Here is a 229,849-nt window from a genome sequence, read left to right on the forward strand (position 1 = left end):
TTTCGTCCGAGGACGTTAAGAATCCGTATCTTCGAGTGCCCACACAGATTGTCTGATAAATTGTTAAAGAGCAGTGCAACGCGGCTTTCGCTCACCGTTGCGAGGTGGCGTATATTACGCTTTCCTCTTTCAGAGTCAACCCTGAATTTCAGGATTTTTCTCTTCAACCGACCGGCTGTTTGTGTGAAGTGATTCACATCCGCCGTGTCGATGGAGGCGCATTATAGGGAGTCGGTTCAGGAAGACAAGCGGAAAAATGCATTTTTGTTTTAACCGCTCATCTTTTATCCATAACGCTTATTTTTGCTGCTTTTTTATCGCCGATGGCAGATCTGCAAGGCTGTTTAACACCCAGTCCGCCGCGTTTTCTGCTTCTGCCGTGACCGGTTTGCCCGTACGCACCAGCACTTTTGTCCCGACATTTGCCGCCGCCGCCGCCTGCATATCTTCCAGCTTGTCTCCCACCATATAAGAAGCCGCCATATCGATATGCAGGAAATCACGCGCCGAGATAAGCATTCCTGGATGCGGCTTGCGGCAATCACATACCTGACGGAACTCTTCTATACTGCCCTGCGGATGGTGAGGACAATAATAGATGCCGTCCAAATCAACATCGCGATCCGCCAACGACCAGTCCATCCATTCGGTTAACGTTTCAAACTGCGCCTCGGTGAATTTGCCGCGCGCGATTCCGGACTGGTTCGTCACCACCACCAGCGCATAGCCCATTTTTTTTAGCTCGCGCATCGCGTCAATAACACCGTCTATAAACTCAAATGCATCGATTTCATGTACGTAGCCGTGATCCACATTAATGGTGCCGTCACGGTCGAGAAAAATTGCGGGTACAGACTTTGCCACCTTTTATAGCTCCTGAGTAAAGCAAGTGGCGCTAGTATCGCATGTTTCAGCAGGCAAGAAAGTGCTCATCGTATAAAGCCTGATTGATTTAGACGTCTGGATGCCTTAACATCCATTCTGTTGACGGCGTTGACCGTATTAGACAGACGAAAATGCCACGGCTAACTTAATTACGATAATAAATAACCAATGATTAAACTTTCGAATATTACCAAAGTGTTCCAGCAGGGGACGCGCACCATTCAGGCGCTAAATAATGTCAGCCTGCACGTGCCTGCCGGGCAGATTTATGGCGTCATTGGCGCCTCCGGCGCCGGTAAAAGTACGCTTATCCGCTGCGTTAACTTACTTGAACGCCCAACCGAAGGTAGCGTTCAGGTCGGCGGTCAGGAGCTGACAACGCTTTCAGAGCCTGAGTTGACCAAAGCTCGCCGTCAAATCGGCATGATTTTCCAACATTTTAACCTGCTCTCTTCCCGTACCGTGTTTGGCAACGTCGCGTTGCCGCTGGAACTGGATAACACACCAAAGGAAGAGATCAAACACCGTGTCACAAAGCTGCTGGATTTAGTCGGTCTTGGCGACAAGCACGACAGCTATCCGGCAAATCTTTCCGGCGGTCAGAAACAGCGTGTCGCGATTGCCCGCGCGTTAGCCAGTAATCCAAAAGTGTTGCTGTGCGATGAAGCCACCAGCGCGCTTGATCCCGCGACGACCCGTTCGATTTTGGAATTGCTGAAAGATATCAACCGTCGTCTGGGGTTGACGATTCTGCTTATCACTCATGAAATGGATGTCGTGAAACGTATCTGCGACTGCGTTGCCGTCATCAGTAATGGCGAGCTTATTGAGCAGGATACGGTCAGCGAAGTCTTCTCGTACCCTAAAACGCCGCTGGCGCAGAAGTTTATTCAGTCCACTCTGCACCTGGACATTCCGGAAGATTACCAGGCGCGTTTGAAAGCGTCGCCGGAAACTGACAGCGTGCCGATGCTGCGCATGGAGTTCACCGGGCAGTCTGTGGATGCCCCGCTGCTTTCTGAAACCGCGCGTCGTTTCAACGTGAACAATAATATTATCAGCGCGCAGATGGATTACGCGGGCGGTGTGAAGTTCGGCATTATGCTAACGGAAATGCACGGCACACAAGAAGAGACGCAAGCCGCAATTGCCTGGCTGCAGGATCACCATGTGAAAGTAGAGGTACTGGGTTATGTCTGAGGCAATGATGTGGTTACTGGTTCGTGGCGTTTGGGAAACGCTGGCGATGACCTTTGTCTCCGGTTTCTTCGGTTTCGTGATTGGCCTGCCGGTTGGCGTATTGCTGTATGTTACGCGCCCGGGGCAGATTATGGAGAACGCCCGGCTGTATCGCTCCCTCTCTGCGGTGGTCAATATTTTCCGCTCGATTCCCTTTATCATCCTGCTGGTGTGGATGATTCCTTTTACCCGAATAATTGTCGGCACCTCCATTGGTTTGCAGGCCGCAATTGTACCGCTGACCGTCGGCGCCGCGCCTTTTATCGCCCGTATGGTGGAAAATGCGTTGTTAGAGATTCCTGCCGGGCTGATTGAAGCCTCGCGAGCGATGGGCGCCACGCCGCTGCAAATTGTACGTAAAATCCTTTTACCGGAAGCGCTGCCTGGTCTGGTGAATGCGGCAACCATTACACTGATCACCCTGGTCGGTTACTCCGCAATGGGCGGCGCCGTCGGCGCAGGCGGCCTCGGCCAAATCGGCTATCAGTACGGTTATATTGGATACAATGCTACCGTGATGAATACGGTGCTGGTATTACTCGTCGTTCTGGTTTATTTAATTCAGTTATCCGGCGATCGCATCGTCAGGGCTGTCACGCATAAGTAACGTTAAACACAACACAAATACTCATTAAGGAAATAAGCATGGCGTTCAAATTCAAAACCTTTGCGGCAGTGGGTGCTCTGATTGGTTCTCTGGCACTTGCGGGTTGCGGTCAGGATGAAAAAGATCCGAATCATATTAAAGTCGGCGTAATCGTTGGCGCAGAGCAGCAAGTTGCCGAAGTCGCGCAGAAAGTCGCGAAAGAAAAATACGGCCTGGACGTGGAATTGGTGACCTTTAATGATTATGTTCTGCCTAATGAAGCGCTGAGCAAAGGCGATATCGATGCCAATGCCTTCCAGCACAAACCGTATCTGGATCAGCAAATCAAAGATCGCGGCTACAAACTGGTTTCCGTTGGTAAGACTTTTGTCTATCCCATTGCAGGATATTCCAAAAAAATCAAATCTCTGGATGAGCTCAAGGACGGTTCCCAGGTCGCTGTGCCTAACGACCCGACCAACCTTGGTCGTTCCCTGTTGCTGCTGCAAAAAGTAGGGCTGATTAAACTGAAAGACGGCGTCGGTCTGCTTCCTACCTCGCTGGATATCGTCGAAAACCCGAAAAATCTGAAAATTGTTGAGCTGGAAGCGCCGCAGTTGCCGCGTTCGCTGGATGACGCGCAGATCGCGTTAGCGGTCATCAATACGACTTACGCCAGCCAGATTGGCCTGACGCCAGCGAAAGACGGTATCTTCGTTGAAGATAAAGATTCTCCGTACGTTAACCTGATCGTGACGCGTGAAGATAACAAAGACGCCGAGAATGTGAAAAAATTCGTTCAGGCTTACCAGTCTGATGAAGTGTACGAAGCCGCAAATAAAGTTTTTAATGGCGGTGCGGTGAAAGGCTGGTAAGTTTTAGGCTGATTCCACAATCTGTAATATTATTCAGGACGGGCTATTGCCCGTCTTGTCATTTATGCAAGCTCCTGATTCAATATCTGGCAATTAGAACATTCATTGAGGAAATATTATGCGTGCTTTACCGATCTGTTTATTGGCACTCATGCTGGGCGGTTGTTCCATGCTAAGCAGATCCCCTGTTGAACCCGTTCAAAGCACCGCAACCCCGCCAAAAGCGGAGCCGGAGAAACCTAAAGCGCCGCGTGCCGCTCCCGTCAGGATTTACACCAATGCTGAAGACTTAGTCGGCAAACCTTTCCGCGATCTTGGCGAGGTTAGCGGCGAATCCTGCCAGGCGACAAATCAAGACTCTCCGCCTAACATTCCAACTGCGCGCAAGCGTATGCAGATTAATGCATCTAAAATGAAAGCCAACGCCGTCCTGCTGCACAGCTGTGAAATTACCAGCGGCACGCCAGGCTGCTATCGTCAGGCGGTTTGTATCGGGTCCGCCCTGAATATTTCGGCGAAATGAGCAGCTTTCAGTTTGAACAAATCGGCGTTATTCGCTCCCCCTATAAAGAAAAATTCGCCGTTCCGCGCCAGCCTGGTCTGGTCAAAAGCGCCTGCGGCGAACTGCATCTGATAGCGCCTTACAACCAGGCCGATGCCGTTCGCGGCCTGGAAGCGTTCAGCCATTTGTGGGTGCTTTTCGTTTTTCATCAGACGATGGACGGCGGCTGGCGGCCAACAGTTCGTCCGCCCCGTCTTGGCGGTAACGCCAGAATGGGCGTTTTTGCCACGCGCTCCACGTTCCGCCCCAATCCGATTGGCATGTCGCTCGTTGCGCTAAAAGGTATCGAGTGCCGGAAAGAGAGCGTAATTCTGAAATTAGGCAGTCTGGATCTGGTGGATGGCACGCCGGTGGTGGATATCAAACCGTATTTACCGTTTGCCGAGGCCTTACCGGACGCCGCCGCCAGCTATGCGCAACAGGCGCCGATAGCTGAAATGCCCGTGAGTTTTACCGCTGAGGTGGCTCAACAGCTTACGACGCTGGAAAGGCGTTATCCGCAGCTACGGACATTTATTTGCGATGTGCTGGCGCAAGATCCTCGCCCGGCTTATCGTAAGGGTGAAGAGACGGGCAAAACCTATGCCGTCTGGCTGCATGATTTTAACGTGCGCTGGCGTGTGGTTAACACCGGATTTGAAGTGTTTGCGCTGGAACCACGGTAATTTCACGCCCTTCTCTTTTGACATCTCTTGCACGCTGGTAAACTAAATCACTTTTTTTGTATCAGGCTCACATTGAGCCTGTTCGATCGTTCAACTGGAACCGTAACAACATGCGTACTAGCCAATACCTGCTCTCCACTCTGAAGGAGACACCTGCCGACGCCGAGGTTATCAGCCACCAGCTGATGCTGCGCGCCGGGATGATCCGCAAGCTCGCCTCCGGGTTATATACCTGGCTGCCGACCGGCCTGCGCGTCCTGAAAAAAGTCGAAAACATCGTGCGTGAAGAGATGAACAACGCCGGTGCTATCGAGGTGTCGATGCCAGTCGTTCAGCCAGCCGACCTGTGGCAAGAGAGTGGTCGTTGGGAACAGTACGGTCCGGAACTGCTGCGTTTTGTCGACCGTGGCGAGCGTCCGTTCGTACTCGGCCCGACCCACGAAGAAGTTATCACCGATCTGGTGCGTAATGAACTCAGCTCTTATAAGCAGTTGCCGCTGAACTTCTTCCAAATCCAGACCAAATTCCGTGATGAAGTGCGTCCGCGCTTTGGCGTGATGCGTTCGCGCGAATTCCTGATGAAAGATGCTTACTCTTTCCATACCTCTCAGGAATCGTTGCAGGAAACCTATGACGCCATGTACGCCGCGTATAGCCGTATCTTCAGCCGTATGGGGTTGGATTTCCGCGCGGTACAGGCCGATACCGGTTCTATCGGCGGCAACGCCTCGCATGAATTCCAGGTGCTGGCGCAAAGCGGCGAAGACGATATCGTTTTCTCTGATGTTTCTGATTACGCGGCTAACATTGAACTGGCAGAAGCTATCGCGCCGCAAACGCCGCGCGCAGCGGCGACGCAGGAAATGACTCTGGTCGATACGCCAAATGCCAAAACCATCGCGGAGCTGGTGGAACAATTCAACCTGCCAATTGAAAACACGGTAAAAACGCTGCTGGTGAAAGCGGTGAAAGACAGCAAGTCTCCGCTGGTGGCTCTGCTGGTTCGCGGCGATCATGAACTGAATGAAGTTAAAGCGGAAAAACTGCCGCAGGTTGCCAGCCCGCTGACCTTCGCTACCGAAGAAGAGATTCGCGCCGTAATTAATGCCGGCCCTGGCTCCCTCGGCCCGGTCAATATGCCGATTCCGGTCATCATCGATCGTACCGTTGCCGCCATGAGCGATTTTGCCGCTGGCGCCAACATCGACGGTAAACACTACTTTGGTATTAACTGGGATCGCGATGTGGCGACGCCTGTTGTTGCCGACATCCGTAACGTAGTCGCCGGCGATCCGAGTCCGGATGGTCAGGGAACGTTGCTTATCAAACGCGGTATCGAAGTGGGTCACATCTTCCAGTTAGGTACCAAGTACTCAGAAGCGCTGAAAGCCTCCGTTCAGGGTGAAGATGGCCGTAACCAGATCCTGACAATGGGCTGCTATGGTATCGGCGTAACACGTGTCGTTGCCGCGGCTATCGAGCAGAACTTTGACGAGCGCGGCATTGTATGGCCTGACGCCATTGCGCCTTTCCAGGTCGCTATTCTGCCGATGAATATGCACAAATCCTTCCGTGTGCAGGAGCTGGCGGAAAAGCTGTACAGCGAATTGCGCGCGCAGGGCATTGAAGTGCTGATGGACGACCGTAAAGAGCGCCCGGGCGTGATGTTTGCCGATATGGAGCTGATTGGTATTCCACATACTATCGTGATTGGCGATCGCAACCTGGATAACGACGATATTGAGTATAAATACCGTCGCAGCGGTGAAAAATCGCTGATTAAAACCGGCGATATCGTTGATTATCTGGTCAAGGCGATTAAAGGCTAAACGACATTTTGTTGGCATTGCCCGGCGCCACCCGGCAGATATGTAAAGGCCTCGCACCCTGCGAGGCCTTTTATTAGTGAGTGCAATCTTTACCCGGCGCAAACTTCACATTTTTATCAGCTATTAGCGTTTTTACCGGCTCGCCCGTGTCCGGGTTCGCGGCAAACACAAAATGCCCTTCTACCGTCAGCAGCACCGGTTTTTCCGCTTCACCTTTCGCCGCCAGATAGCCGCGCTCAAGCTGGGCGTTACTGGCGACCGGCAGCCGTTTTCCGGTCGCGCAATCGGTAAAGGTCGCCGCATCGGCCCTGTATACATACATACCACGCAGCGGCATTGGCGTTACCGGCAGGCTGGCGGTAACAGGCACCAGCGTATAATTAAGCTGCGAAGCCACCGGATTGCCTTCTCTGTCGAGCATCTCCAGCGCATTGCCTTTCGCGCGATAATACGATTTCTCGCCATTGCTGTCGGTTAACACCAGTTTATCCGCCGTCCGCGCCCAGGTACCGTATGACGCAAAAGAGGAAGGTTCTTCGCGCACGCCCTGATAGCGCTCGTTCATCACCCATGTGCCGTCTTTTTCCAGAAACAGTGACGTTTCAATACCTTCACAATCCGCACAGGGCAGCACGCCGCGCCAGCTTTGCTGCATGGGTTTTAATTCCGCCGCCTGCGCAGGTTGCAGGGCGTCAACTTCCGCACGGTTATTACACCCTATCAATGCAAATAGCGTACAGGCTGCCGCTACTGACAATATTGCTGTTCTCACCATAAAATCCTTATGAAATTGCTATTCCTGCCCGTCAATCCAGTGGACGACGAACTTTGCCGCGAAGCGCCTTTACAGAAGATTTTTGCGCCTTTGAGGATAAGCGGCGCTCTTTCGAGGCACGCGTCGGACGGGTTGCGCGACGGCTTTTCTGCTCCGCGGTTAATTCTTTTATGACGGCAACCAGCCTGGCGATAGCCGCTTCCCGGTTGAGCTCCTGGCTCCGGAACTCCTGCGCCTTAATGATAATGACGCCATCATCGCTTATCAGATGGTGGCTGGCCGTCAGCAAACGCTGTTTATAATACTCTGGCAGGCCAGAGGCCCGAATGTCAAAGCGCAAATGAATCGCGCTAGAGGTCTTATTTACGTGCTGACCACCCGCGCCCTGCGCGCGAATGGCCGTAATTTCCAGCTCATTGTCGGCTATGGAGACCGTCCGGGAGATGGCAATCATGAGGGCTGTTGCCAGGCGGTTAGCTGTATTTCCAGATTATTCCGAGCATCAGAAAGCCAGATTGCGCCGTCCTGAATCGTCGCCTGTAGCGTCATGGTACGATCGGCAAATTCATTGAGCTGCGCCAGTTGCCCGTCATCCAGATACCAGACGGACAGGTTAGCGAACTGCGCGCACTTGCTTTGATGCTGCTGCCACCAGATTTGCGCCGCCCGGGAGTTATAAGCAAAGAGCGCGACGTCGCTCGCCTGAGTACAGGCTTTCTTAATACGGCGCTCATCCGGCAGCCCCAGCTCTATCCAGAGATCGATGCCCAGATGATCGTTACGCAGCCAGGCCTCCGGCTCATCTTCCGCGCTGAGCCCGCGTGTAAACTGCAACCGTTCATCAGCATATTTTATCCATGCCAACAGGCGCAGCATCATGCGCTCCTGCGTTTCAGAAGGGTGACGCGCCAGCGTCAATGCCGCATCCAGAAACCGGTTGCGATCAAGGTCAGCCACATTGACGACGGCTTTATAAATTGTCGCTTTAAGCGCCATGAGAAAACTCCTTTCGAATCAGGCGCCCATTGTAGCGAAAACCGCGCTAAAAGGCTGTTAACGAATCTTTTACCCACTCGCGTCAGGCGCTGATATTGCGCAAATGAGTATGGTATAGTCACCTTGCTAAACAAGATTTAACTTCGTAGGCTTAGACTTGCATCCACGGTTAAGTCAGAATGCTGACAGGAGGGCATGTGGAAAAATATTGTGAGTTAGTACGCAAGCGGTATGCGGAAATCGCCAGCGGAGACTTAGGGTATGTCCCGGATGCGCTGGGTTGTGTATTGAAAGTGCTTAATGAAGTGGCGGCAGATAGCGCCCTTTCAGAGTCGGTCAGGGAAAAGGCAGCTTATGCTGCCGCGAACTTACTGGTGAGCGATTATGTCAATGAATGAAACGTATCAACCCATTAATTGCGATGACTACGATAGTCTTGAGCTTGCCTGCATGCATCATTTAATACTGACGCTAACGTTAAAAGATGGCGAGGTTTTGCAGGCAAAAGCGAACGATTTGATCTTACGTAAAAACGTAGAATATCTGCTTGCCGAGGTTTCCGGCGAGTCTTGTGAGCTTCGTCTCGATAAAATCGCCAGTTTCAGCCACCCGGAAATTGGTACCGTGGTAGTTAGCGAATCCTGAGTATTTTGTTGCCGGATGGTGGTGCAAGCACCTTATCCGGCCTACGTTCCATGCGATACGTAGGCCCGATAAGCGCAGCGCCATCAGGCATGCCAAACCAGACTCACCCCTTCTTTATCTTCTGCTGCTCCCTCACGCGTCACAAAAACACCCGCAGCCGCAATCAGCGTTTCGCCGTAAAACAACAGCGGCGTGGTGTCTCGTCGCCAGGGCGGGATCCCCTGCTCCTGCCAGATTTTCTTTAACTTACGTCCACCGTTACGCCCGACAATATGTAATACGCCTGGCGCTTTAAACCGAATGCTGACGGATGCTTCCTCTCGCGGTCGGCGCAGTTCGCCGCCAGGAACGAGCTGTACCGTCCCTAAGCCGGCAGGCAGCGCCAGCGGTGTTTGCCAGACGGGCCAGACGACCGTCGTTTCGTGTTGTCCGGCCACGGTTTTAATCCACCACAGTTGCGACTGATAACGGCGAATCTCGTGATCGCCAAAGCGTAAACAGGGAGAGGCGTCGTCGCGCGCCAGCGCCACTTCCTGCCAGATACGTTCCAGCGCGTCGCGAGAGGGCATCGGCGCATTACGCATCGCCAGCCAGCGACGCAAAATCGCTGCCCGCCGTACATCGCTCATCAACATCAATGGAGAGAGCCGCAATGTTCCCTCCGCCGTGATACAGTCCGTAAGATCGCTGGCCAGAAGCTCATCCAGCAGCCTTTCTTGCTCGGCGCAGAGCGTCGCGCTACGGGCTACCGCCGCAGGAAAATGCGGCCAGCGCTGCTGTAAGAGCGGAAGCGCGCGCAGGCGTAAAAAATTGCGATCGTAGGCGTCATCCTGATTGCTTTCATCTTCAATCCAGCATAAGCCATGACGCACAGCCCACTGTTCCAGCGTCTTCCGCGTTTCTCTCAACAGCGGACGAAGAAGCAGAGTTCCGGCAAAAGGCGAGCGTTCTCCCATCGCGGAAAGTCCGGCCGGACCGCTGCCGCGCTTTAACGCCAGCAGGAATGTTTCACACTGATCGTCAAGGTGCTGCGCGGTTGCCAGCACTTCGCCAGGCAATAGCGTCTGTGCGAACGCCCGGTAGCGCGCTTCACGCGCATGGGCCTCGATACCCAGGCCATTATCTGCCAGCGTCACCCGCTCCACTACCAGCGGAACCTGCCAGCGTTCGCATACGGTTTCGCAATGCCGCACCCAGCTATCAGCATGAGGGCTTAAACCGTGATGAATATGGATAGCACGCAGCGTAACGTCAGGGTGGCGTTCTCGCCACAACACCAGTTGATGCAGAAGCACCGTAGAATCCAGGCCGCCGCTAAAGGCAGCCAGAATACGGCGAGAAGAGAGTAACGAGGTATTCAACGTGAGAGTGGTCATGATCCATGCTTATAGTGACTTAGCCCGGCAACGTTACCTGGCGAGCGTCTTAATGACAAGCCTTACTGCTCATACAGCTCAAGCGGTAAACCGTCCGGATCGTTGAAAAAAGTAAAGCGCTTCCCGGTATACGGATCGATGCGTATCGGTTCGCACTTAACCTGATGCTTTTCCAGATGCGCAACGGCGTTTTCCACATTTTCCACGCTGAAAGCCAGATGGCGCAGGCCGCAGGCTTCAGGTCGGCTTGGACGCGCCGGAGGGAAGGGAAAAGAGAAAAGCTCAATCACATACTGCCCGTTTAGTGCCAAATCGCCCTTCCACGAGTCACGCTCTTCCCGCCAGACTTCGCTTAGCAGATCGAACCCCAGAATATCGCAATAAAACGCCTTGCTCACCGCATAGTCTGTCGCAATGATCGCGATGTGATGAACCTGTTTTAATCCCAGCATAGCGTCTCCTTTATTGATTATCAGTACGTTACTCGTCACATTCCCGTCAGGCAAGCTAACAGGCGTGTTTTAAGACTCGTACCTGGTACACCCCGTCTTCATTCCGTTTCGCACCGTGAATATCCGTTTCAAAACCGGGATAATGCTGGCCAATCGAGCAGAGCATCAGCAGAAAATCGAGCACGGCCCGACTCTGTTGCGTGATCCTCTCGCCGGGCATCAACAGCGGAACGCCTGGCGGATAAGGCAGGATCATATTCGCGGAAACGCGCCCTGGCAGTTGATCGAGCGCCACGGTTTCCACCTCGCCTTTGATCTGACGCTGCCAGGCCTGGTGCGGGGTCATGATCATCTCCGGTAAAACCTCGAACGCCCGCAGCATCAGCCCCGGAAGATCGTGCTGGCGGATCAGTTTATGTATCCCCTGCGCCAGATCCTGAATGCGCATATTGCGATAAAAATCCGGATCTTCCGCATACAGATCCGGCAACATATTTTTGACGCGCAGGTTAAGATCGTAGGCCCGTTTAAATTCTGTCAGTCCGCGCAGCAGCCCCATCGCACGGGTCTTATCAATCCCTATGCTGAACAAAAACAGCAGATTATACGGCCCGGTTTTTTCCACCACCACGCCTCGCTCATCGAGGAACTTCGCCACCAGCGCGGCGGGTATCCCCTCTTCGCTCATGTTGCCCTGTTCATCCATCCCCGGCGTCAGGATTGTCACCTTAACCGGATCGAGAAACATATGATCGTCATCGGCATCGGCGAAGCCATGCCAGGTTTCTCCCGGCGTGACCGGCCAGCATTCGGCCTCATCAACCTCTTCCGGCTGCCAGATATCAAAGAACCAGCTATCGGACTCTTCACGTAGCCGCTGTACCTCTTTACGAAAATGGAGCGCCCGCTCCACCGAACGATTAATCAATCTTTTCCCTGGATTGCCGCGCAGCATCGCCGCCGCGGTCTCGATAGAGGCGACAATGGGATAGCTCGGCGATGTGGAAGTGTGCATCATAAACGCTTCGTTAAACGTCTCTTCGTCATATTCCCCTTTGATATGAATAAGCGACGCCTGCGAAAAAGCCGCCAGCATTTTATGGGTGGATTGCGTTTCGAAAATCACTTTTCCGGGCACCCGATCGCCGCTCATCCCGCTTTTCCCCTGGTAGATCGGATGGAAATGGGTATAGGGTACCCAGGCGGAATCAAAATGGATCGAGGGAACGTCCAGCATCTGCTTGATCCAGTTAGTGTTATACAGCAGACCATCGTAAGTAGAATTGGTGATAACCGCATGAACCGGCCATTGCGCCTGCGCGGTTTCCGCCACCTTACGCGCAATGCTGTCGCGGGTAAATTCACGCTTAGGAATACCGCCGAGAATACCGAGCGCATTGCGCGTCGGCTTCAACCAGAGAGGCACCACATCGCTCATCATCAGCAAATGCGCCAGCGATTTATGACAATTACGATCAATGAGTAGCGTACTTCCCGCAGGCGCGGCATACATACCGACAATTTTATTCGAGGTCGACGTACCGTTCGTCACCATATAGCTCTGCTCGGCGCCAAAAGTACGGGCGATATACTCTTCCGCTTCCAGATGCGGCCCGGTGTGATCCAGCAGAGATCCCAGTTCAGTCACCGAAATCGACACATCGGCCTTTAAGGTATTGCCGCCAAAAAAGTCATAAAACAGACAGCCTGGCGGGCTTTTCTGATACGCCGTTCCCGCCATATGACCCGGCGTACAAAAGGTATATTTTCCTTCTTTGGCGTAGGTAAACAGCGCTTTGGTAAACGGCGGCGTAATATTATCGAGATATTCGTTTGTATATTGATGAATGCGCGTCGCGATATCTTCAGCCAGCCCCAATGCATACTCAAAAAACCACAGCGCCATGCGCATATCGTGAACGCTAACGTCCAGCGTGGAGTTGGTATTGATAAAGGCGTAGAGGGGAAGGTATTCATTTAGCTGGTTGATTTCGCTACAAAGGTCGAGACTGTATTCATCCCAGTCAAAAATAACGCCGCAGATGCGCGGGTTATGTTCAATAAACTTCAACAAGTCAACGCTATTTTGCGGCCAGATAATTTGAAATCCCAGGGATTGTAATGCACGCTCAAGCTCCTTGATGGGTTCATCTTTATAATAAACCCCGTGCGGCCCCATAATGGCGATGATGTTCATGCTTTCTCCTGAAAAAACCTGAGATAAGCATAGTAACAATCCTGCCGATGCAAAGCACCGACAGGATTTATCTTATTACAATGCGTTCCATGCATCGGCCCAGGCAATCCCTACGCCGGGCTCATAGTAGGCAGGCGCAACATTACACCATGAGCCTTCCGGGAACGGTTTGCACTGGTACAATGCGCCATTACTGTTAACGATGTCGCCCGGATTCCATTTCTGGCTGCTGCTCCAGGCAGGATAGCTGGTGGTCTTATCTTCGTCATCCGCAGCGGCGGCCTTCGCTTTCACATTCAGCGTATAAACCGCTGTACTGGAGAGCGTACCGTCGCTAACGGTCAGATTCACCACATACTGGGTGTTCTGAGTGACATCCGGCGCGTTGAAAATCACAACGGCTTTATCCTGGCCGCTCAGCGTTTTGCCATCCTGCGACATCCAGGTATAGGTGAGCTTGTCGCCATTCGCGTCGGTCGATCCTTCCGCGCTGAGTGAAACCGGGCTACCGGCTTCCACCGCCCCGACCGGCCCGGCAATGCGCGCGACTGGCGCCACGTTTTCATCCGTCACTGGCGCCGGAGTTGGCGTGACATCCGGTTCAGTGGTTCCGTTATCATCGACGACATTAACGTTGAAATAATGCTGTACACATTTCGTGTAGTCACCCTCTTTAAAGGCGGTATACGGCGTCTGATATCCCACTAACTGGCAGGAATAGGTTTTACCGTCCGCAGTATCGGCGCTCCAGCCCCAGTCTTGTTCCCAATAGATCGGTAACGCGCCAGCGCCGCCTTCATCGAACTGCTTCATCTTTTTACAGCCCAACACTTCGTCCGCCGGCACCGGCACTTTCAGGTAGTTGGCAAACTCTTTGTAGTAGGCGATGCGGTTAAGCGACTGCGCATTCTCATCTGCGCCGCCGCACTCCACGCCGCCATTGATGATTTGAATGGTGACGCCGAAACCTGATACCAGGCCGTTTGCTTTATCGCGATCGTTTGGCTGCCAGGTACCGTCAATCACATGTAGCATAGACGGCTTCGGCGGCTGCGGATACACAAAGAAGAAGACGGCGCTCGCCAGGTTCATCCAGGTATCCGCCACCAGCTCGGGTTTATCCAGCAGAGGGCGAACGTCGCCATACATCGCGTCAGAGAAAGGCCCATAGTTGTAGTTATAAGAAAGCTGTTTTGCCCCGCGACCAAAATAGCTGAGGAAATCGCCGTCCTTATCTTTACCGCACGGCCAGGTCTGGCCCTGCCATACATCCGGGTTACATTCGCCGTTGTAGCCGCCTTTCTGCCCTTCTGTCCAGCCGACTTCGCGCAGATAGACCAGCGCCTGACGCCATTCCGGAATGTCACGCCAGCTTTCGTGACCGCCCGTCTCCTGGGCAAAATGCGCAAACATAGTAGCCAGGGTTTTACGGCAGATAGCGTCGCTATCGCGTCCATCGGTGTAGGTACCACAAACCGCCGGGAATTTACCTATCGCTTTCAGGAAGTTAGAGTAAGTGTATTCCGGCGCGCGCATCGGGAACAGATAATCCCAGTCGGCCTCTTTCAGAATACTTTCAACGCGTCTTACGTTTGCCGGGTTAGCGGCGCGCCCCGGTTCGATTTGTTCGACCGCGCTGTTATCCAACGTCTGGATAGAGGATTTCACGGCCTCCATTAACGGAAAATCCGTCAGCGCTTTCTCTTTCGCCGCCAGATCGCTGGCGTTGATGGTCATTGGCTCACTACTGCTAAGCAGCGGTGCGGCCTGCGCACCGGATAAGCTCAACATGATTCCTGCCGCCACGGCGCTGAGCGCCAGTGTTTTTTGCAATCCCATAATTTTCTCCTTGAAGGGTAGTTCACTGCCTGCCCTGGCCACACGCCTGGCAGTTGCTACAGTGTCAGGGAGAACATGCCGTTGCGTTTAATCACATCAACTCATCGGCGTCTCATTTTTCCTCGTCCAAAAAAAAGAGGCCGGATTATCCGGCCTCCTGGGAAAAATGAGGTAAATGATTAGGCGTAACCGTAGCTCATCAAACGCTGGTAACGACGGTTTTTTAAATCATCGGTGCTTAACACATCGAGATCGGCTAAATCTTCCAGCAGCTGCGCTTTTAGCGATGCCGCCATCGCTTCCGGATTACGGTGCGCGCCGCCCAGCGGCTCCGGAATGATGGAATCGATGAGCTTCAGCTCTTTCAGACGCGGCGCGATGATGCCCATCGCTTCAGCAGCCAATGGCGCTTTGTCGGCGCTCTTCCACAAAATAGAGGCGCAACCTTCCGGGGAGATAACGGAATAGGTGCTGTATTGCAGCATATTCACTTTATCACCCACGCCAATCGCCAATGCGCCGCCGGAGCCGCCTTCGCCAATCACGGTGCAGATGACCGGTACGTTCAGACGAGACATCTCACGCAGGTTGCGGGCGATAGCTTCAGACTGACCACGCTCTTCCGCGCCCACGCCAGGGTAAGCGCCCGGGGTGTCGATGAAGGTGATAATCGGCATGTTGAAGCGTTCAGCCATTTCCATCAGGCGCAGCGCTTTGCGGTAGCCTTCCGGCGCTGGCATGCCAAAGTTACGACGAATTTTTTCTTTGGTTTCACGACCTTTCTGATGACCAATGATCATCACCGGCCGCCCTTCCAGACGCGCGATACCGCCGACGATGGCTTTGTCATCAGCATAGGCGCGATCGCCCGCCAGCTCATCAAACTCATCAAACGCCAGACGGACATAATCCAGGGTGTACGGACGCTGCGGATGGCGCGCCAGTTGGGCTACCTGCCATGCGCCGAGATCGGCGAAGATTTTGCGCGTCAGTTCTACGCTTTTTTCGCGCAGGCGATGGACTTCTTCATCGATATTAATATCCAGTTTCTCATCCTGGCGGCTTACCGCAGTCAGAGAATCGATTTTCGCTTCCAGCTCTGCTATCGGCTGTTCAAAATCAAGGAAATTCAGACTCATAGTATTCCTGTATTAGTCAAACTCCAGTTCCACCTGCTCCGAACCAATGAGGCCACGCAGATCGTTAAGTAAACGATCGCTCGGAGAGACACGCCACGTTGCGCCAAAACGCAGCCGCGCACGCGCATCCGCCCTCTGATAGTAGAGATGTACTGGAATGGTCCCCGAGCGGTGGGGTTCCAGAGACTGACGGAGTCGGTTTAAAAGCTGGTCATCAATTTGCCTGTCCGTCAGCGAGATAGCAAGCCCGCGAGCGTATTTTTCGCGAGCTTCGTCAATATCCATCACTTCGCGGGCGGTCATTTTAAGCCCCCCGCTGAAGTCATCAAAGCTGACCTGTCCGCTGACGATAAGTATGCGGTCTTTTTCCAGCAACTGCTGGTATTTATCCAGCGCGTCGGTAAATAACATCACTTCCAGACGCCCGGAACGGTCATCCAGCGTACAGATGCCGATACGATTGCCGCGCTTGGTGACCATAACCCTTGCGGCAATCACGAGCCCCGCAGCCGTGGTGACTTTACCACGTTCTGTCGGATGCATGTCTTTGAGCCTTACCCCGCCGACATAGCGCTCAATTTCTTTTAAATACTGATTGATGGGGTGGCCCGTCAGGTACAGCCCCAACGTTTCACGTTCCCCATCTAACACCACCTGCTCCGGCCACGGCTGGCAGCTGGCATAGGATTGTTCGATTTGCTCCGGCTCTTCCGCCAGCACGCCGAACATATCCGCCTGACCGATAGCTTCCGCTTTAGCGTGCTGGTCGGCGGCTTTCAGCGCATCGCCCAATGAGTTCATCAGCGCGGCGCGGTGCGGCCCCAGGCGGTCGAACGCCCCGGACATGATCAGCTTTTCCAGCACCCGGCGGTTGAGCTTTTTGGTGTCGGTCCGCGCGCACAGATCAAACAGTTCGCGGAAATAGCCGCCCTGATTACGCGCGTCGATGATCGCTTCGATCGGCCCTTCGCCGACGCCTTTGATCGCGCCGATGCCGTAGACGATCTCGCCCTCATCGTTAACGTGGAAATGGTACAATCCGGAGTTAATATCCGGCGGCAGAATTTTCAGTCCCATCCGCCAGCACTCGTCCACCAGGCCGACGACCTTCTCGGTGTTATCCATATCGGCAGTCATCACCGCCGCCATAAATTCAGCCGGATAGTGCGCCTTTAGCCATAGCGTCTGGTAAGAAACCAGCGCATAAGCGGCGGAGTGCGATTTGTTAAACCCGTAACCGGCGAATTTCTCCACCAGGTCAAAGATTTTCATCGCCAGTTCGCCGTCGATACCGTTCTTTTTCGCGCCCTCTTCAAAAACGGAACGCTGTTTGGCCATCTCCTCCGGCTTTTTCTTACCCATCGCACGACGCAGCATATCCGCGCCGCCGAGAGTATACCCGGAAAGTACCTGGGCAATCTGCATCACCTGTTCCTGATACAGAATGATGCCGTAGGTCGGCTCCAGTACCGGCTTCAGGCTTTCATGCTGCCACTGAACGTCCGGGTAAGAGAGTTCTTCACGACCGTGCTTACGGTCGATAAAGTTATCTACCATCCCTGACTGCAACGGGCCGGGACGGAACAGGGCCACCAGTGCGATCATATCTTCAAAGCAGTCTGGCTGCAGACGTTTGATCAGATCTTTCATGCCGCGCGATTCAAGCTGGAAGACCGCCGTGGTTTCCGAGCGCTGCAGCATGTCGAAGCTTTTTTTATCGTCCAGCGGAATGGCGGCGATATCCAGCGGCGGCTCGCCGTTTTTCTCGCGCCGCTTGTTGATCATCTCCAGCGCCCAGTTGATGATGGTCAGCGTACGCAAGCCGAGGAAGTCGAACTTCACCAGCCCGGCATATTCCACGTCGCTTTTATCAAACTGGGTAACCGGATGCTTGCCCTCTTCATCGCAGTACAGCGGCGCAAAGTCGGTAATTTTGGTCGGCGCGATGACCACGCCGCCAGCGTGCTTACCGGCGTTACGCGTGACACCTTCGAGCTTACGCGCCATATCGATCAGCGCTCTGACCTCTTCGTCCGCCTCGTAAATTTCCGGCAGTTGCGGTTCCGCTTCAAAGGCTTTTGCCAGCGTCATGCCCGGATCGGGCGGCACCAGCTTCGAGATACGATCGACAAAACCGTACGGATGCCCCAGCACGCGGCCCACATCGCGGATAACGGCTTTCGCCGCCATCGTACCGAAGGTGATAATCTGCGATACCGCATCACGCCCGTACATGTCTGCGACGTGCTCAATCACCTGGTCGCGTTTCTCCATACAGAAGTCGACGTCGAAGTCAGGCATCGAGACACGTTCCGGGTTCAGGAAACGTTCGAACAGCAGGTCAAATTCCAGCGGATCAAGGTCGGTAATTTTCAGCGCGTAGGCCACCAACGAACCGGCCCCGGAACCACGTCCCGGCCCTACCGGCACGCCGTTATCTTTTGACCACTGGATAAACTCCATCACGATGAGGAAGTAGCCAGGGAACCCCATCTGGTTGATAACCTGTAGTTCAATATCCAGACGCTCGTCATATTCCGGGCGACGCTTTTTGCGCTCTTCTTCGTCCGGAAACAGGAAAGCCAGACGCTCTTCCAGCCCCTCTTTCGCTTTTTTGACCAGATAATCTTCGGTGGTCATATCGCCGGTCGGGAACTGCGGCAGGAAATATTCACCCAGACGCACCGTTACGTTGCAGCGTTTGGCAATCTCCACCGTATTTTCCAGCGCCTCCGGAATATCGGAGAACAGCTCGCACATTTCTTCTTCACTGCGCATATACTGCTGCGGTGAATAATTGCGTGGACGTTTAGGATCGTCGAGCGTGAAACCGTCGTGGATCGCGACACGAATTTCATGGGCGTCAAAATCATCGCTTTCAAGAAAACGGACATCGTTTGTCGCGACAACCGGCAAACCACGTGCCTCAGCCAGCTCAACCGCAGCATGGAGATAGGTCTCTTCATCCTGTCTGCCGGTACGGATCAGTTCCAGGAAGTAGCGTTCGGGAAAATGCGCTTCATAGAAAGCAACGCACTCCTCCACCAGCGCCTGGTTGCCGCGTAGCAGACAGCGGCCTACGTCGCCCATGCGCCCGCCGGAAAGCAGGATCAAACCTTCTTTAAGCTCTACCAGCCAGTCGCGCTCAATAATCGGGCCTGCCGCGCCGTAGCCGCGCTGATACGCTTTCGAGATCAGCAACGTCAGGTTCTGGTATCCCGTATTATTCGCCGCCAGTACCGTCAGATGAGTCAGCTCATCTCCCAGCAGTTCGTTGTGAACATTAAAGTCCGCCCCGACGATGGGTTTAATGCCCGCGCCATGACCCGCTCCGTAGAACTTCACCAGACCGCAGAGGTTGGTAAAATCGGTGATCGCCAGCGCAGGCATACCTAATGAGGCCGCCTTTTTCACCAGCGGCCCGGTCTTCGCCAGCCCATCGATCATAGAGTAGTCGCTGTGCACCCGCAGGTGAACGAAACGTGGTTCAGACATCTTCAGATTTCTCGATACAAGAATCAGGACACAAGTCCCAGAGCGCGTTTAACAGGCGCAAAACTGCGTCGGTGGTGCGCCGTCGCGCCATACTGTGCCAACTTTTCCAGATGAAAAGCGGTTGGATAGCCTTTGTGCTGCGCAAAGCCATACTGAGGAAAAACGATATCCAGCGCCGCCATTTCTGCGTCGCGGGTGACTTTCGCCAGAATAGACGCCGCGCTAATCTCCGCCACGCGGCTGTCGCCTTTCACCACGGCCATTGACGGCACAGGCAGCGCCGGACAGCGATTGCCGTCGATCAGCACATATTCTGGCGCAATATGCAGACCAGCGACAGCGCGCTGCATGGCGAGCATGGTGGCGTGCAAAATATTCAGCTCATCAATTTCATGCGCTTCCGCGCGTCCCAGACTCCAGCTTAACGCCTTTTCTTTAATCTCTTCATACAATGACAGACGACGCTTTTCAGACAATTTTTTGGAATCATTCAGACCGACGATCGGACGAGCCGGATCGAGGATCACGGCGGCGGTCACTACGGCGCCCACCAGCGGGCCACGGCCCACTTCATCCACACCCGCCACTAAATGGGTGTGTGGATAAACAAATTCGATCATTGTGCTAACTCCAGGACGGCATCTGCCGCCTGCTCATCGGCATTACAGCGGATCTGCTGATGCAATTCACGGAAGGTGTCGTGCATCGCATGGCTGGTTTTACCGTTCGCCAGTAGCGGCAACAGCGCTTCGGCGAGTTTTTGCGGTTCGCACTCTTCCTGCAACAGCTCTTTGACTAATTCTCTTCCCGCCAGCAGGTTAGGCAAAGACACATACTCCGTTTTCACCAGACGTTTCGCCAGCCAGAAAGTGAAGGGCTTCATACGATATCCCACTACCATCGGGCATTTTGCCAGCATACACTCCAGCGCCGCCGTACCCGAGGCCAGCAGAGCCGCGTCGCTGGCGATCATCGCCTCGCGCGCCATGCCGTCCAGCAAATGAACGGCGAGATCCGGCGCAACCTCCGCTTTAATTTTTTCAAACTGCTCGCGGCGTTTCGCGTTCACCAGCGGCACTACCACTTCCAGATCGGGATAGCGCTGTCGCAGCAATTGTGCGGTTTTCAGGAAGTCGGCGCTGAGCATTTCCACTTCCGCGCCACGGCTGCCTGGCAGTAGCGCCAGACAATGGGCGTCATGCGGGATACCCAACACGTCGCGCGCCGCATTTTTATCCGGGTCCAGCGGCATGGCATCCGCCATGGTGTGACCGATAAAGCGGCACGGGACGTTAAATTTATCGTAAAACGCTTTTTCGAAAGGCAGAAAGGCCAGCACCATATGGGTGGATCTGCCTATTTTGAAAACGCGTTTCTGTCGCCAGGCCCAAACGGACGGGCTGACATAATGAATGGTCTTAATCCCTTGCTTTTTCAGATTACCTTCGAGGGTAATATTGAAATCAGGGGCGTCAATCCCGACAAAGACATCGGGCTTGAGTTCGGTAAAACGGCGGGTCAGATCGGCGCGGATATGCAACAAACGGCGTAAACGTCCGAGCACTTCAACAATGCCCATGACCGCCAGCTCTTCCATTTCGTACCAGGCTTCACACCCTTCAGCCTGCATACGCGGCCCCGCAACGCCCACAAAGCGGGCGTTGGGTACGCGCGCTTTCAGCGCACGAATTAAGCCTGCGCCAAGAATATCGCCGGACGTTTCACCGGCGACCAGGGCAATCGTTAAAGGACGCTGTGCCGCCATTAACGAATCGGACCACGCGTTGAACGCTCAAAGAACTCGGTAAACGCCTTCACTTCCGGATGCTTTTCAGCAAGTTCAGCGATTTCCAGCTTCGCTTCGTCGAGCGTTTTACCACTGCGGTACAACAGTTTGTAGGCATTACGAATCGCCACCAGCCCTTCACGGCTAAAGCCGCGACGCTTCAGCCCTTCGATATTTACCCCGAACGGCGTCGCATGGTTACCCTGCGCAATCACATACGGAGGGACATCCTGCGCCACGCCGGAGCAGCCGCCGACCATCACATGCGCACCGATAATGCAGAATTGATGAACTGCCGTCATACCGCCGATGATCGCAAAATCATCGACTGATACGTGCCCCGCCAGCGTGGCGTTGTTGGCGAGGATACAGCGATTACCTACCGTACAATCATGTGCGACATGCGCATTGATCATCAGCAGGTTATCGCTACCCACCTTCGTCAACCCACCGCCCTGCACTGTACCACGATGAATGGTGACGCTTTCGCGGATGCGGTTACGATCGCCAATTTCCACACGGGTCGGCTCACCCGCATATTTCAGATCCTGGTTCACTTCACCGATGGAGGCAAACTGATAAATCTCGTTGTCGCGGCCGATTTTGGTTTGACCATTCACGACCACATGAGACTTCAGTACGGTTCCCTCACCAATTTCGACCTGCGGCCCAACAATACAAAAGGGACCAATGTGAGCATTAGCGCCAATTACAGCGCCGTCTTCCACAATGGCGGTAGGATGAATAAAGGCGGATTTATCAATCACGAATCAGGCCTCCCGGCTACGAGCACACATCATGGTTGCTTCGCACACAACTTTACCGTCGACCAGCGCAACCCCTTTAAAGCGGGTCAGGCCACGGCGCGTTTTCTCGAAAGTGACTTCCATGATCATCTGATCGCCTGGCACCACCGGACGCTTAAAGCGCGCTTCATCAATACCCGCGAAATAATACAGTTCGCCAGGTTCCAGTTTACCAACGCTTTTAAACGCCAGAATACCGGTTGCCTGCGCCATCGCTTCCAGAATCAGCACGCCTGGCAAAATCGGTTTGCCCGGGAAGTGTCCCTGGAAAAACGGCTCGTTGACGGAGACATTTTTCACCGCACGCAGAAAACGACCTTCTTCAAAGTCCAGCACGCGATCGACCAGTAAAAACGGAAAACGGTGCGGCAGAAGCTCTAAAATCTCTTCAATCTGCAGAGTATGAGTGTTAGTAGTCAAAATACTCTTCCTGTCCAAATATACAAAAAGGCAATAATAACACGGCCTGCCGCAATCGTATGAATGTGACAGGCCGGAAAAGAATGGCAACTACAAGGCGAAACGTTAGTCTTGTTGATTAACCTTGCGCTCAATCGCTTTGAGACGCTTGCTCATATCATCAATGTTCATCACCAATGCAGCAGTTTTACGCCATACTTTGTTGGGTTGCAGCGGAATGCCTGAGGAGTAGACGCCCGGTTCCGTGATGGGACGCATCACCATACCCATGCCAGTTACCGTGACTTTGTCGCATATTTCCATATGCCCATTGATCACGCTGGCGCCGCCAATCATGCAGTAACGGCCAATCTTCAGGCTACCCGCCATAATGACGCCACCGGCAACTGCCGTATTGTCGCCAATCACGACGTTATGTGCAATCTGGCACTGATTATCAATAATCACGCCATTGCCAATAACAGTATCATCCAACGCGCCACGGTCAATGGTGGTACAAGCGCCGATCTCGACACGATCGCCAATAATGACCCGGCCCAGTTGTGGGATCTTCACCCAGTTGCCACGATCGTTAGCGTAGCCAAAACCGTCCGCGCCGATCACCGTACTGGACTGGATCAGGCAATTCTCACCGATCTGAATGTCGTGGTAAATCGTTACGTTCGCCCACAAGCGTGAACCCGCCCCGATTTTGCTATTTTTTCCGACGAAACAGCCTGCGCCGATAACCACGTTATCGCCCAGTTGTACGCCAGATTCAATCACCGCATTCGCGCCGACTGAAACATTGCTACCCAGCGTTGCCGTCGCATCAATCACGGCGCTTGGCGCGATATTCTGCGCGGGCTGCGGCGTAGTATCTAAAATTTGCGCCATGCGCGCGTAGGTCAGGTAGGGATTTTTAACTACCAGCGCCGCGCTCTTGGCAAAAGGAAGATCGTCCTGCGTCATGACAACCGCAGAAGCCTGGCATAAACCTAAGTGTTCACGGTACTTAGGATTTACCATAAACGTAATGTGGCCTGTTGTTGCAGATTGCATGGACGCAACGCCGGTGATGACGATATCGCCATCACCGTGTAATTCTGCATCCAACTGTTCTGCTAAGTCAGCCAGTCGAATTGAAGGCATTACTTATTTAACCTGTTTCAGTACGTCAGCGGTGATGTCTTTCACATCGCTGCTGTTGTAAGCAACGGTGTTTGCGTCTACCACCAGATCGATACTCTGGTCGTTAGCCACTTTTTTCACCGCAGTCTGGATACGAGTCACCAGTTTGTTGCGTTCTTCGTTGGAACGACGAGCGCGATCTTTCTCAAAAGCCTGCGCTTTTTGCGCGAAAGTCTGGCGCTGAGACATCACGTCTTTTTCCAGCTTAGTACGATCGCTACCTGCTTTCATGGATTGCAGACGCTGCATTTTAGATTGCAGATCGGTTTCCATTTTTTGCAGTTCAGCCGCACGGCCTTTAAATTCGTTTTCCAGTGTATTGGATACACCCGTCTTCTGCGCAACCTGTTGGAACAGATTACCCATGTTGACGATTGCAATTTTGTCAGCAGCCTGTGCGGACGTTACCATCGCCAAACCAAGACCTGCAGCTAATAACCACTTTTTCACAATAAACTCCTTACCATCCCATTTGCACCCGAAGGTACAGCTCTTTGCGTGGCCTGGCGATCCCTGGGGGCATCGCCAAAAGTCATCGCTACACTACCAATGCATTCCTTTGCAGTGAACAATTACCAGGTTTTACCAATGTTAAACTGGAACTGCTCGGCTTTGTCTCCATCGTACTTTTTAAACGGCTGGGCGTAGGAGAAGACCAACGGCCCCAATGGGGACATCCATTGTAATGCGATACCCGCGGACATACGGATGTTGCCTGGATCGCTGTAGTCCGGTACATCTGACGGCGCAGATGACGGATCCCAGTTCGTATCCCAAACGGTACCCATATCCCAGAAGAAGGAGGTACGAACCGAGTTGGCATACTTTTCGCTGATGAACGGCGTCGGGGTAATAAATTCCAGGCTGGCGACAGCCATGGCATTACCACCTACCGCATCATCTGATTTACAGCCTGATTCCTGAGTACAGTCTTCGTAATCATCATTATCGTCCCAACTAGTGTGGGCGCCATTTTTATAGACCGCTTTCGGGCCGATAGTATTCGACTGGAAACCACGCACGGTACTGGAACCACCGGCATAGAAGTTCTCATAGAACGGCATTTCCTTGCCGCCTAAACCATCGCCATAACCCCAACGAGTACGCCCAAGAACCACCCACTTGTGGTCGTTATCAATAGGCACATAGGTCGCGGTATCCAGCGACACTTTGTAGTATTCGTTGTCGGAACCTGGAATCGTCACCTTACCCGTCAGGTTGACTCGCGAGCCGTCCGTCGGGAAATAACCACGGTCAAGCTTGTTATAGGTCCAGCCGTAGTTAAAGGTGAAGTCGTCGGCGGCAAAATCGCTGGCATCAGGGTCGCCCATCGATTCAAGATAACGATCCATCGCGATCTGCGGCTGCATGTTGGACAGTTTGTTATGGACATAACCCAGACCAGCACGCAACGTGTTGTACTCGTTGATGGGGAAGCCAAGCGTCACATCCGTACCGTAACTCTTGTTGGTATAGTCGGACAGGTCGGCATCATCCGCTTCAAAGTCGTTATAGAAGATACGACCACCGAGGCTCACGCCGTCAACGGTAAAGTATGGGTTAGTAACGGACAGTTCGCTGTAGGTCTGGTAGTCGTTTTTGGTACCGTTAATCCCCACGGAATAACCGGTACCTAACCAGTTGTCCTGCTGAACGCCGGCCTGGAAGCTAACGCCGCTTTCTGTACCGTAACCGATACCGAAGTTAAAGCTACCGGTGTTGCGCTCTTTCACCTTGTACACCACATCAACCTGATCCGGGCTACCCGGAACGCGCTGCGTGTCGGTGTCGACGGTTTCAAAGAAGCCGAGACGGTTCAAACGCTCTTTCCCCTGGTCAACCAGGTCGCTGCCCAGCCACGCCCCTTCCATCTGGCGCATTTCACGGCGCAGAACGGAATCTTTTGAGGTGTCGTTGCCTTCAAAGCGGATCTTACGCACGTAGAAACGGTTGCCCGCATCGACGTTTACGCGCAGTTTTACGGTTTTGTCAGCATCGTTAATTTCAGGCTGTGACTGCACGCGCGGATAGGCGTAACCATAGCGACCCAGAAGCTTTTTGATGTCATCTTCCATTTTGGTCACTTTGGTGCCGTTATAGAGCTCGCCCGGTTCAATTTTCGTCAGTTTCTCAATTTCAGCGGAATGTCCGGCCAGGTTACCGCTCACCTGAACCCCGGAAAGCTTGTACTGATCGCCTTCGGTGATATTGACGGTGATGTAGATCCCTTTCTTATCCGGCGTCAGACTCACTTGCGTGGAGTCAATATTGAAACGCGCGTAGCCGCGATCCAGATAGTAGCTGCGCAAGGTTTCAAGGTCGCCCGCCAGCTTCTGTTTCTGGTATTTACGATCGCCGACGACGTTCCACCACGGCACTTCGTCACGCAACTGGAAATGAGAAATGAGTTCTTCGGTGCTAAAGGCATGGTTACCGACGATGTTGATCTGTTGGATCTTCGCCGATACGCCCTCCTGGAACACCAGTTTAAGATCAACACGGTTGCGCGGCAGCGGCGTGACGACCGCCTTAACGCTGGCGCTGTATTTACCTACGCTATAGTAAAAGTCTTCCAGACCTTTTTCGATATCAGACAGCGTGGTGCGATCCAGAGACTCGCCAACACGTACGCCAGACGCTTCGAGGTTTTGCTTGAGCATGTCATCTTTCACCGACTTGTTCCCGGAGAAAGTGATGCTGGCAATGGTCGGACGTTCTTTTACCTGAACCAGAAGGGTATTACCATCGCGCAGGACGCGGACGTCCTCAAAGTTGCCGGTGGCGAACAGAGCGCGAATGGTGTTACTGATATCTTCATCATTAACCGTGTCGCCTGTGCGCACCGGCATACTGAGGAGAGCCGCACCAACGGCGACTCGCTGCAGGCCTTCGAAATGAATGTCCTTCACTACGAACCCTTCAGCACCGTATACGGTGGCGCTGCTGAACAGCAGCGACGCTATGAGCAACTTTTTCATCGCCATCGTTATTATGCGTTCTTCCTAACTAACTCTCTTACAACCGAGAGAAATCATTGAAAAGTGCAAGCCCCATTAACAACACCAGCAAAATCGAGCCAATGCGATAACTAAAGTCTTGAACCCGCTCGGATACCGGCCCGCCCTTAAGCTTTTCAATCGCCAGGAACAGCAGATGACCCCCGTCAAGAACGGGCAGCGGAAACAGGTTGATTATCCCTAAGTTCACGCTGATTAGCGCAAGGAACATCAGGTAATAAATCACCCCGAACTCCGCTGACATCCCAGCCCCCTGAGCGATAGAAATCGGCCCACTGAGGTTGTTCAGTTTCACATCACCGGTTATCAATTTACCCAGCATACTGACCGTCAGCTTCATCAACTGCCACGTCTTATCCGTGGCTTCGAGGATGGCGCTAAAAGGCCCATACTGGCGTATAGTCTTGTACTCTTCCGGCAGAGGAATAATTTTAGGCACCACGCCTGCAAACCCTTCCGCCTTTCCGTTAACCGATTTCGTATCCGGCGTTAACGTCAACGACAAGGCGCTCCCCTGCCTTTCAATCTCTAACGCTAACGGCTTACCGGGATTATCGCGTACAAACGTCACGAATTTCATCCACTGCGTTAACGGCTGACCATCGACTTTAACGATCCTGTCGCCTGCTTGCAAACCCGCTTTACTGGCTGCGGAATTCGCCTGCACTTCTGACAGTACCGGTTCAATCTGTGGCCCGCGGGGCCGAATCCCTAAAGAAGATACAGGATCTTGCTTATCAGGCTCAAATGCCCAGTGACGTAAATCAAGCGTTTTGTCCTGCCGCTGGTCGCTACCAAACGGCGCGACGCTCACCGTCGTCTGCTGATCGCCAATTTTGGACACCAGTTGTAAACGCACGGCATCCCAATCAGGGGTTTCGATACCATCAACGGCTTTAAGTTCCGTACCAGGCGCAATTTGCGCCTGCGCAGCAATCGAGTTGGGCGTTATTTCACCAATGACCGGACGAACGCCAGGGACGCCGATGATAAAGACCAGCCAGTAAGCAAAGATAGCAAAAATGAAGTTCGCAACCGGACCTGCGGCAATAATTGCGGCGCGCTGGCCCACCGTTTTGTTATTGAAGGCGTGACGACGCAATTCCGGCGCTACCGGTTCGGCGCGCTCATCCAGCATTTTGACGTAGCCGCCCAGCGGGATCAGGGCGATGACATACTCGGTGCCGTACCGATCGGTACGACGCCAGAGCGCTTTGCCAAAACCGATGGAAAAGCGCTCAACTCGCACACCGCAGCGCCGGGCAACCCAGAAATGACCAAATTCATGCACAGTGATCAGCACGCCCAGTGCGATGATGAATGCAGCCAGATTCCAGAGAATACTCAGCATAAAACCTTCCGTTAGAGCGTCCTGAACACCAGTAACAACAGGCAAGCAAAGACCGGTACGGCAGCCGTCAGGCTGTCAATTCGGTCCAGAATGCCGCCATGGCCTGGAATCAAGTGGCCGCTATCCTTAATTCCTGCTTCGCGCTTAAACATACTCTCGGTGAGGTCGCCCAGTACAGAAGCCAGAGCCGCCACCACAGAGCAAATCAGCAAGATAACAGGCGCAACATTCAGATTCGCCCACATACCGTAACCCCATGAGATCACGGCAGCCGTAGCAAGCCCGCCGATAAACCCTTGCCAGGTTTTACCCGGGGAAACCTTCGGCGCCAGCTTATGTTTGCCAAACAATTTACCAAACATATACGCGCCAGAGTCCGCTCCCCAGACCAGGATCATGACATAGAGTAGCCATATTGCGCCACTGTAATGATTCTCGTCATAGTGCCAGGCACGCAGCGCCAGCATGCCCCAGAAAAATGGCACAATAGTTAACAAACCGAAAATGAGACGCAATGTTTTTGAGTTGCGCCAGATTGCCGCCGAACCGGGATAAAATAGCACCAGCAGTAGCGCGACAACCCACCATCCTAACGATGCCCAAAGCGACATCTCAACCAGCGGTTGACGAATGTTGTGATGATACTCAGGCAACAAAAATAGCATCAGCGCCAATAACAGACCACACAGCACCGCCAGCCAAACCCGCTGTGAACGCGCGGCGAAACCGCTTAACTGTCCCCATTCCCACGCGGCCAGCATACAGACAACCAGCGTAATAATAGCGAACCCCACCGGCGGCAATAAAAAAAGCGCAGCGATGACCGCGGGTATTAACACAAAAGCAGAAATCAGGCGATACTTCAGCAAAAGCAACCCCCATCAGGCTTTGTCATCACCAGGCTCGGTACCGCCGAAACGACGCTCTCGATTAGCAAAGGCATGCAGCGCACCTTCAAAGTCTTGTTCATCGAAATCGGGCCAAAGAACATCCGTAAAGTAAAGTTCGGCATAGGCAATTTGCCAAAGCAAAAAGTTACTAATGCGATGCTCTCCCCCAGTCCTAATTACTAAATCCACAGGCGCCAGCTCATGCATACAGATTTGCTGGCCTAGTCTCTCTTCATCAATCTGATCGGGGCGCAGCACTCCAGCCTGCACCTGTTCCGCCAGTTGTCGGACTCCCTGGACAATATCCCAACGTCCGCCGTAATTCGCAGCAATATTCAGCGTTAGACCCGTATTATGGGCGGTAAGCGCTTCTGATTTGCGAATACGTTCTTGTAAACGTGAGTTGAATCGACTGATATCGCCGATAATACGCAGGCGAACGTTATGGCGGTGCAGGCTTTTGACTTCGCTATCCAGCGCCCACACAAACAGCTCCATTAACGCGCTCACTTCCTGCGCCGGTCGGTTCCAGTTTTCACTACTAAAGGCATACAGCGTTAACGCATCAATACCGTTATTGGCAGCAAAAGAGACCGCTCGCCGGACGGACTTCGCTCCGGCTTTATGCCCAAAGGCCCGGATCTTCCCTTGCTTTTTCGCCCAGCGACCATTGCCATCCATAATTATGGCAACATGACGGCAGCCATGTGCTGGCAAATTTTCGCTTACTGGTTGAGTTGCAGACAACATAACGCGTTTTTTGTCCCTGAAAGGATTTAGCGGTACTCAGGAATACTGAAGCCTTTATACACATTCTCTTCGGTTCGCTTCGCGGATGACTGCGCCTCATCGCCCCTGTCGTGCGCTGTCTGCGCACGCCGGGAACGTATTCGCCTGCCGTCCCGATGCGTCCTGAATGATTTTGTGTATCCACAAAAAAGCCGTGTAAAACCACGGCTAACCTGACCGAAAAAAGCCAAAAACCTGCGATCAGGTGGCGCAGACTATATCACCGAAGCCCAACGCTAACAAATAGCACGATCTTCTGTCGCGGGATAATCGTCAGCGTGAGAGCCGTATCACTTGTTTTCTGGCTACTTCACGCGCGATGGCGTCAACCTGCAATACGTCCTCAACGCTTGCCGGTTCCTGTAAATCCATCCTCTCCAGCACCGCTAAATTGAGCCCGGCGATATCGGTAAAACGAATCTGTTGCGCCAGAAACGCGGCAACGGTGATTTCGTTTGCCGCATTGAGCGCCGTCGTTGCCGCCTGACCTTGCTCAAACGCCTCCATCGCCAGCTTCAGGCACGGATAACGCTGATAATCTGGCGCGCTAAACGTCAGCGCGCTGAGCTTGCAAAAATCGAGCGGCTGCGCGCCGGACGTGACGCGATTCGGCCATGCCATCGTATGCGCAATAGGCGTACGCATGTCAGGTTCTCCAAGCTGCGCCAGGACGCTGCCGTCCTGATAACGCACCATCGAATGAATGACCGATTGCGGATGGATCAACACTTCCATCTGACGTGCGCTGGCATTAAATAACCAACGCGCTTCAATGTATTCCAGACCTTTATTCATCATGGTGGCGGAGTCGACGGAGATTTTTCGCCCCATCGACCAGTTCGGATGACGACATGCCTGATCCGGCGTCATCGCTGCCAGATCGCACATTGGCGTTTCACGAAACGGGCCACCAGACCCGGTAAGCAAAATCGACGTTACGCCATTTTGCTCAAGGTCAGCGTATCCCAGATTATGCTGAATAGATTGCGGCAAACTCTGAAAAATCGCGTTATGTTCGCTATCGACGGGTAAAAGCCGGGCGTTGCTGCGTTTTACTTCGTCCATAAACAGCCGCCCGCAGGTCACCAGCGATTCTTTATTCGCCAGCAGAATCGTCTTCCCTGCGCGAATCGCCGCCAGGGTCGGCAGTAAACCAGCCGCGCCCACAATGGCCGCCATCACATGCCCGACCTCATCAAGCGCCGCCATCTCACAGGCAGCCTGCTGACCGCTCAGAACCTCGGTGCGGCTGCCATGCTGCTGAAGCATTATTTTGAGCTGTTCTGCGCTCGACGTATCGTCCATCACGGCATAACGCGGCGAGAATTCCAGGCACTGCTCCGCCATGCGGGCGACATTTTTACCCGCCACCAGCGCGATAACGCGGAAGCTATCAGGATTATGGCGCACCACGTCCAGTGTGCTGCAACCAATAGAGCCGGTCGAGCCCAGAATGGTTAATTGCTTCATGAAACGTCCAGAAGTGTTGAAACGGAATAAAAAGCAAAACGCCGCACAGGAGACCTGATAATGTCTTCTGCGCGGCGCTTTGTACACCACTCATCCGCCAGGTTTAGCGGTGGAATGAGTTTATATCTGCGTACAGATCAATCAGAACTGCATCAGTTCTGCTTCTTTATCTGCCAACGCCGCATCAACTTTCTTAATTGCCGCGTCGGTCATTTTCTGTACTTCTTCCTGAGAGCGACGATCGTCATCTTCACTGATCGCTTTATCTTTCAGCAGAGCTTTTACTTTATCGTTCGCATCACGGCGGACGTTACGAACGGCGACACGCGCCTGCTCCGCTTCGCCACGGACAATTTTCGTCAGATCTTTACGACGTTCTTCGGTCAGCGGCGGCAGCGGAACGCGAATGTCGGTGCCCGCAGAGCTTGGATTCAAACCGAGGTCTGACGCCATGATCGCTTTTTCAACGGCTGGCCCCATAGAACGGTCAAACACGTTAATTTTTAAGGTACGGGAGTCTTCTACCGTTACGCTTGCCAACTGGCGCAGCGGGGTCGGAGTGCCATAGTATTCTACGACAATACCATCCAGCAGGCTGGGAGAAGCACGACCCGTGCGCACTTTGCTGATTTGGGTTTTGAACGCTTCAACGCATTTTTCCATGCGTACTTCAGCATCTTTTCTGATATCGCTAATCACGTTACGAATCCTTGAAAACTAGTCTCAGTCAGACCAGACGGTCACACAATACAAAGATGTGCTAAGTATAGTCTCGTTTAATTTCTGCCAGGTAATAAGACCCGTCAATAGAACAGAATCTTACCCGTATTTGGCGCTCACGGGAATTATTCCGTGATTAACGTCCCTTCTTTTTCGCCCATCACCACACGACGCAGCGCGCCTGGTTTGTTCATGTTGAAAACACGAATCGGCAGTTTGTGGTCACGAGCCAGCGTGAACGCCGCCAGATCCATCACTTTCAGCTCTTTATCCAGCACTTCGCTGTAGGTCAGCTGATCGTACATGGTCGCGGAAGGATCTTTTGCCGGATCGGCAGTGAATACGCCATCCACTTTAGTCGCTTTCAGTACGACATCCGCTTCAATTTCGATCCCGCGCAGACAGGCTGCAGAGTCGGTAGTGAAGAACGGGTTACCCGTACCTGCAGACAGAATCACAACACGGTTATTACGCAGCAGGCTAATCGCCTCGGCCCAACTGTAGTTGTCGCACACGCCGTTTAAAGGAATTGCCGACATCAGGCGGGCGTTCACATAGGCGCGGTGAAGCGCATCACGCATTGCCAGGCCGTTCATGACGGTGGCCAACATGCCCATGTGGTCGCCCACAACGCGGTTCATCCCCGCTTTTGCCAGACCCGCGCCACGGAACAGGTTACCACCGCCAATCACCACACCAACCTGAATACCCAGTTCAACCAGTTCTTTGATCTCCTGAGCCATACGATCCAGTATGCTTGCATCAATACCGAAGCCTTCCGTACCCTGCAGAGCTTCGCCGCTTAATTTAAGCAGAATGCGTTTATAGACGGGTTTTGCATTGGTAGCCATGTTTCTTTCCTGAGACTGTCAACGATTGATATGAGTTAATTCCGGCGACATTGTACGTCGCATTTCAGCGCAGACGCCAGGCGTCGGCTGATTTTACAAGAGAGGCGCAAAAAGAAGCCGCCCTCAGGCGGCTCCTCAGGAAAATCAGGACTGCTTAGACATCGCAGCAACTTCTGCTGCAAAGTCAGTCTCGACTTTCTCAATGCCTTCGCCCACTTCAAAGCGGATGAAGCCAGTCACGTCAGCGTTGTGCTCTTTCAGCAGTTGGCCAACAGATTTGCTCGGTTCCATGACGAAAGGCTGACCAGTCAGAGAAACTTCGCCGGTGAATTTCTTCATGCGGCCTTCAACCATTTTCTCTGCGATTTCTTTCGGCTTACCGGACTGCATCGCGATGTCCAGCTGTACCTGGTACTCTTTCTCTACCACGTCAGCAGACACGTCTTCCGGCTTAACGAATTCCGGCTTGCTTGCCGCAACGTGCATCGCCAGCTGTTTAACCAGCTCTTCGTCAGCGCCTTTAGCGGCAACCAGAACGCCGATGCGCGCACCGTGCTGGTAAGAACCCAGAACGTCGCCTTCCAGGGAAGCGACGCGACGAATGTTGATGTTCTCGCCGATTTTCGCAACCAGAGCAACGCGCTCTTCTTCGAACTGCGCTTTCAGGACTTCTACGTCAGTGATTTTGCCAGCAACAGCGGCGTCCAGCACTTTGTCAGCAAATGCCTGGAAGCCAGCATCTTTAGCCACGAAGTCAGTCTGGCAGTTAACTTCCAGAATGAAAGCGACGTTACCGTCGATTTTGGTTTTGATTACGCCGTCAGCAGCCACGTTGCCTGCTTTTTTCGCCGCTTTGATAGCGCCGGACTTACGCATGTTTTCGATTGCCAGCTCAATGTCGCCATTCGCTTCAGTCAGCGCTTTTTTGCAATCCATCATGCCTGCGCCGGTACGCTCACGCAGCTCTTTTACCAGGGATGCGGTAATTTCAGCCATTCTAAAATCCTCGAAAGATTTGATCTGCCCGGCATCAAACCGCACAGATATAAAAGTGAAAAAGGGGGCCATATACAGGCCCCCTAACCAAACGTGATACTACCTGGTCTATAAGGGCTCTCCCCTTCATATTTCGAGCCGCAGGCGCGTTGCCTTCACTCGCTCATCCCGGTCACTTACTGATGTAAGCTCCCGGGAATTCTCGAGCTTGCCGCCTTCCTGCAACTCGAACTATTTTAGGGAGTTATCAAGCCTTATTACTCGGCTTCTACGAAGCTTTCTTCCGCCTGGGAAGCCAGATCCTGAGAACGGCCTTCACGAACGGTTGCAGCGACAGCGCCCAGGTACAGGCTAACAGCACGGATTGCGTCATCGTTACCCGGGATAACGAAGTCAACGCCGTCCGGATCAGAGTTGGTATCAACGATAGCAAATACCGGGATACCCAGGTTGTTCGCTTCTTTGATAGCAATGTGCTCGTGGTCAGCATCGATAACGAACAGAGCGTCCGGCAGACCGCCCATGTCTTTGATACCGCCCAGGCTGTTTTCCAGTTTCTCAAGCTCACGAGTACGCATCAGCGCTTCTTTCTTGGTCAGCTTTTCGAAAGTACCGTCCTGAGACTGAGTTTCCAGGTCTTTCAGACGTTTGATGGACTGACGAACTGTTTTCCAGTTAGTCAGCATACCGCCCAGCCAGCGATGGTTCACGAAGAACTGGTCGCAGCTGTTAGCAGCTTCTTTCACCGCTTCGCTTGCAGCGCGTTTAGTACCAACGAAAAGGATTTTACCTTTACGAGCAGAGATCTTGTTCAGTTCAGCCAGAGCTTCGTTGAACATCGGTACAGTTTTCTCAAGGTTGATGATGTGAACTTTGTTACGCGCGCCGAAGATGAAAGGCTTCATTTTCGGGTTCCAGTAACGGGTCTGGTGACCAAAGTGAACACCAGCCTTGAGCATGTCGCGCATGGAAACAGTTGCCATGATTTAAAACCTCTATAGATTAAGTTGGGGTTATGCCTCCACGTATCCCATATTACCGACCCCAAAGGGCACCCCGGAATATGTGCCGATACGTGTGTGTTGTTACACAAAGTGAGATTTGTCGCTCCCGTCCATCGTGTGTAGTCTTCGAATGGATCGGAAGTCCGGCGCGCTTTATACCACAAATACGCCACCGACACCAATAATTGTTGGCACTCAATGCTGAATTGAACGATGAATTTCGTGTTACAGGCAGGCGGCAAATTTTTGCATCCCCGAGAGCTTACGGCCAGTAAGTGACTGGGGTGAAAAAATGTCGCCAACGCACCTGTGGCACGAAAGGCGAAGTTCAGAATGATTCTCAATTTGGCAGGGTACACCCCTGACTGATACCATTGTCAGCACTTACACAATTATTGCCGAAATCATCGGCACTGATGGACAGAATTCATGGCTATCTCTATCAAGACATCTGAAGACATCGAAAAAATGCGCGTCGCGGGCCGTCTGGCAGCCGAAGTGCTGGAAATGATCGAACCGTATATCAAACCGGGCGTCACCACCGGCGAACTGGACCGTATCTGTAACGATTACATCGTTAACGAACAACACGCGATCTCCGCCTGCCTCGGCTACCACGGCTATCCGAAATCCGTCTGTATCTCTATTAATGAAGTGGTGTGCCACGGCATTCCGGATGACGCTAAACATCTGAAAGATGGTGATATCGTCAACATCGACGTGACCGTGATTAAAGATGAATTCCACGGCGATACCTCGAAGATGTTTATCGTCGGCAAACCGACCATTCTGGGCGAGCGTCTGTGCCGCGTCACGCAAGAGAGCCTGTATCTGGGCATCAAAATGGTGAAACCGGGCATCCGCCTGCGCACCATTGGCGCCGCCATCCAGAAATATGCCGAAGGCGAAGGTTTCTCCGTGGTACGTGAATACTGCGGACACGGTATTGGTCGCGGCTTCCATGAAGAACCGCAGGTGCTGCATTATGATGCAGACGATGGCGGCGTCGTGTTGCAGCCTGGCATGACCTTTACCATTGAACCGATGCTGAACGCCGGGGATTACCGTATCCGCACCATGAAAGACGGCTGGACGGTAAAAACCAAAGACCGCAGCTTGTCTGCTCAGTACGAGCATACTATTGTGGTAACGGAAAACGGCTGTGAAATTCTGACGCTGCGTAAAGATGACACCATCCCGGCGATCATCACACACGACGAATAATGTTTTGCCTGATGGCGATGCCTTCGCATCTTATCAGGCCTACAAATTACACCTTTACTCAAAATCATTCGAGTTGCCTCAAGGCGGCAAGAGAGTGAATCTTCAGGAGCGTACATAAGTACGTGACTGGAGTGAACGAGCGCAGCCAACGTAGAAGCAACTTGAAGGATGAAGAGTAAATACGTAGGCCGGATAAGGCGTTCACGCCACCATCCGGCTTTTTAATGGGTGGCGCATATGAATACTCTTCCTGAACAGCACGCGAATACCGCACTCCCCACCCTCCCTGACCAGCCGCAAAACCCTGGCGTCTGGCCGCGCGCTGAACTGACCGTCGCCGGTATCAAAGCCCGCATCGACATCTTTCAACACTGGCTGGGAGAGGCATTTGACAGCGGCATTTGTGCTGAACAGCTTATTGAAGCCCGAACCGAATTTATCGACCAGTTGTTGCAACGCCTGTGGATTGAGGCCGGTTTCGGTCAGATTGCCGATCTGGCGCTGGTCGCCGTCGGCGGCTATGGACGCGGCGAACTGCATCCGCTTTCCGATATTGATCTGCTCATTTTAAGCCGCAAAAAGCTGCCCGATGAACAGGCGCAAAAGGTCGGCGAGCTGCTGACTTTACTTTGGGACGTCAAGCTGGATGTCGGGCATAGCGTACGTACGCTGGAAGAGTGTCTGCTGGAAGGTCTGTCTGATTTAACCGTTGCAACAAACCTCATCGAAACGCGCCTGCTGATCGGTGATGTCGCTCTGTTTCTGGCACTACAAAAACATATTTTCAGCGAAGGTTTTTGGCCGTCCGACAAATTTTACGCCGCCAAAGTAGAAGAGCAGAACCAGCGCCACCAGCGCTATCACGGTACCAGCTATAATCTGGAGCCGGATATTAAAAGCAGCCCCGGCGGCCTGCGCGATATCCATACATTGCAGTGGGTCGCCCGACGTCACTTCGGCGCTACCTCGCTCGATGAGATGGTGGGATTCGGCTTTTTAACCCCGGCTGAGCGCGCGGAGCTCAACGAGTGCCTGCATATCCTGTGGCGCATTCGCTTTGCGCTACATCTGGTGGTCAGCCGCTACGATAACCGCCTGCTGTTCGACCGCCAGTTAAGCGTCGCTCAACGCCTTAACTACAGCGGCGAGGGCAACGATCCGGTTGAGCGGATGATGAAAGACTACTTCCGGGTTACGCGCAGGGTGAGCGAACTTAATCAGATGCTGCTTCAGCTATTTGACGAGGCGATTCTGGCGCTGCCTGCGGATGAAAAACCACGTCCTGTTGACGATGAATTTCAACTGCGCGGCACGCTTATTGATCTGCGTGACGACACGCTGTTTATCCGCGAACCGCAAGCGATCCTGCGCATGTTTTATATGATGGTGCGCAATAGCGCGATCACCGGCATCTACTCTACGACGTTACGCCACTTGCGCCACGCCCGCCGCCACCTGAGCCAACCGCTGTGTTACATCCCGGAGGCGCGCACTCTGTTTCTGAGTATGCTACGCCATCCCGGCGCGGTCAGCCGCGGCCTGCTGCCCATGCATCGCCACAGCGTACTGTGGGCTTATATGCCGCAGTGGTCGCACATCGTCGGACAAATGCAGTTTGACCTGTTCCACGCATACACGGTGGATGAACACACCATCCGCGTAATGCTCAAACTGGAGAGCTTTGCGAAAGAAGAGACGCGCCAGCGCCATCCGCTATGCGTCGATCTCTGGCCGCGGCTTCCCCATCCGGAACTGATCCTGATCGCCGCGCTGTTCCACGATATTGCGAAAGGACGCGGCGGCGACCATTCCGTACTGGGCGCGCAGGATGTACTCACCTTCGCCGAACTGCACGGTTTGAACTCACGCGAAACGCAACTGGTCGCCTGGCTGGTGCGCCAACACCTGCTAATGTCAGTCACCGCCCAGCGCCGCGACATCCAGGATCCGGAAGTCATCAAGCAGTTTGCCGAAGAGGTGCAAACCGAAACACGGCTGCGTTTTCTGGTCTGCCTGACCGTCGCGGACATCTGCGCGACCAACGAAACCTTGTGGAATAGCTGGAAACAGAGCCTGCTGCGCGAGCTGTACTTCGCCACTGAAAAACAGCTCAGACGTGGAATGCAAAATACGCCGGATATGCGTGAGCGCGTGCGTCACCATCAGCTTCAGGCGCTGGCGCTGCTGCGAATGGACAATATTGATGAAGCCGCGCTGCACAAAATCTGGACCCGCTGTCGCGCTAACTATTTTGTTCGTCATAGTCCAAATCAGCTCGCCTGGCACGCACGCCATTTATTGCAGCACGATCTGCGCCAACCGTTAGTGTTGCTCAGTCCGCAGGCCACGCGCGGTGGAACCGAAATTTTTATCTGGAGTCCGGACAGACCCTATCTGTTTGCCGCCGTCTGCGCCGAGCTGGACAGGCGTAATTTAAGCGTCCATGACGCGCAGATCTTTACCACTCGCGACGGCATGGCAATGGATACGTTTATCGTTCTGGAACCAGACGGCAGCCCGCTGGCGGCGGATCGCCATGACGTTATTCGCACCGGTCTTGAACAGACCATTACGCAGCGTAGCTGGCAGCCGCCGCAGCCGCGTCGGCAACCGGCAAAGTTACGGCACTTTACGGTCGAAACGGAAGTCAATTTTCTGCCCACCCATACCGACAGAAAATCATTCATGGAATTGATCGCGCTCGATCAACCAGGTCTGCTGGCCAGGGTCGGACAAATTTTTGCCGATCTGGGAATTTCGCTTCATGGCGCCCGAATTACAACCATTGGTGAACGAGTAGAAGATTTATTCATAATCGCCACAGCGGATCGGCGCGCACTTAATAATGTGCTGCAACTTGAGGTACAACAACGGTTGACAGCGGCCCTCAATCCAAACGATAAAGGGTAGTGTGTTTATTTATATGAAAGAGTTTAACAATGCAGCAGTTACAGAACGTTATTGAGACCGCTTTTGAGCGCCGCGCCGATATTACGCCGGTTAATGTAGATACCGTGACCCGAGAGGCGGTAAACCAGGTCATTTCTCTACTTGATTCCGGCGCGCTGCGTGTCGCAGAAAAAATCGACGGTCAGTGGGTCACTCACCAGTGGTTGAAGAAAGCGGTTCTGCTCTCTTTCCGTATTAACGATAACCAGGTTATCGACGGTGCGGAAAGCCGCTACTTCGATAAAGTCCCGATGAAATTCGCTGATTACGACGAAGCGCGTTTTCAGAAAGAAGGCTTCCGCGTCGTTCCGCCTGCGGCCGTTCGTCAGGGCGCATTTATCGCCCGCAACACCGTGCTGATGCCGTCTTACGTTAACATCGGCGCCTACGTTGACGAAGGCACCATGGTTGACACCTGGGCGACGGTGGGTTCCTGCGCGCAGATTGGTAAAAATGTTCACCTTTCCGGCGGCGTGGGTATCGGCGGCGTACTGGAGCCGCTGCAGGCTAACCCGACCATCATTGAAGACAACTGCTTTATTGGCGCGCGTTCTGAAGTCGTGGAAGGCGTCATTGTCGAAGAAGGTTCCGTCATTTCCATGGGGGTATACCTCGGCCAGAGCACCAAAATCTACGATCGCGAAACCGGTGAAGTTCACTATGGCCGCGTACCGGCGGGCTCCGTGGTCGTTTCCGGCAACCTGCCGTCAAAAGACGGCAAGTACAGTCTGTACTGCGCGGTGATCGTGAAAAAAGTCGACGCCAAAACGCGTGGTAAAGTGGGCATTAACGAATTATTGCGCACTATTGATTAAGCGAGTGAAAAGCGGGGGCGGCAGCCCCCCTTTGCATTACGGCGAATGCGGTAACACGGTTTCCGGCGCAATCTTTGCCGCAAACGCCGAAGCCAACGCAGTCAAAACGACATAACCGGCAACCAACGCCCAACTGTTATCATAGACTGCGCTTAACGCCTTAGCGATAAACGGCGTGAATCCCCCTGCCACAACCGCCCCCAACTGAGCGCCAATTGATGAACCGCTGTAGCGTACAGGCGGATGAAACAGTCCGGCGAAAAAAGAAGGTTGCACGGCATTCAGTGAATTATGACCAATGTTAATAAGCAGAACGTAGCCCATTGTCATCAGTATGAGCGAACGGCTTTCCAGCAGCCAGAAAAAGGGAAAAGCCATTGCCGCGACAAAAAGCGCGCCGAAAATATACACCTGACGGCAGCCACGCCGATCCGACATGATGCCAAATAGCACGTGCATGGGATACGCCAGCAGACAGGTGAACATTACAATGTACAGAATAGTCAGGCTGGCAATCCCAAGCTGCGTCGTCGCCCAGGAAACCGCGAAGACGGTAGCAAGAAAAAAGGGAACGCTTTCCGCAAAACGCAGAATTATAATCAGCAAAATGCTGCGCCATTGTTCTCGTACTACTTTGACCACCGGCCTTTCTTCTCTTTGCTGCCTATGATTAATGGCCTGCTGCTTTTTAAACGCACGGAAGACAGGCGTCTCATCCAGACGATGACGCATATATAATCCAGGCAACACCAAAAGCGCACTGAGCAGAAAAGGAATACGCCATCCCCACGATAACAACGCCTCCTGCGGTAATTGGGTCACGACTATAAATACGCCTGTCGCCAATAATTGTCCCGTGAGTCCTCCTGTTTGCGATAGCGCGCTTAACCGCCCCCGGTGCTTTCCAGCAGCATATTCCACGACCATCAACATGGCGCCTCCCCATTCGCCTCCAACCATAAATCCCTGTAGAAAACGCAGAATAACCAGTAAAGCAGGCGCCAGCGCGCCAATACTGGCGTAAGAAGGCAGGCAACCGATGAGAAACGTGACCGCGCCCATCCCCCCTAACGTGATTAATAACGTGTTTTTACGCCCAAGCGTATCTCCCCTGTTGCCAAAAAATAGTGCGCCCAGCGGCCGGGAGATAAATCCCACGCCGAAACTGGCAAAAGAAGATAACGTTGCAGTCAATGGGCTGGCGCCAGGAAAAAAAAGCGGGCCAAATACCAGCGCGCTTGCCAGGCCGTATAATAGAAAATCATAATATTCAATGGAGTTTCCTATCCAGGCGGAAACTACCACCCGGCGAATAGTAGCATTATACGTTCCGGACATAGACTCCGCCTCTCAAGGTTATCGACCACTGCCTCCGGTCAATTTCCCACACTGACTTCAAACGCTTTCTCTATAAACGGAATATCACGTTGAATTACTTAAGCTATCAATAACCGCCGCCCTTTTGCTCATTACGTTGCCGAGACGTCTTCTGCGATCAACCGCGCTTTTTTTGTATACACTGGTGGCGAAAAACCAATTTTTCGTTAATTATTCAAAAGTTATAGTGTGATGAAGGATACCGCTATGTATGACAATCTAAAAAGTCTGGGCATTACCAATCCTGAGGAAATCGATCGTTACAGCCTGCGGCAAGAAGCCAATAACGATATCCTGAAAATCTATTTTCAAAAGGATAGAGGTGAATTCTTTGCTAAAAGCGTGAAGTTTAAGTATCCACGCCAGCGTAAAACGGTGGTGGCCGATGGCATCGGTCAGGGTTATAAAGAAGTACAGGAGATTAGCCCTAACCTACGCTATGTGATTGACGAGCTGGACCAAATCTGCCAGCGCGACCGCTCAGAACTCGATCTCAAACGTAAGATCCTCGACGACTTGCGCCACCTGGAAAGCGTCGTCGCGAATAAGATCAGTGAAATCGAAGCCGATCTGGACAAGCTTACCCGTAAGTAAGCTGTGTGTTGCCGGATGGCGACGTGTTACGCCTTATCCGGCCTACAGATATATCCCCGTAGGCCTGATAAGCGTAGCGCCGCCGGGCTTAACGCTGTTCATCCAGTTGTAGCGCCACATACAGCAACAGCCGATCGTCAAAATTTCCCAAATCCAGCCCGGTCAGTTCCGAAATACGATTTAGCCGATATTCCAGCGTGTTACGATGAATAAACAGCGCCTTAGAGGTCGCCAGCGGCTGGACATTATGGCGAAACCACGCCGTCAGCGTCCGACGTAATAACCCGTTGTTATCCATCGCTTTGAGTTTTACCAGCGGGCGCGCCAGCTCATTGGCCTGCCAGCCGCCACGCAGGCTATCTAACAGAACCGGCAACATCAAATCCTGATAAAAATAGCTGCGGCTTTCTGGCATCCGCTGTTTGCCGACCATCATCGTAGTGCGCGCCGTGCGGTATGAGCGTGCAATACTGCCCGGCCCGGTAAAGTAATTGCCCAGCGCCACGCGAAAACGTAGCTGACCATCCTCTTTCATTCGCGAGATAAGCTGCTCTACGCGCTTACGATGATCTTCAGCATCCCAGCGACCAAAGGAGTTTAAGGCGGGTTTGAGCACCACCATCTCGGTGAGAGAAACAATGGCTATCAGGTTGTTACGCTCCGGCGTGGTAAGCGCATTCTGCAACTGCTGAAGTTCCGCCATTGCGCTATCGACGCCAAGCTGGCCGCTGTCGACTTCCACCACCGCCGCCACACGCGGCTGGTTCAAATCGATCCCCAAACGCTGCGCCCATTCCACCAGCGCCGGCGTATTTTCTTCGGCCTGAATCAGGTTCATCACCAGCTCTTCGCGCAAACGGCTATCCTGCGCCAAAAGGTGCATTAACCGCGACTGCTCCAGCATCATTTCGGCAGTCATACACACCAGTTCGCCATATTTACGCAGATGCTCTGGTTCGCCGGTAAGACCGATCACGCCGACAATTTCGCCCTCAAGACGTAAGGGAAGATTAATCCCCTGACGTACCCCGTGCAGGTGTCGCGCCACGGCGTCGTCGATATCCACAACCCGGCCCTGCGACAGCACTAACAGCGCGCCTTCGTGCAATTCACCAATACGTTCCCGATCGCCGCTGCCGATAATACGCCCGCGGGCATCCATTACGTTGATATTGGTATCGATGATGCGCATAGTGCGCGCCACGATATCCTGCGCCATTTTGGTATCAAGATGCCAGCCAGCCATAAATCCCTCCTGTGAGCAGAGCACAAGCATAAGGAAGATGACAGGTCTCGACATTGTGCAAATGCACAAAACGGTGCAAATAAGTATGGAGTTGTGGGGGGTTTCACAGAAAAGTGTTGCCCCCTTCCATGGCGGAAGGGGGACAAAGGTGATTACTGCATCAGCAAATAAATAGAACTATCACCACGCTGAATATTCAGCGCCAGAACCGACGGCTTGCTGTCGAGAATCTTACGCAGCTCGGCGATATTTTTCACCGGCTGCTGGTTAGCGCCGATAATGACATCGCCTTTTTTGAGGCCAATTTGCGCGGCGGGTGAATTCGCTTTCACGCTGCTCACCACAACGCCTTTATCCTGGCCTTTATTGCTCATTTCAGCGCCTTCAATCCCGCTGAAGATGGTGCTGGAATCAACCTGACTCTGGCTGCTCTGCTGCAATTCCAGATTAACCGTAATCGCTTTACCTTCACGCAGCAGACCGAGGCTGATTTTGCTGCCGACCGGCATAGTGCCGACCTGAGCGCGCAGCGCCGCAAAGCTGCTGATCGGTTTACCGTTCAGCGAGGTAATGACATCCCCGGCTTTGATACCCGCTTTCGCCGCGGACGAATTCGGCATCACCTGGCTGACGAACGCGCCACGCTGGGCGTCGACTTTCATCGCTTTCGCCAATTCGGAATTCAGCTCAGTCCCCATGATCCCCAGTTCGCCGCGTTTCACCTGGCCGTATTCCACCATCTGCGACGTCAGGTTTTTCACCATGTTACTGGGGATAGCGAAGCCAATACCGATGTTGCCGCCGTCCGGCGCCAGAATCGCGGTGTTAATACCGATCAGCTCACCGTTCAGGTTCACCAGCGCGCCGCCGGAGTTACCGCGGTTAATCGCGGCGTCGGTCTGAATAAAGTTCTCGTAATTTTCTACGTTCAGGCCGCTACGCCCCAGCGCCGAAACGATACCTGACGTCACCGTTTCGCCCAGACCAAACGGGTTACCAATAGCGACGGTATAATCCCCCACGCGCAGCGCGTCGGAGTCCGCCAGCTTAATCGCCGTCAGGTTCTTCGGATTCTGAATTTGAATCAGCGCGATATCAGAACGCGGATCTTTGCCCACCACTTTAGCATCGAATTTACGCCCATCGCTAAGCTGTACTTTAATCACGCTGGCGTTATCAACCACGTGGTTGTTGGTGACGACGTAGCCCTTCGCGGCGTCAATAATTACGCCGGAGCCCAGCGCCATGAATTTCTGTTGTTGACCGCCGTTGCCGCCGTTACCGCCGCCCTGGCAGAACGGAGAATTCTGGAACGGAGAACCGTCCTGGCAGAACGGGGAGTCATCGCCAAAGAACTGCTGGAAATTACGCGGCATACGCGGCGTATTCACCGTGGTGCTACCTTCTACATTAATACTGACCACCGATGGCATCACTTTTTCGAGCATCGGTGCCAGGCTTGGCATCTGCTGGGCAGTCATTGCTGAAGAGGACGTTTCAGCCGCCGTGGCAGACAGAGGCGACAATGCCAAACCTAAACTCAGAGCCAGTGCACTCATTGCTAATGTGGTTTTTTTCATGTGTTTCAATCTCGATTAACAGGTAACGCAAAATTGCTGTGTACGTCAGATTCATTTTATAACGCGAAGTTCCGGAACAAAGTTTCTGGAAAAAGTAAAAATTTATTGTCCATCTTTACAAAAGTCCATTTACTGTTCGACCGCCATCAAACGCCGATATTCATCCCATGCGTAAAGGTCAGTCATCCCGCTGATATAATCCTGAATCAACCGACAGCGATAATAATATTCCAGTACCGGGTACTCCGCCGAATCCGTGGGTAATTTACTGACGACTTCCACGTAGGCCAAACGATGGCGCGTAGAAAGCTTCTGAAATAAGCGCGATTCTATGGGGAAGCGTTTCAACCGTTCTTTTTCCACCAGCTCGCGAAAGTCGTTAAGCGACAGGCTTAATAGCGGCTGATAGATATCTAATAACCCGCTGATCACCCGGTATCCCTGTAGTTCAAGCTGTTCTACATCCGGATGACTAAACACATGTTCAACCGCCACATTCTTATAGAGTTCAAGCAGGCGGCTAAAACCGCTGGCATCTTCCAGCAACGCCTGATTGAAGGTACCGGCAAAAATCTGCGGCAAATTATCAATAAAACGCTGAGCGGCATAGGGCACCAGTTTATTTAATGTATTTACCCGTAAATACATAAAAAACTGATCTTCGGTACTGCGGCTTAATGTATTGGCGCGTGATTTTTCCCACGCATTTCCTACCACCAGCTCAAACAGCGAATCCTTCTCATGGTGGCCCCACGCGTGATATAAATGATGATAAAGCTGCTCAACGCTAAAGATTCTTTTCTCTACCGCGTCTTCAAGATCGGCGACACAATAAGAAATATCATCTGCGGCTTCCATAATCCACGTTAATGGAAAGCGACTGTAAGGCGCTAACTGAAGTTCTTTACGTAACCTCGCAATATACTTCTCTTCAGAAAGATAATAGCCCGGTTTCTTCATTAAATAGCGATGGGAATCCGGCACCGGCCCTCGCCACCATGCCGGACGGGTATATTTTAAAATTCCGCCAACCTGCGCCCAGGTAAGATTCATCCGCATGAGCGTATGCACCAGACGAATTCCCTGTGCATTGCCTTCAAAATGGCAGATATCCTGACGTACCTTGCGGCGAATATCGTTCAGATTTTCTTCGCCTTCCTGTAACCGTAGCGAGGAAACCACACAACGATCATGCGTGAGCGGCTGACTTTCCGCATCTTCCGGATGCAGCCGCTGACGAAACCAGTCATTGATCGCCGCCTCGCCAAAATGACCGAACGGCGGATTACCGATGTCGTGCATCAGGCAGGCCATTTCCACAATACTTTCAAAGGGACCGGTCAGCGCGTCCAGACCGTACTCCTCCAGTCGGTTTTGCTCTTTCAGGCGGCTTAAAATCTCTTTCGCGATATAACGCCCTACCTGCTGCACCTCCATTGAATGCGTCAGGCGAGTACGCACCGCGGCATTGCGCTCCAGCGGGAAAACCTGCGTTTTTTGCTGCAAACGGCGTATAGCCGGAGAGTTGATAATCCGCCCGCGATCGCTTTCAAAAATCCGCAGGATCTCATGTTCCGTCTTTACGCCCTGCGGTGAACGATAACGACGATGCCAGTTAATTTTATTTCGGAAATCGATCGATGCCATATTCTCTCCCCGCCTGAGAAATGCGCTTCCCCATAAGCGCATGATAAACTATGCCCTCAAAACTGACTTATCGCGAGTAAATCTATGAAAATCGGCATCATTGGCGCAATGGAAGAAGAAGTTACGCTGCTGCGTGACAAAATTGACAACCGTCAGACGATTACGCTAGGCGGCTGCGAAATTTACACCGGCCAGTTGAATGGCACCGAAGTGGCGTTGCTGAAATCCGGTATCGGTAAAGTCGCGGCGGCGCTGGGCGCAACGTTGCTTCTGGAGCACTGCAAACCGGACGTGATCATCAATACCGGTTCCGCAGGCGGTCTGGCGTCCACGCTGAAGGTCGGCGATATCGTCGTCTCTGACGAAGCGCGTTACCACGACGCTGATGTGACCGCTTTCGGCTATGAATACGGGCAATTACCGGGCTGTCCGGCCGGATTTAAGGCCGATGACAAACTGATCGCCGCCGCGGAATCCTGCATCAGGGAGCTGAATCTGAACGCGGTACGCGGCCTTATTGTTAGCGGCGACGCGTTTATTAACGGCTCCGTCGGGCTGGCAAAAATTCGGCATAACTTCCCCGACGCGGTCGCCGTAGAGATGGAAGCCACCGCTATCGCACACGTCTGCTATAACTTCAACGTGCCGTTCGTGGTGGTACGCGCTATTTCTGACGTGGCCGATCAGCAATCGCACCTCAGCTTTGACGAATTCCTCGCAGTGGCGGCGAAACAGTCGACTCTGATGGTCGAAACGCTGGTACAGAAACTGGCGCATGGCTAAGCAAATGTTCAGGGCGCTGGTCGCCCTGCTGCTTACGCTCCCGGTGTGGCTTTACGCTGCGCCGCGCGTCATTACCCTCTCTCCCGCCAATACGGAGCTCGCTTTTGCCGCCGGGATTACGCCCGTTGGCGTCAGCAGCTATTCCGACTACCCGCCCGAAGCGCAAAAAATAGAACAGGTCTCTACCTGGCAGGGAATGAATCTGGAACGCATTGTGGCGCTGAAGCCGGATCTGGTCGTCGCCTGGCGCGGCGGTAATGCGGAACGCCAGGTAAACCAACTGACGTCATTAGGTATTAAGGTCATGTGGGTGGACGCGGTAACCATCGAACAGATCGCCGACACGCTCCGTCAACTGGCCGCCTGGAGCCCGCAGCCGGAAAAGGCTCAGCAGGCAGCGCAGACATTGCTAAACGAGTACGCCGCGCTCAACGCCGAGTATGCCGGTAAAGCTAAAAAGCGCGTCTTTCTTCAGTTTGGCATGAATCCTCTGTTTACCAGTGGTAAAGGGTCTATTCAACATCAGGTTTTGACGACCTGCGGCGGAGAAAACGTCTTTGCTGACAGCCGCGTGCCGTGGCCGCAAGTCAGCCGTGAGCAGGTGCTGGCAAGGCATCCCCAGGCTATTATCGTGGCCGGAAAAGCGGGCGAAATTCTCAAAATTGAACAATACTGGGGAAACCTGTTAAAAATTCCGGTTATTCCGCTTAACAGCGACTGGTTTGAACGCGCAAGCCCGCGTATTATCCTCGCCGCAAAACAACTCTGTAATGCGCTTTCACAGGTGAATTAGAGCCTGTCTTACCAGGCTCCCAGTGGGGATTCGACAATGCTCGTCTATTGGCTGGATATTGTAGGCACGGCTGTATTTGCTATCTCTGGCGTGTTGCTGGCCGGGAAATTACGTATGGACCCGTTCGGCGTCCTGGTGCTCGGCGTCGTTACTGCCGTCGGCGGCGGGACAATCCGCGATATGGCGCTGGATAACGGCCCGGTATTCTGGGTTAAAGATCCTACCGATTTGGTCGTCGCCATGGTCACCAGTATGCTGACCATCCTGCTGGTTCGCCAGCCAAGACGTCTGCCGAAATGGATGTTGCCGGTACTGGATGCGGTCGGGCTGGCGGTGTTTGTCGGCATTGGGGTGAATAAAGCCTTCCTCGCTGAAACGGGGCCATTAGTGGCAGTCTGTATGGGCGTGATTACCGGCGTCGGCGGCGGGATTATTCGCGATGTTCTGGCACGCGAGATTCCCATGATCCTACGCACCGAAATCTATGCCACGGCCTGTATTATCGGCGGGATTGTTCACGCCACCGCGTTTTATACGTTTTCAGTACCGCTGGAAAGCGCCAGCATGATGGGTATGGTCGTCACGCTGTTCATTCGGCTGGCGGCCATTCGCTGGCATTTGAAATTGCCGACGTTTGCACTGGATGAAAACGGACGTTGATATTGTTTTGCCCGATGGCGCTACGCTTATCGGGCCTACAGGAAAGATGTTGTAGGCCGGATAAGACGCTCGCGTCGCCATCCGGCACAACGAACAGCAATCAAATGCTGAAGGAAGAGCCACACCCGCAGGTACTTTTCGCATTCGGGTTGGTTACAATGAAGCGGGAACCTTCCAGGCCTTCGGTATAATCGACCGAACCACCCACCAGATACTGCAAACTCATCGGGTCAACCACCAGGCCAACGCCCTGTTTTTCGATGGTCATATCCCCTTCGTTAACCTGATCGTCAAAGGTAAAACCATACTGGAAGCCGCTGCAACCACCGCCGGTGATATACACGCGCAATTTCAGATTCGGGTTATCTTCGTCAGCGATAAGACTTTTTACTTTATTCGCTGCTGCGTCGGTAAACTGCAGCGGCAGCGCTACGTCATCACTCATATTTTGCTCCAAACGACATCGGTAATTGGATAAATTTTCACCCAATATTGGCAGTCATTATCTAATACCCTGGTAATTCGTTCAAGTATTCTCGCCCGCAGGCGCATTCTGGTTTTTCGCCGCCTGTTCCGCATCCTGCTTCGCCAGAGTGCGCGCCAGGATGGTTGAGTATAACGGTTTCCCGCCCAAAAACTGCGCTAATAGTGTCGCGCCAAGACAGGTGATAATCATTGGCAAAATGAGCTGGTAGTTATCAGTCATCTCCAGTACCAGCACAATCCCCGTCAGCGGGGCGCGCACCGACGCCGCCATCAGCGCCCCCATCCCGGCAATCGCAAAGGTACCGGCCTCCAGGTGATACTGCGGGAAAAGCACTGCCGCCGCCATACCGAAGGCCGTACCAAGCAGCGTTCCCAGCGCCAGCATCGGGGCGAAAATGCCCCCCGGCGCGCCGGAAGAAAAGCAAAGCAGCGTTGTGACCACCCGGGTAATAAAGATGAACAGCAGTAGCCCGACGCTAAAATTACCTGCCGCGGCGATAGGAATAAGGTTAAATCCGCCGCCTGCCGCTTCCGGCTCAATCAACCCCAGAATACCGCACAGGCCGCCGATCGCACCGCCCATTAGCACCCATTTTTTAATTTCGCCGCCATGAAAGCGCTGAAACATATCCTGGGTACGCAGCACCAGCGAATTAAATACCGGCCCGACGCAGCCAAAAATAATGCCGAGGATAAGGTATAACCACAGTGTGTTAACCGGCGCATCAGACAGTTTGCCGACTTCAATAATCGGCGCTTCGCCGTTAAATATGCGGAACACAATGCTCGACATGATGACGCCGGTAAACACCGCTTTAATCGAAATCAGGTTGTAGCGAAACTGCGGACGCATCTCTTCAATAATAAACAGGATACCCGCCAGCGGCGCGTTAAACGCCGCAGAGAGCCCCGCCGCCGCGCCGGTCGCCAGCAACGTATGCCGCGCTTCGGCGCTGCGCATACGAAAAACATCCAGCACCATGCGCCCCAGGTTGCCCCCGATTTGCACCGTTGGCCCTTCGCGCCCTAATACCATTCCTGCGCCCAACGTTCCCATCCCGCCGATAAACTTCACCGGCAACACGCGCCACCAGCGCACCGGACGTAGCTCCTCCAGCGCGCCTTCAATTTCCGGGATGCCCGAGCCGCCGGCTTCCGGCGCAAATTTTCGCACCAAAAAGTAGCCGACCATCGCCAGTAACGCCGAAAGGATAAAGGCCAGCGGCCAAAGCAAAAACGCATGGTCCGCGACCTGAACCAGCGCGCCAATGCGCATGTTTTGTACCCAGGAAACGGCCTTTTCAAAGGCGACGCCAACCAGTCCGGTAAGCGTGCCGACAACGGCCGCCATTAACAGGATGGCCAGCGGCGTTTTATCCCGCTGCATTAACCGGCGAATCTGATCTCTGCGCCGTAAACGCACAATTTGCTGAGCTAAAAAGGTGGAAGTGTCTGTTTTCATCAGAAGATCATTAATTGGTAATACAAATCTAAAGTCGGCATTCTACTCGCCAACGCCGCGAAAATCCCCTGCAAATCGTATTGTTTCAAATGCGTAAAACTTTCATAACCTTCTCTGAATAACTTAGAATAGCGGGTATTCACTTTTTCTACGAACCAGGAATCTTTCCATGAGTAAGTCTGAAAATCTCTATAGCGCGGCCCGCGAGCTGATCCCCGGCGGCGTGAACTCCCCTGTTCGCGCCTTCACTGGCGTGGGCGGCACCCCGCTGTTTATCGAAAAAGCGGACGGCGCGTATCTTTATGATGTCGATGGCAAAGCGTATATCGACTATGTCGGTTCCTGGGGGCCAATGGTACTGGGGCATAACCATCCGGCTATCCGCAATGCGGTGATCGAAGCTGCGGAGCGCGGTTTAAGCTTCGGCGCGCCAACCGAAATGGAAGTGAAAATGGCGGAACTGGTCACCAACCTGGTGCCGACCATGGACATGGTGCGCATGGTGAACTCCGGTACCGAAGCAACGATGAGCGCGATTCGCCTGGCGCGTGGTTTTACTGGCCGCGATAAGATTATCAAATTCGAAGGCTGCTACCACGGCCACGCAGACTGCCTGCTGGTCAAAGCCGGTTCTGGCGCGCTGACGCTTGGTCAGCCGAACTCGCCGGGCGTGCCGGCAGATTTCGCGAAACATACGCTGACCTGCACTTATAACGATCTGGCATCAGTGCGCGCGGCGTTTGAACAATATCCGCAGGAAATCGCCTGTATCATCGTCGAACCCGTGGCGGGCAATATGAACTGCGTCCCGCCGCTGCCGGAATTCCTGCCGGGCCTGCGCGCCTTGTGCGATGAGTTCGGCGCGCTGCTGATTATCGACGAAGTGATGACCGGTTTTCGCGTAGCGCTGGCCGGAGCCCAGGATTACTACGGCGTCGTGCCGGACCTGACCTGTCTGGGTAAAATCATCGGCGGCGGGATGCCGGTAGGCGCGTTTGGCGGTCGTCGCGATGTAATGGATGCGCTGGCGCCGACGGGCCCGGTTTACCAGGCTGGCACCCTTTCCGGCAACCCGATTGCGATGGCGGCCGGTTTCGCCTGCCTGAATGAAGTCGCCCAGCCCGGCATTCATGAAACGCTGGATGAGCTCACCACCCGCCTGGCGGAAGGGCTGTGCGAAGCGGCGCAGGAGGCGGGGATCCCACTGGTCGTTAACCATGTCGGCGGCATGTTCGGGATTTTCTTCACCGACGCTGAGAGCGTAACCTGCTATCAGGACGTGATGGCGTGCGACGTGGAACGCTTTAAGCGTTTCTTCCACCTGATGCTGGAGGAAGGCGTGTATCTGGCGCCATCGGCGTTTGAGGCGGGCTTTATGTCGGTCGCACACAGCATGGACGACATTAATAATACTATTGACGCCGCGCGTCGGGTGTTTGCGAAATTGTAAAAGAGAACGTCCAGAAACAACGTAGGCTGGGTAAGGCGAAGCCGCCACCCGGCTTTTTATTGGTTCATCGCAGGTTAGCCTGAACCGCACCAGACACCCTAAAGCTCATCAATAATATACTGGAAGCTACAGGTCGACGTGAACTGCCCGGAGCCAATGTTGCTGGTGTTCACCGCCACATTAATGTCATGAAGTTCAACATCGGTTATCGGATGATCAACGGCGCTGGTCGTGACGCTCGACTGGTCGCAGCCCAGCACATTGAGCGTAATACCCGATGAGACAAAACGGCAATAAGCGCCACGGTCGTCAAATTTGCTGCCATCGCAAAGTTTTCCGCCCTCCATCAAATAGGTATGTAACGTGCGATTCACCGTGCCACCGGTGGCATCAAGCATGAGGGTTGTTTTCTGTTTCGAAACGTTCGCATCCCAGGAGATATCAAAAGTATCAACGGGAACTTTCGGGCAAACTGAGCTGCGCGTATCCGGCGGGGAATACGTTTCGTTAGTGATAAAAGCGGTAGCAACGATATGGCTCGACGCCAGCCAGGGACAACCATAATCATCGCTTTGTACTGTAATCTCCAGGGTAAAAGAGCCACACCCCCTCCAGTTCGAGGGAAGATTCTTGCACGCAGATCGCGAAACAGTGTTATCAAAATCCTTCAATACAACCTTCGGCGCAGGTTCTGGCCCAGACCAGGAGTCTGCGGTTAGCGTTTCTCCTTTACGATGTCCCGAAAGGTTCCAGGAGCCATAGTACACTCCCTCCGGAGTCGCTATCGTCACCTCCGCCACAATAGATTTGTCGCTATTAGGGCCAATACCATAATACATCGTGGTGCTTGAAAATGTCGCTTTCAGCATGGGTCCCGCCGCTATTGAACGGCAACAAACGACCGCCAACAGTAAAAATAAAATCTGTATGTTTCTCATCATAAATACTCAAATGTAACCAGGGCGCTTGCGAAGAACGTTCCCGGAACCAGATCTTCGCCAGGAAGGCGTTGTACCCAGGCATTCAGGCTTAGCGCGTTATTCCCCGTCACCAGCGTGAATATCGCACCCTCTTCATCGTTCATGCCCACGGGAACGCCGGATAGCGTTTCAATACCAATCCCGATCCCGGAAGCGCCTGAGTGGCTATCGAGGGCCAGGATACCGCGCATTCCGGTCGCTTCGGTTCCAGTGAAAGTCACCTGCACCCCGTTACTCAGCGCCGAATCGCAATCCGTGAGCTCAAACACTAAAGGCTTACGAGCAGACTGGCCGTCGGGAGTGAAATCAGAACTGTCAAGCGACGAAAAATTGACTTCGGCAATCCCCGTCCCCTGCATCGTGAGCGTGCAAGGACTGGCCACCAGGCTACCGGAAAAATGCAGGTTATCTGCCGCTGAGACCGGCAATATCAGCGCCCCACAGAGGATGCAGGCCGCGCCGTGTAATAACGCCTGTCTTTTAGCCATTACTGATAATCCACCTGTAATGTTGCCGTCGCATCGAAGCCGCCTTCTTTCAGCGAAGCACCGCTCTTTTTAACCGGTATGGCTTTCAGAACAGGTATCGACTGTTCATTCACCGTAATGGTGGACCCCAACGTAAAGGGTTGGTCGTTCTGCCTGAGTTCAATCCCCAGCCCCGCCACGCTGGTGTTTACCGCCGCCGGATTAAAATCACTCACGGAACCGCTTAGCGTCAGGGTCATCGCCATCGTCTCATCGCGCACCGTTGAATCACAGGTGATTTCATACGGAACATTCTGCGCATAACGCGTACCATCTATTTTATTAATCAGCAGGTTACCGAACTCAACGTCGATCGTCTGATCATTGTTAATCGTACAATTCGGCGGTGAAATTAATGTTCCGTGGAACTTAAGATTATCGGCTGCCTGTGCGGCAAGGCTGCCCCCCATTAACATCGTCAAAACTATTTTTTTCATTGGTAATCCACCACCAACGTGGCGCCTGCGTTAAACGCGCCACCTGTTAACGTTACGCCATTATTTTTGACGGGAATTGCCTCAATGGCCGGACCGCTGCCGCCGCTGTATTGAAATGACAACCATTGCGTATTGCCGGGTGAAATCAGCGCGCCATCCGTGGCGGTTTGCAGTCGGATACCCAATCCATCGATATCGGTTTGCAATACCGACTCGCCATTGATAGTCACCGCATTCCCCTGAATCTGTAACTTCAGGTAATCGCTCACTCTGCCGTTGCAGCTCAGGCGATAGCCCACCGCCTGCCGGTAATTCACCCCGTCCACTTTCGTCGTCAACACATTGCCAAATTCCACCTCACCGCCGGTCACAGTACAGGGCGGCGCGGCATTAACGACTATCGTCAGCGTCATGTTGACCGTCTTACTTCCTGCTGCCAGCGGCATACTGACCGCACTCAGCATGGCCGCACACGTTACCGTGCCCAGCCGTAACCGCCATTGCCTCATCTTGCGTCTCCTTGTCGGTTACGACTTTCTGCTTTTTGCTTCATCTACCGCACAACTGTTGTCAGTACAGTTAAAAATCAGCGGTAACCGCGCGCCATAATCGTTGACGTAAGTCAGCACAGGCGAGCGACCTAATTCACTGGCGTCCCCTCCCAGCGTCACGTTGCTTTTTGGTGCAATCACTAATGGGCTAAAGCCTCTGGCCGGAGTGCCGTCCATGCGGCTGCTGGCGTTGCTTAACACCACGTAGTAACCGGTCGGATTGCTCACCTGATAGCCATTGCCCTGACGCTGAAGAGTGATCTTGTATTGCCATGGATGCTGCATATCGATTTTCGATAGCGCCTGCGGGCGGTAAAAAACTTTGATGCGCGTTTGCAGGGCGATTTGCAGCGTATTGGGCTTGTCGCTTTGCGGCGGAATTTCGCGCACGTTGTAATAAAAAAGGGTTTCCCGATCCTTGGGGAGCGACGCCAGCGCCGGCATCCCCTGAATTTTGACCTGTCCGATTGCCGACGGCTCAATGCGCTGGACCGGTGGGACGACGATTAAAGGTGAGGTGATTTTGACGCCCTTCTCATCTTCCACCCAGGACTGCGCCAGATAGGGCAGTTTGCTGTTGGCGTTTTTCAGATCGACGCTTATCGATTTATCTTCGCCGCGAAACACCAGGCGGGTGCGATCGGGCGCGATGGCGGCCTGAGCGCTACCGTAGCCGCCCAGCAAAAGCAGCAAAACAGCGGCCAGGTTATAACGTTTTAATGGCATCATGAATGCGATTTCCTGAATCAATGTGTTGGATAACGAGAAGAGAGCGCTTCGGGTTGCGTTGAAGACGTCAGCCGCTGCGTATGAAGCTGGAGTAATGGTTTATCTTCGGGCTGCGTTGCCTCAGGTGATGAAGCGTCGCCGATGCACGGCAGCAGCAGGCCGCTAAACAGATCGCCCGGCAACGGATCGGGCAACGCCGCTTCACACTGCGTTTTACCTTCCCATGTCACCTGCAACCGCTCGCCGGGGTTAATGCCGATCAGATAAACGCTGCCGTCTTCACCTACGATCCCTAACTGTTGCTGGCGACTGTTGTAAACCTCCGCGCCGAAGGGCGGCGTGCCGCCATCGCGCAAGCGGATACTGGCCATGGCTTTTTTACCGCTGAGCACCTCCAGGCGGCGATAACCGATCGCCCCTTCCGTCAGGGTCGCCTGAGCGATGGAGAGGGTTGCTTCCGCGTCTTCCGGCAACTGGGTAATGTCGATTTTCACCTGGTTGCGGTAGTAGTCGTTGACGTCGACAATGACGGCTTTACCAAACGCGTTGGTATATACCGGTGTGCTGTAGCCGGAGATGGGTACGTTCGCTTCATCGCCGACATCCACCATCAGCCGCGAGCCGCCGTTGACGCTGGTACGGTGCAGCGCCCCGCCTTTAGCAGTCAGCGTCGCGCCGCCCTGGATGTTCAGCCCGCCGGAGGTATAGTCGCCTTCCTGATAGTTCGCACTGACGTCAATGTCGGCATAGCTCGCTTGATGACGGTAATAGCCGTCGAGAGTCGCGCCGTTATCCGCGCGGCCAGCGTTGATCTGGTAGTTATTGCGATCGTCAATGCGCTCGTAATAGCCGACCTGATTGCTGTTGTTGTCATCGCTAAAGGAGCCGTTGTAGCTCAGCGTGCGGTTGTTGCCCCACGGAATACTGAGCGAGACGTACACGCCGTCATCACGCTCATTGTCATATTCGTTGCGAAAACCGTTCACCGACAGACTGATCCCGCGCACCTCGCCGACATCGAAATAGTGCGACAGCGTCAGGTTATAGCTGTCCTGGTTGGGTTGATTCCAGTAGGTGCGATGGGTGTAGTTGATATAAGCGTTGACGTTTATTGCCGAAAAGTTCTGGCTGTACGTCAGGGTATACATCTCTTTATCGTGGCCGGTGCGCTGACGATCGTTATCGTCATTATGCGTATCGATAAACTCGTCCATCGTCATGTAGTTTTCTTCGGAAAAGCGATAACCAGCAAACGTCAGACGGCTGTCTATATCATCAAAATCTTTAGCGTAGCTGGCACGGAACGAGTTACCCTGAATGGTGCCGTCGCCGTAGGCGCTCCCCTCTGGCAGCGTCGCACGGGAATGGGTGACATCGACGGAAAACGCGCCCAGCAGCGCCAGATCGCGCCCCAGTCCTAACGCCAGCGCCTGATAATCCTGCTCGCCGATGGCGCCGCCGTACAGCGACCAGCCGTTAGCGATCCCCCAGGAGGCTTCGGCTGAGGTGAAAAAGCCGCCTTCCATATTGTGATCCCAGTCCTGCGGTCGCCCGGCTGCCAACTTGTAGCGCACCTGGCCGGGACGGGTCAGAAACGGAATGGAGGCGGTGCTGACGTCATATTCCTGCACCTGACCGCTTTGTTCTTCAATTTTGACGTGTAGATCGCCGGATACCGTTTCATTAATATCCTGAATGCGAAACGGCCCAGCCGGGACCTGCGACTCATAAATCACCCGCCCGCGCTGGGTCACGGTAACTTTGGCGTTGGTGCGCGCCACGCCTGATATATCCGGGGCGTAGCCGCGCAGATTAGGCGGTAACATCTGATCGTCGGTAATAAGGCTGCCGCCAACATAGTTAAAGCCGTCGAAAATATCGGATTCCAGCGATCCTTCGCCCAGCGTTAGCTGTGCCCGGAGCTGCGGGATCGCCCGCCAGGCGTAATAGCGGTTCCAGTCCCAGTTCTGTTCGGAACTGGAGCCAAAGTTGTCTTTATCTTCGCTGTCATTTTCGTGACGATAGTTAGCCTGCCAGTCCGCGCGCAAACGCCACGCGCCGAGGTTGGCGCCCACCGTGCCGTTGCCGCTGATGTCATATTCATCGCCGTCATCATGTTCAGCATGTCGCCACTGGCTGTTAACGTTGTAGTCAAATAACACGCCGGGAATCCCTTCATCCCAGCGGGAAGGTGGATCCCACTCTTCATCGCTGTATTCCAGATAGGCCTGCGGAATAATCACCGTCAGCGTTGACTGGCTTAAATCCGTTTGGGTTTCCATCCCTTCCAGTTGTTCTGGTTGCAGACACTGACCGGCATTTATCCAGATCATTTTATCTGCTATTTCAGGTTTTAACCCCAGCAGCGATACCAGTTCAGGCGATAAACAGGGATAGGTGTTATCAGGATCGTTATTATCAACGGAATACGTAATAATATTGTCCTGGGCAATTTGACTCTGATTGACCAGCACCTGGAGATGATAGCTCCCCGGCATAATGTAGCCTTTACGGGAAAAACGGGAGAGATCCAGGCTGGCATCATCTTTAACATCAAGAAATCGGGTATTAAATTGAATGGGCGCTTCCGCGTAGCTATTTTTCGGACCGACAGCCAGAACAATACCCACCACGGCCGCAAGCGTGCTCAGACGAAATTTTTTATAGTGAGCCATCAGACAATCTATCCCTGAAATATATAATCTATTTTTTTACTTTGAGCATTATCCTGCGGCAGACTGCCGCAGGATGATATTTCACTTACAGATAGCTGATCGTGAAGTTTACGGTGCTGCTGAATTCGCCGGTATCGATAGTGGTGGCAGCGGAATCGCCTTTCACCCAGGCTTTGAAGTTAAGAGTCTGTTTCGCCGCCGCAACGCTGCCGTTCATCGTCAGGTTTTCGCTGTAAGCGTCGCCCAATTTGATCGCGGAACCCAGGTGGTTGCCGATGACAATGCTGGAACCCGCCATTTCGCCGCCGCCGATGCGCATCAGCGCAACGCTGCCCGGATTAGCGCTGGATTCGTTACCGATGGCAGAGAAAACGGTAGACGCTTCTTTCTCAGTGGTGAATGCGCAGTTTTCCAGACCGATATGGAAATCGACTTTTGAAGATTCTTTACCGCCCATCAGAGAACCGGTACCGATATGGCCCAGGTTAACGGTCTGGTGTTCGTCGCCAACCACGATTGAACACGGTGAATCTTCAATAGTACCGGTAAAAGTCACCGTACCAGTATTACTGCCTGCAGCATTGGCAAAGCTGGAAACACCCATAACCAGTGCGGCAGCAACCGCAGCTTTTACTGCTGTATTCATTTTTCATCCTTATTAAAAGTTGGTGAGTATTTTTACGCTATTCACACGGAGCTATACTCAACACCCCATGTTTATATGGGTAGATATATATTATATGACGAGTTATGAAATTCCCGATGCAACATTCAAAAGAAGCAAACAACACGTTAATAAATAACATCCCTTAGGCGCGGCAAAGTATTTTCCATTAAAAACCCAAAGACAAGCGTTTTTTATTTAAAGGATCATCAGCATTAAATAATAAATATTTTTTACCGTTCAAAAAACAAACAAAGCAAGCAAGACGGGAGAGCCAAAAAAACAATAAACATGTCAAAATGAATAAAAAAAGATCAGAATTACAGTACTGAATGTATAGCAATGACGCATAAGATTTATTTTTGGTATAAATTCCATTAAAAAAATCAAAAAATGCTAAGTTACATTTTTTTTGTTTACTCGTGGCAATTAATTTATTTTAATAGAGTCGTTTTTTATTACTTCGATGAAAAAACAATATTTTATTATCGAAGTTTTATAATGAAAACTTATTATTAAATTAAAATTGATTTACGGGATGCATTAAAGATGCGGCATCTACTTCTTAATATTTAAAAATGCTTAATACCGAAACCGGTAATTCTTATTATTGGATAGATCATGCCGCAATTTATCATCAACGTTTCGGGCCTGGATATGTTGAAATTAGTCACCCTGTTCAGGAGACAGCGGCACGCCACTGAAATAGCACATGACTTATCGATACAGAAATAACACCTGCTTCTTGCTGAAAATAAAAGCAGAGTTCCCTCGATAAAACGTGACAGGACAGCTTTCGCACGCTGATAGCGTTCAGCTATTTTTAGGTCTACAAAATATTGCCACAACATATTGATATTGTGTAATTTGTAGGTCGGGTTGAGCATGGCTGCCACCCGACATAAATGTGGCACAGCTTTTTTTACCGACTCTGTTTACGTAGCAAATAGATAAAGTACGGCGCGCCAATAAAGCTTGAAAGCAGTCCCGCCGGGATCTGATACGGAAATAGCGCCATCCTGCCGCACCAGTCGGCAAAGACCAGTAAAACGCCCCCTGCCAGCGCCGAGATGACCATATGCGGCATCGTCCGGCGAAAACCGAGCATCCGCGCAATATGCGGCGCCATCAGTCCAACGAAACTCAGCGGCCCAATGGTCATCGTCGCAGTTGCCGTCAAACAAGCCGCCAGCGCCAGCAGCGCGATACGCGATGGTGTAAGCGCCATGCCCACCGCGCGCGCGGCATCGCCGCCCAGAGGCAAAATCGTTAACCAGCGGCGACACAACGGCACAATTGCCAGCAAAATCACCATCACGATCGCGGTTCGCGTAACCTGCCCGCCAGTGGCGTTATAGGTAGATCCTGCGATCCAGGTCAACACTTCCGCCATCCGCGGGTCGCCGCTCGCCTGGAGCATCATTAGCAGCATGGTAAACGCGGTGCTGAGCGCCATCCCCGCCAGCAACATCCGTTGCGGCGAGAAACCGCCGCGCCCGGCGGCTATCATAATAATCAACAGTGTCGCCGCCGCGCCCAGGCTTCCGGCGGGCAGTAGCCAACCGAAGGCATTCCCCGGCACCAAAAACAGCATCAACACCACGCCAAACGCGGCTCCGGAACTGATCCCCAGCACTTCCGGACTGGCCATTGGATTACCGGTCAGACGCTGAATAATGCAGCCCGCCACCGCCAGCATGACGCCCGCCATTAACGCCGCCAGTATCCGCGGCCAGCGCCACGGCATCAGTTCTTCAAGCAGCGTTCCGCTCGCCCACGTCCAGCCGTGCGCGTCGCGACCAAAAGAGAGCGCGCCCCATGTTGCCAGCAGCAAGAGCGCGCCACCGGCAACGGCAAAAGCGAGGACATGCCGACGCTCCGCCGCCACACGATCGCTGGCGTTCATATCCGGCGCGCTCATGCTTTTAAGCCGCGGCAGCAGCCACAGGAGCAGCGGCGCGCCGATTAACGCCGTCACTGACCCGGTGGAGACCTCCATCCATACGCGGGTGAGCCAAAGGATAATCTGATCGGATAGCCATAAAATAAGCGCCCCAATGAGCGGCGCCAGCATCAGGCGCGCCAGCAGACGTCTTGCGCCAAGCATTTTCGCCAGCAGCGGCGCAAACAGGCCGATAAAACCGATAATGCCCACCGCGTTGACCAGCAGCGCGCTCAACACAATCGCCAGCGACAGCGCCGCCAGACGCGCTAACGACAGCGCCAGACCCAGATTACGCGCAACGCCGTCATCCAGCCCCATCAGCGTCATCGGACGTAGCAACAATAATGTGAGCGTCACACCGCCCAGCAACTGCGGCCACAGACGCTGCACGCCGCTCCAGTCGGTTTGCGTCAGCGTTCCGGTGCTCCATAAAAACATGCTTTGCAACTGATCGTGGTGGAAAATCACCAGTAACTGGTTGATTGCGCCGCAATAGAGGCTAACCACCAGCCCGGCGAGGATTAGGGTTACCGGCGACAGGCGTTTGCCCCACGCCACGCCGAACACCAGCGCGCCGACGATACAGGCTCCCGTCAGGGCGGCAAACTGCGTGGCCAGCGCGCCGGGAATCGCCCATAGCGTAGTCACCGTGATCCCCAATTGCGCGCCGGTCGCCACGCCCAACGTGGTCGGTTCCGCCAGCGGGTTACGCAATACTTGCTGGAACAGGACGCCTACCAGCCCAAGCCCCGCGCCCACCAGTAGCGAAATCGCCAGTCTTGGCAGCAGGCTGTAATGAAAAATCATCTGCTCAATGATGTCGATATCCGGTGACCAGATAGCCTGTTGCCACTGGCTGCGCGGTAGCGCAACGGAGAAGTTAACCCATGTCAGCCAGCAGGCGGCAACAAACAGCACCAATAACAGCAACGCCGGATGGCGGCTTCGCCTTATCCGGCCTACAAAGCGCCCGAACCGTAGGTCGGATAAGGCGTTTTTCGCGCCGCCATCCGGCATTTCACGTTTTCTGCTCACGCTTTGCCTCCCAACACGTTATTCAGGATGCGGACAAAGTGCATCGTGGAGAGGGTCGCGCCATAGAACCAAACGGCGGGCACCCGATGAAAACGCCCGGCGCGGACAAACGGCATGGCCTGCCACAGCGGCGTTGCCATCAGCGCGTTCATATCGGTGCTATTCCCGTGATCGAAGCAGATCACATCCGCTTCTTTATACATCGCCAGCCGATCGAGGCTGACCGCCGTACTGCCCCAAAAGTTGGTTTCACCCTGCCAGGCATTGACAATGCCATACTCGTCCAGCACCTCCTGGAACAGGCAATTCGGGCCGAGCACCAGCATATGCCGCGGATCGATAAGCGTCGTCATCAGTAACGGACGCCCCCCGCGGCGGATAAAATGCGGCTTCTGGCTGGCGATGAAGAGATCGTATTGCGCCAGATGTTTTTCTGCCGCAGCTTCCAGATTCAGCGTCTGCGCCAGTTCAACCAGCGATCGTCGGGCTATCGCCAGCGGCTTTTTGCCGTCGCTAAAATCGAACCCGCGCCCCGGCGCGATCCGCGCCAGTTTCTCCGGCGAGGGTCCGTACCCTGCCGACCAGACCATAAACGACGGCTTCATCTCCGTCAGCAGTTCGAGATTGGGTTCAGTGCGAAGACCCACATCAATCACCGAATCCGGCAACGGCGGTTCGCTAACCCACAGCTTATAATTTGGCACGTCCGCCACGCCATACGGCGTAATACCGAGCGCCAGCAGCAGCTCAACCGGTAGCCACTCCAGCGCCACAATCCGGCGGGGATCGATAGCAGCAGCCTGCGCCGTATTCATTTGCCACAGCAGCGGCGAGAGCGCCATCGCCGTTAATAAACGGCGGCGAGTAAGAGGATATAAATCACGCATTAATACACAAAACTCACAGGTGCCGCGCCCGCCGGATGCGGAAGGATACCCATCGGGATACCGTAAATCTTCTCCAGCGTGTCACTGCGCATCAGTTCCGCAGGCGTTCCTTGCGCAATCATTTCACCGCCGCGTAGCGCGACTAAATAATCACAGTAGCGGGCCGCCATGTTGATATCGTGCAGCACCGCAACCACCGTCAGCCCGCGCTGCTGGCTTAAGCGATGCACCAGCGCCAGCACGTCAACCTGATGGGCGATATCCAGCGCTGACGTCGGCTCATCCAGCAGCAGACAACGGCTGTCCTGCGCGACCAGCATGGCAATCCACGCGCGCTGGCGCTCGCCGCCGGAAAGACTGTCTACCAGACGATGCGCCAGCGGTTTTAAGCCGACCAGCGTAATCGCCTCGTCTACTTTTTCCCGGTCCGCGACGCCAAAGCGTCCCAGCGCGCCGTGCCACGGATAGCGGCCAATCGCTACCAGTTCGCGCACCGTCATTCCTTCCGCCTGCGGCAATTGTTGAGGCAGATAGGCAACTTTGCGGGCAAACGCCTTGCTGCTCCAGCTCGCCAGCGGCTGATTGTCGAGCAGAATATCCCCTTCGGAAGGCGGCTGATGGCGGCCCAGCATTTTTAACAGCGTGGATTTACCGGAACCATTATGGCCAATAAGTCCGGTGACTCGACCTGCGGGAAACGTTAACGAGAGGGGGTGTAAAAGCGTGCGGCCCGGCACACGAAAAGCGACGCTTCGCAGCGCAAAGGTGGTATCGGAATGAATGTGGTTTTCCTGCATCGCAGCCAACTTGTAAAACGGGCACGGCCAGCCGTGCCCAAAAAGAAATTAGAAACGGAAGGTTGCCGTTGCAACGACCTGACGTTCTGCGCCCCAGAAACAGCCGTAGGTCTGGAAGCAGCTGGCGACGTATTCGCGATCAAACAGATTATTGACATGAAGGGCAACGTTGGAGCCTGCCATGCCTACGCGCGCAAGGTCATAACGTACCAATGCATCGACAACCGTATAACTCCCTACTTTAAAGGAGTTTGCCGGATCGCCATAGCTTGACCCCGTGAAACGCCCGCCAGTCCCCAGCGTTAAACCGGACAATGGACCATCAAAGAAAGTGTAATCGCCCCACAACGACGCCATATGCTTTGGTACCTGTGCAGGAGTATTACCTTTATAAGTCGTATCCGTCGTGTATTCGGCGTCAGTATAGGTGTAAGAACCCACGACGTTGATGCTTGCAGAAAGCGCCGCTTTCGCTTCTAGTTCCACGCCGCGGGCGCGAATTTCACCGCCTTCAACCGAGAAGAAAGACCCCGCCGGATCAGCCATCAGGTTGTTGGTTTTGGTCAACTGATAGACCGCACCGGTAATGACTATCGGCCGATCATTCGGTACATATTTAACCCCCGCTTCATACTGCTTACCTTTCGAAGGTGCAAATATTTTCCCGTTCTCTCCCGTCTGTGAAGCCGGCTCAAACGACTCACTATAACTGAAGTAAGGCGTTATTCCATTATCAAACAGATAGTTAACACCACCACGCCAGGTAAACTGCTTATCATCACGTTTAGATGTGATGCCAGTAGTGCGATTAAGAGACTCTTGATCGGCCCAGTCATAACGTCCACCCAATGTTACCAGGACTTTATCCCACTGTGCCTGGTCCTGGACGTACAGACCCGTTTGCTTTTGCTTATTCAAAATCTGGTACGGGCCGGATGTTGCTGGATCTCGCGAAGCAAAGTCGAAATCAGTGTACACCGGGTTATAGAGGTCAAGCAGAGGTACGGAGTCGTCGTAGCCAAACCAGGCATTGATATCATTACGCATACGCATAAAGTCGACGCCGGTCAGCAGCGTGTGATCCACCTCACCGGTGGCAAATTTACTTTGCAACTGAGTATCAACGGAGAAGTTTTGCAGTTTCTCGTCGTCAACAACATATTTACGAGCCAGATAATGACCTTTGTCCGCTGGCGCTAATGCCGCGCACTGCTTGCTGTCACGGTTTGCCGGATCGGAACAAACGCCGTAACCATAGACGCTATTTTGCGAGACTTTATTCTCGGCATAGCGCAAATTCTGGCGCACGGTAAAGGTGTCGTTGAATTCATGATCGAAGCTGTACCCTACCATCTTCTCATTACGAGAATAGGTATTGTTTTTCGCCCCTTCGTTGAAATCTGTTGGCAGACGTTTACCGTTTGGCAGCGGCTCAACCGTTCCCTCTTTCGGCAGCCAGCCGTAGTAACCCGTCTCTGGTTCATTCTGGAAGTAAGAGAGAAACGTAAAGTTCGTCTTGTCATCCGGACGCCAGGTGAACGCTGGCGCAATCGCATAGCGCTGCTCTTCCGCGCGATCCTGCTGCGCATTGGCGGAACGCGCCAGACCGGTCAAACGATAAGAATATACGCCCTCTTCATCCAGCGCGTCGCTGAAGTCAAAACCAGTCTGGAACAGGCTGTCAGTACCCATCTTGAACTGAATTTCTTTCAGCGGCTCCGTCGTCGGGCGCTTGCTAACCATATTCAGCAAACCGCCAGGGCTACTTTTCCCGTACAGAACGGAAACCGGACCACGCATCACTTCCGCGCGTTCCAGCATATAAGGGTCTATCACCGCATCATTATAGAAGTTGCCCTGCATTTTCAGGCCATTCAGATAATTATTCTGGCTTTGGCCATCAGCGGCGAAACCGCGAATGATCAGGTAGTCGTAAGTATTGGACGCGCCACGAGTGCCCACGGCAACGCCAGGGGTATAACTCAACGCTTCTTTAACCGACTTTGGCTGATGCAACGCCATCTCTTCGGCGGTAACAACGGAAATAGACTGCGGCACCTTTTGAATCGGCGTGTCCGTTTTGGTTGCCGTGGCGGATTGTCTTGCAGCGATGGTTGCCGCCGGTCCCCAGGCACTTTCCTGCGCGGCAGGCGCTGCGGTTACGGTAATGGTTTCTTCTTTCGGTTGAACCGCCGCCTGTGCATAGACAGACATGCCGCTAACCGCTGTGGCTACTACAACTGCGATTTTACGCAGTGAGGAGTTTGGCTGAGCAGTTTTAAGACGCGCCATTGGTATATCTCTGATGAAAGTGAATGATAACGTAAACGATAATTATTATTATAACCGCAGCATGATAGGCGAAATATCGTCGCAATGGCAAGCGATACGCGGCCCTACGAAAACTAAGGGGTTAAGAAATAACCAGATGAAAAGGAAGGGTTAATAAATTAGACTGAAATGTTATTTATAGGGGATTTGCCGGATGGCGACGTAAGCGTCTTATTCGGCCTACGTCGCACATAATGGGGTCGTAACGGTGTAGACCGGGTAAGCACAGCGCCACCCGGCACTATTACCGTGATTAATTGCCGCCGAACATCTCCTTAATCCAGCCGGCAACGCCGTCGCTCTTCTCTTCTTTCGGCGGCTGTTGCTGCGCAGGCTGCTGCGGCTGAGACGACTGATCGAACGGATTGCCTGACGGCTGCTGTTGCTGCTGCATCATCTCGCCCTGCTGGCACAGCGTATTTGGATCGTCCGTCCAGACCGGCAGAGTGCGCATACCGCCGCTACAGACAAAATTACCGTCGTAATCAACGCCCATATCCACCACATCTTCCGGCGGCGTCAGAACTAAAGGCGTCGGCGTCTGGTTCGCCAGATAGCGCTGGTAAATCGCCATCGCGCCGCTGGCGCCGTACAATTTCGTCGGCTGGTTGTTATCACGGCCTACCCAGGTGATAGTCACCTGGCTGCCGTCGATACCGGCAAACCAGGTATCGACATTGTTGTTTGTCGTCCCGGTTTTACCCGCCAGATGTAGACCCGGATATTTCGCGCCAAGCTGACGCCCCGTACCACGCTGGACGACCTGCTGCATTGTCCAGAGCGTCAGGTAAGCCGCCTGTGCCGGTACGGCGCGTTCAGCTTGCGGATAACTTTGGTACAGCACCTTACCATCTTCCGCAATAACCGAACGCAGCGCTGATAACGGCGCGCGATTTCCGCCGCTGGCGATAGTCTGGAACGCTTGCGCCACTTCGATCGGCGTCAGGTTCAGCGCCCCTAACAGCATCGCCGGAACCGGATTGAGCTGATCTTTCGGCACGCCGAGCTTCGTCCAGGTATCGGTTACCGCCGGTAAACCTAACGCCATCCCCAGATTGACCGTCGGTACGTTCATTGAGCGAGTTAACGCATCCACCAGCATCACTTTCCCGCTTTCGCTGTAGCGACGATCGTCGTTCTGCGGCGACCAGACCTGACCATTCGGCTGGCGCAGAGAAATCGGCGCATCGGCAATCCAGGTGTTCAGACGGTATAAGTTCGGCTGACTTAACGCGGTCAGATAGGTCGCCGGTTTCGCCAGCGACCCGATGGAACGGCGCGCCTGCATGGCACGGTTATAGCCGGCATACTGCGGCTCCGCCCCGCCAACCATCGCGCGCACCTCGCCGCTAAAGCGATCCACCACCACCATCGCGGTTTCCAGATCGCTCAATTTACGCTGCTTCTTCAACGCCGGAATGCCTTCGACAACGGCTTTTTCTGCGGCATCCTGCGCCACGGAGTCAAAGGTGGTGAAGATCTTCACGCCGGAGAGATCTTTAATTTTATCCCCCAGCTTCGCCTGCAGTTCCTGACGAACCATCTGCATAAACGCTGGCTGCGGTGAAATAACGCCGCCGCGCGGCTGTACGCCAAGCGGACGCGCGCTCAGCATGTCATAGAGTTCCTGATCGATGATTTTCTGCTGCTGTAACAGGCGTAACACCAGGTTACGACGCTCCAGCGCCAGTTTCGGGTTGCGCCACGGGTTATAAATCGACGCCCCTTTTACCATCCCCACCAGTAACGCCTGCTGATCGAGGCTCAGTTCCTCTACCGGACGGCCAAAGTAATACAGGCTCGCCAGCGGAAAACCGCGAATTTCATTATCCCCGCTTTGACCGAGGTAGACCTCGTTCATGTACAGCTCAAGAATACGATCTTTACTGTAACGGGCATCCATGATCAGCGCCATGTAGGCTTCATTCGCTTTACGCCAGTATGATCTTTCGCTGGAGAGGAACAGGTTCTTCACCAGCTGCTGGGTCAGCGTACTGGCCCCCTGCACCGTACGTCCCGCCGTCAGGTTGGCCAGTACCGCACGCCCGATAGAGTAAAGACTAATGCCATCATGCTCATAGAAATGACGGTCTTCCGTCGCCAACAGCGTATCGACCAGCAGATCCGGGAAACCGCTGCGCGGGACGAATAAACGCTGCTCGCCATTTGGCGAAGAAAGCATGGTGATAAGCCGCGGATCGAGACGGAAGAAGCCAAACTGGCGGTTGTTATCCAGATTGACGATGGTTTCCAGACGCCCGTCACTGAACGTCAGCCGCGCGCGCACCTGCCCTTCTTTGCTGTCCGGGAAGTCAAACGGACGACGGATCATCTCAATGCTATTGGCCTGCACGGTAAATTCGCCGGGACGGGTCATCTTCGTCACCAGACGATACTGCGTCGCTTCCAGCAATTTCACCATCTCGTTTTTGCTGACAGGCATGTCTGGCTCAAGGTTCACCATCCGGCCATATACCGCCGCCGGAAGCTGCCAGACCTTGCCATCAATACGGCTGCGGATTTTTTGATCCAGATAGACGCCGTAAATGGCGAACAGCACCACAAAAACGATAAACAGTTTTAGCAATAGCCACAGCCAGCCGCGCTTGCCACGAGGCTTACGCCCTTTGCCCTTACCTTTACGCGGCATCGGTTCTTCATCCTCATAGTCATCATCATAATCGTCGTCATGCTGCCGACGACGGCTCACCTTTTGTTTCACAGGACGTGACGGTTTCCCCTTACGTCCAATCGGCTCGCGGTCATTCCCCGCCATGCTTTTTCTCCGCAACATACAGGCGCAAAGGCCCGATTCTGTATTCTTCCGCCAGACGACAGAAGAAGAAATCTCTCAATTTACTCTTTTGCCGGATGGCGATTAACGCCTTATCCGGCCTGGAGGCAACGTATAACACGTCACGAATACTTCTTCGTGCGCCGCGTTGGGGCCGTATTCGCCGGATCGTCCGGCCAGACATGTTTGGGGTAACGGCCCTTCATCTCTTTTTGCACTTCGCGATACGCCCCCTGCCAGAAAGCGCTTAAATCGCGTGTAATCTGTAGCGGTCGCTGCGCAGGCGAAAGCAGTTCCAGCACCAGCGGCACGCGGCCCTGAGCGATGGTTGGGGTCTTCGCTTCGCCAAACATTTCCTGCATTCTGACCGCCAGTGCGGGCGGGTTATCTTCATGATAACGAATCGTTATTCGGCTTCCCGTCGGCACAGTGTAATGCCCAGGCAGTTCACTATCCAGACGTTGCAGCATGGCATAGTCAAGCAGTCCCCGTAACGCCTGAGTCACATTCAGAGATTTCAGACTCCGTAACGACTGTACGCCTGTCATGTGCGGCAGCAACCAGTTTTCCAGAGTCGCCAGCAGCGACGTCTCATCCACGGCAGGCCAGTCATATTCCGGCAGCCATTTCGCCGCACAGTGCAGACGCAGACGGAACTGCTCCGCTTCCGGCGTCCAGTTAAGGACAGCCAGACCTCTATCGCGGATGCCGTTCAGCATCGCCTGATGAAGCTCCTCTTCAGACGGTTTCGCCAGTGGCTGAACGCTAACCGTCAACTGTCCAATACGCATTCTGCGCCACGCTTTCAACGTTCCCTGCGCTTCGTCCCATTCAACCGTGTCAGACTGGCGCAGTAAATCAGGACACGCCTGAATCAGCGAGGCAATATCCAGCGGCTGCGCCAACAATATTCGGGCGTCCGGCGAGGCGCTACCTTGCAGCAACAGCGGCGCGATCAGCCATTCATGACGTCCCAACGCGTCATCCGCATCTAACATCGCGCCCATACCATTGGCTAACTGATAGCGCCCTTCCTGACCACGACGCCGCGCGATGCGGTCGCTAAACGCTCTGGCCAACAGCGGCATAATAAGCGCGCTATCCGGCTCGCCATTACGCACCTGCAGCCGTTTTAAAAGCTGCTGGCTACGCTGCTGCCAGCCCGGCTGTCGCCGCGAAAATAGCACGCTTAAATCCGTACCGCCGCCGCGCGGCGGGTCCTCAAGGATGGCCGCGAGCATGGCGGCGGTGGCGGCGCTGTCGCCCTCGTCGGCGTTGACTAACATCGCCGCCAGGCGCGGATCGTTACCCATTGCCGCCATTTTCCGGCCCCGCGCGCTTAACCGCTCGCCCTCCAGCGCGCCTAACATCAATAATAAACGGCGGGCGGCCTGAAGATTCACCTCCGGCGGTCTGTCCAGCCAGAAAAGCGATGCCGGATCGTGACATCCCCACTGCAACACCTCCATCAACAAACCGGAAAGGTCACTGTGTAAGATTTCCGGATCGCTTTGCGCCGCCGCCCGCTCCGCCTGTTCTTTGGCCAGCAGATGTAAACAGATACCCGGCGCCAGTCGTCCGGCGCGCCCCGCGCGCTGCGTCATTGACGCCTGACTGATACGCTGCGTAACCAGCCGCGTCAGTCCCGTTCGCGCGTCGAATCGCGCCACGCGCTCCTGAGCGCTATCGACGACCAGACGAATCCCTTCAATCGTCAAACTGGTTTCGGCAATGTTAGTCGCCAACACCACTTTACGCATCCCGGCGGGGGCGGGAACAATCGCTTTGCGTTGCGCTTCCAGAGACAATGCGCCATACAGCGGACAAAGCAGGACATCGCTCCCTACCCGCGACGCCAGATGTTCATGAACGCGCTGTATTTCGCCTACGCCGGGTAAAAATAGCAGCAGCGAACCGTTTTCATTGCGCAGCAGTTCCGCTGTCGCCATCGCGACGGCTTCATCAAAACGCAAATGCGCCGCGAGCGGCTGATAACGTCGCTCCACCGGGAACGCGCGCCCTTCCGAGACGATCGTCGGCGCATCAGGCAGTCGCTGACAAAGCCTGTCGTTATCCAGCGTCGCAGACATAATTAACAGCCTGAGATCGTCACGGAGCCCTTGCTGGATATCCAGCAACAGCGCCAACGCTAAATCCGCCTGTAAACTGCGCTCATGAAATTCATCCAGTATCACCAGCCCCACGCCGCGTAATTCGGGATCGCGCTGAATCATTCTGGTCAATACGCCTTCGGTCACCACTTCCAGCCGGGTACGCGGCCCCACGCAGCTTTGCGCGCGCATCCGGTAACCTACCGTTTCGCCAGGCTTTCCATTCAACGCTTCCGCCAGACGCTGCGCGACATTACGCGCCGCCAGACGACGCGGTTCAAGCAGAAGGATTTTTCCAGCAACCGGCCCCTGTTGCAGGAGTTGCAACGGCAACCAGGTGGATTTCCCCGCCCCGGTAGGCGCGGACAACAAAACCTGCGGCGCGGTTTTTAGGGCTGTCAACAATTCAGGCAATACGGCGGCAACGGGCAATGACGTCACAAACGGCTCCACGGGGTTAACTTTCTTTGCGCCGCATTGTAGCATCGTGTTAATCCATAACCGAGTATCCCTATGTCTGAGCCAAAACGGCTGTTTTTTGCGATTGACTTACCCGACGACGCGCGCGCGCAAATTATCGCCTGGCGCGCCGCCCATTTTGCGTCTGAAGACGGACGCCCCGTGGCAGCGGCGAACCTGCACCTGACGCTGGCCTTTTTAGGCGACGTCAGTAGCGATAAGCAGCGCGCGCTTGCGCAACTGGCCGGACGAATTCGCCAGCCGGGCTTTACGCTACATCTGGATGACGCCGGTCAGTGGCTACGTTCACGCGTGGTGTGGCTGGGGATGCGCCAGCCGCCGCGCGGGTTGTTGCAGTTGGCTAATATGCTGCGCGCGCAGGCCGCCCGCAGCGGTTGTTACCAAAGCCCGCAGCCTTTTCACCCGCATATTACGCTGCTGCGCGACGCCAGCCATACGGTGGCTATCCCGCCGCCGGGCTTTTGCTGGTCATTTCCGGTCACGTCGTTTGCGCTTTACGCCTCTTCGTATGGGCAAGGCCGTACCCGCTATGCCGAGCTGCAGCGCTGGACGCTGGGCGAATAATAATGAAGGAATGTCGATGCTATTCTCACCCCCTTTACAACGCGCTACGCTGATTCAGCGCTATAAACGTTTTTTAGCCGATGTGATCACCCCTGACGGTACAACGCTTACGCTGCACTGTCCTAATACCGGCGCGATGACCGGCTGCGCCACGCCTGGCGATACCGTCTGGTATTCGACATCAGAAAATACTAAACGCAAATATCCGCATACCTGGGAATTGACTGAAACGCAATTCGGCGCATTCATTTGCGTGAATACGCTGCGGGCGAACCAGCTAACGAAAGAAGCGATTCAGGAGAATCGCCTGCCGGCGCTGGCGGGGTACAATATTCTGAAAAGTGAAGTCAAATATGGCGCCGAGCGCAGCCGTATAGATTTTATGTTACAGGCAGATTTCCGCCCGGACTGCTATATTGAAGTGAAATCGGTCACGTTAGCGGAAAAAGAAAACGGTTATTTTCCCGACGCCATCACCGAACGAGGGCAAAAACATCTTCGGGAGTTGATGGGCGTTGCGGCGGCAGGTCATCGCGCGGTGGTAGTGTTCGCGGTGCTGCACTCCGCCATTACACGTTTTTCACCCGCACGTCATATCGATATAAAATACGCGCAGCTATTGAGCGAGGCTCAGAATAAAGGCGTGGAAGTTTTAGCTTATAAAGCAGAACTTTCAGCCCAAAAAATGGAACTGAACGAACCAGTACCCATAACGTTGTAGTGGAATAACAGCCTGATTATTAAGTATTCTGGCCGCGTGCGTAAATACGCTTTTCCTCACAGGGTTGTCAAGTGTTACGTTTAGATAATTGCTATCCGGAAAAGCATCTGCTATTTATAGCGACCTGATTTTCCCCCGAACATGGGGATCGATAGTGCGTGTTAAGGAGAAGCAACATGCAAGAAGGGCAAAACCGTAAAACATCGTCCCTGAGTATTCTCGCCATCGCTGGGGTGGAGCCGTACCAGGAGAAACCGGGCGAAGAGTATATGAACGAAGCCCAGCTATCGCACTTCAAGCGTATTCTTGAAGCATGGCGTAATCAACTCCGGGATGAAGTCGATCGCACTGTGACGCACATGCAGGACGAAGCCGCCAACTTCCCCGATCCGGTCGATCGCGCCGCGCAGGAAGAGGAGTTTAGCCTGGAGTTACGTAATCGTGACCGTGAGCGCAAACTGATCAAAAAGATCGAGAAGACGCTGAAGAAAGTGGAAGATGAAGACTTCGGTTATTGCGAGTCCTGCGGGGTGGAAATTGGTATCCGCCGCCTGGAAGCGCGTCCAACAGCCGATCTGTGCATCGACTGCAAAACGCTGGCTGAAATTCGCGAAAAACAGATGGCGGGTTAATCCCGTTCGTTTCTACCCTATTTATGACAGGCGGGAGTTTTCCCGCCTTATTCTTTATTGCCCGCAGCATGACTGACTCACACTATATTGGCCGTTTCGCGCCGTCGCCATCCGGCGAACTGCATTTCGGCTCGTTAATCGCCGCCCTCGGCAGCTATCTACAAGCCCGTGCGCAACGCGGAGTTTGGCGCGTTCGCATAGAGGATATCGACCCCCCACGTGAAGTTCCCGGTGCCGCAGCGACCATTCTGCGCCAGCTGGAACATTACGGCCTGCACTGGGATGGCGAGGTCTTATGGCAATCACAGCGTCATGAGGCTTATCGCGAGGCGCTGGCCTGGCTTCATGAGCAGGGACTGAGCTACTACTGCACTTGCCCCCGCTCGCGCATTCAACGTCTGGGCGGTATTTACGACGGCCATTGCCGGACGTTATGCCACGGGCCGGAGAATGCCGCCGTCAGAATTAAACAGCAGCATCCGGTGATGCGTTTCCATGATGCCTTGCGCGGCGATATCCAGGCTGACCCACAGCTGGCGAGCGAAGATTTTATTATCCACCGCCGCGACGGACTGTTTGCTTATAATCTGGCCGTGGTGGTCGACGATCATTTTCAGGGGGTGACGGAGATCGTCCGCGGCGCAGATTTAATCGAACCCACTGTCCGACAACTTTCGCTGTATAAACAGTTTGGCTGGCGTGCGCCTGGTTACGTGCACCTTCCGCTGGCGCTCAACGAACAAGGCGCTAAACTTTCCAAGCAAAATCATGCCCCTGCGCTTGCGACAGGCGATCCGCGCCCGGTACTGGTCCAGGCATTGCGCTTTTTAGGCCAACGCGACGTCGTAGCGTGGCAGGAGATGTCTGTTGAGGAGTTGCTGCGCTTTGCGGTGACGCACTGGAGGCTTACAGCCGTACCCACATCGGCTAATGTAAATCCGGCATTCTCAAATGCGTCTCGCTGAGCTATGATTAGCCGCTATTTTTGCTCATCGTCTTTCGCATTGCTGCGGCGTTAATGATGCTTACAGCCCAGGTCGCGTTGCTCTCTTACGCCCGTCTGCCGTAATGCGAAAGACATAGAGTAAGTTGATCTTATTAATGTATGACACTACCGAGGTGCGCTATTTTTACCCGAGTCGCTAATTTTTGCCGTAAGGTGTTAAGCCGCGAGGAGAGCGAGGCAGAACAAGCCGTCGCCCGTCCACATATGACGATTATCCCGCGTGAACAGCACGCTATCTCCCGCAAAGATATCAGTGAAAATGCCCTCAAGGTACTGTACAGGCTGAACAAAGCGGGCTATGAAGCCTACCTGGTCGGCGGCGGCGTCCGCGATCTCCTGCTCGGCAAAAAGCCGAAGGATTTCGACGTGACCACCAACGCAACACCGGATCAGGTACGGAAATTATTCCGCAATTGCCGTCTGGTGGGGCGTCGTTTCCGCCTGGCTCACGTGATGTTTGGCCCGGAAATTATCGAAGTGGCAACGTTTCGTGGTCATCATGAAGGCAGTGAAAGCGACCGTACGACCTCCCAGCGTGGGCAAAACGGTATGCTGCTGCGCGATAACATCTTCGGCTCTATCGAAGAAGATGCCCAGCGCCGCGATTTCACCATCAACAGCCTTTACTACAGCGTAGCGGATTTTACCGTGCGCGATTACGTCGGCGGGATGCAGGATCTGCAAGAAGGCGTAATTCGCCTGATCGGCAATCCGGAAACGCGCTACCGCGAAGATCCGGTTCGAATGCTGCGCGCCGTGCGTTTCGCTGCGAAGCTCAATATGCGTATCAGCCCTGAAACGGCTGAGCCAATCCCGCGTCTGGCAACCTTGCTAAACGACATTCCTCCCGCGCGCCTGTTCGAAGAGTCGCTGAAGCTGTTGCAGGCGGGGAACGGTTTTGAAACCTATCAACAACTGCGGGAATACAACCTCTTCCAGCCGTTGTTTCCTACCATTACGCGTTATTTCACCGAAAACGGCGACAGCGCAATGGAACGTATCATTGCGCAGGTGTTGAAGAATACGGATAACCGCATCCGTAACGAGATGCGCGTTAATCCGGCATTTTTGTTTGCCGCCATGTTCTGGTATCCGCTGCTGGAGATGGCGCAAAAAATCGCTCAGGAGAGCGGTCTGGCCTATTACGACGCTTTCGCGCTGGCCATGAATGACGTGCTGGATGAAGCCTGCCGTTCACTGGCGATCCCGAAACGCCTTACCACGCTTACCCGTGATATTTGGCAGCTTCAGTTACGGATGTCGCGACGCCAGGGCAAACGCGCCTGGAAACTGATGGAACATCCCAAATTCCGCGCCGCGTTTGATTTACTGGAGCTGCGCGCTCAGGTGGAAAATAATACTGAGCTGCAACGTCTGGCGCAGTGGTGGGCCGAGTTTCAGGCTTCCGCGCCGCCGGAACAAAAAGGGATGCTCAACGAGCTGGACGACGATCCTGCTCCACGCCGCCGCCGTTCACGTCCGCGCAAACGCGCGCCGCGCCGCGAGGGCACCGTATGACGATCGCGTATATCGCGCTTGGCAGTAATCTGGCCTCTCCGCTGGAGCAGGTCAATGCCGCCCTGAAGGCTATCGCCGACATTCCCGATAGCCGTATCGTCACGGTGTCTTCGTTTTACCGCACGCCGCCGCTTGGCCCACAGGATCAGCCCGATTACCTGAACGCCGCGGTGGCGCTGGATACCGCCCTCGCCCCCGAAGAATTGCTTAACCATACCCAGCGCATTGAGCTGCAACAGGGCCGGGTGCGCAAAGCCGAACGCTGGGGGCCGCGCACGCTGGACCTCGACATTATGCTGTTTGGCGATGAAGTCATTAACACCGACCGTCTGACCGTGCCGCACTACGACATGAAAAACCGCGGTTTTATGCTGTGGCCGTTATTCGAAATCGCTCCTGATCTGATCTTTCCGGATGGTATCAGCCTGCATCAGCATCTCACCCATCTTGGTGCTGCAAAACCCGCCCACTGGTAAAACATCGCCTCCCCTTTAGCGTTTACTGCTTTAGCGCCAAACGATTGCTTAAATCAATTGCCCCCCTGAATATGACTGTTAGAATGCCGGGAAATATAACTTTTACCATCAGGAAACGTTATGAAACCCACCACTATTTCACTGCTGCAGAAATGCAAGCAAGAGAAAAAACGCTTCGCGACAATTACCGCCTACGACTACAGCTTCGCTAAGTTATTTGCCGACGAAGGTATCAATGTGATGCTGGTTGGCGACTCGCTGGGCATGACGATTCAGGGGCATGACTCCACTCTGCCTGTCACCGTGGAAGATATCGCTTACCACACTCGTGCCGTGCGACGTGGCGCGCCCAACTGTCTATTGCTCTCCGACCTGCCGTTTATGGCTTACGCCACCCCGGAACAGGCATGTGAAAACGCGGCTATCGTGATGCGTGCGGGGGCCAATATGGTCAAAATTGAAGGCGGCGCCTGGCTGGTTGATACGGTGAAAATGCTCACCGAACGCGCCGTGCCGGTTTGTGGTCATCTGGGGCTAACGCCACAGTCGGTGAATATCTTCGGCGGCTATAAAATTCAGGGCCGCGGAGATGCAGGACAAGTGCTGCTGGATGACGCGCTGGCTTTAGAAGCGGCTGGCGCTCAACTGCTGGTGCTGGAGTGCGTGCCGGTTGAGCTGGCGAAGCGCGTCACGGAAGCGCTGTCGATTCCGGTGATCGGCATCGGCGCGGGCAACGTCACCGACGGTCAGATCCTGGTGATGCACGATGCGTTTGGCATCACCGGCGGCCATATTCCCAAATTCGCGAAAAATTTCCTTGCCGAGGCGGGCGACATGCGCGCCGCCGTACGGCAGTATATGGCTGAAGTGGAGTCCGGCGCTTATCCGGGCGAAGAACACAGCTTTCACTAATTTTTCTGACCGTGCCGGATGGCGACGCGACGCGTCTTATCCGGCCTACCGATCCTCAACGGATGTAGGCCTGATAAGCGCAGCGCCATCGGGCAGGATCATCAAGCAACTCAAGGAGTTTTGTTGTGCTAATCATTGAAACCCTGCCGCTGCTGCGCCAGCATATTCGTCGTCTGCGTCAGGAAGGTAAACGCGTCGCACTGGTTCCCACCATGGGCAACCTGCACGATGGCCATATGAAGCTGGTCGATGAGGCAAAAGCCCGGGCTGATGTGGTGATCGTCAGCATTTTCGTCAACCCGATGCAGTTTGACCGGCCGGACGATCTGGTGCGTTATCCGCGCACGCTGCAGGAAGATTGTGAAAAGCTGAACAAACGCAAAGTCGATTATGTCTTTGCGCCAGCCGTTGAGGAAATCTACCCGCAGGGGCTGGAAGGCCAGACGTACGTTGATGTTCCCGGCCTCTCTACCATGCTGGAAGGCGCCAGCCGTCCGGGCCACTTCCGCGGCGTCTCGACTATCGTCAGCAAGCTGTTCAACCTGATCCAGCCGGATATCGCCTGCTTTGGCGAGAAGGATTTCCAGCAACTGGCGCTGATCCGCAAAATGGTGGCGGATATGAGTTATGACATTGAGATCGTCGGCGTGCCGATTATTCGCGCCAAAGACGGTCTGGCGCTCAGCTCACGTAACAGTTATCTGACCGCAGAGCAGCGCAAAATTGCGCCGGGTCTACACAACGTGATGAATAGCATCGCTGAAAAACTGATTGCGGGTAATCGTGAGCTGCAAGAGATTATTGCCATTGCCGAACAGGAACTGAATGAAAAAGGCTTCCGTGCCGACGACATTCAAATCCGTGATGCCGACACGCTGCAGGAGCTGACGGAAACCAGCAAACGCGCAGTGATTCTGGCCGCCGCCTGGCTGGGTCAGGCGCGTCTGATCGATAATCAAAGCGTTACATTAGCCCAGTAGACAGGGGTTAAAAATCGGGCAATACTGCCTGAGAATTTCCAAAGCAGGCCACAAACGCCTGCTTAGCCAAGGTAAACGACAGGGTAAAGAAGTTATGATTCGCACCATGCTGCAAGGCAAGCTCCACCGCGTAAAAGTCACGCAGGCGGACCTGCACTACGAAGGTTCCTGTGCCATTGACCAGGATTTCCTTGATGCCTCCGGTATTCTGGAAAACGAAGCGATTGATATCTGGAACGTGACCAATGGGAAACGTTTCTCAACCTATGCGATTGCGGCTGAACGCGGCTCCAGAATCATCTCGGTGAACGGTGCGGCGGCGCACTGCGCTGAAGTTGGCGACATTGTGATTATCGCCAGCTTCGTCACCATGTCTGATGAAGAAGCGCGTACATGGCGTCCGAAAGTGGCCTATTTTGAAGGCGACAACGAAATGAAGCGCACCGCGAAAGCTATTCCGGTACAGGTTGCCTGATAGTCCTTATCCCTGCGGCTGGTTGCTGATCAGCCGCGACATGGTTTCCAGCGAATCCGTGCGCAGAATATACAGCCTTTTGAGCAGCATCGGATTATCTCCCGGCTTCACCTTCCCTCTCACCGTGGTGACCGCCAGATGGAAACCGGCGTCTTTTGCTGCTTTGATCGCGGTCGCGTTATAACCGCCAAAGGGATAAGAAAGATAAAATACGTGCGGAGTAAACTGTGCGAGCGCCCGCCGCGAGCGTTCAAAATCAAACAGAATATTATGGTAGCTGCGGCTATATAAAATCGGGCGACGATGCCCGTCTACCCGATGTAAAAAGTGGGTATGCGACTGAAAATCAAAAACGTCGCTTATCTTGCGCAATTCGGACACGCTCATAAATTGCAGCGATCTGGGATTCCATGTTTGCGGATGGCGCTTAATACGCGATGAGATAATAAATGCCGTCGCTTTCATACCGTACTGCTTTAATACCGGATACGCATAGCGACTCACCGATTTAAGGCCATCGTCAAAGGTGATAACCACCGCGCGCGCCGGGAAATTGGCGCGGTTATGGATGTAATCCTCCAGTTGGTACATTGTCAACGTGGCATAGCCGCGATCGCGAAGCCAGGTCATTTGGTTGCTGAATGCCCGAACCGAAGTCGTGGTGGACGTATGGCGAAAACGGGTATTCTCTTCATCACGTAAGATGTGATGATAGGTCAAAATCGGAATGCCGTTGTCTTCCTGCGCATCCATGGCGCTGACATAAGCCAGCCTGTCGCCAATACGGATCTGATACCAGGTTTGATGTAGCCGACCTTGCAGCTTGCTAATAATGGGGTAACGCAAATTATCCACCAATACGCCAAACGGGGCGCTACTGATGTCCGGCGCGTTATACACCGGCGTGTCCTTCCAGGTCACCAGATTCTGATTGCTGAGCGGCTTGTTAAGATCGCCCAGGCCATCTTCCACTTTTTGTTTTCCCTGCACGGATTCCAGATGGCCTTTATCGATAAAGCCCACACCGAAGCCGAATTTAAAGGCATAATAATCAGCCGCAACAGGCGTTACGGAAAGAATTTGTCCGGCGCGGATATTCCCTACGGTCACCATTTTGTCGCCAATCTGCGACCAGATGGCGGCATCTTTCGTCGTTTGCATATAACGAGCGGGCAAGGCAGCCAACACATTACCGGCGAAAAAGAACAGCAAGATAAGAACAACGCGCATAACCATATATCATAACCGAGGCGAAAAAACGCCGTCATTGTAGCAAAAGCGTCGTCAATGGTATTGATCAAAACTCATACGAATCATGCAGCAATACAAAAGGCGGATTTTTCTGCTGCTGATGCCAGAGACTGGTGACATCCGGCGCGCCAAGCGCGACAATCTGGTCGCGAAATGCTGAACTGCTCATTGACTCTCGCCATGGAATCATTTCCTCCATCAATGAATAGCTGACACCGGAAATAACTTCACATTGAGAATGTTTATGGCTCATCAGCGACGCTACACGATAAGGCGCCGCGCCGGAAATGTCGGTTAAAAATATCACGCCTTCACCGGAGTCGGTGGCATGGAGGGCGTCACACATCATGCGGCTGAGCATATTTACGCTTAACCCACGCCAGAAATTGACCGCCCGACACTGCGCCAACGGCCCATACTTCTTTTCAAGACCTTCGAGCATTTCCTGCGCCCGATCGTCATGACAGGAAATGACCCATCCCAGCATAACTTCTCCTCCATTGAGCTCCAATCCTGCATGATGTCAGCATGTTTTTTTGGCCGACAATACACTATGACCACGATCATTTTTTATTCAAAAAAATTTGCATTATTTTTAAAATTGTTAACAGCCTTCATAGAACCTGGCCCATTAAAGGGTAATCACGGCGATTCAATTAAACAAACACTCACCAAAATAATTGATTAAATATATATTATAAATATTTCATATTTATGTTTTCTGAATTTTTCTTCGCTCCGCAAAAATCATCGGACATTATATTTACTCATTCGGCAATAAAAAGAACAATAACTTTCCACACTATAGATATTGTTACTATGTCAATATTTATAATATCTTAAAGGATCAAAGATAATGAAACTCACCTTAAAAACACTCACTGTGGCACTGGCTGCCATCACCCTCTCCCCCGCCGCGCTGGCCGACACCGCCAAAGACGGCACCGTACATATCACCGGCCTCATTAAGCAAAACGCCTGTACGGTAAAAACGGATTCAGTAGAGGTGACATTACAGGACGAATTTGCCTCTCTTTTTACTGCCGCAGGGCAGACGGCAGGGGATAAAGACTTCACCATCGAACTCGAAAACTGCGACGCAAACGTCTACAGCAGTGTACAGGCGCGCTTTGAAGGCACACTCGACGGAACCGATGCGACCATCCTGAAAAATGAGGATGATGCTGAGAATATTGGCGTGCAAATTCTTGATAAATCTAGCACCCCTATGACCTTTAACGATCTTCAGGCATGGTCTGCCGCAGTCGTGCTCACAGAGGGGGTGACGGAACTCTCAATGCCTTTCACCGCCCGCTATATCTCCACCGCGGTTCCCGTTAAGTCGGGAACGGTCGATGCAACCGCAACATTCTATCTGCAATATAACTGATCCTGGTGGCCAGCGTCGGCTGGCCCCTTTGTTTATTGAGGTCATCAATGAATTCATTGGCTAAAGCAGGGTTGCTTTGTTGCCTGTTGTGCGGTTCGCTGGCGCATGCCGCAGGGATAAACATCGGCACAACGCGGGTTATTTTTCACGGCGATGCCAAAGATGCGTCCATATCGATAAGCAATAGCGACAACGTTCCCTATTTAATTCAGTCCTGGGCGCAATCGATCAGCGAAACCGGGGCGAGCGGCGATGCGCCGTTTATGGTCACCCCGCCGCTTTTTCGCCTTAATGGCGGGCAAAAGAACGTACTACGAATTATCCGTACCGGCGGCAATTTGCCGGAAGATCGCGAGTCGCTGTACTGGCTGGATATTAAATCGATTCCCAGCAGCAATCCGGACAATAAACACAACACACTCATGCTGGCCGTTAAAGCGGAATTTAAGCTGATTTACCGGCCAAAAGCGTTAACCCAAAAACCAGAAGAGGTTGCCGATCGGTTAACGTGGTCGCGTCAGGGTCGCACGCTCACCGTGAAGAACCCCACGCCCTATTATATGAACTTCGCCACCCTTTCCGTTGGCAGTCAAAAAGTGAAAGCCCCGCGCTATGTGGCGCCTTTCGGCAACGCGCAGTACACGCTGCCTGCCGCCGCCAGCGGCCCGATTGTCTGGTCTATCATCAACGATTTTGGCGGTATTGGCCCCGAACATAAACAAACGCCTTGAGAAGAGTGACAGGGATGAGAGTGCCGATGTGCAAAAGGCAACACCGGGTATTTTATTTATCGCGCTGCGCTGTGTGTATCGCGCTGGGCAGCACGTTCACACACGTTGCATGGGCGCGCGACTATTTCAATCCGGCATTTATTGAAAACCATGGGCAGGCGAATCGCACAAGCGTCGATCTGTCGACATTTGATAACGACAAAAGCCAGCTGCCTGGCACCTATTACGTCACTATCAATATCAATAAAACAGAAATCGGCGCACAAAACGTTGATTTTCAACTCGCGACGCTCAGTGACGGTCAACAGGCATTACAGGGCTGTTTACGGCTCCAGGAACTAAAAGATAACGGCGTCAAAACCGACCTTTTTCCAACGCTGGAGAGTGAAAAAGGCTGCGTCGATCTCAACGTTATCCCCGGCGCCAGCCAGCGGTTTGATTTTCAGCGACAGGCATTATCAGTAAGCATCCCGCAACTCTACATCGCCAACAACGCGCGCGGCTACGTACCGCCGGAAAAGTGGCAGGAGGGGATTACCGCGCTGATGCTGAACTACAGCTTCAGCGGCTATAAAGAGTACGGTTCCAGCGAGGATTCCGACGATGCGGAATCGAAGTATCTCGCTCTCCAGCCGGGTTTTAACCTCGGGCCGTGGCGTTTTCGCAACTACAGTAACTGGAGTTCAAATAACGGCGAGAGCGGTAGCTGGAACAGCGTTTATAACTATTTACAGCGCGACATTATCGCGCTGAAAAGCCAGTTCACCGCCGGAGACAGCAATACGCCATCCGACGTGTTCGACAGCGTACCTTTTCGCGGCCTCCAGCTCACCTCTGACGATCAAATGCAGCCCAACAGCCAGCGTGGTTACGCCCCGACGATTCGCGGCATCGCCCGCTCAAACGCGCAGGTTATCGTGCGGCAAAACGGCTATATCGCCTATCAGACCGCCGTTTCGCCGGGCGAATTTGAAATCAACGATATGTTTCCCACCGGCAGCAACGGCGACTATGACGTAACGGTAAAAGAAGCCGACGGCAGCGAACAGCATTTTATCGTGCCCTACTCTTCGCTGCCGATTCTGCAGCGCACCGGACGGGCAAAATACAGCGTGACCGTGGGTAAATATCGCGATTATAACAACCACACGCTGGACGACTTCGGCCAGGCAACCCTGCTGTACGGCCTGCCGTGGGGCATCACCCTGTACGGCGGCAGCCAGATTGCCGGCGATAAATACCAGTCCGTCGCCTTCGGCGTCGGGCAAAATATGCAGATGCTGGGGGCCATTTCCCTGGACGGCATCTGGTCGCACGCCAAATTTGACGATGGCCGCAAAGAAATCGGGCAATCCTGGCGCGTCCGCTACAGCAAGGGCGTCGTCAGTACGGGCACCACGTTTTCGCTGGCTGGCTATCGTTACGCCAGCGAAAACTACAATTCGCTGAGCGAGGTGATCAACCCGGACGACGATTTTTATGATAACTACGGCAAGCGCCATAATCGTTTCGAAGCCTCGGTCAACCAGCAAATTAGCGATACGCTCGGTTCCTTAACGCTAAGTTGGGTAAAAGAAGATTACTGGCACAGCGCGCAGCAGATGGAGTCTCTGAGCGCCAGCTACAACAATAGCTGGGGTCCGGTGAGCTATACGCTGAGCTACAGCTATAACAAAAACACCTACCAGTACCGATCGGACAATGACGATGATGATAACGACGACGATCGTTATAACCAGAACGATCGGCTGTTCACGCTGTCGCTGCACGTTCCGTTTACGGTGTTCGATTCCAGGCTATACGCCAGCTATATGCTGAACACGCGTAAGCACGATGCCACGGTGAACAGCACCACCCTTAGCGGCACCGCGCTGCGTGACAGAAACCTGAACTGGTCGTTACAGCAGAGCCACAGCACACAAGACGGTGATTCCGGCGGGGTAAACGCCAGCTATAAAGGCACTTATGCCAACCTCAACGCCGGTTACAATCAGTCGCCAGATAGCCAACAGGTCAGCTACGGCATCAGCGGCGGCATTCTGGCGCACGAAAACGGTATTACCCTGAGCCAGCCGATTACCGGCGCGGCGATTTTAATTAAAGCGCCCGGCGCCAGCGGCGTTTCGGTTGAAAACCAGACCGGCGTCGCCACCGACTTCCGGGGTTATACGGTGATCCCCAACGTCACGCCGTATTATCGCTACGATATCTCGCTCGACAGCAGCACGTTTGCCGACAACGTGGATATTCCGCTCAACAACCAGACCGTCTACCCGACGCGTAATGCGGTGGTGCGCGCGGCGTATGACACGCATAAGGGCTATCGCGTGCTGTTAACGCTGACGCGCAGCAATGGCGAGCCCGTGCCCTTTGGCGCGACGGCAAGCGTCGATGGGCAGGATGCGAACCTGGCCAGTATCGTCGGCGATAAAGGCCAGGTCTTCCTCAGCGGCCTGCCGGAAGAGGGCCTGCTGCTGGTGAACTGGGGAAGCGCCTCTTGCCGCGCGGATTACCGCCTTGATATCAGCAAAAATATGAACGGCATCGTGATGGCGAACGCCGTCTGCCAGTGAGGAACACAATGAAGAATTTATGGATGCTGCTGGCGCTGGCGCTATTTTCAGGCCATGCGCTGGCAGAAGGAACGATGGGCAACGGAAGCGGCTGGTGTCAACCCACCAGCGGCACGCATAATTTTCCTTTTAGTTTTAATCAAACCATTACCGATACGGATGGGAACCAGACGGGAACCATCGTTGAAGAGCACTGGTCAGCAGGCGGAGAATATTCGGCTAAATGCGACTGCGATAACAGTGATTATCGCGGGTACAACTATTTCACCGCGACCACCGGTGATCTGACGCAGAAAGGCACGCACAGCGAGACGCGATACTACGGACATATGGATTACTATGTCCTCGTGGCAGGCAAACTGGAAATTGGCACCGAAGCGTATGTAGCCGGGAAGTTGAACCAGAATATTCCTGTCCCGTTTTCCTCAATCAGCAATGAAGATAGTTCCGCAGGCGGCTGTGGCGATGCAGAAATGAAATCAATGACGGCGGGCAATAAAGGCACGGTAAGGATTTATATTACTCATCCTTTGGTCGGCGAAATCTCGATCCCGCAAACAACGATCATGAATCTCTATTTATCAAAAACGCCGGGCAGCAGCGGAGATAATATTCCCCCCGCCGTTCCCCCTGTCGCGCACGTCACCATGTCCGGAACTATTACCGTGCCGCAGTCCTGTTCCATCAACGCCGGGCAGGTTATCGAGGTCAGGCTGCCGGATATTGAGGGCAAAGATATTCGTAATCTCGGCGACAGTCCGCAGAACTCGCACGTCACCACTCAGGTAAACTTTACCTGTAGCAACGTGGCGGACGGCACCAACCTGTCAATGTCATTGAACGGAGAAACCGATCCGCACAACCCGGAATACCTGAAAACCGACAATGAGAATTTAGGGATACGGATTTCCGATAAATACGATAAGACCATCGTTCCCGGCGGTAGCGCCGAATTGCCGATTGAAGATTACACAGACGGTAAAGGCAGCACCGAGTTCACCGCCGCGCCGGTCAATACCACCGGACATGTTCCCCACACCGGAGAATACCAGGCTACCGCCACGCTGGAGATTCAGATTCGCTGAGAGAAGCGTTGGGTTTCAGCAAGCCTCCCCCCACCTACAGCCCCGTAACCCATTGATATTACGGCCCCGTAGATGGGATGAAGCGAGGTGCAACCCAACGCCCCTGTCAACGCTTAACTGCGCAACCCGCGCCCACGCTGGATCAGCGACCAGCACAGCAGGTAGAAAGCGGCGATAAAGATCACCAGTACGCCAAACGTCGTCACCAGCGGTACATCATGGATACCCAGGAAGCCGTAGCGGAAGCCGCTGATCATGTAGACGATCGGGTTCAGGTGCGACAGCCCTTGCCAGAACGGCGGCAACAGCGTCAGCGAGTAAAATACCCCGCCGAGGTAGGTCAGCGGCGTCAGCACAAAGGTCGGGATCAGACTGATATCATCAAAGGTTTTCGCAAACACGGCGTTCAGCAGTCCGGCCAGCGAGAACAGAATCGCGGTCAGAATCAGCGTTAGCGCGACAAATACCCAGGAATGCACCTGGAAAGGCACGAAAAAGAGCGAAATCGCCGTCACCAGAATCCCCACGCACAGCCCGCGCGCTACGCCGCCGCCGACAAATCCGGCGATGATCACGTGCGTTGGTACCGGCGCGACCAGCAGTTCCTCAATATTGCGCTGAAACTTGGCGCTAAAAAATGACGACGCGACATTCGCGTAGGAGTTAGTAATGACCGCCATCATAATCAGGCCCGGCACAATAAATTGCATATAGCTAAAACCATGCATTTCGCCGATGCGCGAACCAATCAGGTTGCCGAAAATAATAAAATAGAGCGTCATGGTGATGACGGGCGGCACCAGCGTTTGCACCCAGATCCGCATAAAGCGGTGAATCTCTTTCGCCCAGATGCTTTTAAGGGCAACCCAGTAAAGCTGCATCATGCGCGATCTCCTTGTTTTTCATGCACCAGCGACACAAACAGTTCTTCCAGACGGTTGGCTTTATTACGCATACTTAATACCTGAACCCCCTGCTCGCTCAGTTGACTAAAGACGCTGTTAACCCCTTGCTCGCGTAACACTTCCACCTCCAGAGTCGAGGTATCCACCAGACGATATTGATAACCCGTAAGCTTAGGTAGCGGGCTTTTTGGCGCTAAATCCAGAATAAACGTCTCCGATTTCAGCTTTGAAAGCAGATTTTTCATGGAGGTATTTTCCACCAGCTCGCCGTGCTGAATAATACCGATATTACGGCACAGCATTTCCGCCTCTTCCAGATAGTGGGTGGTGAGAATAATGGTGGTGCCTTTGGCGTTTAAGTCTTTCAGGAATCCCCACATCGAGCGACGCAATTCGATATCGACGCCCGCCGTCGGCTCGTCGAGAATCAATAGCTTAGGTTCATGCATCAATGCGCGGGCGATCATCAGGCGGCGTTTCATCCCACCAGAGAGCATCCGCGCACGTTCACTACGTTTTTCCCACAGATCGAGCTGTTTTAAATACTTTTCGCTACGTAAAACCGCCTCTTTATGTTCCACGCCGTAGTAACCGGCCTGATTCACTACGATCTGCTGCACCGTTTCAAACGGGTTAAAGTTAAACTCCTGTGGCACCAGTCCAAGCTGTCGCTTGGCGTTGACCACGTCTTTTTCCAGGTCGTAACCAAAAACGTTAACGCGCCCGGACGTTTTATTAACCAATGAGCTGATAATACCGATGGTGGTCGATTTCCCTGCTCCATTTGGCCCCAGAAGCGCGTAAAAATCCCCCGCTTCGACCTGCAAATCTATGCCGCGCAGCGCCTGAACGCCGCCGGGATAGGTTTTTTTAAGTTGTTGAAGTTCCAGCGCAATGGTCATAAATTCTCACTTACTTTACGTTCTTACACTTTATATATGGTTTAAATAACTACGGAGTTGCCCTATATTAGCCCAACGCACTTATTTGGTTACAGGTCGTTAACTTCCATGAAAGACATAGATACACTCATCAGCAACAATGCACTATGGTCAAAAATGCTGGTGGAAGAGGACCCCGGATTTTTTGAGAAACTGGCGCAAGCGCAAAAACCGCGCTTTCTATGGATTGGATGTTCCGACAGCCGCGTTCCCGCAGAGCGTTTAACCGGGCTTGAACCGGGCGAATTGTTTGTTCACCGTAATGTGGCTAACCTGGTTATTCACACCGATCTGAACTGTCTCTCCGTGGTTCAGTATGCGGTAGATGTTCTGGAAGTTGAGCATATTATCATTTGCGGCCACTCCGGTTGCGGCGGTATCAAGGCTGCGGTAGAAAACCCTGAGCTGGGCTTGATTAATAACTGGCTGCTGCATATCCGCGACATCTGGCTTAAACATAGCTCGCTGTTGGGAAAAATGCCCGAAGAGCAACGTCTGGACGCGCTCTATGAATTGAACGTCATGGAGCAGGTCTATAACCTGGGGCATTCCACCATTATGCAGTCAGCGTGGAAACGCGGGCAGAATGTGACCATTCACGGCTGGGCGTACAGTATCAATGATGGCCTGCTGCGCGATCTTGACGTCACCGCCACCAACAGAGAAACGCTGGAGAACGGCTATCATAAGGGTATCTCCGCCCTAAGTCTGAAATACATTCCCCACCAATAAGCAATTAGCTATAGGCCGGATAAGTCGCTTTAGCGACGCCATCCGGCATTTCTGCGCTTACTCGTCCAGCAGCACCACTTTACCAACATACGGTAGATGGCGATAACGCTGGGCGTAGTCGATACCGTAACCGACTACAAATTCGTCCGGAATCGAAAAGCCAACGAACTCAACCGGCACGTCCACTTCGCGGCGAGACGGTTTATCCAGCAGCGTACAAATCGCCAGCGATTTCGGCTCGCGCAGGCCCAGGATTTCACGGACCTTCGACAGCGTATTACCGGAATCAATAATGTCTTCGACAATCAGCACGTCTTTACCGCGAATATCCTCATCCAGATCTTTGAGGATTTTCACGTCGCGGGTGGTGGACATGCCGCTACCATAACTGGAGGCGGTCATAAAATCGACTTCATGAGGAACCTGGACTTCACGGCACAGGTCCGCCATAAACATAAATGAGCCACGCAACAGACCTACCAGCACCATTTCACTGCCGCTGTCTTTATAACGTTCGGTAATCTGACGACCCAGCTCGGCAATACGTGCTTTGATCTCCGCTTCGGGGATCATGACTTCAACAGTATGTTTCATATTTATAACCATATGATTTAAAAACAAATCACTCAATGCCGGTGACTAATAACGCCGCATTGACGCGCAAGGCACGCAGTATAACAGCAAACGTATTCATTCGCGGCATTTGATAAGAAAGCTCATTTTGTGATGACGATCACACATGTTAATTCCTATACTTAATTGCTACTAAAAAATTTACAATTTGGGATGGTGTCTTTTTATGGCAGAAAATAACGCACGATCGCCACGATTACTCGTGACGCTGACGGCCCTCTTTGCAGCACTTTGTGGGCTGTATCTTCTTATCGGAGGTGTCTGGCTGGTTGCTATTGGCGGTTCCTGGTACTACCCCATCGCGGGCCTCGTGATGCTGGTTGTGGCCGGATTGCTATGGCGCAGTAAACGTGCCGCACTGTGGCTGTATGCCGCCCTGCTGCTGGCGACAATGATTTGGGGCGTGTGGGAAGTCGGGTTCGACTTCTGGGCGCTCACGCCGCGTAGCGATATCCTGGTGTTTTTCGGCATCTGGCTAATATTGCCGTTTGTCTGGCATCGGCTGGTGGTTCCTTCCAGCGGCGCAGTGGCGGCGCTGGTCGTGGCGCTGCTGATTAGCGGCGGCATTCTGACCTGGGCTGGCTTCAACGACCCGCAGGAGATCAACGGTACGCTTCGCGCCGACGCCACGCCCGCCGCAACAAGCTCGTCGATCGCCGACGAAGACTGGCCGGCCTATGGACGTAATCAGGAAGGCCAACGCTATTCGCCGCTGAAACAGATCACTGCGGATAACGTTCACCAACTGAAAGAAGCGTGGGTCTTCCGCACTGGCGATCTGAAACAACCCAACGATCCGGGCGAAATCACCAACGAAGTGACCCCGATTAAAGTCGGCGATACGCTTTATCTGTGTACAGCTCACCAGCGACTGTTCGCGCTGGACGCCGCCAGCGGTAAAGAGAAGTGGCATTTTGATCCTCAGTTGAAGACCGATTCGTCTTTCCAGCATGTGACCTGCCGCGGCGTCTCTTATCATGAGGCCAAAGCGGATACCGCCTCGCCGGAGGTCATCGCCGACTGTCCGCGCCGCATTATCCTTCCGGTCAATGACGGTCGCCTTTTCGCGGTGAATGCCGAAACCGGCAAGCTGTGTGAAACCTTCGCCAACAAAGGCGTCCTGAATCTGCAAACCAATATGCCGGACACCACGCCGGGACTGTATGAACCGACGTCGCCGCCGATTATCACCGATAAAACGATTGTCATTGCCGGTTCGGTCACGGATAACTTCTCTACCCGCGAAACGTCCGGCGTTATCCGTGGTTTTGATGTTAATACCGGTAAACTACTGTGGGCCTTCGATCCAGGGGCGAAAGATCCGAACGCGATTCCAGCCGATGAGCACTCTTTTACCTTTAACTCGCCGAACTCCTGGGCGCCTGCCGCCTATGATGCGAAACTGGATCTGGTCTATCTGCCGATGGGCGTGACCACGCCGGATATCTGGGGCGGTAACCGCACGCCGGAGCAGGAACGTTATGCCAGCTCCATCCTGGCGCTGAATGCCACCACCGGGAAACTGGCCTGGAGTTATCAGACCGTCCATCACGATCTGTGGGATATGGACCTGCCGGCACAGCCGACGCTGGCAGATATTACCGTTGACGGTACTACCGTTCCGGTTATCTATGCGCCAGCGAAAACCGGTAATATCTTTGTGCTCGACAGACGTAATGGCGAGTTGGTCGTGCCCGCCCCGGAAAAACCGGTCCCACAGGGCGCGGCAAAAGGCGATTACGTCGCCAAAACTCAGCCGTTCTCTGATTTAACCTTCCGCCCGAAAAAAGATCTCTCCGGCGCGGATATGTGGGGCGCGACCATGTTCGACCAACTGGTATGCCGCGTTATGTTCCACCAGTTGCGCTATGAAGGTATCTTCACCCCGCCGTCCGAGCAGGGGACATTGGTATTCCCTGGCAACCTGGGGATGTTTGAATGGGGCGGTATTTCCGTCGATCCAGACCGTCAGGTCGCTATCGCTAACCCGATGGCGCTGCCGTTTGTCTCGAAACTGATCCCACGCGGCCCAGGCAATCCAATGGAACCGCCGAAAGACGCGAAAGGTACCGGAACAGAAGCGGGTATTCAGCCACAGTACGGCGTACCGTTCGGCGTCACGCTGAATCCGTTCCTTTCGCCGTTTGGCCTGCCGTGTAAACAACCGGCCTGGGGCTATATTTCCGCGTTGGATCTGAAGACCAATGAAATCGTGTGGAAGAAACGTATAGGGACGCCGCGCGACAGTATGCCGTTCCCGATGCCGGTTCCGGTGCCGTTCAACATGGGGATGCCCATGCTCGGCGGGCCAATCTCAACCGCCGGTAACGTGCTGTTTATCGCCGCGACCGCCGACAACTACCTGCGCGCTTATAACATGAGCAACGGGGAAAAACTGTGGCAGGGACGTTTACCCGCCGGAGGCCAGGCAACGCCGATGACCTATGAGGTAAACGGTAAGCAGTACGTGGTCGTTTCTGCCGGAGGCCACGGTTCGTTTGGTACGAAGATGGGCGACTATATCGTGGCCTATGCTTTGCCTGACGACGCGAAATAACCATTAATGCCCGGCGTATGCCGGGCATTGTGCCGGGTGGCGGCTTCGCCTTACCCGGCCTGCGTCACAGACATCGGTCAGACCGTAAATCCTAACATCATTCCCGTATCTTCATGTTCTAACAGATGACAGTGCGCCATATAGGCATGTTCCTTCGGCGCGTCGTGATCGATCTTGACCAGCACTTCGCTGATACCGCCCTCAACGCGTACCGTATCCTTCCAGCCCGTTCTGTGCGCCGCTGGCGCTTTGCCGTTCTCTGACAGAATACGGAACTGCGTGCCGTGAATATGGAAAGGATGCAGCATCATGTCGCCCACGCCGGAAATGACCCAACGTTCATGTCGGCCTTTTTGCGCCGCGAACATCGGTTTGTTCATATCGAAGACCTGGCCGTTGATAAAGTTAGCGTTATGGAAGTCGAATTTTCCGCCGTGATTCATATTGCCCATCGCGCCATGATTCATCCCGCTGTGATCCATGTTGCCATGATCCATCTCGCCATGCCCCATATTGCCGCCCTGCATATGCGCGTTCATGCTGTCATGATCCATGCCGCTCATCGCCTGAGCGCCATATTTCTTCATCAGCATTTGCATCCCCATAATATCAAGGCGTGGGTCCATCGACAGTTTCAGGTTGCGCACCGTCAACCCTTCCAGCGACGGCAGCGCCGGCATCGTCGTCAACGTATCCGGCAGCGTACCGGAGGCGGTAATCCGCAGCGGCTGGATACGCATCACCGGATGCGGTTTATCAAACGGAGCGATCGCCATTCCCATCTGGCTGACCGGCAGGGTCACCAGATCAAAGGCTTTCCCGTCGCTGATATCCACCAGCACTTCAAAACGCTCGCCCATTAATAACGGCAGTTCGGTGACTTTCACCGGCTCCGCCAGCAGGCCGCCGTCGCTGGCGATCACATAAAGCGGGCGATTATCGCTGGCGGCGATATTCAGCGAACGCGCATTACAGCCATTTAGCAAGCGCAGACGTAGCCAGCCTTTCGGCGCGGAATGCTGCGGATAGATAGCGCCATTGGTCAGCAGCGTATCGCCAAACCAGCCGACGGCGGCGGTCATAATATCCAGTTGATAATCAATCTGGCCATCGGCGGAGAAGCGTTTGTCCTGAATGATCACCGGCACATCGTCGATGCCCCACTGTTTCGGCAGGCGCAATTTGCGAATCTCGTCATCTTCAATCAGCACCAGCCCGGCAAGGCCCATCGCCACCTGGCGCCCGGTTTTGCCGTGTTTGTGCGGATGAATCCAGCAGGTCGCGGCGCGTTGCTCCGGCGTAAACGTCACCGTGCGGGTTCCGCCTGCGGGAATAATCCCCTGCGGGCCGCCGTCGACGATGCCCGGAATCTCCAGACCATGCCAGTGAAGCGTCGTGTCTTCGGCCAGTTGGTTATGGATATCAACGGTCACGCTTTTTCCTTTGTGAAGCTGTACCGCTGGCCCCAGCAAATTACCGTTGTAGCCCCAGGTTGTCGCGTTCTTACCGGCGAATGTGGACTGTCCGGCTTTAACAATTAACTGCATACGGTTGCTCGCATCTGCCGTTAACAGGTCAGGAATAGGCAACGCGGGACGTTCGGCGGCAAAAGCGGCGCGGCTCCACAGCGGCAGCGCTGATGCAACCCCCAGCGCCACTGAATATTTTAAGAAATCACGGCGTAACATAATCATTTCCTTATAATGAACAGGCGGGTGTCTAAGCTTAGACCCTGCCCTAACGGGAAGGTCAAGCCAGCAACACGTCTTTACCATTCCTGACAGCAATACAACAAGAATGAAAACGCCGCGGCCGATCCTGATAATAAAAGTCGTCGCTACGTTCTCAGTATGCTAACGTTGACTTTCCCTGATGCCGTGGTAGAAGCAATGAAGACGTTTTTCAGACCCGTGTTGTTTGGCAGCCTGATGGCCTTATGCGCAAATAGCTATGCGCTTACTGAATCCGAAGCTGAAGATATGGCCGATTTAACGGCGGTTTTCGTTTTTCTGAAAAATGACTGTGGTTACCAAAATTTACCCAACAGTCAGATTCGCCGTGCGCTGGTCTTTTTTGCCCAGCAAAATCAGTGGGACCTGAGTAACTACGACACCTTCGATATGAAATCGTTGGGCGAAGACAGCTACCGCGATCTTAGCGGCATCGGTATCCCGGTCGCTAAAAAATGCAAAGCTCTGGCCCGCGATTCTCTGAGCCTGTTAGCCTACGTTAAATAATCCTCCGCGATCCTATTGCTGAAATAATGACCGTGCATCCACGGTCATTGTTAGCTATGATGTTGCGCCCTTTTTTTACGGGTGTTAACAATGGAGGTATCAGCCAATGGCCGAAAATACGATGTGGCATGAAACGCTACACGACCAGTTTGGTCAGTACTTTGCCGTAGACAACGTTCTGTATCATGAAAAAACCGATCACCAGGATTTAATCATCTTTGAAAACGCCGCTTTTGGCCGCGTGATGGCGCTGGACGGCGTGGTACAGACCACCGAACGCGACGAGTTTATTTATCATGAAATGATGACCCACGTCCCGCTGCTGGCGCACGGTCATGCGAAACACGTTCTGATTATCGGCGGCGGCGACGGCGCAATGCTACGTGAAGTTACCCGGCATAAAAACGTCGAAACCATCACCATGGTAGAGATAGACGCTGGCGTAGTCTCGTTTTGCCGCCAGTATTTACCCAACCACAATGCCGGCAGCTACGACGATCCGCGCTTTACGCTGGTAATCGACGACGGCGTGAATTTCGTCAATCAGACCCATCAGACCTTTGATGTGATCATTTCCGACTGTACCGATCCGATAGGCCCCGGCGAAAGCCTGTTTACCTCCGCCTTTTATGAAGGCTGTAAGCGTTGCCTGAATCCGGGCGGCATTTTTGTCGCCCAGAACGGCGTGTGCTTCCTGCAACAGGATGAAGCGCTCGACAGCCACCGCAAGCTGAGTCATTACTTCAGCGATGTCGGCTTCTACCAGGCGGCGATTCCGACCTATTACGGCGGCATTATGACCTTCGCCTGGGCGACGGACAACGACGCTCTTCGTCACCTGTCGAGCGAAATTATTCAGGCGCGTTTTCATGCCGCCGGCCTCAAATGTCGCTATTACAACCCGGCTATTCATGCCGCTGCATTTGCGCTACCGCAATATCTACATGACGCACTGTCCGCACAGTGACGTTAAGGAGGTGATAAAAATTGAAAAAGCTGAAACTGCATGGCTTTAACAATCTGACGAAAAGCCTGAGTTTTTGTATTTACGATATCTGCTACGCCAAAACCGCAGAAGAACGCGATGGCTATATCGCCTATATCGATGAACTCTATAACGCCAACCGACTGACCGAGATCCTGTCGGAGACCTGCTCCATTATCGGCGCGAACATCCTGAACATCGCCCGTCAGGATTATGAACCCCAGGGCGCCAGCGTCACGATTCTGGTGAGCGAAGAGCCGATCGACCCGAAACTTATCGATCAAACCGAACATCCCGGCCCGCTGCCGGAAACCGTGGTGGCACACCTCGATAAGAGCCATATCTGCGTGCATACCTATCCGGAAAGCCATCCGGAAGGCGGGCTATGCACCTTTCGCGCCGACATCGAAGTGTCAACCTGCGGGGTGATTTCACCGCTAAAAGCGCTCAATTACCTGATCCACCAGCTAGAGTCCGATATTGTCACCATCGATTACCGCGTGCGCGGCTTTACGCGCGACGTCAACGGTATGAAGCACTTTATCGATCATGAGATTAATTCTATTCAGAATTTTATGTCGGAAGATATGAAGTCGCTGTATGACATGGTGGATGTAAACGTGTATCAGGAAAATATTTTCCATACCAAGATGCTGCTTAAAGAGTTCGATCTTAAGCACTACATGTTTCACACCAAACCAGAAGATCTCACTGAAACCGAACGCCAGGAGATCACCGCCGCGCTGTGGAAAGAGATGCGCGAGATTTACTACGGCCGCAATATTTCTGCGGTCTGATTCATCACTGACAGCGCCTGACGGCGCTGTCACTCCGGCTGCACCAGCGTTAGCGCAAAAGCGCGCCCTTTCAGTTCAACCTGCGCTGACGGCGGCAGATTGACGTCGGTAATCACGTCATTAAAGCGCTCAAGCGGCACCACATTAAAGAGCGAATGCGCGCCATACTTACTGCTGTCCGCCAGCAACACTTTGCGCTGCGCATTAGCAATAATCTCCTGTTTAAGCCCGGCCTTATCTTCCGTTGGGGTCGTCACGCCCGTTTTTACCCCCCATGAATTACAGCTCATAAACGCGATGTTCGGATACACGCTACGCAACAGCTTACGCCCATGCTCACCGATACAAGACTGACTGCTGTCATCGATACGACCGCCGACAATCGTCACTTCAATTTGCCGGAACTCAGCTAAAAACAGCGCAATATGCAGATCGACGGTGATGACCCGCAGCGGAAGATGGGTTAAGCATTTCGCCAGTTCCATCATTGTCGTACCGGCATCCAGCACGACGGCATCGCCAGCATTGACCAGCGATGCGGCAACGCGTGCGATCGCCCGTTTTTCAGCGGGCGATCGCAGTTGTTTTTCATTGGTGGTGGGCTGGGCGGGTTCAAAACGCCGCAGCGCCACGCCGCCATGACTACGGCTGATCACGCCCTGCTCATCCAGCTTGATCAAATCGCGACGGATAGTGGCTGGCGATGCGTCAACCGCCTCAACCAGCTGTTCTACCGTAACCAGCGTATGGTTTTTCAGATACGCCACAATGAGATCCAGACGGTGTTGTCCTTTCATAACAGGGAATTATGCCAGTTGCATTGCCAGTTTGATCGATACGGCCATGCTCTCAGATTTTGCTTTTCCCGTCCAGGCGATATCAAATGCGGTGCCATGATCGGCAGAGGTCCGAATAAACGGCAGCCCCGCGGTGATATTCACGCCATCATAAAAGCCAAGCAATTTCAACGGGATATGTCCCTGGTCATGATACATCGCCACCACCATATCATACTGCCCCTCATAAGCCTGGAGAAATACAGTATCCGGCGGGCACGGCCCATAAACGTCCATACCTTTTGCACGGGCATCGGTAATGGCTGGCGTCAGGATACGCGTCTCTTCATCGCCAAACAGGCCATTCTCGCCCGCATGAGGATTCACGCCTGCCACGGCGATACGCGGTTTAACGTAACCCACACGCTTGAGGAAAGTATCAGCAATACCAATCACCGTTTCGACACGCGTGGTACTTAACGTATCAAGGAATTTACGCAGCGCGATATGCGTTGAAACGTGAATCACTTTTAGTTTATCGGTGTAAAGTACCATCGCGTAATCGCGGCTATGGGTCAGGGTCGCGAGCAGCTCGGTATGGCCCGGATAGTTGTGCCCTGCCAGGTGCAGCGCCTCTTTATTCAGCGGCGCGGTAGCGATAGCCTGTACGTCGCCCCGTAACGCTAACTCGGTGGCGCGCTTCACGCAGCGATATGCTAAATCCCCCGCCTGCGCCTGAACTTTCCCGGCCTCCAGCGCCTCCGGCTGCGCCAGCGGCTCATCAATCACATGAATGATGCCGGGCGCAAAACGCGCTTCGGCGACCCGTTCAATGGCCCGTAACTCGACGTTCGGCGTGATGCCCTTCACCTGTAAACGTTTCAACGTTGCGAGGCATCCAATAACCACCAGCGGCGCGCCGTTGAGACCGTCTTCGCTTAGCGCTTTAACAATAATTTCCGGCCCAATGCCCGCTGGATCGCCCATGGTAATGGCAACGGTTTTAGTCTCCACAATACATCTCCTCAATATAATAAAGCGCGTCACACAACGTACTGTCTGAACCGAATCCGCCCGCTTTGGTAATGACCGGCAGATCGTCAATTTCGCTGTTTACAAACGTTCCACAGGGAATACAGGGCGCCACCTCACTTTGAATGCGATAACCTTCAGCGCCAAGCGCGCCGGCGACGGCGGTAGCGATATCGCCGCCGGTCAGAAACAGCCCGCCAATCCGCGCCTGCTCGATAATGTTTAACGTGACGACGCCAAGCCGCTGGCTCAGTCGCTCGCCCAATTGCTGACGGCTCATCGCGAATTTTTCGCACAGCGCGTCGATTAACTGTCGATCTTCTGCGCGACGGCTGGTGCGTAATATCGTATGTCGATGCTGACTTAACAGCGCGCAGGCCTGCTCTACGACAGACGCGATTTCCTGCTCCGCGCTATCCGACACCATGCGCGCGGCATCAATATCCACGACCTCCGCACGTCCCCGGCACAGCGCATTATCCACCTGACGTCGCGTGGCTTCGCTCATCGAACCGGCCACCACCAGTACCGGCAGCCGCTGCCGGTCTTGCATAAAAAGTTCAACCGGCAACGCATTCGCCAGACCCGCTGCGCCGACGAGCAGCGGCATCGACGGTTGTTCACACGCCGCTTGCGCAATCAACGTCAGGTCCCGCTCTTCCACCGCATCCACGACGATAATCCCTTCGCCCTCAGCCGCATAAGCCGTAAGTAAGGCGCTTAACCCGCCGCGTCGGACATCCTGTAAAAAGACTTCATACACAGGGATCTCACTTTGCAACGCCACTATCTCGGCAATACGGGAAGAGACAATGGGCGTTTTCGGATCGCTGGCAAATTCGGTTTCCAGTAGCGGGACGCCATTAACCAGACATTTTCCTTCAAGCGTCGTGCGTCCGGCCGCAGGGATCGCGGCGGCGATAACGGCCAGTTTTCGCTGACTGGCGCGCATGGCCGCCGTCACTTCGGCGCCGATATTGCCGCGAAATGTAGAGTCGATTTTTTTGTACACCAGCGGCGCTGGCGATGTCTCACACCACGGGGAAAGCGCGGCATAAACGGCAGATGCCGCCTGATCTGCAGGCATCGCCCGGCTTTCGGTGTTAATGACTAACACATCGGCGCGGCGGGACGGTTTTTGCGACGCGCTCAACATAACTTCTGTTCTCGCCCCCTTCTTCGCCAACTGGACGCCGGTATCATTCGATCCGGTAAAATCATCGGCGATAACCATCATTTTCATGCGTTTTTCTCCAAAGAAGCCTGACGCGCCTGTTTTTTCGCAACCCAGGAGGTCAACACTGGCGTCAGGATTGCCGTGGTGATCACCGAGGCGGCAATCAGCGGAGCGGCAGCAGCGGCCACCTCGGCGAGCGAAGGGTCGGCCTGCGCAATAGCCAGCGGCGTCGCAACGGCATTACCCGCGGTGCTGGAGGCCGCCGCCCCGGCAATGCCAGTTCCGCCAACCAGACGATCTGCGCGAATATTAAAGAAACCGCCAACGAACGTTGTCAGCACGCCGAGCAGAATTCCGGCAAGTCCGCCTTGCAGTAACATTTCCAGGTTGATGCCCGCCCCCAGCGCAAAAGCAAAGAAAGGAATGAGCAGCGGGCCGCCTTTGGTCAAAAAATCGCGCATATGAGGATCAAGATTGCCGAGGATCATGCCGACAACCAGCGGAACCAGCACCGCCACCAGCGCCATAATGGGAATGTTCGCCATCCCTGCCGCGCCCAGCGCAATCATCGTAAAGAAAGGGCCATCATTAAGAGACAAAATAGAGATAGCGCCGACGTCGCGCTCATTGCCGAATTCGCCTACCAACGCAGCATAAAGTCCGCCATTCGAATTGCTCATCGCCGCGATAATCGCCACGCCGCTCAGGCCAAAAATACCCTCCGCGCCGAAAAGATGCTCCACGCCCAGGCCAATCCCGATGGCGACAAGCAACTTAGTGAGCGTAATCGTCCCGCCCTGCAATAACGCCTGGGGCGCGGCTTTCACACTGATACCGGCTCCCATACACAGCAGAAAAGCGCCAATCAGCGGCGCCGCGCCGTTTTTAAATAAGGCGGTGGTAAAACCGCCGATCTCAAGCGCCTGTGGAGCGAAGGTGTTAATGAGTGCGCCAATAACGAGCGGTACGACCATCATGCCGCCGGGTACGCGCTCTATTGCTTTTTTGATGTTCATGGTCTTACCGCCTGTTGCTTGTTGTGATTGAATAAAATCATAACGATTATATTCAATCAAATTAAGATCACAAACGCGTCAGATCACAGTTTTAAAATGATTAATAAAAATCAAAAAATCATTCTGCAATAAAAAAGCCGGGATACTCCCGGCTGGAATGTGTGGTGATTTCGTTTCCACTACCGCCCCCAACTGTCCGTCGACTGGCGTTGCGGGACAATAACGAAGAGAGGGTCAGGCTTTACTGACGAATTCCCGATACGCGGCGACGACCCGTAGAAAATCCTCCATGCCGCACAGGGATAAACTCTCTTCATCGTAATAACTCATCCCCTCTTCCATCTCATCGCCGGAAAAATCCAGCTGATTGGCGCGAATCATCACCTCTTCGCCGTCCATCCAGATCGTGTATTCATGCCCTGCTCGTTGCCAGGAGCGTTCGCTGCCTTTGACCGTACGCGCGGCTTGTTCTACTTCATCCAGTAGCGAGAGGTTGTCTTTAACCTCTTCATTAAACCAGTGACCGACCACCTCGTGGCCCATCGACATTCGTACTTTTACCCCTCCGGTAACGTCGCGCAGAAATTCGTAATCCATAATTGTTTTCCTCTGCCCTGGCAATGCGCCAATACCGCATTGCGCCTTAAGGTAATTATCGCAGCACGGTGAAAGAAAAACAGCGGGGCGCACAAAAGATAAAATAAAAATGCCAAAACAGTTTATTATTCATACAGAAAGTCACTCTAGCGCTTCAATATATCTACACGCACTCCGACAAAGTGCTACGTGCCGCACCGTGGGGTATTAAGTCTCCACGATTCACAAACTCGCCGTTAGCGAAGCGCGATCTGGAAGAGTATTTATTTAATGAATGTGCTTTTCATATGCAGCCGAAATCAATGGCGCAGCCCCACGGCGGAGCAGGTGTTCCGCCGCTATCCTGGCCTTAGCGTCCGTTCCGCTGGCACCAGCCGCAACGCCAAAAAAAGCGTGTCGTGCGGGTTACTTCAGTGGGCTGACGTTATCTGCGTTATGGAGCAGAAACATAAAGACCGGTTGATGGCTGAATATCGTCGTATTATTGAAAATAAGCCCCTGCACGTACTCGATATCCCCGACGATTATCGCTATATGGACCCTGAACTGGTCAGGCAACTGGAAGAGCTGGTGCCGGAAGTGCTGGGGATATAGGCGTTGCCGCAAGGAAATGTCCATCATCGATCACGATTACATTCACTTACTCTCCGTTAAGCGAAAACTCGACGACAAATTTCACATCAGACAGCGCGCCGTTTAGATGAACTTTTATTATGCGCCGGAAGAGAGCAGTCATTAAAAACGGCTGCCCCTCATCCAGCTATAGCATTACCAGCCCGGCGCCCCTCTGGCGTTTTTTCAGAAATCATCAATACCCTGCCCACGCCGACGCCTGCTAGTCTTTCAGACGCTTCCTTATCATCCGGGTCGTTGTCATGAAATTGTTGGCTACTTGATAAGCGCTTTTCAACTGAGCTCCAGCAATGGGCGATATCAGCAGAGAAGCCGTAGTGAGTTGTATTTTTTGTCAGACGGTTGAAGGAAAATTCAGGAAGGATACATTATGTCTGTATTTCGACGAATAATTTATCATAGCGGTTGGTTTATTCTGTTTGGGCCGTTAATAGGCGCAGCCATCGCGATAGGTATCATAAACTTTTTACCCGCCATTATTGGCGGACCAGACTCATTTTTGTTCTATTTCTGCAGAACAATACCAGAATTAGTGATTATTACCGGCTGGATATACAGTCTCCTCCCCGCATGGTTAACCGGTGTCGCCTGCGCGCTGATACCCCTGAAATTATATCAAAAAATAATTAACAGGATGATCCTTTGCGCCATTGCAGGTGGTCTGATCACGACGCTGTTTAATTTTGCGCGATATGGTTTTGACATAAGCATACTACCATTAATATATGGTGAAGTATTGATTATGCTTATTCCAGCGATTGTAGCCGGGGCAATAATGGGCGGGGTAATTACGTATTTGCCGGGGCTACGGGAAGTGAAGCGTAATAATAAATAAGAAGCGCCATTCGGGCCCGGAAATCCGGGCCCGTCTCTGTTACACCGCAGTCTGGAAAATCACGCCGTCCGCTTTCTCAGTGTACTGAGAGAGCTGGTCGAAGTTCAGGTAACGGTAGGTATCCACCGCCGCCAGCTCCGCAGAAGCCGGAAAACGATCTGTCGATGACCTTTTATTATGCGCCGGAAGAGCGCAGTCATTAAAAATGGGGAGTCTCACATCACCAGCCCGGCCCCTCCATCACGGGCATGAGTTTCACAATATTCTCCAGTACCAGTGGCGTGTGGTGATCTGAACTTAATGCCAGTAAAACATCACCTGTGACAACAATTTCTTGGTTTAACAAATCGTCGCCGTACTGTACTTTAACTCTTTCTATGATCTCATCGCTCAACAAGAGTTGCACTTGCCCATTCCAGTCGGCTGTCTGCATGTCGGCATCCTGGACGCAGGTTAACGGTTCTTCGAGTTTAACCACCCAATAACGCTGCGCGCCGCTTTTTTGCTCTGCCAGTATTCCGCGCAATGACACGGTATCGCCTTCCCGCACGCAGCGCTGTTGCCGTTTTTTCGCCATTTCTTCAACCGTTTTGACTGGCAAAATGTCGGTGCTGTGGTTACACCAGGCCAGTGAGCTTTGGCGACTAATGCCCTGAAATTGAGGAACGGGCAACCACCATGTATTATTAGCGTCTTTCTGCAATACCACATCCAGCTTTTTACTATCCTGACTATACCAGTCAGCATCGGCATTGGCAGGTTCGCCACAAAAATAGGCATATTTTTGCGCCGCGCATAGCTGCGTCACCACGAAGGATGGCACAGGCGTATTATTCAGCGTTGTTTTACGATTAAGATCGCCAACGTAGTTTTCACGTACCGCGTCAAGCAGTTGCGTGCGCAACGGATCGCCTTTTTCTACCGGCAGGCAAGCTGCGATGCGCCCGTACTGTTTCACCAGCGCGCGTAATTCCTGTGACTTCAGGTCAACATTCCCGGCAAAGTGGCACTTTGCTTGCTCCGGCGCGCTAAACTCTTCATCCAGGTAAACCGTACTCACCCACCCTTCGGTACCGCTGTCCAGCAGAATACGATCGAAGAGATAATATTTATCATCTTCATCTTTAATATACTGACCGTCAGTATCTTTTAGCAGGCCGCAAAAATAGGCCAGTTCGCGCGTCTCGTTGATTTCAATCCGCTTGATATCGAAGCGGGCGTTTAATAGCCCAACCTCCTCGCGTAGCGTTAATGCAATAGCGCCGCGTGGATTTTCATCAGGCTTCAGCGGGAACATATCTGATGCATATAAATTGCAACAAATCATCATCAACACCAATAAAAAATAACGCATGAACGTGACCGTCGAAAAATTGCATTGAGGGTGCCATAATAGCGCTTTGCGTTATTATCAGTAATCATTTGCTCATGAAAAAGATCGCGTTCGGTTTCCCGTTATTGCTGGCAGTATTGCCTTATCCGGCGCAAGCCAATGAGGCCGTGGCGAATAGTTCATTGCATTTACTGGCACAGAGCGATATTCAACTGGCGAAAGAGCGTCTGTTAATTGAACGCGAGCGGATTAATGCTGATTATTTGTTTGTGAATCCGACCGCGCAGGATATTATCGTTCCTGTCGTTTTCCCCATGCCGCCGCTGTCATTTAGCGACGTTGACGAAGCCGGTGAAGATTACATCCCCGGCATCCGCAACATTAAAATCCGCGTCGATGGTCAGATCGTGACCCCGCAACCACGCTGGACCGTAGTACTGAATGCTCCGCAGGAAGAGATCACCGATAAACTTCAGCAGGCTGGCTGGACGGTGGAGCAACTGATCGCCGCGCTAAGCGACGGTGAATTTTCGCCTCCGCCGGATCTCCCGGCGCTGCCGCCGGAATGGTTTAAGGATAATCAGCCGCAGTTTACTATCCAGCGCAACTTCATCTGGCAGCAGAGCTTTCCGGCGGGGAAAGCGGTGACTATCCACCAGGTTTATACCCCGAGCGTGTCACTCAGCGCGCTAATGTCAACGGATGAACTGGACAATGACAACACCTGCCCGACGGCGGAAAACCGCCAGCAAATACAGCAGGCGCTGGATCAGTTAATGACGAAGCAAGGCCCGGCAGGCGCTTTGGGGCAAAACCGGATGGATGTGGTGCTAACCGGTGATCCCGCGTGGAAAGAGGGGGACATCGGCGAGTTTACGCTGCGCCTTCACGGCGACGTGATCACCACCTGCTTTCAGCCGCCGCTGACGCGGGTTAACGCCACTACGCTGGAATTTAAGCAGAAAAATTTCCGGCCTGCGGAAAATCTGGCAGTGACGTTTTATTCTTTATCGTCTATGTACGAATGATGGCATAAAACGCTTTACTCACTCAAATCCACGAGCGCATGAAGCGTCTTATAATTAAAAATCCACCAGGTAGAAAGAATTTCACCCTGCTGGTAAAATTCATAATCACTCTCGCCATTTGGCGACTTCAGTTTTATGACATCCCCCATCTGTTTCCAACGGGCATAAGGCGCCTTGTTATTCATTGATTTGAGATTCTGTACCATCGGTTCGCAGCGCGCGCACATTTTTGCGTTACCGTCATCGTAAAATGCCATCATCCCACCGTTAGTAACGTGTAAATACTGTAATTTAGCCGCCGCATCAGCGTTGCCGCATAGCATCAATAGCATTCCTATAACCCATAGCTTTCTCATTCACTTTATTTCCGTTAAGCGAAAAATATTATCCAGTAACAGCGGCGTATGATGCGAGGCGCTCAGCGCCAGAAAAATATCGCCGCCGACGCTGACTTTTTTACCGACCAAATTGTTGAGCGATTCCCGCTCTTGTGGGGTTAGCACCAGTTGCATCGTCTGGTTCCAGCCAGGCTGCTGCTTATTGGCATCGCGCACGCAGGTAAGGGGGCTATCCGGGGTCAGGGTCCAGTAAGCGGACTCGCCGTCACCCTGCTGGCGAAGCGTGCCGGTGAGGTTAACGGTGTCTCCCTCCACCCTGCACGCCTGCGCCAGTTGCGCTAAATCGGTTTCTCGCAGCGTGCCATCGCTATAGTACCCGCCGCTCACTTTAGATTGTTGTGTCAGCAGGTTGTTTTCCGGCTGCGGGCGCCACACGCCATCCGGGGATTTTTTCAACACGACGCGAAGCCGATTATTGGCGTCATCATGGATAAAAAAACTCGTTTTATCTCCCGTCGCCTTACCCAAAAAGTAAGCATAATCTTCCGTGGCGCAAAGGTCTTCGACGATAAATTTTACCGTCGGCAGCGGGCCGTTAAGGGTTAAGCTATTGCTGTCGCCAATATAACTGGCGCGCAGGCCGTTCAGAATATCGCTTCGCAGCGGGTCGCTGGCTTTTACCGGCTGGCAAATATTTTTGCGCCCTTGCGCGGCGACCTGCTCACGTAAGAGCGCAGACGTTAACGGTACGTTTTTACCATAATGGCAGTGAACATTCTGCGGCGAAGCAATGGTTTTATCAAAGCGCACAACGCTGCCCCAACTCCAGCGATAACCTATCGCCATCACGCGGTCATAAAGATGATATTGATTTTGCCCATCCGTCAGAAAATTATCATTTTTGTCTTTTATTAAGCCACAAACGTAAGCAATGCTACTGTTTGCTTCAATCCGCCGCAGGTTAAACAGCCCATCCTCAAGCCCTTCTTCATCGCGCAGCGACAGGGCAATATATTTGCGCCAGGTATCACCTTGTGGCAATGGTTTTATTTCTTCGGCAAATGTATTTTGGCAAATTATTAATAATAAAAATAAATAATACCGCATTTTTCTTCCCTCGAAAAACGGCACTCGCCGGATTATGATAATGATTATGTTTCGGACATGGAATGCACCGGTATGACATATTTTAAATGGCTGAGCGTACTCCTGTGTTTTATTACCAGTTACCATGCTTATGCAAACGACTCGGCGGTCGGGGAAACCAATGGTTCCATTGAATTTCTGCAACAAAATGAGATCAGCATGGCGAAAGAGCGATTGTTGATTGCCAGCGATCGTATCAATGTCGATTATGTATTTATTAATCATTCGGCGCAGGATATTACCGTTCCGGTAGCCTTTCCGATGCCGGCTATTTCCCAAAGATATATGGGAGATCGCACAGAAGGTATTACCAACTTTAAGATCAGCGTGGACGGTAAACCGGTTAAAAGCGAGTCCCGCTGGCGAGTCATCCATGACTTAGGCGGTAAAGGTGAAGAAGACATTACGGCGAAACTACTGCAAACCGGCTGGACGATCCCACAGCTACGCCATGTCCTCAATCGCGAGGGCAAAGCCTCTATTGAAGAAGGATATAAAGAGGGAAAACAGCAATTACCGTCAGAGTGGTTTGATGACGGCTATCTGAATATTGCCGTTCAACAATATTTTATCTGGCAACAACGTTTTCCGGCGGGCAAGGAGATCGTTATTCACCACTCATACACGGCCAGTAAATCCACCGGCGTGCCTGACAGCCTTGACAGTCTTCTTGGTGATGAATTCGGCGATCAATGCCTGACCGCCGCCACTCGCAAGGCGTTAAAACAGCTGGATGCAGGAATAAAATATAAAAACGAAGACGGTAGCGCGAATATCGGCTGGGGCTATCTGGGCTATATTCTGAAAACTGGCGCTAACTGGAAAGAGGGTGTCATTGGCGACTTTACCTTGCGCATTCATAAGAAGGATGAGACTGAAGTGGTTGTCCCCTGCTTTAATTACCCGCTAAAACAAATTGATCCGTTAACCCTGGAGTTTAAACAAAAAAACTTCAAGCCCGATGAAAACCTGGATATCCATTTTTATTACGATTCTTCGCGGTAAAAACTGGCCCGGAAATCCGGGCCAGTCACTTTTACACCGCAGTCTGGAAAATCACCCCATCTGCTTTCTCAGTGTACTGAGAGAGCTGGTCGAAGTTCAGATAACGGTAGGTATCCACCGCCGTCTTATCCACCTGCGCCACGTAGGTCTGGTACTCTTCCGGCGTCGGCAGTTTGCCGATAAGCGCCGCAACCGCCGCCAGCTCCGCAGAAGCCAGGAAGACGTTCGCACCGGTACCTAAACGGTTCGGGAAGTTACGGGTAGAAGTAGAAACCACCGTCGCACCGTCAGCCACACGCGCCTGGTTACCCATACACAGGGAACAACCCGGGATCTCGATACGCGCACCGCTCTTACCGAACACGCTGTAGTAGCCTTCTTCGGTCAGCTGCGCAGCGTCCATACGGGTTGGCGGCGCTACCCACAGGCGGGTTGGCAACTGGCCTTTGTGGCTATCCAGCAGCTTACCAGCCGCGCGGAAGTGGCCGATGTTGGTCATGCAGGAACCGATGAACACTTCGTCGATCTTCTCGCCCTGCACGTCAGACAGCAGACGCGCGTCGTCCGGATCGTTCGGCGCACACAGGATTGGCTCTTTGATATCCGCCAGATCGATGTCGATCACCGCCGCGTATTCCGCGTCGGCATCGGCTTCCAGCAGTTGCGGGTCCGCCAGCCATTTTTCCATGCCCTGGATACGGCGTTCCAGCGTACGACGGTCGCCGTAGCCTTCCGCAATCATCCACTTCAGCAGGACGATGTTGGAGGTCAGGTATTCAACGATCGGCTCTTTGTTCAACTTGATGGTACAACCCGCAGCGGAACGCTCGGCAGAAGCATCGGTCAGCTCAAACGCCTGCTCCACTTTCAGATCCGGCAGACCTTCGATTTCCAGGATGCGGCCAGAGAAGATGTTTTTCTTGCCTTTCTTCTCAACGGTCAGCAGGCCCTGTTTGATGGCGTACAGCGGGATGGCATGGACCAGATCGCGCAGGGTGATGCCCGGCTGCATTTTGCCTTTGAAGCGCACCAGCACCGATTCCGGCATATCCAGCGGCATCACGCCGGTCGCCGCGGCAAACGCCACCAGGCCTGAGCCCGCCGGGAAAGAGATACCAATCGGGAAACGGGTATGGGAGTCGCCGCCGGTCCCCACGGTGTCCGGCAGCAGCATACGGTTCAGCCAGGAGTGGATCACGCCGTCGCCCGGACGCAGAGAGACGCCGCCACGGTTCATAATGAAGTCTGGCAGCGTGTGGTGCGTGGTGACGTCAACCGGCTTCGGATAGGCTGCAGTGTGGCAGAAGGACTGCATCACCAGATCGGCGGAGAATCCCAGACAGGCCAGGTCTTTCAGCTCATCGCGGGTCATCGGGCCAGTAGTATCCTGAGAACCGACGGAGGTCATTTTCGGTTCGCAGTACGCGCCCGGACGGATACCTTTCACGCCGCAGGCGCGACCGACCATTTTCTGCGCCAGAGAGAAGCCACGGCTGCTTTCCGCCACGTCTTTTGCCTGACGGAAAACATCAGAGTGCGGCAGCCCCAGCGCTTCACGCGCTTTGGTGGTCAGGCCACGGCCGATAATCAGCGGAATACGACCACCGGCACGCACTTCGTCGATCAGCACGTCGGTTTTCAGTTCGAAGGTTGCCAGTAGCTCGCCGGTTTCGTGGTTACGCACTTCGCCTTTGTACGGGTAGACGTCAATCACATCGCCCATATTCAGGTTAGAAACGTCAACTTCAATCGGCAGCGCGCCCGCATCTTCCATAGTGTTAAAGAAGATAGGCGCAATTTTGCCGCCGAGGCACAGGCCGCCGCCGCGCTTATTCGGCACGTTCGGGATGTCATCGCCCATGAACCACAGCACGGAGTTGGTCGCGGATTTACGGGAAGAACCGGTGCCCACCACGTCACCCACGTAAGCCAGCGGGTAGCCTTTTTTCTGCAATGCTTCGATTTGTTTGATCGGGCCGACAACGCCTGGCTGATCCGGCTCAATGCCTTCACGGGCGTTTTTCAGCATCGCCTGCGCATGTAACGGGATATCCGGTCTCGACCACGCATCCGGCGCCGGAGAGAGATCGTCGGTATTCGTTTCGCCGGTCACTTTGAAAACGGTGACGGTGATTTTTTCCGCCAGCGGCGGACGGCTCAGGAACCATTCGGCGTCGGCCCAGGATTGCATCACCTGTTTGGCATATTCATTGCCCGCTTTGGCTTTCTCTTCTACGTCGTAGAAGTTATCGAACATCAGCAGGGTGTGGGACAGCGCTTTGGCCGCAATCGGCGCCAGTTTCGCATCGTCCAGCGCATCAATCAGCGGATGAATGTTGTAACCACCCTGCATGGTGCCCAGCAGTTCAATGGCTTTTTCTGGGGAGACCAGCGGGGAGGTGGTGTCGCCTTTCGCGACAGCAGCGAGAAAACCGGCTTTAACATAAGCGGCTTCATCTACGCCAGGAGGAACGCGGTTGATCAACAGGTCTAACAGGAATTCTTCTTCGCCCACAGGCGGGGTCTTCAGCAGCTCGACAAGCGCAGCCATTTGGGTTGCGTCTAAAGGTTTTGGCACAATCCCCTGGGCAGCACGCTCAGCTACGTGCTTACGGTATTCTTCTAGCACGACGATATCTCCTCGCTCTCATTGTCATAATGCGGCGCTTTTGTTGATGGGCGATTCTCTTCACGCTCCTGTGAGACAGTAGTTAGTAGGGTAAATGCCCGGTACCGCATAAGGCACAATAACAGGATTTTCTTTAAGTGTTAATCTGTTTACAAAAAAGCAACATAAAAAAGTGGCTGAATCGTTAAGGATGGTCTAATGCTCTACTGAGGCGGGAGCTGCAGCCATAAATGCTTACCTCATTTCGTGCTTTGATCGTCACGTAACGTTACCGATCCCAACATTAGCTAAAAATTAAACTATCGTCCCTTTATACTCACGCGAAACTGCACCCCGTCGGCGGCAGGCATAATGACCATAGCGATTCTCTGGAATCGGGAGAGATAAAATGACGTTGCCCTTTAAACCCCATCTCATTGCCCTTGTGTGCAGTGCCGGGTTATTTGCCGCTTCGGGCGTACTGTATGTTAAAAGCCGCGCTCCCGAAGCGCCCGCGCAGGCGGCGGCTCCCGCCTCTGAGCCAACGCAGACCGCTGTGCCCGCGCCTGTCGCGAAAACGACCTTTACCACTGCGCAAATTGATCAATGGGTCGCGCCTGTCGCGCTTTATCCCGATGCCCTGCTTTCGCAGGTGCTCATGGCCTCCACCTACCCGGCGAACGTAGTTCAGGCCGTCCAGTGGTCGCGCGATAACCCTACGCTGCAGGGCGATGCCGCTATTCAGGCGGTGGCCAGCCAACCGTGGGACCCCAGCGTCAAATCGCTGGTCGCCTTTCCCCAGTTGATGGCGCTTATGGGCGAGAATCCGCAATGGGTGCAAAACCTGGGCGATGCGTTCTTAGCCCAGCCACAGGATGTGATGGATGCGGTGCAAAGGCTGCGTCTGCTCGCTCAACAAACCGGTTCGCTAAAATCCACGCCACAGCAAACCGTCACCAGCGTGCCGAAATCCAGCGCTTCTACCGCCGTCACGACGACAACCACCACATCCGCCAGTACGCCAGCAACACCGTCGACCGTCATCAAAATTGAACCTGCGAATCCGCAGGTGGTGTACGTGCCAAACTATAACCCCGCGACGGTGTATGGCGCCTGGCCCAATACCGCTTATCCGCCGGTGTATTTACCGCCCCCTCCGGGGCAGCAGTTTGCCGATAGTTTTGTTAAAGGTTTTGGTTATAGTCTGGGCGTCGCCACCACCTATGCGTTGTTCAGCAGCATAGACTGGGATGACGACGATCATCACCACCATGACGACGACCATCATGATGATGATTACCATCATGGTGGTAGCGGTTATCAACATAATGGCGATAATATCAACATCAATGTCAATAATTTCAACCGGATATCCGGGCAAAACCTGCCGGGCCAAACGATGGGCTGGCAGCATAATCCCGCCTGGCGCAATGGCGTCCCCTATCCGAATAATACCGTTGCGCAACGGTTCCATCCCACCAATGTTAGCGGCGGGTTAAGCGCAACGCAGCAAGCGCCAGTGTCTCGCGACAGTCAGCGCCAGGCGGCCATGGCGCAATTCCAACAGCGCAGCCATACATCACCCGCTAACCTGTCAGGCGAGACATCCCGCGATAGACAGCGCAAAGCGGCATCGCAGCAGTTAAATCAAATTGCCCAGCGTAATAATTACCGTGGCTATGACGGAACACAAAACAGCAGTCGTCGCGAGGCGGCGCAGCAGACACTGAATAAATCCACCACGCAGCAGCATCGTTCCGAGCTGCAGGCTAAAGCCCAGCAGCACCCTGTTTCACAGCAGCAGAGAGACACCGCCCGCCAGCGTATTGAATCCTCTACGCCGCAGCAGCGTCAGGCATTTCGCCAGAATATGCACGCCAATGTGTTTAGCGGGAACGACAGTCGATCGCCGTCATGGCAATCGCAACAGCTACGCGGCCTGGAAAGCCGTCGCGGCAGTCACTTAAACACCGAGCAACGCGCCGCCGCGCGGGAACATTTTTCTGAACATCATGAATTTCATCGCCGTTAACCGGAGCAGATAATGAAAAAGGTTATGTTAAGCGCTCTGTTACTGTCGTTACCCTTGCTGGGCTACGCGCAGGAACGGTTCCCCTCCCCGGAAGCGGCCGCCAGCGCCTTCGCCGCGGCGGTAGCCGGAAAAAACGAAACGCAGCTTACCGCGCTACTGGGCGATGACTGGCGGCAATTTCTGCCGCCGGAAGGTGCCGATCCCGAGGCCGTGGCCCGCTTCAATCGTGACTGGCGCGAAGGCCATCGCATTGTACAAAAAGACAATACGGCGCACCTGAATGTCGGACGAGAAGACTGGCAGCTCCCGGTGCCCATGGTGAAAGAGACTGGCGGCTGGCGCTTTGATATGGCGGCAGCCGGGAATGAGATCCTCACCCGTACTATTGGGCGAAATGAACTTTCTACCTTACAGGCCATGCATGCTTACGTTGATGCGCAGCAGGACTATTACTTACAAAACCATCGCTGGGCGCACAGGATAATCAGTAGCGAAGGCCAAAAAGATGGCCTGTACTGGCCAACCAAAGCAGGCGACGTCCCCAGTCCGTTAGGCCCAAACTTTAGCCCCGCAGCGCCAGACGAGGGTTACCACGGCTACCATTTCCGTATTATCAGCGATAACGACGGTCACGGCGCGGCGCTTCTGGCCTGGCCGATGCATTACGGCGAAACCGGGGTGATGAGTTTTATGGTCAACCAGGACGATCGTATTTATCAGGCGGATTTAGGCAAGGAGACGGAGAGTAAAGTTCAGGCTATCACGCGTTTTGCGCCAGACGCGCAGTGGCAGGTCGCCGAATAACCCGTAAGCGCCTGGCGTTATCGCCAGGCCATGATCATTAGCCCTGATGCGGCATTAATTCCGGGTGGCCTTGTACCGGCGGCTTGTTGCTGGTCAGCGCGGCTTCATCAGCCTGAATGCTGCCGGAATTAGCCGCCCATACGCCTTCATGCGTGTGGGTGATCTGCTGATGCTGCGCATTCAAATCCTCGCCCATTGCCGCAATATGCGTGCTTTCCGTACCGCCGCTGTTAGTCGCCCAGGGGATGACGGGATCGCTGGCAAATGCCATGCCGGAAATCAAGGTCGCAGTTAGCGCTGCTGTTGTCAGAAAAAGTTTCATATATCAAACCTCATAATTAGCTCGCTATTATTTTATAGCGTTACCAATTTCAGGATGATGACAAAGTAAGGAGAGGTATTTCTTATGAAACAATTAGTTGGTCGAAAATGACAGACAAAGGCACTACCGACGGCATAAGCTTTGAAAAACGTACTGCTGCGGAAACGATAAATTTTGCGGTTTCGTTATCCTTCGCCATCATTTGACACATCTGATTTGCCATGCATAAAAAAAGCGGCTGTAAAGCCGCTTTTTTGTATCGGGTGGCGCATTGCCACCTACAGAAGATTATTTCTTCTTCGCTTTCGGGTTCGGCAGGTCGGTAATACTACCTTCGAACACTTCAGCAGCCAGACCGACGGACTCGTGCAGAGTCGGGTGCGCATGAATGGTCAGCGCGATGTCTTCCGCGTCACAGCCCATTTCGATCGCCAGACCGATTTCACCCAGCAGCTCGCCGCCGTTGGTGCCGACAATCGCCCCGCCGATCACGCGGTGAGATTCTTTGTCGAAAATCAGTTTGGTCATACCGTCTGCACAGTCAGAAGCGATAGCACGGCCAGAAGCTGCCCACGGGAAGGTGGCGGTTTCATAGCTGATGCCTTTTTCTTTCGCTTCTTTCTCGGTCAGGCCAACCCATGCCACTTCTGGCTCGGTGTACGCGATAGACGGGATAACTTTCGGATCGAAGTAGTGTTTCTTCCCGGCGATAACTTCAGCGGCAACGTGGCCTTCGTGAACGCCTTTATGCGCCAGCATCGGCTGACCGACGATATCGCCGATAGCGAAGATGTGCGGCACGTTGGTGCGCAGCTGTTTGTCCACGCGGATAAAGCCACGGTCGTCAACTTCCACGCCAGCTTTGCCCGCGTCGAGGTTTTTACCGTTCGGCACACGACCGATCGCCACCAGAACCGCATCATAACGCTGCGCTTCAGCCGGGGCTTTTTTGCCTTCCATCGAAACGTAGATACCGTCTTCTTTCGCTTCAACGGCAGTCACTTTGGTTTCCAGCATCAGGTTGAATTTCTTGCTGATGCGCTTGGTGAAGACTTTAACGATGTCTTTATCAGCCGCCGGGATAACCTGGTCGAACATTTCAACCACGTCAATCTCTGAACCCAGCGCGTGGTATACGGTCCCCATTTCCAGACCGATGATACCGCCGCCCATGACCAGCATACGCTTCGGCACTTCTTTCAGTTCCAGAGCGTCGGTAGAATCCCATACGCGCGGGTCTTCATGCGGAATAAACGGTAATTGGATCGGACGAGAACCTGCCGCGATAATCGCGTTGTCGAAGTTGATCACGGTTTTGCCGTTTTCGCCTTCCACTTCCAGGGTGTTCGCCCCGGTGAATTTACCCAGACCGTTGACCACTTTCACTTTACGGCCTTTGGCCATACCCGCCAGACCGCCGGTCAGCTGCGTGATCACTTTCTCTTTCCAGGTACGAATCTTGTCGATATCAGTTTTCGGCTCACCGAAGACGATACCGTGTTCAGCCAGCGCTTTGGCTTCTTCGATAACTTTTGCTACGTGCAGCAGCGCTTTAGAAGGGATACAGCCGACGTTCAGACAAACACCGCCAAGGGTGTTGTAGCGTTCTACAATTACGGTTTCCAGACCTAAATCAGCGCAACGGAAAGCGGCAGAATAGCCTGCCGGGCCCGCCCCAAGTACCACGACCTGAGTTTTGATTTCAGTACTCATCATGACCTCTTTATTTGTATCCGGCGGTCCGGGGTACTTGATCGCCCATCATCCACCGGGTCGTTCTATCCGCCCGTATCTTACAAAATTGTTAACAATTTTGAAACAACAAACGGATCACGAATTATCGCTTTCGCTAATAACCTCACAAACTCCATGAGATTATCAAAAAAAAGCCGGCCGTCGGGCCGGCTTTTCGCTTACATCACCAGACGGCGAATGTCAGACAACATATTGTTGATAATGGTAATGAAACGCGCACCATCAGCACCATCGATCACACGGTGGTCGAAGGAAAGAGAGATAGGCATCATCAGACGCGGCACAAACTCTTTCCCATTCCACACCGGTTCCATCGCCGACTTAGAAACACCGAGGATAGCCACTTCCGGCGCGTTAACAATCGGCGCGAAGTGGGTAGTTCCCAGACCGCCGATGCTGGAGATAGTGAAGCAACCACCCTGCATTTCGCCAGCGGTCAGCTTACCATCACGCGCTTTTTTGGAGATGGTGGTCAGTTCACGAGACAGCTCGGTCACGCTCTTCTTATTCACGTCTTTAAAGACCGGAACCACCAGGCCATTCGGGGTATCAACCGCCACGCCGATGTTGATGTATTTTTTCAGGGTCAGACGCTGACCGTCTTCGGACAGAGAGCTGTTGAAGCGCGGCATCTGTTCCAGAGCAGCGGCAACCGCTTTCATGATGAAGACCACTGGCGTGTATTTCACATCCAGTTTGCGCTTCTCAGCTTCGGCGTTCTGCTGTTTACGGAACGCTTCCAGATCGGTGATATCGGTTTTGTCGAAGTGCGTAACGTGCGGGATCATCACCCAGTTACGGCTCAGGTTCGCGCCAGAGATTTTCTGGATACGGCCCAGTTCGACTTCTTCAACTTCACCAAACTTGCTGAAGTCTACTTTCGGCCACGGCAGCATACCCGGGATACCACCGCCCGCAGCAGCCGGCGCAGCTTCCGCGCGTTTGATAGCATCTTTCACGTACGCCTGAACGTCTTCGCGCAGAATACGGCCTTTACGACCGGTGCCCTTCACTTTCGCCAGGTTGACGCCAAACTCGCGCGCCAGGCGGCGAATCAGCGGGGTAGCGTGAACGTACGCGTCGTTTTCAGCGAACTCAGATTTACCTTCCGCTTTGGCAGCCGGAGCCGCTGGCTTCTCAGCTTTCGCCGCCGGAGCCGGTGCCGCCGCTTCCTGTTTAGCCGGAGCGGCCGCAGGCGCTGCGCCTTCTACTTCGAAGACCATAATCAGAGAACCGGTTTTCACTTTATCGCCGGTGCTGATTTTGATTTCTTTCACGGTGCCCGCGAACGGCGCAGGCACTTCCATGGAGGCTTTGTCGCCTTCCACGGTGATCAGCGACTGTTCAGCGGCAACTTTATCGCCGACTTTGACCATCACTTCGGTGACTTCAACTTCGTCGCCGCCGATATCCGGTACGTTAACGTCTTTCACGCCCGTCGCTGCTGCTGGAGCAGCCGCAGCCGGAGCGGCTTCCGCTTTCGCTGGTGCTGCTGCGCCTGCTTCACCCGCCACTTCGAAGACCATAATCAGAGAGCCGGTAGACACTTTGTCGCCGGTGTTCACTTTGATCTCTTTCACGGTGCCCGCGAACGGCGCCGGCACTTCCATTGAGGCCTTGTCGCCTTCTACGGTGATCAGCGACTGTTCAGCTTCTACGGTGTCGCCCACTTTCACCATCACTTCAGTCACTTCAACTTCGTCACTGCCGATATCCGGAACGTGAACGTCTTTCGCCGCTGCCGCAGCAGGTGCTGCTGCCGGAGCCGCTTCTTTCTTCTCTTCTGCCTTAGCAGGTGCAGCGTCGGCTGCACCGTCGGCGGAATCGAAAATCATGATAAGTGCACCGGTCTCGGTTTTGTCGCCGACAGAGACTTTAATCTCTTTCACGACGCCAGCCTGCGGAGATGGGACTTCCATAGAGGCTTTGTCGCCTTCTACGGTGATCAGCGACTGTTCAGCTTCCACTTTGTCGCCCACTTTGACCAGAATCTCGGTGATTTCAACTTCATCTGTCCCGATGTCCGGTACTTTGATTTCGATAGCCATTATTCTTTTACCTCTTACGCCAGACGCGGGTTAACTTTATCTGCATCGATGTTGAATTTGGTAATCGCATCCGCTACCACTTTCTTATCGATTTCGCCACGTTTAGCCAGTTCGCCCAGCGCTGCAACAACCACATAAGAAGCATCAACTTCGAAGTGGTGACGCAGGTTCTCACGGCTGTCGGAACGACCGAAGCCATCCGTACCCAGTACGCGATAGTCGTCAGCCGGTACGTAAGTACGAACCTGCTCGGCGAACAGTTTCATATAGTCAGTAGATGCTACAGCCGGAGCGTCGTTCATCACCTGAGCGATGTACGGTACGCGCGGGGTTTCCAGCGGGTGCAGCATGTTCCAGCGCTCACAATCCTGACCATCACGCGCCAGTTCGGTGAAGGAGGTTACGCTGTACACGTCAGAACCTACGCCGTAGTCTTTCGCCAGGATCTGTGCCGCTTCACGGACGTGACGCAGGATAGAACCGGAGCCCAGCAGCTGAACTTTACCTTTGCTACCTTCGAGGGTTTCGAGTTTGTAGATACCTTTACGGATACCTTCCTCGGCACCTGCTGGCATGGCCGGCATGTGGTAGTTTTCGTTCAGGGTGGTGATGTAGTAGTAAACGTTCTCTTGTTTCTCACCGTACATACGCTCCAGACCATCATGCATGATGACAGCCACTTCATAAGCGTAAGCCGGGTCGTAAGAGATACAGTTCGGGATAGTCAGCGACTGAATGTGGCTGTGACCATCTTCGTGCTGCAGACCTTCACCGTTCAGCGTAGTACGACCGGAAGTCCCGCCGATCAGGAAGCCGCGAGCCTGCTGGTCGCCAGCCTGCCAGCACAAGTCGCCGATACGCTGGAACCCGAACATGGAGTAGTAGATATAGAACGGGATCATCGGCAGATCGTTGGTGCTGTAAGAGGTCGCCGCAGCCAGCCAGGATGCGCCTGCGCCCAGTTCGTTGATACCTTCCTGCAGAATCTGACCTTTCTCGTCTTCTTTATAGTATGCAACCTGCTCGCGGTCCTGCGGGGTGTACTGCTGACCGTTCGGGCTGTAGATACCAATCTGACGGAACAGACCTTCCATACCGAAAGTACGCGCTTCGTCGGCGATGATCGGTACCAGACGATCTTTGATCGACTTGTTCTTCAGCATCACGTTCAGAGCACGCACGAAAGCGATAGTGGTGGAAATCTCTTTGCTTTGCTCTTCCAGCAGCGCGCCGAAATCTGAAAGTTGAGGCAGCTCTAACTTCTCGGTGAAGTTCGGCTGACGGCTTGGCAGGTAGCCATGCAGCGCCTGACGGCGTTCATGCAGGTATTTGTGTTCTTCAGAACCTTCCGGGAAGGTAATGTACGGCAGTTTTTCGAGATCAGCATCGGCAACCGGCACGTTGAAACGATCGCGGACGTAACGCACGCCGTCCATGTTCATTTTCTTCACCTGGTGAGCGATGTTTTTGCCTTCCGCGGTGTCGCCCATGCCGTAACCTTTAATGGTATGGGCCAGGATTACGGTCGCTTTGCCTTTGGTTTCCTGCGCTTTTTTCAGTGCAGCATAGACTTTCTTCGGATCGTGACCACCGCGGTTCAGCGCCCAAATCTGCTCATCGGTCCAGTCGGCCACCAGCGCGGCGGTTTCCGGATATTTACCGAAGAAGTGCTCACGCACGTAAGCGCCGTCTTTGGATTTGAAGGTCTGGTAGTCGCCGTCAACGGTTTCGTTCATCAGCTGGATCAGTTTACCGCTGGTGTCTTTACGCAGCAGTTCATCCCAACGACCGCCCCACATGACTTTAATAACGTTCCAGCCAGCACCTGCAAAGATGCCTTCCAGTTCGTTAACAATCTTGCCGTTACCGGTGACCGGGCCGTCAAGACGCTGCAGGTTACAGTTGATAACAAAGACCAGGTTGTCCAGTTTTTCACGGGTGGCGATGGTGATCGCGCCTTTGGATTCCGGCTCATCCATCTCGCCGTCGCCGAGGAAGGCGTAAACGGTCTGTTTAGAGGTATCTTTCAGGCCACGGTGTTCCAGATATTTCAGGAATTTCGCCTGGTAGATAGCACCGATTGGGCCCAGCCCCATAGAGACGGTCGGGAACTGCCAGAATTCCGGCATCAGTTTCGGGTGCGGATAGGAAGAGAGGCCATTGCCGTGAACTTCCTGACGGAAGTTATCCATCTGTTCCTGGGTCAGACGACCTTCCAGGAACGCGCGAGCGTAGATGCCCGGAGAGATGTGGCCCTGGAAGTATACCAGGTCGCCGCCATCCTGTTCGTTGCGCGCACGGAAGAAATGGTTGAAACAGACATCATAGATCGTGGCGGAAGACTGGAAGGACGCCATGTGGCCGCCCAACTCAAGGTCTTTTTTAGACGCGCGCAGCACGGTCATGATGGCGTTCCAGCGGATAGCAGAACGAATGCGACGTTCCAGCTCCAGATTGCCCGGGTATTCCGGTTCGTCTTCAACGGCAATAGTGTTGATGTAATTACTGGCCCCTGCGCCTGCCGCGACTTTCACGCCGCCTTTGCGAGCTTCAGAAAGCAGTTGGTCAATCAGATACTGAGCGCGCTCAACACCTTCTTCACGGATGACCGATTCGATCGCCTGTAGCCAGTCGCGAGTTTCGATCGGATCCACGTCATTTTGGAAACGTTCTGACATGGGGGTATTCCTTATCTATCTAATACGTTGAGTTATCTGGAACCTGTCCCATTAAACTTTCGTCAGAAAGCTTAATAAGACAGGTTCTGCGTTTATTGCCTGGCCCATAAGGTGTAATTGTTGCAGCCAGTTTGGTCACGGACAGCGCGGAACAACCGGAACGTACACGTAGTACGTGAGGATTGTGAGCACTGCCCAGGACCAAAATGGCAAATAAAATAGCCTTATGGGCCTGGCATTTAGTTGCCGCGCACATTTTTGCGCGTTATTCACAACATCTTCTGGTTAACGTTCTGCCAGAAAAAACTAATTCTTGCGCTGTTCCAGACGGCGTAAAGCGCGTTCACGACGGCTCTCCTCACGGCTTCTGTCCAGCATAATCTCTTCGATAAACGCCAGATGGCGGTGTGACGCTTCACGCGCTTCTTCTGGTTTTCCGGCCATAATGGCTTCAAATATACGGGTGCGATGCGTACTCACCAGCGGCAGCATCTCCCGACGCGCATACAGCAATTCGAAGTTCTGCCGCACGTTTTGCGCCAGCATCGGCTCCATACACCTTAGCAGATGAAGCAATACCACGTTGTGCGCCGCTTCGGTGACGGCGATTTGATACTGGAGCACGGCTTCGGACTCGGCATCCAGATCGCCGGACTCTTGCGCCAGCTCAATGGCATGGTGCAGCTCGCGAATACGGTCTTTATCTTCGTCGGTGCTGCGCAGCGCCGCGTAATAAGCCGCAATGCCCTCCAGCGCATGGCGCGTTTCGAGCAGGTCAAACTGGGATTCAGGGTGATCGGAGAGCAGTTCCACCAGCGGGTCGCTAAAGCTCTGCCACAGGCTGCTCTGCACGAAGGTTCCGCCGCCCTGGCGACGAAGCAACAATCCCTTCGCTTCGAGACGTTGAATCGCCTCGCGCAAGGAGGGACGGGAGACGTCGAACTGTTTTGCCAGTTCACGTTCCGGTGGGAGTTTTTCTCCGGGACGCAATGTTCCCTCAAGGATTAAAAACTCCAGCTGCTGCTCGATCACATCGGAGAGTTTTGGTTGGCGGATTTTGCTGTAGGCCATGATTTCCTGTCTTAAGCCATTTGCCCGGAGTCAATTGGTCTTACCAATTTCATGTCTGTGACGCTAAAGTAACAAAGTATTCACCTTCTGTCCATACAGGTTTTGATTGAAATCAGTAAAGGAGGCACATTTTAACAATTTTACAGAAATCATGTTTCAAAACTGTAACTGTGCACAAATGTTAAATTTACCCACCAGGAGGTAGATTTAACGTATTTGAAACGATAAAAAATCTCATCTGAACCGATTCAACAGTAGATTAAATGCATTTTTATGCATAAATAATGAATAAAAACAAATTAACATCTGTAAGGGAAAATAAAAGGAGGTATTTACAAGTGCTTTCTTTTTACGCAACTCGTCATCACCCCTGCACAAAGCAGGTGCATTCGCGGCCACATACCATTATTCTGATCAAGACGAAAGAGTTGAAGTGACATTTAAAAAAACGAATCTGTAAATAAATTAATACAAAAAGCGGAATTGCAAACTTACACACGCACTACTGCATCGTTCAAAATAAGCGCGTTATGAATAAACCGCGCCCGATACACGAGGTTTTATGATGGACAGTCAGCAGCACGGCGAGCAGCTCAAGCGCGGCCTGAAAAACCGCCATATTCAGCTTATCGCATTGGGCGGCGCGATAGGGACAGGCTTGTTCCTGGGAAGCGCCTCCGTTATTCAGTCGGCGGGGCCAGGAATTATCCTGGGCTATGCGGTTGCAGGCTTTATTGCCTTTCTGATTATGCGCCAGCTGGGGGAGATGGTGGTTGAAGAACCGGTCGCCGGCTCTTTTAGCCACTTCGCCTATAAATACTGGGGCGGCTTTGCCGGATTCGCTTCCGGCTGGAACTACTGGGTACTGTACGTATTAGTTGCCATGGCGGAACTGACCGCAGTGGGTAAATATATCCAGTTCTGGTATCCGGAGATCCCCACCTGGGCTTCTGCGGCAGCCTTCTTTGTGATTATCAACGCCATCAACCTGACCAACGTTAAAGTGTTCGGTGAGATGGAGTTTTGGTTCGCCATTATTAAAGTGATCGCCGTCATCGCTATGATTCTGTTCGGCGCGTGGTTACTCTTCAGCGATACCGCTGGTCCGCAGGCCACCGTGCGCAACCTGTGGGAACAGGGCGGCTTTCTGCCGCATGGCTGGACCGGGCTGGTGATGATGATGGCCATTATTATGTTTTCGTTCGGCGGACTGGAGCTGGTAGGGATCACCGCCGCTGAAGCCGATAACCCGGAACAGAGCATTCCCAAAGCCACCAATCAGGTTATCTATCGCATCCTGATTTTTTATATCGGCTCGCTGGCGGTTCTGCTTTCGCTGCTGCCATGGACTCGCGTCACCGCCGATACCAGCCCGTTTGTCCTTATCTTCCATGAGCTGGGCGATACGTTTGTCGCCAATGCGCTGAATATCGTGGTTCTCACCGCCGCGCTATCGGTTTATAACAGCTGCGTTTACTGCAACAGCCGTATGCTGTTCGGTCTGGCCCAGCAGGGAAATGCGCCGAAAGCGCTGCTGAACGTCGACAAACGCGGCGTGCCGGTGAGCTCCATTTTGGTTTCCGCCGTCGTGACGGCGTTGTGCGTGCTGCTCAACTACCTGGCCCCAGAGTCCGCATTCGGACTGCTGATGGCGCTGGTGGTCTCCGCGCTGGTCATTAACTGGGCGATGATTAGCCTTGCCCATATGATGTTCCGTCGCGCGAAACAGCAGCAGGGCGTGAAAACCCGCTTCCCGGCCCTGTTTTATCCGTTCGGCAACGTTCTCTGCCTGCTGTTTATGGCGGCGGTATTGATCATTATGCTGATGACGCCAGGTATGGCGATCTCCGTGTGGCTGATTCCGGTATGGCTGCTCATCCTGGGCGTCGGCTACCTGTGTAAAGAAAAAACGGCAAAAACGGTGAAAGCCCACTGATCGTGGCATTACTTTTCCTCCCTCCCCGTCCGGGGAGGGTGTTATCTGCCTCACAGTTTCCCACGTATAACCATTTTATCCATATCAGCGGCGTGATCCTGCTACGCAAATAAAAGCTCGCAGGCGAATAATTACCGCCATCATCTGATGGGGAGAAGTCTCAATGGATAAGGGCAGACTTTCGGTAAGAGAGAAAATCGGGTATGGCATGGGCGACGCCGGATGTAACATTATTTTTGGCGCTATCATGCTGTTTGTTAATTATTTTTATACGGATATTTTTGGTCTTGCCCCGGCGTTAGTCGGTGTTTTACTCCTTTCAGTACGCGTTATCGATGCCGTTACCGATCCGGTGATGGGCGCGCTTGCCGATCGTACCCAAAGTAAATATGGTCGTTTCCGCCCCTGGCTACTGTGGATTGCATTTCCCTACGCGCTGTTCAGCGTGCTGATGTTCACGACGCCGGACTGGGGCTATAACAGCAAAGTTGTCTATGCTTTCGTCACCTATTTTCTGCTTTCTGTGACCTACACCGCCATCAATATTCCCTATTGCTCACTGGGCGGCGTGATCACCAATGATCCAAAAGAGCGCGTGGCCTGTCAGGCTTATCGCTTCGTGTTAGTCGGCATCGCGACGCTGTTGCTATCGTTAACGCTATTGCCGATGGTGGACTGGTTTGGCGGCGGCGACAAAGCCAAAGGCTATCAGTTGGCGATGACCGTGCTGGCGATTATCGGCATGGGTATGTTTCTGTTCTGCTTTGCCAGCGTCCGCGAACGCGTTCGCCCTGCCGTTCCGACGCACGATGATATGAAGAATGATTTCAAAGACGTGTGGAAAAACGATCAATGGGTACGCATTCTGCTATTGACCTTATGTAACGTCTGCCCGGGGTTTATCCGTATGGCGGCGACCATGTATTACGTCACCTGGGTGATGGGACAAAGCACCCATTTCGCTACGCTTTTTATTAGCCTTGGCGTGGTCGGTATGATGATCGGCAGTATGCTGGCAAAAGTCTTAACCGATCGCTGGTGTAAATTGAAGGTATTTTTCTGGACCAATATCGCGCTGGCGATTTTCTCCTGCGCGTTCTATTTCTTTGATCCGAAAGCTACCGTGATGATAGTGGCGCTCTACTTCCTGCTCAATATTCTGCATCAGATCCCTTCCCCGTTGCACTGGTCGCTGATGGCGGACGTCGATGATTACGGTGAATGGAAAACCGGCAAACGCATTACCGGTATTAGCTTCTCCGGTAATCTGTTCTTCCTGAAACTGGGCCTGGCGATTGCCGGGGCGATGGTCGGCTTTTTGCTCTCCTGGTACGGTTATGACGCCAGCGCCAAAGCGCAAAGCGCCTCGGCGATGAACGGTATTATGCTGTTGTTTACCGTTATCCCCGGCGTTGGCTATCTGATTACCGCAGGCGTGGTACGTCTGCTGAAAGTTGACCGTGAACTGATGAAAAAAATCCAGGACGATTTGGAAAAACGTCGCACTAATTACCGCGAATTGAGTGAGTTGCAGGAGCTCAAAGCCGCTGAAAGCGTAAGGAAAGCCTGATGGCAAACTGGCCAAACCCGTTTATTGAACAACGTGCCGATCCGTTTATTTTACGCGACGGCAGCGATTACTACTTTATTGCCTCCGTACCGGAATATGACAGGCTGGAAATCCGCCGGGCTGATTCGCTGGAAGGGTTGCGCGCCGCCGACCCCGTTGTCGTCTGGCGCAAACCGGAAAGCGGCCCGATGAGCCAGCTCATCTGGGCACCGGAAATGCACCGCATCAACGGTAAGTGGTACATCTATTTTGCCGCTACCCATACTCAAGCGCTTGATAAACTGGGAATGTTCCAGCACCGCATGTTTGCCCTGGAGTGCGCCGATGCCGACCCACTCACCGGCAAGTGGACGGAGAAAGGTCAAATTAAGACGCCGTTTGATACCTTCGCCCTCGATGCCACCACTTTTTATCATCAGGGAAAGCAGTGGTATCTGTGGGCGCAAAAAGCGCCGGATATTGCCGGTAACTCAAATATTTATCTGGCTGAACTGGAAAATCCGTGGACAATTAAAGGCGAGCCGGTAAGACTCAGTAAGCCAGAGTACAACTGGGAATGCCGGGGTTTTTGGGTTAACGAAGGTCCGGCTGTACTGGTGCATGGCGACAAGCTGTTTATCAGCTATTCGGCCAGCGCCACCGATGAAAACTACTGTATGGGATTACTGTGGATTAACGTAAACGACGATCCGCGCGATCCGGCCAACTGGCATAAATTACCGCGCCCGGTCTTTACCACCAGCTATGAAAATCGCCAGTATGGGCCGGGACACAACAGCTTTACGCAAACGCCGGAAGGTGAAGATGTACTGGTGTACCACGCGAGAAATTACACCGAAATTGAAGGCGATCCGTTGTACGATCCCAACCGCCATACGCGTCTGAAACGGGTACGCTGGGACGAAAACGGGATGCCTGATTTTGGCGTGCCGCCAGCCGATACGATCTAAGCCGTTGCACTGCCCGGTGGCGCTAACGCTTACCGGGCCTACAGATTTTTCCATTGTAGGCGGCATAAGCGTTAGCGCCATCGGCACAACGCTACACTAATGCCCCATAAATGGTGAGCAACGCAATAATCACCACCACCACAAACGAGGCCTTCTTCGCCATCGACACCGCCGCTTTGGGGGTTTCTACCTTGTCAGTATGCGGTTCGCGCGCCAGTGAGAACTGCGCCAGACGTGTGAGCACCTGATACTGCGAAGTATGCAGATCCGCCAGCGAGGCAAACCAGGCCGGCAACGCTTTCTCGCCATGCCCCAGTAATGCATACACTACGCCCGCCAGACGTACCGGAATCCAGTCCAGCACATGAAGAATAGCGTCAATGCCGGATTGCAAACGTTGGTGCGGCGTCTGATAGCGCGCCAGCCACGTCTGCCAGGCCCGTAAAAACGCATAGCCCACCAGCGTTACCGGCCCCCATGGACCGCCAACGATAAACCAAAATAGCGGTGCGAGGTAAAAACGGAAATTTATCCATAACAACGCATTTTGCAGCTCACGCAAAAATTCACGCTCATTACAATCCGGCGGCACGCCGTGAATCAGCGTAAGCTCGCTGGCCATCGCCTCGCAAGGATGCGGATCGTTGCGGGACGCCGCTTTCAGCCAGGCGTGATAATGTACTCGCGCTTTGCCCGCGCCGATACACAGCACGCCCAGGAGAATCCACACCACCAGCGTCGGCACGTTAAATAGCAGCCCTTTTAACGCCTGGAGCAGTAGAAAAGTCACCACCATCGCGATCGCCGTCATTCCCATCGTGCGCAACATCGAAAAATGCGTAATCCGACGGAATAGCGCCTCCAGCCGATGATCGAGCTGCCAGTGCTCGCCCAGCTTAAACAGGCGCTCGACAATCAGCACCAGTAATGTCGTAAACAGCGTCATGTCATCTCCTTGTGCGACGAGAGGGCTACCAAAGCGCGAAAGCGCGGCCAGTCAAAGGCAGGGCCAGGGTCCGTTTTGCGGTCAGGCGCAATGTTGCAGTGTCCGGTCATATTGTCGGCGATCGCCGGATAGCAAGCGATAAGCGTGCGCGTCACGGCGGCTAGCTGCTGATACTGCGCATCGGTATAAGCCAGCGTATCCGTCCCCTCCAGCTCAATACCAATGGAGAAATCATTACAACGTTCCCGCCCCTGATAGTTTGACACGCCCGCATGCCACGCACGCTTATCAAAAGGCACATACTGGACGATTTCACCGTCGCGACGAATCAGACAATGGGCCGAAACACGAAGATGAGCGATTTCTGCAAAAAAAGGATGGGCGTCTGGATCTATCGTTCCGGTGAATAATGCATCGATCCACGGACCGCCAAACTCGCCGGGGGGCAGGCTAATATTATGCACCACCAGCAAGGACGGTTTTTCGTCATCCGGACGGCAATCATAATGCGGAGAAGGGACGCGTCGCGCCTCTACCAACCAACCCTTATCTGGCAACATGCAGAGTCTCCTTTTGAGTGGTGCTTATAGCTGCTTCAGAGTAGCATGTTTCTACCTTATGATTCGTTAGCAATTTGGAGTTTTATCATGCCGCCTCGCCGTTATAACCCAGACGACCGACGTGACGCGCTACTGGAACGCATTAATCTCGATATCCCTGCCGCCGTTGCTCAGGCGCTGCGTGAAGATTTAGGTGGAGAAGTCGATGCTGGCAACGATATCACCGCGCAACTTTTGCCGGCAGATACGCGAGCCCATGCCACGGTGATCACTCGTGAAGACGGCGTTTTCTGCGGCAAGCGCTGGGTTGAAGAGGTCTTCATCCAACTGGCGGGCGATGATGTGCGCCTCACCTGGCATGTCGATGACGGCGACGCCATTCATGCCAACCAAACAGTGTTTGAACTGAACGGCCCGGCTCGCGTATTGCTGACCGGCGAGCGCACGGCGCTAAACTTTGTCCAGACCCTTTCCGGCGTCGCCAGTGAAGTACGCCGCTACGTTGGACTATTGGCTGGCACCCAAACCCAGTTGCTCGACACGCGTAAAACGCTGCCGGGTCTGCGCACCGCGCTCAAATATGCGGTTTTATGCGGCGGCGGCGCCAATCATCGTCTGGGCCTCACTGACGCGTTCCTGATTAAAGAAAACCATATCATCGCCTCCGGTTCGGTTCGTCAGGCGGTGGAAAAAGCGTTCTGGCTACATCCGGACGTGCCGGTAGAAGTCGAGGTCGAAAATCTGGATGAACTGGACGATGCGCTGAAAGCAGGCGCGGATATTATCATGCTGGATAATTTCAACACCGACCAGATGCGCGAGGCGGTGAAACGCGTCAACGGCCAGGCGCGGCTGGAAGTATCCGGCAACGTCACCGCGGAAACCTTACGCGAATTTGCTGAAACCGGGGTGGATTTCATCTCCGTTGGCGCGCTGACCAAGCACGTACGCGCGCTCGATCTCTCCATGCGTTTTCGCTGATCCTCTCCGCCCGATGGCGCTGCGCCGTCGGGTCTATAAATCACCTGTCCGTAGATCCGCGTCGTGATTCGGTAAAATATTCGTAGCGCCTCGCAATAACGTTGCCGTATCATGTAACGCAGCGAAAATCTTCAGAATCCGCCTTCCCGTTTTACCTTTTGCCGCTCGCCCGCTCTTTCCTCGTTTGCCACAGTAGCGCCAGCTAACTCAAGGAGCGAACAATGGAAAAACAACGCGGTTTCACGCTTATCGAACTGATGGTCGTTATTGGCATCATCGCCATTTTAAGCGCCATTGGCATTCCGGCTTACCAGAACTATCTGCGTAAAGCGGCGCTGACGGATATGTTGCAAACGTTTGTCCCCTACCGTACTGCCGTCGAACTCTGCGCTCTGGAACATGGTGGGACGAACACATGCGATGCGGGCGTCAACGGTATCCCCTCGCCCGTCATCACCCGTTATGTTTCGGGCATGAGCGTGGAAAAAGGCGTCATCACGCTTACCGGCCAGGAGAGTCTGAGCGGGCTTAGCGTCATCATGACGCCCGCCTGGGACAATGCTAACGGCATTACCGGCTGGACGCGTAACTGCAATATTCAAAGCGACAGCGCGTTACAACAGGCTTGTGAAGATGTCTTCCGTTTTGACGCCAACTAAGGAGACAAGATGAAAGACGCTCAGCTCAACACCTTGTGTCAACGTCATCAGGCTGTACTGATCAATAGCGCCAGCAACAGTATCACTGTTGCTGTGGTCGACGCGCCCTCTCATGCGTTACTGGACGCTCTGCATTTCGCCACGCAAAAACAGATTGATATTGTGTGCTGGACTCGCCAGCAAATGGAAAATCATCGGCATAAGCCGGATCAGGCTCCCTCGACAAACGCCGCGAAAGGTGGAGAAACCGCGGCCCAGCTTCTCAATCAGACATTACGCTCGGCGATGGCGAAACGCGCCTCTGATATCCATCTCGAACCAGGCGCCAGCCGCTACCGAATAAGACTCCGCATCGACGGCGTTCTTCATATTCTGCAGGACATCGCCAAAGAGACGGGGCTTGCGCTGACGGCCAGATTGAAAGTCCTGGGAAATTTGGACATCGCTGAACATCGGCTGCCGCAGGACGGGCAATTTACCGTTGACCTGACGGGCGACAGCATCTCTTTTCGTATCGCCACGCTTCCCTGTAAAGAAGGCGAAAAAGTCGTCTTACGGTTGTTGCATCAGGTTGAACAAACGCTGGATCTGGACACGCTGGGCATGTACGGGGCACAACTTACCGCTTTTAGGCAAGCCCTACAGCAACCTCAGGGGCTGGTACTGGTGACTGGCCCCACCGGTAGCGGAAAAACGGTCACGCTATACAGCGCGCTACAAACCCGGAATACGCCGGATATCAACCTCTGTAGCGTTGAGGATCCGATAGAAATTCCACTGGATGGGATTAACCAGACGCAGATCCATCCCCGCGCCGGGCTCACCTTTCAAAATGTGCTGCGCGCGCTTTTACGCCAGGACCCTGACATCATCATGGTAGGTGAAATTCGTGACGGCGACACCGCAGAAATCGCCATTAAGGCGGCACAAACGGGCCATCTGGTACTTTCAACGCTCCATACGAACTCCACCAGCGAAACCCTGATACGTTTGCAGCAAATGGGCGTAGCACGCTGGATGATCTCATCGGCGCTTACGCTGGTGGTAGCACAACGCCTGGTAAGGAAGCTTTGCCCGCACTGCAAACAGCGTCTGAGCGATCCCGTGGTGCTATCGCCCAATCTTTGGCCCAGCGCGCTACCGCGCTGGCAGGCAAGCGGCTGTCAGCATTGCTACCACGGCTTTTATGGCCGAACCGCGTTATTCGAAGTGTTAACCGTTACCCCGGCATTACGTCAGTTAATTGCGAGCGGCGCATCGGCGCAAGCACTGGAAGCCCACCTCCAACAGACCGGTACAGGGACGCTTTTTGAAAATGGCTGTCGCGCCGTTGAGCAAGGCATGACGTCCTTTGAAGAGATACTGCGCGTTCTGGGAATGCCCCATGAGCGTTAAACAGCTCTGGCGCTGGCAAGGCGTTAACGATAAAGGTCAACTGGAACAAGACGTTGTATGGGCGGACAATCGTCTGGCGCTGATCATCACCCTGCAACATCAGCGCATTATGCCGCTTCGCATCAAGCGTATGGGCGTTAACGCCGCACTGTGGAAAGAAGAGCAAAGCGCTGAAATTATTCATCAGCTGGCCACGCTCATTCATGCCGGGCTGACGCTTTCTGAAGGGCTGGAACTCCTTGCGCAACAGCATCCCCACCGACAATGGCAAGCGCTGTTGCGCACGCTGGCTCACGAGCTTGAACAGGGCGTCCCTTTTTCCAGCGCATTAGTCTCCTGGCCGCAGGTATTTCCGCCGCTCTACCAGACGATGATCCGCACCGGAGAACTGACCGGCAAACTGGCCGACTGCTGCTTTGAACTGGCCCGTCAGCAAAAAGCGCAACGGCAGATTACGGTTAGCGTAAAAAAGGCGCTACGCTATCCCGTCATTATTCTGGCAATGGCCGCTCTGGTCGTTTTCGCCATGCTGCACTTTGTCCTGCCGGAATTTGCCGCCATTTACCGTAGCTTCAATACCCCGCTCCCTCTTCTGACGCGCGGTATTATCGCGATAGCGCAATGGGGGTCGGCATGGGGTTGGCTCATCTTGTTCCTGACGATGCTCGTTGCTATCGCTCACCGCAGGGTAAAACAAAAGCCGTCCTGGCAAACGCAGCGGCAGCGTCTTCTGCTACGGCTTCCCGTTATGGGTCGCCTGATAAGAGGCCAGAAACTAGCGCAAATATTCACCGTACTGGCATTAACCCAAAGCGCAGGCATTCCTTTTCTTCAGGGACTGGAAAGCGCTATCGAGAGTCTCGGCAGCCCTTACTGGTCACAGCGTTTAACGCAGGTACATCAGGAGATCGCCGCGGGCAATCCGGTCTGGTTGGCGCTAAAAAATACCCAGGAATTTAGTCCGCTATGCCTGCAACTGGTCAGAACGGGCGAAGCGTCCGGTTCACTCGATATCATGCTGCATAACCTTGCCCGTCACCACAGTGAAACTACGCTGGCGCTGGCCGATAATCTGGCGTCGCTGTTGGAACCGGCGTTATTGATCATCACCGGCTTAATTATCGGTACGCTGGTGGTGGCGATGTATTTGCCGATTTTTCATCTGGGAGACACGATGAGCGGGATGGGATAAGGCTGGCGCACATTTACGCCAGCCAGAATATTAGAGGCTATTGAAAATGCGGTTTTCTTGTTCCTGCACCCGAATAAAGGTGGTGCGTTTGGTCAACTCTTTCAGGCGAGACGCGCCGACATAAGTGCAGGCTGAGCGTAGACCGCCCAGGATATCGCGGGCGGTATTGCCCACCGGCCCACGCAGCGGCAATTTAACCGTTTTACCTTCTGCCGCGCGGTATTTCGCAACGCCGCCGACATGACGGTTCATCGCAGATTCCGAACTCATGCCGTAGAACAGCATAAATTTCTCGCCGTTCTCTTCTACCACGCTGCCGCCGCTCTCTTCGTGACCCGCCAGCATGCCGCCCAACATAACGAAATCCGCGCCGCCGCCAAAGGCTTTTGCTACGTCGCCTGGCATGGTGCAGCCGCCATCGCTGACGATCATACCGCCCAGGCCATGCGCCGCGTCAGCACATTCGATAACCGCCGACAGTTGCGGATAACCAACGCCAGTTTTTACACGCGTCGTGCATACGGAGCCGGGACCAATTCCCACTTTCACGATATCGGCGCCGGAGAGGATAAGCTCTTCGCACATCTCGCCCGTTACCACATTGCCTGCGCAGATTGTTTTTGTCGGCCATGCTTCACGTGCTTTCGCGACGAACTGCACAAAATGTTCTGAATAGCCATTGGCCACATCAATACAGACAAAGTTCAGCGCAGGATTCAGTGCCAGAATCTGCACGGTTTTTTCGAAATCAGCATCAGAGGTCCCGGTGGAAACCATCACATGCTTGAGAACATCAGCCGAAGCCGTGTTGATAAAAGCTGCCCACTCTTCAACGGTATAATGTTTATGTACAGCAGTCAGAATATCAAACCCGGCCAATGCTTGCGCCATTTCAAACGTCCCGACGGTATCCATATTGGCCGCAATAATCGGTACGCCAGACCAGGTCTGACCTGAGTGTTTAAAGGTGAATTGACGTTCCAGTTCGACATCGGAACGGCTTTTGAGGGTAGAACGTTTAGGACGGATAAGAACGTCTTTGAAACCTAACTTCAGATCTTCTTCAATACGCATGTACGGATTCCTGGGGTTAATGGCGAAAAATCGAAACTCACAACTCCAGTGACGTTATCATACGCACTAATCATGGCCGTACAAGACTGCGAAATTCTCTTTTTTTACGTTACAATCCCATAAATTTACCTGGCGAATAGTAGGTTAATGCTCAGAGCGTATCGTCTTTGTATGCTTAAAATTTAACCTTTTGATTGTCAAACTAAAATTCCGGAAGCTGGAGATATGAGGTATACCGTAGCCTTAACCGGCGGTATTGGCAGCGGTAAAAGTACCGTCGCTGATGCCTTCGCTGACCTCGGAATAACCGTCATCGACGCGGATATTATCGCGCGCCAGATGGTTGAGCCAGGGCAGCCCGCCCTGAACGCAATAGCGGAACATTTTGGTTCTGAACTTATCGCCGCCGACGGCACGTTACGTCGCCGGGCGCTGCGTGAGCGTATTTTTTCGCATCCGGAAGAAAAAGCCTGGCTTAACGCTCTGCTTCATCCCTTAATTCAGCAGGAAACCCAACGACAGTTTCAACAGGCTACGTCGCCCTATGTGTTATGGGTTGTGCCTCTGCTGGTTGAAAACAGGCTGTATCAAAAAGCCAACCGCGTACTGGTGGTTGACGTGACGCCCGAAACGCAGCTCATACGCACAATGCAGCGTGATGATGTTACGCGCGAACATGTTGAACACATTCTCGCTGCGCAGGCGACGCGTGAAGCACGCCTTGCCGTGGCGGACGATGTTATTGATAATAACGGCGCACCGGATGCTATCGCATCAGATGTGGCCCGCCTGCACGCCAGTTATCTTAAGCTCGCGTCGCAGTTTGTCTCACAGGAAAAACCGTAATGCACACCCAGGTCCTATTTGAACACCCTCTCAATGAGAAGATGCGTACGTGGCTGCGCATAGAGTTTTTGATCCAACAGCTCTCCATCAACCTGCCAATTGCAGACCATGCTGGCGCACTGCATTTTTTCCGTAACATCAGCGATCTACTGGATGTGTTCGAACGGGGCGAAGTCCGTACCGAACTGCTGAAAGAACTGGAGCGCCAGCAGCGTAAATTACAGGCCTGGGTTGAGGTTCCCGGCGTCGATCAAGACCGTATTGAAGCCCTGCGCCAGCAGTTAAAATCCGCGGGCAGCGTGCTGATCTCCGCCCCGAGGATTGGCCAGCAGCTACGCGAAGATCGCTTGATTGCCCTTGTGCGTCAACGCTTAAGTATTCCTGGCGGCTGTTGCAGTTTCGATTTACCCACTCTGCATATCTGGTTGCACCTACAACAGGCGCAGCGCGACGCCCAGATTGAAAGCTGGCTTGCCAGCCTGAATCCCCTCACCCAGGCGCTGACTTTGGTGCTTGATCTGATCCGTAATTCAGCGCCTTTCCGTAAGCAAACCAGCCTGAACGGTTTTTATCAGGATAACGGGGACGACGCCGATTTGCTGCGTCTTATGCTGACGCTCGATTCACAACTTTATCCGCAAATTTCCGGCCATAAGAGCCGTTTTGCCATTCGCTTTATGCCGCTGGATAGTGAAAATGGTCTGGTGCCGGAGCGTCTTGATTTTGAACTGGCCTGTTGCTAAGGAGTAAAAATGTCTGACGTGACCGTCGTAAACTGTCCGACCTGCGGTAAACCGGTCGTCTGGGGGGAAATTAGCCCCTTCCGCCCATTTTGTTCTAAACGCTGTCAGTTAATTGATTTGGGCGAATGGGCCGCCGAAGAGAAACGAATCGCCAGCAGCGGCGACCAGTCTGATAGCGACGACTGGAGCGAAGAGCGCTAACAGTGATGGCTCTGTTGAGACGGCAATATCGCCTTATGACAAAAATAATCAATAAATACGCGTAGTTTTGGCGCCATATGCGCGCGGCCGGGATAATACAAATAAAACCGGTCCGCCGCAGGCAGCCACTCCTCAAGCACGGAACACAACCGCCCATCCTGTAAGTCTTCGTGGACATCCTGTTCAAAAACGTAGGTTAGACCTGCCCCATCACGCGCGGCGGAGAGACGCAACGCTTTATCATTCACCATTAACGCGGCTTCCGGCGTAATTTCCAGCCGTTGCGCTCCATGAACAAACTCCCACCGATATAGCCCGCTCTCACGCGTAAAACGATGGCAAAGGCAGCGGTGATTGATGAGTTCCTGAGGATGCAGCGGCGTGCCAAAACGCGCAAGGTATGCAGGGGATGCTACGATCGCCGGGCGTAAAACATCACCGAGCGGAACGACATTCATATCAAGTTGTACCGCATCGCCAAAGCGAATACCGGCATCAAAGCGTTCGTTAATTAAATCCACAAAACCGTCATTCACATCGATATCCAGCCGAATATCGGGATAATCGCGCATGAAACCGGCGAGATTAGGTTGTAACAAAAGCGTAGCCGCCGTGCGCGGTACGGTCAGGCGTAATGTCCCTCCGGGTATATCGCGGCTCTGGCGGGCATGTTCCATCGCCTCATCAATATGGTTCAATGCGGGCCTGATACTGGCAAGAAAGGCATGTCCTGCTTCTGTCAAACCGACACGCCGGGTGGTTCGGTTCAACAATTTCACGCCAAGTTCATCCTCCAGTTGACGCATATTCTGACTTAACGCCGACGTGGAAATATGTAACTGCGCCGCTGCCCGCGTGAAGCTATGGTTTTCAGCAATCGTGCAAAAAGCATGCAATATGGACATCACATCATGACGCATTATTAAGCCAGCCTTCATAAACCATGCTTATTCCCCCTATTTTTCATCTTATACGCCAGGTATAGACTGCCTGCCATGCTCAAAATATCCTCATGGAGGTAGTATGCAATATCGTACATTAGGCGCAAACGGACCGCGAGTGTCAGCCATCGGACTGGGATGTATGGGCATGAGCGCATTTTACGGCGTTCATGACGACAGCACCTCAATTAAGACGCTACATTATGCGTTAGATCAGGGGGTAACACTGCTCGATACCGCAGATATGTATGGCCCTTATACCAATGAAAGGTTAGTCGGAAGAGCCATCGCCGATCGTCGCGATCGGGTATTTTTAGCGACGAAATTTGGTATCGTTCTCGACCCTGCTAACCCTATGGCGCGTGGCGTCAATGGCAGACCGGAGTACGTTCGCCGTAGTTGTGAGCAAAGCCTGCAACGCCTGGGGGTCGATCATATCGATCTGTACTATCAACATCGCGTTGATCCATCAGTTCCCATAGAAGAGACTGTCGGTGCAATGGCGGACCTGGTGCGCGAGGGAAAAGTGCGTTATCTCGGGCTATCCGAAGCATCAACGCAAACGCTGGAACGCGCCCATAACGTTCACCCTATTACCGCGCTGCAAAGTGAGTATTCGCTTTGGTCCCGCGAAGCGGAAATTTCAGCACTTTCCACCTGTGAACGGTTGGGTATAGGATTCGTCGCTTACAGCCCGCTGGGACGCGGATTTCTGACCGGTACGATTAAAACGCCAGAAGATTTTGCTGCGAATGACTTCCGTCGCACAAATCCCAGGTTCATGGGTGAGAACTTCTCGCGCAATTTACGTCTGGCTGAAGCAATAAAACAAATGGCACGCGAAAAAGAGTGTACCCCCGCACAATTAGCGCTGGCCTGGCTGCTGGCCCGCAACAGGCACATCGTTCCCATTCCCGGCACCCGCCACTGCGCCAGGGTGGATGAAAACCTCGGCGCGTTATCACTGACCCTAAGCCCGCAGGAGCTGGCGGCAATTGAGGCGGTTTTTCCTCACGACGCCGCGGCCGGCCCCCGCTACTGGCCGGAAATTATGTCGACATTAAATCGCTAATAAGATCGATGGGGATCGTGTTGCGATCCCCCACTAAGGCGCAAATTGGCGTAATTTACGAATAATCGGTTCATTGGCCGGCGGAAAATCTTCCGTATTCAACGCGTTCTGCGCGATCCACCGTCCCGGCTGTCCTTCTTTCCCCCACGGTTCGCCCTCCCAGCGTTCAACCAGCCAAAACCACAGCGTAATGTGTCTATCCGGGAATTGATATTCCAGAGTGTCGAATAATGTGACCTGTGTTGGCGTAATCCCCACCTCTTCCTGTAGCTCCCGGATCAACGCCTGCTCTGGTGTTTCGTCGGCTTCAATTTTTCCGCCCGGAAATTCCAGCTTGTTCGCCATATGCGCATCAGCGGCGCGTCGGGTAATAAAAATTTCGTCGTTCGGGTTGCGGATAATCCCAACCGCGATTTGCAGTTTTTTCATCTTGTTGCATCCATAAAAAAGGCGCAGTCGCCTGCGCCTTTTTATCTGTGTTCAATGCCAGGCCGAATAAGCGTAGCGCCCTTCGGCAATAATGCCAGCACCGACCTGATGGCAACACATTATGTCTTATCAGGCCGGTAAGTTTATCGCATTAGCTCAGGCGACCGTGACACTGTTTGTATTTCTTACCAGAACCGCAAGGGCAAGGATCGTTACGTCCAATCTTACGTTCGCCTGTTTGGGCGGCCAGATCGGCAGCCACGGCGGCATCGTCATCCTGATGGCTTAGCTGCTGCATCTGCGCCAGGCGCTCCGCCTCTTCGCGACGCTGCATTTCCATCGCTTCGACCTCTTCCGGCATACGTACCTGGACTTTGCTCAGGGTACTGATCACTTCATATTTCAGCGATTCCAGCATCGCGGCGAACATAGCGAAGGATTCGCGCTTGTATTCCTGCTTTGGATCCTTTTGCGCATAGCCGCGCAGATGAATACCCTGACGCAGGTAATCCATCGCCGCCAGGTGCTCTTTCCACAGGGAATCGAGCGTTTGCAGCATCACGCCTTTTTCGAAATGACGCATCATTTCAGCGCCAACCACCTCTTCTTTACGCTGATACACCTCGATGGACTGCGCCAGGATGCGCTCACGCAGCGTCTCCTCATGCAGCTCCGGCTCTTTATCCAGCCATTCGGCAATCGGCAGCTCCAGGTCGAAGTCGTTTTTCAGGCGTTCCTGCAAACCCGGGATATCCCACATCTCTTCCAGCGACTGCGGCGGAATGTAGGCGTCGATAGTCGCCTTAAAGACATCTTCGCGAATGCTGTTAATGGTGTCGCTCACGTCAGACACATCCAGCAGTTCGTTACGCTGGGTATAAATTGCACGGCGCTGATCGTTCGCCACATCATCATATTCCAGCAGTTGCTTACGAATATCGAAGTTACGGCTTTCTACTTTACGCTGCGCGTTAGCGATAGCTTTCGTCACCCACGGGTGCTCAATCGCTTCGCCCGGCTTCATCCCCAGTTTACGCATCATACCGGAGACACGATCGGAGGCGAAAATACGCATCAGCGCATCTTCCATCGACAGGTAGAAACGGGAAGAACCCGGATCGCCCTGGCGACCGGAACGGCCACGCAGCTGGTTGTCGATACGGCGGGATTCATGGCGCTCGGTGCCAATGATATGCAGACCGCCGGCAGCCAGAACCGCGTCATGGCGTACCTGCCAGTCCGCTTTAATCTGCGCAATCTGTTCTTCCGTCGGCGCTTCCAGCGCGGCGACTTCCGCCTGCCAGCTACCGCCCAGCATAATATCGGTACCACGCCCCGCCATGTTGGTAGCGATAGTGACCGCCGCTGGATAACCAGCCTGCGCAACGATGCCTGCTTCGTTGGCGTGGAATTTTGCGTTCAGGACGTTATGTTTGATGCCCGCTTTGGTCAGCTCTCTGGAGACCACTTCAGATTTCTCGATAGAAATCGTCCCGACCAGCACTGGCTGACCGTTCGCGGTACGTTCTTTAATATCTTCGATAATGGCCTGGATTTTTTCCGCTTCGGTCATGTAGACCAGATCCGGCAAATCTTTACGGATCATCGGACGGTTGGTCGGAACAACGACGGTGTCCAGCTTATAGATAGAGCTAAATTCGAAGGCTTCAGTATCCGCCGTACCGGTCATACCGGCCAGCTTTTCATACAGACGGAAGTAGTTCTGGAAGGTAATAGACGCCAGCGTCTGGTTTTCATTCTGAATTTCAACGCCTTCTTTCGCTTCTACCGCCTGGTGCAGACCGTCAGACCAGCGACGCCCCTGCATGGTACGACCGGTATGTTCATCAACAATGATGACTTCGCCGTCTTTCACAATGTAATCCACGTCACGGGTAAACAGCGCGTGCGCGCGCAGCGCGGCGGTGACGTGATGCATCAGCATAATATTGCCAGGCGAGTAGAGCGACTCGCCTTCATCCATAATGCCTTCTTGCACCAGTAGCTCTTCAATCAGCACCAGACCGCGTTCGGTCAGGTTAACCTGGCGCGCTTTCTCATCAACGGAGAAGTGGCCTTCGCCCTGGAAAGTGTCAGAATCTTCTTTCTCCTGACGAATCAGGTGCGGAATGATTTTGTTCACTTTTTTGTACATTTCCGAGCTATCTTCCGCCGGGCCGGAAATAATCAGCGGCGTACGCGCTTCATCGATCAGGATGGAGTCGACCTCATCCACCAGCGCATAATGCAGTTTACGCTGCACGCGCTCTTCCGGGCTGAACGCCATGTTGTCGCGCAGGTAGTCAAAACCGTATTCGTTGTTAGTGCCGTAAGTGATGTCGGCAGCGTAAGCTTCACGTTTGGCTGGCGCAGGCATACCTGGCAGGTTGATACCAACGGACATACCGAGGAATTCGAATAGCGGACGGTTGTTTTCGGCGTCACGCTGCGCCAGATAGTCGTTCACGGTTACCACATGAACGCCTTTGCCGGACAGCGCGTTCAGGTAGGCTGGCAGCGTTGCGGTCAGCGTTTTACCTTCACCAGTACGCATTTCGGCGATACAGCGATCGTTGAGCACCATACCACCCAATAGCTGAACGTCGAAGTGACGCATCCCAAAGACGCGTTTACTGGCTTCACGCACCACCGCGAACGCTTCCGGAATCAGGCTCTCTACGCTTTCGCCTTTTTCAATACGGGCGCGAAATTCGTTGGTTTTCGCTTTCAGTTCGTCATCGGAGAGTTTTTCCATCTCCGGTTCCATCGCATTAATAAGGCTGACGGCCTTACGCATACGACGCAGCGTACGATCGTTACGGCTACCGAATACTTTGGTTAATAATTTGATTAGCATAATAAAGTCTCAAATGCCCCGCGCCGCGGAGCTACAAATAAAGTAAAAGGGTCTTTTTTCGTTAGCTGAGACGTTGCGGACCGGCGCGGATACCCTGCGCCTGACTTATCCAGGCCGGGATGCTAAATGCGGTTTGTGGCGCAAAATACGCCAGGGAGAGGCGGCGAACAATCGCCGGCGGCGTGCCCTCCTGCGTGAGCATCGCGCTGAGCGTATTCAGTAAGGCGATATGATGCGCCTGTAATGGCGACGGCGCGTCGGCAACGGGCAGCGTTTGCGGCGCCATTGCAAAAGAAAGGTGGCGAATCACCGTGCGAATAGCGTGCTGATGCCAGTAATCTACGGTGAAATTGGGACGACGGTTAGAGGCTTCTAACAGCGCAAGATGGCTAAAGTTAACTTTAGACGCGGTGCTGGCGGTCGTCCTTGCAGGCGTATTGGTTTCAGCGGCGTTACTGAGCGCGGGCAAACCAAAACTCGCCGCGACCATCCCTAATAAGAGATGCGGCCAGAAGTATCGTCTGCCTAACTGTCGCCAGCGCGTCAGTATTCCACTCACGTCATTGCCACCTGATATGCCTCTCATGGGCTTACGGAATCAAAACAATTTGCGCACAAATCTTATCATTAAAGCGTACGCGCTACAGCAGTAATGACGAGAAGCTAAGGTGAAAATCGGCTAAGAAAACAGCGAACGCGCCGTGTTTCCATTTAACCCTGTCAAAATGGCTGTATTAAGGAAAGCGCAGATAAAGGATAGTAAAAAAAACGACTGGCTCGCCTGGCCGGAGAGAGTGCCAGGTTAACCAGTCGAATTTTATACGACAGCGTATGTCGTTATGCCAGTACCGTCGAAGGCGCTTTGAAAGCCAACGGCAGTTCTGCGTCGTCCTGGAAGGTCACAAATTCCCAGGCTTCCTGTTTTGCCAGGACTGCCTGTAACAATTTGTTATTCAATGCGTGACCGGATTTATACGCGGTAAACGCACCAATAATATTGTGACCACACATGAACAAGTCACCGATCGCGTCGAGCATTTTGTGACGAACGAATTCATCTTCAAAACGCAGGCCGTCTTCGTTCAATACGCGATAATCGTCAACAACGATGGCACAATCGAAGCTGCCGCCCAGGCACAGGCCGCGGGACTGCAGATATTCGATATCACGCATAAAACCGAAGGTACGCGCACGGCTGATCTGGCGCATGAACGCATCCGCAGAGAAGTTCATCGCGTAGCGCTGGCTGCTGGAATCGATCGCCGGATGGTTAAAGTCGATGGTGAAATCCAACGTAAAACCATTGTACGGTCTGAATTCAGCCCATTTATCGCCATCTTCAACCCGAACAGTCTCTTTGATGCGTACGAATTTTTTGGCGCAGTTCAGTTCATCAATACCGGCATCAAGCAGCAGGTAGACAAACGGAGCGGCACTGCCATCCATGATCGGGATTTCCGGGGCATTAACCTCAATAACGATGTTATCGATACCTAAGCCCGCCAGAGCAGCATTCAGGTGCTCAACGGTTGAAATCCGTACATCATGCTCATTCACCAGACACGTACAGAGCATGGTATCACGCACAGATTTGGCATCGGCCGGGAAATCTACCGGTGGATTCAAGTCGGTGCGACGATAGATGACCCCGGTATTGGCCGGCGCAGGGCGTAATGTCAGGGTGACTTTTTTGCCGGTGTGTAAACCGACGCCAGTCGCCTGAACGATACGTTTAAGTGTCCTTTGTTTGATCATCGTATAATCTCGCCAAATTACCTATCCAACCGAAGTGTACTATACATTCGGCGGGCCAGTTTAGCACAAAGAGCCCAGAATCCCAAATTCCAGCTAATTCTTAATCAGCTTGCTTACGCAGGAATGCGGGGATATCCAGATAATCCGGCTCTTTCGCCGCCTGTGGTGTATTGTCGTTAACCACTTTCGCGACCGTTTTTTGCTCCTGCGTCAGCGGCGCCATACCGTGCTGCTGATAACGATCCAACACCGGCTGCTGCACCTGTTTATTGGTGACCAGAGTGATTTCCGGACGTTTGTCCATACCAATACCGGTCGCCACTACCGTCACGCGCAGTTCATCATTCATATCCGGGTCCAGAGAAGTACCGATAACCACGGTGGCGTTATCCGACGCAAACGCGCGAATGGTGTTGCCGACGGTTTCAAACTCGTCCAGACGCAGGTCGAAGCCCGCCGTAATGTTGACCAACACGCCGCGCGCGCCGGACAGATCGATATCTTCCAGCAGCGGAGAAGAAATAGCCATTTCAGCCGCTTCTTCCGCACGATCTTCACCGCTCGCCACGCCGGAGCCCATCATTGCGTAGCCCATTTCAGACATCACGGTACGCACGTCAGCAAAGTCGACGTTCATCAGGCCCGGGCGGGTGATCAGCTCTGCGATACCCTGAACCGCGCCTTTCAGCACGTCGTTAGCCGCGCCGAACGCGTCGAGCAGGGAGATGCCACGGCCCAGCACTTTCAGCAGCTTGTCGTTCGGGATGGTGATCAACGAGTCCACATGCTTGGACAGCTCGGTGATACCCTGCTCCGCAAATGCCATGCGCTTTTTGCCTTCAAAATTGAAAGGCTTAGTCACCACGGCAACGGTCAGAATACCTAAATCTTTAGCCACTTCAGCAACCACTGGCGCCGCGCCGGTTCCGGTACCGCCGCCCATGCCTGCCGCGATAAATACCATGTCTGCGCCTTCAAGCGCCGCACGCAGCGCTTCACGGTCTTCGTCCGCCGCGTTACGACCGACTTCCGGGTTAGCGCCAGCGCCCAGACCTTTGGTAATGCCGCTACCAATTTGAATGGTCTGGCCAACCGCCGTTTTACGCAACGCCTGAGCGTCGGTATTCACCGCGAAGAATTCAACACCTTCGATGCGCTCGCGCACCATGTGTTCAACAGCGTTACCGCCGCCACCACCGACGCCGATGACTTTAATCACCGCGTCGTTGGTTAGTTCCATAGGTTCAAACATAATCTCTCTCCGTCATGTGCCTGTCACCTGAGGCCGTAATATCTGGCGGCCTCATAAAAATTAAAACTCTTTTCGCAGCCAGCTATTAAGTCGCTTGATCCACGAGCCAACTGATGCCGTAACACGTTTTTCCACTTCTGCTTCACCGTTTAAGTGGGACTCTTTCCCGTAGTGAAGCAATCCCACCGCCGTTGAGTAATACGGCTCCTGGGCATAATCCGTCAGACCGGTGATATTCAGCGGCGCGCCGATACGCACCTGCGTATGAAACACGCGCTGAGCGCAAGCAGCAAGCCCTTCGATTTGCGCCGCGCCGCCGGTTAACACAATCCCCGCCGCCAGGTGATGTTTTACCCCTTGTTGGCGAAGCTGTTCCTGTAATTGCAATATCTCTTCGTTGACCAGATTGAGCAGCTCGGTGTAACGCGGCTCAATCACTTCCGCCAGCGTCTGACGTTGCAGGCTGCGCGGCGGACGCCCGCCTACGCTCGGTACTTCAACGCTTTCGTCTTTACCGACAATGGAACCCAGCGCGCAACCGTGGCGAACTTTAATGGCTTCAGCATCGCTCGGCGGCGTACCAAAGGCATAAGCGATATCGCTGGTCACCACGTTCCCCGCGTAAGGGATCACTTTGGTATGACGCAGCGCGCCGCCAGTATAAACGGCGATATCCATTGTACCACCGCCGATATCCACGACACAGACGCCCAGTTCACGTTCATCTTCCGTTAACACGGAATAACTGGCCGCCAGTCCGGCAAATATCAGTTGGTCAACTTTCAGACCACAACGTTCAACAGCTTTGACAATGTTTTTTGCCATATCGTTGTGGCAGGTAATCAAATGTACTTTCGCCTGCATACGCACGCCGGAAAGACCGACCGGATTTTTAATGCCTTCCTGGTAGTCAATGGCGTACTCCTGAGGAATCACATGCAGCACGCGATGTTCATCGCGCACGCGCACTGACTTCGCAGTATGCACGACGTTTTCCACATCTTCCTGCGTCACTTCCTCTTCGGAAATGGGCACCATACCAATTTCATTCTGACAGCTAATATGTTTGCCGGAAAGCGCCAGATATACCGAGGAGATCTGGCAATCGGCCATCAATTCCGCCTGGTCAATGGCGCGCTGAACGCATTTCACCACTGACTCAAGGTCATTCACCCCGCCTTTATCCATACCCCGCGATGGGCAACTGCCCACGCCAATGATATTGACCATACCGTCGGGCAGAACTTCCCCTACTAAAGCGGCAACCTTCGCGGTGCCAATCTCCAGTCCTACTACCAGTTTTCTGTCCGTCGCCTTGATCATTGTTGTTCTGCCTGTGCCTGATTCTGTTGCTGATTAGATTCCTCAGGGGGGAGCGGCGCCCAGCCAACTGCCGCACCTGAGTCATAACGCAAATCAACGTAGCTAATCCGTTTGCCATCGGTTTGCGCCTGCTGCTGTAAAACCGGATAGAGTTCTACAAAGCGAGCCAACCTTTTCATCGTATCGCCCCTGCCGAGATTGAGCTTAATGCCGTTATTAAGCGTCAATTGCCAGGAGCGACGTGCGGTCATCGCCGCTTCCTTCAGAGTGAATTTATCCTTAGCCAGCACCTGCCCCATCTCGCGGTATCCCTGCAACACTTCACTCGCGCTGCCTTCCGGGCCATACAACATGGGTAAAACCTGTTTGCCGATGCGGTCTGACGGCACGCTGAAGGTGTTCCCTTCAGCATCGACCATATGTTGATCATTCCAACGCGCAATCGGCACATATTCAACCAGATGAATCTTCAATTCATCAGGCCACTGTTTTCTGACGCTGGCCTGTTTAATCCACGGCAAACGCTCAATCTGGCTCTGGATAATGTTCACATCCTGCGTCATGAAGGTTCCCGGCGCGCCCAGAGCCAGTATCGCCTGACGGATATCATCGTTACGCGTGTAGTGACGCTCGCCGGTTAATACCAGCTTTGATAACGGTAAACGCTGCGCATCTTCCATCCACCCTAACACGACCCACCCGCTAACAAACACGGTGCACAGTACCGTCAGCAGAAATAAAATTCCTGCAAGACGCGTTCCATTATTGCGGCGTGAAGAAGGCGTCTCTTCATCACTGTTTCGCGTGTTCAGCGCAGCCTGCGACATATCAGTCCGCCAACTCCAGAATTCGTACCACTAACTGCGAGAAGCTCATTCCCGCCTGACGCGCCGCCATCGGCACCAGACTATGGCTGGTCATCCCCGGAGAAGTATTGGCTTCCAGCAGATAAAACTGACCATCGCTGTCCAGCATGACGTCAATACGCCCCCATCCCGTGCAGCCTAAAGCTTTCCATGCCTGCAGGACGAGAGACTGTAGCGCGGCTTCCTGGGACGCTTCTAAACCGGCAGGGCAGAAATACTGAGTCTCATCAGAGAGATACTTCGCCTCATAATCATAGAAGGTTCCTGCCGGTTGGATACGAATTGACGGTAAAATTTCTTCGCCAACTATCGCCACCGTAAATTCCGGACCGCACAACCATTTCTCAATCAGTATTTCGTCATCATGCTGAAAAGCCAATGATAACGCACCCTGTAAAGCATTTTCTTCTACTACTTTCGTCATACCGACGCTGGAGCCTTCACGGCTGGGTTTGACGATCAGCGGTAAACCCAGCGCCGAAATTCGCGCTTTTTGTTCTTCGCTAAGGCCTTTTTCAAACTCAGCGCGCGTCAGCGCGACCCACGGCGCAACCGGTAAGCCTGCGCCCTGCCACAGCAATTTACTGCGCAGTTTATCCATGGAAAGCGCCGAGGCCATCACGCCGCTACCGGTATAAGGCAGGCCGAGCAGTTCAAGCATTCCCTGTAAGGTGCCATCTTCACCGCCACGGCCATGCAACGCAATAAAGACCTTCTGAAAGCCCATTGCTTTAAGCTGCGCGACATCGACCTCTTGCGGATCGACGGGATGCGCATCAATGCCGCCTTCACGTAACCCGGCCAGCACTGCCGCGCCGGAATTTAACGAAACGTCCCGCTCCGCAGAGGTTCCGCCCAACAGGACCGCGATTTTATCAGCCATGTTGCTCTTCCTCCTGGATTTGCGGCTTCAGCTTGATTTCAGATAAGTAACGCGCAATTTTGCCAACATTTCCTGCGCCTTGCACTAATATCAAGTCGTTACCCGTCAGCACCGGCGCTAACATTGTCGCAACCTGAGCCGGATCGGAAACCAGAATCGGGTCAATTTTTCCCCGATTACGAATCGTACGACATAAAGAACGGCTATCCGCGCCCGGAATCGGCGCTTCGCCCGCCGGGTAAACGTCCAGCATCAGCAGCGCATCAACCTGGGTCAGCACATTGGCGAAATCGTCATACAGATCGCGCGTGCGCGTGTAACGGTGCGGCTGAAACAGCATCACCAGGTTTTTATCCGGCCACCCTGCTCGCGCAGCTTTAATGGTGGCGTCTACTTCAGTCGGATGATGGCCATAGTCATCCACCAGCATCGCCGTCCCCGCTTTACCATTCACCGGCTCAAGCGGGAACTCGCCGAGGAAGTCAAAACGACGCCCGGTCCCCTGGAAGCTTTCCAGCGCGCGCAGGATAGCGTCATCGGCGATACCTTCTTCGGTCGCTACCGCCACTGCCGCAGCGGCATTCAGGGCATTGTGGCGACCCGGCGCATTCAACGTGACATGCAGATCCGGCATTCCCTGGCGCAACAGCGTAAAGTGCCCCTGCGGCCCTATCTGCTGATAATCTTCTACGCGGACGTCAGCATCCTCGCTAAAGCCATACGTCGTGGTCTGACGCCCCACCCGCGGCAGCAACTCGCGGATGACCGGATCGTCGACGCACATTACCGCGCGACCGTAGAACGGCAGGTTATGCAGGAAGTTAATAAACGTCTGCTTTAAATTTTCAAAGTCGCCATGATAGGTATCCATATGGTCGGCTTCGATGTTGGTGACGATCGCGACCATCGGCTGCAAATGCAGGAAGGATGCGTCGCTCTCATCTGCCTCGGCAATCAGGTAACGACTATGGCCCAGACGCGCATGAACGCCTGCGGCTTTCACCAGTCCGCCATTCACGAAAGTCGGGTCCAGCCCCGCTTCGGCATAAATACTGGACACCATCGCGGTCGTTGTGGTTTTTCCGTGCGTCCCGGCAATCGCGATGCCGTGGCGAAAACGCATCAGTTCCGCCAGCATTTCCGCACGGCGAATAACCGGAATACGCGCTTCATGCGCCGCGACAATTTCCGGGTTATCCGCGGAAATTGCGCTGGAAACAACGACCACGCTGGCATCACGCACATTTTCCGGACGATGGTTAAAGAAAATCGTCGCCCCCAGGCTCGTCAACTGCTGGGTCACCGGATTCGGCGCTAAATCGGAACCACTGATCTGATACCCTTCATTGGCCAGAACTTCGGCAATACCGCCCATACCAGCACCACCGATGCCGACAAAGTGAATGTGCCGAACGCGACGCATTTCGGGCACGATGGAACGCAGTTTTGCCAGTTGTTGTGTATTCATTCTTTACGCCATTAACTCCAATACCCGCCATACTTCAAATTGCAGATGCGTTGGCTTGCCTGCAACCCAAATTATTGAGGGTAGAAAAACCCTGCGATGCAAAAGGCACCGCCACAAATTATGTCCGGGCAACCCGGCTGACTTCACTGGCGACGCGTTCGGTAGCATCCGGAATGGATACCGCGCGGGCACGCTCCGCCATGGTTAACAACGCCTCGCGCGACCACCCCGCCAGGGTGTCGGCGACAGCCTCTACAGTAAACTGCGGCTGCTCAAAAATCTTAGCTGCGCCGGCGTTTTCTAACGGTAGCGCATTCCAGTACTGCTGCCTGTCTTTATGCTGAAACGGCACGAATATCGCCGGTAACCCGGCGGCGGCGATCTCGCTCACCGTTAAAGCGCCGGAACGACATACCACCACATCCGCCCACGCATAGGCGGCGGCCATGTCATCGATAAATTCCGTCACCTTATGCTGCGGTTGTCCCGCCCCGGCATATGCCTGCTCTACCGTGAGCTGCGCGCCTTTTCCGCTTTGATGCCAGATTGTAACCGTATCGCCCAGTCTGGCGGCAACCTGCGGCATCGTCTGGTTCAGGACTCGCGCCCCCTGAGAACCGCCGACCACCAACACGCGAATCGGGCCGTCACGACCGGCCAGACGCACCTGCGGCAACGGCAACGCCAGTACGTCGGTACGCACCGGGTTACCCACCACTTCCGCGTTCGGAAACGCACCGGGAAACGCCTGCATCACCGTGGTCGCGATTTTGGCCAGCCACTGATTGGTCAGCCCGGCGATACCGTTTTGCTCATGCAAAACGACCGGAATACCCAATGACCAGGCGGCAAGACCGCCGGGGCCGGAAACATAACCGCCCATTCCCAGCACGACATCCGGCTTAAACCGCTTCATGATCGCCCGCGCCTGCCGCCAGGCGTTAAAAATCCGCAGCGGCGCCGCCAGAAGCGCTTTTACGCCTTTACCGCGCAGACCGGAGATCCGAATAAAGTCAATGTCGATGCCATGCTTCGGCACTAAATCCGCTTCCATACGATCGGCGGTACCCAGCCAGCGAACCTGCCAGCCCTGGGCCATTAAATGATGCGCAACGGCCAGTCCCGGGAACACGTGCCCGCCGGTACCGCCCGCCATCACCATTAACCGCTTCGGTTGACCACTCATCGAGAACCTCGTGTAAACGCCTGCGCTTTTTCCAGACGCGTTTCATAATCAATACGTAATAAAAACATAATGGCCGTCGACATAATCAACAGACTCGACCCGCCATAACTGATCAGCGGTAGCGTAAGGCCTTTGGTCGGCAGCATCCCCGCGGCCGCGCCAACGTTTACCAGCGCCTGGAAACTAAACCAGATACCGATAGAACACGCTAAAAATCCGGAAAAACGGTGGTCAATCTCCAATGCCTTACGGCCAATCGACATCGCGCGAAAAGCGACGAAGAATACCATTAAAAGCGCCAATACCACACCGATATAACCCAGTTCTTCCCCAATAATGGCGAAGATGAAATCGGTGTGCGCCTCCGGCAAATACTCCAGTTTCTGCACCGAATTCCCCAGCCCTTGCCCCCATATCTCACCGCGCCCAAAAGCCATCAGCGACTGCGTCAGCTGATAACCGCTGCCGAACGGATCTTCCCAGGGGTTCCAGAACGAGGTAACGCGGCGAATACGATACGGTTCGGCGAGGATTAACAGAATCACCGCCGAGATGCCCATCCCGATAATGGCGATGAACTGCCATAATTTCGCCCCGGCGAGAAACAGCATCGCCAGCGTGGTGACAAACAGTACGACCACCGTCCCGAGGTCAGGCTGCGCCAGCAGTAACACCGCCAGCACCAGAATCACGCCCATTGGTTTTAAAAAGCCGCGCAGGTTATTTCGCACCTCATCAACCTTACGCACCAGATAGTTCGCGAGGTAGCAGAACAGCGACAGCTTGGTAAACTCCGCAGGCTGAATACGCAGCGGTCCCAGCGCAATCCAGCGCGACGCCCCGTTAACCGAGCTCCCGACGACCAGCACGATAAGCAGCATAATGATCGACGCAATCAGCATCGTCGTGCTGTATTTTTGCCAGAAGGTCATGGGCAAACGCAGCGTGACCATCGCCAGACAAAATGCCAGGAAGATATAGAGCGCATCACGTTTGGCAAACAAAAACGGATCGTTCGCCAGGCGCTGCCCGACTGGCATGGAGGCCGACGTCACCATGACAAAACCAATCGCCGCCAGCCCAAAGGTCAGCCATAGCAGCGTGCGGTCATACATGATCAGACTGTCGGCGTCTTTATCGCGCGAAGCCATCACCCAGCCTTTAAGCGCCGCAAACAGCCAGGCCAGGAGGCCAAAGCCTGGTACGCGCGGCATTCTCAGACGGGGGAGAGATAAACGCATCAACCTAACTCCTTCGCCAGACGGGTAAAGACATCGCCCCGTTGCTCAAAATCTTTAAACTGATCGAGGCTGGCGCAGGCGGGCGACAGCAGCACCATATCACCCGGCTGAACGCGCGGCGCCAGCAAACGCATCGCCTCTTCCATCGTCTCAGTCTGTTGGGCGATTTCCGGACGCAGTGCGGCAAGCTGCGCGCCATCGCGCCCAAAGCAATACAGGCGGATACGATCGCCGGTCAGATAGCGCGCCAGCGGAGAAAAGTCTGCCGACTTACCGTCGCCGCCCAGCAGCAGATGCAGCGTACCGTCCACATGCAAACCGTTTAGCGCCGCTTCGGTACTGCCGACGTTGGTCGCTTTCGAGTCGTTGATCCAACGTACGCCGTTATGCTCCAACGCCAGCTGGAAGCGATGCGCCAGACCGGTAAATGTCGTCAACGCCTTCAAACTGCTGGCGCGCGGCAGACCTACGGCATCCGCCAGCGCCAGCGCCGCTAACGCATTGGTATAGTTATGCTGCCCGGAAAGCTTCATCTCTTTCACGTTCAGCACCTTCTCGCCTTTGACTCGCAGCCAGGTTTCGCCCTGCTGACGATTAAGGTGATAATCACCCATATTGACGCCAAAGCTGACGCAGCGCTCATCGGCCCCACGAACCGGCATCGTCAACGCATCATCGGCATTCACTACGCACACTTTCGCCTTCTCGTAGACGCGCAGTTTCGCCGCCCGGTACTGTTGCAAACCAAACGGATACCGGTCCATATGATCTTCAGTGACGTTGAGCACCGTTGCCGCCGCCGCTTGCAAACTTGACGTGGTTTCCAGTTGGAAACTGGATAATTCCAGCACGTACAATTCGCGATCGGCATCCAGCAGCATCAGCGCCGGAAGACCGATATTGCCGCCAACGCCGACATTGACGCCCGCCGCTTTCGCCATCTCGCCCACTAAGGTGGTCACGGTGCTTTTGCCGTTCGAGCCGGTGATGGCCACAATCGGCGCTTGCGCTTCGCGGCAAAACAGTTCGATATCGCCGACAATTTCCACTCCAGCGCTGGCGGCAGCGCTAAGAGAGGGATGCGCCAGAGCAATACCAGGGCTGGCGACGATTAAATCCGCCGCTAAGAGCCACTCGTCGTTCAGGCCGCCAACGTGACGCTCAACCTCTTGCGGCAGCTTATCCAGACCCGGCGGCGTCACGCGAGTATCCATCACCCGCGGCGTCACGCCGCGGGCGAGAAAAAAGTCCACGCAAGAGAGTCCGGTTAAGCCCAGACCGATAATGACGACGTTTTTGTCCTGGTAATCAGCCATGATTAACGTACCTTCAGCGTTGCCAGGCCAATCAGCACCAGCATCAGCGAAATAATCCAGAAGCGCACAATCACGCGAGGTTCCGGCCAGCCTTTCAGTTCATAGTGGTGATGGATAGGCGCCATACGGAAAATACGCTGTCCGCGTAGTTTAAAGGAACCCACCTGCAGGATGACCGACAGAGTTTCCACCACAAAGACGCCGCCCATGATCACCAGCAGGAACTCCTGACGCAGCAGCACGGCGATAATGCCCAACGCGCCGCCCAACGCCAGCGATCCGACGTCGCCCATAAAAACCTGCGCCGGATAGGTGTTAAACCACAAGAATCCTAATCCCGCGCCGACAATCGCCGTACAGACAATCACCAGCTCGCCCGCATGGCGTAAATACGGAATATGCAGGTAATTGGCGAAGTTCATGTTCCCGGTCGCCCAGGCCACCAGCGCAAAGCCCGCGGCAACGAAGACAGTCGGCATAATCGCCAGACCATCAAGCCCGTCGGTCAGGTTTACGGCGTTACCCGTACCGACGATGACAAAGTAGGACAGCAGAATGTAAAACAGCCCCAATTGCGGCATAACATCTTTAAAGAACGGCACCACCAGTTGGGTCGCGGGCGTGTCTTTCCCGACGAGATAAAGCGCAAAGGCCACGCCGAGCGCGATAACCGACATCCAGAAATATTTCCAGCGCGCAATCAGCCCTTTGGTATCTTTCCGCACCACTTTGCGGTAATCATCGACAAAACCGATAATGCCGTAGCCAATCAATACCACCAGCACGCACCAGACGTACGGGTTAGACGGGTAAGCCCATAACAGAACGGAAATCACAATCGCCGTCAGGATCATGATGCCGCCCATCGTCGGCGTACCGCGTTTACTGAAGTGCGATTCCGGGCCATCGTTACGTACCACCTGGCCAAAAGAGAGTTTTTGCAGACGAGCGATCATACGCGGGCCCATCCATAAAGAGATGAACAGCGCGGTCAACAGGCTGACGATGGCGCGAAACGTCAGATAAGAAAAGACGTTAAAGCCGGAATAATATTTGACCAAATGCTCGGCCAGCCAAACTAACATGAACCTTTCTCCTGTAACGCATGAACCACATCTTCCATCGCGGCGCTGCGTGATCCTTTCACTAAAATAGTCATCATCGGTTGCTCCTGAAGCAGAGCGTGTAAACGCGCAATGAGCGCGGCTTTATCGGCAAAATGTTCGCCGACGCCGCTGGCGTGGCTGATAGCCTGACTGAGTTTTCCGGTGCTTAACACGCGATCAATACCCGCCGCTTTTGCGGCCTCGCCAACCTGGAGGTGGCACGCTTCGCTTTCTGCGCCCAGCTCGGCCATATCGCCTACCACCAGCACGCGGTAGCCGGGCATTTCAGAAAGGACCTGCACTGCGGCGGTCATCGAACCGACGTTGGCGTTATAAGCGTCATCCAGTACCAGTTGGTTTTCACTTAGCTGAATCGGGAACAGACGCCCGGGTACGGCTTTTAACGCCGCCAGCCCTGCTTTAATCGCCGTCAGCGTCGCCCCCACCGCCATTGATAAAGCAGCGGCCGCCAGCGCGTTGGCAATATTGTGCCGCCCCGGCAACGGCAGCAGCACATCAATGCTGCCCATCGGCGTTTGCAGGGTAAATTCGGTACCGTGTGACGTCACGTGGATATTCGCAGCGGTAAAGTCGCTGTTTGCCGCATTCGGCGAAAAGCGCCACACCTGACGATCGCCAATAATGCTTTGCCAGTTCAGCCAGTCATTATTATCGGCATTCATAATCGCGATACCGTTCTCAGGCAAACCGGTATAGATTTCGCCTTTCGCTTTCGCCACGCCGGCCAACGAGCCGAAACCTTCCAGATGCGCCGCCGCCAGGTTATTGACCAGCGCCGCTTCCGGGCGCGTCAGGCTAACGGTCCAGGCGATTTCTCCCTGGTGATTAGCGCCTAACTCGATTACCGCATAGTCATAATCATGGTTTAAGCGCAGCAGCGTTATCGGCACGCCGATGTCGTTGTTAAAATTGCCTGCGGTATACAAAGTATTTCCGCACTGGCTAAGAATCGCGGCGGTCATCTCTTTGACCGAGGTTTTGCCGGACGAACCGGTTAACGCCACCACCCGCGCCGGTACCTGCATACGTACCCAGGCGGCCAGTTGGCCAAATGCCTGACGCGTGTCTTTTACAATCACCTGCGGGAGATCGATATCCAGAGGACGACTGACCAGCAGGGCGCCAGCGCCGTTCGCTTTTGCTTTATCAGCAAAATCATGCGCATCAAAGCGTTCCCCTTTCAGCGCCACGAACAGGCATCCCGGCGTCACTTTCCGTGTGTCGGTAATGACCGTATCGAGCGTGAGATCCGCCCCGCGGTGTTCGGCGCCAAGGACATCGGCAATTTTGCTGAGCGTTACGCTAATCATGCGATCACCCCCAGCAAACGCGCTGCGGTCACGCGGTCTGAATAATCAAGACGCTGCGTGCCGACAATCTGGTAATCCTCATGCCCTTTACCTGCAATCAGCACGACGTCATTGTCTTTTGCCTGCATAATGGCATTGGTTACCGCCTCAGCGCGGCCTTCCATTACCCTGACCTGCCCGGCGTCCAGCATTCCGGCCAGAATATCGTTGATAATGGCGCGCGGCTCCTCGGTACGCGGGTTATCGTCAGTCACCACGACGATATCCGCGAATTCTTCGGCAATGGCCCCCATGAGTGGGCGCTTACCTTTGTCACGATCCCCGCCACAGCCAAAGACGCACCACAATTTTCCGGCGCAGTGCAGGCGCGCCGCCTGCAACGCTTTTTCCAGCGCATCCGGCGTGTGCGCGTAATCCACCACCACCGTCGGTTTGCCAGGCGCAGTGAACACTTCCATACGCCCGCAAACCGGCTGCAAACGCGCGGCGGTTTTCAGCAAATCCGTTAACGGATAGCCCAGCGCCAGCAGCGTCGCCAATGCCAGCAGTAAGTTGCTGACGTTAAACGCGCCCATCAGGCGGCTTTCGATTTCGCCTTCACCCCAGCTTGAAGCAAAACGAATCGTCGCTCCGCGGTCGTGGTACTCCACCGCCTCCGCTTTCAGCCAACGACCGTGACAGTTAGGGTTGATATGCCCTTCCATTGAAACCGCGACCGCATCGGGTAGCGACGCCAGCCAGCGGCGTCCAACTTCATCATCGGCGTTGACGATTGCCTGACCGTGATGGTGGGTGGAATAAAGCATCCATTTTGCTGCCTCGTAATGCGCCATATCGCCATGATAGTCGAGATGGTCGCGGCTCAAATTAGTAAACACGGAGGCGGCAAATTTCAACGCCGCCACGCGATGCTGCACCAGGCCGTGAGAAGAGACTTCCATCGCGCCGAAGGTCGCGCCCTGCGCAACCAGACTGGCCAGCACATGCTGAACATCCACTGCGGAACCGGTTGTGTTCTCCGTCGGGATCACTTTACCCAACAGTCCGTTGCCTACCGTTCCCATCACTGCGCTGGTTTCGCCGAGCAACTGGCTCCACTGCGCCAGTAGTTGGGTGGTGGTGGTCTTGCCATTGGTGCCGGTCACCGCCACCAGACGCATGTTTTCAGATGGCTCATGGTAAAAGCGGCCCGCCAGCGCAGATAAACGCTCATTGAGCTGGCTGAGATAGACGACCGGTACGCCGTGCATTTCGCGAATCTCACCGTCGGTCGCCTCGTCTTTCGCCTCTGCAATAATGGCAGCTACGCCTTGCGCTATCGCCTGCGGGATATATCGACGCCCGTCCGCCTGATGACCCACCACTGCCACAAAGAGATCGCCCGCCGCAGCCACACGGCTGTCGAGCGTCATCTCTCGCAGTTCTCGCGCGGGTAGTCCAGCCACCCACGGAGCAAGAAGGTCGCGCAAATTACGATCTGCCACCTGTTCCCTCGCCTTGATTAATTACGAATTCATTTTTTTCGCCCGTTGCCAGCGCGTCCGGTTCGATGTTCATGGTGCGCAGAACGCCGCCCATGATGGCACCAAATACCGGCGCGGAAACGGCGCCGCCGTAGTATTTACCCGCCTGCGGATCGTTGATGACAACCACCAGCGCGAAGCGCGGCTGACTCGCAGGCGCGACGCCTGCGGTGTAAGCAATGTATTTGTTGATGTAGCGACCGTCCGGCCCCACTTTTTTCGCCGTACCGGTTTTAATCGCGATACGGTAGCCTTTAATTGCCGCCTTTACGCCGCCGCCGCCCGGCAGCGCCACGCTTTCCATCATATGCACCACGGTGCGTACGGTGGATTCAGGGAAGATGCGTTCGCCGGGTACAGGCGGATCAACTTTGGTAATCGACAGCGGACGATAAATGCCATAGCTGCCGATCGTTGCATAGACTCGCGCTAACTGTAACGGCGTTACCATTAGCCCGTAGCCGAAAGAGAAGGTGGCCCTCTCTATGTCGGACCACCGTTGTTTTTGAGGATATAAGCCACTGCGTTCTCCGACCAACCCCAAATTGGTCGCCTTTCCTAGCCCAAAACGTGAGTAAGTATCTACTAACGCTGAGGACGGCATCGCTAACGCCAGTTTGGATACACCGACGTTACTCGACTTCTGTAGAACCCCGGTCAGGGTTAATTCGCTGTAGCGCGCCACGTCTTTAATTTCGTGGCCGTTAATTCGGTATGGAACGGTATTCAACACCGTATTTTCGTTGACGATACCGCGCTGAAGCGCAGTCATCACCACCATCGGCTTAACCGTAGAACCCGGTTCAAACACGTCGGTGATGGTACGGTTACGCATAGCGTCTTTCGGCGTACCGGCAAGGTTGTTGGGGTTATAGGAAGGGCTATTCGCCATCGCCAGTACTTCACCGGTATTGACATCGACCAGCACCGCGCTACCGGATTCCGCCTTGTTAAACGCCACCGCGTTGTTCAGTTCGCGGTAAACCAGCGCCTGTAAGCGTTCATCAATGCTTAACGCCAGGTTGTGCGCTGCCTGACTGTCAGTGGAGGAGATATCCTCAATCACGCGACCATAGCGGTCTTTACGCACGATTCGCTCGCCAGGCTGACCGGTAAGCCACTTATCAAAGCTCTTTTCAACGCCTTCAATCCCCTGACTGTCGACGTTGGTAAAACCGATGAGGTGAGCGGTTACTTCTCCTGACGGGTAGTAGCGGCGTGATTCTTCACGCAAATGAATCCCCGGCAGTTTGAGTTTTTTGATGTAGTCCGCCATGTCAGGATTTACCTGACGCGCCAGATAAATAAAACGCCCTTTCGGGTTGGCGTTGATACGGGCGGAGAGCTGATCGAGCGGAATATTGAGCGCAGTAGAAAGCGCTTTCCAGCGATCGCCAACGCTGATGCCGCCGGCGTCATGAACTTCTTTCGGGTCGGCCCAGATCGCCTTAACCGGTACGCTGACCGCCAGTGGACGCCCGGAACGGTCGGTAATCATACCGCGTGAGGTGGAGACTTCCTGAACACGCAGCGAACGCATATCGCCCTGACGCACCAGCATATCCGGGGCGATAATCTGTAGCCACGCCGCGCGTCCAAGTAAAAAAACCAGCGCCAGTAAAATACAGCCGCACAGCAACGCAAAACGCCAACTGATGAAGTTGGTCTGTTCTTCCTGGCGCTTCGATTTTTGCGTTTTTGCCGCTGCTTTCATGCGTCGCGTTTATCCTTATTTTTGCACTACGATATTTTCTTGGGACGGATCAACATGCTGCATTTGCAGCTTTTCCGTTGCGATCCGCTCCACCCGGCTGTGATCGCCGAGCGCATTTTCTTCAAGGATCAGGTTGCGCCATTCAATGTCCAATGCATCGCGCTCCAGAACCAGTTGTTCACGCTGCGCGGTGAGTAAACGAGTATGGTGCGCCGTCGTGACCACCGTCACCGCCGTTAAAATGATGCAAATGAACAAGCAGAGTGGCAGCTTCCCGAACCGCAAAAGATCGTCACCGATCACGCCAGGCAAGGCATGGCGCTCGTTGCTTCCTATCGATCCCTTCACTTTGCTTAGGGCTTCTGTCACTCTGCTGATCATGCGTTCGTCCTCTCTGCGATACGCAGAACTGAACTACGGGCCCGAGGATTTTCAGCTACCTCTTTTTCACCCGGCATCAACTTGCCTAACGCTCGTAACTCACGACCGCCCAGTTTTTTGAGCTGCGCTTCCGTCATCGGTAATCCCGCCGGTACCTGCGGACCGCGGCTTTGCTCACGCATAAAGCGTTTCACAATACGGTCTTCCAGCGAGTGGAAACTGATGATTGAAAGCCGCCCGCCTGGGGCCAGTACGCTGAGCGAGCTTTTTAGCGCCTGCTCTATCTCCTCCAGTTCACTGTTTACCCAGATGCGCACCGCCTGGAAGGTACGGGTCGCGGGATGTTTGAATTTGTCTTTTACCGGGGTCGCCGCCGCAACCACTTCCGCCAGCTCTTTGGTGCGGGTCATCGGCTGTTCGCGATTGCGCTCAACAATGGCGCGAGCAATACGTTTGGCAAAACGCTCCTCGCCGAATGTTTTCAGCACCCAGGCGATATCCGCCTCCTCCGCCGTTTGTAACCACTCGGTGGCAGACTGGCCGCGCGTCGGGTCCATTCGCATATCCAGCGGACCGTCGCGCATAAATGAAAAACCGCGCTCCGCATCGTCAAGCTGCGGAGAAGAGACGCCAAGATCGAGAAGGATCCCGTCAATCTTGCCGGTAAGCTCGCGCTCGGCTACATAATCAGCCAACGCGGAAAAAGGTCCATGAATGATGGAGAAGCGAGGATCATTAATGGTCTGCGCAACGGCGATCGCCTGCGGATCGCGATCGATCGCCAGCAAGCGCCCCTCTTCGCCCAGTTGCGAGAGGATCAGGCGCGAGTGGCCGCCGCGACCAAATGTGCCATCAATATAGATACCATCCGGACGAATATTCAGCCCATTAACGGCTTCATCCAACAGTACCGTAGTGTGTTTAAAATTTTCCATCATCTTATAGAGACAAGTCCTGCAGCCGCTCCGATAACGTTTCGGTAGCTGACTGTTCAGCGTCGATATCTTCCTTGACCTGTTGATACCAGGTCGTTTCATCCCACAGCTCAAATTTGTTGAACTGTCCAACCAGCATCACTTCTTTCGTCAGTCCGGCATGTTGCCGCAGAACTGGCGCGATCAGTAATCGACCTGCACCATCCATCTGACATTCGCTGGCATGGCCCAACAGTAAACGCTGTACGCGACGTTCTACCGGGTTCATGCTCGACAGACGAGATAACTTTTGCTCAATAATTTCCCATTCAGGCAGGGGGTAAAGCAGCAGGCATGGGTGATGGATGTCAATGGTACATACCATTTGACCGGTAGCGCTCTCGATCAGTTGCTCCCGATAACGGGTCGGCACGGTCAGGCGCCCTTTACTGTCGAGATTGACTAACGTTGCCCCCCGGAACATGCCAGTCTCACCCCTTCTTACCACTTTATCCCACAAATTCCCACTCGAAGGAGTTTACGGAGCGGAGGAAAAGCTTGTCAAGCAAGTCACAACGCTTACCGAAGTAAAAAAGCCAATGTTTACGGCGAATATCTGCGTTGATTAATTTCCGTCCAGCGCGCAAGCCAAATTAACGTTATGAATATTTGTAAGAAAAAAACCAAAGACCCACCGCCGTTTAAAACGGACTCAATATAATCCGAGAAAAATATAAAGTGTCAGTTTGCGACGCGAGCGGCATTTTAGGACATATTGCACCGTGTTAACAGTGCCTGTTTAACGTGTGCAGCGCCTGCTATACCAGCGCCTACGAGCGACTGTCGCGCCAGAGACAAAAAGTGGCTGTTAATTCGACGATTTCTTGCCTGCTTGTAACAAAACAAGACAAAGGAAAAGACTCGTTACGTCTTAATTAGTGGAATATGGACGATTTCGGACAAAAGAAAGGTAATAAAAAAGAATTTTCGGATAATTTTAAGGAATAATCTTAATTATTTAAGGGATATTTTTACTGATACGCATTTGTTTGACGGCGGCAGAAGAGAGAGTCTTTTACCGCCGGTCCTTTAGCTACGGCTCAGAATGCCGCGACGATACAGGTTTCGCCGAATACGCGTTAAGCCGGGTTTCGGTTTACGCGGTTCATCAAGACTTGCCAGCACAATCTCCAGCACGCGTTCCGCGACATCACGATGACGCTGCGCCACCGCCAGTACCGGGCATTGCAGAAAATCCAGCAGCTCATGATCGCCGAAGGTCGCAATCGCTAAATCCGAAGGCAGTTTTCCATCGCGCCGCAGCGTTACGTCCATCACGCCCTGTAATAGCGCGAACGATGTCGTAAAGAGCGCCTGCGGCATAGGATGCGTTTCCAGCCATTTCTCAAACAACTGCGCGGCGGCTTCGCGCTCATAGCTGTTGGCATATAAGAAATTCACCTCCCGCGGATCGTCTTTCCATGCGGTGCGGAACCCCTGCTCGCGCAGGAAACTGACGGACAACTCCGGCAGCGCGCCCAAATAAAGCACCGTTTCCGCCGGGAATTTACGCAGCTCTTCCGCCAACATCTCGGCATCATCCTGATCGGCGCCGACCACGCTGGTGAAATGTTCGCGATCCAGCGCGCGGTCGAGCGCGACGATGGGGAACGGATCGTTGGCCCAGCGCTGATAGAAGGGATGCTCCGGCGGTAACGAAGTTGAAACAATGATTGCATCCACCTGGCGTTGCAAAAGGTGCTCAATGCAGCGCATTTCGTTATCCGGCTGATCTTCAGAACAGGCGATCAGCAGTTGGTAGCCACGCTGGCGTGCCTGGCGCTCAAGATAGTTTGCGATACGGGTGTAGCTCGTGTTTTCAAGGTCCGGGATCACCAGACCAATGGAACGTGTGCGTCCAGCACGCAGCCCGGCAGCCACAGCGTTAGGATGGTAATTGTGCTCACGCACTACCGCCATGACTTTTTCTACGGTTTTGTCGCTCACGCGGTATTGCTTTGCTTTACCGTTTATAACGTAGCTTGCAGTTGTGCGCGAGACACCGGCCAGCCGAGCGATTTCATCCAGTTTCACAATTGCCCCTTGTGTAAATTGTACAAACCATAACCTTTATGTCGGCATGGGTTAAAATCGTTAACATCTAAGCGCAGTTTGATCACTCCGGCAACCGCTTTTATTCCGGGTTACCACGGATTTCGCAAAAAAAAGCCCAACCGGTGATATTGGGTTGGGCGATAATTCCTGTTGGCTGATATCCGGCAAACCTGCCTGATGGCGCTACGCTTATCAGACCTGGGCCAGATATCAGCCTGTAGACCGGATAAAACGCACGCGCGTCGTCATCCGGCGAATCTGCTCAGCGCATAATCTTATCGCCGCGCGAAAGCCCGACGACGCCTGAACGCGCCACTTCAACAATTTTCGCCACGTCGCGCAGCGAGGCCAGAAAAGCATCCAGTTTATCGCTGGTGCCCGCCAGTTGAACGGTATACAACGTTGGCGTAACGTCAATAATCTGACCACGGAAAATTTCCGTATTACGCTTCACCTCTTCCCGTCCGTAGCCGCTGGCCTGGATTTTCACCAGCATGATTTCCCGCTCAACGTGCGCTCCCTGTCCCAGCTCGCTGACGCGCAGCACATCAACCAGCTTGTGCAGTTGCTTTTCAATTTGCTCAAGCACTTTTTCATCGCCTACCGTCTGGATAGTCATGCGCGACAACGTCGGATCGTCTGTCGGCGCGACGGTCAGGCTTTCAATATTATATCCGCGTTGCGAAAAGAGGCCGATAACCCGCGATAACGCCCCAGATTCGTTTTCCAGTAATACCGATAAAATCCGGCGCATCATCAGGTCCTCTCCGTTTTGCTTAACCACATTTCGTCCATCCCGCCCCCGCGAATCTGCATCGGATAGACATGCTCGCTGCCATCAACGGTGACATCGACGAACACCAGTCGGTTATTACGCACATGCTCAAGGGCTTCGCTGAGTTTACTTTCCAGCTCATCCGGACGGTTAATCTGCAGCCCGACATGGCCATATGCTTCCGCCAGGCGCACAAAATCCGGTAACGACTGCATATAAGACTGAGAATGGCGACCGGAATAGATCATATCCTGCCACTGTTTCACCATCCCCAGATAACGGTTGTTCAGGTTCAAAACCAGTACCGGCAGTTCATACTGTAAGGCTGTCGACAGCTCCTGAATGTTCATCTGTATACTGCCATCGCCGGTCACGCAGACCACCATTTCTTTCGGCAGGGCCATTTTAACGCCCAGCGCAGCCGGTAGGCCAAAACCCATCGTGCCGAGTCCGCCGGAATTAATCCAGCGACGTGGTTTATCGAACGGGTAATAGAGGGCGGCAAACATCTGGTGTTGTCCTACATCGGACGTCACGTACGCGTCGCCCTTCGTCAGACGCCAGAGGGTTTCAATCACCGCCTGGGGTTTAATGCTTTCGCTTTCCGCGTCATATTTCAGGCACTGACGGGCGCGCCAGCTCTCTATCTGCTGCCACCAGTCGCGAATATCATCCTGCGGCTGAGACGGCGCATCCTGCGCCAGTAGCTCCAGCATTTGTTCCAGTACCAGGCGGGCATCGCCCACCACCGGGATATCAGCGTTAACCGTTTTGGATATGGACGTCGGGTCAATGTCGATGTGTAATACCGTCGCGTTCGGACAATATTTAGCGAGATTATTCGTCGTGCGGTCGTCAAATCGTACGCCAACAGCGAAAATCACGTCGGCGTTATGCATGGTCATATTGGCTTCATAAGTGCCATGCATTCCCAGCATTCCTAACGACTGGCGATGAGTAGCAGGAAACGCGCCCAGTCCCATTAATGAAGAGACCACCGGCAGGTTAAAGGTTTCAATGATGTGGCGCAGCGGCGCATAGCAGGCCGCGCTTATCGCCCCTCCCCCAACGTAGACCACCGGCTTTTTTGCCGACGCCAGCGTTTGCAAGGCACGCTTAATTTGTCCTTTATGTCCTGATGTTGTGGGATTGTAAGAGCGCATACTGACCGTCTCCGGCCAGGCATACGGCATTTTTTTCGCCGGATTCAAAATATCTTTCGGCAAATCCACGACCACCGGCCCAGGGCGTCCGCTTGCCGCCAGCCAGAAGGCCTTTTTAAGCACCTGGGGAATATCTTCCGTCTGTTTGACCAGGAAGCTATGTTTGACCACCGGTCGGGAAATCCCCACCATGTCGCACTCCTGAAAGGCATCATAGCCAATCAATGAGGTGGCGACCTGGCCGGAAAGAATCACCAGCGGAATGGAATCCATATAGGCCGTAGCAATCCCGGTAATCGCATTGGTCGCTCCCGGTCCGGAAGTCACCAGCACCACGCCAACGTCGCCAGTGGCTCGCGCCAGGCCATCCGCCATATGCACCGCGGCCTGCTCATGACGCACCAGCACATGATCGATCCCTCCAACGGTATGTAGCGCATCATAAATATCAAGCACTGCGCCTCCAGGATAGCCGAACACCTGCTTTACGCCTTGATCGATAAGCGATCGGACGACCATCTCGGCTCCAGACAACATCTCCACGGCTTGCCTCCACTTTATACCTGTCATCACGGTTTGACGGACACCTTAACCGCTCGCTATCACGCCTGGCAATTGGGTGGAATGACGTAAAGATGGGGAAGGTTAGAATAATCAGGAGGCAAGAAGAGAAGAAATGGAGAAATACTCCGTCTGAATCACACCAGGTAATAAATAATCGCTTATAAATGCAGACTTACAGCAATTCATCTATTTTTCACAGCGACGAAAAGAATCGCTCACCGTTAATTCAGCATAAAATTTTTTATATACGCTAAAAAGCAGAATAAACCAGAATTTGTTTCTGATTTATTCTGCCCGGTTTTATCGCTTACAAACAGAAACTAATAAATCTTCCATCCATTGGTGCCCTTTATCACGCCCAGCCGCTTCATGCCAGGAAAGGTAGCATGTCCGGCTATTCAGTTTTAAAGGCAACGGCAATATTTGCAGATCCAGCGATTCCGCAAACTCTTCCGCCAGCCAGCGCGGGGCAATAGCGACCAAATGCGTCTGCGAAACCACGTTCAGAACGCTGATAAGCGCCATGCCCTGATAAGCCACGCTCGACTGTTTATCCGGCGTGTCATACCACGGCTGACTAAATGACGCATAACGATCGAGAGAAACAACCGCATGTTGTTCATTATAAACATCGCCTTCCAGTAGCGGGCCGCTAATACGCGGGTGTTTTCGGCTGGCGACTAAAACCATTTCATCTTTAAATAGCGGTACGCTGGTAAACTCAGGACGACGGAATTCTTCATAACTAATAACGAACTCGGTTTCCTGATAGCGTAACTGATGCTCAGTATTCTGATTCAACGACGCTTTAAAAACGACATGAATATTTGGCGCAATTTTTTCTACACGATTATAAATCTGTGACGTCAGGATATTATCCAGCGGACTGCACACGCAAAGATTGAATACACGTTCGCTGCTGGTCGGCTCAAACCCCGATCCCGGCAATTCATTTTGCACCAATTGTAACGCCTGACGGACTGAACCAAATAACTGAAATGCACGGGCAGTCGGCTGAATTCCTCGTCCATATCGAACAAAAAGTTCGTCATTAAACATAACCTTCAGACGCGCTACGGCGTTACTGACCGCAGGCTGCGACATTCCCAGCGTGTGGGCGGCGCGCGTAATATTCTGCTCTTGCATTACCGCATCGAACACGGTCAATAGGTTCAAATCAACCATGCGAAGCTGTGGTTTGCCCATATCTAAAAGATGCGGCTTTTCGGTTTTGACCTCTGGCATATTTAACTCCACTGTCACGCTTAACTCCCTTTTTCTGGCTGAAGGCAGAAATAATTCCTGAAAATATGATTTACCATGCATATAAAATAAGAAAAAGGGAAAGCGTTAAAATTCGGAAAACATAAAGACGCTGACAGAGACAAATAGAATGCCAGCGCAAGCGTAATGTGTCCTGAGTCACACCATTGCGATTCATAATGTTTAAATTACGCAAGCAATATAACCATAACTATGGCGAATACACAATCATACACCAAGTGAATGATCATTTAAGTTTCAATTAAATGTTTATATTATTAATAGCTAAAAAGTTAACATTAATTTATCAATAACTTTATCCTTATCCATTAAGTAAACAAGGTTATTTGTTAAAATATAAAACAAATCAAAAAGATAAACCAAACCTTTAGCATACCTTTAACAGGCCATTCCCCTAACCAATTTGCAAACAAAAATGCCTAAATATTTCAAACAATGAAAAGTATGAATGTCCACTCGTTCTTTTATCCTTTATTGGACGCGCAGCCCAGCACAATTAGCTAAAGTACGTATCCGGATATCGTCAACAAAATGCAATGGCGACAGAAAATAGAGTTGACATTAAACGGCATATCCAGTACCACTAAAAGCATAACGCATTCGCTGGAGCTGAATTAATGTCACATATCGTTCGTTTCACTGGGCTACTACTACTCAACGCATTTATTGTGCGCGGTAGACCGGTGGGCGGCATTCAACATTAAGTCAGCTCGAAGTCAAACAAAACCCGCGCCGTTGCGCGGGTTTTTTTATGCCTGACGCAAGGCGCCCCTGGAGACAAGGACCACATCATGAGCCAGCAAGTCATTATTTTTGATACGACCTTACGCGACGGCGAACAAGCGTTACAGGCCAGCCTGAGCGCGAAAGAGAAGCTGCAGATTGCCCTGGCCCTTGAGCGCATGGGTGTTGATGTCATGGAAGTAGGCTTCCCGGTCTCTTCTCCGGGTGATTTTGAATCTGTCCAAACCATCGCCCGCACCATCAAAAACAGCCGCGTTTGCGCCCTGGCGCGTTGTGTAGAAAAAGACATCGACGTCGCGGCACAGGCGCTGAAGGTCGCCGACGCGTTTCGCATCCATACTTTTATCGCCACCTCGCCAATGCACATCGCCACCAAGCTGCGCAGCACGCTGGATGAGGTCATCGAACGCGCGGTATACATGGTTAAGCGGGCGCGTAATTACACTGATGACGTAGAGTTCTCCTGCGAAGATGCTGGCCGGACGCCTGTTGACGATCTGGCGCGCGTGGTGGAAGCCGCTATAAACGCCGGCGCGAGAACCATTAATATTCCCGATACCGTGGGCTATACCATGCCGTTTGAGTTTGCGGGAATCATTTCCGGCCTGTATGAACGTGTCCCCAATATCGACAAAGCTATCATCTCCGTTCATACCCACGACGATTTAGGGATAGCAGTAGGCAACTCGCTGGCGGCAGTACATGCGGGCGCGCGTCAGGTTGAAGGCGCGATGAACGGTATCGGAGAACGTGCCGGTAACTGCGCACTGGAAGAAGTGATCATGGCGATTAAAGTGCGCAAAGACATCATGAACGTACACACCAACATCAATCACCACGAAATCTGGCGCACCAGCCAGACCGTCAGCCAGATCTGTAACATGCCGATCCCGGCCAACAAAGCGATTGTCGGCAGCGGCGCTTTTGCCCACTCTTCCGGCATCCACCAGGATGGCGTCCTCAAGAACCGCGAAAACTATGAAATCATGACGCCAGAGTCCATCGGTCTGAACCAGATACAGCTGAACCTGACCTCCCGCTCTGGCCGTGCCGCCGTGAAACATCGCATGGAAGAGATGGGTTACAAGGACACAGACTACAACATGGACCACCTGTACGACGCGTTCCTGAAGCTGGCGGACAAAAAAGGCCAGGTGTTCGACTATGACCTGGAAGCGCTGGCGTTTATTAATAAACAGCAAGAAGAACCAGAGCATTTCCGTCTGGATTACTTCAGCGTGCAGTCCGGCTCCAGCGATATCGCCACCGCTTCCGTGAAGCTGGCCTGTGGTGAAGAGATCAAGGCCGAAGCGGCGAACGGCAACGGCCCGGTCGACGCCATCTATCAGGCGATTAACCGCATCACTGGCTACGACGTTGAGTTGGTTAAATACGACCTGAACGCCAAAGGCCAGGGCAAAGACGCGCTGGGTCAGGTCGATATCGTCGTGAACCATCATGGTCGCCGCTTCCACGGCGTCGGGCTGGCGACGGATATCGTCGAATCCTCCGCCAAAGCGATGGTGCACGTACTGAACAATATCTGGCGCGCCGCCGAAGTTGAAAAAGAATTGCAACGCAAAGCTCAAAATAAAGAGAACAACAAGGAAACCGTGTAATGTCGAAGAACTATCATATTGCCGTACTGCCGGGCGACGGTATCGGCCCGGAAGTCATGGCGCAAGCCCTGAAAGTTATGGATGCGGTACGCAGCCGTTTTGATATGCGTATCACCACCAGCCGCTATGACGTCGGCGGTATTGCTATCGACAATCATGGTCATCCACTGCCGAAAGCCACCGTTGAAGGGTGCGAGCAGGCGGATGCCATTCTGTTTGGCTCCGTCGGCGGCCCGAAATGGGAAAATTTGCCCCCGGAAAGCCAGCCAGAGCGCGGCGCCCTGCTGCCGCTGCGCAAACATTTCAAATTATTCAGTAACCTGCGTCCGGCGAAACTGTATCAAGGGCTGGAAGCATTTTGCCCGTTGCGCGCCGATATCGCCGCTAACGGTTTCGATATCCTGTGCGTGCGCGAGCTGACCGGCGGGATCTATTTCGGACAGCCAAAAGGCCGTGAAGGCAGCGGTCAGTACGAAAAAGCCTTTGATACCGAAGTTTATCACCGCTTTGAGATCGAGCGCATTGCCCGTATCGCCTTTGAATCGGCGCGTAAACGCCGCCGTAAAGTCACCTCTATTGATAAAGCCAACGTACTGCAAAGCTCTATCCTGTGGCGTGAGATCGTCAATGATGTCGCGAAAACGTATCCCGATGTGGAACTCGCGCACATGTATATCGATAACGCCACCATGCAGTTGATTAAAGACCCGTCGCAGTTTGACGTACTGCTGTGCTCTAACCTGTTCGGCGACATTCTGTCCGACGAATGCGCCATGATCACCGGCTCAATGGGGATGTTGCCCTCCGCCAGCCTGAACGAGCAAGGATTTGGCCTGTATGAACCGGCTGGCGGCTCCGCGCCGGATATCGCCGGGAAAAATATCGCCAACCCAATTGCGCAGATCCTGTCGCTGGCGCTGCTGCTGCGCTACAGCCTGGATGCCAACGATGCGGCAACGGCCATTGAACAGGCGATCAATCGCGCATTAGAAGAGGGCGTTCGCACCGGCGATTTAGCCAGGGGCGCTGCCGCAGTCAGTACCGATGAGATGGGCGATATTATCGCCCGCTATGTCGCAGAAGGGGTGTAATCATGGCCAAAACGTTATACGAAAAATTATTTGATGCCCACGTGGTCTTTGAGGCGCCAAACGAAACGCCGCTGCTGTACATCGACCGCCACCTGGTGCATGAAGTCACCTCTCCGCAGGCGTTTGACGGTCTGCGCGCGCACCATCGTCCGGTACGTCAGCCAGGGAAAACCTTCGCCACGATGGATCACAACGTCTCGACGCAGACTAAAGACATTAATGCTTCTGGTGAAATGGCGCGTATCCAGATGCAGGAGCTGATTAAGAACTGTAACGAGTTCGGCGTCGAGCTGTATGACCTGAATCACCCGTATCAGGGCATCGTCCATGTGATGGGGCCGGAACAGGGCGTCACCCTGCCGGGCATGACCATCGTCTGCGGCGACTCCCACACCGCCACCCACGGCGCGTTTGGCGCGCTGGCCTTCGGCATCGGCACTTCTGAGGTAGAACATGTACTGGCGACGCAAACCCTGAAACAGGGGCGCGCTAAAACCATGAAGATTGAAGTCACGGGCAACGCCGCGCCGGGCATTACCGCCAAAGACATCGTGCTGGCGATCATCGGTAAAACCGGTAGCGCCGGCGGCACCGGACACGTGGTTGAATTTTGCGGCGACGCGATCCGCGCGCTGAGTATGGAAGGCCGCATGACGCTGTGCAATATGGCGATTGAGATGGGCGCCAAAGCCGGTCTGGTCGCCCCGGATGAAACCACTTTCAACTACGTAAAAGGGCGTTTGCACGCGCCGAAGGGCCGCGATTTTGACGAAGCCGTCGAGTACTGGAAAACGCTGAAAACCGATGACGGCGCGACTTTTGATACTGTCGTCACCCTGCGAGCAGAAGAGATCGCGCCGCAGGTGACCTGGGGCACGAATCCGGGCCAGGTGATTTCCGTCACCGACATCATCCCCGATCCCGCCTCCTTTAGCGATCCGGTTGAGCGCGCCAGCGCCGAAAAAGCGCTGGCTTATATGGGCTTACAGCCGGGCGTACCGTTAACGGACGTTGCTATCGATAAAGTCTTTATCGGCTCTTGTACCAATTCGCGCATTGAAGATTTGCGCGCGGCGGCGGAAGTCGCCAAAGGGCGCAAAGTCGCGCCGGGCGTACAGGCACTGGTGGTGCCGGGTTCAGGTCCGGTGAAAGCGCAGGCAGAAGCGGAAGGTCTGGACAAGATCTTTATCGAAGCAGGATTTGAATGGCGCTTACCGGGCTGTTCCATGTGCCTGGCCATGAATAATGACCGCCTGAACCCGGGCGAGCGCTGCGCATCCACCAGCAACCGTAACTTTGAAGGCCGTCAGGGCCGCGGGGGTCGCACGCATTTAGTCAGCCCGGCGATGGCCGCCGCTGCCGCCGTTACCGGCCACTTCGCCGACATTCGCAGCATCAAATAAGGAAACTACCATGGCAGAGAAATTTACCCAGCATACCGGCCTGGTTGTCCCACTGGATGCCGCCAACGTCGATACCGATGCAATTATCCCTAAACAGTTTTTGCAGAAGGTTACGCGCACCGGTTTTGGCGCCCATCTGTTTAACGACTGGCGCTTCCTGGACGAAAAGGGCCAACAGCCAAATCCGGAATTCGTGTTGAACTTTCCGGAATATCAAGGCGCGTCGATTCTGTTGGCGCGAGAAAACTTTGGCTGCGGCTCGTCGCGCGAACACGCGCCGTGGGCGCTGACCGATTACGGCTTTAAAGTGGTGATCGCGCCAAGCTTCGCCGACATCTTCTACGGCAACAGCTTTAACAACCAACTGCTGCCGGTAACCCTGAGCGACGCACAGGTCGATGAGCTGTTTGCTCTGGTGAAAACCAATCCGGGCATTAAATTTGAAGTGGATCTGGAAGCACAGGTGGTGAAAGCAGGCGATAAAACCTATAGCTTTAAAATCGACGACTTCCGCCGCCACTGCATGTTGAACGGTCTGGACAGCATTGGGCTGACGCTGCAACACGAAGACGCGATTGCCGCCTACGAAAATAAACAACCGGCATTTATGCGGTAACCCTTGACGCCTTACCGGGCCTACAGGTTATGCAATATCACCAGGTTGCCACTATATCCTGTAGGCCTGATAAGCGTAGCGCCATCAAGCGCCGGGTTACTCATCAGTCGCTCATGCCGGGGATATTCCGGCATTTTTTATACGTCTTTTACTCGCCCGGTCCCCCCGCGTGACCACAGAAACCGCCGTATAAATCCCGTTGAGACGCCGTCCCATCGTCGTCATCCAGAAACAGCCGAAATAAAAAAAGCCAGCAGATATTATCTGCTGGCGGGTGATTTTAGGCTATCGCCTACACCAATACTCAGTCACACATGATGTCTGCAATTGGCTTCAATCGGTCGCCTCCCACTGCATCAGTTCCGCGAGCATTTTTAAGCGCTGCGGCGCGCTCAGGCAAGCCAGCCAGGACGTTTTTTCCGTCGCGGCAAAATATCTCAACCAGAACTGGCGCATAGTGACCTCTTCCTCTTGCTTCATCGAAAGATATTATTGGCCTAATATAGGGATAATAAAATTGCTGAGTTTTTCATCGGAGTTCCCCTTTTATGCCCTCAGGTCGCCTGCAACAACAATTTATCCGTCTCTGGCAATGTTGTGACGGTAAAACGCAAGACACCACGCTTAATGAGCTGGCGGATCTGCTGAACTGTTCGCGTCGCCATATGCGTACGCTGCTAAATACGATGCAGGCGCGCGGTTGGCTAACATGGGAAGCCGAGGTTGGACGCGGAAAGCGTTCGCGTCTGACGTTCCTGTATACCGGACTGGCGCTGCAACAGCAGCGGGCGGAAGACCTGCTGGAACAAGATCGAATCGATCAACTGGTACAACTGGTCGGCGATAAAAGCGCTGTCAGGCAAATGCTGATTTCCCATCTGGGACGCAGCTTCCGCCAGGGGCGGCATATTCTGCGGGTTCTTTACTATCGTCCGATGCACAATCTCCTGCCGGGAACCGCATTACGTCGCTCGGAAACCCATATTGCCCGGCAAATTTTCAGTTCGCTCACGCGGGTAAATGAGGAAAACGGGGAACTGGAAGCGGACATTGCGCACCACTGGCAGCAAATTTCCCCTTTACTGTGGCGCTTCTACCTGCGCCCCGGCATTCATTTTCATCATGGCCGCGAGCTGGAGATGGAAGATGTCATCGCCTCGCTGACGCGTATCAATACGCTTCCACTTTACTCGCACATCACAAAGATAGACTCCCCTACCGCGTGGACGCTGGATATTCATCTTTCCCAGCCGGATCGTTGGTTGCCGTGGCTGCTGGGCCAGGTCCCGGCGATGATTTTGCCGCGGGAGTGGGAAACGCTGGCTAATTTCGCCAGCCACCCTATCGGCACCGGGCCTTATGCCGTGCGGCGTAATACGCCGAACCAACTCAAGATACTCGCCTTTGATGACTACTTCGGCTATCGGGCGTTGATAGACGAAGTGAACGTCTGGGTACTGCCGGATATCAGTGAAGAACCGGCCTGCGGCTTGATGCTGGAAGGGCCGATACAAGGCGGTGAAAAAGCGATAGAAAGCCGACTGGAAGAGGGGTGCTATTACCTGCTATTCGACGCCAGAACGCCGCGCGGCGCGCATCCGCAGGTCAGAGAATGGGTAAGCCACGTCCTCTCCCCCACCAATTTACTCTATCATGCCGATGAACCGCTACAGCAGCTCTGGTTCCCGGCCTATGGGCTTTTACCGCGCTGGCATCACGCCCGTCCAGGCCCGGGCGAAAAACCCGCCGGGCTGGAAACCCTCACGCTGACCTTCTATCGCGAACACATTGAGCACCGGGTTATCGCCCGTATCATGAGCGCGCTTCTGGCTGAACATCAGGTGCATCTGCATATTCAGGAGATCGACTACGATCAATGGCACGCCGGCGACATCGAAAGCGATATCTGGCTCAATAGCGCTAACTTTACGCTGCCGCTGGATTTCTCGCTGTTCGCGCACCTGTGCGAAGTACCGCTCTTGCAGAACTGCATTCCGCGCGACTGGCAGGGCGACGCCGCGCAGTGGCGCGCTGGCGAGATGAACCTGGCGAACTGGTGCCAGCAGCTGCTGACCAACAAAGCGATTGTGCCGTTGATCCACCACTGGCTGATTATCCAGGGACAGCGCAGTATGCGCGGGCTGCGCATGAATACCCTCGGCTGGTTTGATTTTAAATCGGCGTGGTTTGCGCCGCCGGACCCTTAAAAGCCAGCTCTTAATTGCTGCCCGGCAACAAAATCACTACACTAACGCCGAACTCAACGGGGTGCCGCGCTCATGCGCGCGCTGAGAAAATACCCGTCGAACCTGATCCGGATAATGCCGGCGAAGGGATTTGAGGTTACCTCTCAAGTCCTTTGCCACTCTTTAACTGAGGTGCAAAGTGTTAAAAAAATATCTTCCGCTTTTACTCCTGTGCGCGGCGCCTGCTTTCGCCAAACCCGTTCTCACCGTCTATACCTACGACTCGTTCGCCGCCGACTGGGGGCCAGGCCCGGCGGTGAAAAAAGCGTTTGAAGCCGATTGCAACTGCGAGCTGAAACTGGTAGCGCTGGAGGATGGCGTTTCACTGCTCAACCGCCTGCGGATGGAGGGGAAGAACAGCAAAGCCGATGTGGTGTTGGGGCTGGACAATAATCTGCTGGAAGCGGCCACGCAAACTAAACTTTTTGCCAAAAGCGGCGTGGCGAATGAGGCGGTCAAGGTGCCCGGCGGCTGGAAAAACGACACATTTGTGCCGTTCGATTACGGCTATTTCGCCTTTGTCTACGATAAAAGCAAGCTGAAAAATCCGCCGAAAAGCCTGAAAGAACTGGTCGAGAGCGATCAAAAATGGCGGGTAATTTATCAGGACCCGCGTACCAGTACGCCAGGGCTGGGGCTGTTACTGTGGATGCGCAAAGTCTATGGCGATAACGCGCCGCAGGCCTGGCAAAAACTGGCGGCCAAAACGGTGACGGTGACGAAAGGCTGGAGCGAGGCCTACGGTTTATTTCTGAAAGGTGAAAGCGATTTGGTGCTCAGTTACACCACCTCTCCGGCGTATCACATTATTGAAGAGAAGAAGGACAATTACGCCGCCGCGAACTTCAGCGAAGGCCATTACTTACAGGTAGAAGTCGCGGCGCGTACCGTCGCCAGTAAGCAGCCGGAACTGGCGGAGAAATTCCTCAAATTTATGGTTTCTCCGGCGTTTCAGAACGCCATACCCACCGGCAACTGGATGTACCCAGTAGCGGACGTCGCCTTACCCGCAGGGTTTGAATCATTGGCCAAACCCGCCACAACGCTGGAATTCACGCCGCAACAGGTGGCAGCACAACGCCAGGCATGGATTAGCGAATGGCAACGCGCCGTCAGCCGTTAATTCCCGGCTGGCTGATTCCGGGGCTGTGCGCCGCCGCGCTGATGATAACCGTCTCGCTGGCGGCCTTTCTGGCGCTTTGGCTGAACGCGCCGTCGGGCGCGTGGTCGACAATCTGGCGGGATAGCTACCTGTGGCATGTGGTGCGCTTCTCATTCTGGCAGGCGTTTCTGTCCGCAGTGCTGTCTGTGGTCCCGGCGGTTTTTCTCGCCCGCGCGCTTTATCGACGCCGTTTTCCTGGACGTCTGGCGCTGCTGCGTCTGTGCGCCATGACGCTGATTCTGCCGGTACTGGTTGCCGTGTTCGGCATTCTTAGCGTGTATGGCCGTCAGGGCTGGCTGGCCTCGCTGTGGCAGATGCTGGGGCTTCAGTGGACATTCTCCCCCTACGGCTTGCAGGGCATTTTACTGGCGCACGTCTTTTTTAACCTGCCAATGGCGAGCCGTTTGTTGCTGCAATCTTTGGAAAGCATTCCCGGCGAGCAGCGCCAGCTCGCTGCCCAGCTCGGTATGCGCGGCTGGCATTTTTTCCGCTTTGTCGAATGGCCGTGGCTGCGCCGCCAAATTCCGCCCGTCGCGGCGCTGATTTTTATGCTCTGCTTCGCCAGTTTCGCAACGGTCCTGTCGCTCGGCGGCGGCCCGCAGGCCACCACTATCGAGCTGGCTATCTTTCAGGCGCTCAGTTATGACTACGATCCCGCCCGCGCGGCGATGCTGGCATTAATCCAGATGGTCTGCTGCCTGGCGCTGGTACTGCTAAGCCAACGGCTGAGCAAAGCGATTGCGCCGGGGATGACGCTGACGCAGGGTTGGCGCGATCCTGACGATCGTCTCCACAGCCGTCTGACGGACGCCTTATTAATCGTGCTGGCGCTGCTGCTGCTGCTTCCGCCGCTGGTCGCCGTGGTGGTCGATGGCGTCAACCGCAGCCTGCCGGAGGTGCTGGCGCAACCCATTCTGTGGCAGGCTGTCTGGACATCGCTACGCATTGCGCTGGCGGCGGGCGTTCTGTGTGTGGTGCTGACCATGATGCTGCTGTGGAGTAGCCGCGAGCTACGCCAACGCCAGCAACTATTCGCCGGACAAACGCTGGAACTCAGCGGGATGTTGATCCTCGCGATGCCGGGGATCGTGCTGGCGACAGGCTTCTTTTTACTGCTCAATAACAGCGTTGGCTTACCGGAATCCGCCGACGGCATCGTGATTTTCACCAATGCGCTGATGGCAATCCCCTACGCGCTAAAAGTCCTGGAAAACCCAATGCGCGATATTACCGCCCGTTATGGAATGCTGTGCCAGTCATTAGGAATTGAAGGCTGGTTGCGGTTAAAGATCGTGGAACTGCGGGCGCTGAAACGTCCGCTGGCGCAGGCGCTGGCGTTTGCCTGCGTACTTTCTATCGGTGATTTTGGCGTCGTCGCGCTTTTCGGCAATGACAATTTCCGCACGCTGCCGTTTTATCTGTATCAGCAGATCGGCTCCTACCGCAGCCAGGACGGCGCGGTGACCGCGCTGATACTATTGCTGCTCTGCTTTACGTTATTTACCCTCATAGAGAAACTACCGGGCCGACATGCTAAAACTGATTGATATCACCTGGCTTTACCATCATTTGCCGATGCGTTTTACGCTGGCGGTAGAACGCGGCGAGCAGGTGGCGATTCTTGGCCCCAGCGGCGCGGGGAAAAGCACGTTGTTGAATTTAATTGCCGGTTTTCTTGCGCCTGCCAGCGGTACGCTACTGATTGCCGGCGAAGATCATACGCTTACGCCGCCCTCACGCCGTCCGGTCTCAATGCTGTTTCAGGAGAATAATTTATTCAGCCATCTGAATGTGCAGCAAAATATCGGTCTGGGGCTAAACCCTGGGTTAACGCTCAACGCCAGCCAGCGGGAAAAACGGGACGCTATCGCACGTCAGATGGGCATTGAGGGTCTGATGACGCGTTTACCGGGCGAACTGTCCGGCGGCCAGCGTCAGCGGGTAGCGCTGGCGCGCTGCCTGGTACGTGAACAGCCGGTACTGCTGCTGGATGAACCGTTCTCCGCGCTCGATCCCGCGCTGCGCCAGGAGATGCTGACGTTGGTCAGCGATATCTGCCGCGAGCGACAGCTCACGCTGTTGATGGTCTCGCACAGCGTGGAAGATGCGGCGCGAATTGCGCCCCGGTCAATCGTCGTGGCCGACGGGCGTATCGCGTGGCAAGGCAAAACAGACGAGCTACTAAGCGGTCAGGCCAGCGCCTCAGCGCTATTGGGCATCAAATCCCATATTTTGTAGGCCGGATAAGGCGAAGCCGCCATCCGGCAAAGGAATCGTTAGTAACCCACAACTTTGCGCAGAATATCGATATATACCGGCATCAGCGGGTGGCGAACCAGCACCACCAGCGCGACCACGCCGATCCCGAGCGTCAACGGCGCCAGATACAGCAAACGGCTGCGGGGGAAATACGCGGTTAAACGATCGACTGCCGCTTTGCCGCTGCGCCACAGCCGCCAGCATAGCCAGCCTCCGACCCACAGCAGCAACGCCGTCGCCAGCAGCAGCCATTTGAAATCTCCGCTCTGCATATCGGAAGGAATATCGATTGCCGCTCCCGCCAGAATGCCCGGCAGGAAATAAAACGGCGGCCACAGCAAACAGCCAATCAAGTTCGGCCCAATAAATTTCGCTACGGGAAGATCCAGCATCCCTGCCACCATCGGCACCAGCGGCCTCGTCGGACCGACAAAACGTCCGACCAGGATCGTGAACATACTGTGCTGATGCAGCGCGTGTTCGGTTTTATCCAGCAGCGACTTGTTCTTTTTCATAAAAGACCAGCGGTGTAGCGGCTTTTTAAAGCGCCACCCCAGCCAGAACGAAATCCAGTCGCCCATCAGACAGCCGATAATACCCACCAGCCAGGCATGCCAAAAATTGAGCTCGCCGCTGCCGATAAGCGCGCCCAGCCCCGCCATCAGTACCGTGCCGGGTAAAATCAACCCCACCAGCGCCAGCGATTCCAGGAAGGCGACCAGCAACACAGCGATAAGCGAATACAGAGTGGATTGGGTGATAAAGTGTTCCAGCAGTGCTTGCATAGTGTGTCCGTCAGCGTGATGAAGCAGGGATTCTGCTTACCCCGTCCCCCTTCGTCAAGCCGTCAATTATCCGAATAGTTACGGCTTATGACATCTTTGTGGACACATCATTCACTTTTTATTCACATCCGGCCCTGAACTCGCTAGGACTTGCCCCGGTGCATTTTTTAAATACCCGCGAAAAATAGAGCTGATCGTCAAATCCAACATTGCGCCCAACGGTCGCTATCGGCATTCGCGTGGTGCTAAGCAGGAGTTTCGCCTGGCTGATACGCTGATCTTCGCGCCAGCTCAATACGCTAATGCCTAACTGCTGGCGGAACAGATGCGATAACCGGGAGGGCGACAGGCAGACATGCTGGGCGACGCTGGCGATATCAAAATGGCTGTCCGCCAGATGGTCGCTAATATACTGGCAGGCATCGCGCACACGGCTATCCATCGGCGGATGCAACGACTCATTAATTACCGCCATACGTCTGAGCAACAACTGCTCCAGCAGATTGATCGCCAGTAGCTCAGAATAGCGGCCTTCCCCTTGCCCGGCGCTGATGATCTGCCCGAACAGTTCGCTGAAATGCGGCTGGCGCGCCTCGTCCGGGCGGAAAAATCCTGTCTGGGCAAAGATTGTCGGCCAGGTCAGCCACTCCTGCCAGTAGGCGCGAGGCCGGAAATAAACCCACTGGTGATACCACTCGCTGGCGTCCGGATGCCGTCCATAGTGATGAATCTCGCCCGGCGGAAACAATAATATATCGCCAGGCCGACAGACAAACTGCTCGCCATTATTATTAATGACGCCCTCTCCGCGGATGGTCAGGTTAAGAATATATCCCTTCATGCCCAACGGACGATCGATAAAAAAATCCAGATATCCATTCGCTTCAATTGGCGTCAGTCCGGCGACCAGATGGGCATTAAATGAATATCCCGGCAATAGCGGATCATTTTGCGTTTCAGCCATGATTTCTCTACCCCCCGATGTTCAGAGAAGAAACAAATTGTCCATATTGACCAGGACGACAGTGCTTACGTCTCCGCAAGACCTTGCGCTTGATGAAAGCACGTATCAACCCCGCTTGTGAAAAGCGCTTTGTAACAAAAGCGTACAGTTCAGGCGATAAAATTAAGTAACAGAAGTGTCTATAACTATGGCTGGAATGTCCACATTGAATATTTGCACAGCGTCACACTTTGCAAAGCATTAGCATTTTTGTCCATAAGATTAGCGGATCCTGCCTGACGGTTTTTGCCGCGACTCTCTACTGTTTCTCCATACCTGTTTTTCTGGATGGAGTAAGACGATGGCAATTGCAATTGGCCTCGATTTTGGCAGTGATTCAGTGCGCGCTCTGGCAGTGGACTGCGCCACCGGCGACGAGATCGCCACCAGCGTAGAGTGGTATCCGCGCTGGCAAGAAGGCCGTTATTGCGACGGCCCGAACAACCAGTTCCGTCATCATCCGCGCGACTACATGGAGTCAATGGAGGCCGCGCTGAAAGCCGTTCTGGCACAATTAAGCGCCGCGCAACGCGCAAATGTCGTTGGCATTGGCGTTGACAGCACCGGCTCTACGCCAGCGCCGATTGACGCCGACGGTAACGTCCTGGCGCTGCGTCCGGAGTTCGCCGAGAACCCGAATGCGATGTTTGTGCTGTGGAAAGATCACACCGCCGTGGAAGAGGCCGACGAAATCACTCGTCTGTGCCATAAGCCAGGCAAGGTCGACTACTCCCGCTATATTGGCGGCATTTACTCCAGCGAATGGTTCTGGGCGAAGATTCTGCACGTCACCCGCCAGGATAGCGCCGTCGCGCAGGCCGCCGTCTCGTGGATTGAACTGTGTGACTGGGTGCCGGCGCTGCTTTCCGGCACCACTCGCCCGCAAGATATCCGCCGTGGCCGCTGCAGCGCCGGGCACAAAACGCTGTGGCATGAAAGCTGGGGCGGTCTGCCGCCCGCGAGCTTTTTTGATGAACTCGATCCGTGCATTAACCGTCATCTTCGCTACCCGTTATTTAGCGAAACCTTCACCGCCGATCTGCCCGTGGGCACCCTGTGCGCCGAATGGGCGCAGCGCCTCGGCTTACCGGAAAGCGTGGTGATTTCCGGCGGCGCGTTCGACTGCCACATGGGCGCGGTCGGCGCGGGCGCACAGCCCAATACGCTGGTAAAAGTCATCGGCACGTCTACCTGCGACATTCTGATTGCGGATAAACAGAGCGTCGGGGATCGCGCCGTGAAAGGCATTTGCGGTCAGGTTGACGGCAGCGTGGTGCCGCATTTTATCGGTCTGGAAGCGGGCCAGTCCGCTTTCGGCGACATCTACGCCTGGTTTAGCCGCGTGTTGAGCTGGCCGCTGGAACAACTTGCCGCGCAGCACCCGGAACTGAAAACCCAGATTAACGCCAGCCAGAAGCAGCTACTGCCAGCGCTCACCAACGCCTGGGCGAAAAATCCGTCCCTGGATCACCTGCCGGTGGTGCTCGACTGGTTTAACGGTCGCCGCACGCCAAACGCTAATCAGCGTCTGAAAGGCGTCATTACCGATCTCAATCTCGCCACCGACGCGCCAGCGCTGTTTGGCGGTCTGGTAGCTTCGACCGCCTTCGGCGCGCGCGCCATTCAGGAGTGTTTTACCGAGCAGGGTATCGCGGTCAATAACGTGATGGCGCTTGGCGGCATCGCCCGTAAAAATCAGGTCATTATGCAGGTCTGCTGCGACGTACTGAATCGTCCGTTGCAGATCGTCGCTTCCGACCAGTGTTGCGCATTAGGCGCCGCTATCTTTGCCGCCGTCGCTGCGAAAGTCCATGCCGATATTCCTGCCGCCCAGCAAAGCATGGCAAGCGCGGTAGAACGCACTCTGCGTCCCCGCCCTGAACAGGCGCAACGCCTCGAACAGCTTTACCGCCGCTACCAGCAGTGGGCGCTAAGCGCAGAACAACATTATCTTCCGACTGCCGCGCCGGCGCCAACGACCCCGGCCAATCAGGCAATCCTGACTCATTAAGGACACGACAATGACGATTTTTGATAATTATGAAGTATGGTTTGTGATTGGCAGCCAGCATTTGTATGGCGCAGAAACCCTGCGTCAGGTCACTCAACATGCCGAGCATGTGGTCAACGCGCTGAATACCGAAGCCAAACTGCCATGTAAACTGGTATTAAAACCGCTGGGCACCTCGCCGGATGAGATTACCGCTATTTGTCGTGACGCCAATTATGACGATCGCTGCGCAGGGCTGGTGGTCTGGCTGCACACCTTCTCCCCGGCCAAAATGTGGATCAACGGGCTGAGTATCCTTAACAAACCACTACTGCAATTCCATACCCAATTTAACGCCGCCCTGCCGTGGGACAGCATCGATATGGACTTTATGAACCTGAACCAGACTGCGCACGGCGGTCGTGAGTTCGGTTTTATCGGCGCGCGGATGCGTCAGCAGCACGCGGTCGTCACTGGTCACTGGCAGGATAAAGAGGCCCATACGCGTATCGGCGCCTGGATGCGCCAGGCGGTCTCTAAACAGGATACTCGCCAGCTAAAAGTCTGCCGCTTCGGCGACAATATGCGTGAAGTCGCAGTGACTGACGGTGATAAAGTGGCCGCGCAAATCAAATTTGGCTTTTCGGTCAATACCTGGGCGGTCGGCGATCTGGTGCAGGTGGTGAATTCTATCGGCGACGGCGATATCAACGCTCTGATTGACGAGTATGAAAGCAGCTATACCCTGACGCCCGCCACCCAAATCCACGGCGATAAACGCCAGAACGTGCGAGAAGCGGCGCGTATTGAACTCGGTATGAAGCGTTTCCTGGAACAGGGCGGCTTTCACGCCTTTACGACGACATTTGAAGATTTGCACGGCCTGAAACAACTCCCGGGTCTGGCCGTACAGCGTCTTATGCAACAGGGCTACGGCTTTGCGGGCGAAGGCGACTGGAAAACCGCCGCTCTGCTTCGCATTATGAAAGTGATGTCAACCGGTCTGCAGGGCGGCACCTCATTTATGGAGGATTACACCTACCACTTCGAGAAAGGCAACGATCTGGTGCTCGGCTCGCACATGCTGGAGGTGTGTCCCTCCATCGCGGTGGAAGAGAAACCGATCCTCGACGTCCAGCACCTCGGCATTGGCGGCAAGGAAGATCCGGCGCGTTTGATTTTCAATACCCAAACCGGCCCGGCGATCGTCGCCAGCCTGATCGACCTCGGCGATCGTTATCGCCTGCTGGTCAACTGCATTGACACCGTAAAAACGCCGCACTCCCTGCCGAAACTGCCGGTGGCTAACGCGCTGTGGAAGGCGCAGCCGGATCTGCCGACCGCCTCCGAAGCGTGGATTCTGGCTGGCGGCGCGCACCATACCGTCTTCAGCCACGCGCTGGATCTGAACGATATGCGCCAGTTCGCAGAAATACACGATATCGAAATCGCGGTGATTGATAACGATACCCGTCTGCCGGCCTTTAAGGACGCGCTGCGCTGGAACGAGGTGTATTACGGGTTCAAACGTTAATTGGTGAAACGGATTGCCCGGTGGCACTGCGTTTACCGGGCCTACGGTCCTGTAGGCCGAATAAGGCATTTGTGTCGCCATCCGGCACACCGTCGCTCGTAGGCCGGATAAGCGAAGCGCCATCCGGCAGGGAGAAAACAATGTTAGAAGATCTCAAACGCCAGGTACTGGAAGCCAATCTGGCGCTGCCAAAACACAACCTGGTCACCCTCACCTGGGGTAACGTTAGCGCCGTCGATCGCGAACGCGGCGTACTGGTGATTAAGCCGTCCGGCGTCGATTATAGCGTCATGACCGCTGACGATATGGTGGTGGTCAGCCTGGAGACCGGTGAAGTCGTTGAAAGTCATAAGAAACCGTCGTCCGATACGCCAACCCACCGTCTGTTGTACCAGGCATTTCCGACTATCGGCGGCATCGTACACACCCATTCGCGCCACGCGACTATCTGGGCGCAGGCGGGTCAGCCGATTCCGGCGACGGGAACCACCCATGCCGACTATTTCTACGGTACGATTCCCTGCACTCGCAAAATGACCGAGGCGGAAATTAATGGTGAGTATGAATGGGAAACGGGCAATGTCATTGTTAAAACCTTTGAAAAACAAGGTATTGACGCCGATCAAATGCCCGGCGTACTTGTCCATTCGCACGGCCCGTTTGCCTGGGGTAAAAATGCCGAGGATGCCGTGCATAACGCCATCGTGCTGGAAGAAGTGGCCTATATGGGGATCTTCTGCCGCCAGCTTGCGCCGCAGTTGCCCGACATGCAGCAATCCCTGCTGGATAAACACTATCTACGCAAACACGGCGCAAAAGCCTATTACGGGCAGTAATGCCTCTAAAAACGCGTCCCATGGGGGGCGCGTTGATGAATCTGGTCGGTGATATATTCAGCAAATGCGCTTTGATAGACGTAATGATCAGAACTCACATATTCAATAATATTATCATAATGTCCCTGCCACGCTTTTCCTTCCAGCGCATGGAAGAAAATATAATCTTCGATTGTTGACTGCCAGCGTTGCCCATTTAACAGATAATTAATAATGGTATCCCGATGTCCGTTTTTTCTGTCGTGTCCTTGCCAGTGAAAAAAAGCATTGCCGTTTTCAATAATCTCGGTACGCCAAATTTGTTCTGTCCATGTTTTATACTCAAAAAATCGACTCACGGTTTTTATGGAAGGGTTAGCGCGTTGAGTATTGACGAAAAGATAACGGTCGCTCCCTACCAGACGCGCCTGCATACTCACATTCATAAAAGATCATTCCCGAATACCACAAATTTTGATAAAAACACCCGCACCTGAAAGTCAAAATAAAATTATATTCTAAAATAAAAATTAAATTATGCAGAGAGTTCCCGACGAATTCGCACTGTAATCCATTTTTATTTAACCATAGCGGCCAATTGGAATATTATATTTCTACCTGACGGTGCGGATGTTCCAAATGAAATTGTTACACTTTTCATTAAGTAAAACAAACAAAAAATATCGCTTTTTTGTTAATCCGAGAAATAAGTAACAGATTCGAACAAGCGCCTTTCTGAAAAATACTGAATGTATGAAAACAGACTTGACACAAAACAGCTAATACATGGGTAAAAATGGTAAATAAACATGATTCAAAATTAGCAGTTATAGGATGATTATATCTGCTATATATACCGGCATCATTATATTGATAAATATACGTCAGCAAAAATATCTGACGCTAAAAGCCATTTTATCGTTAAAATATCCATTACACCCGTCACGGGGAACGAACTCATTCATGAAATATCGCTACATCATCAGAATCGCGGCAGGCATAATTCTCATTATGGCTACGGTGTTTATCCATAATGCCATCGCTATTTATCAGTTCAGTCAGCAAAACCAGACGCGCGTAGCTGACTGCGCGATTGTCGCAGGAGCAGGCGTTAGCGGAAAAACGCCTTCTCCCGTTTTTCAGGCCAGACTGGATCATGCCATCTGGCTTTACCAACAACACATTGTCCGCGCGTTGGTATTAACCGGCGGCTACGGCGCTGGCGCAACAGTTTCCGACGCGGCGATAGCCCGTCAATACGTTCTGGAAAAAGGGATTCCGGCTAAGGCGATTTTTATTGAAGAGCGCTCTACCGTGACGCGCGAAAATATTCGTTACGCAAAACAGATACTGCGACAACAACAATGGCGCACAGCGTTACTGGTCAGCGATCCGCTGCATATGCTGCGTCTGAAAACTATCGCTCAGGATAATGGTATCGATAGCCGCTCATCACCCACGCGATCCACCCGCTATAAATCCTGGTGGGCGAAAACCCGCTTCTTACTGCGAGAAACTTTTTATTACAGCGGATATCGGCTTTTACGTTATATGCCTGTACAAAATAACAGTATTACCCCCTAAAACAGGTTATAATTAGCGTGAATTTTTTAGACAGGTAATCATCGTGGCGCAGGCAGGTTTCATTTTAACCCGGCACTGGCGGGATACGCCGCAAGGGACGGAGGTCTCTTTCTGGCTGGCGACAGACAACGGCCCTGTGCAGGCAACGCTGGCACCGCAAGAGTCCGTGGCGTTTATTCCGACCAGCCAGACCTCCCGCGCCGCCTCGCTGCTACAGGCGGAAAAAGACTATCGCCTGACGCCGCTCCAGCTGCGAGACTTTCATCGTCAGCCGGTCTCCGGTCTGTATTGCCGCACTCACCGCCAGCTTATGCGGATGGAAAAACTGCTGCGCGAAAACGGCGTCACCGTTTATGAAGCGGATGTACGCCCGCCGGAACGTTACCTGATGGAGCGTTTTATTACGTCGCCCGTTTGGGTAGACGGCGAGATGCGCAACGGCGTTATCCGCAATGCGCGTCTTAAACCCCACCCCGACTATCGACCGCCGCTAAAATGGGTCTCGCTGGATATCGAAACCACGCGACACGGCGAACTGTATTGCATTGGTCTGGAAGGCTGCGGCCAGCGTACCGTTTATATGCTGGGTCCGGCGAATGGCGATGACCGCCAACTGGACTTCGAGCTTGTGTATGTCGCCAGCCGCCCGCAGTTGCTGGAAAAACTCAACGCCTGGTTTGCCGAACATGATCCTGACGTCATCATCGGCTGGAACGTGGTGCAGTTCGACCTGCGTATGCTGCAAAAACATGCCGAACGCTACCGTATCCCTTTACGGCTGGGGCGAGACAATAGCGAACTGGAGTGGCGCGAACATGGCTTCAAAAACGGCGTTTTTTTCGCCCAGGCCAGAGGGCGAGTCATTATCGATGGTATCGACGCGCTTAAATCCGCGTTCTGGAATTTTTCGTCTTTTTCGCTGGAAGCCGTCTCGCAGGAACTGCTCGGCGAAGGAAAATCCATTGATAATCCCTGGGATCGTATGGATGAGATCGATCGTCGCTTTGCCCAGGATAAACCCGCCCTCGCCACCTACAACCTGAAAGACTGCGAGCTGGTCACGCGCATTTTCCATAAAACCGAGATCATGCCGTTTTTGCTGGAACGCGCGACGATCAACGGCCTACCGGTCGATCGCCACGGCGGTTCGGTCGCCGCATTCGGGCATCTTTACTTTCCGCGAATGCACCGCGCCGGCTATGTCGCGCCCAATCTCGGCGAAGTGCCGCCGCTGGCAAGTCCCGGCGGCTACGTAATGGATTCACAACCCGGATTATACGATTCAGTACTGGTGCTGGATTATAAAAGCCTGTACCCGTCGATTATCCGCACGTTTTTGATTGATCCCGTCGGGCTGGTCGAAGGCATGGCGCAGCCGGATCCGGAACACAGTACCGAAGGTTTCCTTGACGCCTGGTTTTCACGAGAAAAGCACTGCCTGCCGGAAATTGTTAGCCAAATCTGGCACGGGCGCGATGAAGCCAAACGTCAGGGTAATAAACCGCTCTCGCAGGCGCTTAAAATCATTATGAACGCCTTTTATGGCGTACTCGGCACCACGGCCTGTCGCTTTTTCGATCCCCGTCTGGCGTCGTCAATCACCATGCGCGGTCATGCGATTATGCGCCAGACCAAAGCGCTGATTGAGGCGCAGGGTTATGACGTGATTTATGGCGATACCGATTCCACTTTCGTCTGGCTCCGGCGCGCGCATTCAGAAGCCGATGCGGCGGAAATCGGGCACAGGCTGGTGCGCCACGTGAACGAATGGTGGGCGCAGACGTTACAACAGCAAAATTTGACCAGCGCGCTGGAGCTGGAGTTTGAAACCCACTTTTGCCGTTTTCTGATGCCGACCATCCGCGGCGCGGATACTGGCAGTAAAAAACGCTACGCGGGCCTGATTCAGGAAGGCGACAGCCAGCGCATGGTATTTAAAGGTCTGGAAACGGTGCGGACCGACTGGACGCCGCTGGCGCAGCGCTTTCAACAGGAGCTGTATCTGCGTGTTTTTCGCAATGAACCTTATCAAGACTATGTGCGTGAGACTATCGATAAACTGATGGCGGGCGAACTGGACGCACAGCTGGTTTATCGTAAGCGTCTGCGTCGCCCTTTACATGAGTACCAACGTAACGTTCCGCCGCACGTTCGCGCCGCCCGGCTGGCGGATGAACAAAACCTGAAGCAGGGTCGTCCGGCACAGTATCAGAATCGCGGCGCCATAAAATATGTCTGGACTGTTAACGGCCCCGAGCCCGTGGATTACCAGCAGTCGCCGCTGGATTACGAACACTATCTTACCCGCCAGCTACAACCCGTGGCGGAAGGAATTCTTCCCTTCGTTGAAGATAATTTTGCTACACTACTGACCGGGCAACTGGGGTTATTTTGACGCGTGACGAAAGCGCCGCCTTCCAGTACCATAGCGCCCTTTCCATTCCTGGACCTAATTAACGCCACTACCACATTAGCCTGGTAGCGGGGTCGTATACTCGCAATTATCCAGTGCTGTCGCCTGGGAATGGCGAGTAATGCCTGCAATTAAAGATATAGAGCCGAACACATATGCCTTTTACACTTGGTCAACGCTGGATCAGCGATACAGAAAGCGAGCTGGGACTTGGAACCGTTGTTGCGATGGATGCGCGAACCGTCACCTTACTTTTCCCGTCCACGGGGGAAAACCGCCTGTATGCGCGCAGTGATTCTCCCGTGACCCGCGTCATGTTCAACCCTGGCGATACGATTACAAGCCATGAAGGCTGGCAGCTACATATCGATGAAGTAAAAGAAGAAAATGGCCTGCTTGTTTATGTCGGCACCCGCCTGGATACCGAAGAGACCAATGTGACGTTGCGCGAAGTTCTGCTCGACAGCAAGTTGGTTTTCAGTAAGCCCCAGGATCGTCTGTTCGCCGGTCAAATCGATCGAATGGATCGGTTCGCGCTGCGCTATCGCGCCCGTAAATTTCAGAGCGAGCAGTACCGGATGCCATACAGCGGCCTGCGCGGTCAGCGGACCAATCTGATCCCGCATCAGCTTAATATCGCTCATGATGTGGGTCGTCGCCACGCGCCGCGCGTACTGCTGGCGGATGAAGTGGGCTTAGGTAAAACCATTGAAGCCGGGATGATTCTGCATCAACAGTTATTATCCGGCGCGGCGGAACGCGTATTGATCATTGTTCCGGAAACCCTGCAACACCAGTGGCTGGTAGAAATGCTGCGCCGTTTCAACCTGCGCTTCGCGCTGTTCGATGACGAACGCTATACCGAAGCGCAGCACGACGCGTATAACCCGTTTGAAACCGAACAACTGGTGATCTGCTCGCTGGATTTCGCCCGCCGTAATAAGCAGCGTCTGGAACATTTGTGCGACGCCGAGTGGGATCTGCTGGTGGTCGACGAAGCGCATCATCTGGTGTGGAGCACCGATGCGCCGAGCCGTGAATATATGGCCATCGAACAATTAGCTGAACGCGTACCGGGCGTGCTGCTGCTGACCGCCACGCCAGAACAGCTGGGGATGGAAAGCCATTTCGCCCGTCTGCGCCTGCTCGATCCGAACCGTTTCCACGATTTCGAACAGTTTGTCGAAGAACAGAAAAACTACCGCCCTGTCGCTGATGCGGTGGCCATGCTGCTGGCGGGCAATAAACTCAGCAACGACGAACTGAACAGGCTGGGCGATCTGATCGGCGAACAGGATATTGAACCGCTGTTGCAGGCCGCTAATAGCGATCGCGACGACGCGCAGGCCGCCCGTGATGAGCTGGTGTCGATGCTGATGGATCGCCACGGCACCAGCCGCGTTCTGTTCCGCAACACCCGTAACGGCGTCAAGGGGTTCCCGAAACGTGAACTGCATACGGTAAAACTGCCGCTGCCGACCCAGTATCAGACCGCCATTAAGGTCTCCGGCATTATGGGCGCGCGTAAAAGCGCGGAAGATCGCGCCCGCGATATGCTCTATCCGGAACAAATTTATCAGGAGTTCGAAGGCGATACCGGCACCTGGTGGAACTTCGACCCACGCGTTGAGTGGCTAATGGGCTATCTGACCAGCCATCGTTCGCAAAAAGTGCTGGTGATCTGCGCCAAAGCGACCACCGCGTTACAGCTGGAGCAGGTGCTGCGCGAACGCGAAGGCATCCGCGCCGCCGTGTTCCATGAGGGCATGTCGATTATCGAACGCGACCGCGCCGCCGCCTGGTTCGCCGAAGAAGATACCGGCGCGCAGGTGCTGTTATGTTCCGAAATCGGCTCCGAAGGACGTAACTTCCAGTTTGCCAGCAATCTGGTGATGTTCGACTTGCCGTTTAACCCGGATCTGCTGGAACAGCGTATTGGTCGTCTGGATCGTATCGGCCAGGCGCATGATATCCAGATCCACGTCCCGTACCTGGAAAAAACCGCCCAGTCGGTGCTGGTTCGCTGGTATCACGAAGGGCTGGACGCCTTTGAGCACACCTGCCCGACCGGTCGCGCGATTTATGATTCAGCCTACGCCAGTCTGATTAACTATCTGGCCGCGCCTGAAGAAACCGACGGGTTTGACGATCTGATCAAATCCTGCCGCGAACAGCATGAAGCGCTAAAAGCCCAGTTAGAACAGGGCCGCGACCGCCTGCTGGAGATCCACTCCAACGGCGGAGAAAAAGCCCAACAGCTCGCACAAAGCATTGAAGAACAGGACGACGACACCAACCTGATCGCGTTCGCCATGAACCTGTTCGATATCGTCGGCATTAACCAGGACGATCGCGGCGACAACCTGATCGTGCTGACGCCGTCCGACCACATGTTGGTGCCGGATTTCCCCGGCCTGCCGGAAGACGGCTGTACTATCACGTTTGAACGTGACGTAGCCCTGTCTCGCGAAGATGCGCAGTTTATTACCTGGGAACATCCGCTCATCCGTAACGGACTGGATCTGATCCTCTCCGGCGACACCGGCAGCAGCACCATTTCGCTGTTGAAAAATAAAGCGCTGCCCGTCGGCACGCTGCTGGTCGAACTGGTTTACGTCGTGGAAGCGCAGGCGCCGAAACAGCTACAACTGAACCGCTTCCTGCCGCCGACGCCGGTACGTATGCTGTTAGATAAAAACGGCAACAATCTGGCCGCCCAGGTCGAGTTTGAAACCTTCAACCGCCAGCTCAGCGCCGTGAATCGCCACACCGGCAGCAAACTGGTTAACGCCGTACAACAGGACGTCCATGCCATTTTGCAACTGGGCGAGACGCAGATTGAACAGTCCGCCAGAGCGCTGATTGATAACGCGCGTCGCGAGGCGGATGAAAAACTGTCCGGGGAACTGTCGCGTCTGGAAGCGCTGCGCGCCGTCAACCCGAACATTCGCGACGACGAACTTGCCGCTATCGACAGTAACCGTCAGCAGGTGCTGGAAAGCCTGAATCAGGCAGGCTGGCGTCTGGACGCGCTGCGTCTTATCGTCGTCACGCACCAATAACGGAGCCGTACATGGGGATGGAAAACTACAATCCGCCGCAGGAACCCTGGCTGGTTATCCTGTATCAGGATGAGCACATTATGGTGGTCAATAAGCCCAGCGGCCTGTTGTCCGTGCCGGGGCGTCTGGAAGCGCACAAAGACAGCATTATGACGCGTATCCAGCGCGACTACCCGCAGGCAGAATCGGTGCATCGTCTGGATATGGCCACCAGCGGCGTGATTGTAGTGGCGCTGACCAAAGCCGCGGAGCGGGAGCTAAAACGCCAGTTCCGCGAACGTGAGCCGAAAAAGCAGTATGTGGCGCGCGTATGGGGTCATCCCTCCCCGGCGGAAGGGCTGGTTGACTTACCGCTCATCTGCGACTGGCCGAACCGGCCAAAGCAGAAAGTGTGTTATGAAACCGGCAAACCGGCGCAAACGGAATATAACGTGGTGGAGTTTGCGGCGGATAATACCGCCCGCGTGGTGCTCAAACCGATCACCGGGCGTTCGCATCAGCTTCGTGTGCATATGCTGGCGTTAGGCCACCCGATTTTAGGCGATCGGTTTTACGCCTCGCCGGAAGCGTTGTCGCTGGCGCCGCGTTTGCAGTTACACGCCGAAATGCTGACCATTACCCATCCCGCTTACGGCACCAGCATGACGTTTAAAGTCCCGGCAGATTTTTAAATTCTGAGCCAATTTATGCCGGGGCGTTTCGCTTGCCCGGCCTACATTCATTAACGTAGGCCGGATAAGGCGCTAGCCGCATCCGGCAATTCAATCACTTGAAGCCTTTCTGTTCTTTGATTAGCTCATACGCTTTCTGAATTTCCTGCGCTTTTTGCTTCGCCATCTCCATCATTTCCGGCGGTAAACCTTTCGCGACCAGTTTGTCCGGATGATGCTCGCTCATCAGTTTGCGATAAGCGCGTTTAATGGTGGTTGCATCGTCGGTGGTTTTAACCCCCAGCACATTACAGGCATCTTCCAGCGTCGGGCCGCGCTGCGCCTGCTGCCAGCCGCCGCCGGACTGTTGATGATAACCGCCGCCAAACTGCGCGCCGCCCTGCATCATGCGCAGAAACTGATCGAACTGTATGCGGGAAATACCTAACTCTTCCGCAATCACATACAGCACTTCCCGCTCATTAGGGTGTAGCGAGCCATCGGCAAACGCCGCCTGGATCTGAATTTCCAGAAACATCCGGATCAGATCAAAACGCCCGAAGCAGACGCTACGAAACTGCCGCATCTTTTCACGTAATGGGTAATTATCCGCTTTTCCGACCCGAAAGGCGTTCTGCGCGGCTGTACGTGAATCGCCGTGTAAATTCATACGATCCATCAACTGACTGGCGATATGAATATCCGCTTCCGTCACCCGTCCTTTTGATTTGGTTAAGTGGCCCATCACCTCAAAGGTGGTGGCAAAAAACAGCGCCTGCCGTTCCCGCTGGTTGGCAAACCACGCCATTTTTCGGCTGCGGGCTTTGTCGAACATATGGCCCACCAGCAGACCCAGGACCACGCCCCAAAAGCCGCCGCCCATCATCAGGGCTACGGCGACGCCAATTATCTTTCCCCAGTACTGCATAGACTCCCCAAAACGTTACGCTATCGGTGAGGCTATCTCCCACAAAATAAGGTGCTTTTCTGCGAATGAAGGCTACGGTCAATTGTGGGACATCGCCTATAATTTGCATTATCATACCTGTCATTCAATGCCGTGCCTAACACCACAGACGCTAAACGGCAGGATTAACACTGGCGCAGCGAAGATGAGTAAGTTAGGCTGTGACCGTTTGTCACGCGCAACGCTACCGATGATGGAACAATAAATACAACGTATGAAAAAACGTATTCCCACTCTTCTGGCCACCATGATCGCCAGCGCCCTTTATAGTCATCAGGGCCTGGCAGCCGATCTCGCCTCACAGTGTATGTTGGGCGTGCCGAGCTACGATCGTCCTCTGGTAAAAGGCGATACCAACGATCTGCCGGTTACTATCAATGCCGATAACGCTAAAGGTAACTACCCGGACGATGCCGTTTTTACCGGCAACGTGGACATTATGCAGGGGAATAGCCGCCTGCAAGCGGATGAAGTGCAGCTTCATCAGAAGCAGGCGGAAGGTCAGCCGGAACCTGTACGCACCGTCGATGCGCTGGGTAATGTGCATTATGATGATAATCAGGTCATCCTTAAAGGGCCGAAGGGCTGGGCGAACCTGAACACCAAAGACACGAACGTCTGGGAAGGCGATTACCAGATGGTGGGCCGTCAGGGGCGCGGTAAAGCCGATCTCATGAAGCAGCGCGGCGAAAACCGCTATACCATTCTGGAAAACGGCAGCTTTACCTCCTGTCTGCCTGGCTCCGATACCTGGAGCGTGGTGGGGAGTGAAGTCATCCATGACCGTGAAGAACAGGTTGCGGAGATCTGGAACGCCCGGTTTAAAGTAGGTCCGGTTCCGATCTTTTATAGCCCCTATTTACAGCTACCCGTCGGTGACAAACGTCGCTCAGGTTTCCTGATCCCGAACGCGAAATACACGACCAAGAACTATTTCGAGTTCTACTTACCGTATTACTGGAACATCGCGCCCAATATGGACGCCACCATCACCCCGCACTATATGCACCGCCGCGGCAATATTATGTGGGAGAACGAATTCCGTTATCTCACGCAGGCAGGCGCCGGGTTGATGGAATTAGATTATCTGCCTTCTGATAAAGTCTACGAGGACGAACATCCCAAAGAGGGCGATAAGCACCGCTGGTTATTCTACTGGCAGCACTCAGGCGTGATGGATCAGGTGTGGCGTTTTAACGTCGATTACACCAAAGTCAGCGACTCCAGCTACTTTAACGATTTCGACAGTAAGTACGGTTCCAGTACCGACGGCTACGCAACGCAGAAATTCAGCGTCGGCTACGCCGTACAAAACTTTGACGCTACGGTGTCGACCAAACAATTCCAGGTCTTTAACGATCAAAACACCAGCAGCTATTCAGCGGAGCCGCAGTTAGACGTTAACTACTACCATAACGATCTCGGCCCGTTTGATACCCGGATTTACGGCCAGGCGGTGCACTTTGTTAACACCAAAGACAATATGCCGGAAGCAACCCGCGTCCACCTGGAGCCAACCATCAATTTGCCGCTCTCCAACCGCTGGGGCAGCCTGAACACCGAAGCGAAGCTGATGGCGACGCACTATCAGCAAACGAATCTGGACAGCTATAACAGCGATCCAAACAATAAAAATAAGCTGGAAGATTCGGTTAACCGCGTCATGCCGCAGTTTAAAGTCGACGGTAAGCTCATCTTCGAACGCGATATGGCGATGCTGGCGCCGGGGTATACCCAGACGCTGGAACCACGCGTGCAGTACCTGTATGTGCCGTACCGCGACCAGAGCGGCATCTATAACTACGATTCTTCTTTGCTGCAATCCGACTATAACGGCCTGTTCCGCGACCGCACTTATGGCGGTCTCGACCGTATTGCTTCCGCCAACCAGGTCACGACCGGCGTCACAACACGCATTTATGATGATGCCGCCGTTGAACGTTTTAACGTTTCTGTTGGTCAAATCTACTATTTCACGGAGTCTCGCACCGGCGATGACAACATTAAATGGGAGAATGACGACAAAACCGGTTCGCTGGTTTGGGCAGGCGACACTTACTGGCGTATTTCAGAACGCTGGGGGCTGCGTAGCGGAGTGCAGTACGATACCCGTCTGGATAGCGTCGCTACCAGCAGCAGCAGCCTCGAATACCGTCGGGATCAGGATCGTCTGGTACAGTTGAACTACCGCTATGCCAGCCCGGAATATATTCAGGCTACGTTGCCTTCGTATTATTCCACGGCAGAGCAGTATAAAAACGGCATCAACCAGGTGGGCGCGGTGGCAAGTTGGCCGATTGCCGATCGCTGGTCGATTGTCGGCGCGTACTACTTCGATACCAATTCGAGCAAACCTGCAGACCAGATGCTCGGCTTGCAGTACAACTCTTGCTGCTATGCGATCCGCGTCGGATACGAACGTAAGCTGAACGGTTGGGATAACGATAAACAACACGCGATTTATGATAACGCGATTGGCTTCAACATTGAGCTGCGCGGTTTGAGCTCTAACTACGGCCTCGGCACGCAAGAAATGTTGCGTTCGAACATTCTGCCGTACCAAAGCTCTATGTAATCTGATTGATTTACAACGTAATCCGCATTGCGGTTAATTGAAATGGAAAAAGTATGAAGAACTGGAAAACGCTGCTTCTCGGTATCGCCATGATCGCGAATACCAGTTTCGCTGCCCCCCAGGTAGTCGATAAAGTCGCAGCCGTCGTCAATAATGGCGTCGTGCTGGAAAGCGACGTTGATGGCTTAATGCAATCAGTCAAACTCAACGCGGGTCAGGCAGGTCAGCAGCTTCCGGACGACGCCACGCTGCGTCACCAGATCCTGGAACGTTTGATTATGGATCAAATTATCCTGCAGATGGGTCAGAAGATGGGGGTGAAGATCACGGATGAGCAGTTGGATCAGGCCATCGCCAACATCGCCAAACAAAACAATATGACGATGGATCAGATGCGCAGCCGTCTGGCTTACGATGGGCTGAACTATTCAACCTACCGTAACCAGATTCGTAAAGAGATGATTATCTCTGAAGTGCGCAACAACGAGGTTCGTCGCCGTATCACCGTTTTGCCGCAAGAAGTTGACGCGCTGGCAAAACAGATTGGCACCCAAAACGATGCCAGCACCGAGCTGAACCTGAGCCATATCCTGATTGCTCTGCCGGAAAACCCAACCTCCGAGCAGGTTAACGACGCGCAGCGCCAGGCGGAAAGCATTGTTGAAGAAGCGCGTAACGGCGCAGATTTCGGCAAACTGGCGATTACCTACTCTGCCGACCAGCAGGCGCTAAAAGGCGGTCAGATGGGCTGGGGCCGTATCCAGGAGCTGCCGGGGATTTTCGCCCAGGCGCTGAGCACCGCGAAGAAAGGCGACATTGTCGGCCCGATTCGCTCCGGCGTCGGTTTCCACATTCTGAAAGTAAACGACCTGCGCGGTCAGAGCCAGAGTATCTCCGTGACCGAAGTTCACGCTCGTCACATTCTGCTTAAGCCGTCGCCGATCATGAACGATCAGCAGGCGCGCCTGAAGCTGGAAGAAATCGCGGCTGACATTAAGAGTGGTAAAACCACATTTGCCGCTGCGGCGAAAGAGTACTCTCAGGACCCGGGCTCCGCTAACCAGGGCGGTGATTTGGGTTGGGCTACGCCAGATATTTTCGATCCGGCGTTCCGCGACGCGCTGACGAAGCTGCATAAAGGCCAAATAAGCGCGCCGGTACACTCCTCTTTCGGCTGGCATCTGATCGAATTGCTGGATACGCGTAAGGTAGACAAAACCGATGCGGCGCAGAAAGATCGCGCTTATCGTATGCTGATGAACCGTAAGTTCTCAGAAGAAGCGGCGACCTGGATGCAAGAACAGCGCGCCAGCGCTTACGTTAAGATTTTGAGTAACTAATGAGCAGTGCGCAACGCGTTGTTATCACTCCCGGCGAACCCGCCGGGATTGGCCCCGATCTTGTCGTCCAACTGGCGCAACGCGCGTGGCCGATTGAACTGGTCGTCTGTGCGGACGGCGCGCTCCTGACGGAGCGGGCCGCCATGCTCGGCCTGCCCCTCTCGCTTCTCCCTTACTCGCCTGATGTCCCCGCTGCGCCGCAGCCCGCGGGAACGCTGACCCTATTGCCGGTCTCGCTGCGCGCGCCTGCCATCCCCGGTCAGTTGACGGTAGAAAATGGCCCCTACGTGGTAGAGACGCTGGCGCGAGCGTGTGATGGCTGTCTGAACGGTGAATTTGCCGCGCTGATCACAGGCCCCGTGCACAAAGGCGTTATTAACGACGCAGGCATTCCGTTTACCGGTCATACCGAGTTTTTCGAAGAGCGTTCGCAGGCGAAAAAAGTCGTGATGATGCTGGCAACCGAAGAACTTCGCGTGGCGCTGGCGACCACGCATCTGCCGCTACGGGCGATTGCAGACGCCATCACCCCTGCGCTTTTGCACGAAGTGATTGCTATTTTGCATCACGATTTGCGGACCAAATTTGGTATTGCCGAACCGCGCATTCTTGTCTGTGGCCTGAATCCGCACGCAGGCGAAGGCGGTCATATGGGCACGGAAGAGATAGACACCATCATTCCGGTGCTCGACGAGCTGCGGGCGCAGGGGATGAAACTCAACGGGCCGCTACCTGCTGATACGCTGTTTCAGCCCAAATATCTCGATAATGCCGACGCGGTGCTGGCAATGTACCACGATCAGGGCCTGCCCGTGCTAAAATACCAGGGATTCGGTCGGGGAGTGAATATTACGCTCGGCCTACCTTTTATTCGAACCTCCGTTGACCACGGCACCGCGCTTGAACTGGCAGGCCGTGGAAAAGCGGATGTCGGCAGTTTTATTACGGCGCTTAATCTCGCCATCAAAATGATTGTTAATACCCAATGAATAATCGAGTCCATCAGGGCCATTTAGCCCGTAAACGCTTCGGGCAAAACTTTCTCAACGATCGGTTTGTGATCGACAGTATTGTTTCTGCTATTAATCCGCAAAAAGGCCAGGCGATGGTTGAAATCGGCCCCGGTCTGGCGGCGCTGACGGAGCCGGTCGGCGAACGACTGGATAAGCTCACGGTCATTGAACTTGACCGCGATCTGGCGGCGCGTTTGCAAACCCATCCGTTCTTAGGGCCGAAGCTGACTATTTATCAGCAGGACGCCATGACCATGAACTTTGGCGAACTGTCTGCGCAGTTGGGCCAACCGCTGCGTGTGTTCGGCAATCTGCCCTATAATATCTCCACCCCGCTGATGTTCCATCTCTTTAGCTATACTGATGCCATTGCCGACATGCACTTTATGTTGCAAAAAGAAGTGGTAAATCGTCTGGTTGCAGGGCCGAACAGCAAAGCGTATGGTCGTTTAAGCGTGATGGCGCAATATTACTGTCAGGTGATCCCGGTGCTTGAAGTGCCGCCATCCGCCTTCACGCCGCCGCCCAAAGTGGACTCCGCCGTGGTGCGTCTGGTTCCACACGCAACAATGCCTTACCCGGTTAAAGATATTCGCGTGTTGAGCCGTATTACCACCGAGGCCTTTAACCAGCGCCGTAAAACGATCCGTAACAGTCTCGGCAATCTTTTTAGCGTTGAGACGTTGACGGAAATGGGTATTGACCCGGCAATGCGCGCGGAAAATATCTCTGTCGCGCAGTACTGCCAGATGGCCAACTATCTGTCGGAAAACGCGCCTTTGAAGGAGAGTTAAACATGATCAATTCGCCCAGAGTGTGTATTCAGGTGCAAAGCGTCTACATTGAGGCGCAATCCTCACCTGACGATGAACGTTACGTTTTTGCCTATACCGTAACCATCCGCAATCTGGGCCGGGCGCCAGTGCAGCTATTGGGCCGCTACTGGCTGATTACCAATGGTCATGGCCGTGAAACCGAAGTCCAGGGCGAAGGTGTGGTTGGCGTCCAGCCGCGCATTGCGCCTGGCGAAGAGTACCAGTACACCAGCGGCGCGGTAATTGAAACGCCGCTGGGCACCATGCAGGGTCATTACGAAATGATCGATGAAAATGGCGACGCCTTTACCATCGACATTCCCGTGTTTCGACTCGCCGTCCCTACACTCATTCACTAAAATTATAACAATGGCAACTTATCTCATCGGCGACGTTCACGGTTGCTACGACGAACTGATCGCCTTATTACAGCAAGTGGAATTTACGCCAGATACAGACACTCTATGGCTGACTGGCGATTTGGTCGCCCGCGGTCCTGGTTCGCTGGACGTGTTACGCTACGTCAAATCGCTTGGCAATAGCGTGCGTTTGGTGCTGGGGAATCACGATTTACACCTGTTGGCCGTATTCGCCGGGATTAGCCGCAACAAACCTAAAGACCGGCTGACCCCGCTTCTTGAAGCGCCGGACGCCGATGAGCTGTTGAATTGGTTACGCCGTCAGCCGCTGTTGCAGGTAGATGAAGAGAAAAAGCTGGTCATGGCGCATGCGGGTATTACCCCACAGTGGGATTTGCAGACGGCAAAAGAGTGCGCCCGCGATGTTGAAGCGGTGCTGTCGAGCGACTCGTACCCCTTTTTCCTCGACGCGATGTATGGCGATATGCCGAATAACTGGTCGCCGGAGTTAAGCGGTCTGGCGCGGCTACGCTTTATTACTAATGCCTTTACCCGTATGCGTTACTGCTTTCCTAACGGTCAACTGGATATGTACAGCAAAGCGTCGCCGGAAAATGCCCCTGCGCCGCTGAAGCCGTGGTTCGCCATTCCGGGACCGGTGAGCGAGGCTTACAGTATTGCGTTCGGGCACTGGGCGTCGCTGGAAGGGAAAGGGACGCCGGAAGGTATTTACGCGCTGGATACCGGCTGCTGCTGGGGCGGGGAGTTAACCTGTTTACGTTGGGAAGATAAACAGTATTTTGCGCAGCCGTCAAACCGCCAGATGGATATGGGCGAAGGCGAAGCGGTCAACGCCTGATAGGTTTATGCCTGATGGCGCTACGCTTATCAGGCCTACATCCGGCTACATCTGGCTCAAGAGTAGGCCGGATAAGGCGTTTCGCCGCCATCCGGCACTACAGCGTTAACGACGCTCCAGAATCTCGAAACAATAGCTGTGAGAATTCTGCGCGTCGGCATCGTGAAACTCACTGAATACCGATTCCCAGTCATCCGGTTCATAATCCGGAAAATGGGTATCGCCTTCGACTTCCGCATCAATATGCGTCAGATAAAGCTTCTGCGCCTTTGGCAGGAACTGCTCGTACACGCGCCCGCCGCCAATGACCATAATTTCCGGCGCATCGCCGCAAGCGGCAATCGCCTCATCGACAGACTTCACCCACTGCACGCGATCGTCGGTGCCCGGCTGGCTGCTGATAACAATATTTTTACGTCCCGGTAAGGGGCGTCCGATGGACTCCCAGGTGTGACGTCCCATGACGACAGGTTTATTTAACGTGTTACGTTTAAACCAGGCGAGATCGGCAGGCAGGTTCCACGGCATGGCGTTTTCCATACCGATGACGCGATCCACCGCTAACGCCGCAATCAGACTGATCATTAATTATTTCCTGATACAAAAAAAATTGCCGCCACTATACGTAAAGCGCAATCTTTCGTCGACTGACGAAAAGAGGATGAGCACGAAAATTTTTCGTTCTGCTGGCGACGCCACTCATTTGATGTGGAGCCCCAGCATTACAGTAGTTCAAAAACAGCCAATTAGCAGTAAAGTTTGCAGAACATCACATTTTTTACTTTAGATTGACGGTTTGACCTCGGGTTCATCAGCGGCCTCCCCGGAATGTTTGCCCTCAGCCGTTCCCTGCCAGCCGTGGCGCTGAATCAACGACAGATGCTCCCGGTCCTCGGTAATAATTTCGCTCAACATCGCGCTGGTACGTTTATAGGCGGCGGCGCGAGATAACGGATCGTTTTCCCCTTTCGCCATCTCTTCCACCATCCGGGTATTAAAATGGCGGAACAGATCCGCGCGCTCGCGGGCTTCATAACGCCCCAGCCCCAGCGCCTCCAGCGCCTGTCGCCCGCTTTTGAGCGCGCCTTCGAAGGTTTCACGTTCGGGCATCGCCACACCAGCCTGGCGCAGGCGAATGTAATGATCGACATCACGGGCGCGGGCGATAATCTGCAGATGCGGGAAATGCGACTTCACCAGTTCACTCAGTTGCAAATTGGTTTGCGGATCGTCAATGGCGTTAATCAATACCTCCGCCTTCGCCGCTCCGGCAGATTCCAGTAAATCCATACGCGTCGCATCGCCATAAAAAACCTTCATGCCGAATTTACGCAGCGTTTCGATATGATCGGGGTCGTGATCGAGCACCACCATCTTCACCCCGCTCGACAGCAGCAAACGCCCGGCGATCTGCCCAAATCGTCCAAACCCGGCCACAATAACCCGCGGTTGCTCTTCGTCGATTTCATCCGCCTCGCGCGCTTCCCCCGTCGCGGTCTTCTCCATGCGCGTCAGCAGCACCAGAAAAATCGGCGTTGCCGCCATCGACAGCGCGACCGCCAGCGTCAGCGCTTTTGCCCATTCCGGCTCAAGTACATCCGCCATTTGCGCCGCGCCAAAAACCACAAACGCAAACTCACTTCCCTGGCCTAATAAGACGGCAAACCAGCGACGCTGTTTTGCCGGTACGCCCAGCGGCCTCGCGACCAGCCACAGCATGACGATTTTGATTGCCAGAAAACCGGCCAACAACAGCAGAATGCGCAGCGGATTCTCCACCAGCGTGCCGAAATCAATCGACATGCCGACGCCAATAAAGAACAGCCCCAGCAGCAACCCCTTAAAGGGTTCAATATCGCTTTCCAGCGCATGACGATATTCTGAACTCGCCAGCAGAACGCCCGCCAGGAACGCGCCCATCGCCATTGACAGCCCAACCTCTTCCAGCAACAGGCCGAAACCAAACACCAGAAATAGCGCCACGGCGCTGAACACTTCCCGCAAACCAGAACGCGCGACAAAGCGCAGCGCCGGGCGCGTGACGTAGCGTCCCAGCAGCACCACCAGCGCCAACGCGCCTGCGACTTTCAACGCCGATAGCGCAAACGCGCCAAGCGTGGTGGATGCGCCGCTGGCGGCCAGCAGCGGAATCATCGCCACCAGCGGGATCGCCGCGATATCCTGGAACAAGAGCACTGCAAATGCGCTACGCCCTACTTGTGAAACGGTCAGGTTACGCTCATTCATTGCCTGCATGGCGATAGCCGTGGACGAAAGCGCCAGCGTCATACCAATCAGTTCCGCCACCTGCCAACGCAGGCCAAGAAACATGCAGAACAGACCGATCAGTCCGCCGCAGACCACCATCTGTAACGCGCCGCCGCCAAATACCGAGGCGCGCAGCTTCCATAACCGTTGCGGGTCCAGCTCAAGCCCAATAACAAACAACATCAGCACGACGCCGATTTCCGCAAAATGCAGAATAGATTCGGCGTCCGTCACCAGCCGTAGCCCCCAGGGGCCGATAATGCAACCCGCAATCAGATACCCCAGCACCGATCCTAAGCCCAAACGTACCGCAATCGGCACAATCAGCGCCGCCGAACCAAGATAGATCAGCGCCTGCAGTAGAGTATGGCTATCCATGATTCACCTCCTGCCATGCCAGTAAACGCTGTTTATACTGACGCGCCTGCGCCTGTAAGGTGTCGTCATCGCAAATGAACGTGCAGTGCATGGCAAACGGCGGCAGCCATTTGAGGCCGCAATAGAGCGCCGTCGCCTGTAGCGGCTGAGAAAGGACGTCAAATCCCGGATGTGAACCGATAGCAAAGTGGTTTTCACCACCGCCGGTCGTTACCGCCCACAGCAGATGTTTACCATGCAATGCCGTACCGCCATGACCGTAAGCCCAGCCGTGGGTGAGGACTTTATCCATCCATAATTTGAGTAAAGGAGGGACGCTATACCACTGCATCGGATGCTGCCAGACGATAAGACTCGCGCGCGACAGCGCCTCCTGTTCGGCGGCAACGTCAATATTGAAATCGGGATAGAGGTGATAAAGCGAACGTATTTCGACGTTTTCCAGCGTCCCTGCCTGTTCAAGCATCCGCTTATTCGCATGAGAATGATGCGGATACGGATGCGCATAAATAATGAGGATCATGATTAGCCTGTGATGATCTGTTTTTTATCACAAAGTGTAGTGACAAATTCGCCAGGCTAATAGTGAATATTATTGAGCGGCTAATCAGAAAAAATTGAATTAACGCCAGCAAGGAGTTGACGCCATCCTGCCCCCGGAAGATGCCCTCGAAGGGCCGCAGGCGTTTGTGGAAAAGCGCGATCCGGTGTGGAAAGGTCGGTGATGATAGCAGCCTTAAATCGCTGACAAATCGGTTTAAGGCCTTCTTGTCGGGCGGCGCTGCGCTAAATTTGCCTGTAATGACTGTAATATCAATCCATTACATGATGACACAGGCCCAATAAGCGCAGCGCCAACAGCATCTGAACCTCCAGACACGCTGGATGCCAGATCGCCGACGCATAAATTAACCTAATGGGCCAGGCACTTAATCTTTCGCCATGCGGTTAAATTGCTCAATAGTAAGATCCCACGGCTCATGGGCCGCATCCGGCATAAAACTGCCGTCATCCACGCCAATTTCGTCCTTGATAATTTTATTCAGTTTTTCATTCATCGTAAGAATGAGATCCTGATATTTCTGTTTATCAGCAGCAAGGTTATGGTTCTCATCGGGATCATTTTTAAGATCGTAGAGTTCAAGATCGTTGTACTTAATAAGATCCTCCCAGGTTTCCGGCGTATTATGCTCCCTTAGCGAGAAATAACGCGCAAACTTATAACGGCCATCGTTAATCATCCGCGTCCCTGAACGATGGCTAAAATCAGGATGCAAATGGGATATTTCCTGCTTGATTTGCGCCACCGTTTTTTGTTTATCTCTTTGTAGCGCGATAACGCGGTGGAGATAATGGGCATCGGTATACAAGATCATGCCATAGCAATATAAGCTGGCATTTCTCACCGCATTAACCGCAACGCCCTCCGGGTTTTTTAGCAATCCGCTAAAATTAACGCCTTTGCGGTTGCCCAACGCCTGGTGCTGTTTTTCTTCCGGCAAACCGGTCAGCCCAACTAATGTCGGCGCGATATCAAGATGACAGGTCAATGCCTGACATTTCTTATTACCGGGGTACGCCGGGTGGGAAATAATCATCGGTACATGGATCTGTTCTTTATAAACGGAAGCGCCTTTACCGTGCATCTGATGGCTTCCGCCTAATTCGCCATGATCGGCAGTAAATACAACAATCGTTTTATCAGTTAACTTGAGGGCATCAAGTTCATTTAATATCCGGTCAAGGTGAGTATCACAATCGCGGATACAGTTGAAATAGTAGTCAAGCAGTTTACGCCAACGACGATCTTCATCAGGAAACTGCCCTTCCAGCGCAGCGCGCGCCGTCTGGTATTCAAGATGCGCCGGCGGTCTTCCCTGCTCATTGAATGACTGATGCCTGTTTGCCGGCAGCGGATAGTTCGGCCAGCTTGCCTGATAAAGCTCGTTTTCCGGCGGCTGCGTGGGCGCCAGGGTATTATCATCCTGATCCAACTCGCCACGCCACTGTACCTTTTCTCCCTCTTTATCGGTATCAATAAACATGACGTCATGAGGATTAACGAGGTTAACGGCCAGGAACCAGGGCTTGTGTTGGTCATTCAAGGGCTGCCCCTTGCATCTTAACCAATTTATAGTCTGAGCCGTGGTGGTTGAATCATAAAAATAGCCGCCTTTACTATGGCCTATAATATCGCCGATGCCGTGATAGTCAGCAAAACCATATTTTTCCATAATTTTATGTAATTCTGGTTCGGGAATATCCCCGACATCAATATCCTCATCTTTTTCGTCAGGCAAAGGCTTCTCCAGTTTTTCTGTAAGATGCCACTTACCTTTATAGGCCGTATAGTATCCCAGTTCCCGCATCATATGGCCTGTGGTTCCAAGAGCGGGGTCAAGGTCATAAGGCATCCAGGGTAAGCCCAGATTATCAAACATTTTTGTCTGGGGCATATGTAAGCCGGTATACAATACGGAGCGGGAAGGCGTACAGACATTACTGGTATTCTGATGATTACAGAATGTCACCCCCGTTTTCATGAGCCGCTCTCTGCCGGGTACCGGGAAAGGAAACGTAGGAAAAAAACGCTCCTGGTCGGTCACGACTAACAGAATATTATATCCTTCTGGCAATTTTTCCGGGATTTCGCCAGTAAACGGTTTATCCCACGCCGGTTTCGCCTTGACGGCACATTTTTCATCAGCCTTTACCGCGCCGGATAGCATACCGCCGGCGGCAAGAATACCGGCGCTGGTTAACAGTTTCCTACGCGTAAGATCCGTCTCTTCTGCGGACAGATTTTTTTTATTACTCATATTATTATACCTGTAGTCAGTAACTTTATCACATATTCATTTATTACTGTACGAGGAAGCGTGGATATGTATCAATGCCTTCCGGGTAAGAATATGTGTTATAAATTGATTTGTATTTCAAATTAGAAATATATTAATAAATGAGCATAATTCATTGAAAAATTATTTAGATGAAAAGTTCATTGTTTTTATTTTAGAGATACAACTGCAGACATTACTTCATAAAAAAATACATTATTAAACATACTCTATAGCTCTGTGTTCGTGCCTTTTCCCTTCAACTACGGTGATTACCCTATGCCGCTACAATAAAATCGCCCCGAAAGAAACACTATCAGTAACAGGCCGCGCAACCATAGACATACAACCGGTAATATCACTCTGGGAAATTAAAACATAACTCAATTCTGTTATGTTGCTTATGAATAAAACTAGCGTATTACCGCGTGATTCAATAAAAATTACGCCATTAAAAGAAATAATATAAAAACTATTATTTACAGGGGGTTAAGTTTCTTTTTAGCTGGCAGTGCATTATTTTACATTGACAACAACATAAAGAGGTGACTATAACAAGATATAAGATGGTCACACCAAATAAGGCTATTTTCAGATAATCAACCGAGGTTATTACCCAAAATAATTCGAGTTGCTTAAAGGCGGCAAGGGAGTGAGTCCCCAGGAGCATAGATAATTATGTGACTGAGGTGAGCGACAAATCTGCCGGGAGCAGATTTGAATGTCGCGTGCGACGGCCCGTCAGGGCGAGGCCCATGGATGGGCCGAGTAATCCGTAGCCAACCCATAAGCAACCTGAAGTATGAAGGGTATAAATAATTTCGTTACGGATTACTGATATTGCGCAAACCTTATCATCAATGCAACAGGAACAGAACTATGAAAAAACGCATTATTGCCGCCGCATTACTGGCAACGGTTGCTTCATTCAGCACGCTTGCGGCAGAGCAGGTCTCTAAACAAGAAATCAGCCACTTCAAACTGGTTAAGGTCGGCACCATAAATGTGTCCCAGAGTGGCGGGCAGATTTCCTCACCCTCTGATCTACGCGAAAAACTGTCAGAATTAGCTGATGCGAAAGGCGGAAAATATTACCATATTATCGCTGCACGTGAGCATGGTCCGAATTTTGAAGCCGTTGCCGAAGTTTATAACGATGCGACGAAATAAAGCTCTGATTGCGCCATAACGATGGCACAGGCATGAAATAATAAGAGAGCGCCAGCAAGGTGCCATGTTACGTCACAATCCACTCAGGGCCGTCTGGAAACAGATGCTGGCCCTCTTTTTTATCAACAGTTCATCCGGGGCAGGCAAGCCGTTGGAATGTATGCGCGCAGGCAGTAAGCCCTTCGTGAATAAGACGGTTTTGCGGGCTGTTTTAAGATGATGTTTAGTGCGCTTTTACCTGCCTGAACCAGTAATTTTCCATTTTCGTTATCCATTTCCCCTTTTTATTTTTCGGTATTACGCCAGCCCAAAGTAATTGCAACTGTCGGTTATAGGTTCCAATAGCGTGTCCACCATACGCCCCTTCAAATGCTATCACCATGGGTCCCTGCCCTTTTACCCCCTCTTGTCCTTCATGGCAATAAAGCGCGTTGCGGTGAGTCACGTCAAGTTCATACTGCACGTTCAGTTTCACACATTTTTCCCCGCAGCCTTCTACTGGCGGCAATATTGTCATGGTATAAGGCGGGTTATCTGCCGTGGTTTTCCATGTTCCGATCAGGTCTTTGCAGGCGTTTATCTCCGTAGCCCCGGAGGCGGCAGAAAATAGCGCGAGCAAATAAAAAGGTATTAGTTTCAGTTTCATTACAGACTCCTGTTCCTTATACCTAATCATTTATACCTAATCATAAGGATAAATGCCTTGCGATATGTTTTTTTCCGGGAAATGTTGAGCCGCTGTTCAGAGAAATGTCGATGAGTGTAACCTCATGTAAGCGGACAGCGCGGTGGGGAAAGCGGGAACACGGGCGAATGGTCTAACGTATTTCGACGTTTTCCGGCGTCCCTGCCTGTTCAGGCATCCGTTTATTCGCATGGGAATAAATGGATGCGCATAAAGAGAGAATATTATTGAGCGGCTAACCAGAAAAAATTGAATTAATTATCCAGCTCGCTCATATTTTTCAGCTGATCGCGGTTAATCTGTTCGGTTTTCCCGGTGGCGGCGTTTTTGTAAGACACCATACCAGTGTCGTTATCGACCTCGGGTTTCCCGTCGGTGACAATAGTTTTGCCATCCGTGGTTTCAACCGCCTGGTTAGAAGAGCATCCTGCGACGGTGAATAGTGTTGCTGCGGTAAACAGTGCGGTCATAAGACGTTTTTGCATGGTGTTCTCCCTGCTTTTCAGTTGTTTTAGCATGTGACTGTTAACTGTAGCGTTATTGGCGAAAAGCAGGGAGAAATGCAGAACACTCTTAACGAGGGTTATCCGATGGCGTTCCGCGCAAAGTCATGTTTCCGGTCTGTGTTAGCGTCAAGCCGCGGGTTTCCGGGGCAAACATCACCGATACGCCAAGCCCGACTAACGAAATCAACGCGCCAATCAGCATGACGTTATTAATACCGTAACGAGTAATAAAAATCGGTAATGCCCAGGTGGAGACAATGGTTCCGATGCGGCTTAATGACATGATGACCCCCACGGCCGAAGCGCGAATATCCGTCGGGAAGAGTTCATTAGGATAAAGCCATTGCAGTATGCCCGGTCCGCCGGAAAAGAAGGCGTATACCGCAAACGCCACCACGACCAGTATGATGCCCAGATTTGACACCAGCCCCAGCAGCGCCAGCGCGATAGTCATCATGGCGAAGCTGCCAATAAGCAGAGGGCGACGGCCAATACTGTTTAGCCAGAACATCGCCGGTATACAGCCCAGCATAAAAAAGAGGCTAATCACCACATTGCCAAGCGCCGCGTTGCGCCCCTGCTCCCAGCCGAGTAACCCGACGATCTGCGGCCCAAAGGTATAGATAGCGAACATCGGGATCACCTGACAGGTCCAGATAGCCGCAACGAACAGTACAAACGGGAAATGACGGCGGTTAAACAGCTGCAGGAAGCGGGTCTCCTGCGGCGGCTCATCGTCAAAGCAGACCGGTTCGCCGAACAGTTTGATCATCATTTGTTCGCACTCTTTTACCCGTCCTTTTCGCAATAGCCAGCGTGGCGATTCCGGCAGGTCAAAGCGGCCAATCAAAATGATTAAGCACGGGATAAAGGCGCTGCCAAGCATCCAGCGCCAGCCGCCTTCCATGTCATACAGCCAGTAACCCACCAGGTTGGCGCAGGTCGCGCCGACGTACCACATCGCGGCGATAAAACCGATGGAGAACGCGCGCTGGCGGGTGTTGGAAAACTCCGTAATCATGGAAGTGGCGATAGGGTAATCCGCGCCGATAACAATGCCAATTAAAACGCGCATCACCAGCAATTCAAGCGGCGTGGAAACAAACATGGTCGCCACGGAGATAACGCCGATAGCGATAATATCAAGCAGGAACATTTTACGCCGCCCGACTTTATCGCAAATATAGCCAAACAACGAGGTGCCGATAAACAGTCCGGCAAGCGTAGCCGCGCCGAGCGCGCCAATCCATTCAGCATCAAGGTGCAATAGCGGCGTCAGTTGTTCCAGCGCCACGCCAATGATCACCAGCACGTAGCCATCAAGGAACGGGCCGCCGCTTCCCCACAGCATAATTCTGCGATGAATGGAGGAGAATTTAAGGTCATCAAAGTTCCTGGGCTGCTGCATGGTGATGTCCTGTGTCAACACGGGCAAAGCGCATCTGTAGGCCAGATAAGGCGTTTCCGCCGCCATCCGGCATTGGCGCCACATGATTGCCGGATGGCGACGCTACCGCATCTTATCCGGCCAACGGGGGCACAACTTCGTACTTATTAGCCGTAGCGGAACTCCACGCCAAACGTCCCGCGCGGGTATTCCCATTTTTCCAGCGCCGTATCAAGGCCGAGGATCCGGCACGTTCCGCACTCCAGGCACCCGGCGTAATCAAAACGAACGCTGCCGTCGTCCTGCTTTTTATACAGTCCCGCCGGACAGGCCTTAATCAGCACCTCCAGCGCCTGTTTATCAGGATCGGTTTTGAGAATGATGTGCGGGCTGTCTTCATCCACATTGAACTTATTGACGCCCAGTTTGACGTCCACATTAACGGGAGATGTCATAATACGGTCACTCCTTTCAGGCCATCTTTCATCAGGTTGATGAAGCCCACTTTCTTCGCATGGCGCAGGATTTTTTTACGCATGGGCACCGGCGCGGAGCCATCCACGGTGAACAGGTCGCGCGCGATATTGACCGCCATTTCGGGATAAGCGGTAAACATGCGGGGATTATCAAGAAAAGCCGGCAGTTTCTGATACATACGCATATCGCGCATCGGACCTTCGTCCAGATGCTGACGGTATTCATCCAGCGACTGCTTGCTAAAATCGTCGCGCTTCATCGCCGAAAGCACCGTCTTCGCCGCCGCTTCGCCTGCGGATATGGCGAGATCCATACCACGGATGGTAAAGCCGAGGTTCATACACATGCCGGCAGCATCCCCGGCAATCAGTACGCCATCGCCCACCAGTTCAGGCTGCATATTCATTCCCGCCTCGGGTACAACGTGTGCGGCATATTCCACCAGCTTGCCACCGGCGATCAGCGGCGCAACTGCCGGATGCTGTTTGAAATCTTCCAGCATTTGCGGGACCGATTTTTTCGCGTCTTTCAGATGATGAAGTCCACAGACCAGCCCCAGGGAAAGGGTTGTTTCATTCGTATACAGGAAGCCACCGCCCATCAGACCATCGGTTGGCGCCCCGGCAAACAGACAGGCGGCACCTTCGTTGCCCTGTAACTGGAAACGATCTTCAATGACCGACTTCGGCAGTTCGATCAGTTCCTTCACGCCGACAGCAACATGCGATGCCTCAACGCGTTTGGCCATGCCCAGCTTTTCAGCCAGCAGAGAATTCACCCCGTCAGCGAGGATTACGACTTTGGCTTCCAGAATATCGCCATCGGCTTCCACGCCCACGACGTTGCCATCACGCTGAACGACGTTATCGACGCGAATACCGGTGATCAGTTGCGCCCCCGCCTCTTCGGCCTGCTCCATCAGCCAGGCGTCAAATTTACTGCGCAAAACGGAATAAGAAACTTGCGACGATGCGGCGTCCTCGCCGTTGCAATAATCCATCGTCATCGCCCCTTTGTCGGTCATAAAGGCGAGTTTTTCGTGGGTGATCATGCGTTCAATGGGGGCCTGATCCGCAAAGCCGGGAATGATGCGTTCCAGGCTATGTGCATACAAGCGCCCACCGGTGACATTCTTCGCGCCAGCAGAATTGCCGCGCTCGATAACCAGCACCTGTGCACCTTCGCGAGCAAGCACCAGCGCCGCAACCGAACCGGCCAGACCTGCACCCACGATGATGGCATCAAAGATATCTTCGGACATACGTACTCCTGTCAGCGGCAGGATACCTTCGCATCCTGCCCGAAATGGTTTATCGCGCTAAGGCAGCCGTCAGCGCAGGCAGGATCTTCAGCGCATCGCCAACGATGCCAAAATCCGCATACTGGAAGATTGGCGCGTTTTTATCTTTGTTGATGGCGAAAATCGTCTGCGCGCCGTTGGCGCCGACCATGTGTTGGATCTGCCCGGAGATCCCCACCGCCAGATACAGTTCAGGCTTGAGCATCAGGTTGGAGATACCGACGTAGCGCTCGTGCTCCATCCACTTCTCGTTTTCCGCCACCGGGCGGGAACAGGCCAGCTCGGCGCCGATGGTCTGGCACAGCGCTTCGGCCAGCGAGATATTCTCTTTGCTGCCGATGCCGCGTCCCACGCTGACCACCAGACGCGCTTTGTCGAGGTCAACGCTGTTGCTCTGACGCGCCTGGGTTGCGGTGCGGGTCACGGCAGTGGCCGGAGCCTGCCACTGCACGGTGTGCATCTCGCCGCTGCGGGAAGCATCCGGTTGTTGTGCGTCAAACGTTCCGCTGCTGAGTGTGATCACGGCAAACGGCGAAGCGATGGTCTCTGCCCCTATCGCCAGACCGCCGTAGACCATATGTTTAACCGCCGCTTTTCCATCCTGCAGGGCGACGTCGCTGGCGTCGTTGGAAACCGCAGCCGACAAGCGATAGCCCAGCTTTGCCGCCAACAGCTTGCCCCGACGCGTATTCGGCAGCAGCACCGCGCCGCCCTCGCTATGCTGACGAATAGTCTCAGCCATCGCAGCAGCGTAGTCTTCGATCATGCGGTCTTCTGGTTTGCCGCTGAGCAGCCAGACATGATCCGCGCCTAAGTGACATGCTGTCGCGCTATCCGCTTCGTTCAGTACGAACGCGTTAACTTTTTCACCTACAGCCTGCGCGCCACTCATCAGTTCGGGCAGACGAGAAGGGGTATCGCTGAATACCCAGACACTGGAAAATTTGTTCATAACATCCCCTGATAATTAAATGATTTTGCGCAGATTCTCGACAAACGCGGCGATTTGTTCTTCACCTTCACCTTCAATCACCACACGCTGACGCTCGCGCTGCTTCGGTGCGGCAACCTGTTGTGCGGAATACGCGGGTACGCTGTTCAGCCCGATATCCGCAGGCGACCAGACCTGAACCGGTTTTTTCGCCGCGCCAAGAATGGCTTTCATCGAAGGGATTTGTGGGGTGTTAATGTCGGTGGAAACCGCGATCACCGCCGGGAGCGGGATGCTCAGCGTTTCAACTTCATCTTCCAGTTCGCGTTCTACCGTCAATGTGCTGTCGGTAAGAGAGAGGATCTTACTCACGCCGTTAATCGCCGGAATGTTCAACGCTTCGCCCACCAGCAAACCAACCTGCTGAGCATAAAGATCGGAAGAACCGTCGCCGCAGATAAGTAGATCGAAACCTGATTTTTGCGCGGCAGCGGCCAGCGCGGCAGCGGTGTGTTGCGGCAGCGCCTGCTCAAATTGATCGTCAATGACCACAATCAGTTCATCAGGGCCACGAGAGAGGACATCTTTGCGCCCTTTTGCATTAGTCAGCGCTTTGCCGCCAACGCTCATGGCGACAACCTGAGCGTCTCCCAACTGCTGTTTTAACTGGCAAGCAGCTTCAATTGCATTCAGATCATATTGGCTGATTTTGCTATCCGCTTTGCTGAAATCGAGTGTTCCGTCAGCATTATTAATCGCAATATCCTGCTCATCAGGTACGCATTTGTAGCAAGTAATTATCTTCATTGCATCTCCAGAAATCATGAAGGAAACGTATTTATATCGGCGGTGTTAAATACAGATATCACGCTCTTTAATTCGGAAATAAAACCTTAATCACCAATATTGAAAATGTCACACATTGATATTCGTAACTTTCAATAGTGTTACGCACCTCACCAATATTGAAAGAAATATGCCAAATATGAAAATTTTCAATATTGTTTGCTGGCTCAACAATATTGAACGTCAGATACTTAAAAAAGTTAAAAAACCACAACCAACAAATTGATAAATAAAGCAAAAATCAAAATTTAGACACAAAATAATCAACGCAAAAAAGTGTGACGAAGATAACAGAATCACCCGAAGTGAATACCCATCATGAGTTACTCATTGAGGCGTCCCAGAGGTTAAAAACTTATCAACAAATCATTAATAATAAATAAACAAACGTTCATGGACTGGCACGCTAAATAAATTTCGTTTTCACACTGGAATTAACTTATGAAAAATGAAAAGAGAAAATCGGGAATTGAACCGAAGGTTTTTTTTCCGCCATTAATAATTGTCGGGATACTTTGCTGGCTAACAGTAAGAGATCTTGATGCCGCTAACGTCGTTATTAATGCGGTATTCAGTTATGTCACCAATGTCTGGGGTTGGGCATTTGAATGGTATATGGTCGTCATGCTCTTCGGCTGGTTCTGGCTGGTTTTTGGCCCCTATGCTAAAAAGAGATTAGGCGACGAAAAACCGGAGTTTAGTACCGCCAGCTGGATTTTCATGATGTTCGCCTCCTGTACATCCGCTGCAGTTCTGTTCTGGGGCTCTATTGAGATCTACTACTATATCTCCACCCCGCCGTTCGGTCTGGAACCAAATTCCACCGGCGCGAAAGAGATAGGTCTGGCGTACAGCCTGTTCCACTGGGGGCCATTGCCGTGGGCAACCTATAGCTTCCTTTCCGTGGCCTTCGCCTACTTCTTCTTTGTACGCAAGATGGATGTCATCCGCCCCAGCTCCACGCTGGTACCGCTCGTCGGTGAAAAGCATGCGAAAGGGTTGTTCGGTACCATCGTCGATAACTTCTACCTGGTGGCGCTGATCTTCGCGATGGGCACCAGCCTCGGTCTGGCTACCCCGCTGGTCACCGAGTGTATGCAATGGCTGTTCGGTATTCCGCATACGCTGCAATTGGATGCCATCATCATTACCTGCTGGATCATTCTGAACGCGATTTGCGTGGCCTGCGGCCTGCAAAAAGGGGTCAGAATCGCCAGCGATGTGCGTAGCTACCTGAGCTTCCTGATGCTCGGCTGGGTGTTTATCGTCAGCGGCGCCAGCTTCATCATGAACTACTTCACCGACTCCGTCGGGATGCTGTTAATGCACCTGCCACGGATGCTGTTCTATACCGACGCCATCGGTAAAGGCGGCTTCCCACAGGGCTGGACCGTTTTCTACTGGGCGTGGTGGGTTATTTACGCCATCCAGATGAGTATCTTCCTGGCCCGTATTTCCCGTGGTCGTACCGTACGTGAGCTGTGCTTCGGGATGGTGATGGGTCTGACCGCGTCTACCTGGATCCTGTGGACAGTGCTGGGCAGTAACACGCTGCTGCTGATGGATAAAAACATCCTCAACATTCCGCAACTGATTGAGCAACACGGCGTGGCGCGCGCCATTATCGAAACCTGGGCCGCCTTGCCGCTCAGCACCGCCACCATGTGGGGCTTCTTCATCCTCTGCTTTATTGCCACCGTCACGCTGATTAACGCCTGCTCTTACACCCTGGCAATGTCGACCTGTCGTGAAGTTCGCGATGGTGAAGAGCCGCCTCTGTTAGTGCGTATCGGCTGGTCGGTGCTGGTCGGCATCATCGGTATCGTTCTGCTGGCGCTGGGTGGGTTGAAGCCGATTCAGACCGCGATTATCGCCGGAGGATGCCCGCTGTTCTTCGTCAACATTATGGTGACGCTGTCCTTTATTAAAGACGCCAAAGTGCACTGGAAAGACAAGTAATTCTTATTAACCAAATTGATCAAGAGGCTGAAAGATGGATTTCAACTTAAATGACGAACAGGAGCTGTTTGTCGCCGGTATTCGCGAACTGATGGCCAGTGAGAACTGGGAAGCTTATTTTGCCGAGTGCGATCGTGACAGCGTCTACCCTGAGCGTTTTGTAAAAGCGCTGGCGGATATGGGTATTGATAGCCTGCTGATCCCGGAGGAACACGGCGGTCTGGAAGCGGGTTTTGTTACCGTCGCCGCCGTCTGGATGGAGCTGGGACGTCTTGGCGCGCCAACTTACGTGTTGTACCAATTGCCGGGAGGTTTTAACACTTTCCTGCGTGAAGGGACTCAGGAGCAAATTGATAAAATCATGGCGTTCCGGGGCACCGGTAAGCAGATGTGGAACTCTGCCATCACCGAACCGGGAGCGGGATCGGATGTTGGTAGTCTGAAAACCACTTATACACGCAAAAATGGTAAGGTTTATCTTAATGGCAGTAAGTGCTTTATCACCAGTAGCGCCTATACCCCGTACATCGTGGTCATGGCGAGAGACGGTGCATCGCCGGATAAACCGGTTTACACCGAGTGGTTTGTGGACATGAGCAAAGCGGGTATCAAGGTCAACAAACTGGAGAAACTCGGTCTGCGCATGGACAGCTGCTGTGAAATCACCTTTGACGACGTTGAACTGGACGAAAAAGACATGTTCGGTCGGGAAGGTAACGGCTTCAACCGCGTGAAAGAAGAGTTTGACCATGAGCGCTTCCTCGTCGCGCTGACCAACTACGGTACCGCAATGTGCGCTTTTGAAGACGCTGCGCGTTACGCGAATCAGCGCGTGCAGTTTGGTGAAGCTATTGGCCGTTTCCAGCTGATTCAGGAGAAGTTTGCGCATATGGCGATCAAACTGAACTCCATGAAAAATATGCTGCTGGAAGCCGCGTGGAAAGCGGATAACGGCACCATTACCTCCGGCGACGCGGCAATGTGCAAATACTTCTGCGCCAACGCCGCGTTTGAAGTGGTAGACACCGCCATGCAGGTACTGGGAGGTGTTGGTATCGCGGGCAACCACCGCATCACGCGTTTCTGGCGTGACCTGCGCGTTGACCGTGTTTCTGGTGGTTCTGACGAAATGCAGATCCTGACGTTGGGTCGTGCGGTACTCAAGCAATACCGCTAATCGATCCCTTGTAGGCCTGATAAGACGCGGGGCGTCGCCATCAGGCAATCATGCCGGATGGCGCTGTGCTTATCCGGCCTACATACCGCAAAAAATGCCAGGAGAAAAATGATGAATCATTTACCAATGCCAACCTTTGGCCCGCTTGCTGGGGTACGCGTTGTTTTTTCGGGAATCGAAATCGCCGGTCCATTCGCCGGACAGATGTTCGCCGAATGGGGCGCCGAGGTTATCTGGATTGAAAACGTCGCATGGGCCGATACCATTCGCGTACAGCCTAACTACCCGCAGCTCTCACGCCGCAACCTGCACGCCCTGTCGCTGAATATTTTCAAAGATGAAGGTCGGGAAGCGTTTCTGAAACTGATGGAAACCACCGATATTTTCATTGAAGCCAGTAAAGGCCCGGCCTTTGCCCGCCGTGGTATTACTGATGAAGTGCTGTGGGAGCATAACCCGAAACTGGTCATTGCCCACCTTTCCGGCTTCGGCCAGTATGGTACCGAGGAGTACACCAATCTTCCGGCGTATAACACCATCGCGCAGGCATTCAGTGGTTATCTGATCCAAAACGGCGACGTTGACCAACCGATGCCAGCCTTCCCGTATACCGCCGATTACTTCTCCGGGATGACCGCGACGACAGCCGCGCTGGCAGCCCTGCACAAAGTACGCGAAACGGGTAAAGGTGAAAGCATCGATATCGCCATGTACGAAGTGATGCTGCGCATGGGTCAGTACTTCATGATGGACTACTTCAACGGCGGCGAAATCTGTCCACGTATGACGAAAGGGAAAGACCCCTACTACGCCGGTTGCGGCCTGTATAAATGCGCCGATGGTTACATCGTCATGGAGTTGGTCGGCATCACGCAAATCAACGAGTGTTTTAAAGATATTGGCCTGGCCCACATTCTCGGTACGCCGGAAGTTCCGGAAGGCACGCAGCTCATCCATCGCGTGGAATGCCCTTACGGCCCGCTCGTCGAAGAGAAACTGGACGCCTGGCTGGCAACACACACCATCGCCGACGTTCAGGCGCGTTTTGCTGAGCTGAATATCGCCTGTGCGAAGGTGCTCACCATTCCGGAACTGGAAGGTAACCCGCAGTACGTTGCCCGCGAATCGATTACTCAGTGGCAAACAATGGACGGTCGCACCTGTAAAGGGCCGAACATCATGCCGAAATTTAAAAACAACCCGGGGAAAATCTGGCGTGGCATGCCGTCACACGGCATGGATACCGCCGCCATTCTGAAAAACATTGGTTATAGCGAAGCAGATATTAAGGAACTGGTCGGCAAAGGCCTGGCCAAAGTTGAGGATTAAACGCGATGCGCTAATCGGTTTTCCGGTTAGCGCTCACGCCTGATTTCAGTGGATAAAGCAATATGGATATCGTTGGCGGACAAAACTTACGTCAGATGTGGGACGACCTGGCCGGGGTGTACGGAGATAAAACGGCGTTAATTTTCGAATCCTGTGAGGGAATCGTTCGGCAGTTTAGCTATGCTTCGCTCAATGAAGAGATTAACCGCACGGCGAACCTTTTTTACTCCTTAGGGATCCGCAAGGGTGATAGGGTCGCGCTGCATCTGGATAACTGTCCGGAATTCATCTTTTGCTGGTTTGGACTGGCAAAAATCGGCGCCATTATGGTGCCGATTAATGCCCGCTTACTGGGCGAAGAAAGCGCCTGGATCCTGCAAAACAGCCAGGTGAGTCTGCTGGTTACCAGCGCCCAGTTTTATCCTATGTACCGTGAAATACGCCAGGACAATAGCACTCCGCTTAATCATATCTGTCTGATTGGCGAGCAGCTTCCGGCTGACGACGGCGTGAGTCACTTTACCCAACTGCAATCCCGCCAGTCCACCACGCTGTGCTATACGCCCGCGTTATCCACTGACGATACGGCGGAAATTCTGTTTACCTCAGGCACCACCTCACGGCCTAAAGGGGTGGTAATTACCCACTACAACCTGCGTTTTGCAGGCTACTACTCTGCCTGGCAAATCGCCCTGCGCGATGATGACGTGTACATGACGGTGATGCCCGCGTTTCATATCGATTGTCAGTGTACCGCCGCAATGCCTGCATTCTCCGCTGGCAGCACCTTTGTCCTGCTAGAGAAGTACAGTGCCAGGGCCTTCTGGGATCAGGTACGTAAATATCAGGCGACGGTGACCGAGTGCATCCCGATGATGATCCGCACGCTGATGGTCCAGCCCGCCGCATCAACGGACAGGCAGCATCACCTGCGCGAAGTGATGTTCTATCTCAATTTATCCGAGCAGGAAAAAGACGATTTTACCGAACGCTTTGGCGTCAGGCTGCTGACCTCTTATGGTATGACTGAAACCATTGTCGGAATTATTGGCGACCGTCCCGGAGACAAACGGCGCTGGCCTTCCATTGGTCGCGTGGGTTTTAGCTATGAAGCTGAAATTCGCGACGATCAAAATCGCCCGCTGCCCGCCGGAGAAATTGGCGAAATCTGTATTAAAGGCATCCCCGGCAAGACTATCTTCAAAGAGTATTACATGCAGCCGGAGGCAACCGCCAGGGCGCTGGAACCAGAGGGCTGGTTACATACCGGTGATTCGGGTTACCAGGATGAGGATGGCTATTTCTATTTTGTCGACAGACGCTGCAACATGATTAAACGTGGCGGGGAAAATGTCTCCTGCGTCGAGCTGGAAAATATTATTTCTGCGCATCCGAAAATTCAGGACATTGTGGTGGTTGGTATTAAAGACGCGATCCGTGATGAAGCCATTAAAGCGTTTATCGTCCTTAATGAAGGTGAAACATTAAGCGAAGCCGAGTTTTTCAGCTTTTGCGAAAACAATATGGCGAAATTCAAGGTTCCCTCTTTTATGGAGATCAGAACCGACCTGCCGCGCAACTGTTCAGGAAAAATAATCAAAAAAAATCTGAAATAAACCTTCCGGCAGGAATCCTTCCCGCCGGGAAACTATTTATCTGGAGATGAACTATGAGTGAGTCATTACATCTGACCCGTAACGGCCCGATCCTGGAAATTACCCTTGACCGACCTAAAGCGAATGCCATTGACGCCAAAACCAGCTTTGCAATGGGTGAAGCTTTTCTTAATTTCCGTGACGATCCGGAATTACGCGTAGCAATCATTACCGGCGGCGGGGAGAAATTCTTTTCTGCTGGCTGGGACTTAAAAGCGGCAGCGGAAGGTGAAGCGCCGGATGCTGATTTTGGTCCCGGCGGCTTTGCCGGTTTAACCGAAATATTTGACCTCGATAAGCCGGTTATCGCCGCGGTGAACGGCTACGCGTTTGGCGGCGGTTTTGAGCTGGCGCTGGCGGCGGACTTTATTGTCTGCGCCGAAAACGCCAGCTTCGCGCTGCCGGAAGCAAAGCTAGGCATCGTGCCTGACAGCGGCGGCGTTTTGCGCCTGCCTAAGCTGTTGCCGCCGGCTATCGTCAACGAAATGGTAATGACCGGCAGACGAATGAGCGCCGAAGAAGCGCTGCGTTGGGGAGTCGTGAACCGCGTTGTCAGCCAGAGCGAACTGATGGATAGCGCGCGCGAACTGGCGCAACAACTGGTCAATAGCGCCCCGCTGGCTATCGCGGCGCTGAAAGAGATTTATCGCGCGACCAGCGAAATGCCGGTAGAAGAAGGCTACCGCTACATCCGCAGCGGCGTACTGAAGCATTATCCGTCGGTACTGCATTCAGAAGATGCGCTCGAAGGACCGCAGGCATTTGCCGAAAAACGCGATCCGGTGTGGAAAGGTCGTTAATGTGACTATGCCGGATGGCGCTTCGCTCATCCGGCCTACAGCACATGCGCAACCGTAGGCCGGATAAGGTGTTTACGCCGCCATCCGGCAAAAAAACCGAGGTACAACTATGAGCTATTACGCCTTTGAAGGACTGATCCCGGTGGTGCATCCGGACGCGTTTGTCCATCCCAGCGCCGTGCTGATTGGCGATGTCATCGTGGGCGCCGGTGTTTATATTGGCCCACTCGCGTCATTGCGTGGGGATTATGGTCGCCTGATCCTGGAGGCAGGCTCTAATCTGCAGGATGGCTGCATTATGCATGGCTACTGCGATACCGATACCATCGTGCATGAAAACGGCCATATCGGCCACGGCGCTATTCTACATGGCTGCGTGGTGGGACGGGACGCCCTGGTCGGCATGAACAGCGTCATTATGGACGGCGCAGTGATTGGCGAAGAGAGCATTGTCGCCGCCATGAGTTTTGTCAAAGCCGGATTTCAGGGTGAGGCAAGGCAACTGCTGGTGGGATCACCGGCGCGCGTACTACGCCAGGTTACGGACCAGGAGCTGCACTGGAAACGCCTCAATACCAAAGAATATCAGGATCTTGCGGTTCGTTGTCGAACGGGGTTATCTGAAACGAAGCCGTTAACGCAGGTCGAAGAAAACCGACCGCGCCTGAAAGGCACGACGGACGTGAAGCCAAAATCAGCACAGTAATTGATGCCGGATGCGCTCACGCTTATCCGGCCTACGCGTCAATTACCGTTTACCCCGCCATCAGGTTAAACAGACAATTAGCGACGCATACTCTTGGAGAGCATCATCTGCCATTTCTGCTCACGGTTTAGCTCTGTGGGGGGAACGGCAGACAGCCGCGGCGCTTTCGCCACGCTCACTTTTCTTTCCTGCAAATTATGATTCAATCGGCGATAGAGTTGAGAGTCGATACTCACGACTTTCACCAGACGCTGGCACTGGCAGCCTCGTCCTGCAATTTGGTTAGGGATCATCTTCACTTCACAAACAATTTCCCCCACTTCTGACAGAATATAGGAGAGCGTATTAATTGCTTTGCAATGTTCAATATCAAATTGACGGGAAATCTCCCTGGCAGTGATCCATCGGTTCTCTGCCATCATCCAGTCAGCAATTAACAAATAAAGCGGTCTTTCAACATATTTTTCACACAAAAGCACACCATTTCACAAATTAAAAATCTGGCTACGGCCTGTCCAAACTAATAAAAACTAAGCCATATTAAAATTGTGGATATGCAAGATAGTATGCGACTTAAATATTGATTAGTGTGAGCAATATCGTGCTTATTACATTGAAAATGTGGTTACGGAAACGGACTTCTCCAGGAATGACCTTACACAAGATAAAAAAAGGGTTTCTTTACAGAAACCCTTTCAACATTATATTACAGGTCCGGTTAGAGCAATATCCACCGGACCCTTTGTTTACGACTTTTTGATCTGCGCGTGCATTTCCTGCACCGAGGTTACCTTCTCGGTGGCATCGGCATTGAGCGCCATCGTCGTGGCAAAACCGCCGTTCAGCGTGGTGTCATAATGCACTTTATACTGCAGCGCGCTGCGGCGAATCACCCTGGAGTCTTCAATCGCGCGGCGGCCTGCGGTGGTGTTGATGATGTAGGTATATTCGCCATTCTTGATACGGTCCTGAATGTGCGGACGACCTTCGTGCACCTTGTTCACCAGACGCGGGTTGATACCGGCTTCGCCCAGCACAATCGCCGTACCGTGGGTGGCATCCAGCTCAAAGCCCTGTTTCAGCAGCTTAGCGGCCAGGTCAACTACGCGCTCTTTGTCGCCTTCGCGAACGGAGAGCAGCGCACGGCCCTGTTTCTTCATGGTGGAGTTACTGCCCAGCTGCGCCTTAGCGAACGCTTCCGCGAAGGTACGGCCAACGCCCATCACTTCCCCGGTGGAGCGCATTTCTGGCCCTAACAGCGGGTCAACGCCCGGGAATTTGTTGAACGGCAGCACCACTTCTTTCACCGAGTAGTACGGCGGGATAATTTCTTGGGTCACGCCCTGCTCGGTCAGCGATTTGCCGGCCATCACGCGCGCCGCCACTTTCGCCAGAGGCACGCCGGTGGCTTTAGAGACGAACGGTACGGTACGCGCCGCACGCGGGTTGACTTCAATCAGGTAGACTTCGTTGTCCTTGACCGCAAACTGCACGTTCATCAGGCCGCGCACCTGCAACTCGAAGGCCAGCTTCTGCACCTGCTGGCGCATCACGTCCTGAATTTCCTGGCTCAGCGTGTAGGCCGGCAGGGAACAGGCGGAGTCGCCGGAGTGTACGCCCGCCTGCTCAATGTGCTCCATAATGCCGCCAATCAGCACCATTTCGCCGTCGCAGATAGCGTCCACGTCCACTTCAACCGCGTCATCAAGGAAGCGGTCCAGCAGCACCGGCGCATCGTTAGAGACGCTGACCGCCGTCTGGAAATAGCGACGCAGATCGGCTTCGTCATAGACAATTTCCATCGCCCGGCCGCCCAGCACGTAAGAAGGACGTACCACCAGCGGGTAGCCAATCTCTTTCGCCTTCTCAACCGCTTGTTCAATGGCGGTGACGGTGGCGTTGGCCGGTTGCTTCAGTTTCAGACGGTCAACCGCGTGCTGGAAGCGCTCGCGGTCTTCCGCGCGGTCGATGGCGTCCGGGCTGGTGCCGATAACCGGCACGCCTGCCGCTTCCAGCGCGCGCGCCAGCTTCAGCGGGGTCTGGCCGCCGTACTGCACGATAACGCCTTTCGGCTTCTCGATGCGCACGATTTCCAGCACGTCTTCCAGCGTCACCGGCTCGAAGTACAGGCGGTCGGAAGTGTCGTAGTCGGTGGAGACGGTTTCCGGGTTACAGTTGACCATGATGGTCTCGTAACCGTCTTCGCGCAGCGCCAGCGAGGCGTGTACGCAGCAGTAGTCAAATTCGATACCCTGGCCGATACGGTTCGGGCCGCCGCCGAGGACCATGATTTTGTCGCGGTCAACGGACGGGTTCGCTTCGCACTCATCTTCATAAGTGGAGTACATATAGGCGGTATCGGTGGCGAATTCCGCCGCGCAGGTATCCACACGCTTGTAGACCGGGTGCAGGTTGTATTGGTCACGCAGCTTGCGGATTTCCGCTTCACGCACGCCCGCCAGTTTCGCCAGACGCGCATCGGCAAAACCTTTGCGCTTGAGCTGACGCAGGAAGTCGGCGTTGAGGCCGTTAATACCGACTTCAGCCACTTTCTCTTCCAGACGCACCAGCTCTTCAATTTGCACCAGGAACCAGCGGTCGATGTTGGTCAGGTTGAACACGCCGTCGACGGAGAGGCCTGCGCGGAAGGCATCGGCGATATACCAGATACGATCAGCGCCCGCGTCTTTCAGCTCGCGGCGGATTTTGGTCAGAGCTTCCGGGTCGTCGAGGCTGACTTTCGGGTCGAAGCCGGTAGCGCCCACTTCCAGGCCGCGCAGCGCTTTTTGCAGGGATTCCTGCTGCGTGCGGCCAATCGCCATCACTTCGCCGACCGATTTCATCTGGGTGGTCAGACGGTCGTTGGCACCGGCGAATTTCTCGAAGTTAAAGCGCGGAATTTTGGTGACAACGTAGTCGATAGACGGCTCGAAGGAGGCCGGAGTACGCCCGCCGGTGATGTCGTTCATCAGTTCGTCAAGGGTGTAACCCACCGCCAGTTTGGCGGCTACTTTGGCAATCGGGAAGCCAGTGGCTTTAGACGCCAGCGCCGAGGAGCGAGAGACGCGCGGGTTCATTTCGATAACGATCAGACGACCGTTTTTCGGGTTCACTGCGAACTGGACGTTAGAACCGCCGGTTTCGACGCCGATTTCACGCAGTACCGCCATCGAGGCGTTACGCATGATTTGGTATTCTTTGTCGGTCAGCGTCTGGGCGGGCGCCACGGTGATCGAGTCGCCGGTATGGATACCCATCGCATCGAAGTTTTCGATGGAGCAGACGATGATGCAGTTGTCGTTTTTATCACGCACCACTTCCATCTCGTACTCTTTCCAGCCGATCAGCGATTCATCAATCAGCAATTCGTTGGTTGGCGAGAGGTCCAGACCGCGTTCGCAGATTTCTTCGAACTCTTCACGGTTGTAAGCGATACCGCCGCCGGTGCCGCCCATGGTAAAGGACGGACGGATGATGCACGGGAAGCCCACATCAGCGGCAACCGCCAGCGCTTCTTCCATAGTGTGCGCGATACCGGAACGCGCGGTGTCGAGACCAATTTTCTTCATCGCGATATCGAAGCGACGACGGTCTTCGGCTTTATCAATGGCGTCGGCGGTGGCGCCAATCATGGTGACGCCGAACTCTTCGAGCACGCCCTGCCGCTCCAGCTCCAGCGCGCAGTTCAGCGCCGTCTGGCCGCCCATGGTCGGCAGCACTGCATCCGGACGCTCTTTTTCAATGATTTTGCGCACCACTTCCCAGTGAATCGGCTCGATGTAGGTGGCATCGGCCATTTCCGGGTCGGTCATGATGGTGGCCGGGTTGGAGTTCACCAGAATGACGCGGTAACCCTCTTCGCGCAGCGCTTTACACGCCTGAGCGCCGGAGTAGTCAAACTCACACGCCTGACCGATAACAATCGGGCCCGCGCCCAGAATCAGGATGCTTTTTATATCTGTACGTTTTGGCATGGCTCTTATTACTCCTGATTATTTCGCGGACTGACGGTATTGCTCAATAAGCTCGATAAAGTGGTCGAACAGCGGTGCAGCATCGTGCGGGCCGGGGCTCGCCTCCGGGTGTCCCTGGAAGCTGAACGCCGGTTTGTCGGTACGGTGAATGCCCTGCAGGGTGCCGTCAAACAGCGACTTGTGGGTTACACGCAGATTGGCGGGCAGCGAGTCTTCATCCACCGCAAAGCCGTGGTTCTGCGCGGTGATCATTACCACGTTTCTGTCCATATCTTTTACCGGATGGTTGCCGCCGTGATGGCCGAACTTCATCTTAACGGTCTTCGCACCGCTCGCCAGCGCCAGTAGCTGATGACCGAGGCAGATGCCAAATAGCGGAATGTCGGTTTCGAGGAATTTCTGGATAGCAGTAATCGCGTAGTCGCACGGAGCCGGGTCGCCAGGGCCGTTTGACAGGAAGATGCCGTCCGGATTCATTTTCAGCACCTCTTCAGCAGAGGTTTGCGCTGGCACCACCGTCAGGCGGCAGCCGCGATCCACCAGCATCCGCAGGATGTTGCGCTTCGCGCCGAAATCATAGGCCACCACATGGAACGGCAGGTCATCCTCAGATTTCGCTTCCGGTAAACCGTCTTTCAGCGTCCAGCTACCCTGCGTCCAGCGGTAGGTTTCCGCCGTGGTCACTTCTTTCGCCAGATCCATACCGTTCAGTCCAGGAAATGCTTTCGCTTTTTCCAGCGCCAGCTTCGCATCCGGGCTATCGCCTGCAATGATGCAGCCGTTCTGTGCGCCTTTCTCACGCAGCAGTCGGGTCAGCTTGCGGGTATCGATATCAGCAATCGCCACAATGTTATGGCGTTTCAGGTAAGAAGAGAGGTCTTCGGTGTTACGGAAGTTGCTGGCAATCAGCGGCAGATCGCGAATCACTAAACCTTGCGCATGAACCTGAGAAGATTCTTCATCGGCTTCATTGGTGCCGACATTACCAATATGGGGATAAGTAAGAGTGACGATTTGGCGGGAATAGGAAGGATCAGTGAGGATTTCTTGATAACCGGTCATTGAAGTATTGAAAACGACTTCCCCAACCGCCGAACCTGTTGCCCCTATGGCCCGACCGTGAAACTGGGTTCCGTCTTCCAGAACCAATAGCGCTGACTTAATCAAAACACCCTCCAGAGAATATTCACTCACTTTATTTGCATATTAATTCATTCAGTCAGTATGAAGCAATGCAAATTTGCTTACCCGTGGATTTCTGGCAAACGGCGGCATTCTGAAGTTAAGCCGGATAAAAGTCAACTTAAAGAGGGTATTTTTTATGTTATTTTGCACATTATAAGGAAGTTATTCTGTTTAAGAGGCAAAAAGATCAACTAAGTGACGATAGAAAACGCTTGCGCTTCCTTGAGTTCGCAAAAAAACTGGCTGGCATGATAAAAAGTGGACCAAATGGTCAAATTTCACATTAAAACAACAAAAAACAACAATAAAAATTCATTTAATAGCCATCAACACTATTAAATGCATAAAAAATTCAAAATTAAGAAAATTAACGAAAAAAACATTTTAAAAATCAATAAGTTGAAAATATAAAAAACAAATCAAATGCATTATAAAATCAACAAAAAACAGCAAATTAAGACAATGTAATAAGAATTACAATCGCGATATAAAGATCCAACTTCTTTTTCTTTAAGACTAGCGCATAAGATTGGAACACAACCAGCCTCACTACAGCATAAAAAAGCTAACCCATTGAAGTAAAAGAGATAAAATGACCCCATGGAACAGCACTACCCCCCCAATGGATATCAGTCTTATTAGTCTGGTCGAGGTGCCTTTTGCATACGGTAAGCCACTGCGGCAGAACATGTCGTGGGCGAAGAAACTGTCGAAACATGAATGGCGAAAGGCGTTACTTATCTGACCGAATAACCGGGGGGCAAAAAAACAAAAGGGCAATAATATATTGCCCTTTGTAATCAATTAATCTTGATTACCACAACCACATCACGAAGGTATTTAGTCGCTATAATACATCCAGCCCCAGCACATCCCGCATGTCAAATAGCCCATTTTTCTTCGTTTTTAGCCATAACGCCGATCGCAACGCGCCATTTGCAAACGTCATGCGACTGGAAGCTTTATGCGTAATCTCTACGCGCTCGCCAATATCGGCAAACATCGCGGTATGTTCGCCGACGATGTCGCCCGCGCGTACGGTCGCAAAGCCAATCGTGCCCGGTACGCGCTCGCCGGTATAACCTTCACGCGAGTAGACCGCGCAGTCCTTCAGATTTTTATCCAGCGCCCCGGCGATTGCCTCGCCCATTGCCAGCGCCGTACCCGACGGTGCATCCACTTTATGGCGGTGGTGCGCTTCAATAATTTCAATATCGCTATAGTCGCCCATTACCTTCGCGGCTTTCTCCAGCAGCTTGAGCATGACGTTAACGCCGACGCTAAAGTTTGCGGCGAAAACGATCGCAATCTCTTGTGACGCCTCGCGAATGGCTTGTTTACCGGCGTCGTCAAAGCCGGTAGTACCAATCACCATCCCTTTACCATGCTGGCGGCAAAACGCCAGATGCGTCAACGTGCCTTCCGGACGGGTAAAATCGATGAGAACGTCAAAATCATCTTTTACCGCCTCAAGGCTGCTTTGAACGATCACGCCGGACTTTCCCGCCCCCGCCAGTTCGCCAGCATCGCTGCCCAGCAAGGAAGAGCCTTCGCGCTCCAGCGCGGCACCCAGCTGAACACCTTCCATCGCCATGGCGGCCTGGATTAACTGCCGTCCCATGCGGCCACCGGCGCCGGCAATGGCGACGCGGATTTGTGCTTCATGCATAGCTATTCTCTTTTGTAAAAATTGCGTAAACCGTTTTCAGAGTAACCAGCGCGCCCGGAGGCCGCCATCTAAAATCGCCGATAATTAGAAATTAATGATAAACAGGGAGCGATATCAGTAAAAGACATGATTCATCCCGCAGGATGAATCATTGCTGGAGAGAATGAAAGAAGAGAAACTTACTCAGGATAGAGGGAACCGGCAGGAAAATGACTTAAAAACCAGGTCACTGCCAGTAAATCCGCGCTACCGCCAGGGCTTAAGTTACGCAGGATGAGTTCATCATCGAGGGACTGCATCGCTTCAATGCCCCCCTCAACCAATACGCCCCCTTGCCACAACAATTTTTGTGCCTGCTGCTGCACGTAGTAAAGCCCTTCCAGGCCTCCCCGTGACACCAGATTGGTATCATCATTCCACGCCATCAGATGCAACAATGTTTGCAGCAGGGCAAGATGGGTATCGTCATGCTCCTGCACGACCCGGTTAAACACCGGCAAAGCCTGCGTTCTGACGGTTCGAAAACCGCTTTCCGCTTCTCCCCGCGCGCCCGACAGGCCATAACACTGGAAATGGGTTTCACTCTTTGTCAGTTTTCCCGCTTTTTTTGCTGAGAGCTCGTGGGCAACAATATTCCGACTCAGGCGGGCAACCTGGTCGCAGATACGATTTTGCTCCAACGGTTCTCCCCGCGCGAGAAGTCGGCCAATCGCTGCGCTCAGCAGGCCAAAAGCGAAAATCGCCCCGCGATGGGTATTCACACCATTGGTCGCCTGTAGCATATCGTTCTCACAAGCCATCCCCAGCGGACGCAGCATCACCAGGACATTTTCTGCCGCCAGCGCCGCCGTGTTGTTGCCCATGATAAAAAACTTTTCCATCCATGGAGCAATGGCGGTAGTGCTACGTTCAAATGCCGCCAGATCCATATCCCTATGCGCTCCCGAATTACGAATATCGACCAGACCGGGTTTTGGTGTCAGCCTGGCTTCCGTCAGCAGCGCTCTTGCAACCAACCCATTAAGTTCGCCAGCCGCCAGCGATGAGTACGCTGGCGTACGCCGTTCAGTCACAACGCTCACGTTCATAGCATTCAATCCTTCGTGCAATTTCATCCAACAAAAGGTCAAGGGTGTGATGCTTGCCCCGGGCACAGAGATGAGCATCCTGCTGGCATATCAAACATGGCCGGGCAGGATGCCCGAGTTCACGGCGTGATAGCGACTTACCGTCGCTATCAATAATGTCGATGTCCCAAAGCCGCCCTAACGGATGGCTCATCTCTAGTGTCGACATGTGCTGTTTCAACGCCATTGCCGGCGCACAGACCGCTGCCATCCATTCCGGGCCGCTGCGTTCATTTACCTGCATTTCCCAGACGTTGACCCACTCCTTCTGTTCGCAAAGCGCCAGTATTTCGGCAATTGCGTAATCGGCGACACGCCGCCAGACCGCTGAGTTTTTAACGGCGCCCGGTGCAACCAGCGTGAGGGAAATCAACGGTAGCCGATAGCAGTTCAACGCCTGACGCTGCCTGGCGGCACGTTTATCGCGCGCTTGTAGCATCTCCTCCAGCGTAACTGCCTGGCCCTGGTACAGCAGGTCTGTGCCCTTCATCAGCCTTTAACCTGGCGAATCACGTCAATCACTGAACCGTCGCGATAACGCACCACAGCCACCACCCGATCGGTAAACTCAATCGGCTGCGGTTTACCGGTCAGTTGCTCAGCGCGCTGTTGCAGTTGTTCGATGGTCATCAGCGCCACGCCCGCAGCACGCAGGTTATCAAGCAGATCCTGACGCGCAGGGTTCACTGCAATACCATGGTCGGTAACCAGCACATCAACACTTGCCCCAGGCGTGACGGTAGTCAGCACTTTTTCCACCACACATGGGATTCGGCCACGGACCAGCGGTGCGGTAATAATGGTGAGATCGGCCCCTGCTGCCGTATCGCTATGGCCGCCCGATGCGCCACGCAGTACGCCGTTTGAACCGGTCATCACGTTAACGTTGAAATTCACGTCAATTTCCAGTGCGCTCAGCATCACCACATTCAGGCGTTCGCATGCCGCGCCTTTAGAGGCGGGGTTCGCGTATTGATTGGTTGAGATTTCAATATGATGTGGATTCTGCGCCAGCGAACGGGCTGCATCGCCATCGAATGATTGCGTATCCAGCAACGCTTTGATCAACCCTTTCTCATGCAGATCCACCATCGTGCCGGTGATCCCGCCCAGGCCAAAACTCGCCGTAATGTTGTGGCGACGCATTTTGTCTTCCAGGAAACGGGTGACCGCCAGAGAAGCGCCACCGGTGCCGGTTTGCAGCGAGAAACCATCACAAAAATAACCTGAGTGTTCGATCACATTGGCCGCCTGCCGGGCGATCAACAGTTCACGCGGGTTGCTGGACAGACGAATCGCGCCCGCGGTGATTTTTTCCGGATCCCCTACCTCATCCACCTGCACGATCAAATCAACCTGATCCTGCGCGATACTGGCCGGATAATTGGGGAATTCGACCCACTCTTCAGTCAGGAGCACCACACATTTAGCGTACTGCGCATCAACCTGCGCATACCCCAAAGAGCCGCAGCGTGACTTGCCGCTAAAGCCGTTCGCATTACCAAATTCGTCGCAGCACGGCACGCCGAGGAAAGCGACATCAATATTCAGCTCACCGCTCTGAATCAGTTTTACGCGGCCACCGTGAGAGTGGATCTGTACCGGGTTTTCCATCAGGCCAGCGGAGATCTCTTCCCCTAACTTGCCGCGCAGCCCGGAGGTGTAAATCTGCCGCACCACGCCATTTTTAATGTGTTCGATAAGCGGCCAGTGGGCATCAATTAATGAGCTGGAGGCAAGCGTCAGATCGCGGAATCCCATTTCCGCCAGTTTCGCCATCACCATATTGACAACTTTGTCGCCACCACGAAACGCATGGTGGAAGGATATCGTCATGCCATTTTTAAGCCCGGAACGACGGATAGCCTCTTCAAGCGAGTCACAAATTTTACGCCGACGCTTTTCCGTTTCACTGGCAAGCCACGGGCTGTTTGCTGTTACCCCCTGGTAGGGCTGTAATCCTTCCGGTACGACATATTGCTGGTTGAGCATGGTTACAGTCTCTTTCATGGTTCCTTCCTTAATCACGAATACCGGAAGCCGACAGCGCCACCACTTTGCGCGCGTGGTCGATAATCGGGCCGTCAATCATTTTGCCGTTGAGTGAAACGACGCCCAGACCGCGAGACTCAGCCTCTTCAGCGGCGGCAATCACCTCATACGCATGCTCAACTTCTTTACGTGTCGGAGAATAAGCCTGATGTAACAGCTCAATCTGACGTGGGTTCACTAAGGACTTACCATTAAAACCAAGCCCTTTCGCCAACTGCACTTCCTTCAGGAAGCCTTCTTCATTATTGATATCCGACCAAACGACATCATAGGCGGCAATACCCGCAACGCGCGCCGCATGCAGCACTGCGCAGCGGGCGTAGAACAGCTCGGTGCCATCGCCCCGGCAGGTGCCCATATCCATCACGTAATCAAATGCCGCCAGCGCAATTGCCACCATGCGCGGGCTGGAGGTGGCGATGTCGACGGCATTGACCACGCCTTTCGCTGATTCGATCGCCGCCATCAGCCTGGTACTGCCGACTTCACGTCCACATTCACGTTCGATCCGTTCAACCTGCGCTTCCAGCTCCAGCACATCGTTTTTGCTGTCGGTTTTCGGCAGACGCACGATATCCGCGCCACCACGCACGACGGCCTCAAGATCGGCCAGACCGAATGGCGTGTTCAGTGGATTAATGCGCACCACTTTTTCAACATCCTGATAGAACGGATGTTGAAGCGCGTGATGAACCAAAAGACGGGCGGTATCTTTCTCACGTAACGCTACGGCGTCTTCTAAGTCGAACATCACCGCGTCCGCACCGTAGACAAACGAGGTGCTCAACATGGCCGCATTTGCGCCGGGGATAAACAACATACTGCGACGTGGTCTCATAACGCACTCCATTGAATTTCCGTTTGTTCTGCAGCGCGCAGCGCCGCCGCCTGCACTCGGGCGCGTAAAATACACTCCAGCGCGCCTTTGTCATCGACGCTAACCAGCGCGCGTTCAACGCCCAGCTTCGCCAGCGTTTCCCGAACCACCTGCCCAATCGCCGCGCCAAACTGCTGCTTCACCAGACTCTCTAGCTCCAGCCGAATTCCTGGCTCGCTGGATGGACCAATCCTGATCATCACATCGCTGGATTCCAGCGTGCCTGCCAGGGCATCTTTAATGATTTTCATTAGTTATGTTCCTTGTTAACGGTGTTACGTCATATGGTTTCAGTGTGTCTGGCGGCATGCCGCTGCAGATATGCCAGGGTGCCAGCTGGCACCAGCGCGCTTATTGCCGGCCAATTACGTTCGCTATACAGTTTTCTGACGCGAGAGGCGGAAATAGCCGTGCCGTTTTTCTCCACCCGCGCCAGCTCGACGACCTCAATAACCGGGCCGCTGCGCTTCGGATCGTGTAAAATGTCGTGCATCCGCTGGTTATAGGCACAGGTCAGAGGACAAAACGGCTCACTGCCGACAAAACGATGGGTAATCCCCAGCGCTGGAGCCAGATGTTCACGGAAGAGTTGCAGATCGATCTGGCAATGGCAGTCGTCCACAACCCCTTTTTCTTTGAGGAAATAGTCGGGAAACGTCGCACGCGAGATCATATAAGCGGAGCCGGAATGCAACGTGACGTTGTCAATGCCCGCGATTCCTTGTTCGATCAGCGCCCAACGGTCGGTATAGGAAAAAAATGAAGCATCTTCTTTGACTACAAACAGATGCAACCAGTCACAGGCCGCAGCCGCTTGCTCCACCAGATAACGGTGGCCCAATGTAAACGGATTGGCGTTCATGACGATGGCGCCGATCGTTTTTCCCGGTTGACGATAAAGCGCCAGTTGGCGACAAAAGCGCGCTAACCGTTCACTGCTGTTCTCCATTAACACCGCCAGCTCACCTGCCTGCGCAATGGGCCAAAACCCCGCGCCAGAAAACAGCAACCGATTTTGCGGCTTAGTGAACAGGAAAAGCTCGCTGCGGTTTAACTCGTAGGCCAATGTAAGCAGCTCAGTCAGCAGTTTGAGGCTGAGCCCTTCCCCTTGTAAAACCGGGGAAACGGCGATGCATTTCAGTACGTTTCCGGCCAGCGAGCCGCATCCAACTATCTCACCCTGCCAATATGCGCATACCGCGATTTCACAATCGTCTTCCAGGGCGAGTCCCACGCCCTCCAGAAACATGGCGACCGACTCGCGACGCAATACATCCTTTTGCAAATAAATGCGTTTAAATATTAGATTCACTCTATTCTGCATCCGTCAGCAAATAACGCCGCATATTTCGCCAGCGTTTGTATTACTCGTCTGGAATAGACATCACACTTTCCCCCTTGCTTTTATAAGCTTTATGGTTTTTATTTCCTTAATTAACCAGAGTTAATAAAAATAATTAAATTAATTAAAAACACAACCATTCAGTGAAGATAGTCACATCTCACGGTTCATTGAATTTATTAGTATGCGCGGGTCTTGTTACCCATCAATACACAGGAAAATGTTTATGACCAACATGACCCAGGCTTCGGCGACGGAGAAAAAGGGGGCCAGCGATTTACTCAGATTCAAAATCTTTGGTATGCCGCTACCGCTTTATGCCTTTGCATTAATTACTTTATTACTGTCTCATTTCTATAACGCTATACCGACTGACTTAGTCGGTGGTTTTGCTCTTATGTTTGTGATGGGGGCCATTTTTGGTGAAATCGGCAAACGTTTACCGATCTTCAATAAATATATTGGCGGCGCACCAGTTATGATATTTCTGGTTGCAGCTTATTTTGTCTATGCTGGCATATTTACGCAGAAAGAAATTGATGCGATCAGCAACGTAATGGATAAAAGCAACTTCCTTAACCTGTTTATCGCAGTGTTGATCACAGGCGCGATCCTGTCGGTAAACCGTAAGCTGCTATTAAAATCACTGCTGGGCTATATCCCAACCATCCTCGCCGGGATTGTCGGCGCGTCCCTTTTCGGTATCGTCATTGGTTTGTGCTTCGGTATCCCGGTCGACCGTATCATGATGCTGTACGTTCTGCCGATTATGGGCGGTGGTAACGGCGCAGGCGCCGTGCCTCTGTCTGAAATTTATCACTCGGTTACCGGACGTTCTCGCGAAGAGTACTACTCAACGGCTATTGCTATTCTGACCATTGCGAATATCTTCGCCATTATTTTCGCCGCCCTCCTCGATATGATTGGCAAAAAATACGCCTGGCTTAGCGGTGAAGGTGAGTTGGTTCGTAAGGCTTCCTTCAAAACCGAAGATGATGAAAAGGCCGGCCAGATTACCCATCGTGAAACGGCGGTTGGCATGGTGCTATCCACCACTTGCTTCCTGCTGGCCTATGTCGTTGCCAAAAAAATTCTGCCAAGCATCGGCGGCGTCTCTATTCACTACTTCGCCTGGATGGTTCTGATTGTTGCTGCGCTGAACGCATCAGGTCTTTGCTCACCGGAGATTAAAGCCGGGGCGAAACGTCTTTCTGACTTCTTCTCCAAACAACTGCTGTGGGTGCTGATGGTCGGTGTGGGTGTTTGCTACACCGATCTGCAAGAGATTATCGATGCCCTGACGTTCGCCAACGTCGTTATCGCCGCAATCATTGTGGTCGGCGCAGTCGTTGGCGCAGCTATCGGGGGCTGGTTGATTGGCTTCTACCCGATTGAATCATCCATTACTGCGGGTCTTTGTATGGCCAACCGCGGCGGCTCCGGCGATCTGGAAGTGCTCTCCGCCTGTAACCGTATGAACCTCATTTCATATGCACAAATTTCCTCTCGTCTGGGCGGCGGTATTGTGCTGGTTATCGCTAGCATCGTGTTCAGCATGATGGTGTAAAAAAACGCACGGCGGTGTCTTTGCCGCAAACGACCTGGAGAAAAGTAGAGGCCAAAGCCAGAGGTGGCCAAGGGAAATCCACTCTACTCCTTAGCCGGATTCACCAGGAAGGTTGTCGTCAAGGCCACCGTCGTGCCTCTCATTATGGAAAATGATTCATGAATGAAGCTGTACTACTGGGTGAAGGTTTCACCCTGATGTTTTTAGGAATGGGGTTCGTACTGAGCTTTCTGTTCCTGCTCATCTTTGCCATTCGCGGCATGTCTGCCGTGATTACTCGCTTCTTCCCGGAACCGGTCCCGGTACCGAAGGCGGCACCTGCCGCCGCCGCGCCCGCTGACGACTTCACCCGCTTAAAGCCGGTGATTGCCGCCGCCATTCACCATCACCGCCTTAACGCTTAATTCCCGGAGGGATCCATGACCATTGCCATTACAGATGTTGTCCTGCGCGACGCCCACCAGTCTCTGTTCGCCACCCGCCTGCGCCTTGACGACATGCTGCCGATTGCCGCCCAGCTTGATGACGTGGGCTACGGCTCGCTGGAGTGCTGGGGCGGCGCCACCTTTGACGCCTGCATCCGCTTTCTCGGCGAAGACCCGTGGGTCCGCCTGCGCGAGCTGAAAAAGGCCATGCCGAAGACCCCGCTGCAGATGCTGCTGCGCGGCCAGAACCTGCTCGGCTACCGCCACTACGCCGATGACGTGGTGGAGCGCTTCGTCGAACGCGCGGTGAAAAACGGCATGGACGTGTTCCGCGTCTTCGACGCCATGAACGACCCGCGCAATATGAAAGCCGCACTGCAGGCGGTGCGCAGCCACGGCGCGCATGCCCAGGGCACACTCTCCTACACCACCAGCCCGGCGCACACCCTGCAGACCTGGCTGGACCTGACCGAACAGCTGCTGGAAACCGGCGTCGATTCCATCGCGATTAAGGACATGTCCGGCATTCTCACCCCGATGGCCGCCTTTGAGCTGGTGAGCGAAATCAAAAAACGTTTTGAGGTGCGCCTGCACCTGCACTGTCACGCCACCACCGGGATGGCGGAGATGGCGCT

At 53.7% G+C, this 229,849-nt stretch carries 200 protein-coding genes, 4 pseudogenes and 1 riboswitch; of the genes and pseudogenes, 86 read left to right on the plus strand and 118 right to left on the minus strand.

All coding sequences use genetic code 11. The features are described from left to right. Positions 1–297: 297 nt before the first annotated feature. The gene (gmhB, locus tag NBA72_RS15885) at positions 298–864 is read right to left on the minus strand and encodes a D-glycero-beta-D-manno-heptose 1,7-bisphosphate 7-phosphatase (protein WP_001140158.1); all 567 of its coding nucleotides are present in this window, start codon (positions 862–864) and stop codon (positions 298–300) included. Between the two features lie 189 nt (positions 865–1,053). Between gmhB and metN the strand changes: the two genes are divergently transcribed. The 6 genes from metN (at position 1,054) to proS (ending at position 6,641) form a co-directional block, all read left to right on the plus strand. Beyond that, positions 1,054–2,085, plus strand: a complete 1,032-nt coding sequence (gene metN / locus NBA72_RS15890; RefSeq protein ID WP_042947521.1) for a methionine ABC transporter ATP-binding protein MetN — start codon at positions 1,054–1,056, stop codon at positions 2,083–2,085. Further along, positions 2,078–2,731: a methionine ABC transporter permease MetI gene (locus NBA72_RS15895; protein ID WP_001287486.1), complete on the plus strand. Its 654-nt coding sequence runs from the start codon at positions 2,078–2,080 to the stop codon at positions 2,729–2,731. Before metN ends, NBA72_RS15895 begins: the two co-directional genes overlap by 8 nt. Before the next feature lie 38 nt (positions 2,732–2,769). Next, a complete protein-coding gene (gene metQ / locus NBA72_RS15900) occupies positions 2,770–3,585 on the plus strand; it encodes a methionine ABC transporter substrate-binding lipoprotein MetQ (RefSeq protein WP_000874215.1) in 816 nt (271 codons plus the stop codon). A 118-nt stretch (positions 3,586–3,703) separates the two neighbouring features. Next, a complete protein-coding gene (gene rcsF / locus NBA72_RS15905; RefSeq protein WP_001202315.1) occupies positions 3,704–4,108 on the plus strand; it encodes an Rcs stress response system protein RcsF in 405 nt (134 codons plus the stop codon). After that, positions 4,105–4,812, plus strand: coding sequence for a tRNA (N6-threonylcarbamoyladenosine(37)-N6)-methyltransferase TrmO (gene tsaA / locus NBA72_RS15910; protein WP_000093988.1), 708 nt, complete (start codon positions 4,105–4,107; stop codon positions 4,810–4,812). Before rcsF ends, tsaA begins: the two co-directional genes overlap by 4 nt. Positions 4,813–4,922: 110 nt before the next feature. After that, complete coding sequence (gene proS / locus NBA72_RS15915) at positions 4,923–6,641, plus strand: proline--tRNA ligase (RefSeq protein ID WP_042947527.1); 1,719 nt, start codon at positions 4,923–4,925, stop codon at positions 6,639–6,641. A 73-nt stretch (positions 6,642–6,714) separates the two neighbouring features. Here proS and nlpE read toward each other — a convergent pair whose 3' ends face one another. The 3 genes from nlpE to NBA72_RS15930 are packed head-to-tail and all read right to left on the minus strand — an operon-like array spanning position 6,715 to position 8,412. After that, the gene (gene nlpE, locus NBA72_RS15920; protein WP_000252574.1) at positions 6,715–7,416 is read right to left on the minus strand and encodes an envelope stress response activation lipoprotein NlpE; all 702 of its coding nucleotides are present in this window, start codon (positions 7,414–7,416) and stop codon (positions 6,715–6,717) included. Between the two features lie 31 nt (positions 7,417–7,447). Then, a complete protein-coding gene (gene arfB, locus NBA72_RS15925; RefSeq protein WP_000560527.1) occupies positions 7,448–7,870 on the minus strand; it encodes an alternative ribosome rescue aminoacyl-tRNA hydrolase ArfB in 423 nt (140 codons plus the stop codon). Continuing rightward, positions 7,867–8,412 (minus strand): YaeQ family protein, encoded by a 546-nt coding sequence (locus NBA72_RS15930; protein WP_042947531.1) that lies wholly within the window; start codon positions 8,410–8,412, stop codon positions 7,867–7,869. Before NBA72_RS15930 ends, arfB begins: the two co-directional genes overlap by 4 nt. A gap of 197 nt (positions 8,413–8,609) precedes the next feature. Between NBA72_RS15930 and NBA72_RS15935 the strand changes: the two genes are divergently transcribed. Both NBA72_RS15935 and rof read left to right on the plus strand, forming a co-directional pair. Next, the gene (locus NBA72_RS15935; protein WP_001518678.1) at positions 8,610–8,810 is read left to right on the plus strand and encodes a YaeP family protein; all 201 of its coding nucleotides are present in this window, start codon (positions 8,610–8,612) and stop codon (positions 8,808–8,810) included. Then, on the plus strand, positions 8,797–9,057 hold the full coding sequence (gene rof / locus NBA72_RS15940) for a Rho-binding antiterminator (RefSeq protein ID WP_000062330.1): 261 nt from the start codon (positions 8,797–8,799) through the stop codon (positions 9,055–9,057). The genes NBA72_RS15935 and rof overlap by 14 nt, the downstream gene beginning before the upstream one ends. A gap of 83 nt (positions 9,058–9,140) precedes the next feature. Here rof and tilS read toward each other — a convergent pair whose 3' ends face one another. The 21 genes from tilS to rpsB form a co-directional block, all read right to left on the minus strand. Then, on the minus strand, positions 9,141–10,433 hold the full coding sequence (gene tilS / locus NBA72_RS15945; protein WP_042947535.1) for a tRNA lysidine(34) synthetase TilS: 1,293 nt from the start codon (positions 10,431–10,433) through the stop codon (positions 9,141–9,143). Between the two features lie 62 nt (positions 10,434–10,495). Then, complete coding sequence (locus NBA72_RS15950) at positions 10,496–10,885, minus strand: VOC family protein (RefSeq protein WP_000901088.1); 390 nt, start codon at positions 10,883–10,885, stop codon at positions 10,496–10,498. A gap of 55 nt (positions 10,886–10,940) precedes the next feature. After that, a complete protein-coding gene (gene ldcC / locus NBA72_RS15955; RefSeq protein ID WP_001021042.1) occupies positions 10,941–13,082 on the minus strand; it encodes a lysine decarboxylase LdcC in 2,142 nt (713 codons plus the stop codon). A gap of 75 nt (positions 13,083–13,157) precedes the next feature. Continuing rightward, positions 13,158–14,921 (minus strand): chitinase, encoded by a 1,764-nt coding sequence (locus NBA72_RS15960; protein ID WP_042947538.1) that lies wholly within the window; start codon positions 14,919–14,921, stop codon positions 13,158–13,160. A gap of 179 nt (positions 14,922–15,100) precedes the next feature. Next, complete coding sequence (gene accA / locus NBA72_RS15965) at positions 15,101–16,060, minus strand: acetyl-CoA carboxylase carboxyl transferase subunit alpha (protein ID WP_000055753.1); 960 nt, start codon at positions 16,058–16,060, stop codon at positions 15,101–15,103. Between the two features lie 12 nt (positions 16,061–16,072). After that, the gene (gene dnaE, locus NBA72_RS15970; protein ID WP_001294834.1) at positions 16,073–19,555 is read right to left on the minus strand and encodes a DNA polymerase III subunit alpha; all 3,483 of its coding nucleotides are present in this window, start codon (positions 19,553–19,555) and stop codon (positions 16,073–16,075) included. Positions 19,556–19,578: 23 nt separating this feature from the next. Next, complete coding sequence (gene rnhB / locus NBA72_RS15975) at positions 19,579–20,175, minus strand: ribonuclease HII (protein ID WP_042947540.1); 597 nt, start codon at positions 20,173–20,175, stop codon at positions 19,579–19,581. Beyond that, the gene (gene lpxB, locus NBA72_RS15980) at positions 20,172–21,320 is read right to left on the minus strand and encodes a lipid-A-disaccharide synthase (RefSeq protein WP_000741216.1); all 1,149 of its coding nucleotides are present in this window, start codon (positions 21,318–21,320) and stop codon (positions 20,172–20,174) included. Before lpxB ends, rnhB begins: the two co-directional genes overlap by 4 nt. Next, positions 21,320–22,108 (minus strand): acyl-ACP--UDP-N-acetylglucosamine O-acyltransferase, encoded by a 789-nt coding sequence (gene lpxA, locus NBA72_RS15985; protein ID WP_000565950.1) that lies wholly within the window; start codon positions 22,106–22,108, stop codon positions 21,320–21,322. The genes lpxB and lpxA overlap by 1 nt, the downstream gene beginning before the upstream one ends. A gap of 3 nt (positions 22,109–22,111) precedes the next feature. Beyond that, complete coding sequence (gene fabZ / locus NBA72_RS15990) at positions 22,112–22,567, minus strand: 3-hydroxyacyl-ACP dehydratase FabZ (RefSeq protein WP_000210741.1); 456 nt, start codon at positions 22,565–22,567, stop codon at positions 22,112–22,114. Positions 22,568–22,672: 105 nt separating this feature from the next. Further along, positions 22,673–23,698 carry a UDP-3-O-(3-hydroxymyristoyl)glucosamine N-acyltransferase gene (gene lpxD / locus NBA72_RS15995; protein ID WP_001139265.1) on the minus strand — a complete coding sequence of 342 codons (1,026 nt, stop codon included), beginning with the start codon at positions 23,696–23,698 and terminating at the stop codon, positions 22,673–22,675. Between the two features lie 3 nt (positions 23,699–23,701). Continuing rightward, positions 23,702–24,187: a molecular chaperone Skp gene (gene skp / locus NBA72_RS16000; RefSeq protein WP_000758966.1), complete on the minus strand. Its 486-nt coding sequence runs from the start codon at positions 24,185–24,187 to the stop codon at positions 23,702–23,704. Between the two features lie 122 nt (positions 24,188–24,309). Beyond that, positions 24,310–26,721, minus strand: a complete 2,412-nt coding sequence (gene bamA, locus NBA72_RS16005; protein WP_001240922.1) for an outer membrane protein assembly factor BamA — start codon at positions 26,719–26,721, stop codon at positions 24,310–24,312. Positions 26,722–26,752: 31 nt separating this feature from the next. Next, positions 26,753–28,105 (minus strand): sigma E protease regulator RseP, encoded by a 1,353-nt coding sequence (rseP, locus tag NBA72_RS16010; protein ID WP_000949017.1) that lies wholly within the window; start codon positions 28,103–28,105, stop codon positions 26,753–26,755. Positions 28,106–28,116: 11 nt separating this feature from the next. Further along, positions 28,117–28,974, minus strand: a complete 858-nt coding sequence (gene cdsA, locus NBA72_RS16015; protein ID WP_000922422.1) for a phosphatidate cytidylyltransferase — start codon at positions 28,972–28,974, stop codon at positions 28,117–28,119. A 12-nt stretch (positions 28,975–28,986) separates the two neighbouring features. Further along, complete coding sequence (ispU, locus tag NBA72_RS16020; RefSeq protein ID WP_000947413.1) at positions 28,987–29,745, minus strand: (2E,6E)-farnesyl-diphosphate-specific ditrans,polycis-undecaprenyl-diphosphate synthase; 759 nt, start codon at positions 29,743–29,745, stop codon at positions 28,987–28,989. 312 nt (positions 29,746–30,057) lie between these two features. Then, a complete protein-coding gene (ispC, locus tag NBA72_RS16025; RefSeq protein WP_000811905.1) occupies positions 30,058–31,254 on the minus strand; it encodes a 1-deoxy-D-xylulose-5-phosphate reductoisomerase in 1,197 nt (398 codons plus the stop codon). Positions 31,255–31,395: 141 nt separating this feature from the next. Further along, a complete protein-coding gene (gene frr, locus NBA72_RS16030; protein WP_000622423.1) occupies positions 31,396–31,953 on the minus strand; it encodes a ribosome recycling factor in 558 nt (185 codons plus the stop codon). Between the two features lie 146 nt (positions 31,954–32,099). Beyond that, positions 32,100–32,825, minus strand: coding sequence for a UMP kinase (gene pyrH, locus NBA72_RS16035; protein ID WP_000224567.1), 726 nt, complete (start codon positions 32,823–32,825; stop codon positions 32,100–32,102). Between the two features lie 144 nt (positions 32,826–32,969). Beyond that, positions 32,970–33,821, minus strand: a complete 852-nt coding sequence (gene tsf / locus NBA72_RS16040) for a translation elongation factor Ts (RefSeq protein ID WP_000808106.1) — start codon at positions 33,819–33,821, stop codon at positions 32,970–32,972. 257 nt (positions 33,822–34,078) lie between these two features. After that, entirely contained in the window at positions 34,079–34,804 is a 726-nt protein-coding gene (gene rpsB / locus NBA72_RS16045; protein ID WP_000246886.1) for a 30S ribosomal protein S2, read from the minus strand. Between the two features lie 450 nt (positions 34,805–35,254). On the opposite strand from rpsB, the gene map reads away from it, so the two are divergent. The 3 genes from map to dapD all read left to right on the plus strand — a co-directional run bounded on the left by map (position 35,255) and on the right by dapD (position 39,813). Then, the gene (map, locus tag NBA72_RS16050; RefSeq protein ID WP_001018214.1) at positions 35,255–36,049 is read left to right on the plus strand and encodes a type I methionyl aminopeptidase; all 795 of its coding nucleotides are present in this window, start codon (positions 35,255–35,257) and stop codon (positions 36,047–36,049) included. Positions 36,050–36,286: 237 nt separating this feature from the next. Continuing rightward, a complete protein-coding gene (gene glnD / locus NBA72_RS16055; RefSeq protein ID WP_001094519.1) occupies positions 36,287–38,959 on the plus strand; it encodes a bifunctional uridylyltransferase/uridylyl-removing protein GlnD in 2,673 nt (890 codons plus the stop codon). A gap of 29 nt (positions 38,960–38,988) precedes the next feature. Then, positions 38,989–39,813, plus strand: a complete 825-nt coding sequence (dapD, locus tag NBA72_RS16060) for a 2,3,4,5-tetrahydropyridine-2,6-dicarboxylate N-succinyltransferase (protein WP_001186676.1) — start codon at positions 38,989–38,991, stop codon at positions 39,811–39,813. A gap of 36 nt (positions 39,814–39,849) precedes the next feature. On the opposite strand, the gene NBA72_RS16065 is transcribed toward dapD, so the two are convergent. Next, positions 39,850–41,151, minus strand: a complete 1,302-nt coding sequence (locus tag NBA72_RS16065) for an MFS transporter (RefSeq protein ID WP_000017194.1) — start codon at positions 41,149–41,151, stop codon at positions 39,850–39,852. A gap of 246 nt (positions 41,152–41,397) precedes the next feature. Here NBA72_RS16065 and NBA72_RS16070 point away from each other — a divergent pair, with 246 nt between their 5' ends. Next, entirely contained in the window at positions 41,398–41,784 is a 387-nt protein-coding gene (locus NBA72_RS16070) for a DUF3461 family protein (RefSeq protein WP_000272193.1), read from the plus strand. Between the two features lie 88 nt (positions 41,785–41,872). Here the strand turns inward: NBA72_RS16070 and cdaR are convergent, their stop codons facing one another. The 3 genes from cdaR to dgt all read right to left on the minus strand — a co-directional run bounded on the left by cdaR (position 41,873) and on the right by dgt (position 46,257). Beyond that, positions 41,873–43,030, minus strand: a complete 1,158-nt coding sequence (gene cdaR, locus NBA72_RS16075) for a DNA-binding transcriptional regulator CdaR (protein WP_272695766.1) — start codon at positions 43,028–43,030, stop codon at positions 41,873–41,875. A 152-nt stretch (positions 43,031–43,182) separates the two neighbouring features. Beyond that, entirely contained in the window at positions 43,183–44,610 is a 1,428-nt protein-coding gene (degP, locus tag NBA72_RS16080) for a serine endoprotease DegP (protein WP_000753958.1), read from the minus strand. A 129-nt stretch (positions 44,611–44,739) separates the two neighbouring features. Continuing rightward, positions 44,740–46,257: a dGTPase gene (gene dgt / locus NBA72_RS16085; RefSeq protein ID WP_000146450.1), complete on the minus strand. Its 1,518-nt coding sequence runs from the start codon at positions 46,255–46,257 to the stop codon at positions 44,740–44,742. A gap of 84 nt (positions 46,258–46,341) precedes the next feature. On the opposite strand from dgt, the gene mtnN reads away from it, so the two are divergent. The 3 genes from mtnN to NBA72_RS16100 are packed head-to-tail and all read left to right on the plus strand — an operon-like array spanning position 46,342 to position 48,493. Beyond that, positions 46,342–47,040 (plus strand): 5'-methylthioadenosine/S-adenosylhomocysteine nucleosidase, encoded by a 699-nt coding sequence (gene mtnN / locus NBA72_RS16090; protein ID WP_000689822.1) that lies wholly within the window; start codon positions 46,342–46,344, stop codon positions 47,038–47,040. Continuing rightward, complete coding sequence (gene btuF / locus NBA72_RS16095; protein ID WP_001118843.1) at positions 47,033–47,833, plus strand: vitamin B12 ABC transporter substrate-binding protein BtuF; 801 nt, start codon at positions 47,033–47,035, stop codon at positions 47,831–47,833. The genes mtnN and btuF overlap by 8 nt, the downstream gene beginning before the upstream one ends. Positions 47,834–47,869: 36 nt before the next feature. Continuing rightward, positions 47,870–48,493, plus strand: coding sequence for a TRIC cation channel family protein (locus NBA72_RS16100; protein WP_000964234.1), 624 nt, complete (start codon positions 47,870–47,872; stop codon positions 48,491–48,493). Between the two features lie 100 nt (positions 48,494–48,593). Here NBA72_RS16100 and erpA read toward each other — a convergent pair whose 3' ends face one another. Both erpA and clcA read right to left on the minus strand, forming a co-directional pair. Continuing rightward, complete coding sequence (gene erpA, locus NBA72_RS16105) at positions 48,594–48,938, minus strand: iron-sulfur cluster insertion protein ErpA (protein WP_001278668.1); 345 nt, start codon at positions 48,936–48,938, stop codon at positions 48,594–48,596. A gap of 81 nt (positions 48,939–49,019) precedes the next feature. Beyond that, positions 49,020–50,441, minus strand: coding sequence for a H(+)/Cl(-) exchange transporter ClcA (gene clcA / locus NBA72_RS16110; protein ID WP_000845439.1), 1,422 nt, complete (start codon positions 50,439–50,441; stop codon positions 49,020–49,022). Positions 50,442–50,610: 169 nt separating this feature from the next. Between clcA and hemL the strand changes: the two genes are divergently transcribed. After that, the gene (gene hemL / locus NBA72_RS16115; RefSeq protein WP_001602163.1) at positions 50,611–51,891 is read left to right on the plus strand and encodes a glutamate-1-semialdehyde 2,1-aminomutase; all 1,281 of its coding nucleotides are present in this window, start codon (positions 50,611–50,613) and stop codon (positions 51,889–51,891) included. Between the two features lie 98 nt (positions 51,892–51,989). Here the strand turns inward: hemL and stfH are convergent, their stop codons facing one another. The 13 genes from stfH to hrpB form a co-directional block, all read right to left on the minus strand. Further along, the gene (stfH, locus tag NBA72_RS16120) at positions 51,990–52,829 is read right to left on the minus strand and encodes a fimbrial adhesin StfH (protein ID WP_001537810.1); all 840 of its coding nucleotides are present in this window, start codon (positions 52,827–52,829) and stop codon (positions 51,990–51,992) included. Further along, positions 52,829–53,359, minus strand: coding sequence for a fimbrial protein (locus NBA72_RS16125; protein WP_001129322.1), 531 nt, complete (start codon positions 53,357–53,359; stop codon positions 52,829–52,831). Before NBA72_RS16125 ends, stfH begins: the two co-directional genes overlap by 1 nt. Beyond that, complete coding sequence (stfF, locus tag NBA72_RS16130; protein WP_000725074.1) at positions 53,359–53,835, minus strand: fimbrial minor subunit StfF; 477 nt, start codon at positions 53,833–53,835, stop codon at positions 53,359–53,361. Before stfF ends, NBA72_RS16125 begins: the two co-directional genes overlap by 1 nt. Continuing rightward, complete coding sequence (locus tag NBA72_RS16135) at positions 53,832–54,344, minus strand: fimbrial protein (RefSeq protein WP_001250311.1); 513 nt, start codon at positions 54,342–54,344, stop codon at positions 53,832–53,834. Before NBA72_RS16135 ends, stfF begins: the two co-directional genes overlap by 4 nt. An 18-nt stretch (positions 54,345–54,362) precedes the next feature. Next, a complete protein-coding gene (gene stfD, locus NBA72_RS16140) occupies positions 54,363–55,115 on the minus strand; it encodes a fimbrial chaperone StfD (protein ID WP_023254440.1) in 753 nt (250 codons plus the stop codon). A 17-nt stretch (positions 55,116–55,132) separates the two neighbouring features. Further along, positions 55,133–57,790: a fimbrial biogenesis outer membrane usher protein gene (locus NBA72_RS16145; protein ID WP_042947554.1), complete on the minus strand. Its 2,658-nt coding sequence runs from the start codon at positions 57,788–57,790 to the stop codon at positions 55,133–55,135. An 85-nt stretch (positions 57,791–57,875) separates the two neighbouring features. Then, complete coding sequence (stfA, locus tag NBA72_RS16150) at positions 57,876–58,436, minus strand: fimbrial major subunit StfA (RefSeq protein WP_001090554.1); 561 nt, start codon at positions 58,434–58,436, stop codon at positions 57,876–57,878. Positions 58,437–59,376: 940 nt separating this feature from the next. Continuing rightward, the gene (gene fhuB / locus NBA72_RS16155) at positions 59,377–61,416 is read right to left on the minus strand and encodes a Fe(3+)-hydroxamate ABC transporter permease FhuB (RefSeq protein ID WP_137963471.1); all 2,040 of its coding nucleotides are present in this window, start codon (positions 61,414–61,416) and stop codon (positions 59,377–59,379) included. 14 nt (positions 61,417–61,430) lie between these two features. Continuing rightward, positions 61,431–62,321 (minus strand): Fe(3+)-hydroxamate ABC transporter substrate-binding protein FhuD, encoded by an 891-nt coding sequence (fhuD, locus tag NBA72_RS16160; RefSeq protein ID WP_042947556.1) that lies wholly within the window; start codon positions 62,319–62,321, stop codon positions 61,431–61,433. Beyond that, positions 62,321–63,118: a Fe3+-hydroxamate ABC transporter ATP-binding protein FhuC gene (gene fhuC, locus NBA72_RS16165; RefSeq protein WP_001157203.1), complete on the minus strand. Its 798-nt coding sequence runs from the start codon at positions 63,116–63,118 to the stop codon at positions 62,321–62,323. Before fhuC ends, fhuD begins: the two co-directional genes overlap by 1 nt. Before the next feature lie 48 nt (positions 63,119–63,166). Further along, on the minus strand, positions 63,167–65,410 hold the full coding sequence (fhuA, locus tag NBA72_RS16170) for a ferrichrome porin FhuA (RefSeq protein WP_000113212.1): 2,244 nt from the start codon (positions 65,408–65,410) through the stop codon (positions 63,167–63,169). Between the two features lie 292 nt (positions 65,411–65,702). Continuing rightward, entirely contained in the window at positions 65,703–68,225 is a 2,523-nt protein-coding gene (gene mrcB / locus NBA72_RS16175; RefSeq protein WP_000918127.1) for a bifunctional glycosyl transferase/transpeptidase, read from the minus strand. A gap of 140 nt (positions 68,226–68,365) precedes the next feature. Continuing rightward, the gene (gene hrpB, locus NBA72_RS16180) at positions 68,366–70,795 is read right to left on the minus strand and encodes an ATP-dependent helicase HrpB (RefSeq protein WP_042947921.1); all 2,430 of its coding nucleotides are present in this window, start codon (positions 70,793–70,795) and stop codon (positions 68,366–68,368) included. Positions 70,796–70,867: 72 nt separating this feature from the next. Between hrpB and thpR the strand changes: the two genes are divergently transcribed. The 9 genes from thpR (at position 70,868) to panD (ending at position 78,118) form a co-directional block, all read left to right on the plus strand. Next, positions 70,868–71,398, plus strand: coding sequence for an RNA 2',3'-cyclic phosphodiesterase (gene thpR, locus NBA72_RS16185; protein ID WP_001294178.1), 531 nt, complete (start codon positions 70,868–70,870; stop codon positions 71,396–71,398). Between the two features lie 16 nt (positions 71,399–71,414). After that, the gene (sfsA, locus tag NBA72_RS16190) at positions 71,415–72,119 is read left to right on the plus strand and encodes a DNA/RNA nuclease SfsA (RefSeq protein WP_000899408.1); all 705 of its coding nucleotides are present in this window, start codon (positions 71,415–71,417) and stop codon (positions 72,117–72,119) included. A gap of 176 nt (positions 72,120–72,295) precedes the next feature. After that, positions 72,296–72,751, plus strand: coding sequence for an RNA polymerase-binding protein DksA (dksA, locus tag NBA72_RS16195; protein WP_001155232.1), 456 nt, complete (start codon positions 72,296–72,298; stop codon positions 72,749–72,751). Between the two features lie 68 nt (positions 72,752–72,819). Continuing rightward, entirely contained in the window at positions 72,820–73,716 is an 897-nt protein-coding gene (gene gluQRS / locus NBA72_RS16200) for a tRNA glutamyl-Q(34) synthetase GluQRS (RefSeq protein WP_042947924.1), read from the plus strand. Positions 73,717–73,877: 161 nt separating this feature from the next. Beyond that, entirely contained in the window at positions 73,878–75,275 is a 1,398-nt protein-coding gene (gene pcnB, locus NBA72_RS16205; protein WP_204355897.1) for a polynucleotide adenylyltransferase PcnB, read from the plus strand. Further along, the gene (gene folK, locus NBA72_RS16210) at positions 75,272–75,751 is read left to right on the plus strand and encodes a 2-amino-4-hydroxy-6-hydroxymethyldihydropteridine diphosphokinase (RefSeq protein ID WP_000150777.1); all 480 of its coding nucleotides are present in this window, start codon (positions 75,272–75,274) and stop codon (positions 75,749–75,751) included. The genes pcnB and folK overlap by 4 nt, the downstream gene beginning before the upstream one ends. Before the next feature lie 120 nt (positions 75,752–75,871). Continuing rightward, positions 75,872–76,663, plus strand: a complete 792-nt coding sequence (panB, locus tag NBA72_RS16215; RefSeq protein ID WP_000805488.1) for a 3-methyl-2-oxobutanoate hydroxymethyltransferase — start codon at positions 75,872–75,874, stop codon at positions 76,661–76,663. A gap of 125 nt (positions 76,664–76,788) precedes the next feature. Continuing rightward, entirely contained in the window at positions 76,789–77,643 is an 855-nt protein-coding gene (panC, locus tag NBA72_RS16220; RefSeq protein WP_000905350.1) for a pantoate--beta-alanine ligase, read from the plus strand. A 94-nt stretch (positions 77,644–77,737) separates the two neighbouring features. Further along, a complete protein-coding gene (panD, locus tag NBA72_RS16225) occupies positions 77,738–78,118 on the plus strand; it encodes an aspartate 1-decarboxylase (RefSeq protein WP_000621526.1) in 381 nt (126 codons plus the stop codon). A 6-nt stretch (positions 78,119–78,124) separates the two neighbouring features. Here the strand turns inward: panD and NBA72_RS16230 are convergent, their stop codons facing one another. Continuing rightward, positions 78,125–79,354, minus strand: a complete 1,230-nt coding sequence (locus NBA72_RS16230; protein WP_000245316.1) for a polysaccharide deacetylase family protein — start codon at positions 79,352–79,354, stop codon at positions 78,125–78,127. Positions 79,355–79,415: 61 nt separating this feature from the next. Continuing rightward, positions 79,416–79,856, minus strand: a complete 441-nt coding sequence (locus tag NBA72_RS16235) for a PTS sugar transporter subunit IIA (protein WP_000901958.1) — start codon at positions 79,854–79,856, stop codon at positions 79,416–79,418. Positions 79,857–80,225: 369 nt separating this feature from the next. Between NBA72_RS16235 and stiA the strand changes: the two genes are divergently transcribed. From stiA to NBA72_RS16255, 4 genes are read left to right on the plus strand one after another with little or no spacing between them, the layout of a single operon-like run. Further along, positions 80,226–80,759, plus strand: coding sequence for a Sti fimbria major subunit StiA (gene stiA / locus NBA72_RS16240; RefSeq protein ID WP_017441540.1), 534 nt, complete (start codon positions 80,226–80,228; stop codon positions 80,757–80,759). Positions 80,760–80,806: 47 nt separating this feature from the next. Next, entirely contained in the window at positions 80,807–81,490 is a 684-nt protein-coding gene (gene stiB / locus NBA72_RS16245) for a fimbrial biogenesis chaperone StiB (protein ID WP_001086407.1), read from the plus strand. A 26-nt stretch (positions 81,491–81,516) separates the two neighbouring features. Next, entirely contained in the window at positions 81,517–84,063 is a 2,547-nt protein-coding gene (locus tag NBA72_RS16250) for a fimbrial outer membrane usher protein (RefSeq protein ID WP_042947561.1), read from the plus strand. Positions 84,064–84,071: 8 nt separating this feature from the next. Beyond that, entirely contained in the window at positions 84,072–85,148 is a 1,077-nt protein-coding gene (locus NBA72_RS16255) for a fimbrial protein (RefSeq protein ID WP_042947563.1), read from the plus strand. A gap of 113 nt (positions 85,149–85,261) precedes the next feature. Here the strand turns inward: NBA72_RS16255 and NBA72_RS16260 are convergent, their stop codons facing one another. Together NBA72_RS16260 and NBA72_RS16265 are read right to left on the minus strand one after the other, a co-directional pair. After that, the gene (locus NBA72_RS16260; RefSeq protein WP_000983418.1) at positions 85,262–86,032 is read right to left on the minus strand and encodes an ABC transporter permease; all 771 of its coding nucleotides are present in this window, start codon (positions 86,030–86,032) and stop codon (positions 85,262–85,264) included. Further along, positions 86,029–86,955: an ABC transporter ATP-binding protein gene (locus tag NBA72_RS16265; RefSeq protein ID WP_000150628.1), complete on the minus strand. Its 927-nt coding sequence runs from the start codon at positions 86,953–86,955 to the stop codon at positions 86,029–86,031. Before NBA72_RS16265 ends, NBA72_RS16260 begins: the two co-directional genes overlap by 4 nt. Before the next feature lie 108 nt (positions 86,956–87,063). On the opposite strand from NBA72_RS16265, the gene can reads away from it, so the two are divergent. Beyond that, positions 87,064–87,726: a carbonate dehydratase gene (gene can, locus NBA72_RS16270; protein ID WP_000651591.1), complete on the plus strand. Its 663-nt coding sequence runs from the start codon at positions 87,064–87,066 to the stop codon at positions 87,724–87,726. Between the two features lie 57 nt (positions 87,727–87,783). Here can and hpt read toward each other — a convergent pair whose 3' ends face one another. Then, the gene (gene hpt / locus NBA72_RS16275; RefSeq protein WP_000683342.1) at positions 87,784–88,320 is read right to left on the minus strand and encodes a hypoxanthine phosphoribosyltransferase; all 537 of its coding nucleotides are present in this window, start codon (positions 88,318–88,320) and stop codon (positions 87,784–87,786) included. Positions 88,321–88,525: 205 nt separating this feature from the next. On the opposite strand from hpt, the gene NBA72_RS16280 reads away from it, so the two are divergent. Beyond that, positions 88,526–90,916: a glucose/quinate/shikimate family membrane-bound PQQ-dependent dehydrogenase gene (locus tag NBA72_RS16280; RefSeq protein WP_023138984.1), complete on the plus strand. Its 2,391-nt coding sequence runs from the start codon at positions 88,526–88,528 to the stop codon at positions 90,914–90,916. Between the two features lie 77 nt (positions 90,917–90,993). Here NBA72_RS16280 and cueO read toward each other — a convergent pair whose 3' ends face one another. After that, positions 90,994–92,604, minus strand: coding sequence for a multicopper oxidase CueO (gene cueO, locus NBA72_RS16285; protein ID WP_042947568.1), 1,611 nt, complete (start codon positions 92,602–92,604; stop codon positions 90,994–90,996). 201 nt (positions 92,605–92,805) lie between these two features. Here cueO and NBA72_RS16290 point away from each other — a divergent pair, with 201 nt between their 5' ends. From NBA72_RS16290 to speD, 3 genes are all read left to right on the plus strand, one after another. Next, the gene (locus tag NBA72_RS16290; protein ID WP_000846613.1) at positions 92,806–93,153 is read left to right on the plus strand and encodes a YacC family pilotin-like protein; all 348 of its coding nucleotides are present in this window, start codon (positions 92,806–92,808) and stop codon (positions 93,151–93,153) included. Between the two features lie 106 nt (positions 93,154–93,259). Then, positions 93,260–94,120: a polyamine aminopropyltransferase gene (gene speE, locus NBA72_RS16295; protein WP_000829968.1), complete on the plus strand. Its 861-nt coding sequence runs from the start codon at positions 93,260–93,262 to the stop codon at positions 94,118–94,120. Between the two features lie 20 nt (positions 94,121–94,140). Further along, positions 94,141–94,935, plus strand: a complete 795-nt coding sequence (gene speD / locus NBA72_RS16300; protein ID WP_000734276.1) for an adenosylmethionine decarboxylase — start codon at positions 94,141–94,143, stop codon at positions 94,933–94,935. Between the two features lie 29 nt (positions 94,936–94,964). Here speD and NBA72_RS16305 read toward each other — a convergent pair whose 3' ends face one another. The 5 genes from NBA72_RS16305 to yacL form a co-directional block, all read right to left on the minus strand. Continuing rightward, the gene (locus NBA72_RS16305) at positions 94,965–95,732 is read right to left on the minus strand and encodes a DeoR/GlpR family DNA-binding transcription regulator (RefSeq protein ID WP_000678254.1); all 768 of its coding nucleotides are present in this window, start codon (positions 95,730–95,732) and stop codon (positions 94,965–94,967) included. A gap of 9 nt (positions 95,733–95,741) precedes the next feature. Beyond that, a complete protein-coding gene (locus NBA72_RS16310) occupies positions 95,742–96,725 on the minus strand; it encodes a D-threonate 4-phosphate dehydrogenase (protein WP_000448752.1) in 984 nt (327 codons plus the stop codon). Continuing rightward, complete coding sequence (gene dtnK / locus NBA72_RS16315; RefSeq protein WP_000783300.1) at positions 96,715–97,986, minus strand: D-threonate kinase; 1,272 nt, start codon at positions 97,984–97,986, stop codon at positions 96,715–96,717. Before dtnK ends, NBA72_RS16310 begins: the two co-directional genes overlap by 11 nt. Further along, positions 97,983–98,936 carry a 2-keto-3-deoxygluconate permease 1 gene (locus NBA72_RS16320; RefSeq protein ID WP_042947572.1) on the minus strand — a complete coding sequence of 318 codons (954 nt, stop codon included), beginning with the start codon at positions 98,934–98,936 and terminating at the stop codon, positions 97,983–97,985. The genes dtnK and NBA72_RS16320 overlap by 4 nt, the downstream gene beginning before the upstream one ends. A gap of 234 nt (positions 98,937–99,170) precedes the next feature. Further along, a complete protein-coding gene (yacL, locus tag NBA72_RS16325; protein ID WP_000384308.1) occupies positions 99,171–99,533 on the minus strand; it encodes a protein YacL in 363 nt (120 codons plus the stop codon). A gap of 270 nt (positions 99,534–99,803) precedes the next feature. Here yacL and NBA72_RS16330 point away from each other — a divergent pair, with 270 nt between their 5' ends. Beyond that, positions 99,804–100,127, plus strand: coding sequence for a low molecular weight protein tyrosine phosphatase family protein (locus tag NBA72_RS16330; RefSeq protein ID WP_001101536.1), 324 nt, complete (start codon positions 99,804–99,806; stop codon positions 100,125–100,127). A gap of 409 nt (positions 100,128–100,536) precedes the next feature. Next, entirely contained in the window at positions 100,537–101,001 is a 465-nt protein-coding gene (locus NBA72_RS16335) for a membrane protein (RefSeq protein WP_000110435.1), read from the plus strand. 39 nt (positions 101,002–101,040) lie between these two features. On the opposite strand, the pseudogene NBA72_RS16340 reads toward NBA72_RS16335, so the two are convergent. Continuing rightward, positions 101,041–101,133 (minus strand): annotated as a pseudogene (locus NBA72_RS16340) (hypothetical protein); the annotation flags it as partial. Between the two features lie 88 nt (positions 101,134–101,221). After that, complete coding sequence (locus NBA72_RS16345; protein WP_020898395.1) at positions 101,222–102,355, minus strand: DUF4431 domain-containing protein; 1,134 nt, start codon at positions 102,353–102,355, stop codon at positions 101,222–101,224. 74 nt (positions 102,356–102,429) lie between these two features. Between NBA72_RS16345 and NBA72_RS16350 the strand changes: the two genes are divergently transcribed. Next, a complete protein-coding gene (locus tag NBA72_RS16350; RefSeq protein ID WP_042947579.1) occupies positions 102,430–103,362 on the plus strand; it encodes a DUF4424 family protein in 933 nt (310 codons plus the stop codon). Positions 103,363–103,376: 14 nt separating this feature from the next. On the opposite strand, the gene NBA72_RS16355 is transcribed toward NBA72_RS16350, so the two are convergent. Both NBA72_RS16355 and NBA72_RS16360 read right to left on the minus strand, forming a co-directional pair. Beyond that, a complete protein-coding gene (locus NBA72_RS16355) occupies positions 103,377–103,718 on the minus strand; it encodes a hypothetical protein (protein ID WP_001230267.1) in 342 nt (113 codons plus the stop codon). Then, positions 103,719–104,741, minus strand: coding sequence for a DUF4431 domain-containing protein (locus tag NBA72_RS16360; RefSeq protein WP_242409710.1), 1,023 nt, complete (start codon positions 104,739–104,741; stop codon positions 103,719–103,721). A 138-nt stretch (positions 104,742–104,879) separates the two neighbouring features. On the opposite strand from NBA72_RS16360, the gene NBA72_RS16365 reads away from it, so the two are divergent. Then, positions 104,880–105,851 carry a DUF4424 family protein gene (locus NBA72_RS16365; protein ID WP_042947585.1) on the plus strand — a complete coding sequence of 324 codons (972 nt, stop codon included), beginning with the start codon at positions 104,880–104,882 and terminating at the stop codon, positions 105,849–105,851. A 31-nt stretch (positions 105,852–105,882) separates the two neighbouring features. Here NBA72_RS16365 and acnB read toward each other — a convergent pair whose 3' ends face one another. Beyond that, positions 105,883–108,480, minus strand: a complete 2,598-nt coding sequence (acnB, locus tag NBA72_RS16370; protein WP_023234440.1) for a bifunctional aconitate hydratase 2/2-methylisocitrate dehydratase — start codon at positions 108,478–108,480, stop codon at positions 105,883–105,885. Between the two features lie 388 nt (positions 108,481–108,868). Here acnB and NBA72_RS16375 point away from each other — a divergent pair, with 388 nt between their 5' ends. Both NBA72_RS16375 and NBA72_RS16380 read left to right on the plus strand, forming a co-directional pair. Further along, positions 108,869–110,491, plus strand: a complete 1,623-nt coding sequence (locus tag NBA72_RS16375; protein ID WP_042947589.1) for a DUF3300 domain-containing protein — start codon at positions 108,869–108,871, stop codon at positions 110,489–110,491. Positions 110,492–110,503: 12 nt separating this feature from the next. After that, complete coding sequence (locus NBA72_RS16380) at positions 110,504–111,295, plus strand: DUF2950 family protein (RefSeq protein ID WP_000757452.1); 792 nt, start codon at positions 110,504–110,506, stop codon at positions 111,293–111,295. A gap of 37 nt (positions 111,296–111,332) precedes the next feature. On the opposite strand, the gene NBA72_RS16385 is transcribed toward NBA72_RS16380, so the two are convergent. The 5 genes from NBA72_RS16385 to pdhR form a co-directional block, all read right to left on the minus strand. Further along, entirely contained in the window at positions 111,333–111,617 is a 285-nt protein-coding gene (locus tag NBA72_RS16385; RefSeq protein WP_000765363.1) for an outer membrane protein, read from the minus strand. 288 nt (positions 111,618–111,905) lie between these two features. Beyond that, positions 111,906–113,330 (minus strand): dihydrolipoyl dehydrogenase, encoded by a 1,425-nt coding sequence (gene lpdA / locus NBA72_RS16390; protein WP_001519338.1) that lies wholly within the window; start codon positions 113,328–113,330, stop codon positions 111,906–111,908. Positions 113,331–113,530: 200 nt separating this feature from the next. After that, on the minus strand, positions 113,531–115,420 hold the full coding sequence (gene aceF, locus NBA72_RS16395; protein ID WP_000963594.1) for a pyruvate dehydrogenase complex dihydrolipoyllysine-residue acetyltransferase: 1,890 nt from the start codon (positions 115,418–115,420) through the stop codon (positions 113,531–113,533). Between the two features lie 14 nt (positions 115,421–115,434). Then, on the minus strand, positions 115,435–118,098 hold the full coding sequence (gene aceE, locus NBA72_RS16400) for a pyruvate dehydrogenase (acetyl-transferring), homodimeric type (protein WP_000003852.1): 2,664 nt from the start codon (positions 118,096–118,098) through the stop codon (positions 115,435–115,437). A gap of 306 nt (positions 118,099–118,404) precedes the next feature. Then, a complete protein-coding gene (gene pdhR, locus NBA72_RS16405; RefSeq protein ID WP_000331771.1) occupies positions 118,405–119,169 on the minus strand; it encodes a pyruvate dehydrogenase complex transcriptional repressor PdhR in 765 nt (254 codons plus the stop codon). Between the two features lie 562 nt (positions 119,170–119,731). Here pdhR and aroP point away from each other — a divergent pair. The 3 genes from aroP to NBA72_RS16420 all read left to right on the plus strand — a co-directional run bounded on the left by aroP (position 119,732) and on the right by NBA72_RS16420 (position 123,625). Next, positions 119,732–121,105 carry an aromatic amino acid transporter AroP gene (aroP, locus tag NBA72_RS16410; RefSeq protein ID WP_001539002.1) on the plus strand — a complete coding sequence of 458 codons (1,374 nt, stop codon included), beginning with the start codon at positions 119,732–119,734 and terminating at the stop codon, positions 121,103–121,105. 163 nt (positions 121,106–121,268) lie between these two features. After that, positions 121,269–122,675: a glycoside-pentoside-hexuronide (GPH):cation symporter gene (locus tag NBA72_RS16415; RefSeq protein WP_000357539.1), complete on the plus strand. Its 1,407-nt coding sequence runs from the start codon at positions 121,269–121,271 to the stop codon at positions 122,673–122,675. After that, positions 122,675–123,625: a glycoside hydrolase family 43 protein gene (locus tag NBA72_RS16420; RefSeq protein ID WP_042947597.1), complete on the plus strand. Its 951-nt coding sequence runs from the start codon at positions 122,675–122,677 to the stop codon at positions 123,623–123,625. Before NBA72_RS16415 ends, NBA72_RS16420 begins: the two co-directional genes overlap by 1 nt. Positions 123,626–123,716: 91 nt before the next feature. Here the strand turns inward: NBA72_RS16420 and ampE are convergent, their stop codons facing one another. Both ampE and ampD read right to left on the minus strand, forming a co-directional pair. Beyond that, on the minus strand, positions 123,717–124,571 hold the full coding sequence (gene ampE, locus NBA72_RS16425) for a beta-lactamase regulator AmpE (RefSeq protein WP_000172035.1): 855 nt from the start codon (positions 124,569–124,571) through the stop codon (positions 123,717–123,719). After that, positions 124,568–125,131, minus strand: a complete 564-nt coding sequence (ampD, locus tag NBA72_RS16430; RefSeq protein ID WP_000936326.1) for a 1,6-anhydro-N-acetylmuramyl-L-alanine amidase AmpD — start codon at positions 125,129–125,131, stop codon at positions 124,568–124,570. Before ampD ends, ampE begins: the two co-directional genes overlap by 4 nt. Positions 125,132–125,218: 87 nt before the next feature. On the opposite strand from ampD, the gene nadC reads away from it, so the two are divergent. The 4 genes from nadC to hofC all read left to right on the plus strand — a co-directional run bounded on the left by nadC (position 125,219) and on the right by hofC (position 129,358). Then, a complete protein-coding gene (nadC, locus tag NBA72_RS16435) occupies positions 125,219–126,112 on the plus strand; it encodes a carboxylating nicotinate-nucleotide diphosphorylase (protein WP_039517536.1) in 894 nt (297 codons plus the stop codon). A gap of 221 nt (positions 126,113–126,333) precedes the next feature. Beyond that, positions 126,334–126,771, plus strand: a complete 438-nt coding sequence (gene ppdD / locus NBA72_RS16440) for a prepilin peptidase-dependent pilin (protein WP_000414982.1) — start codon at positions 126,334–126,336, stop codon at positions 126,769–126,771. Positions 126,772–126,780: 9 nt separating this feature from the next. Continuing rightward, positions 126,781–128,166 carry a type II secretion system protein GspE gene (gene gspE / locus NBA72_RS16445; RefSeq protein WP_042947600.1) on the plus strand — a complete coding sequence of 462 codons (1,386 nt, stop codon included), beginning with the start codon at positions 126,781–126,783 and terminating at the stop codon, positions 128,164–128,166. Continuing rightward, positions 128,156–129,358, plus strand: a complete 1,203-nt coding sequence (gene hofC, locus NBA72_RS16450) for a protein transport protein HofC (protein WP_042947601.1) — start codon at positions 128,156–128,158, stop codon at positions 129,356–129,358. Before gspE ends, hofC begins: the two co-directional genes overlap by 11 nt. Before the next feature lie 30 nt (positions 129,359–129,388). On the opposite strand, the gene NBA72_RS16455 is transcribed toward hofC, so the two are convergent. Further along, on the minus strand, positions 129,389–130,432 hold the full coding sequence (locus tag NBA72_RS16455; protein WP_001217365.1) for a GMP reductase: 1,044 nt from the start codon (positions 130,430–130,432) through the stop codon (positions 129,389–129,391). 225 nt (positions 130,433–130,657) lie between these two features. On the opposite strand from NBA72_RS16455, the gene coaE reads away from it, so the two are divergent. The 3 genes from coaE to yacG are packed head-to-tail and all read left to right on the plus strand — an operon-like array spanning position 130,658 to position 132,222. Next, positions 130,658–131,278 carry a dephospho-CoA kinase gene (gene coaE, locus NBA72_RS16460; RefSeq protein WP_001270913.1) on the plus strand — a complete coding sequence of 207 codons (621 nt, stop codon included), beginning with the start codon at positions 130,658–130,660 and terminating at the stop codon, positions 131,276–131,278. Continuing rightward, positions 131,278–132,021, plus strand: a complete 744-nt coding sequence (gene zapD, locus NBA72_RS16465; RefSeq protein WP_000557441.1) for a cell division protein ZapD — start codon at positions 131,278–131,280, stop codon at positions 132,019–132,021. Before coaE ends, zapD begins: the two co-directional genes overlap by 1 nt. A gap of 9 nt (positions 132,022–132,030) precedes the next feature. Next, on the plus strand, positions 132,031–132,222 hold the full coding sequence (yacG, locus tag NBA72_RS16470) for a DNA gyrase inhibitor YacG (protein WP_001286419.1): 192 nt from the start codon (positions 132,031–132,033) through the stop codon (positions 132,220–132,222). On the opposite strand, the gene NBA72_RS16475 is transcribed toward yacG, so the two are convergent. After that, positions 132,219–133,160, minus strand: a complete 942-nt coding sequence (locus tag NBA72_RS16475) for a LysR family transcriptional regulator (protein ID WP_042947603.1) — start codon at positions 133,158–133,160, stop codon at positions 132,219–132,221. The genes yacG and NBA72_RS16475 overlap by 4 nt on opposite strands. An 85-nt stretch (positions 133,161–133,245) precedes the next feature. Between NBA72_RS16475 and NBA72_RS16480 the strand changes: the two genes are divergently transcribed. Next, entirely contained in the window at positions 133,246–134,235 is a 990-nt protein-coding gene (locus NBA72_RS16480; protein WP_042947604.1) for an aldo/keto reductase, read from the plus strand. A 33-nt stretch (positions 134,236–134,268) separates the two neighbouring features. Here NBA72_RS16480 and mutT read toward each other — a convergent pair whose 3' ends face one another. The 23 genes from mutT to leuO all read right to left on the minus strand — a co-directional run bounded on the left by mutT (position 134,269) and on the right by leuO (position 161,642). Further along, entirely contained in the window at positions 134,269–134,664 is a 396-nt protein-coding gene (gene mutT / locus NBA72_RS16485; RefSeq protein WP_042947606.1) for an 8-oxo-dGTP diphosphatase MutT, read from the minus strand. A 151-nt stretch (positions 134,665–134,815) separates the two neighbouring features. Beyond that, entirely contained in the window at positions 134,816–137,521 is a 2,706-nt protein-coding gene (gene secA / locus NBA72_RS16490) for a preprotein translocase subunit SecA (protein ID WP_000905754.1), read from the minus strand. Between the two features lie 61 nt (positions 137,522–137,582). Further along, the gene (gene secM / locus NBA72_RS16495) at positions 137,583–138,080 is read right to left on the minus strand and encodes a secA translation cis-regulator SecM (protein WP_000014336.1); all 498 of its coding nucleotides are present in this window, start codon (positions 138,078–138,080) and stop codon (positions 137,583–137,585) included. Positions 138,081–138,358: 278 nt separating this feature from the next. Then, positions 138,359–139,276: a UDP-3-O-acyl-N-acetylglucosamine deacetylase gene (gene lpxC, locus NBA72_RS16500; protein ID WP_000595487.1), complete on the minus strand. Its 918-nt coding sequence runs from the start codon at positions 139,274–139,276 to the stop codon at positions 138,359–138,361. Positions 139,277–139,376: 100 nt separating this feature from the next. Then, positions 139,377–140,528, minus strand: a complete 1,152-nt coding sequence (gene ftsZ / locus NBA72_RS16505; protein ID WP_000462785.1) for a cell division protein FtsZ — start codon at positions 140,526–140,528, stop codon at positions 139,377–139,379. A 60-nt stretch (positions 140,529–140,588) separates the two neighbouring features. Next, positions 140,589–141,851: a cell division protein FtsA gene (gene ftsA / locus NBA72_RS16510; protein WP_000588463.1), complete on the minus strand. Its 1,263-nt coding sequence runs from the start codon at positions 141,849–141,851 to the stop codon at positions 140,589–140,591. Next, the gene (gene ftsQ / locus NBA72_RS16515) at positions 141,848–142,678 is read right to left on the minus strand and encodes a cell division protein FtsQ (RefSeq protein ID WP_000075728.1); all 831 of its coding nucleotides are present in this window, start codon (positions 142,676–142,678) and stop codon (positions 141,848–141,850) included. The genes ftsA and ftsQ overlap by 4 nt, the downstream gene beginning before the upstream one ends. Before the next feature lies 1 nt (position 142,679). Next, on the minus strand, positions 142,680–143,600 hold the full coding sequence (locus tag NBA72_RS16520; RefSeq protein WP_000763895.1) for a D-alanine--D-alanine ligase: 921 nt from the start codon (positions 143,598–143,600) through the stop codon (positions 142,680–142,682). Continuing rightward, complete coding sequence (gene murC, locus NBA72_RS16525) at positions 143,593–145,068, minus strand: UDP-N-acetylmuramate--L-alanine ligase (protein ID WP_001096070.1); 1,476 nt, start codon at positions 145,066–145,068, stop codon at positions 143,593–143,595. Before murC ends, NBA72_RS16520 begins: the two co-directional genes overlap by 8 nt. A 118-nt stretch (positions 145,069–145,186) precedes the next feature. After that, positions 145,187–146,254, minus strand: coding sequence for an undecaprenyldiphospho-muramoylpentapeptide beta-N-acetylglucosaminyltransferase (gene murG, locus NBA72_RS16530; protein WP_000016613.1), 1,068 nt, complete (start codon positions 146,252–146,254; stop codon positions 145,187–145,189). Continuing rightward, complete coding sequence (gene ftsW, locus NBA72_RS16535; RefSeq protein ID WP_001239803.1) at positions 146,251–147,495, minus strand: cell division protein FtsW; 1,245 nt, start codon at positions 147,493–147,495, stop codon at positions 146,251–146,253. Before ftsW ends, murG begins: the two co-directional genes overlap by 4 nt. Next, the gene (gene murD / locus NBA72_RS16540; protein WP_042947613.1) at positions 147,495–148,811 is read right to left on the minus strand and encodes a UDP-N-acetylmuramoyl-L-alanine--D-glutamate ligase; all 1,317 of its coding nucleotides are present in this window, start codon (positions 148,809–148,811) and stop codon (positions 147,495–147,497) included. The genes ftsW and murD overlap by 1 nt, the downstream gene beginning before the upstream one ends. Before the next feature lie 2 nt (positions 148,812–148,813). Beyond that, entirely contained in the window at positions 148,814–149,896 is a 1,083-nt protein-coding gene (gene mraY, locus NBA72_RS16545; RefSeq protein ID WP_000964138.1) for a phospho-N-acetylmuramoyl-pentapeptide-transferase, read from the minus strand. Then, on the minus strand, positions 149,890–151,248 hold the full coding sequence (gene murF, locus NBA72_RS16550; RefSeq protein ID WP_000626637.1) for a UDP-N-acetylmuramoyl-tripeptide--D-alanyl-D-alanine ligase: 1,359 nt from the start codon (positions 151,246–151,248) through the stop codon (positions 149,890–149,892). The genes mraY and murF overlap by 7 nt, the downstream gene beginning before the upstream one ends. Beyond that, entirely contained in the window at positions 151,245–152,732 is a 1,488-nt protein-coding gene (gene murE / locus NBA72_RS16555; RefSeq protein ID WP_000775084.1) for a UDP-N-acetylmuramoyl-L-alanyl-D-glutamate--2,6-diaminopimelate ligase, read from the minus strand. Before murE ends, murF begins: the two co-directional genes overlap by 4 nt. Next, positions 152,719–154,485 (minus strand): peptidoglycan glycosyltransferase FtsI, encoded by a 1,767-nt coding sequence (ftsI, locus tag NBA72_RS16560; RefSeq protein WP_000642235.1) that lies wholly within the window; start codon positions 154,483–154,485, stop codon positions 152,719–152,721. Before ftsI ends, murE begins: the two co-directional genes overlap by 14 nt. Positions 154,486–154,500: 15 nt before the next feature. After that, a complete protein-coding gene (gene ftsL / locus NBA72_RS16565) occupies positions 154,501–154,866 on the minus strand; it encodes a cell division protein FtsL (RefSeq protein WP_000625651.1) in 366 nt (121 codons plus the stop codon). Then, positions 154,863–155,804 carry a 16S rRNA (cytosine(1402)-N(4))-methyltransferase RsmH gene (gene rsmH, locus NBA72_RS16570; protein ID WP_042947616.1) on the minus strand — a complete coding sequence of 314 codons (942 nt, stop codon included), beginning with the start codon at positions 155,802–155,804 and terminating at the stop codon, positions 154,863–154,865. Before rsmH ends, ftsL begins: the two co-directional genes overlap by 4 nt. Before the next feature lies 1 nt (position 155,805). Beyond that, complete coding sequence (mraZ, locus tag NBA72_RS16575; protein WP_000488294.1) at positions 155,806–156,264, minus strand: division/cell wall cluster transcriptional repressor MraZ; 459 nt, start codon at positions 156,262–156,264, stop codon at positions 155,806–155,808. 605 nt (positions 156,265–156,869) lie between these two features. Further along, positions 156,870–157,874, minus strand: a complete 1,005-nt coding sequence (gene cra / locus NBA72_RS16580; protein WP_000762406.1) for a catabolite repressor/activator — start codon at positions 157,872–157,874, stop codon at positions 156,870–156,872. Positions 157,875–158,157: 283 nt separating this feature from the next. Beyond that, positions 158,158–158,649, minus strand: a complete 492-nt coding sequence (gene ilvN / locus NBA72_RS16585; protein ID WP_001563086.1) for an acetolactate synthase small subunit — start codon at positions 158,647–158,649, stop codon at positions 158,158–158,160. Between the two features lie 2 nt (positions 158,650–158,651). Then, complete coding sequence (gene ilvI, locus NBA72_RS16590) at positions 158,652–160,376, minus strand: acetolactate synthase 3 large subunit (protein WP_001748923.1); 1,725 nt, start codon at positions 160,374–160,376, stop codon at positions 158,652–158,654. Between the two features lie 321 nt (positions 160,377–160,697). Next, entirely contained in the window at positions 160,698–161,642 is a 945-nt protein-coding gene (leuO, locus tag NBA72_RS16595; RefSeq protein ID WP_001115420.1) for a transcriptional regulator LeuO, read from the minus strand. A 656-nt stretch (positions 161,643–162,298) separates the two neighbouring features. On the opposite strand from leuO, the gene leuL reads away from it, so the two are divergent. The 5 genes from leuL (at position 162,299) to leuD (ending at position 167,154) form a co-directional block, all read left to right on the plus strand. Next, entirely contained in the window at positions 162,299–162,385 is an 87-nt protein-coding gene (gene leuL / locus NBA72_RS16600) for a leu operon leader peptide (protein ID WP_001575587.1), read from the plus strand. 87 nt (positions 162,386–162,472) lie between these two features. Further along, complete coding sequence (gene leuA, locus NBA72_RS16605; RefSeq protein ID WP_000082819.1) at positions 162,473–164,044, plus strand: 2-isopropylmalate synthase; 1,572 nt, start codon at positions 162,473–162,475, stop codon at positions 164,042–164,044. After that, positions 164,044–165,135, plus strand: a complete 1,092-nt coding sequence (gene leuB / locus NBA72_RS16610) for a 3-isopropylmalate dehydrogenase (protein WP_000042336.1) — start codon at positions 164,044–164,046, stop codon at positions 165,133–165,135. The genes leuA and leuB overlap by 1 nt, the downstream gene beginning before the upstream one ends. 2 nt (positions 165,136–165,137) lie before the next feature. Beyond that, positions 165,138–166,538 carry a 3-isopropylmalate dehydratase large subunit gene (gene leuC, locus NBA72_RS16615; protein ID WP_001140632.1) on the plus strand — a complete coding sequence of 467 codons (1,401 nt, stop codon included), beginning with the start codon at positions 165,138–165,140 and terminating at the stop codon, positions 166,536–166,538. Between the two features lie 10 nt (positions 166,539–166,548). Then, a complete protein-coding gene (gene leuD, locus NBA72_RS16620; RefSeq protein WP_042947623.1) occupies positions 166,549–167,154 on the plus strand; it encodes a 3-isopropylmalate dehydratase small subunit in 606 nt (201 codons plus the stop codon). A 333-nt stretch (positions 167,155–167,487) separates the two neighbouring features. Here the strand turns inward: leuD and sgrT are convergent, their stop codons facing one another. Beyond that, the gene (gene sgrT / locus NBA72_RS16625; RefSeq protein ID WP_001248755.1) at positions 167,488–167,610 is read right to left on the minus strand and encodes a glucose uptake inhibitor SgrT; all 123 of its coding nucleotides are present in this window, start codon (positions 167,608–167,610) and stop codon (positions 167,488–167,490) included. A 92-nt stretch (positions 167,611–167,702) separates the two neighbouring features. On the opposite strand from sgrT, the gene sgrR reads away from it, so the two are divergent. The 4 genes from sgrR (at position 167,703) to thiQ (ending at position 172,800) form a co-directional block, all read left to right on the plus strand. After that, a complete protein-coding gene (gene sgrR, locus NBA72_RS16630; protein ID WP_001139027.1) occupies positions 167,703–169,361 on the plus strand; it encodes an HTH-type transcriptional regulator SgrR in 1,659 nt (552 codons plus the stop codon). A gap of 47 nt (positions 169,362–169,408) precedes the next feature. After that, positions 169,409–169,508: riboswitch (TPP riboswitch) on the plus strand. Positions 169,509–169,539: 31 nt separating this feature from the next. Then, entirely contained in the window at positions 169,540–170,523 is a 984-nt protein-coding gene (thiB, locus tag NBA72_RS16635) for a thiamine ABC transporter substrate binding subunit (protein WP_000915326.1), read from the plus strand. Further along, positions 170,499–172,109 (plus strand): thiamine/thiamine pyrophosphate ABC transporter permease ThiP, encoded by a 1,611-nt coding sequence (gene thiP, locus NBA72_RS16640; RefSeq protein WP_042947628.1) that lies wholly within the window; start codon positions 170,499–170,501, stop codon positions 172,107–172,109. The genes thiB and thiP overlap by 25 nt, the downstream gene beginning before the upstream one ends. Continuing rightward, positions 172,093–172,800 (plus strand): thiamine ABC transporter ATP-binding protein ThiQ, encoded by a 708-nt coding sequence (gene thiQ / locus NBA72_RS16645; RefSeq protein WP_023203007.1) that lies wholly within the window; start codon positions 172,093–172,095, stop codon positions 172,798–172,800. Before thiP ends, thiQ begins: the two co-directional genes overlap by 17 nt. 38 nt (positions 172,801–172,838) lie before the next feature. Here the strand turns inward: thiQ and NBA72_RS16650 are convergent, their stop codons facing one another. Together NBA72_RS16650 and araC are read right to left on the minus strand one after the other, a co-directional pair. Then, a complete protein-coding gene (locus tag NBA72_RS16650; RefSeq protein ID WP_001148369.1) occupies positions 172,839–173,606 on the minus strand; it encodes a DedA family protein in 768 nt (255 codons plus the stop codon). 118 nt (positions 173,607–173,724) lie between these two features. Then, positions 173,725–174,570, minus strand: coding sequence for an arabinose operon transcriptional regulator AraC (gene araC / locus NBA72_RS16655; protein WP_000852387.1), 846 nt, complete (start codon positions 174,568–174,570; stop codon positions 173,725–173,727). 340 nt (positions 174,571–174,910) lie between these two features. Here araC and araB point away from each other — a divergent pair, with 340 nt between their 5' ends. From araB to araD, 3 genes are all read left to right on the plus strand, one after another. Beyond that, complete coding sequence (araB, locus tag NBA72_RS16660; RefSeq protein WP_042947634.1) at positions 174,911–176,620, plus strand: ribulokinase; 1,710 nt, start codon at positions 174,911–174,913, stop codon at positions 176,618–176,620. A 10-nt stretch (positions 176,621–176,630) separates the two neighbouring features. Then, positions 176,631–178,133, plus strand: a complete 1,503-nt coding sequence (araA, locus tag NBA72_RS16665) for an L-arabinose isomerase (RefSeq protein ID WP_000151692.1) — start codon at positions 176,631–176,633, stop codon at positions 178,131–178,133. A gap of 140 nt (positions 178,134–178,273) precedes the next feature. Next, on the plus strand, positions 178,274–178,969 hold the full coding sequence (araD, locus tag NBA72_RS16670) for an L-ribulose-5-phosphate 4-epimerase (protein WP_001647629.1): 696 nt from the start codon (positions 178,274–178,276) through the stop codon (positions 178,967–178,969). Between the two features lie 5 nt (positions 178,970–178,974). Here araD and NBA72_RS16675 read toward each other — a convergent pair whose 3' ends face one another. Continuing rightward, complete coding sequence (locus NBA72_RS16675; RefSeq protein WP_001103154.1) at positions 178,975–179,394, minus strand: DUF4751 family protein; 420 nt, start codon at positions 179,392–179,394, stop codon at positions 178,975–178,977. A 517-nt stretch (positions 179,395–179,911) separates the two neighbouring features. Between NBA72_RS16675 and NBA72_RS16680 the strand changes: the two genes are divergently transcribed. The 4 genes from NBA72_RS16680 to rluA all read left to right on the plus strand — a co-directional run bounded on the left by NBA72_RS16680 (position 179,912) and on the right by rluA (position 186,678). Next, positions 179,912–180,532 carry a YdcF family protein gene (locus NBA72_RS16680; protein WP_000877511.1) on the plus strand — a complete coding sequence of 207 codons (621 nt, stop codon included), beginning with the start codon at positions 179,912–179,914 and terminating at the stop codon, positions 180,530–180,532. A 43-nt stretch (positions 180,533–180,575) separates the two neighbouring features. Then, on the plus strand, positions 180,576–182,927 hold the full coding sequence (gene polB, locus NBA72_RS16685; RefSeq protein WP_000035715.1) for a DNA polymerase II: 2,352 nt from the start codon (positions 180,576–180,578) through the stop codon (positions 182,925–182,927). A 173-nt stretch (positions 182,928–183,100) separates the two neighbouring features. Then, the gene (rapA, locus tag NBA72_RS16690) at positions 183,101–186,007 is read left to right on the plus strand and encodes an RNA polymerase-associated protein RapA (protein ID WP_001116968.1); all 2,907 of its coding nucleotides are present in this window, start codon (positions 183,101–183,103) and stop codon (positions 186,005–186,007) included. Between the two features lie 11 nt (positions 186,008–186,018). Next, a complete protein-coding gene (gene rluA / locus NBA72_RS16695) occupies positions 186,019–186,678 on the plus strand; it encodes a bifunctional tRNA pseudouridine(32) synthase/23S rRNA pseudouridine(746) synthase RluA (RefSeq protein WP_000525198.1) in 660 nt (219 codons plus the stop codon). Positions 186,679–186,772: 94 nt separating this feature from the next. On the opposite strand, the gene djlA is transcribed toward rluA, so the two are convergent. Continuing rightward, positions 186,773–187,585, minus strand: coding sequence for a co-chaperone DjlA (gene djlA / locus NBA72_RS16700; RefSeq protein WP_001200591.1), 813 nt, complete (start codon positions 187,583–187,585; stop codon positions 186,773–186,775). A 253-nt stretch (positions 187,586–187,838) separates the two neighbouring features. On the opposite strand from djlA, the gene lptD reads away from it, so the two are divergent. From lptD to apaH, 6 genes are read left to right on the plus strand one after another with little or no spacing between them, the layout of a single operon-like run. Continuing rightward, a complete protein-coding gene (gene lptD, locus NBA72_RS16705; protein ID WP_000746119.1) occupies positions 187,839–190,199 on the plus strand; it encodes an LPS assembly protein LptD in 2,361 nt (786 codons plus the stop codon). Between the two features lie 53 nt (positions 190,200–190,252). Further along, entirely contained in the window at positions 190,253–191,539 is a 1,287-nt protein-coding gene (gene surA / locus NBA72_RS16710) for a peptidylprolyl isomerase SurA (protein ID WP_000800482.1), read from the plus strand. Then, a complete protein-coding gene (gene pdxA / locus NBA72_RS16715; RefSeq protein WP_000093001.1) occupies positions 191,539–192,528 on the plus strand; it encodes a 4-hydroxythreonine-4-phosphate dehydrogenase PdxA in 990 nt (329 codons plus the stop codon). The genes surA and pdxA overlap by 1 nt, the downstream gene beginning before the upstream one ends. Then, entirely contained in the window at positions 192,525–193,346 is an 822-nt protein-coding gene (rsmA, locus tag NBA72_RS16720; RefSeq protein WP_001065397.1) for a 16S rRNA (adenine(1518)-N(6)/adenine(1519)-N(6))-dimethyltransferase RsmA, read from the plus strand. Before pdxA ends, rsmA begins: the two co-directional genes overlap by 4 nt. Positions 193,347–193,348: 2 nt before the next feature. After that, a complete protein-coding gene (apaG, locus tag NBA72_RS16725) occupies positions 193,349–193,726 on the plus strand; it encodes a Co2+/Mg2+ efflux protein ApaG (RefSeq protein ID WP_000610894.1) in 378 nt (125 codons plus the stop codon). A gap of 10 nt (positions 193,727–193,736) precedes the next feature. After that, the gene (gene apaH / locus NBA72_RS16730; RefSeq protein WP_042947642.1) at positions 193,737–194,585 is read left to right on the plus strand and encodes a bis(5'-nucleosyl)-tetraphosphatase (symmetrical) ApaH; all 849 of its coding nucleotides are present in this window, start codon (positions 193,737–193,739) and stop codon (positions 194,583–194,585) included. A gap of 105 nt (positions 194,586–194,690) precedes the next feature. Here the strand turns inward: apaH and folA are convergent, their stop codons facing one another. From folA to kefF, 3 genes are all read right to left on the minus strand, one after another. Beyond that, positions 194,691–195,170 carry a type 3 dihydrofolate reductase gene (gene folA, locus NBA72_RS16735; RefSeq protein ID WP_000624379.1) on the minus strand — a complete coding sequence of 160 codons (480 nt, stop codon included), beginning with the start codon at positions 195,168–195,170 and terminating at the stop codon, positions 194,691–194,693. A gap of 198 nt (positions 195,171–195,368) precedes the next feature. Beyond that, positions 195,369–197,231 carry a glutathione-regulated potassium-efflux system protein KefC gene (gene kefC / locus NBA72_RS16740; protein WP_000377163.1) on the minus strand — a complete coding sequence of 621 codons (1,863 nt, stop codon included), beginning with the start codon at positions 197,229–197,231 and terminating at the stop codon, positions 195,369–195,371. Further along, positions 197,224–197,754: a glutathione-regulated potassium-efflux system oxidoreductase KefF gene (kefF, locus tag NBA72_RS16745; RefSeq protein WP_000600706.1), complete on the minus strand. Its 531-nt coding sequence runs from the start codon at positions 197,752–197,754 to the stop codon at positions 197,224–197,226. Before kefF ends, kefC begins: the two co-directional genes overlap by 8 nt. A 121-nt stretch (positions 197,755–197,875) precedes the next feature. On the opposite strand from kefF, the pseudogene NBA72_RS16750 reads away from it, so the two are divergent. After that, positions 197,876–197,956, plus strand: a pseudogene (locus NBA72_RS16750) (hypothetical protein); the annotation flags it as partial. A gap of 204 nt (positions 197,957–198,160) precedes the next feature. On the opposite strand, the gene NBA72_RS16755 reads toward NBA72_RS16750, so the two are convergent. Then, positions 198,161–200,050 carry a sulfatase-like hydrolase/transferase gene (locus NBA72_RS16755; RefSeq protein WP_000066315.1) on the minus strand — a complete coding sequence of 630 codons (1,890 nt, stop codon included), beginning with the start codon at positions 200,048–200,050 and terminating at the stop codon, positions 198,161–198,163. An 897-nt stretch (positions 200,051–200,947) separates the two neighbouring features. On the opposite strand from NBA72_RS16755, the gene srfN reads away from it, so the two are divergent. Further along, positions 200,948–201,238 carry a DUF1471 family virulence protein SrfN gene (gene srfN / locus NBA72_RS16760; RefSeq protein WP_000745961.1) on the plus strand — a complete coding sequence of 97 codons (291 nt, stop codon included), beginning with the start codon at positions 200,948–200,950 and terminating at the stop codon, positions 201,236–201,238. Positions 201,239–201,461: 223 nt separating this feature from the next. Here the strand turns inward: srfN and NBA72_RS16765 are convergent, their stop codons facing one another. From NBA72_RS16765 to NBA72_RS16795, 7 genes are all read right to left on the minus strand, one after another. After that, on the minus strand, positions 201,462–201,878 hold the full coding sequence (locus NBA72_RS16765) for a hypothetical protein (protein WP_000767274.1): 417 nt from the start codon (positions 201,876–201,878) through the stop codon (positions 201,462–201,464). A 299-nt stretch (positions 201,879–202,177) separates the two neighbouring features. Beyond that, on the minus strand, positions 202,178–202,408 hold the full coding sequence (locus NBA72_RS16770; protein WP_001172089.1) for a YgdI/YgdR family lipoprotein: 231 nt from the start codon (positions 202,406–202,408) through the stop codon (positions 202,178–202,180). Between the two features lie 88 nt (positions 202,409–202,496). Beyond that, the gene (locus NBA72_RS16775) at positions 202,497–203,837 is read right to left on the minus strand and encodes an MFS transporter (protein ID WP_001187057.1); all 1,341 of its coding nucleotides are present in this window, start codon (positions 203,835–203,837) and stop codon (positions 202,497–202,499) included. A gap of 146 nt (positions 203,838–203,983) precedes the next feature. Continuing rightward, complete coding sequence (gene fixX, locus NBA72_RS16780; protein WP_000203736.1) at positions 203,984–204,271, minus strand: ferredoxin-like protein FixX; 288 nt, start codon at positions 204,269–204,271, stop codon at positions 203,984–203,986. Next, the gene (locus tag NBA72_RS16785) at positions 204,268–205,554 is read right to left on the minus strand and encodes an FAD-dependent oxidoreductase (protein WP_001287762.1); all 1,287 of its coding nucleotides are present in this window, start codon (positions 205,552–205,554) and stop codon (positions 204,268–204,270) included. The genes fixX and NBA72_RS16785 overlap by 4 nt, the downstream gene beginning before the upstream one ends. Positions 205,555–205,603: 49 nt before the next feature. Then, positions 205,604–206,545 carry an electron transfer flavoprotein subunit alpha/FixB family protein gene (locus NBA72_RS16790; RefSeq protein WP_001032188.1) on the minus strand — a complete coding sequence of 314 codons (942 nt, stop codon included), beginning with the start codon at positions 206,543–206,545 and terminating at the stop codon, positions 205,604–205,606. Positions 206,546–206,560: 15 nt separating this feature from the next. Continuing rightward, entirely contained in the window at positions 206,561–207,331 is a 771-nt protein-coding gene (locus tag NBA72_RS16795; protein WP_000692180.1) for an electron transfer flavoprotein FixA, read from the minus strand. A gap of 480 nt (positions 207,332–207,811) precedes the next feature. Between NBA72_RS16795 and caiT the strand changes: the two genes are divergently transcribed. The 6 genes from caiT to caiE all read left to right on the plus strand — a co-directional run bounded on the left by caiT (position 207,812) and on the right by caiE (position 214,996). Further along, the gene (gene caiT, locus NBA72_RS16800) at positions 207,812–209,329 is read left to right on the plus strand and encodes an L-carnitine/gamma-butyrobetaine antiporter (protein WP_042947652.1); all 1,518 of its coding nucleotides are present in this window, start codon (positions 207,812–207,814) and stop codon (positions 209,327–209,329) included. A 34-nt stretch (positions 209,330–209,363) separates the two neighbouring features. Beyond that, positions 209,364–210,506, plus strand: coding sequence for a crotonobetainyl-CoA dehydrogenase (caiA, locus tag NBA72_RS16805; RefSeq protein WP_000347134.1), 1,143 nt, complete (start codon positions 209,364–209,366; stop codon positions 210,504–210,506). A gap of 111 nt (positions 210,507–210,617) precedes the next feature. Continuing rightward, a complete protein-coding gene (gene caiB / locus NBA72_RS16810) occupies positions 210,618–211,835 on the plus strand; it encodes an L-carnitine CoA-transferase (RefSeq protein WP_001016212.1) in 1,218 nt (405 codons plus the stop codon). A gap of 62 nt (positions 211,836–211,897) precedes the next feature. Beyond that, entirely contained in the window at positions 211,898–213,451 is a 1,554-nt protein-coding gene (gene caiC / locus NBA72_RS16815) for a crotonobetaine/carnitine-CoA ligase (RefSeq protein ID WP_023181839.1), read from the plus strand. Between the two features lie 53 nt (positions 213,452–213,504). Further along, entirely contained in the window at positions 213,505–214,290 is a 786-nt protein-coding gene (caiD, locus tag NBA72_RS16820) for a crotonobetainyl-CoA hydratase (protein ID WP_000004383.1), read from the plus strand. A gap of 109 nt (positions 214,291–214,399) precedes the next feature. Further along, positions 214,400–214,996 (plus strand): carnitine operon protein CaiE, encoded by a 597-nt coding sequence (gene caiE, locus NBA72_RS16825; RefSeq protein WP_000122864.1) that lies wholly within the window; start codon positions 214,400–214,402, stop codon positions 214,994–214,996. 77 nt (positions 214,997–215,073) lie between these two features. Here caiE and caiF read toward each other — a convergent pair whose 3' ends face one another. From caiF to carA, 3 genes are all read right to left on the minus strand, one after another. Continuing rightward, the gene (gene caiF, locus NBA72_RS16830; protein WP_000333324.1) at positions 215,074–215,469 is read right to left on the minus strand and encodes a carnitine metabolism transcriptional regulator CaiF; all 396 of its coding nucleotides are present in this window, start codon (positions 215,467–215,469) and stop codon (positions 215,074–215,076) included. Between the two features lie 273 nt (positions 215,470–215,742). Next, complete coding sequence (gene carB / locus NBA72_RS16835; RefSeq protein WP_042947660.1) at positions 215,743–218,970, minus strand: carbamoyl-phosphate synthase large subunit; 3,228 nt, start codon at positions 218,968–218,970, stop codon at positions 215,743–215,745. Positions 218,971–218,988: 18 nt separating this feature from the next. Continuing rightward, positions 218,989–220,137: a glutamine-hydrolyzing carbamoyl-phosphate synthase small subunit gene (carA, locus tag NBA72_RS16840; RefSeq protein WP_000597280.1), complete on the minus strand. Its 1,149-nt coding sequence runs from the start codon at positions 220,135–220,137 to the stop codon at positions 218,989–218,991. 213 nt (positions 220,138–220,350) lie between these two features. Here carA and NBA72_RS16845 point away from each other — a divergent pair. Then, positions 220,351–220,543: pseudogene (locus NBA72_RS16845) on the plus strand (hypothetical protein). A 204-nt stretch (positions 220,544–220,747) separates the two neighbouring features. Further along, complete coding sequence (locus NBA72_RS16850) at positions 220,748–220,900, plus strand: hypothetical protein (RefSeq protein ID WP_242409711.1); 153 nt, start codon at positions 220,748–220,750, stop codon at positions 220,898–220,900. A gap of 102 nt (positions 220,901–221,002) precedes the next feature. On the opposite strand, the gene dapB is transcribed toward NBA72_RS16850, so the two are convergent. The 7 genes from dapB to citC form a co-directional block, all read right to left on the minus strand. Beyond that, complete coding sequence (gene dapB, locus NBA72_RS16855) at positions 221,003–221,824, minus strand: 4-hydroxy-tetrahydrodipicolinate reductase (protein ID WP_017441576.1); 822 nt, start codon at positions 221,822–221,824, stop codon at positions 221,003–221,005. Between the two features lie 179 nt (positions 221,825–222,003). Beyond that, complete coding sequence (gene citG, locus NBA72_RS16860; protein ID WP_001103238.1) at positions 222,004–222,912, minus strand: triphosphoribosyl-dephospho-CoA synthase CitG; 909 nt, start codon at positions 222,910–222,912, stop codon at positions 222,004–222,006. After that, positions 222,890–223,441: a citrate lyase holo-[acyl-carrier protein] synthase gene (gene citX, locus NBA72_RS16865; protein WP_000679050.1), complete on the minus strand. Its 552-nt coding sequence runs from the start codon at positions 223,439–223,441 to the stop codon at positions 222,890–222,892. The genes citG and citX overlap by 23 nt, the downstream gene beginning before the upstream one ends. Next, positions 223,441–224,961, minus strand: coding sequence for a citrate lyase subunit alpha (gene citF / locus NBA72_RS16870; RefSeq protein ID WP_000665573.1), 1,521 nt, complete (start codon positions 224,959–224,961; stop codon positions 223,441–223,443). The genes citX and citF overlap by 1 nt, the downstream gene beginning before the upstream one ends. A gap of 10 nt (positions 224,962–224,971) precedes the next feature. Next, positions 224,972–225,841 (minus strand): citrate (pro-3S)-lyase subunit beta, encoded by an 870-nt coding sequence (gene citE, locus NBA72_RS16875; protein WP_001247809.1) that lies wholly within the window; start codon positions 225,839–225,841, stop codon positions 224,972–224,974. Then, a complete protein-coding gene (citD, locus tag NBA72_RS16880) occupies positions 225,838–226,131 on the minus strand; it encodes a citrate lyase acyl carrier protein (RefSeq protein ID WP_042947664.1) in 294 nt (97 codons plus the stop codon). Before citD ends, citE begins: the two co-directional genes overlap by 4 nt. Before the next feature lie 29 nt (positions 226,132–226,160). Further along, positions 226,161–227,204, minus strand: coding sequence for a [citrate (pro-3S)-lyase] ligase (gene citC / locus NBA72_RS16885; protein WP_077917524.1), 1,044 nt, complete (start codon positions 227,202–227,204; stop codon positions 226,161–226,163). A 244-nt stretch (positions 227,205–227,448) separates the two neighbouring features. Here citC and citS point away from each other — a divergent pair, with 244 nt between their 5' ends. From citS to NBA72_RS16900, 3 genes and pseudogenes are all read left to right on the plus strand, one after another. Beyond that, positions 227,449–228,789 carry a citrate/sodium symporter CitS gene (gene citS, locus NBA72_RS16890; RefSeq protein WP_042947667.1) on the plus strand — a complete coding sequence of 447 codons (1,341 nt, stop codon included), beginning with the start codon at positions 227,449–227,451 and terminating at the stop codon, positions 228,787–228,789. Between the two features lie 158 nt (positions 228,790–228,947). After that, a complete protein-coding gene (locus NBA72_RS16895) occupies positions 228,948–229,193 on the plus strand; it encodes an oxaloacetate decarboxylase subunit gamma (protein WP_042947669.1) in 246 nt (81 codons plus the stop codon). Positions 229,194–229,208: 15 nt separating this feature from the next. Beyond that, a pseudogene (locus NBA72_RS16900) lies at positions 229,209–229,849 on the plus strand (sodium-extruding oxaloacetate decarboxylase subunit alpha); the annotation flags it as partial.

This window comes from Salmonella sp. NW1250, assembly GCF_051812965.1.
GTDB classification, from domain to species: domain Bacteria; phylum Pseudomonadota; class Gammaproteobacteria; order Enterobacterales; family Enterobacteriaceae; genus Salmonella; species Salmonella enterica.

What these genes read in the sequence shown, in the direction of transcription:
- metN (WP_042947521.1), top strand. Translation starts at nt 1,054, where the DNA reads ATGATTAAACTTTCGAATATTACCAAAGTGTTCCAGCAGGGGACGCGC.
- NBA72_RS15895 (WP_001287486.1), top strand. Translation starts at nt 2,078, where the DNA reads ATGTCTGAGGCAATGATGTGGTTACTGGTTCGTGGCGTTTGGGAAACG.
- metQ (WP_000874215.1), top strand. Translation starts at nt 2,770, where the DNA reads ATGGCGTTCAAATTCAAAACCTTTGCGGCAGTGGGTGCTCTGATTGGT.
- rcsF (WP_001202315.1), top strand. Translation starts at nt 3,704, where the DNA reads ATGCGTGCTTTACCGATCTGTTTATTGGCACTCATGCTGGGCGGTTGT.
- tsaA (WP_000093988.1), top strand. Translation starts at nt 4,105, where the DNA reads ATGAGCAGCTTTCAGTTTGAACAAATCGGCGTTATTCGCTCCCCCTAT.
- proS (WP_042947527.1), top strand. Translation starts at nt 4,923, where the DNA reads ATGCGTACTAGCCAATACCTGCTCTCCACTCTGAAGGAGACACCTGCC.
- nlpE (WP_000252574.1), bottom strand. Translation starts at nt 7,416, where the DNA reads ATGGTGAGAACAGCAATATTGTCAGTAGCGGCAGCCTGTACGCTATTT.
- arfB (WP_000560527.1), bottom strand. Translation starts at nt 7,870, where the DNA reads ATGATTGCCATCTCCCGGACGGTCTCCATAGCCGACAATGAGCTGGAA.
- NBA72_RS15930 (WP_042947531.1), bottom strand. Translation starts at nt 8,412, where the DNA reads ATGGCGCTTAAAGCGACAATTTATAAAGCCGTCGTCAATGTGGCTGAC.
- rof (WP_000062330.1), top strand. Translation starts at nt 8,797, where the DNA reads ATGTCAATGAATGAAACGTATCAACCCATTAATTGCGATGACTACGAT.
- tilS (WP_042947535.1), bottom strand. Translation starts at nt 10,433, where the DNA reads ATGACCACTCTCACGTTGAATACCTCGTTACTCTCTTCTCGCCGTATT.
- NBA72_RS15950 (WP_000901088.1), bottom strand. Translation starts at nt 10,885, where the DNA reads ATGCTGGGATTAAAACAGGTTCATCACATCGCGATCATTGCGACAGAC.
- ldcC (WP_001021042.1), bottom strand. Translation starts at nt 13,082, where the DNA reads ATGAACATCATCGCCATTATGGGGCCGCACGGGGTTTATTATAAAGAT.
- NBA72_RS15960 (WP_042947538.1), bottom strand. Translation starts at nt 14,921, where the DNA reads ATGGGATTGCAAAAAACACTGGCGCTCAGCGCCGTGGCGGCAGGAATC.
- accA (WP_000055753.1), bottom strand. Translation starts at nt 16,060, where the DNA reads ATGAGTCTGAATTTCCTTGATTTTGAACAGCCGATAGCAGAGCTGGAA.
- dnaE (WP_001294834.1), bottom strand. Translation starts at nt 19,555, where the DNA reads ATGTCTGAACCACGTTTCGTTCACCTGCGGGTGCACAGCGACTACTCT.
- rnhB (WP_042947540.1), bottom strand. Translation starts at nt 20,175, where the DNA reads ATGATCGAATTTGTTTATCCACACACCCATTTAGTGGCGGGTGTGGAT.
- lpxB (WP_000741216.1), bottom strand. Translation starts at nt 21,320, where the DNA reads ATGGCGGCACAGCGTCCTTTAACGATTGCCCTGGTCGCCGGTGAAACG.
- lpxD (WP_001139265.1), bottom strand. Translation starts at nt 23,698, where the DNA reads ATGCCTTCAATTCGACTGGCTGACTTAGCAGAACAGTTGGATGCAGAA.
- bamA (WP_001240922.1), bottom strand. Translation starts at nt 26,721, where the DNA reads ATGGCGATGAAAAAGTTGCTCATAGCGTCGCTGCTGTTCAGCAGCGCC.
- rseP (WP_000949017.1), bottom strand. Translation starts at nt 28,105, where the DNA reads ATGCTGAGTATTCTCTGGAATCTGGCTGCATTCATCATCGCACTGGGC.
- ispU (WP_000947413.1), bottom strand. Translation starts at nt 29,745, where the DNA reads ATGTTGTCTGCAACTCAACCAGTAAGCGAAAATTTGCCAGCACATGGC.
- ispC (WP_000811905.1), bottom strand. Translation starts at nt 31,254, where the DNA reads ATGAAGCAATTAACCATTCTGGGCTCGACCGGCTCTATTGGTTGCAGC.
- pyrH (WP_000224567.1), bottom strand. Translation starts at nt 32,825, where the DNA reads ATGGCTACCAATGCAAAACCCGTCTATAAACGCATTCTGCTTAAATTA.
- tsf (WP_000808106.1), bottom strand. Translation starts at nt 33,821, where the DNA reads ATGGCTGAAATTACCGCATCCCTGGTAAAAGAGCTGCGTGAGCGTACC.
- rpsB (WP_000246886.1), bottom strand. Translation starts at nt 34,804, where the DNA reads ATGGCAACTGTTTCCATGCGCGACATGCTCAAGGCTGGTGTTCACTTT.
- map (WP_001018214.1), top strand. Translation starts at nt 35,255, where the DNA reads ATGGCTATCTCTATCAAGACATCTGAAGACATCGAAAAAATGCGCGTC.
- glnD (WP_001094519.1), top strand. Translation starts at nt 36,287, where the DNA reads ATGAATACTCTTCCTGAACAGCACGCGAATACCGCACTCCCCACCCTC.
- dapD (WP_001186676.1), top strand. Translation starts at nt 38,989, where the DNA reads ATGCAGCAGTTACAGAACGTTATTGAGACCGCTTTTGAGCGCCGCGCC.
- NBA72_RS16065 (WP_000017194.1), bottom strand. Translation starts at nt 41,151, where the DNA reads ATGTCCGGAACGTATAATGCTACTATTCGCCGGGTGGTAGTTTCCGCC.
- NBA72_RS16070 (WP_000272193.1), top strand. Translation starts at nt 41,398, where the DNA reads ATGTATGACAATCTAAAAAGTCTGGGCATTACCAATCCTGAGGAAATC.
- cdaR (WP_272695766.1), bottom strand. Translation starts at nt 43,030, where the DNA reads ATGGCTGGCTGGCATCTTGATACCAAAATGGCGCAGGATATCGTGGCG.
- degP (WP_000753958.1), bottom strand. Translation starts at nt 44,610, where the DNA reads ATGAAAAAAACCACATTAGCAATGAGTGCACTGGCTCTGAGTTTAGGT.
- dgt (WP_000146450.1), bottom strand. Translation starts at nt 46,257, where the DNA reads ATGGCATCGATCGATTTCCGAAATAAAATTAACTGGCATCGTCGTTAT.
- mtnN (WP_000689822.1), top strand. Translation starts at nt 46,342, where the DNA reads ATGAAAATCGGCATCATTGGCGCAATGGAAGAAGAAGTTACGCTGCTG.
- btuF (WP_001118843.1), top strand. Translation starts at nt 47,033, where the DNA reads ATGGCTAAGCAAATGTTCAGGGCGCTGGTCGCCCTGCTGCTTACGCTC.
- NBA72_RS16100 (WP_000964234.1), top strand. Translation starts at nt 47,870, where the DNA reads ATGCTCGTCTATTGGCTGGATATTGTAGGCACGGCTGTATTTGCTATC.
- erpA (WP_001278668.1), bottom strand. Translation starts at nt 48,938, where the DNA reads ATGAGTGATGACGTAGCGCTGCCGCTGCAGTTTACCGACGCAGCAGCG.
- clcA (WP_000845439.1), bottom strand. Translation starts at nt 50,441, where the DNA reads ATGAAAACAGACACTTCCACCTTTTTAGCTCAGCAAATTGTGCGTTTA.
- hemL (WP_001602163.1), top strand. Translation starts at nt 50,611, where the DNA reads ATGAGTAAGTCTGAAAATCTCTATAGCGCGGCCCGCGAGCTGATCCCC.
- stfH (WP_001537810.1), bottom strand. Translation starts at nt 52,829, where the DNA reads ATGAGAAACATACAGATTTTATTTTTACTGTTGGCGGTCGTTTGTTGC.
- NBA72_RS16125 (WP_001129322.1), bottom strand. Translation starts at nt 53,359, where the DNA reads ATGGCTAAAAGACAGGCGTTATTACACGGCGCGGCCTGCATCCTCTGT.
- stfF (WP_000725074.1), bottom strand. Translation starts at nt 53,835, where the DNA reads ATGAAAAAAATAGTTTTGACGATGTTAATGGGGGGCAGCCTTGCCGCA.
- NBA72_RS16135 (WP_001250311.1), bottom strand. Translation starts at nt 54,344, where the DNA reads ATGAGGCAATGGCGGTTACGGCTGGGCACGGTAACGTGTGCGGCCATG.
- stfD (WP_023254440.1), bottom strand. Translation starts at nt 55,115, where the DNA reads ATGATGCCATTAAAACGTTATAACCTGGCCGCTGTTTTGCTGCTTTTG.
- NBA72_RS16145 (WP_042947554.1), bottom strand. Translation starts at nt 57,790, where the DNA reads ATGGCTCACTATAAAAAATTTCGTCTGAGCACGCTTGCGGCCGTGGTG.
- stfA (WP_001090554.1), bottom strand. Translation starts at nt 58,436, where the DNA reads ATGAATACAGCAGTAAAAGCTGCGGTTGCTGCCGCACTGGTTATGGGT.
- fhuB (WP_137963471.1), bottom strand. Translation starts at nt 61,416, where the DNA reads ATGCCGGATGGCGGCGCGAAAAACGCCTTATCCGACCTACGGTTCGGG.
- fhuD (WP_042947556.1), bottom strand. Translation starts at nt 62,321, where the DNA reads ATGCGTGATTTATATCCTCTTACTCGCCGCCGTTTATTAACGGCGATG.
- fhuC (WP_001157203.1), bottom strand. Translation starts at nt 63,118, where the DNA reads ATGCAGGAAAACCACATTCATTCCGATACCACCTTTGCGCTGCGAAGC.
- fhuA (WP_000113212.1), bottom strand. Translation starts at nt 65,410, where the DNA reads ATGGCGCGTCTTAAAACTGCTCAGCCAAACTCCTCACTGCGTAAAATC.
- mrcB (WP_000918127.1), bottom strand. Translation starts at nt 68,225, where the DNA reads ATGGCGGGGAATGACCGCGAGCCGATTGGACGTAAGGGGAAACCGTCA.
- thpR (WP_001294178.1), top strand. Translation starts at nt 70,868, where the DNA reads ATGTCTGAGCCAAAACGGCTGTTTTTTGCGATTGACTTACCCGACGAC.
- sfsA (WP_000899408.1), top strand. Translation starts at nt 71,415, where the DNA reads ATGCTATTCTCACCCCCTTTACAACGCGCTACGCTGATTCAGCGCTAT.
- dksA (WP_001155232.1), top strand. Translation starts at nt 72,296, where the DNA reads ATGCAAGAAGGGCAAAACCGTAAAACATCGTCCCTGAGTATTCTCGCC.
- gluQRS (WP_042947924.1), top strand. Translation starts at nt 72,820, where the DNA reads ATGACTGACTCACACTATATTGGCCGTTTCGCGCCGTCGCCATCCGGC.
- folK (WP_000150777.1), top strand. Translation starts at nt 75,272, where the DNA reads ATGACGATCGCGTATATCGCGCTTGGCAGTAATCTGGCCTCTCCGCTG.
- panB (WP_000805488.1), top strand. Translation starts at nt 75,872, where the DNA reads ATGAAACCCACCACTATTTCACTGCTGCAGAAATGCAAGCAAGAGAAA.
- panD (WP_000621526.1), top strand. Translation starts at nt 77,738, where the DNA reads ATGATTCGCACCATGCTGCAAGGCAAGCTCCACCGCGTAAAAGTCACG.
- NBA72_RS16230 (WP_000245316.1), bottom strand. Translation starts at nt 79,354, where the DNA reads ATGGTTATGCGCGTTGTTCTTATCTTGCTGTTCTTTTTCGCCGGTAAT.
- NBA72_RS16235 (WP_000901958.1), bottom strand. Translation starts at nt 79,856, where the DNA reads ATGCTGGGATGGGTCATTTCCTGTCATGACGATCGGGCGCAGGAAATG.
- stiA (WP_017441540.1), top strand. Translation starts at nt 80,226, where the DNA reads ATGAAACTCACCTTAAAAACACTCACTGTGGCACTGGCTGCCATCACC.
- stiB (WP_001086407.1), top strand. Translation starts at nt 80,807, where the DNA reads ATGAATTCATTGGCTAAAGCAGGGTTGCTTTGTTGCCTGTTGTGCGGT.
- NBA72_RS16250 (WP_042947561.1), top strand. Translation starts at nt 81,517, where the DNA reads ATGTGCAAAAGGCAACACCGGGTATTTTATTTATCGCGCTGCGCTGTG.
- NBA72_RS16255 (WP_042947563.1), top strand. Translation starts at nt 84,072, where the DNA reads ATGAAGAATTTATGGATGCTGCTGGCGCTGGCGCTATTTTCAGGCCAT.
- NBA72_RS16260 (WP_000983418.1), bottom strand. Translation starts at nt 86,032, where the DNA reads ATGATGCAGCTTTACTGGGTTGCCCTTAAAAGCATCTGGGCGAAAGAG.
- NBA72_RS16265 (WP_000150628.1), bottom strand. Translation starts at nt 86,955, where the DNA reads ATGACCATTGCGCTGGAACTTCAACAACTTAAAAAAACCTATCCCGGC.
- can (WP_000651591.1), top strand. Translation starts at nt 87,064, where the DNA reads ATGAAAGACATAGATACACTCATCAGCAACAATGCACTATGGTCAAAA.
- hpt (WP_000683342.1), bottom strand. Translation starts at nt 88,320, where the DNA reads ATGAAACATACTGTTGAAGTCATGATCCCCGAAGCGGAGATCAAAGCA.
- NBA72_RS16280 (WP_023138984.1), top strand. Translation starts at nt 88,526, where the DNA reads ATGGCAGAAAATAACGCACGATCGCCACGATTACTCGTGACGCTGACG.
- cueO (WP_042947568.1), bottom strand. Translation starts at nt 92,604, where the DNA reads ATGTTACGCCGTGATTTCTTAAAATATTCAGTGGCGCTGGGGGTTGCA.
- NBA72_RS16290 (WP_000846613.1), top strand. Translation starts at nt 92,806, where the DNA reads ATGAAGACGTTTTTCAGACCCGTGTTGTTTGGCAGCCTGATGGCCTTA.
- speE (WP_000829968.1), top strand. Translation starts at nt 93,260, where the DNA reads ATGGCCGAAAATACGATGTGGCATGAAACGCTACACGACCAGTTTGGT.
- NBA72_RS16305 (WP_000678254.1), bottom strand. Translation starts at nt 95,732, where the DNA reads ATGAAAGGACAACACCGTCTGGATCTCATTGTGGCGTATCTGAAAAAC.
- dtnK (WP_000783300.1), bottom strand. Translation starts at nt 97,986, where the DNA reads ATGAAAATGATGGTTATCGCCGATGATTTTACCGGATCGAATGATACC.
- NBA72_RS16320 (WP_042947572.1), bottom strand. Translation starts at nt 98,936, where the DNA reads ATGAACATCAAAAAAGCAATAGAGCGCGTACCCGGCGGCATGATGGTC.
- yacL (WP_000384308.1), bottom strand. Translation starts at nt 99,533, where the DNA reads ATGGATTACGAATTTCTGCGCGACGTTACCGGAGGGGTAAAAGTACGA.
- NBA72_RS16330 (WP_001101536.1), top strand. Translation starts at nt 99,804, where the DNA reads ATGAATGTGCTTTTCATATGCAGCCGAAATCAATGGCGCAGCCCCACG.
- NBA72_RS16335 (WP_000110435.1), top strand. Translation starts at nt 100,537, where the DNA reads ATGTCTGTATTTCGACGAATAATTTATCATAGCGGTTGGTTTATTCTG.
- NBA72_RS16345 (WP_020898395.1), bottom strand. Translation starts at nt 102,355, where the DNA reads ATGCGTTATTTTTTATTGGTGTTGATGATGATTTGTTGCAATTTATAT.
- NBA72_RS16350 (WP_042947579.1), top strand. Translation starts at nt 102,430, where the DNA reads ATGAAAAAGATCGCGTTCGGTTTCCCGTTATTGCTGGCAGTATTGCCT.
- NBA72_RS16355 (WP_001230267.1), bottom strand. Translation starts at nt 103,718, where the DNA reads ATGAGAAAGCTATGGGTTATAGGAATGCTATTGATGCTATGCGGCAAC.
- NBA72_RS16365 (WP_042947585.1), top strand. Translation starts at nt 104,880, where the DNA reads ATGACATATTTTAAATGGCTGAGCGTACTCCTGTGTTTTATTACCAGT.
- NBA72_RS16375 (WP_042947589.1), top strand. Translation starts at nt 108,869, where the DNA reads ATGACGTTGCCCTTTAAACCCCATCTCATTGCCCTTGTGTGCAGTGCC.
- NBA72_RS16380 (WP_000757452.1), top strand. Translation starts at nt 110,504, where the DNA reads ATGAAAAAGGTTATGTTAAGCGCTCTGTTACTGTCGTTACCCTTGCTG.
- NBA72_RS16385 (WP_000765363.1), bottom strand. Translation starts at nt 111,617, where the DNA reads ATGAAACTTTTTCTGACAACAGCAGCGCTAACTGCGACCTTGATTTCC.
- lpdA (WP_001519338.1), bottom strand. Translation starts at nt 113,330, where the DNA reads ATGAGTACTGAAATCAAAACTCAGGTCGTGGTACTTGGGGCGGGCCCG.
- aceF (WP_000963594.1), bottom strand. Translation starts at nt 115,420, where the DNA reads ATGGCTATCGAAATCAAAGTACCGGACATCGGGACAGATGAAGTTGAA.
- aceE (WP_000003852.1), bottom strand. Translation starts at nt 118,098, where the DNA reads ATGTCAGAACGTTTCCAAAATGACGTGGATCCGATCGAAACTCGCGAC.
- pdhR (WP_000331771.1), bottom strand. Translation starts at nt 119,169, where the DNA reads ATGGCCTACAGCAAAATCCGCCAACCAAAACTCTCCGATGTGATCGAG.
- aroP (WP_001539002.1), top strand. Translation starts at nt 119,732, where the DNA reads ATGATGGACAGTCAGCAGCACGGCGAGCAGCTCAAGCGCGGCCTGAAA.
- NBA72_RS16415 (WP_000357539.1), top strand. Translation starts at nt 121,269, where the DNA reads ATGGATAAGGGCAGACTTTCGGTAAGAGAGAAAATCGGGTATGGCATG.
- NBA72_RS16420 (WP_042947597.1), top strand. Translation starts at nt 122,675, where the DNA reads ATGGCAAACTGGCCAAACCCGTTTATTGAACAACGTGCCGATCCGTTT.
- ampE (WP_000172035.1), bottom strand. Translation starts at nt 124,571, where the DNA reads ATGACGCTGTTTACGACATTACTGGTGCTGATTGTCGAGCGCCTGTTT.
- ampD (WP_000936326.1), bottom strand. Translation starts at nt 125,131, where the DNA reads ATGTTGCCAGATAAGGGTTGGTTGGTAGAGGCGCGACGCGTCCCTTCT.
- nadC (WP_039517536.1), top strand. Translation starts at nt 125,219, where the DNA reads ATGCCGCCTCGCCGTTATAACCCAGACGACCGACGTGACGCGCTACTG.
- ppdD (WP_000414982.1), top strand. Translation starts at nt 126,334, where the DNA reads ATGGAAAAACAACGCGGTTTCACGCTTATCGAACTGATGGTCGTTATT.
- gspE (WP_042947600.1), top strand. Translation starts at nt 126,781, where the DNA reads ATGAAAGACGCTCAGCTCAACACCTTGTGTCAACGTCATCAGGCTGTA.
- hofC (WP_042947601.1), top strand. Translation starts at nt 128,156, where the DNA reads ATGAGCGTTAAACAGCTCTGGCGCTGGCAAGGCGTTAACGATAAAGGT.
- NBA72_RS16455 (WP_001217365.1), bottom strand. Translation starts at nt 130,432, where the DNA reads ATGCGTATTGAAGAAGATCTGAAGTTAGGTTTCAAAGACGTTCTTATC.
- coaE (WP_001270913.1), top strand. Translation starts at nt 130,658, where the DNA reads ATGAGGTATACCGTAGCCTTAACCGGCGGTATTGGCAGCGGTAAAAGT.
- zapD (WP_000557441.1), top strand. Translation starts at nt 131,278, where the DNA reads ATGCACACCCAGGTCCTATTTGAACACCCTCTCAATGAGAAGATGCGT.
- yacG (WP_001286419.1), top strand. Translation starts at nt 132,031, where the DNA reads ATGTCTGACGTGACCGTCGTAAACTGTCCGACCTGCGGTAAACCGGTC.
- NBA72_RS16475 (WP_042947603.1), bottom strand. Translation starts at nt 133,160, where the DNA reads ATGAAGGCTGGCTTAATAATGCGTCATGATGTGATGTCCATATTGCAT.
- NBA72_RS16480 (WP_042947604.1), top strand. Translation starts at nt 133,246, where the DNA reads ATGCAATATCGTACATTAGGCGCAAACGGACCGCGAGTGTCAGCCATC.
- mutT (WP_042947606.1), bottom strand. Translation starts at nt 134,664, where the DNA reads ATGAAAAAACTGCAAATCGCGGTTGGGATTATCCGCAACCCGAACGAC.
- secA (WP_000905754.1), bottom strand. Translation starts at nt 137,521, where the DNA reads ATGCTAATCAAATTATTAACCAAAGTATTCGGTAGCCGTAACGATCGT.
- lpxC (WP_000595487.1), bottom strand. Translation starts at nt 139,276, where the DNA reads ATGATCAAACAAAGGACACTTAAACGTATCGTTCAGGCGACTGGCGTC.
- ftsZ (WP_000462785.1), bottom strand. Translation starts at nt 140,528, where the DNA reads ATGTTTGAACCTATGGAACTAACCAACGACGCGGTGATTAAAGTCATC.
- ftsA (WP_000588463.1), bottom strand. Translation starts at nt 141,851, where the DNA reads ATGATCAAGGCGACGGACAGAAAACTGGTAGTAGGACTGGAGATTGGC.
- ftsQ (WP_000075728.1), bottom strand. Translation starts at nt 142,678, where the DNA reads ATGTCGCAGGCTGCGCTGAACACGCGAAACAGTGATGAAGAGACGCCT.
- NBA72_RS16520 (WP_000763895.1), bottom strand. Translation starts at nt 143,600, where the DNA reads ATGGCTGATAAAATCGCGGTCCTGTTGGGCGGAACCTCTGCGGAGCGG.
- murC (WP_001096070.1), bottom strand. Translation starts at nt 145,068, where the DNA reads ATGAATACACAACAACTGGCAAAACTGCGTTCCATCGTGCCCGAAATG.
- murG (WP_000016613.1), bottom strand. Translation starts at nt 146,254, where the DNA reads ATGAGTGGTCAACCGAAGCGGTTAATGGTGATGGCGGGCGGTACCGGC.
- ftsW (WP_001239803.1), bottom strand. Translation starts at nt 147,495, where the DNA reads ATGCGTTTATCTCTCCCCCGTCTGAGAATGCCGCGCGTACCAGGCTTT.
- murD (WP_042947613.1), bottom strand. Translation starts at nt 148,811, where the DNA reads ATGGCTGATTACCAGGACAAAAACGTCGTCATTATCGGTCTGGGCTTA.
- mraY (WP_000964138.1), bottom strand. Translation starts at nt 149,896, where the DNA reads ATGTTAGTTTGGCTGGCCGAGCATTTGGTCAAATATTATTCCGGCTTT.
- murF (WP_000626637.1), bottom strand. Translation starts at nt 151,248, where the DNA reads ATGATTAGCGTAACGCTCAGCAAAATTGCCGATGTCCTTGGCGCCGAA.
- ftsI (WP_000642235.1), bottom strand. Translation starts at nt 154,485, where the DNA reads ATGAAAGCAGCGGCAAAAACGCAAAAATCGAAGCGCCAGGAAGAACAG.
- ftsL (WP_000625651.1), bottom strand. Translation starts at nt 154,866, where the DNA reads ATGATCAGCAGAGTGACAGAAGCCCTAAGCAAAGTGAAGGGATCGATA.
- rsmH (WP_042947616.1), bottom strand. Translation starts at nt 155,804, where the DNA reads ATGATGGAAAATTTTAAACACACTACGGTACTGTTGGATGAAGCCGTT.
- mraZ (WP_000488294.1), bottom strand. Translation starts at nt 156,264, where the DNA reads ATGTTCCGGGGGGCAACGTTAGTCAATCTCGACAGTAAAGGGCGCCTG.
- ilvN (WP_001563086.1), bottom strand. Translation starts at nt 158,649, where the DNA reads ATGCGCCGGATTTTATCGGTATTACTGGAAAACGAATCTGGGGCGTTA.
- leuO (WP_001115420.1), bottom strand. Translation starts at nt 161,642, where the DNA reads ATGCCAGAGGTCAAAACCGAAAAGCCGCATCTTTTAGATATGGGCAAA.
- leuL (WP_001575587.1), top strand. Translation starts at nt 162,299, where the DNA reads ATGTCACATATCGTTCGTTTCACTGGGCTACTACTACTCAACGCATTT.
- leuA (WP_000082819.1), top strand. Translation starts at nt 162,473, where the DNA reads ATGAGCCAGCAAGTCATTATTTTTGATACGACCTTACGCGACGGCGAA.
- leuB (WP_000042336.1), top strand. Translation starts at nt 164,044, where the DNA reads ATGTCGAAGAACTATCATATTGCCGTACTGCCGGGCGACGGTATCGGC.
- leuC (WP_001140632.1), top strand. Translation starts at nt 165,138, where the DNA reads ATGGCCAAAACGTTATACGAAAAATTATTTGATGCCCACGTGGTCTTT.
- leuD (WP_042947623.1), top strand. Translation starts at nt 166,549, where the DNA reads ATGGCAGAGAAATTTACCCAGCATACCGGCCTGGTTGTCCCACTGGAT.
- sgrT (WP_001248755.1), bottom strand. Translation starts at nt 167,610, where the DNA reads ATGCGCCAGTTCTGGTTGAGATATTTTGCCGCGACGGAAAAAACGTCC.
- sgrR (WP_001139027.1), top strand. Translation starts at nt 167,703, where the DNA reads ATGCCCTCAGGTCGCCTGCAACAACAATTTATCCGTCTCTGGCAATGT.
- thiP (WP_042947628.1), top strand. Translation starts at nt 170,499, where the DNA reads ATGGCAACGCGCCGTCAGCCGTTAATTCCCGGCTGGCTGATTCCGGGG.
- thiQ (WP_023203007.1), top strand. Translation starts at nt 172,093, where the DNA reads ATGCTAAAACTGATTGATATCACCTGGCTTTACCATCATTTGCCGATG.
- NBA72_RS16650 (WP_001148369.1), bottom strand. Translation starts at nt 173,606, where the DNA reads ATGCAAGCACTGCTGGAACACTTTATCACCCAATCCACTCTGTATTCG.
- araC (WP_000852387.1), bottom strand. Translation starts at nt 174,570, where the DNA reads ATGGCTGAAACGCAAAATGATCCGCTATTGCCGGGATATTCATTTAAT.
- araB (WP_042947634.1), top strand. Translation starts at nt 174,911, where the DNA reads ATGGCAATTGCAATTGGCCTCGATTTTGGCAGTGATTCAGTGCGCGCT.
- araA (WP_000151692.1), top strand. Translation starts at nt 176,631, where the DNA reads ATGACGATTTTTGATAATTATGAAGTATGGTTTGTGATTGGCAGCCAG.
- araD (WP_001647629.1), top strand. Translation starts at nt 178,274, where the DNA reads ATGTTAGAAGATCTCAAACGCCAGGTACTGGAAGCCAATCTGGCGCTG.
- NBA72_RS16675 (WP_001103154.1), bottom strand. Translation starts at nt 179,394, where the DNA reads ATGAATGTGAGTATGCAGGCGCGTCTGGTAGGGAGCGACCGTTATCTT.
- NBA72_RS16680 (WP_000877511.1), top strand. Translation starts at nt 179,912, where the DNA reads ATGAAATATCGCTACATCATCAGAATCGCGGCAGGCATAATTCTCATT.
- rapA (WP_001116968.1), top strand. Translation starts at nt 183,101, where the DNA reads ATGCCTTTTACACTTGGTCAACGCTGGATCAGCGATACAGAAAGCGAG.
- rluA (WP_000525198.1), top strand. Translation starts at nt 186,019, where the DNA reads ATGGGGATGGAAAACTACAATCCGCCGCAGGAACCCTGGCTGGTTATC.
- djlA (WP_001200591.1), bottom strand. Translation starts at nt 187,585, where the DNA reads ATGCAGTACTGGGGAAAGATAATTGGCGTCGCCGTAGCCCTGATGATG.
- lptD (WP_000746119.1), top strand. Translation starts at nt 187,839, where the DNA reads ATGAAAAAACGTATTCCCACTCTTCTGGCCACCATGATCGCCAGCGCC.
- surA (WP_000800482.1), top strand. Translation starts at nt 190,253, where the DNA reads ATGAAGAACTGGAAAACGCTGCTTCTCGGTATCGCCATGATCGCGAAT.
- pdxA (WP_000093001.1), top strand. Translation starts at nt 191,539, where the DNA reads ATGAGCAGTGCGCAACGCGTTGTTATCACTCCCGGCGAACCCGCCGGG.
- rsmA (WP_001065397.1), top strand. Translation starts at nt 192,525, where the DNA reads ATGAATAATCGAGTCCATCAGGGCCATTTAGCCCGTAAACGCTTCGGG.
- apaG (WP_000610894.1), top strand. Translation starts at nt 193,349, where the DNA reads ATGATCAATTCGCCCAGAGTGTGTATTCAGGTGCAAAGCGTCTACATT.
- apaH (WP_042947642.1), top strand. Translation starts at nt 193,737, where the DNA reads ATGGCAACTTATCTCATCGGCGACGTTCACGGTTGCTACGACGAACTG.
- folA (WP_000624379.1), bottom strand. Translation starts at nt 195,170, where the DNA reads ATGATCAGTCTGATTGCGGCGTTAGCGGTGGATCGCGTCATCGGTATG.
- kefC (WP_000377163.1), bottom strand. Translation starts at nt 197,231, where the DNA reads ATGGATAGCCATACTCTACTGCAGGCGCTGATCTATCTTGGTTCGGCG.
- kefF (WP_000600706.1), bottom strand. Translation starts at nt 197,754, where the DNA reads ATGATCCTCATTATTTATGCGCATCCGTATCCGCATCATTCTCATGCG.
- NBA72_RS16755 (WP_000066315.1), bottom strand. Translation starts at nt 200,050, where the DNA reads ATGAGTAATAAAAAAAATCTGTCCGCAGAAGAGACGGATCTTACGCGT.
- srfN (WP_000745961.1), top strand. Translation starts at nt 200,948, where the DNA reads ATGAAAAAACGCATTATTGCCGCCGCATTACTGGCAACGGTTGCTTCA.
- NBA72_RS16770 (WP_001172089.1), bottom strand. Translation starts at nt 202,408, where the DNA reads ATGCAAAAACGTCTTATGACCGCACTGTTTACCGCAGCAACACTATTC.
- NBA72_RS16775 (WP_001187057.1), bottom strand. Translation starts at nt 203,837, where the DNA reads ATGCAGCAGCCCAGGAACTTTGATGACCTTAAATTCTCCTCCATTCAT.
- fixX (WP_000203736.1), bottom strand. Translation starts at nt 204,271, where the DNA reads ATGACATCTCCCGTTAATGTGGACGTCAAACTGGGCGTCAATAAGTTC.
- NBA72_RS16785 (WP_001287762.1), bottom strand. Translation starts at nt 205,554, where the DNA reads ATGTCCGAAGATATCTTTGATGCCATCATCGTGGGTGCAGGTCTGGCC.
- NBA72_RS16790 (WP_001032188.1), bottom strand. Translation starts at nt 206,545, where the DNA reads ATGAACAAATTTTCCAGTGTCTGGGTATTCAGCGATACCCCTTCTCGT.
- NBA72_RS16795 (WP_000692180.1), bottom strand. Translation starts at nt 207,331, where the DNA reads ATGAAGATAATTACTTGCTACAAATGCGTACCTGATGAGCAGGATATT.
- caiT (WP_042947652.1), top strand. Translation starts at nt 207,812, where the DNA reads ATGAAAAATGAAAAGAGAAAATCGGGAATTGAACCGAAGGTTTTTTTT.
- caiA (WP_000347134.1), top strand. Translation starts at nt 209,364, where the DNA reads ATGGATTTCAACTTAAATGACGAACAGGAGCTGTTTGTCGCCGGTATT.
- caiB (WP_001016212.1), top strand. Translation starts at nt 210,618, where the DNA reads ATGAATCATTTACCAATGCCAACCTTTGGCCCGCTTGCTGGGGTACGC.
- caiC (WP_023181839.1), top strand. Translation starts at nt 211,898, where the DNA reads ATGGATATCGTTGGCGGACAAAACTTACGTCAGATGTGGGACGACCTG.
- caiD (WP_000004383.1), top strand. Translation starts at nt 213,505, where the DNA reads ATGAGTGAGTCATTACATCTGACCCGTAACGGCCCGATCCTGGAAATT.
- caiE (WP_000122864.1), top strand. Translation starts at nt 214,400, where the DNA reads ATGAGCTATTACGCCTTTGAAGGACTGATCCCGGTGGTGCATCCGGAC.
- carB (WP_042947660.1), bottom strand. Translation starts at nt 218,970, where the DNA reads ATGCCAAAACGTACAGATATAAAAAGCATCCTGATTCTGGGCGCGGGC.
- NBA72_RS16850 (WP_242409711.1), top strand. Translation starts at nt 220,748, where the DNA reads ATGACCCCATGGAACAGCACTACCCCCCCAATGGATATCAGTCTTATT.
- dapB (WP_017441576.1), bottom strand. Translation starts at nt 221,824, where the DNA reads ATGCATGAAGCACAAATCCGCGTCGCCATTGCCGGCGCCGGTGGCCGC.
- citG (WP_001103238.1), bottom strand. Translation starts at nt 222,912, where the DNA reads ATGAACGTGAGCGTTGTGACTGAACGGCGTACGCCAGCGTACTCATCG.
- citX (WP_000679050.1), bottom strand. Translation starts at nt 223,441, where the DNA reads ATGAAGGGCACAGACCTGCTGTACCAGGGCCAGGCAGTTACGCTGGAG.
- citF (WP_000665573.1), bottom strand. Translation starts at nt 224,961, where the DNA reads ATGAAAGAGACTGTAACCATGCTCAACCAGCAATATGTCGTACCGGAA.
- citE (WP_001247809.1), bottom strand. Translation starts at nt 225,841, where the DNA reads ATGAGACCACGTCGCAGTATGTTGTTTATCCCCGGCGCAAATGCGGCC.
- citD (WP_042947664.1), bottom strand. Translation starts at nt 226,131, where the DNA reads ATGAAAATCATTAAAGATGCCCTGGCAGGCACGCTGGAATCCAGCGAT.
- citC (WP_077917524.1), bottom strand. Translation starts at nt 227,204, where the DNA reads ATGCAGAATAGAGTGAATCTAATATTTAAACGCATTTATTTGCAAAAG.
- citS (WP_042947667.1), top strand. Translation starts at nt 227,449, where the DNA reads ATGACCAACATGACCCAGGCTTCGGCGACGGAGAAAAAGGGGGCCAGC.
- NBA72_RS16895 (WP_042947669.1), top strand. Translation starts at nt 228,948, where the DNA reads ATGAATGAAGCTGTACTACTGGGTGAAGGTTTCACCCTGATGTTTTTA.